This is a genomic window from Microbulbifer sp. TB1203, from assembly GCF_030997045.1.
GTDB lineage: Bacteria > Pseudomonadota > Gammaproteobacteria > Pseudomonadales > Cellvibrionaceae > Microbulbifer.
In genome coordinates this window covers 2,343,898-2,574,583 of sequence record NZ_CP116899.1, presented here as the reverse complement: position 1 = coordinate 2,574,583, position 230,686 = coordinate 2,343,898, and the positions used below count along the sequence as shown (strand labels likewise).

General features: G+C 60.7%; 179 protein-coding genes, 2 tRNA genes and 2 pseudogenes (1 of these 183 cut by a window edge). 102 read left to right on the top strand and 81 right to left on the bottom strand.

What is annotated here, in order from left to right; translation table 11 throughout:
• Positions 1-211, top strand: partial view of a type II toxin-antitoxin system VapC family toxin gene (locus PP263_RS10780; RefSeq protein ID WP_308368443.1) — the 3' portion only. 203 nt of this gene lie to the left of the window's left edge; the window shows 211 of its 414 coding nt (coding positions 204-414); the start codon falls outside the window, past its left edge; it ends in the stop codon at positions 209-211.
• Between the two features lie 84 nt (positions 212-295).
• Here PP263_RS10780 and PP263_RS10775 read toward each other — a convergent pair whose 3' ends face one another.
• From PP263_RS10775 to PP263_RS10735, 9 genes are all read right to left on the bottom strand, one after another.
• Positions 296-418, bottom strand: a complete 123-nt coding sequence (locus tag PP263_RS10775; protein WP_308368442.1) for a hypothetical protein — start codon at positions 416-418, stop codon at positions 296-298.
• A gap of 174 nt (positions 419-592) precedes the next feature.
• A complete protein-coding gene (locus PP263_RS10770; protein WP_308368440.1) occupies positions 593-883 on the bottom strand; it encodes a DUF1778 domain-containing protein in 291 nt (96 codons plus the stop codon).
• Positions 884-915: 32 nt separating this feature from the next.
• Positions 916-1,653: an ERCC4 domain-containing protein gene (locus PP263_RS10765; protein ID WP_308368439.1), complete on the bottom strand. Its 738-nt coding sequence runs from the start codon at positions 1,651-1,653 to the stop codon at positions 916-918.
• Between the two features lie 9 nt (positions 1,654-1,662).
• Positions 1,663-2,085 carry a PIN domain-containing protein gene (locus tag PP263_RS10760; protein WP_308368438.1) on the bottom strand — a complete coding sequence of 141 codons (423 nt, stop codon included), beginning with the start codon at positions 2,083-2,085 and terminating at the stop codon, positions 1,663-1,665.
• Entirely contained in the window at positions 2,075-2,305 is a 231-nt protein-coding gene (locus tag PP263_RS10755; protein ID WP_308368437.1) for an AbrB/MazE/SpoVT family DNA-binding domain-containing protein, read from the bottom strand. The genes PP263_RS10760 and PP263_RS10755 overlap by 11 nt, the downstream gene beginning before the upstream one ends.
• 296 nt (positions 2,306-2,601) lie before the next feature.
• Positions 2,602-5,397, bottom strand: coding sequence for a TonB-dependent receptor (locus PP263_RS10750; RefSeq protein ID WP_308368436.1), 2,796 nt, complete (start codon positions 5,395-5,397; stop codon positions 2,602-2,604).
• A gap of 238 nt (positions 5,398-5,635) precedes the next feature.
• Positions 5,636-8,533 carry a TonB-dependent receptor gene (locus tag PP263_RS10745; RefSeq protein WP_308368435.1) on the bottom strand — a complete coding sequence of 966 codons (2,898 nt, stop codon included), beginning with the start codon at positions 8,531-8,533 and terminating at the stop codon, positions 5,636-5,638.
• Positions 8,534-8,648: 115 nt separating this feature from the next.
• Positions 8,649-9,668 carry a FecR family protein gene (locus PP263_RS10740; RefSeq protein ID WP_308368434.1) on the bottom strand — a complete coding sequence of 340 codons (1,020 nt, stop codon included), beginning with the start codon at positions 9,666-9,668 and terminating at the stop codon, positions 8,649-8,651.
• A 428-nt stretch (positions 9,669-10,096) separates the two neighbouring features.
• Complete coding sequence (locus tag PP263_RS10735; protein WP_308368433.1) at positions 10,097-10,624, bottom strand: RNA polymerase sigma factor; 528 nt, start codon at positions 10,622-10,624, stop codon at positions 10,097-10,099.
• A gap of 252 nt (positions 10,625-10,876) precedes the next feature.
• Between PP263_RS10735 and dnaX the strand changes: the two genes are divergently transcribed.
• The 10 genes from dnaX (at position 10,877) to PP263_RS10685 (ending at position 19,366) form a co-directional block, all read left to right on the top strand.
• A complete protein-coding gene (gene dnaX, locus PP263_RS10730; RefSeq protein WP_308368432.1) occupies positions 10,877-12,892 on the top strand; it encodes a DNA polymerase III subunit gamma/tau in 2,016 nt (671 codons plus the stop codon).
• A complete protein-coding gene (locus tag PP263_RS10725; protein WP_308368430.1) occupies positions 12,889-13,233 on the top strand; it encodes a YbaB/EbfC family nucleoid-associated protein in 345 nt (114 codons plus the stop codon). Before dnaX ends, PP263_RS10725 begins: the two co-directional genes overlap by 4 nt.
• 13 nt (positions 13,234-13,246) lie before the next feature.
• The gene (recR, locus tag PP263_RS10720; protein WP_308368429.1) at positions 13,247-13,852 is read left to right on the top strand and encodes a recombination mediator RecR; all 606 of its coding nucleotides are present in this window, start codon (positions 13,247-13,249) and stop codon (positions 13,850-13,852) included.
• A gap of 8 nt (positions 13,853-13,860) precedes the next feature.
• Positions 13,861-14,988: a ribonuclease D gene (gene rnd / locus PP263_RS10715; RefSeq protein ID WP_308368427.1), complete on the top strand. Its 1,128-nt coding sequence runs from the start codon at positions 13,861-13,863 to the stop codon at positions 14,986-14,988.
• On the top strand, positions 14,985-15,272 hold the full coding sequence (locus PP263_RS10710; RefSeq protein ID WP_308368426.1) for a YcgL domain-containing protein: 288 nt from the start codon (positions 14,985-14,987) through the stop codon (positions 15,270-15,272). Before rnd ends, PP263_RS10710 begins: the two co-directional genes overlap by 4 nt.
• Positions 15,273-15,301: 29 nt before the next feature.
• A complete protein-coding gene (locus PP263_RS10705; RefSeq protein ID WP_308368425.1) occupies positions 15,302-15,754 on the top strand; it encodes a YcgN family cysteine cluster protein in 453 nt (150 codons plus the stop codon).
• A gap of 23 nt (positions 15,755-15,777) precedes the next feature.
• A complete protein-coding gene (locus tag PP263_RS10700; protein ID WP_308368424.1) occupies positions 15,778-16,158 on the top strand; it encodes a hypothetical protein in 381 nt (126 codons plus the stop codon).
• A gap of 215 nt (positions 16,159-16,373) precedes the next feature.
• A complete protein-coding gene (locus tag PP263_RS10695) occupies positions 16,374-17,054 on the top strand; it encodes a YEATS-associated helix-containing protein (protein ID WP_183460795.1) in 681 nt (226 codons plus the stop codon).
• Positions 17,055-17,219: 165 nt separating this feature from the next.
• A complete protein-coding gene (locus tag PP263_RS10690) occupies positions 17,220-18,065 on the top strand; it encodes a MoxR family ATPase (RefSeq protein WP_308368423.1) in 846 nt (281 codons plus the stop codon).
• A gap of 119 nt (positions 18,066-18,184) precedes the next feature.
• Positions 18,185-19,366: a VWA domain-containing protein gene (locus PP263_RS10685; RefSeq protein WP_308368422.1), complete on the top strand. Its 1,182-nt coding sequence runs from the start codon at positions 18,185-18,187 to the stop codon at positions 19,364-19,366.
• 166 nt (positions 19,367-19,532) lie between these two features.
• Here the strand turns inward: PP263_RS10685 and PP263_RS10680 are convergent, their stop codons facing one another.
• Positions 19,533-21,008 (bottom strand): peptide MFS transporter, encoded by a 1,476-nt coding sequence (locus PP263_RS10680; RefSeq protein ID WP_308368421.1) that lies wholly within the window; start codon positions 21,006-21,008, stop codon positions 19,533-19,535.
• Between the two features lie 208 nt (positions 21,009-21,216).
• Between PP263_RS10680 and hrpA the strand changes: the two genes are divergently transcribed.
• The 7 genes from hrpA to PP263_RS10645 all read left to right on the top strand — a co-directional run bounded on the left by hrpA (position 21,217) and on the right by PP263_RS10645 (position 30,340).
• Positions 21,217-25,143 (top strand): ATP-dependent RNA helicase HrpA, encoded by a 3,927-nt coding sequence (gene hrpA, locus PP263_RS10675; protein WP_308368420.1) that lies wholly within the window; start codon positions 21,217-21,219, stop codon positions 25,141-25,143.
• Between the two features lie 213 nt (positions 25,144-25,356).
• The gene (locus PP263_RS10670; protein ID WP_308368419.1) at positions 25,357-25,668 is read left to right on the top strand and encodes a hypothetical protein; all 312 of its coding nucleotides are present in this window, start codon (positions 25,357-25,359) and stop codon (positions 25,666-25,668) included.
• Between the two features lie 56 nt (positions 25,669-25,724).
• Complete coding sequence (locus tag PP263_RS10665) at positions 25,725-26,567, top strand: DUF692 domain-containing protein (RefSeq protein WP_308368418.1); 843 nt, start codon at positions 25,725-25,727, stop codon at positions 26,565-26,567.
• Entirely contained in the window at positions 26,554-27,327 is a 774-nt protein-coding gene (locus PP263_RS10660) for a putative DNA-binding domain-containing protein (RefSeq protein WP_308368417.1), read from the top strand. The genes PP263_RS10665 and PP263_RS10660 overlap by 14 nt, the downstream gene beginning before the upstream one ends.
• A 133-nt stretch (positions 27,328-27,460) precedes the next feature.
• A complete protein-coding gene (locus tag PP263_RS10655) occupies positions 27,461-28,390 on the top strand; it encodes a VacJ family lipoprotein (RefSeq protein WP_308368416.1) in 930 nt (309 codons plus the stop codon).
• 36 nt (positions 28,391-28,426) lie between these two features.
• Positions 28,427-29,638 (top strand): SpoIIE family protein phosphatase, encoded by a 1,212-nt coding sequence (locus PP263_RS10650; protein ID WP_308368415.1) that lies wholly within the window; start codon positions 28,427-28,429, stop codon positions 29,636-29,638.
• A 186-nt stretch (positions 29,639-29,824) separates the two neighbouring features.
• A complete protein-coding gene (locus PP263_RS10645; protein ID WP_308368414.1) occupies positions 29,825-30,340 on the top strand; it encodes an STAS domain-containing protein in 516 nt (171 codons plus the stop codon).
• Between the two features lie 20 nt (positions 30,341-30,360).
• On the opposite strand, the gene PP263_RS10640 is transcribed toward PP263_RS10645, so the two are convergent.
• The 6 genes from PP263_RS10640 to PP263_RS10615 all read right to left on the bottom strand — a co-directional run bounded on the left by PP263_RS10640 (position 30,361) and on the right by PP263_RS10615 (position 36,709).
• Positions 30,361-30,822 (bottom strand): TerB family tellurite resistance protein, encoded by a 462-nt coding sequence (locus PP263_RS10640; protein WP_308368413.1) that lies wholly within the window; start codon positions 30,820-30,822, stop codon positions 30,361-30,363.
• Complete coding sequence (gene tal, locus PP263_RS10635; RefSeq protein ID WP_308368412.1) at positions 30,794-31,783, bottom strand: transaldolase; 990 nt, start codon at positions 31,781-31,783, stop codon at positions 30,794-30,796. Before tal ends, PP263_RS10640 begins: the two co-directional genes overlap by 29 nt.
• 243 nt (positions 31,784-32,026) lie before the next feature.
• A complete protein-coding gene (gene dusA, locus PP263_RS10630; RefSeq protein ID WP_308368410.1) occupies positions 32,027-33,004 on the bottom strand; it encodes a tRNA dihydrouridine(20/20a) synthase DusA in 978 nt (325 codons plus the stop codon).
• A gap of 779 nt (positions 33,005-33,783) precedes the next feature.
• A complete protein-coding gene (locus PP263_RS10625) occupies positions 33,784-34,992 on the bottom strand; it encodes an FAD-dependent oxidoreductase (protein WP_308368409.1) in 1,209 nt (402 codons plus the stop codon).
• Entirely contained in the window at positions 34,976-35,665 is a 690-nt protein-coding gene (locus tag PP263_RS10620) for a glycerophosphodiester phosphodiesterase family protein (RefSeq protein WP_308368408.1), read from the bottom strand. The genes PP263_RS10625 and PP263_RS10620 overlap by 17 nt, the downstream gene beginning before the upstream one ends.
• Before the next feature lie 345 nt (positions 35,666-36,010).
• On the bottom strand, positions 36,011-36,709 hold the full coding sequence (locus tag PP263_RS10615; protein ID WP_308368407.1) for a helix-turn-helix domain-containing protein: 699 nt from the start codon (positions 36,707-36,709) through the stop codon (positions 36,011-36,013).
• A gap of 667 nt (positions 36,710-37,376) precedes the next feature.
• Here PP263_RS10615 and PP263_RS10610 point away from each other — a divergent pair.
• Both PP263_RS10610 and PP263_RS10605 read left to right on the top strand, forming a co-directional pair.
• The gene (locus PP263_RS10610) at positions 37,377-37,718 is read left to right on the top strand and encodes a hypothetical protein (RefSeq protein ID WP_308368405.1); all 342 of its coding nucleotides are present in this window, start codon (positions 37,377-37,379) and stop codon (positions 37,716-37,718) included.
• Between the two features lie 66 nt (positions 37,719-37,784).
• Positions 37,785-38,474 carry a fimbria/pilus periplasmic chaperone gene (locus tag PP263_RS10605; protein WP_308368403.1) on the top strand — a complete coding sequence of 230 codons (690 nt, stop codon included), beginning with the start codon at positions 37,785-37,787 and terminating at the stop codon, positions 38,472-38,474.
• A 128-nt stretch (positions 38,475-38,602) separates the two neighbouring features.
• Here PP263_RS10605 and PP263_RS10600 read toward each other — a convergent pair whose 3' ends face one another.
• The 4 genes from PP263_RS10600 to PP263_RS10585 are packed head-to-tail and all read right to left on the bottom strand — an operon-like array spanning position 38,603 to position 43,682.
• Positions 38,603-39,601, bottom strand: coding sequence for a hypothetical protein (locus PP263_RS10600; protein WP_308368402.1), 999 nt, complete (start codon positions 39,599-39,601; stop codon positions 38,603-38,605).
• Positions 39,602-39,656: 55 nt separating this feature from the next.
• The gene (locus tag PP263_RS10595; RefSeq protein WP_308368400.1) at positions 39,657-40,601 is read right to left on the bottom strand and encodes a hypothetical protein; all 945 of its coding nucleotides are present in this window, start codon (positions 40,599-40,601) and stop codon (positions 39,657-39,659) included.
• The gene (locus PP263_RS10590; RefSeq protein ID WP_308368399.1) at positions 40,585-43,083 is read right to left on the bottom strand and encodes a TcfC E-set like domain-containing protein; all 2,499 of its coding nucleotides are present in this window, start codon (positions 43,081-43,083) and stop codon (positions 40,585-40,587) included. The genes PP263_RS10595 and PP263_RS10590 overlap by 17 nt, the downstream gene beginning before the upstream one ends.
• Positions 43,084-43,130: 47 nt before the next feature.
• Positions 43,131-43,682 (bottom strand): hypothetical protein, encoded by a 552-nt coding sequence (locus tag PP263_RS10585; RefSeq protein WP_308368398.1) that lies wholly within the window; start codon positions 43,680-43,682, stop codon positions 43,131-43,133.
• A 297-nt stretch (positions 43,683-43,979) separates the two neighbouring features.
• On the opposite strand from PP263_RS10585, the gene gltX reads away from it, so the two are divergent.
• From gltX to PP263_RS10570, 3 genes are all read left to right on the top strand, one after another.
• Entirely contained in the window at positions 43,980-45,455 is a 1,476-nt protein-coding gene (gene gltX / locus PP263_RS10580; protein WP_308368396.1) for a glutamate--tRNA ligase, read from the top strand.
• Positions 45,456-45,631: 176 nt separating this feature from the next.
• Positions 45,632-45,707 (top strand) — tRNA-Ala (locus tag PP263_RS10575).
• A gap of 123 nt (positions 45,708-45,830) precedes the next feature.
• Positions 45,831-47,570 carry a DEAD/DEAH box helicase gene (locus PP263_RS10570; protein WP_308368395.1) on the top strand — a complete coding sequence of 580 codons (1,740 nt, stop codon included), beginning with the start codon at positions 45,831-45,833 and terminating at the stop codon, positions 47,568-47,570.
• 193 nt (positions 47,571-47,763) lie between these two features.
• Here the strand turns inward: PP263_RS10570 and PP263_RS10565 are convergent, their stop codons facing one another.
• Complete coding sequence (locus PP263_RS10565; RefSeq protein ID WP_308368394.1) at positions 47,764-48,303, bottom strand: cytochrome b; 540 nt, start codon at positions 48,301-48,303, stop codon at positions 47,764-47,766.
• Positions 48,304-48,377: 74 nt separating this feature from the next.
• Positions 48,378-49,298 carry a LysR family transcriptional regulator gene (locus PP263_RS10560; RefSeq protein ID WP_308368393.1) on the bottom strand — a complete coding sequence of 307 codons (921 nt, stop codon included), beginning with the start codon at positions 49,296-49,298 and terminating at the stop codon, positions 48,378-48,380.
• A 256-nt stretch (positions 49,299-49,554) separates the two neighbouring features.
• Here PP263_RS10560 and metE point away from each other — a divergent pair, with 256 nt between their 5' ends.
• Positions 49,555-51,789 (top strand): 5-methyltetrahydropteroyltriglutamate--homocysteine S-methyltransferase, encoded by a 2,235-nt coding sequence (metE, locus tag PP263_RS10555; RefSeq protein ID WP_308368392.1) that lies wholly within the window; start codon positions 49,555-49,557, stop codon positions 51,787-51,789.
• Positions 51,790-51,968: 179 nt separating this feature from the next.
• On the opposite strand, the gene pepQ is transcribed toward metE, so the two are convergent.
• Entirely contained in the window at positions 51,969-53,291 is a 1,323-nt protein-coding gene (gene pepQ / locus PP263_RS10550) for a Xaa-Pro dipeptidase (RefSeq protein ID WP_308368390.1), read from the bottom strand.
• A 78-nt stretch (positions 53,292-53,369) separates the two neighbouring features.
• Between pepQ and purU the strand changes: the two genes are divergently transcribed.
• The 5 genes from purU (at position 53,370) to PP263_RS10525 (ending at position 57,707) form a co-directional block, all read left to right on the top strand.
• Positions 53,370-54,206, top strand: a complete 837-nt coding sequence (gene purU, locus PP263_RS10545) for a formyltetrahydrofolate deformylase (RefSeq protein WP_308368389.1) — start codon at positions 53,370-53,372, stop codon at positions 54,204-54,206.
• Between the two features lie 108 nt (positions 54,207-54,314).
• A complete protein-coding gene (locus tag PP263_RS10540) occupies positions 54,315-55,283 on the top strand; it encodes a hypothetical protein (RefSeq protein WP_308368388.1) in 969 nt (322 codons plus the stop codon).
• An 86-nt stretch (positions 55,284-55,369) separates the two neighbouring features.
• On the top strand, positions 55,370-55,795 hold the full coding sequence (locus tag PP263_RS10535) for a hypothetical protein (protein ID WP_308368387.1): 426 nt from the start codon (positions 55,370-55,372) through the stop codon (positions 55,793-55,795).
• 350 nt (positions 55,796-56,145) lie between these two features.
• Positions 56,146-56,916: a hypothetical protein gene (locus PP263_RS10530; RefSeq protein WP_308368386.1), complete on the top strand. Its 771-nt coding sequence runs from the start codon at positions 56,146-56,148 to the stop codon at positions 56,914-56,916.
• Positions 56,917-56,969: 53 nt separating this feature from the next.
• Entirely contained in the window at positions 56,970-57,707 is a 738-nt protein-coding gene (locus PP263_RS10525) for an MHYT domain-containing protein (protein ID WP_308368385.1), read from the top strand.
• Between the two features lie 335 nt (positions 57,708-58,042).
• Here PP263_RS10525 and gcvP read toward each other — a convergent pair whose 3' ends face one another.
• Positions 58,043-60,934: an aminomethyl-transferring glycine dehydrogenase gene (gene gcvP, locus PP263_RS10520; protein ID WP_308368384.1), complete on the bottom strand. Its 2,892-nt coding sequence runs from the start codon at positions 60,932-60,934 to the stop codon at positions 58,043-58,045.
• Between the two features lie 531 nt (positions 60,935-61,465).
• On the opposite strand from gcvP, the gene PP263_RS10515 reads away from it, so the two are divergent.
• From PP263_RS10515 to PP263_RS10505, 3 genes are all read left to right on the top strand, one after another.
• Positions 61,466-63,184, top strand: coding sequence for a GGDEF domain-containing protein (locus PP263_RS10515; RefSeq protein ID WP_308368383.1), 1,719 nt, complete (start codon positions 61,466-61,468; stop codon positions 63,182-63,184).
• 34 nt (positions 63,185-63,218) lie between these two features.
• A complete protein-coding gene (locus PP263_RS10510) occupies positions 63,219-64,154 on the top strand; it encodes a 1-phosphofructokinase family hexose kinase (RefSeq protein WP_308368382.1) in 936 nt (311 codons plus the stop codon).
• A gap of 203 nt (positions 64,155-64,357) precedes the next feature.
• Positions 64,358-64,642, top strand: a complete 285-nt coding sequence (locus PP263_RS10505; protein WP_308368381.1) for a hypothetical protein — start codon at positions 64,358-64,360, stop codon at positions 64,640-64,642.
• Between the two features lie 16 nt (positions 64,643-64,658).
• On the opposite strand, the gene PP263_RS10500 is transcribed toward PP263_RS10505, so the two are convergent.
• The 3 genes from PP263_RS10500 to PP263_RS10490 form a co-directional block, all read right to left on the bottom strand.
• On the bottom strand, positions 64,659-65,558 hold the full coding sequence (locus PP263_RS10500; protein WP_308368380.1) for an SDR family oxidoreductase: 900 nt from the start codon (positions 65,556-65,558) through the stop codon (positions 64,659-64,661).
• A gap of 107 nt (positions 65,559-65,665) precedes the next feature.
• Positions 65,666-67,417, bottom strand: a complete 1,752-nt coding sequence (gene argS / locus PP263_RS10495; RefSeq protein WP_308368379.1) for an arginine--tRNA ligase — start codon at positions 67,415-67,417, stop codon at positions 65,666-65,668.
• Positions 67,418-67,492: 75 nt separating this feature from the next.
• The gene (locus PP263_RS10490; RefSeq protein ID WP_308368378.1) at positions 67,493-68,542 is read right to left on the bottom strand and encodes an endonuclease/exonuclease/phosphatase family protein; all 1,050 of its coding nucleotides are present in this window, start codon (positions 68,540-68,542) and stop codon (positions 67,493-67,495) included.
• Positions 68,543-69,119: 577 nt separating this feature from the next.
• On the opposite strand from PP263_RS10490, the gene sbcB reads away from it, so the two are divergent.
• Together sbcB and PP263_RS10480 are read left to right on the top strand one after the other, a co-directional pair.
• A complete protein-coding gene (gene sbcB / locus PP263_RS10485) occupies positions 69,120-70,547 on the top strand; it encodes an exodeoxyribonuclease I (RefSeq protein WP_308368377.1) in 1,428 nt (475 codons plus the stop codon).
• A gap of 187 nt (positions 70,548-70,734) precedes the next feature.
• Positions 70,735-71,751 carry an aspartate carbamoyltransferase gene (locus PP263_RS10480; protein WP_308368376.1) on the top strand — a complete coding sequence of 339 codons (1,017 nt, stop codon included), beginning with the start codon at positions 70,735-70,737 and terminating at the stop codon, positions 71,749-71,751.
• A 48-nt stretch (positions 71,752-71,799) separates the two neighbouring features.
• On the opposite strand, the gene PP263_RS10475 is transcribed toward PP263_RS10480, so the two are convergent.
• On the bottom strand, positions 71,800-73,806 hold the full coding sequence (locus PP263_RS10475) for an LTA synthase family protein (RefSeq protein ID WP_308368375.1): 2,007 nt from the start codon (positions 73,804-73,806) through the stop codon (positions 71,800-71,802).
• Positions 73,807-74,019: 213 nt separating this feature from the next.
• On the opposite strand from PP263_RS10475, the gene PP263_RS10470 reads away from it, so the two are divergent.
• The 3 genes from PP263_RS10470 to PP263_RS10460 are packed head-to-tail and all read left to right on the top strand — an operon-like array spanning position 74,020 to position 76,858.
• Entirely contained in the window at positions 74,020-75,462 is a 1,443-nt protein-coding gene (locus PP263_RS10470) for a nodulation protein NfeD (RefSeq protein WP_308368374.1), read from the top strand.
• A gap of 2 nt (positions 75,463-75,464) precedes the next feature.
• Complete coding sequence (locus tag PP263_RS10465; protein WP_308368373.1) at positions 75,465-76,220, top strand: slipin family protein; 756 nt, start codon at positions 75,465-75,467, stop codon at positions 76,218-76,220.
• Positions 76,220-76,858 carry a MarC family protein gene (locus PP263_RS10460; protein WP_308368372.1) on the top strand — a complete coding sequence of 213 codons (639 nt, stop codon included), beginning with the start codon at positions 76,220-76,222 and terminating at the stop codon, positions 76,856-76,858. The genes PP263_RS10465 and PP263_RS10460 overlap by 1 nt, the downstream gene beginning before the upstream one ends.
• Positions 76,859-77,126: 268 nt before the next feature.
• Here PP263_RS10460 and PP263_RS10455 read toward each other — a convergent pair whose 3' ends face one another.
• From PP263_RS10455 to PP263_RS10430, 6 genes are all read right to left on the bottom strand, one after another.
• On the bottom strand, positions 77,127-78,683 hold the full coding sequence (locus PP263_RS10455; RefSeq protein ID WP_308368371.1) for a sodium/sugar symporter: 1,557 nt from the start codon (positions 78,681-78,683) through the stop codon (positions 77,127-77,129).
• Positions 78,684-78,828: 145 nt separating this feature from the next.
• A complete protein-coding gene (locus PP263_RS10450; protein WP_308368370.1) occupies positions 78,829-79,464 on the bottom strand; it encodes a 2-dehydro-3-deoxy-6-phosphogalactonate aldolase in 636 nt (211 codons plus the stop codon).
• Positions 79,457-80,413, bottom strand: a complete 957-nt coding sequence (locus tag PP263_RS10445) for a 2-dehydro-3-deoxygalactonokinase (RefSeq protein ID WP_308368368.1) — start codon at positions 80,411-80,413, stop codon at positions 79,457-79,459. Before PP263_RS10445 ends, PP263_RS10450 begins: the two co-directional genes overlap by 8 nt.
• A complete protein-coding gene (locus PP263_RS10440; protein WP_308368367.1) occupies positions 80,413-82,146 on the bottom strand; it encodes an IlvD/Edd family dehydratase in 1,734 nt (577 codons plus the stop codon). Before PP263_RS10440 ends, PP263_RS10445 begins: the two co-directional genes overlap by 1 nt.
• A 368-nt stretch (positions 82,147-82,514) precedes the next feature.
• Positions 82,515-83,366, bottom strand: a complete 852-nt coding sequence (locus PP263_RS10435) for a hypothetical protein (protein ID WP_308368366.1) — start codon at positions 83,364-83,366, stop codon at positions 82,515-82,517.
• Between the two features lie 170 nt (positions 83,367-83,536).
• Positions 83,537-85,924, bottom strand: coding sequence for a glycoside hydrolase family 2 TIM barrel-domain containing protein (locus PP263_RS10430; protein ID WP_308368365.1), 2,388 nt, complete (start codon positions 85,922-85,924; stop codon positions 83,537-83,539).
• A 561-nt stretch (positions 85,925-86,485) separates the two neighbouring features.
• On the opposite strand from PP263_RS10430, the gene PP263_RS10425 reads away from it, so the two are divergent.
• On the top strand, positions 86,486-87,427 hold the full coding sequence (locus PP263_RS10425; protein WP_308365347.1) for an IS1595 family transposase: 942 nt from the start codon (positions 86,486-86,488) through the stop codon (positions 87,425-87,427).
• Between the two features lie 344 nt (positions 87,428-87,771).
• Here PP263_RS10425 and PP263_RS10420 read toward each other — a convergent pair whose 3' ends face one another.
• Entirely contained in the window at positions 87,772-89,643 is a 1,872-nt protein-coding gene (locus PP263_RS10420) for a cellulase family glycosylhydrolase (RefSeq protein ID WP_308368364.1), read from the bottom strand.
• An 85-nt stretch (positions 89,644-89,728) separates the two neighbouring features.
• Between PP263_RS10420 and PP263_RS10415 the strand changes: the two genes are divergently transcribed.
• The gene (locus PP263_RS10415) at positions 89,729-90,670 is read left to right on the top strand and encodes an IS1595 family transposase (protein WP_308365347.1); all 942 of its coding nucleotides are present in this window, start codon (positions 89,729-89,731) and stop codon (positions 90,668-90,670) included.
• A 267-nt stretch (positions 90,671-90,937) separates the two neighbouring features.
• Here the strand turns inward: PP263_RS10415 and PP263_RS10410 are convergent, their stop codons facing one another.
• From PP263_RS10410 to PP263_RS10375, 8 genes are all read right to left on the bottom strand, one after another.
• Positions 90,938-93,238 carry a GDSL-type esterase/lipase family protein gene (locus PP263_RS10410; RefSeq protein ID WP_308368363.1) on the bottom strand — a complete coding sequence of 767 codons (2,301 nt, stop codon included), beginning with the start codon at positions 93,236-93,238 and terminating at the stop codon, positions 90,938-90,940.
• A 110-nt stretch (positions 93,239-93,348) separates the two neighbouring features.
• Positions 93,349-95,688, bottom strand: coding sequence for a tetratricopeptide repeat protein (locus PP263_RS10405; protein WP_308368362.1), 2,340 nt, complete (start codon positions 95,686-95,688; stop codon positions 93,349-93,351).
• The gene (locus tag PP263_RS10400; RefSeq protein WP_308368361.1) at positions 95,676-96,911 is read right to left on the bottom strand and encodes a hypothetical protein; all 1,236 of its coding nucleotides are present in this window, start codon (positions 96,909-96,911) and stop codon (positions 95,676-95,678) included. Before PP263_RS10400 ends, PP263_RS10405 begins: the two co-directional genes overlap by 13 nt.
• A gap of 88 nt (positions 96,912-96,999) precedes the next feature.
• On the bottom strand, positions 97,000-98,703 hold the full coding sequence (locus tag PP263_RS10395) for a carbohydrate-binding protein (RefSeq protein WP_308368360.1): 1,704 nt from the start codon (positions 98,701-98,703) through the stop codon (positions 97,000-97,002).
• Between the two features lie 228 nt (positions 98,704-98,931).
• Complete coding sequence (locus tag PP263_RS10390; RefSeq protein WP_308368359.1) at positions 98,932-101,634, bottom strand: carbohydrate-binding protein; 2,703 nt, start codon at positions 101,632-101,634, stop codon at positions 98,932-98,934.
• A gap of 106 nt (positions 101,635-101,740) precedes the next feature.
• Complete coding sequence (locus PP263_RS10385; protein WP_308368358.1) at positions 101,741-103,951, bottom strand: carbohydrate-binding domain-containing protein; 2,211 nt, start codon at positions 103,949-103,951, stop codon at positions 101,741-101,743.
• Positions 103,952-104,019: 68 nt separating this feature from the next.
• The gene (locus tag PP263_RS10380; RefSeq protein WP_308368357.1) at positions 104,020-105,948 is read right to left on the bottom strand and encodes a CBM35 domain-containing protein; all 1,929 of its coding nucleotides are present in this window, start codon (positions 105,946-105,948) and stop codon (positions 104,020-104,022) included.
• 125 nt (positions 105,949-106,073) lie between these two features.
• On the bottom strand, positions 106,074-108,038 hold the full coding sequence (locus PP263_RS10375) for a glycosyl hydrolase 53 family protein (protein WP_308368356.1): 1,965 nt from the start codon (positions 108,036-108,038) through the stop codon (positions 106,074-106,076).
• A gap of 578 nt (positions 108,039-108,616) precedes the next feature.
• On the opposite strand from PP263_RS10375, the gene PP263_RS10370 reads away from it, so the two are divergent.
• The 4 genes and pseudogenes from PP263_RS10370 (at position 108,617) to PP263_RS10360 (ending at position 112,632) form a co-directional block, all read left to right on the top strand.
• Positions 108,617-108,748 (top strand): hypothetical protein, encoded by a 132-nt coding sequence (locus PP263_RS10370; protein WP_308368355.1) that lies wholly within the window; start codon positions 108,617-108,619, stop codon positions 108,746-108,748.
• A gap of 120 nt (positions 108,749-108,868) precedes the next feature.
• Positions 108,869-109,174, top strand: a pseudogene (locus PP263_RS22710) (DUF5107 domain-containing protein); the annotation flags it as partial.
• Positions 109,175-109,193: 19 nt separating this feature from the next.
• A complete protein-coding gene (locus tag PP263_RS10365) occupies positions 109,194-109,997 on the top strand; it encodes a DUF5107 domain-containing protein (protein WP_308368600.1) in 804 nt (267 codons plus the stop codon).
• 208 nt (positions 109,998-110,205) lie between these two features.
• Positions 110,206-112,632 (top strand): beta-galactosidase, encoded by a 2,427-nt coding sequence (locus PP263_RS10360; RefSeq protein ID WP_308368354.1) that lies wholly within the window; start codon positions 110,206-110,208, stop codon positions 112,630-112,632.
• Positions 112,633-112,850: 218 nt separating this feature from the next.
• Here PP263_RS10360 and PP263_RS10355 read toward each other — a convergent pair whose 3' ends face one another.
• A complete protein-coding gene (locus PP263_RS10355) occupies positions 112,851-114,809 on the bottom strand; it encodes a glycosyl hydrolase 53 family protein (RefSeq protein ID WP_308368353.1) in 1,959 nt (652 codons plus the stop codon).
• 654 nt (positions 114,810-115,463) lie between these two features.
• On the opposite strand from PP263_RS10355, the gene PP263_RS10350 reads away from it, so the two are divergent.
• The 4 genes from PP263_RS10350 to PP263_RS10335 all read left to right on the top strand — a co-directional run bounded on the left by PP263_RS10350 (position 115,464) and on the right by PP263_RS10335 (position 121,264).
• Positions 115,464-118,286, top strand: a complete 2,823-nt coding sequence (locus PP263_RS10350) for a TonB-dependent receptor (protein WP_308368352.1) — start codon at positions 115,464-115,466, stop codon at positions 118,284-118,286.
• A 153-nt stretch (positions 118,287-118,439) separates the two neighbouring features.
• Entirely contained in the window at positions 118,440-119,399 is a 960-nt protein-coding gene (locus tag PP263_RS10345; RefSeq protein ID WP_308368351.1) for an alpha/beta hydrolase, read from the top strand.
• A 16-nt stretch (positions 119,400-119,415) separates the two neighbouring features.
• Positions 119,416-120,951, top strand: a complete 1,536-nt coding sequence (locus PP263_RS10340) for a tryptophan 7-halogenase (RefSeq protein WP_308368350.1) — start codon at positions 119,416-119,418, stop codon at positions 120,949-120,951.
• 19 nt (positions 120,952-120,970) lie between these two features.
• Positions 120,971-121,264, top strand: a complete 294-nt coding sequence (locus tag PP263_RS10335) for a hypothetical protein (RefSeq protein WP_308368348.1) — start codon at positions 120,971-120,973, stop codon at positions 121,262-121,264.
• Here PP263_RS10335 and PP263_RS10330 read toward each other — a convergent pair.
• Entirely contained in the window at positions 121,239-121,463 is a 225-nt protein-coding gene (locus PP263_RS10330; RefSeq protein WP_308368347.1) for a hypothetical protein, read from the bottom strand. The genes PP263_RS10335 and PP263_RS10330 overlap by 26 nt on opposite strands.
• Positions 121,464-121,549: 86 nt before the next feature.
• On the opposite strand from PP263_RS10330, the gene PP263_RS10325 reads away from it, so the two are divergent.
• Entirely contained in the window at positions 121,550-122,656 is a 1,107-nt protein-coding gene (locus PP263_RS10325; RefSeq protein ID WP_308368345.1) for a glycosyl hydrolase 53 family protein, read from the top strand.
• A gap of 342 nt (positions 122,657-122,998) precedes the next feature.
• On the opposite strand, the gene pgi is transcribed toward PP263_RS10325, so the two are convergent.
• The 3 genes from pgi to nhaC all read right to left on the bottom strand — a co-directional run bounded on the left by pgi (position 122,999) and on the right by nhaC (position 127,900).
• Positions 122,999-124,618: a glucose-6-phosphate isomerase gene (gene pgi, locus PP263_RS10320; protein WP_308368344.1), complete on the bottom strand. Its 1,620-nt coding sequence runs from the start codon at positions 124,616-124,618 to the stop codon at positions 122,999-123,001.
• Positions 124,619-125,355: 737 nt separating this feature from the next.
• Entirely contained in the window at positions 125,356-126,420 is a 1,065-nt protein-coding gene (locus PP263_RS10315) for a DUF3549 family protein (protein ID WP_308368343.1), read from the bottom strand.
• A complete protein-coding gene (gene nhaC, locus PP263_RS10310; protein ID WP_308368342.1) occupies positions 126,404-127,900 on the bottom strand; it encodes a Na+/H+ antiporter NhaC in 1,497 nt (498 codons plus the stop codon). Before nhaC ends, PP263_RS10315 begins: the two co-directional genes overlap by 17 nt.
• A gap of 327 nt (positions 127,901-128,227) precedes the next feature.
• Between nhaC and PP263_RS10305 the strand changes: the two genes are divergently transcribed.
• From PP263_RS10305 to PP263_RS10280, 6 genes are all read left to right on the top strand, one after another.
• A complete protein-coding gene (locus PP263_RS10305) occupies positions 128,228-129,400 on the top strand; it encodes a 1-acyl-sn-glycerol-3-phosphate acyltransferase (RefSeq protein WP_308368341.1) in 1,173 nt (390 codons plus the stop codon).
• A 98-nt stretch (positions 129,401-129,498) separates the two neighbouring features.
• Entirely contained in the window at positions 129,499-131,658 is a 2,160-nt protein-coding gene (gene dinG / locus PP263_RS10300) for an ATP-dependent DNA helicase DinG (protein ID WP_308368340.1), read from the top strand.
• Positions 131,659-131,739: 81 nt separating this feature from the next.
• Entirely contained in the window at positions 131,740-132,063 is a 324-nt protein-coding gene (locus PP263_RS10295) for a YqcC family protein (RefSeq protein WP_308368339.1), read from the top strand.
• 173 nt (positions 132,064-132,236) lie between these two features.
• A complete protein-coding gene (locus PP263_RS10290; protein WP_308368338.1) occupies positions 132,237-132,929 on the top strand; it encodes a RimK/LysX family protein in 693 nt (230 codons plus the stop codon).
• Between the two features lie 80 nt (positions 132,930-133,009).
• Positions 133,010-134,542 carry a UUP1 family membrane protein gene (locus PP263_RS10285; RefSeq protein WP_308368337.1) on the top strand — a complete coding sequence of 511 codons (1,533 nt, stop codon included), beginning with the start codon at positions 133,010-133,012 and terminating at the stop codon, positions 134,540-134,542.
• 115 nt (positions 134,543-134,657) lie between these two features.
• The gene (locus tag PP263_RS10280; RefSeq protein ID WP_308368336.1) at positions 134,658-135,662 is read left to right on the top strand and encodes an alpha-L-glutamate ligase-like protein; all 1,005 of its coding nucleotides are present in this window, start codon (positions 134,658-134,660) and stop codon (positions 135,660-135,662) included.
• A 48-nt stretch (positions 135,663-135,710) separates the two neighbouring features.
• On the opposite strand, the gene PP263_RS10275 is transcribed toward PP263_RS10280, so the two are convergent.
• Positions 135,711-136,673 (bottom strand): winged helix-turn-helix domain-containing protein, encoded by a 963-nt coding sequence (locus PP263_RS10275; RefSeq protein ID WP_308368335.1) that lies wholly within the window; start codon positions 136,671-136,673, stop codon positions 135,711-135,713.
• A gap of 383 nt (positions 136,674-137,056) precedes the next feature.
• On the opposite strand from PP263_RS10275, the gene PP263_RS10270 reads away from it, so the two are divergent.
• The 4 genes from PP263_RS10270 (at position 137,057) to PP263_RS10255 (ending at position 142,521) form a co-directional block, all read left to right on the top strand.
• The gene (locus tag PP263_RS10270) at positions 137,057-139,681 is read left to right on the top strand and encodes a TonB-dependent receptor domain-containing protein (protein ID WP_308368334.1); all 2,625 of its coding nucleotides are present in this window, start codon (positions 137,057-137,059) and stop codon (positions 139,679-139,681) included.
• A gap of 103 nt (positions 139,682-139,784) precedes the next feature.
• Positions 139,785-141,371 (top strand): FAD-dependent oxidoreductase, encoded by a 1,587-nt coding sequence (locus PP263_RS10265; RefSeq protein WP_308368333.1) that lies wholly within the window; start codon positions 139,785-139,787, stop codon positions 141,369-141,371.
• 29 nt (positions 141,372-141,400) lie between these two features.
• Positions 141,401-142,060, top strand: a complete 660-nt coding sequence (locus PP263_RS10260; RefSeq protein ID WP_308368332.1) for a c-type cytochrome — start codon at positions 141,401-141,403, stop codon at positions 142,058-142,060.
• On the top strand, positions 142,060-142,521 hold the full coding sequence (locus PP263_RS10255) for a Rid family hydrolase (RefSeq protein ID WP_308368331.1): 462 nt from the start codon (positions 142,060-142,062) through the stop codon (positions 142,519-142,521). Before PP263_RS10260 ends, PP263_RS10255 begins: the two co-directional genes overlap by 1 nt.
• A gap of 431 nt (positions 142,522-142,952) precedes the next feature.
• Here the strand turns inward: PP263_RS10255 and PP263_RS10250 are convergent, their stop codons facing one another.
• Entirely contained in the window at positions 142,953-144,116 is a 1,164-nt protein-coding gene (locus tag PP263_RS10250; protein ID WP_308368330.1) for an acyl-CoA desaturase, read from the bottom strand.
• A gap of 537 nt (positions 144,117-144,653) precedes the next feature.
• Here PP263_RS10250 and PP263_RS10245 point away from each other — a divergent pair.
• The 5 genes from PP263_RS10245 (at position 144,654) to PP263_RS10225 (ending at position 153,137) form a co-directional block, all read left to right on the top strand.
• Positions 144,654-146,264 (top strand): ATP-binding protein, encoded by a 1,611-nt coding sequence (locus tag PP263_RS10245; protein WP_308368329.1) that lies wholly within the window; start codon positions 144,654-144,656, stop codon positions 146,262-146,264.
• 82 nt (positions 146,265-146,346) lie between these two features.
• Positions 146,347-148,554, top strand: coding sequence for an EAL domain-containing protein (locus PP263_RS10240; protein ID WP_308368328.1), 2,208 nt, complete (start codon positions 146,347-146,349; stop codon positions 148,552-148,554).
• Between the two features lie 165 nt (positions 148,555-148,719).
• Positions 148,720-150,840 carry a choice-of-anchor B family protein gene (locus tag PP263_RS10235; RefSeq protein WP_308368327.1) on the top strand — a complete coding sequence of 707 codons (2,121 nt, stop codon included), beginning with the start codon at positions 148,720-148,722 and terminating at the stop codon, positions 150,838-150,840.
• Between the two features lie 127 nt (positions 150,841-150,967).
• On the top strand, positions 150,968-151,873 hold the full coding sequence (locus tag PP263_RS10230) for a FixH family protein (RefSeq protein WP_308368325.1): 906 nt from the start codon (positions 150,968-150,970) through the stop codon (positions 151,871-151,873).
• Between the two features lie 10 nt (positions 151,874-151,883).
• Positions 151,884-153,137: a cytochrome c peroxidase gene (locus tag PP263_RS10225; RefSeq protein ID WP_308368324.1), complete on the top strand. Its 1,254-nt coding sequence runs from the start codon at positions 151,884-151,886 to the stop codon at positions 153,135-153,137.
• Between the two features lie 159 nt (positions 153,138-153,296).
• On the opposite strand, the gene PP263_RS10220 is transcribed toward PP263_RS10225, so the two are convergent.
• Positions 153,297-154,100: an inositol monophosphatase family protein gene (locus PP263_RS10220; RefSeq protein ID WP_308368323.1), complete on the bottom strand. Its 804-nt coding sequence runs from the start codon at positions 154,098-154,100 to the stop codon at positions 153,297-153,299.
• A 154-nt stretch (positions 154,101-154,254) separates the two neighbouring features.
• On the opposite strand from PP263_RS10220, the gene trmJ reads away from it, so the two are divergent.
• The 25 genes and pseudogenes from trmJ to PP263_RS22705 all read left to right on the top strand — a co-directional run.
• Positions 154,255-155,040 (top strand): tRNA (cytosine(32)/uridine(32)-2'-O)-methyltransferase TrmJ, encoded by a 786-nt coding sequence (trmJ, locus tag PP263_RS10215; protein ID WP_374693712.1) that lies wholly within the window; start codon positions 154,255-154,257, stop codon positions 155,038-155,040.
• A gap of 129 nt (positions 155,041-155,169) precedes the next feature.
• On the top strand, positions 155,170-155,649 hold the full coding sequence (gene iscR, locus PP263_RS10210) for a Fe-S cluster assembly transcriptional regulator IscR (protein WP_308368322.1): 480 nt from the start codon (positions 155,170-155,172) through the stop codon (positions 155,647-155,649).
• A 67-nt stretch (positions 155,650-155,716) separates the two neighbouring features.
• Positions 155,717-156,931 carry an IscS subfamily cysteine desulfurase gene (locus tag PP263_RS10205; RefSeq protein ID WP_308368597.1) on the top strand — a complete coding sequence of 405 codons (1,215 nt, stop codon included), beginning with the start codon at positions 155,717-155,719 and terminating at the stop codon, positions 156,929-156,931.
• A gap of 31 nt (positions 156,932-156,962) precedes the next feature.
• Positions 156,963-157,376, top strand: coding sequence for a Fe-S cluster assembly scaffold IscU (gene iscU, locus PP263_RS10200; RefSeq protein WP_308368321.1), 414 nt, complete (start codon positions 156,963-156,965; stop codon positions 157,374-157,376).
• 37 nt (positions 157,377-157,413) lie between these two features.
• The gene (iscA, locus tag PP263_RS10195; RefSeq protein ID WP_183462225.1) at positions 157,414-157,737 is read left to right on the top strand and encodes an iron-sulfur cluster assembly protein IscA; all 324 of its coding nucleotides are present in this window, start codon (positions 157,414-157,416) and stop codon (positions 157,735-157,737) included.
• Positions 157,738-157,939: 202 nt separating this feature from the next.
• On the top strand, positions 157,940-158,464 hold the full coding sequence (gene hscB / locus PP263_RS10190) for a Fe-S protein assembly co-chaperone HscB (RefSeq protein ID WP_308368319.1): 525 nt from the start codon (positions 157,940-157,942) through the stop codon (positions 158,462-158,464).
• Between the two features lie 2 nt (positions 158,465-158,466).
• Complete coding sequence (gene hscA / locus PP263_RS10185; RefSeq protein ID WP_308368318.1) at positions 158,467-160,326, top strand: Fe-S protein assembly chaperone HscA; 1,860 nt, start codon at positions 158,467-158,469, stop codon at positions 160,324-160,326.
• A 40-nt stretch (positions 160,327-160,366) separates the two neighbouring features.
• The gene (gene fdx / locus PP263_RS10180) at positions 160,367-160,705 is read left to right on the top strand and encodes an ISC system 2Fe-2S type ferredoxin (protein ID WP_308368316.1); all 339 of its coding nucleotides are present in this window, start codon (positions 160,367-160,369) and stop codon (positions 160,703-160,705) included.
• A 45-nt stretch (positions 160,706-160,750) separates the two neighbouring features.
• Positions 160,751-160,945, top strand: a complete 195-nt coding sequence (iscX, locus tag PP263_RS10175; protein WP_308368315.1) for a Fe-S cluster assembly protein IscX — start codon at positions 160,751-160,753, stop codon at positions 160,943-160,945.
• A gap of 223 nt (positions 160,946-161,168) precedes the next feature.
• Entirely contained in the window at positions 161,169-161,597 is a 429-nt protein-coding gene (gene ndk / locus PP263_RS10170; RefSeq protein WP_183462215.1) for a nucleoside-diphosphate kinase, read from the top strand.
• 54 nt (positions 161,598-161,651) lie between these two features.
• Positions 161,652-162,830 (top strand): 23S rRNA (adenine(2503)-C(2))-methyltransferase RlmN, encoded by a 1,179-nt coding sequence (rlmN, locus tag PP263_RS10165; protein ID WP_308368314.1) that lies wholly within the window; start codon positions 161,652-161,654, stop codon positions 162,828-162,830.
• Between the two features lie 29 nt (positions 162,831-162,859).
• Positions 162,860-163,636, top strand: a complete 777-nt coding sequence (gene pilW / locus PP263_RS10160) for a type IV pilus biogenesis/stability protein PilW (RefSeq protein ID WP_308368313.1) — start codon at positions 162,860-162,862, stop codon at positions 163,634-163,636.
• On the top strand, positions 163,626-164,570 hold the full coding sequence (locus PP263_RS10155) for a RodZ domain-containing protein (protein ID WP_308368312.1): 945 nt from the start codon (positions 163,626-163,628) through the stop codon (positions 164,568-164,570). The genes pilW and PP263_RS10155 overlap by 11 nt, the downstream gene beginning before the upstream one ends.
• 116 nt (positions 164,571-164,686) lie before the next feature.
• Entirely contained in the window at positions 164,687-165,799 is a 1,113-nt protein-coding gene (ispG, locus tag PP263_RS10150; RefSeq protein WP_308368311.1) for a flavodoxin-dependent (E)-4-hydroxy-3-methylbut-2-enyl-diphosphate synthase, read from the top strand.
• Between the two features lie 243 nt (positions 165,800-166,042).
• Positions 166,043-167,305, top strand: coding sequence for a histidine--tRNA ligase (hisS, locus tag PP263_RS10145; protein WP_308368310.1), 1,263 nt, complete (start codon positions 166,043-166,045; stop codon positions 167,303-167,305).
• 95 nt (positions 167,306-167,400) lie between these two features.
• The gene (locus PP263_RS10140; protein WP_308368309.1) at positions 167,401-168,147 is read left to right on the top strand and encodes a tetratricopeptide repeat protein; all 747 of its coding nucleotides are present in this window, start codon (positions 167,401-167,403) and stop codon (positions 168,145-168,147) included.
• Positions 168,144-169,310 carry an outer membrane protein assembly factor BamB gene (bamB, locus tag PP263_RS10135; RefSeq protein WP_308368308.1) on the top strand — a complete coding sequence of 389 codons (1,167 nt, stop codon included), beginning with the start codon at positions 168,144-168,146 and terminating at the stop codon, positions 169,308-169,310. Before PP263_RS10140 ends, bamB begins: the two co-directional genes overlap by 4 nt.
• A gap of 154 nt (positions 169,311-169,464) precedes the next feature.
• On the top strand, positions 169,465-170,859 hold the full coding sequence (gene der, locus PP263_RS10130; RefSeq protein ID WP_308368307.1) for a ribosome biogenesis GTPase Der: 1,395 nt from the start codon (positions 169,465-169,467) through the stop codon (positions 170,857-170,859).
• Positions 170,860-171,059: 200 nt separating this feature from the next.
• Positions 171,060-172,517 (top strand): NAD-dependent succinate-semialdehyde dehydrogenase, encoded by a 1,458-nt coding sequence (locus PP263_RS10125; protein WP_308368306.1) that lies wholly within the window; start codon positions 171,060-171,062, stop codon positions 172,515-172,517.
• A gap of 17 nt (positions 172,518-172,534) precedes the next feature.
• Positions 172,535-172,774 (top strand): hypothetical protein, encoded by a 240-nt coding sequence (locus PP263_RS10120; protein WP_308368305.1) that lies wholly within the window; start codon positions 172,535-172,537, stop codon positions 172,772-172,774.
• On the top strand, positions 172,771-173,451 hold the full coding sequence (gene tsaA, locus PP263_RS10115) for a tRNA (N6-threonylcarbamoyladenosine(37)-N6)-methyltransferase TrmO (protein ID WP_308368304.1): 681 nt from the start codon (positions 172,771-172,773) through the stop codon (positions 173,449-173,451). The genes PP263_RS10120 and tsaA overlap by 4 nt, the downstream gene beginning before the upstream one ends.
• Before the next feature lie 346 nt (positions 173,452-173,797).
• Complete coding sequence (locus tag PP263_RS10110) at positions 173,798-175,843, top strand: thioredoxin family protein (protein WP_308368302.1); 2,046 nt, start codon at positions 173,798-173,800, stop codon at positions 175,841-175,843.
• Positions 175,840-176,460, top strand: coding sequence for a thioredoxin family protein (locus PP263_RS10105; protein ID WP_308368300.1), 621 nt, complete (start codon positions 175,840-175,842; stop codon positions 176,458-176,460). Before PP263_RS10110 ends, PP263_RS10105 begins: the two co-directional genes overlap by 4 nt.
• Positions 176,461-176,482: 22 nt before the next feature.
• Entirely contained in the window at positions 176,483-176,986 is a 504-nt protein-coding gene (locus PP263_RS10100) for a protein disulfide oxidoreductase (protein ID WP_308368299.1), read from the top strand.
• Positions 176,987-177,269: 283 nt separating this feature from the next.
• A pseudogene (locus PP263_RS22705) lies at positions 177,270-177,470 on the top strand (suppressor of fused domain protein); the annotation flags it as partial.
• A gap of 47 nt (positions 177,471-177,517) precedes the next feature.
• On the opposite strand, the gene PP263_RS10095 reads toward PP263_RS22705, so the two are convergent.
• From PP263_RS10095 to PP263_RS10085, 3 genes are all read right to left on the bottom strand, one after another.
• Positions 177,518-179,070 (bottom strand): IS3 family transposase gene (locus tag PP263_RS10095; protein WP_308363956.1). Its coding sequence is split into 2 segments (ribosomal slippage): positions 177,518-178,617 and positions 178,617-179,070, totalling 1,554 coding nucleotides; the frame shifts between segments, so codons are not numbered across the junction.
• Between the two features lie 149 nt (positions 179,071-179,219).
• Complete coding sequence (gene nagX / locus PP263_RS10090) at positions 179,220-180,317, bottom strand: transmembrane glucosamine N-acetyltransferase NagX (protein WP_308368298.1); 1,098 nt, start codon at positions 180,315-180,317, stop codon at positions 179,220-179,222.
• A 91-nt stretch (positions 180,318-180,408) separates the two neighbouring features.
• Positions 180,409-180,531, bottom strand: coding sequence for a hypothetical protein (locus PP263_RS10085; protein WP_308368297.1), 123 nt, complete (start codon positions 180,529-180,531; stop codon positions 180,409-180,411).
• 560 nt (positions 180,532-181,091) lie between these two features.
• Between PP263_RS10085 and PP263_RS10080 the strand changes: the two genes are divergently transcribed.
• On the top strand, positions 181,092-183,560 hold the full coding sequence (locus PP263_RS10080; RefSeq protein WP_308368296.1) for a TonB-dependent receptor domain-containing protein: 2,469 nt from the start codon (positions 181,092-181,094) through the stop codon (positions 183,558-183,560).
• A gap of 224 nt (positions 183,561-183,784) precedes the next feature.
• Here the strand turns inward: PP263_RS10080 and PP263_RS10075 are convergent, their stop codons facing one another.
• The 19 genes from PP263_RS10075 to PP263_RS09985 form a co-directional block, all read right to left on the bottom strand.
• Complete coding sequence (locus tag PP263_RS10075) at positions 183,785-184,243, bottom strand: hypothetical protein (RefSeq protein WP_308368295.1); 459 nt, start codon at positions 184,241-184,243, stop codon at positions 183,785-183,787.
• Positions 184,244-184,309: 66 nt separating this feature from the next.
• Positions 184,310-185,833 carry an NADH-quinone oxidoreductase subunit N gene (locus tag PP263_RS10070; RefSeq protein WP_308368294.1) on the bottom strand — a complete coding sequence of 508 codons (1,524 nt, stop codon included), beginning with the start codon at positions 185,831-185,833 and terminating at the stop codon, positions 184,310-184,312.
• On the bottom strand, positions 185,830-187,422 hold the full coding sequence (gene nuoM / locus PP263_RS10065) for an NADH-quinone oxidoreductase subunit M (RefSeq protein ID WP_308368293.1): 1,593 nt from the start codon (positions 187,420-187,422) through the stop codon (positions 185,830-185,832). Before nuoM ends, PP263_RS10070 begins: the two co-directional genes overlap by 4 nt.
• Positions 187,419-189,251 (bottom strand): NADH-quinone oxidoreductase subunit L, encoded by a 1,833-nt coding sequence (gene nuoL / locus PP263_RS10060; RefSeq protein ID WP_308368291.1) that lies wholly within the window; start codon positions 189,249-189,251, stop codon positions 187,419-187,421. The genes nuoM and nuoL overlap by 4 nt, the downstream gene beginning before the upstream one ends.
• 1 nt (position 189,252) lies before the next feature.
• Positions 189,253-189,546: an NADH-quinone oxidoreductase subunit NuoK gene (nuoK, locus tag PP263_RS10055; protein WP_308368595.1), complete on the bottom strand. Its 294-nt coding sequence runs from the start codon at positions 189,544-189,546 to the stop codon at positions 189,253-189,255.
• 19 nt (positions 189,547-189,565) lie between these two features.
• Positions 189,566-190,084: an NADH-quinone oxidoreductase subunit J gene (gene nuoJ / locus PP263_RS10050; RefSeq protein ID WP_308368290.1), complete on the bottom strand. Its 519-nt coding sequence runs from the start codon at positions 190,082-190,084 to the stop codon at positions 189,566-189,568.
• 122 nt (positions 190,085-190,206) lie between these two features.
• Complete coding sequence (nuoI, locus tag PP263_RS10045; RefSeq protein WP_221192117.1) at positions 190,207-190,725, bottom strand: NADH-quinone oxidoreductase subunit NuoI; 519 nt, start codon at positions 190,723-190,725, stop codon at positions 190,207-190,209.
• A 15-nt stretch (positions 190,726-190,740) separates the two neighbouring features.
• On the bottom strand, positions 190,741-191,697 hold the full coding sequence (nuoH, locus tag PP263_RS10040) for an NADH-quinone oxidoreductase subunit NuoH (RefSeq protein ID WP_308368288.1): 957 nt from the start codon (positions 191,695-191,697) through the stop codon (positions 190,741-190,743).
• On the bottom strand, positions 191,694-194,516 hold the full coding sequence (gene nuoG / locus PP263_RS10035) for an NADH-quinone oxidoreductase subunit NuoG (protein ID WP_308368287.1): 2,823 nt from the start codon (positions 194,514-194,516) through the stop codon (positions 191,694-191,696). Before nuoG ends, nuoH begins: the two co-directional genes overlap by 4 nt.
• A gap of 58 nt (positions 194,517-194,574) precedes the next feature.
• A complete protein-coding gene (gene nuoF, locus PP263_RS10030) occupies positions 194,575-195,849 on the bottom strand; it encodes an NADH-quinone oxidoreductase subunit NuoF (RefSeq protein ID WP_308368286.1) in 1,275 nt (424 codons plus the stop codon).
• The gene (gene nuoE / locus PP263_RS10025) at positions 195,827-196,390 is read right to left on the bottom strand and encodes an NADH-quinone oxidoreductase subunit NuoE (RefSeq protein WP_308368285.1); all 564 of its coding nucleotides are present in this window, start codon (positions 196,388-196,390) and stop codon (positions 195,827-195,829) included. The genes nuoF and nuoE overlap by 23 nt, the downstream gene beginning before the upstream one ends.
• A 22-nt stretch (positions 196,391-196,412) precedes the next feature.
• Entirely contained in the window at positions 196,413-198,218 is a 1,806-nt protein-coding gene (nuoC, locus tag PP263_RS10020; protein ID WP_308368284.1) for an NADH-quinone oxidoreductase subunit C/D, read from the bottom strand.
• Between the two features lie 69 nt (positions 198,219-198,287).
• A complete protein-coding gene (locus PP263_RS10015; RefSeq protein WP_308368283.1) occupies positions 198,288-198,932 on the bottom strand; it encodes an NADH-quinone oxidoreductase subunit B family protein in 645 nt (214 codons plus the stop codon).
• A gap of 18 nt (positions 198,933-198,950) precedes the next feature.
• Positions 198,951-199,364 carry an NADH-quinone oxidoreductase subunit A gene (gene ndhC, locus PP263_RS10010; RefSeq protein ID WP_374693711.1) on the bottom strand — a complete coding sequence of 138 codons (414 nt, stop codon included), beginning with the start codon at positions 199,362-199,364 and terminating at the stop codon, positions 198,951-198,953.
• A gap of 338 nt (positions 199,365-199,702) precedes the next feature.
• Complete coding sequence (locus PP263_RS10005) at positions 199,703-200,506, bottom strand: hypothetical protein (RefSeq protein ID WP_308368282.1); 804 nt, start codon at positions 200,504-200,506, stop codon at positions 199,703-199,705.
• 318 nt (positions 200,507-200,824) lie between these two features.
• On the bottom strand, positions 200,825-203,599 hold the full coding sequence (locus PP263_RS10000) for a valine--tRNA ligase (RefSeq protein WP_308368281.1): 2,775 nt from the start codon (positions 203,597-203,599) through the stop codon (positions 200,825-200,827).
• A 380-nt stretch (positions 203,600-203,979) separates the two neighbouring features.
• On the bottom strand, positions 203,980-204,666 hold the full coding sequence (locus tag PP263_RS09995; protein WP_308368280.1) for a hypothetical protein: 687 nt from the start codon (positions 204,664-204,666) through the stop codon (positions 203,980-203,982).
• 24 nt (positions 204,667-204,690) lie between these two features.
• The gene (locus PP263_RS09990) at positions 204,691-205,119 is read right to left on the bottom strand and encodes a DNA polymerase III subunit chi (protein WP_308368279.1); all 429 of its coding nucleotides are present in this window, start codon (positions 205,117-205,119) and stop codon (positions 204,691-204,693) included.
• A 318-nt stretch (positions 205,120-205,437) separates the two neighbouring features.
• Positions 205,438-206,907, bottom strand: a complete 1,470-nt coding sequence (locus tag PP263_RS09985) for a leucyl aminopeptidase (protein ID WP_308368278.1) — start codon at positions 206,905-206,907, stop codon at positions 205,438-205,440.
• A gap of 201 nt (positions 206,908-207,108) precedes the next feature.
• Between PP263_RS09985 and lptF the strand changes: the two genes are divergently transcribed.
• Positions 207,109-208,236, top strand: coding sequence for an LPS export ABC transporter permease LptF (gene lptF / locus PP263_RS09980; protein WP_308368277.1), 1,128 nt, complete (start codon positions 207,109-207,111; stop codon positions 208,234-208,236).
• Complete coding sequence (gene lptG / locus PP263_RS09975; RefSeq protein ID WP_308368276.1) at positions 208,226-209,290, top strand: LPS export ABC transporter permease LptG; 1,065 nt, start codon at positions 208,226-208,228, stop codon at positions 209,288-209,290. The genes lptF and lptG overlap by 11 nt, the downstream gene beginning before the upstream one ends.
• A gap of 225 nt (positions 209,291-209,515) precedes the next feature.
• Here lptG and PP263_RS09970 read toward each other — a convergent pair whose 3' ends face one another.
• Both PP263_RS09970 and PP263_RS09965 read right to left on the bottom strand, forming a co-directional pair.
• Positions 209,516-209,998, bottom strand: a complete 483-nt coding sequence (locus tag PP263_RS09970; protein ID WP_308368275.1) for an RDD family protein — start codon at positions 209,996-209,998, stop codon at positions 209,516-209,518.
• Positions 209,999-210,192: 194 nt separating this feature from the next.
• Positions 210,193-210,681, bottom strand: coding sequence for a hypothetical protein (locus tag PP263_RS09965; RefSeq protein ID WP_308368273.1), 489 nt, complete (start codon positions 210,679-210,681; stop codon positions 210,193-210,195).
• A gap of 453 nt (positions 210,682-211,134) precedes the next feature.
• Between PP263_RS09965 and PP263_RS09960 the strand changes: the two genes are divergently transcribed.
• On the top strand, positions 211,135-213,837 hold the full coding sequence (locus tag PP263_RS09960) for a family 20 glycosylhydrolase (RefSeq protein ID WP_308368272.1): 2,703 nt from the start codon (positions 211,135-211,137) through the stop codon (positions 213,835-213,837).
• Positions 213,838-213,979: 142 nt separating this feature from the next.
• Here the strand turns inward: PP263_RS09960 and PP263_RS09955 are convergent, their stop codons facing one another.
• On the bottom strand, positions 213,980-214,669 hold the full coding sequence (locus PP263_RS09955) for a class I SAM-dependent methyltransferase (RefSeq protein WP_308368270.1): 690 nt from the start codon (positions 214,667-214,669) through the stop codon (positions 213,980-213,982).
• A 70-nt stretch (positions 214,670-214,739) separates the two neighbouring features.
• Between PP263_RS09955 and PP263_RS09950 the strand changes: the two genes are divergently transcribed.
• From PP263_RS09950 to PP263_RS09935, 4 genes are all read left to right on the top strand, one after another.
• Positions 214,740-216,371, top strand: a complete 1,632-nt coding sequence (locus PP263_RS09950) for a GMC family oxidoreductase N-terminal domain-containing protein (RefSeq protein ID WP_308368269.1) — start codon at positions 214,740-214,742, stop codon at positions 216,369-216,371.
• Positions 216,368-217,171 carry a putative RNA methyltransferase gene (locus PP263_RS09945; protein ID WP_308368268.1) on the top strand — a complete coding sequence of 268 codons (804 nt, stop codon included), beginning with the start codon at positions 216,368-216,370 and terminating at the stop codon, positions 217,169-217,171. The genes PP263_RS09950 and PP263_RS09945 overlap by 4 nt, the downstream gene beginning before the upstream one ends.
• Positions 217,172-217,186: 15 nt before the next feature.
• Positions 217,187-217,642 (top strand): tRNA adenosine(34) deaminase TadA, encoded by a 456-nt coding sequence (gene tadA, locus PP263_RS09940; RefSeq protein WP_374693710.1) that lies wholly within the window; start codon positions 217,187-217,189, stop codon positions 217,640-217,642.
• 266 nt (positions 217,643-217,908) lie between these two features.
• Positions 217,909-218,331, top strand: coding sequence for an ion channel (locus tag PP263_RS09935; RefSeq protein ID WP_308368266.1), 423 nt, complete (start codon positions 217,909-217,911; stop codon positions 218,329-218,331).
• A 5-nt stretch (positions 218,332-218,336) separates the two neighbouring features.
• Here PP263_RS09935 and PP263_RS09930 read toward each other — a convergent pair whose 3' ends face one another.
• Both PP263_RS09930 and PP263_RS09925 read right to left on the bottom strand, forming a co-directional pair.
• Positions 218,337-219,446, bottom strand: coding sequence for an acyltransferase (locus PP263_RS09930; protein ID WP_308368265.1), 1,110 nt, complete (start codon positions 219,444-219,446; stop codon positions 218,337-218,339).
• Positions 219,447-219,578: 132 nt separating this feature from the next.
• Positions 219,579-219,665, bottom strand: a tRNA-Leu gene (locus tag PP263_RS09925).
• Positions 219,666-219,769: 104 nt separating this feature from the next.
• Between PP263_RS09925 and queA the strand changes: the two genes are divergently transcribed.
• From queA to secF, 4 genes are all read left to right on the top strand, one after another.
• Positions 219,770-220,846: a tRNA preQ1(34) S-adenosylmethionine ribosyltransferase-isomerase QueA gene (gene queA, locus PP263_RS09920; protein ID WP_308368264.1), complete on the top strand. Its 1,077-nt coding sequence runs from the start codon at positions 219,770-219,772 to the stop codon at positions 220,844-220,846.
• 36 nt (positions 220,847-220,882) lie between these two features.
• On the top strand, positions 220,883-222,019 hold the full coding sequence (gene tgt / locus PP263_RS09915; RefSeq protein WP_374693709.1) for a tRNA guanosine(34) transglycosylase Tgt: 1,137 nt from the start codon (positions 220,883-220,885) through the stop codon (positions 222,017-222,019).
• Between the two features lie 215 nt (positions 222,020-222,234).
• The gene (gene secD, locus PP263_RS09910; protein WP_308368262.1) at positions 222,235-224,106 is read left to right on the top strand and encodes a protein translocase subunit SecD; all 1,872 of its coding nucleotides are present in this window, start codon (positions 222,235-222,237) and stop codon (positions 224,104-224,106) included.
• 74 nt (positions 224,107-224,180) lie between these two features.
• Positions 224,181-225,140 (top strand): protein translocase subunit SecF, encoded by a 960-nt coding sequence (secF, locus tag PP263_RS09905; RefSeq protein WP_308368590.1) that lies wholly within the window; start codon positions 224,181-224,183, stop codon positions 225,138-225,140.
• A 53-nt stretch (positions 225,141-225,193) separates the two neighbouring features.
• Here secF and PP263_RS09900 read toward each other — a convergent pair whose 3' ends face one another.
• The 3 genes from PP263_RS09900 to PP263_RS09890 all read right to left on the bottom strand — a co-directional run bounded on the left by PP263_RS09900 (position 225,194) and on the right by PP263_RS09890 (position 227,513).
• A complete protein-coding gene (locus tag PP263_RS09900) occupies positions 225,194-225,388 on the bottom strand; it encodes a hypothetical protein (protein WP_308368261.1) in 195 nt (64 codons plus the stop codon).
• 70 nt (positions 225,389-225,458) lie between these two features.
• The gene (gene dauA / locus PP263_RS09895) at positions 225,459-227,150 is read right to left on the bottom strand and encodes a C4-dicarboxylic acid transporter DauA (protein ID WP_308368260.1); all 1,692 of its coding nucleotides are present in this window, start codon (positions 227,148-227,150) and stop codon (positions 225,459-225,461) included.
• Positions 227,151-227,315: 165 nt separating this feature from the next.
• Positions 227,316-227,513 carry a hypothetical protein gene (locus PP263_RS09890; RefSeq protein WP_183462729.1) on the bottom strand — a complete coding sequence of 66 codons (198 nt, stop codon included), beginning with the start codon at positions 227,511-227,513 and terminating at the stop codon, positions 227,316-227,318.
• A gap of 377 nt (positions 227,514-227,890) precedes the next feature.
• Here PP263_RS09890 and tnpA point away from each other — a divergent pair, with 377 nt between their 5' ends.
• The gene (gene tnpA, locus PP263_RS09885; RefSeq protein ID WP_308368259.1) at positions 227,891-228,325 is read left to right on the top strand and encodes an IS200/IS605 family transposase; all 435 of its coding nucleotides are present in this window, start codon (positions 227,891-227,893) and stop codon (positions 228,323-228,325) included.
• A 231-nt stretch (positions 228,326-228,556) separates the two neighbouring features.
• The gene (locus PP263_RS09880; protein WP_308368258.1) at positions 228,557-230,659 is read left to right on the top strand and encodes a TonB-dependent siderophore receptor; all 2,103 of its coding nucleotides are present in this window, start codon (positions 228,557-228,559) and stop codon (positions 230,657-230,659) included.
• The last annotated feature ends 27 nt before the right edge of the window (positions 230,660-230,686 follow it).

The window sequence follows — 230,686 nt, the reverse complement described above, 5'->3', positions numbered from 1 at the left end:
GGATCTTCTGAGCGGGAAGGAATATGAGGTCACATCTCTGGATGTACTGTCTCTTGTAAACAAAAGCAGTTGCTCGGCCTACGATTGCGAGTTTGTGGCGTTGGCAGCGAGCCTGAGGGCTCCCATGGTGACCATGGACAAGAGACTGGCCAGTGCTTTCCCGGAAACGGTCGTGTTGCTGACTGATTATGTAGATAGCTCCGACCGCTGAGTTCAGCGAGAGAGAAAGCCCCAGCCGAGCGGGCGGGATTAGGAGGATAGGGTTGCGCTACCGTTGCAGGGCCAGCCTGCGCGCTTACAAAGCGCTGCTTTGTGCGGGTTGGCGACCCGCCGGGGATGGCTGGGTCGGGGCCGGATCGAACTTTCGATAATGCAGCGCCTTGACAGCGGCATCCATGTCGAATGTAGGTTTGGTCATGAGTCATCTCTTTTTTGCGTATGGTAAAGAAATGACACAGAATTCTGAACACTACCGCGCTATGAATTGTGCCGCCCCCAGTCATTTGGCATAGCCATTCATTCAGAGTGGGTTTGCCGCAGTCAAAGGCATCTAATTGATGATTATTAGATAGGGGTTCCGGTGCACATAGGGTCATCGGACTTCCCAGGGCGATCGATGTGAAAAGAGGTCTCTTAACCCCGGATTTTCCTGCGCAGGCTGTTCGAGCAGATCCAGCAAGGCTTGATACTGACCCCCCGAAACCATGAATAGGCGCTGGTCAAGCAAGGTCTGCTCTGCTGCCCGGCAGGCGCTGTCCAGGATGAAATCCGTAAGTGACTTATGGGCCACTTCTGCGGCTCTGCGCAGCACGGTTTCCTGCTCCGCAGTGGCACGAAGGCCTAGCCTGGCCGTACGAGCGGCAGTCACTTTAGCTGCAGCCATAGTTACACCATTGGATGTGTGCTCATTGGTTGTCATGTTTGGTACAAGAGGCAACCGTGTCTACCTGACGAGATATGGGAGGCGGCCGCCCGATAGATCCCCGGCGCTTCGCTCACCAGCCAGCGGATTCGCCGCGCCAGTTCCCTGCCGAGGTTTTCCACTGCGTCCAGCTCGCTTTCCTCAGCGTTCAGTATCGCGGTTATGCTGCCGAAGCGGGCGAGCAGAGCCCTGGCCCGGTGTGGGCCTATGCCCGGGATGGACTGCAGCAGCCGGAGCTGCACCAGATGCTTGTCCCCGGTCCGGGGGCCCAGCGTTTCATTGGGGCAGGAAAGCGCGGGCAGCGGCGCCTGCAATTTGCCGTGCCCGTGCTGGCGGGCTGCGTAGAGCATCACCCTGGCGCTCTCCTCAGGCAGCAGTGTACGCAACAGTGGAATGTCCCAGAGGAGGGCGATCTTCACCAATGCACCCTGCAGGATACGCCTTTCCCGTTGGCCAACGCCCGGCGGTTGCACGCGCCCTTCGACGATCAGCGCGACGCGGCGGTCCGGCTGCTGCGCGCGCCAGTGGTAGAGACGGCGCGCCTGATCGAACAGACGGCCGTCCGCAAGGGACAGCCGCAGGTCGGCGACGGTTTTGCGTTCGAACAGCAACTGGTCGCCCACGCGGTAGTCGCCCAGGGGCAGCGGTGCGCGCTCTATGTAGATGTTCTGTCTGCGCAGTTCGTCCAACAGGGCCGGTGACTGCTCGCGGTGGTCGACGGTGATTAGCATGGCGGGGTGTCACCTCTCGGACATTTGGCCGGGGGAAAAGGGATTGCGGACTCGCAACTGCTTTTCCACCAGTAGACTGTGGTGCATGTCTTCTGAGTAGAGCGTGTCGCATCCGGCGGCCAGGGCCGCAGAGACGATCATGGCGTCGTATACGCTCAGATTGTACCGTTCGGCAATCGACCTGCCGCGGTCGTGCACTTCCGGGGTGAGAGATTTGGTGGGGCACAGTGAGCGAATCAGCGCCACAAACTCATTGACCTCAGGCCAGGGCATGGCGAGCTTGCGGCGCATGACATTGGTGATTTCGTTCAGCACCTGGACGTTGATTACTGCACCTCTGCGCAGGATGGCCTCGGCCCGGCCTGCCTTGTCCGTATCGGCGGAGAGTAGGTAGATCAGCACATTGGAGTCGATGAACGGGTCAGCGGGCATTGGCCTCCTCCCGGTCGAAGATGAAATCCGGCGGCAACTTGCCACGGAACTTGTGTAGCCGTGCCAGGAGTTCCCGGCGGTTCGGTTTCTTCCTGATCTCGAAAACCCGTTTTTCGGCAATGACGACTTCTATATCGTCGCCTTCGTGCAATTCCAATGCTTCCACTACCGAAGCTGGCAGACGAATCGCCAAGCTGTTGCCCCACTTGGATACCTGCATGAGTTACCTTCTGGATATACCTTTCCCCAAAAGTATATCTTCAGGGCGCTGGTCCTCAAAGCGATTAGTTTGGGAGTTCGCGGAATCCACTCCAATGCTATTGAGCCTCGAAACTGCACCCTGTGGGAGCCTGCCCTGCAGGCTAAAAGGTGGTAGCAAATGGCAACGCCGCTATTCGCCTGCAGGGCAGGCTCCCACAGCCGGCACTCAGCAGTACCAGGGCGGGGCGGTGCCTCGATCCGAACTCTGAAACTTGAGGTAGAAAAACCTCGCCCGGCTGGGCGGGGCCGAAAGGGTTAGAACCTCAGGGTCACGCTGCCAAAGAAGAAGCGGCCCACGGTGTCGTAGTTCAGCGGCAGGGTGTTCATGTCGTCGTAGTTGGTGACGTAGGGGGGCTGCTGGTTCCAGACGTTGCGGATACCGCCGGAGATTTCCACGTTCTCCCAGCAGAAGTAGCTGGCGCGCAGGTCCTGGTACCAGATGCTGTCCACATGGGTGGACAGGTCTGCGGGATCGGGATTGATATCGTCCACTTCCCCTTCCATGCGCACGGTGGTGCCTAGGCTCCAGTACTCTGCTTCGTAGTCCGCGCTCAGGTAGAGCTTCCATTCCGGGAAGGCGGCGATTCGGGTGGTGACCGGGTCTGCGCCGAACTTGCCGGCCAGGTCGATTTTCGGGTCGAATTCGCTGGCCTGGAATTCCCACTCGTGGAGCCAGGTGGCAATGCCCTCGAATGTCACGGTGCCGCCGGCAAAGTCCATGCTGTAGAAGGCGCCCAGGTCGGCGCCATCGGTCTCGAAGGTGGAGATGTTCTGCGTAATGAGTGCCTGCCCGGCGATGGTGCCGTTGGCGGCACGCCGCGGGCCGTCGGTACCCGGGAACTGACCCACTGCCTCCGGGCCGAGGATCAGGTCGCAGGTCTCGCTGGAGAAGCCGGGGCTGTTGTAGCAGGTATCCACTATCTGGTTGGTGGTAAAAGTGCCGATGGCATCGTCCACTTCGATTTTGAAGTAGTCCAGGGTAAAACTGAGGTCTTCCACAAAGGTGGGAGTCCAGACTACGCCCAGGGTCCAGCTATCGGATGTTTCCTTGTCCAGGTCGGGGTTGCCGGCGAAAAAACCGGTGGCCTGGGGGGATGCCAGGTTCTCGTTGTCCGGATCGACGCCGTCCGCCAGACAGTTCGCCCGGACGACCGGGCTTACGCCCGGCGCGTTAAACTCGAAGCAGGGGTCGGTGTAGACCTCCGCTGACAGTACCGGGGGGCTGAAGAGATCGTCGAGACCGGGCGCGCGGAAGCCCTGGTTGTAGCTGCCGCGGAAGCGCAGTTGTTCGAACGGTGCATATTCCAGCACGACGCCAGCGGTAGTGTCGCTGCCGATGGTGTTGTAGTCGGAGTAGCGGACGGAGAGTTCCGCGGCCAGCAGGTCTACCCAGGGCTGGCCCTCCATCAGTGGGGCGCGCAGCTCGGCGTAGACTTCGTCCACGTCGTAGCTGGCACTCCAAGAGGTGCCCTGCACGAAGTAGATTTGCCCCAACTCGGCGGCGCCATCTGCGGTGACTTCGACCGATTCGGAGCGGTGCTCATAGCCCGCCGCCCACTGCCAGGGCTCGCTGGTGAGGGCGAAGTCACCGAAGTCGCCGATGAGGTTGGCCTGGAAGCTGCGCAGGGTTTCCTTTTCCACCGGCGAGTTGGTGACCAGGGCGTAGTCTTGCATTTCCTGGGTCAGGGTGCCGGATTCAAAGGGGTTCCAGAGTCCGGGACACGCGGTGTCGCCACCGAGCGTTCCAGTTGGGTCACATACGGGAGCAACCAGTTCCCCAGTTTCTGGATTGATGGAGCCGAGCAAGGTATCGAAACGCGGCTGGTTGGCGCGGCCGCGGTCTATCTGTGGATCGACCCAGCGCGCATAGGTATAGGAGATATCCCAGAGCCATTCATTGCACCACTCGCCGTCGAACCCGACCACGCCGCGCCAGGTGCTGAGGTCCTGGGTAAAGGAGCGGCCGCCGGTCTCCGCCAGGCGGCGCGCCACGAATACACCTTCACCTCCGACCGGGGGGTAGTCGGGATGGCTTGCGGGGACAAACGGAATCCAGAAGGTGCCCTCGGCGGCCAGCAGCTGGTCCGACTGGCGGTTGGCGTAGAGCAATTCAGTGAAGGCGTTGATTGTGGTGACGTCCTTGATATCCCACAGTTCATGGGTGCCGTAGCCGTAGATGCTGAAAACTTCCTGGGGGGTGACCAGATAGCTGAACTGGGCGTAATTGAACGCATCGGTAGCGGCGCTGTAATCCCGCACGATTCCGGTAACGGGGTCCAGGATCAGGCTTTGGCCATCGGTTGTGAACATATGCCCCGGTGTGGTGGTACCACTGCCGGCGCAGAAGAGGGTGCCGCCGGATTCGGCCAGCGGGCAGTCGGAAAAACTTCGCTCGCCCTGGAATATATCGTCCCGCTTGCTGTACTCCACGTTCAACATCACATGCCCCTTCTCCGTGTCGGCGCCGAAAGTCATGGCTGCCAGCCACTGCTCGCCGTCGCTCTCGTCAGTGATGCCGTAGTCGGCGCGAAGCTGCGCTCCCTCGAAATCCTTCTTGGTGATGATGTTGACCACACCGGCAATGGCGTCGGAACCGTAAATGGAGGAGGCGCCGCTTTTCAGGATCTCGATCCGCTCGATGATGGATATGGGAATGGTGTTCAGATCCACGGTGCCGGTGTCGGTACCCGCCGATACCAGCCGGCGGCCGTTCAGCAGCACCAGGGTGCGCTGGGAGCCCAGACCGCGCAAGGATACCGTGGCCAAACCGGGGTTGCCGTTGTTCACCGATTGACCCAACTGGCCGCCGGTCATGGACGGAAGCTCTTGGAGGAAGTCCTCCAGGGTGGTCTCTCCGGAGTTTTCCAGCGTCGAGGCGTCGAAAACACTGATTGGAGTGGCGCTGGTGGCATCGGTGGCGCGCTGTATGCGTGTGCCGGTGACCACGACTTCCTCCAATTCCTGGGCAAAGGATAAAGTGGCAAAGCTGGTGGAGACGGTCGTGGCCGCTATTGCACCCTTCATTGCCCGGGATAGGTGGGATCTGTCCATGATCACCTCTCCTGATGCCGGCTCCCAGCTCTTGCCGGGGTTAGCTTTTTATACCGAGTGCGGCAGGTGCCCTCCAATGACAACCGCAAACTTCTATCAGCAGAGGTTTGCCTAAACCCTAGAACATTTTTTTAGCAGGAGAAGGTTTACGCGAATGAAAGAACGCCGAATTCAGAGGGCGGGTAGGCAGATGCCAGGGCTGGGGCGCCGCGGAAGGCTGTGATTGTGGGAACGCCTATCAAAAGCTATAGGCGAGGGTGGTGTACCAGTAACGACCGCTGAGGTCGTAGGTGCGGCCGTCGTAGTTGTCGTTGAAGGCGGTGGCGGCAAAAGGGGGTGCCTGGTCGAGCAGGTTGTCGATACCCGCTGCGAGACGAAGCCCGACGGGCAGGGAGTAGGCCAGCTGCAGGTCGTGGCTGGACCAGCTGTCGATACGGCGGGTGACCCGCTGCTCGTCGATAGTGAAGGACTCCTCCAGGGCACCCACATGGTGAATGGTATAGCCGCCCTCCCAGCGCCCCTTGCTCCAGTAAACGCCGGTGTTGGCCTTCCACTCCGGCAGGGAGCCGGCGCCGCCGCTGGCGGGGTCGACGAAGGTGCCGGCCAGATCCTCGATGGGGCTGCCGGGCGCCGGCTGGTCCAGGTAGCGCTGTATATGGCTGGCGTTGAGCGACCAGCGGAACTGGCCGATATCCTCGGAGAGGTATTCATAGCGCATCGCCAGGTCCAGGCCGCGCACTTCGCGGGCGCCGATATTCAGCCGCCTCGCCACCACCTTGATGATGTCGCCTCGCTCGTCCCGCAGTACCCGATCGGCGAACAGCGCCTCCCTGGCGTTCTGGTCGATCAGGTACTGGGGGCTGGTATCGATCACGTCGTTCTGGCGGATATCGAACATGTCCAGGGTTGCGCTGAAGCCTTTGAGCTGAGTCGGGGTCCACACGAGTCCCAGGGAGCGATTGTCGGAGGTTTCCGGCTGCAGTTCCGCATTGCCGCCGAACTCGGTGAGGTACTGGATGCGCGCGCCGTCCGCCTGGCCGCGACAGCCGGGCAGGGTGTCGGCGTCGTTGCCGGTGCAGGGATCGAAGAGGAATTCCTGGCTCTGGTAGCCGGTCTGGTTCATGTCGATCAGGGTGGGCGCCTTGAAGCCGGTGGCGTAGCTGGCGCGGACCAGCAGCGATGGCCAGGGACGCCAGCGCAGGGCGAGCTTGGGGTTGGCGGTGCTGCCGAAATCGCTGTAGTCGGAATAGCGTACGGCGCCGTCGAGCCACAGTTTGTCCGCCGCCAGCGGCAGGGAGATTTCCGCGAACACCTCGCCGATTATGCGCTCCCCCTCCGCAGCTCCGGAGACGTTGCTGCCGATAAAGGACAGGCCCCTGGCGTCGGTGGACTGGAAGTCGATCGCCTCGCGGCGAATCTCCATGCCGGCTGCGGCGAGGATCTCCCCGGCTCCGGAACTGCCTACGATCCCGTCCGCCACATAGGTCAGCGAGACCATGCGGCTGGCGCCATCCACCTCGCTCTCGGCGCGGATAAAGTCCAGTTGCGCATCGTCTATGCTGCCGCTCGGGCCCAGCAGGTTCACCGGCACGCAACCGCTGTCCGCGTTGCACTGGCCGGGGCCCTTCAGCCCCATGGAGAGCATGGTGGGGTCGATAAGGCCGTTCAGGGTCTCGGAGGCGCGCGTGTAGTGCGTGGCCGCGGTCAGTTCCCACTGCCAGCTGTCCCAGTTGCCCTTGAGGCCGGAGTTGAAGCGCCAGGTTTCGGTGCGGTTTTTCTGGGTGCGCGGGCCCAGCTCCAGTACCCGCTTGCGCACGTCGACAATTTCCTCCCCGAAGGGGTTGTGGGGATTGTCCGCGGCGATGGTCAGATCGCCGTTGTCGAAGCGGGTGAATACCGGCGTGGGGGCCATGGTGGTTTCCGCACGGGTGCGGATGCCCATGGCCTCCACGAAGAGTTCCACTTGGTCGTCCAGGTCCAGGTTGCCTGCCAGGTAGGCGGAGTCGCGCCTGGAGGGGACCACCGCCGAAGTGTATCCGCGATAGTCGTAGCGGTCCTCTTGGGTCCAGGCGCGGTAACCGCCGGAGGCGTTGGTGACTACTTCGCCGCTACCGAGGGCGATATAGCCCGCCGGGGACGCCGCCGAGCGTAGGTCGGTGCCGCCACGGGCGCGATTATCTGCCGATTCCGAGAGCTCGCGGTCGCGGCTCATCAGCACTCCCTGGCGGTAGCGCGAGAGGCTCAGCATCAGGTGGCCGCGATCGCCGGTCTTGCCCCAGGTCATAGAGTGGGAGCCGGTCTGCTGGTCGCCGCGCTCGGCCTCGCCGTAGTAACTGTTCACCGACAGGCCGTCGAAGTTGCGCCGCAGAATAATGTTGACCACACCGGCAATGGCATCGGAGCCGTAGACCGCCGAGGCGCCGTCCTTGAGGATCTCTATGCGATCTACCGCGGAGAGTGGGATGGTGTTCAGGTCGGCCGCTTCGCCGCCGAAACCGTTGTTGACGATGCGCCGGCCGTTGATCAGCACCAGGGTGTTGCTGGCGGGCAGGCCGCGCAGGGTGACAGTGGCCGTACCGTTGCCGCCGTTGCTCACCGACGTGCTGGTGGAGTTGCCGGAGACCGCCGGCAGGAATTTGAGCAGTTGGGCCACTGTCTGTGCCCCGGTGATTTCCAGTTCCGGCTGGGCCAGCACGTCGATAGGCGCATAGCTGTCCAACTGCAGATGGCGCAGGTGGCTGCCGGTGAGGCTGCTGCCGGTGACGGTGATCTCCTCGGTCTGGGCGGGCAGGTCGCCGACCCCGGTCTCTTCCGGAGCGATATCCCGCGGCACCACGGCAACGGCCGCGGGCCCGTGGCGGCGGTAGGTAAACGGAGAATCCCGCAGCAGTGCCTGCAGTGCCGGCTCGAAATCGCCGGCGGCGGTTTCCAGGGTCTGTTCCGGGAGCCTGAAACTGGTTGCCGAGGAAGCCTGCACCAGCACCGAGATCCGGCATTCGCGGCCCAGTGCGATCAGTACCCGCTCAAGGCTGCCCGCTGGCAGGTGGACGCCGGACTTAGGGCAGCCGGCAAATGCCCCATGGGAAAGCCCCATAACGGTCGCCAGCGACAGTGTGGCCCAGTGCCGGATCTTCAAGTAGATGCCTATATCATTTGCGGTTGCCCACCCCTGGGGGAGGGCATTTATTCTTCGTCTGTGTTGTGGTGATGCGGGGGTGTATAAGAAATGACCGCCCAAGCGGGTTTATAACTCAGTTGCGCTTGGGTGACAAGAGAGTCAGGTTAGGATCACTGCGATCCTGCTGCAGATCCAGTGCGGCGGCGATGGCCGTGAGGGTGCTGTCCGGATCGGACAGTTCGAAAGTGCCAGAGAGTGGGCGCTCCTGCACGCTGGCATCGGCGACGGCGGGAACCGTCAGATAGCGGTTGAGTTCCTCCAGCGCCTCTGCCAGCGGGGTGCGGTCGAACACCAGGACACCGTGGGTCCAGTCCAGCGCCTCGTCGGCGGACGTCTTGCCGACCTGACCGATTCCGGTGGCGGAAACGCTGACTTTCTGGTTCCTTTTCAGCTTGACCGACTCCGGCCGCAGGCCGCTGGCGGCCTGCGCCTCGCTGACCGCCACGGTGCCGCCGGTGACGGAAACCCGGGTATTGCCGGGGTTGCGCTCTACGTTGAACTTGGTGCCAAGCACACGAATATTGGCCCTGCCCGCGGCGACGCTGAAGGGGCGCGCGGTCTGCCGCGCTACCTCAAAGTAGGCCTCGCCCCGCAGCAACTGGGCGCGGCGCTCTTCGCGGCTGAAGGAGACGCGCAGTTCGGTGTTGGTATTGAGCTGGACCTGGGAGCCATCGGCGAGGGCCACGGTGCGGGTCTCGCCCACGGCTGTGGCGTAGGTCTGCTGGCGGAAACTATCGCCACCCAGCCACTGGTTGCCCACCCACAGGGCGACCGCCAGGCAAGCGGCCGCGAGGCCGCCGCCCATCAGCCACTGGGGAAGATTCCAGGCCGGCACCCTGTCGGCGGCAGCACTGTTGTCGCTGTGGCCTGCGCGGGGGCGGGGAACGCTCTCGGGAAAGAGTTCATCGACAGGCAGGTGGGCGAGAGCGCCCAGGTCCCCCCACAGCTCGGACATCTCGTCAAAGGCGCGGCGGTTGTCGGGGGACTGCGCCATCCAGGCGGCAAACTCGCGCCTGTCGGTGGAGCTCAGGGTATCCGAGCGCAGGCGGGCGATCCAGGCACATGCCTGATCCAGCCTGTCTTCATTTGGCACCCCTTCATTTGGCACCTTTTGTACGCCCGTTGAGTCCACCGCTCTTACCTTATATTCAAACTAGTTGTTGATTGTTCAAAGCCCTAAGGCTGCGCCCCAATCTGGGGCATTCTGGCAAAGTGGTTTATTTGGCGCGATTCTTTTCGTGCGGTGCCACTCGTGCGCAATAATTGTTGACTATACGCCAAAATTTGATTTTTTATCTTTTTTTCAGTTCTGTTTTTGTACTTGGATGCCCGGTCTCTGAGATGAGACGGCCAACCGGCCTTTCCCCTCAAGTAAATTCGCGAAAAATCAGCACCGGCGTGCACAAAGCCTGTGCGCTTCTTTCTGTTCCTGCAAATCTTTTGCGGTGAGAGGGAGAAAAGCTGCGTCGGTGACAATGGGCAGCCACCTTTTGTGTACAAGGATTGAACAGATTCATCGAGTCAGTGCCCCCTCTCCACGCGTCGGCGACAGACCTTGAGTGCCTGCAGGATATATTTTTCCACGCTGCTCACCGAAGTGTTCATTTCCTGGGCAATCTCGCTGTAGGAGAGGCCGCGGGTACGGTGTAGCAGGAAAGCTTGGCGGCACTTGAGGGGCAGACTGTCCATGGCGTCGTAGATGGACTGCAACTGTTGCCTGGCGGCCAGTACCCGCTCCGGGGATTGGTGGTCGGCGTGGTCGTCGCCGACGGTCTCGCCCTCCGCGGGCAGCTGTTGGCTGACGTACTCCATATGCAGCTTGCCGCGGCGCAGCTGGTCGACGGCGAGATTGTTGGCGATCTGGTAGAGATAGGCGCGGGGGTTGTCCAGCTCTTTTTCGTCGCTGAGCTTCTGCAGGCGGAGATAGGCGTGCTGGGCAATGTCCTCGGCATCTTCGGTGCTGCGGACGATGCGTGCCACAAAGCGCACCAGCGCCTGGCCGTGTTCGGCGAACAGCCTTTCCAGAAGCGTTTTCCGCGCTTTATTCATCGATCAATGGAACCCCGTACTGCGCTCGCTGTGTTTGTTATGTTGCGGGCTGGCGCACAGTTATAACACAGGCCCCGGTTTGCCGACGAGAGCGAGCTATCCCCCCTCCCGCTCGGAAAGCTCAGGGCGAGGCTCCAAACAGGCTCTTTCTTACTATAGATAGACTCGCGCTATGCCTCGACGGCGATGCCGTTATAATGTGGCTCGCCTTTCAACGATGGGACTTGGCGCCGGCGGGGCGCTGGAGATTGGATGAGTTATCAAGTACTGGCGCGCAAGTGGCGGCCGCGATTATTCCGGGAGATGGTTGGGCAGGAGCATGTGCTCCGGGCGCTGATCAATGCCCTGGACAACGGCCGCCTGCACCACGCCTACCTCTTCGCCGGTACCCGCGGTGTGGGCAAGACCACCATCGCCCGTATCCTGGCCAAGTGCCTCAACTGCGAGAGCGGTGTCAGCTCAGAGCCCTGCGGCCAGTGCGGCGCGTGCAGGGAAATCGCCGAGGGTCGCTTCGTCGACCTGATCGAGGTGGACGCGGCTTCGCGCACCAAGGTGGAGGATACCCGAGAACTGCTGGAGAATGTCCAGTACGCGCCTACAAGGGGCCGCTACAAGGTTTACCTGATCGACGAAGTGCACATGCTCTCCAACAGCTCCTTCAACGCGCTGCTGAAGACCCTGGAGGAGCCACCGCCCCACGTCAAATTCCTGCTCGCCACCACCGACCCGCAGAAGCTGCCGGTAACCGTGCTGTCCCGCTGCCTGCAATTCAACCTCAAGAACATGAGCCCGGAGCGGGTGGTGGAACACCTGCGCTTCGTGCTGGAACAGGAGATGGTGCCCTTCGAGGAGGGCGCTCTATGGCACCTGGGGCGCGCCGCCGACGGCAGTATGCGTGACGCCATGAGTCTCGCCGACCAGGCCATCGCCTTCGGCGGCGGCGTGATCGCCGAGGCGGAGGTGCGCGCCATGCTCGGCAGCATCGACACCGGACTGGTGTGGAAACTGCTGGAGGCGCTGACGGAGGAGAGTGCCCCGGCGCTGTTCGCTGCGGTGGAGGAACTGGCCCAGCAGGCGCCGGACTACAGCGCCGCGCTGGCGGAACTGGCCAATAGCCTGCACCGCATCGCCGTGGCCCAGGTGCTGCCGGAATCCGTGGACAATGCGCTGGGCGACGGCGAGCGGTTGCGCCGCCACGCCGCCGGCATGGCGCCGGAGAATGTGCAGCTCTACTACCAGATGGCACTGCTCGCCCGCCGCGATCTGCCTCTGGCACCGGACCCCAGGAGCGGCTTTGAGATGGCGCTGTTGCGGATGTTGGCATTTCGGCCGCAGGGGGTGGCGGATGTGCCCAAGGCCAGGATTGGGACCCGGGAGGAGGCCGCGTCGGCTGAGATTGGGGAGCGAGAGGTTACTGCCGAAGCACAGCGGCCGGAAGCGGCCGTCGTGGAAGCGCCTGCACCTGAGGAGAAAATCGGGACCCGGGAGGAGCCGGTGCCGCCTGAAACCGGGAAGCGGGAGGCTGGTGTCGAAGGACAACGGCCGGAGGCGGCAGTCGCGCCTGAACCTAGTCCTGAGCCTGTGCAACAGGGCGGGGAGGATCGGTGTACTTTACCCGAACAACCGGGCCGGCAGGTGGAAACTGCGGAGGCAGCCCCTGAGCCGTCCTTGCCGAGTCCCGAAAATCGAGCCCCGAGCCCCGATCCCGACCCCAAAGCCACCCTGCGAGAACAACTGCGTCGGCAGGTGGAGGAGGTGGAGACCGCTCCCGCACCGCCTACCCCGGGCCCCCGGTCCCGGGTTCCGGGTCCCGAAAGCCGAGCGCCGAACTCAGACAAACCGCCAGCCCGCCTCGATGCCCTCACTCCCGGCAGCTGGCCGGCCCTTTACAGCCAACTGGGCGTCAGCGGCATCCTCCACTCCATCGCCTTTCACCTGGAACTGGTGGGGCGGCAGGACAACAACTTGTCTTTCACCCTGGACCAGGCCTACAGCAGCCTGTATGACGAAAATCACCAGCGCCGTCTGGCGGACCTGCTGGGGGATTTCTTCGGGCAACCGGTGTCGGTGCAGATCCAGGTGGGCGAAGTGCAGGGCGGCACGCCCGCACGCTTGGCGGCCGCCACCCGCGAGGCCCGCGACGCCGCGGCGCGCGACGCGCTGGCCCGCGATCCGCTGGTGGGGGAACTGCAGGCCGAACTGGGTGCCGAACTGGTGCCGGATTCGGTGGAATATCTCGACGAACTCGAAAGTGAGCAAAGCCAATGAAAGGTTTGGGCGATTTGATGCAGCAGGCCCAGAAGATGCAGGCCGAAATGCAGGAAAAGATGCAGAAGGTGCAGCAGCAGCTCGAGGAGCTGCGGGTCTGCGGCGAGGCCGGTGCCGGCATGGTCAAGGTCACCATGAACGGCCGCCACGATGTCACCGGGGTGGAAATCGACCCCAGCCTGCTCGGCGAAGACAAGGAAATGCTGGAGGATCTCCTCGCCGCTGCGGTCAACGACGCGGTGCGCCGTGTCGAGGAGGAAACCCGGCAGCTGCAAAAAGAGCAGTTGGGGGGGCTGGCCTCCGGCATCAATCTGCCGGAAGGCTTCAAGTTCCCTTTTTGATTGTTGCACCGATATGTTTAGCCCCCTGATCGAAGACCTGATACGCGCGCTGCGTTGCCTGCCCGGTGTGGGCCCCAAGTCGGCGCAGCGCATGGCGATGTACCTGCTGGAGAAAGACCGCGATGCCGCCGGGCTGCTGGCCGCTACCCTGGAGCTGGCGGTGCAGAAAATCGGCCGCTGCGGCCTGTGCCGGACCCTGACCGAAGAGGAGGTCTGCAGCCTCTGCAACAACAGCCGGCGCGACGAGAAATCCCTGTGTGTGGTGGAAACACCGGCGGACGTGCTCGCCATCGAACAGGCGGGCAACTACCACGGACGCTATTTTGTGCTGCACGGCCACCTGTCGCCTATCGATGGTGTGGGCCCCGCGGATCTCGGCATCGACCTTCTGGAGCGGCGCCTGGCGGACGAACCTGTCGGGGAACTGATTATCGCCACCAATCCCACGGTTGAGGGAGAGGCCACCGCCCAGTTTATCGCCGAGCGCGCCCGCGCTTGCGGTGTGGCAGTGAGCCGTATCGCCCACGGTGTGCCTATCGGCGGTGAACTGGAATACATCGACGGCGGCACCCTGGCCCACGCTTTCAATAGCCGCACTGCTTTTTATACGGGCGGCTGAGGACTTTGATGGAAATCGATACGACCCCCGTCTGGATCGACAGCAGCGAGCGGCTGGCGGAGCTCTGTGTCCGCTGGCGCGGCCAGAATGCCGTGGCCCTGGACACCGAATTTATGCGCAGCCGCACCTTCTATCCGCAGCCGGCGCTGGTGCAGGTGGGTGACGGCGAGCACTGTTACCTGATCGACAACCTCGCCATCGACGATCTTCAGCCGCTGCGCGAACTGTTGCTGGATACCTCGGTAACCAAGATCATGCACTCCTGCAGCGAGGACCTGGAAACCCTTGAACGGCTTCTGGGCGCGGTGCCGGAGCCGATCTTCGATACCCAGATCGCCGCCGCTCTCACCGGCATGAAGGCCGGGCTCGGTTACGCGGCAACGGTGAGCCAGCTGCTCAACATCGAACTGCCCAAAAGCGAGACCCGCTCCGACTGGCTGCAGCGCCCGCTCAGCGAGGCCCAGAAAACCTACGCCGCCCTGGACGTGGCCTGGCTGCCGCTGGTATACGGCGTGCTGGTCAAACGCCTCCGGGAGCAGGGGCGTATGGATTGGCTGCAGGAGGATTGCGCTGCCCTGGTGACCGCCGCGCGCAACCCACCGCCGCCGGAACTCTATTATCAAAAGGTCAAGGGCGCTTGGCGCCTGCGCGGCTCGCAGCTGGCCGCACTGCAGGATATCTGTGCTTGGCGCGAGCGCGAGGCGCGCCTGCAGGACCTGCCGCGCAATCATCTGTTGAAGGAGCACGTCTGCCTGAACCTGGCACAGAGGCTGCCGGGCAACACCATCGGCCTGACCCAGGCCGGGCTGGAAGGGCGCGCCCTGCGCCAGTTGGGCGACACACTGTTACAGATAATCGACCGCGCTACCGGGCGCGAAGATCCGCCGCCCGCGCTGCCGCAGCCTCTCAGCCGCAGCGAGGGCGAGCAACTGAAACTACTGCGCCAGCGGGTGAGCGAAATCGCCGAAAAGAAATCGCTGCCGGTGGAAATACTGGTGCGCAAGAAAGAGCTGGAACAGTTGGTACAGTCGCCGCAACCGGAATTGCAGGGTCGCCTGCGCGGCTGGCGGGGGCAGGTGGTCGGCCGGGCTCTGCTCGACACCCTGCACGCCGCGCGAGAGGAAGCTGTGAAATGAAAACCCTGTGCGATATCTACCGCAGCCCGCGCGAAGAGGAAATGTATCTCTACGTGGACAAGCGCGAGGGAACCCGGCGGGTGCCGGAAAAACTGCTGGGGCTCTTTGGCGAGCCCAAGCACCTGGTGACCCTGATTCTCACCCCGGAGAGAAAGCTGGCCCGTGCCGAGGCCGCCAGGGTGCTCAGTGAAATCCGCGAGCGGGGCTATTATTTGCAGATGCCACCGGCCGCTGAGAGTGAAATGAGCGCTATCGCCGCGCAGAACAGCAAGTTGCAACGTTGAAAACTTTAAGTTGCAGCGTTGAGGACTCCATGAACGAGTTACCTTTCTGGCAGCGCAAAGCCCTTGCGCAGATGAGCGAAGCGGAGTGGGAATCCCTCTGCGACCGCTGTGGGCGCTGCTGCCTGCACCGCCTGGAAGACGAGGATACCGGCGAAATCCACACCACCAGCATCGCCTGCCGGCTGTTGGACACGGATTCCTGCCGCTGTAGCGATTACTCGCGACGAAAGCGCCGGGTGCCAGACTGCATTCAGCTGCGCGCCAGGGATGTGACCGACTTCCACTGGCTGCCCGCCACCTGCGCCTATCGCACCCTGGCCGAGGGGCGGCCGCTGGCGGACTGGCACCCGCTGGTTTCCGGGCGTTCGGAGTCGGTGCACGAGGCGGGCATTTCTGTGCGCGGCCGCGTCATCAGCGAAGAGCTGGTACACCCGGACGATTTCGAAGAGCATATCGTCACCTGGACAGGCGACACCGATTAACCACTGGATAAGAAAACAAGAGAATGGCGGAAGAGTATCGAATTGCCTGGATGATCTATGGCGGGGGGACCCTGGTGCTGCTGGCGGCCGGCTGGTGGTTTATGCGCAACTGGAGTTGGGCCTGGTTGCGCTACTCGCTGCTGCTGCTGGGTGCGACGGTATTGCTGGTGCCAGCGCGAACCGGCGAGCTGGAGGCCCCATCGATGCCGGTGTTGCCGTTGTTTGTCTACCAGACCCTGTTCGAAGCGGAGGGCGCCACACCGGAGGTGACGGCAACCCTGGTCTTCGCCGGCGGCGGCGCCCTCGCCCTGCTGGCGATCTGGGGGCTGACAGCCCTTTATTTGGGCCACCGCCGCGAGCAGCGGCGACAGTTTGAAGACGACCCTTTTTTCAATGAACAGTGAGATGCTGCCCAAGGTGAGTGACTATCGGTCCATGACCATTCACTGACAACTGGGCACTGATCGCTGGGCCAAAGGCGCTCTTTCCCCCTTCCGCCCGTACTTGATTCCCCGCCAACTGCTATATCTATAGAGCTGGCCCCGGCACCAGTCCGGGGCCAATCGCATTAGAAAAAGTGCCAGCAGATGCGTTGGCAGTGCATGGCAGAGGAACACGGATGCTCGACCATCTGCTTATTTTGACCGCGGTCATGCTGGTTTCCGGGATTCTCGGCGGCCTGGTGAACTATTACCAGATGCTGTTTACCGAAGAGGATCCGGCCGGGCTTGCGCGCTGCCTGATCATGGGGCTGTGCGGCGCATTGATGGTGCCTATCTTTCTCAAGTTCACCCAGAGCGACCTGCTGATCGAGATCCAGGGCGATCCCTCGCGACTGCTGATCTTTACCGGCTACTGTCTGCTGGCGGCCATCGCCTCCCGCATGTTCGTGTTCAACGCGGCGCGCCGCCAGCTGCGCGATGCCAGTATCGCCCGCGCGCGGGTGGAGAACCTGGAGCAGGAACTGCGCACCATGCAGTTGGAGATGATGCCGCTGCTGGAGCACGAGATAGAGGGCGATCCGGAGCAGGGACCCACCCTGGACTTCAACCAGATCCGCAAACTGGACGACAACGCCCTGCAGGTGCTGGCCCTGCTCAACGGCGGTGGCTGCGTATTCCGCTCCCTGGCGGGTATGGTGCAGGACAGCGGTATGCAGACCAACTCGGTCGCGCGGGCGCTCAACAGCCTGGTGGTGCTGGAAATGGTGGGCAAGATCCACAGCCACCTGGGCATCCGCTGGTATATCACCGACAAGGGTCGCCAGGTGGTGCACCGGCGCAGCACGGCGGCGGCCTGACGCCCCGGTTTTCAGCCTCCGGGGACGCGGAGCTCCAGCTCCGCCTGCGGGCTGCAGGCCCGTTCCAGCATTTCACCAGTGTCACTCAGTCTGACCGATTCCGCCTTTGGCTCCTCTCCCTCCATCCCTTAGTATTTGCCCCAAGGCAAATACTGGGGATCGACGATGAAATTTACCGGCACCGACAGCTATGTGGCCACCGAAGACCTGCAGATGGCGGTGAACGCGGCGGTGGCGCTGCAGCGGCCGCTGCTGATCAAGGGCGAGCCGGGCACCGGCAAGACGCTGCTGGCACAGGAGGTGGCGCAGAGCCTGGGGCTCCAGCTGATCCAGTGGCATATCAAATCCACTACCAAGGCCCAGCAGGGGCTCTACGAGTACGACGCGGTATCGCGCCTGCGGGATTCCCAACTGGGGGTGGACAAGGTCCACGATATCCGCAATTACATCAAGCGCGGCAAGTTGTGGGATGCCTTTGCCGCGGAGGAGCGCGTAGTGCTGCTGATCGACGAGATCGACAAGGCGGATATCGAGTTCCCCAACGACCTGCTGGTGGAACTGGATCGCATGGAGTTCTTCGTCTACGAGACCGGCGAAACGGTAAAGGCCAAACACCGCCCTGTGGTGATCATCACCTCCAACAACGAGAAGGAACTGCCGGACGCCTTCCTGCGCCGCTGCTTCTTCCACTACATCAGCTTCCCGGACCGCGACACCATGCACAAGATCGTGGACGTGCACTACCCGGGCATCAAGCGACAGCTGGTGGCGGAGGCGATGGATATCTTCTTCCAGTTGCGCGAAGTGCCGGGCCTGAAGAAAAAACCCTCCACCTCCGAACTGATCGACTGGTTGAAACTGCTGCTCGCCGATGATATTCCCGAGGAAGTACTGAAAAACCGCGACAGCAGCAGCGCGATTCCGCCGCTCTACGGCGCCCTGCTCAAGAACGAGCAGGACGTGCATATGCTCGAGCGCCTGGCCTTTATGGCCCGCAGAGAGGGTCGGTAGAACTCCGATTCCCTGTAGGAGCCTGCTTGCAGGCGAAAGGCTACAGGGCTCTGAACTTTTCGCCTGCAAGCAGGCTCCTACAGGGCACCAGTATTTAACCGGCTATATCGAAAATCACTATGCTGATTGGCTTTTTCCTGAACCTGCGCCGCTACAAACTCCCGGCCTCCACCACCGAACTGCTGGCCCTGCTGGAAGCGCTGCAGCAGCGGCTGGCATTCGCGGACCTCGAGGAATTCTACTTTCTCTCCCGCACCTGCCTGGTCAAGGACGAAAAGCACTTCGATAAATTCGACCGCGCCTTCGACGCCTACTTCAAGGACCTGGAAACCCTCGACGACCTTCTCGAGCAGATGATTCCCGAGGAGTGGGTTCGCGCGGAGTTTCTCAAGCAGTTGAGCGAGGAGGAAAAGGCCCAAATCGAAAGCCTGGGCGGCCTGGAAAAGCTGCTGGAGGAATTCCGCAAACGCCTGGAAGAACAGAAAAAACGCCACAGTGGCGGCAACCGCTGGATCGGCACCGGCGGCACCAGCCCCTTCGGCAACAGCGGCTATCATCCCGAGGGAATTCGCGTGGGCGGCGACAGCCGCAATCGGTCAGCGGCGAAGGTGTGGCAAAAGCGCCAGTTCCGCAACCTGGATGACAGCATTTCCCTGGGCACGCGCAATATCCAGGTGGCGTTGCGCAAACTGCGCAAGTTCGCGCGCACCGGCGCGGCGGAGGAGCTGGACCTGGATGACACCATTTCCTCGACCGCGCGCAACGCCGGCCTGCTGGATATCAGGATGGTTCCGGAGCGGCACAACGCGGTGAAGGTGTTGATTTTCTTCGACGTGGGCGGTTCCATGGACCCCTATGTGCGGGTGTGCGAGGAACTCTTCTCCGCCTGCCGCTCCGAGTTCAAACACTTGGAGTATTTTTACTTCCACAATTTCATCTACGAGCATGTGTGGAAAGACAACCAGCGCCGCTATAGCGAGACCACCCCGCTGCTGGAAGTACTGCGCACCTACGGTAAGGATTACCGGGTGATTTTTGTCGGCGACGCCTCCATGGCGCCCTACGAGATCACCAGTCCCTACGGTAGCGTGGAGCATATGAACGAGGAACCGGGTGCGGCCTGGATGGAAAGGGTGGCGGATACCTACGGCAAACTGGTATGGCTCAACCCGGTGGGCGAGGAGTATTGGCAATATACACCCACCATCGGGCTCACCCGGCAGCTGGTGGGCGGGCAGATGTATCCGATGACCCTGGAGGGGCTGGATAGGGCCATCGCCTATCTGGTGAAGGGGAGGTGATTTTTTAATGCGGAATGATGAATGCGGAATGCGGAATACGCGATTTAACTCCACGCATGCGGCCGGGAATCTGGTCCGCGCCCGAACTTCCCCAAATTAAGGTTTGACAGTAAAGTGCGAGCGGCAGCGCCCTGTTCCGCATTCCGCATTCCGCATTCCGCATTCATCATTCAGAGAAGTGCCTCGGCGGTGCTCCCTCGTGATCCGCAATAATACCCACTTCCTCCTTCGTGGAATCACCCACCTTCAGGTGCGCCGACTCCACACCGTGCATCCAGTCCACCAATCTGTCGCGCAGGAAGTACAGCAGAATCCCTGCACCTATGGCCGCAATGGCCACGCCGCCGAAAGTGGCCAGGGGACCGGTTTCCCCCACCAGCTTGCCGATTTCCGCCGCGCCTTTGTTGGCGATACCGATAAATGCGAACCACAACCCCATCATCAGCGACAGGTAGCGCAGTGGCGACAGTTTGGTGACCATGGATAGACCGATGGGCGACAGGCACAGCTCGCCCACGGTGTGGAAGATATAGGCAAACACCAGCCACCAGATACTGGCTTTGACGGTCAGCGAGTCGCCGATCTGCAGTGCGGCGCCCACCATGGAGATGAAGCCCAGCCCTAGGAAGACCAGTCCCAGGCTGAACTTGACCGGCGAGCTGGGCTCCCGGTCCCCCAGGCCCACCCAGATGCTGGCGATCACCGGGGCGAGAATAATGATAAACAGTGGGTTGACCATCTGCAGCCAACTGGCGGGCATCTCCCAGCCGCCAATCATAAGGTCGGTATTGTGTTTTGCGAACAGGTTCATGGAGCCGGCGGCCTGCTCGAAACCGGCCCAGAAAACCACGGTGAACAGCCCCAGGATCAGGATCACCCTGATGCGGTCGCGCTCCTCCAGGGATAGCGGCTTGTGTCTGTCGGCAGCGTCTTTTTTCAGTCCCAGTTTGGCGGAGGGCTGCCGGCCCACTTCCCCCAGGTATTTGTCGGCCCGGGAAATCTGCAGCAGCAGGCCCAGCAGCATACCGATACCGGCAATGAAAAATGCCAGTTGGTAATTGATCTTCTCGCCGATCCAGCCGATCACCAGGTAGCCCAGGATCGAGCCCAGGTTGATGCCCATATAGAAAATGGTAAAGGCGGTGTCGCGGCGCCTGTCGCCCTCGTAGTAGAGGTCACCCACCATGGTGGAGATGTTGGGCTTGAAAAAGCCGTTGCCGAGAATCATCAGCCCCAATCCCAGCCACAGGAAATAAATCTCACTGCCGTCGGGCAGCCAGGCGTGGGGAAATCCCAGGGTGAACTGGCCCAGCATCATCAGCGTGCCGCCGAACAGGATGCAGCGGCGCTGGCCCCAGAGGTTGTCCGCCATCCAGCCGCCGAGGATCGGGGTCAGGTACACCAGCATCATGTACCAGCCGAGATAGCTTAGGGCTCTGGATTGCAGCTCGATATCGGACAGTTGGCCCCAGCCGAAGGCCGCCGCGCCGGCGGCCGAAGTGAGGTAGAAGACGAAGATGCCGCGCATACCGTAGTAGCTGAGCCGCTCCCACATCTCGGTGCCGAACAGCAGGAAGAGTCCCTTCGGGTGTCCGAGCATTTCTCCGGCAGCGGCCGGAGGCCTGGGTTTGAGCTCTTGCATACCACAGCTCGCAAGTTACGGCTTGACCTCCCTGTAGGAACGGCCCCCTGGGAACGCCGAGCTCCAGCTCGGCTTGCGGGCCGAAGGCCCGCCCTAGATTTGTCGCGGCCGTGGGCCGCTCCTACAGGGAAAATAGACATCTGCTCAAGTATAGTTCAGCGCCAAGCGGCTGTTATAATCCGCCGTTTTCGATGATTTTCGGTGCCCGATGAGTGAAGTTGATCCCCTGGCCGAGCAGATCCCCCAATGTATGGGGCGGGACCGCCAGCACCTGCGCAAAACCCTCGACGCCGCACGCCGGCGTCTGAAAGAGGGCAAGCCGGCGGACCGGATGCTCGCCCAACTGGAGGAGCAGCTGCAGGCCTCGCGGGCGTTGGCGGAGGAGCGGCGGCGGAAACTGCCGGAGGCACGCTGGCCGGAAGACCTGCCGGTGGTGGCGCGGCGGGCCGAGATCGCTGAACTGATCGCCGATCACCAGGTGGTGGTGGTGGCCGGTGAGACAGGCTCCGGCAAGACCACCCAGCTGCCCAAGATCTGCCTGGAGCTGGGCAGGGGGGTTACCGGTCAGATAGGCCATACCCAGCCGCGCCGCATCGCCGCGCGCACCGTGGCCAACCGCATCGCCGAGGAGGTGGGGCAGCCGCTGGGACAGTCGGTGGGCTACCAGGTGCGCTTTACCGACCAGAGCACCGAGCACACCCATATCAAGCTGATGACCGACGGCATACTGCTGGCGGAAATCCAGCGCGACCCGCTGTTGAACAAATACGACACCCTGATTATCGACGAGGCTCACGAACGGAGCCTCAATATCGACTTCCTGCTGGGCTACCTGAAAACCATTCTGCCCAAGCGCCCGGACCTCAAGCTGATCATCACCTCCGCCACCATCGACCTGGAAAAATTTTCCCGGCATTTCGACGACGCGCCGGTGATCGAGGTCTCCGGGCGCACCTATCCGGTGGATATTCACTACCGCCCGCCGGCGGACAGCGACCAGGATCTCAACGAACAGGTGCTCGCCGCGGTGGAGGAACTGCTGCACGAGGAGAAAGCCAGTGGCAGGAGTGGTGGCCGGCATCCCGGTGGCCGGCACCCCGGTGGCGACATCCTGGTGTTTATGAGCGGCGAGCGGGAGATCCGGGAGTGCGCCAAGGCGTTGCGGGATGCGCAGATTCCGCAGATGGAAATATTGCCGCTCTACGCGCGCCTGAGCCTCGCGGAGCAGAACAAGATATTCCACGGTCACCGCGGTCGGCGCATCGTACTTGCCACCAATGTGGCGGAGACCTCCATTACCGTCCCCGGCATCCGCTATGTGATCGACCCCGGTACCGCGCGCATCAGCCGCTACAGCTACCGCAGCAAGATCCAGCGGCTGCCGGTGGAAGCTATCTCCCAGGCCAGCGCCAACCAGCGCGCCGGCCGCTGCGGCCGGGTCAGTGCCGGTGTCTGCGTGCGCCTGTACGAGGAGAGCGATTTCTTGCAGCGGCCGGAATTTACCGATGCGGAAATTCTGCGCACCAATTTAGCCGCGGTGATTTTGCAGATGCTGCAATTGAAGATCGGCGACATCCGAGATTTCCCCTTCGTGGACCCGCCGGACCAGCGGCTGATCAACGACGGCTACAAATTACTGCAGGAACTGCAGGCAGTGGATGACCGGGGGCGGGTGACTCCCCCGGGGCGGGCCCTCTCGCGACTGCCACTGGACCCGCGCCTGGGCCGTATGCTGCTGGCCGCCGGCGAAAACGGCAGCCTGCGCGAGCTGCTGATCATCGTCAGTGCGCTGGCGGTGCAGGACCCCCGCGAGCGTCCGGCGGAAAAGCGCCAGGCCGCGGATGAAAAGCACAAACAGTGGCAGCACGAACAGTCGGACTTTCTCTCCCTGGTGCAGTTGTGGGATGCGTTCGAAGCCCAGCGCCAGGAATTGAGCCAGAACCAGCTGCGCAAATGGTGCCAGAAAAATTTCCTGTCCTGGCAGCGCATGCGCGAGTGGCGGGATATCCACCACCAACTGCGTGTCGCCTGCCGGGAGCTGAAACTGCGCGAGAACCACGAGCCCGCGGACTATCAATCGATACACAGTGCGATACTGCCCGGCCTGCTGGGCAATATCGGCGTGCGCGACGAAAACAAGGAATTCCTCGGCTGCCGCAACCGCCGCTTCCATATCTTTCCCGGCTCCGGCCAATTCAAGAAACCGCCGCCCTGGGCGGTGGCGGCACAGTTGCTGGAGACCAGCCGGTTGTTCGCGCACACGGTGGCGAAGATAGAACCGGAGTGGGCGCTGACGGTCGCGGAACACCTGGTGAAGCGCAATTACTCTGAGCCCCACTACGACGCGCGCAAGGGCCAGGTGATGGCCTATGAGAAGATTTCCCTCTACGGCCTGGTGCTGGTGGAGAAACGCCGCATTCACTACGGCAAGCTGGATCCGCAGACCGCGCGCGAGGTGTTTATCCGCGAAGCGCTGGTGGAGCAGAAATACCGGGGCAAAGGAAAATTCTTCCACCACTACGGCGAATTGCTGCGGGAACTGGAGGACCTGGAGGCCAAGTCGCGCCGCCGGGATATCCTGGTGGACGACCAGGTGATCTACCAGTTCTTCGACGAGCGACTTCCACAGGATATCGTCAACCTGGCGGGCTTCGAGCGCTGGCGTAAACAGGCGGAGGAGAAAGATCCGCAGCTGTTGTTCGTTCCGCGGGAACTGCTGATGCAGCACACCGCGGCCCATGTGGGCGAGGCGCAGTTTCCCGATACGCTGGTGGCGGGCGGTATCGAATACCCGCTCAGCTACCACTTCGAACCGGGCAGCGCCGCCGATGGAGTGAGTATTCATGTACCCGTGGGCGCGCTGCACCAGGTGCCCGCGGCGCGCCTGTCCTGGCTGGTGCCGGGGCTGCTGCGCGACAAGTGCATCGCCCTGGTCAAAGCGCTGCCCAAGCAGTGGCGCAAAGTTTTCGTGCCGGTACCGGCGGCGGTGGACCGGGCGCTGCCGAGGCTGCAGCCGGACAACGTCCCCCTGTGGCAGAGCCTGGCGAAGGAGTTGCAGCGGCAGACCGCGCAGCAGCTGCCGGACTCCGCCTGGGAATCCGCCGAGCAGTCACTGGAGGATTTCTACCGTTTCAATATCCGGGTATTGGACGAGGAGGGCGAACTGCTCGACCAGGGCCGCAACCTGGGTGAACTGCAGGCCCGCTATAAGGACCGGGTACAAAAGGAACTGGCCAGTGCCGGCGACGACTTCGAACGCGACGATATTACCCACTGGGATTTCGGCGACCTGCCGCAGACTCACACCCTGCAGCAGGGTGCACTCAAGGTGCGCGCCTACCCGGCCCTGGTGGAGGGGAAGGACAGCGTATCGCTGAAACTGCTCGACAACCCGGGGGAGGCGCGGCGCCTTTCCCGCGCCGGTATCTGCCGCCTGGCCCTGCTGCACCTGCCGGAGCCGGTGAAATACCTGCGCAAGGAACTGCTGCGCGGCAAAGAGCTGGGACTCTCCGCCGCGGACCTGGGCCGCCGCGAGGAGGTGGCGGACGATATCCTGATGGCCGCCGCGCGGGAGCTGTTCTGGGCGGATGAAAACTGGCCGCGCAGCGAGGGGGAGTTCCTGCGCGCGCTGGAGAAAAGTGCCGCTCTCATATCCGTGGCCCAGGAGATTGCGGAGCTGCTGACCAAGGCCCTGGCGCAGCTGGTCCCCCTGCGCAAACAGATCAAGCAGCAGAAGAACCTCGCCGTCGCCATGGCGGTGGGGGATATCCAGCAGCAGTTGAATGGCCTTTTCTACCGCGGTTGTCTGTTCGATACCCCGCTGGAATGGCTGCGCCAGTACGGCCGCTACCTCAAGGGTATCGACCTGCGCCTGGAAAAGGCCGCGCTGGACCCCAACCGCGATCGCCGCCTGCAGGCGGAATTCCACAAATCCGCTGAGCCGTACCTGGCCCAGCTTGAGCGCCACTCCCACCGGGCGCTGGCGGCGGAACCGCAACTGGTGCAGTACCGGTGGATGCTGGAGGAGTTCCGCATCTCCCTCTTCGCCCAATCCCTGAAGACCCTGATGCCGGTTTCCGGCAAACGCCTGGGCAAGTTATGGTCGGAAATCGAGCAGGCCGCGCCTTTCGGCTGAAAATATTGTGCCTTCCTGTAAGAATCCGTTTATTCCGGCGACTAACGGCAAGACAGAGTTCACAAAACCGGGCAGGCGGCTGCAACCCTCTGACCGTGGCTCTGTCGGATTCGCAACTGCCGTCTTCGCAAAGTCGCTATACTGCGCGGGGCGGCGATTTTCAGCGCCGTCGGGCGTGTTTTTCGATAGGGTTACTACCTCAGGAGAATCATTATGAACAGCAAGAAGAATCTTTCCCCCTTGGCGGCGGCCGTCGGTGCGGCTTTCCTCGCATCCGCTTCGGTAAGTGTGTCCGCCGACAGCAGCGCCAACCCCTTTGCCGCGGAAGAGCTGTCCTCGGGCTACAACCTCGCCATGATGGACGACAAGGGCCAAGAGGGTAAGTGTGGCGAAGGCAAATGCGGAGAAGGCAAGAAAAAAGAAGGTAAGTGCGGCGAAGGCAAATGCGGAGAAGGCAAGAAGCAGGAAGGCAAATGCGGCGAAGGCAAGTGCGGTGAGGGTAAGAAAGAAGACCCCAGCGCCTGAGGTCGCCTCCCGCGGCGGGGCTCTTCGGAGCTCCGTCCGCAACGGGAGTCGCGCTTATGAATAGAAACTACCCGATAGAGGGTGCCGGCCTGGGGCTGCGCCGCTCCATGATGGGCGAGGAGCTGTCGCCCGGGGCGGTGGATTTCCTGGAAGTGGCGCCGGAAAACTGGATCGGTGTGGGCGGGCGTTTCGGGCGCTGGTTTCGCGATTACACCGAGCGTTTTCCTTTCGTGATTCACGGGCTGTCCCTGTCCATCGGCTCGCCTGCGCCGCTGGATCTGGAGCTGGTGAAATCGGTCAAACAGTTTATCCGCCGGCACAATATCCGCTGTTACAGCGAACACCTGAGCTACTGCTCCGACCACGGACACCTCTACGACCTGTTGCCCATTCCGTTCACCGGCGAGGCGGTGCACTACGTGGCCGGGCGCATCCGCCAGGTGCAGGAGGTGCTGGAGCAGCGCATCGCCATGGAAAACGTTTCCTACTACGCCGCGCCGGGCCGGGAAATGAGCGAGTTGGAATTTCTCAATGCGGTGCTGGAGGAGGCGGACTGCGACCTGTTGCTGGACGTGAACAACATCTATGTCAACTCCATCAACCATCGCTACGACCCGCTGGACTTCCTGTATGGCCTGCCGGCGGAGCGCATCCGCTACGCCCATGTGGCCGGTCACTTCGACGAGGCGGATGATTTGAAAGTGGACACTCATGGCGCGCCGGTGATCGATCCCGTGTGGCAGTTGCTGGAGCGGGCCTACGAGCACTTTGGCCCCATACCCACCCTGCTGGAGCGGGACTTCAATATCCCCCCGCTGCCGGAGCTGCTCGAAGAAGTGAGCCTCATCAGGCAGCGGCAGGCGAATACTGTTGCGGAGCCCCTCCATGTCTGCCGGTGATCGAACCGCTGAGTCGGATTTCGGGGAGCTGCAGCGCTGTTTCGCCGCCCATCTGCGCGCACCGGACCAGTGCGCCGCGCCGCCGTCTGTGGAAGATCGGCGCATGGGGATCTACCGCGAGCTGATCTACAACACTATCGAATCCTTCATCAGCGGCGGCTTTCCGGTGCTGCGCAGTCTCTATGCGGATGAGCCCTGGCACCGGATGGTGCGGGATTTCGTGCGCTGCCACGCCTCCCGGAGCCCCTATTTCCTGCAGATCAGCGAAGAGTTTCTGCACTACCTGCAGAACGAGCGGGGACACCGGGAAGGGGACCCTGCCTTCCTACTGGAACTGGCCCACTATGAGTGGGTGGAGCTGGCGCTGGATGTGAGTGAAGAGGAATTTCCCTCCGGCCTCGCCTCCAGCGGCGACGTGCTGGCATCGATTCCGGTGGTTTCCCCCCTGGTATGGAGCCTCAGCTATCGCTTTCCCGTGCACCGTATCGGTCCCGCCTATCAACCCCAGGAGCCACCGCAAGCCCCCACATTCCTGCTGGTTTATCGCAATCGTGCCGACGACGTGGGCTTTATGGAAGCCAACGGCGTCACCGCGCGGCTGCTGCAATTGGCGGGAGAGGGAGAATATTGCGGACGGCAACTGCTGGAGACCCTGGCGGCGGAAATGCGCCACCCGGATATCGCCTCGTTGCTGGAGTTCGGGCGGGAACTGCTGGAAAAGCTGTTGCGTCTGGATATTCTCGCCGGGCTCAAGGTCTGAAAATATCATCACTGTTTCGATCAACTCGATCGGATTTTGCCATCGAATGCTATGCTGGCGAGGGTAGTTTATGGTTCCCGGGGGCGTTAGAATCCCTGCCCAGATAAAGGCAGAGAAAGAGAGGAGCAGGGCTTTGCTAGGACGCACAGTAATTTCACCTTGGGTTTTCGCCGCCACCCTGGCTGCGATGCCGGTGTTGGCACAGGCGGCGGAGGACCCCTTTGCGGAGGTGGAGCCGGAGGCTTCCGCCACGGCACCGGCGTCCACCGATGCCGGTGACGGCGGGGATCCTTTTGCCGAGGGAGCAGAGGATTCAGATGGCGGCGACGGCGACAGCGAAGACGGGTCTTCCAGCCTGGAAGATGAGTACGGCTTCGACCCCGCCGAGGAATTCTCCGACGGGGAGGGGCAGGAGGCTGCAGACCGGGACCCCTGGGAGGGCTTCAACCGCGCGGTATTCCGCTTCAACGACACCGCCGATCGCTGGGTGCTCAAGCCGGTGGCCGTCAGCTATCGCCAGATCACGCCGATCTTCATGCAGACCGGGGTCAGCAACTTTTTCGGCAACCTGCGCGAAGTCACCAATACCACCAACAGCATCCTGCAGTGGAAATGGGGTCAGGCGGGTAACGACGCTGGACGTTTTCTGATCAATACCACCGTCGGTATCGCCGGGTTGTTCGACGTGGCTGAACACATGGGGCTGGAGCCCAGCGATGGCGAGGACTTCGGCCAGACCCTGGCCACCTGGGGGATGCCGTCCGGCCCCTACCTGGTGGTGCCGCTGTTCGGACCCTCCACCCTGCGGGACGGTCCGGCAAGAGTGGTGGATTACTATACAGATCCGATCAGTTACGTGGATCACACCGCCACCCGCAACAGCCTCTATTTTACCGACATGATTCAGAAGCGCGCCGGTCTACTCAAGGCCGAGATGCTGCTGCAGGGTGACCGCTACGTATTGTTGCGCGACGCCTACCTGCAGCGGCGCGAATACCTGATCAACGACGGTGAGCTGGAGGATGACTTCGGCGGCGATCTCGATGACGACTTTGAATTCTGATCCCACCCCGCCGGCAATGGCTTCCCGAGCCACCCCATGGCTGGTCGCCGGACCCTGCTACTGATCGATGCCGACGAGGCGTCGCGCGACTTCGTGCGGCGCGCGCTGGCGCGCCTGGGATTTGCGGTGACCATGGCGCAGAGCGGTGGCGAAGCCCTTGGTCAGTTTGCCCCGCGCCTGTTCGAACTAGTGATCACCGATCTGCATCTGCCGGATATGAGCGGCCTGGAAGTATTGCGCCAGATCAAGCAGCTATCCCCGGAAACGCCGGTGGTGGTGCTGGCGTCCAACAGCGAGGTGAAAGACGTGGTGCAGGCCCTGCGTCTGGGGGCCAGCGACTATCTGCTCAAGCCCTTGGAGAACGTGGGAGCGCTCGACCATGCGGTTTGCCGCATCACCCACGCGGATACCCTGGCGCAGCAGAACGTCGAATATCGGGAAGAGCTGGAGCGGCGCAATCGCGAACTGCGTGAGCATGTGGAGGTGCTGCAGCGCGACCAGCAGGCGGGTCGCCTGCTACAGCAGCATCTGCTGCCGCGTACCCCCTATCGCTACCCGGGGAATATTGAGGCCGCTTTCCGGCTGTTTCCCTCCCTCTACCTGAGCGGCGACTTTGTCGACTACGGATTATTCGGCGAACGTTTCGTGGCTTTTTATCTGGTGGATGTCTCCGGCCATGGGGTCTCTTCCGCGCTGGTCACCGCGCTGATCAAGCACAGCATCATGCACCTGCTGCGGGAGCGCCCGCTATTCTCCCAGTTGGATACCCTGGATCAGGACCTGCTGGACGTCCTCAGCATGATCAACAGAGAACTGCTGTCCACCCGCCTGGACAAGCACGCCAGCATGTTCGTGGGAGCGGTCGACTGCCGCGCACGGCAGTTGCACTATGCGGTTGCCGGCCAAGTGCCCATGCCGGTGATGGTGACTGCTGAAGGCGCCGAATGGTTGCCCGGTAAGGGCCGACCGCTCGGGTTGTTCGAACACGGCGACTGGCAGGTGCTGCGCGCCAGCTTGCCTGAGGACTGGCGTCTGGTGGCCTGTTCCGATGGTGTGCTGGAGTTGATCGAAGGTGCCGACCTACTCGAGCGGGAGGACAAACTTCTGGAGGCGATCGACCGGAGCGGCGGCGACCTGGACAGTCTGTGTAGCGCCCTGCAAGTGGGCTCTTTTGAGGCTCTGCCGGACGATATTACTCTCCTTACCCTGCGGCAGGGTGGGTCGACCGAAACCGACCGGAGCTGCTGACCATCCAGTCCGTTTGTGCGATGGTCTTTACCTCTTGCCTGCCTCTCAGGTCAGGAGTAAGCTCTGCCTACTTTATGCACTAATTTAAATGTTTCCCGCATTTGAAGTGGTGGTTCTCCAAAAGTGAACTTTCGCCATCCATGCCAGCGGTGCAGTTGCCGCTCATCGGGTGTGCCAGAGGTTGTTATGCAGTCTGGGCAAATAATGGTTGGAGCCCACAAAGGCATCTACGTCATCAAGCTGGCGGGTGATGTGCGCCTCAACCTGTGCACTTCTTTTGATAATTTCATCAACGACATGTTCGCGCACAACGATTTCAAGGATGTGATCTTCGATATGCACGATGCCGAGGGTGTGGACAGCACCACCCTGGGGTTGATGGCGAAAATCGCCATTCGCGCGCTGGAGCGCGGCTGCCGCAAACCCCTCGCCCTGAGCGCCGACAAGGGTATCCGCCACCTCCTGGACGCCATGGGATTCGATGCGCTGATCGAGGTCAGCGGCGAACACCGCAACTACCGCACCCAGCCCAAGCCGTTGCAATGTAAAACCCCGGACGAATGTGCCGCGCGCGAGAAGGTACTGGAAGCGCACCGGGTGTTGATGAGCATGAACGAACACAACGCCGAGACCTTTCGCGATCTGGTGCATACCCTGGAACTTGAGTCCGAACCGGCCAAGCCCTCCGCGCGCATGCACTGACGGCGACCGGAGATCATCCCCTATTCACGCCTGCCGATTTCCCTCGCCTCCGCCCGAGCCCGTGTAAACAGCCCGTGGGGCAGATAGATCAGCTCCGCGACGCGGCGGATCAGGTGTTCCTCGAAAGTCTCGATCACCTCGTCCGCCAGCGCCACCTGCCACATCTGCCGCACCAACAGATACTTGTTGCGCTCGTCGAACCGGTCATTGACCGTCTGGGTGAACTCGTACAGGGAAGTGGCCTGGTCGCGGCGTGCCAGGGCGTCGTACACCAGCTGTTCGGCATCGTCCGCATCCAGGTGATAGTGCTCCTGTAGCAACCGGATCAGGGTGGCCTGTTCCCGCTGGTCCAGGTCCTGGTCCACTGTCGCCACTTCCGCGAGCAGCGCGGCGCTGATTACGCGCACATCCTGTTCATCGCGCACCTCTACGTCGGTGCTGCTGCCGATCTGTTCAAAAAGCTTGCGAATTTGCTGCAGCATTGTCTTTGGCGGCCCCCTCAATCTGTTGCCGGAGCAGGGTTTCCAGCCGCTCCTGGTCCTGCACGAAGTTGCGGATGCCCTCTGCCAGCTTCTCGGTGGCCATGGCGTCGTTGTTCAATTGGTAGCGGAACTCCGCTTCACTCAGTGGCCGTGCCGGGCGCGGCTCCTGTTCCACGTCGGTCTCCAAGCCCGCCGCCAGAGTGGTGGGATCCTCCTCCAGAGCTTGCAGCAACTGGGGGCTGATGGTGAGGCGATCGCAGCCGGCCAGGGCTTCGATCTCCCCCGTATTGCGGAAGCTGGCGCCCATCACGATGGTCGGGTAGTCGCGGGATTTGTAGTAATGGTAGATGCCGCGCACTGATACCACCCCGGGGTCCTCCTCCGGACTGTAGTGATCGCGGCCGCTGCTGGCCTTGTGCCAGTCGAGAATCCGGCCCACAAATGGGGAGATCAGTGTCACCCCGGCCTCCGCGCAGGCCACCGCCTGGCAGAAACTGAACAGCAGGGTCAGGTTGCAGTGAATGCCCTCGCGCTCCAGTACCGCCGCCGCAGCGATGCCCTCCCAGGTGGAGGCGACCTTGATCAGCACCCGCTCGCGCTCGACACCGGCCCGCTCGTAGAGGGCGATCAGGCGGCGGGCGTAATCGATGCTGGCGCGGGTGTCGAAAGACAGGCGCGCATCCACTTCGGTGGACACCACTCCCGGCACCAGCTGCAGTATCTCGCCTCCGATGGCCACCGCCAGCTTAATCGCCGCGAGCTTCGCCCTGTCGCCGGAGTGGTTTTGTGCCCAGGCCAGGGATTCGGCGATATGTTCCCGGTATTGGGGCAGCTGTGCGGCCTTGAACAGCAGCGAAGGGTTGGTGGTGGCGTCGTGGGGGCGGTAGCGGCGGATGGCCTCGATATCCCCGGTATCCGCAACCACCTGGCTGCGTTGCTTGAGTTGTTCCAGTTTGTTCATCTTTCCTCTCGTGTTGCCCGTTCCTCGATACAGCGGTGATCCCGCCGGCCGGTTTTGACCGGGCGGTGGATCGGTAAGCATACGCAGAAACCGGCCTCTAGTACTTGTATCAAACACATCCCGGTGCCCGCCTTAATAGCCTGTTTGGAGTTTTCAGCGCGGGGCCGATGGGTACTTGCTTTCCGGGACCCCACTCGGCCCTGGAGAGTTCCCTGCATGAGTCCAAACAGCTTCCAAGACGGATTATGCTGCCCGATTTACCAGCGCCAGCGCCTGTTCCACCACCTCCGGGCCGGCGCCGCTCTTGTGGGCGTGTTCGCTCAGGTGGCGGCGGAAACGGCGCGCTCCCGGGAGCCCCTGGAAGAGCCCGAGCATATGCCGGCTGATGTGGTTCAGCCGCGCCCCTCGGCCCAGTTCCCGTTCAATATAGGGCAACATGCGTTCCACCACCTCTGGGGCGGTGGGCCCCGGCGCTTCGCCGAAGAGTTCGCTGTCAACCCGGGCCAGCAGGGCCGGATTCTGGTAGGCAGCACGCCCGAGCATAACACCATCCAGGTGCCGCAAATGTTGCCGGCACTCTTCCAGGGTGTTGATGCCGCCATTGAGCACGATTTCCAGTTGCGGATAGTCCCCCTTCAGCCGGTACACCATCGGGTGGTCGAGGGGCGGTATCTCCCGGTTTTCCTTTGGGCTCAGGCCGTTCAGCCAGGCCTTGCGCGCATGCACGATAAAGGTGGTGACGCCGACGCCCGACTGTCCCTCCACAAAGCGGGTGAGGCCGGCGTAATCCTCCATGTCGTCGATGCCGATGCGATGCTTTACCGTGACGGGAATGGACACCGCATCGCGCATCGCCGCCAGACCATCGGCCACCAGTTCCGGCTCGGCCATCAGGCAGGCGCCGAAGCGGCCGGACTGCACCCGATCGCTGGGGCAGCCGCAGTTCAGGTTGACCTCGCTGTAGCCCCACTGCTCAGCGATGCGCGCACACTCCGCCAGCTCCCGCGGATCGCTGCCGCCGATCTGCAGAGCCAGGGGTTGCTCAACGGCGTCGAACTGAAGGTGTCGCTCGCGATCGCCGTGCAGGATGGCGCCGGTGGTCACCATCTCCGTATACAACAGCGCGCGCCTGCTGAACAGCCGCCACATGTAGCGACAATGGCGGTCACTCCAGTCCATCAGCGGGGCGGTGCAGAAGCGATGGGAAAAATGGTTGGGCATATCTCGACTTCAGGTTAAAAGCATCTGTGTTGCCGGCGCGGCAGTCCGCAATGGAACGGCGTACAGTTTATCCCGATCACGCCTCTGGACCCACCAACTTGGGCGGGTATAGTCAATTGAAACGGCCCTGAGTAACCGGGCCTGTGCCGGATGACTCTGTGAACAATTCCGTGTTTTGAGTCGCCTCTATTTTTTACGCTTTGCCCGTCAGAATTTCCAGGGAGTTGAATATGGAGACTCTCGCCGAAATGACCGGGCCCGACGCTCTCAAGGGCAAAATTTCCCCGATGATGTCAGGTTGGTGCCGGAGTTGCTGAACACGGGCTACCCGTGTCCCTGGGCCCTGCTGGCGGTGGATGGCTTGATCGGCCCCACACGATTGACCGTATCAAGGACTTCCAGAGGAATGTGGTTGGTTTCGTCAGGCCCGACGGTCGGGTCGATGTCGCCGGTACCACATGGCGCAGCCTCGCGCGATATGCGGCTGAGACGCCAGCATGCTCTAACGGCGCTTTTTCCGTGCACCCGTCGAGAAGCCCCGGTGGCGAAGCCTCCGGTCGCGCGGCAGTGATCCGTTTCCGCTCCTACGACAATGGCGAGATAAAAAATAGTTACGGTGTGCAGGTTTATCAGTGCGATCCCCCCTCAAAAATTCGGAAGAGCTGGTCACCCAATGGCGTGGCTTGGTGCCCGATTCGGTCGAGAATAAATCGGGCAATGACTTCGCCCGGCAGTAACCGCTGTCCGGAAGCGGGGTAATTCACCGGCGAAACGCCCCGCTACAGGTTGCGCTCCTTTTCCGAGACGGCAGTTCTCTTGTTGTTCCTCGGCAGCTTGTCGCCGTTCCCGGGCCCGGCCTCCAGTGTCGGGCGAAGCTTTTTCACAATTCTGCGCGCGGTGGCGCGGTAGGATGTGAGCTTGCCGCCGGCTACCGCCAGTACGCGGGGCTTCCTGCTGTTGTCGCAACTGATCAGCGTCTCGCGCGGGCGTGAAAAGGGCATCTGCGGTGTCTGCGGCAGTACCCGCAGGCCGGCAAAGCTGTCGCAAATATTGTCCAGCTGCATCGAGCGGGTCTGGGGGAAATAGCGTTGTACCGTACGCAGCAGGTAGCTCTCCTCCTCGATAGTGGGGGCTACGTCGCGGGGATCACCTCCGTAGCTGCGCTCGGTGGTCCCCACCAGCGTTTTTCCCTGCCATGGCATCACAAACACCGCGCGTCCGTCTTCCGCTTCCACATAGAAAATCCGCTCGCCGAGGGACAAGGGCAACTGTATATGGCTGCCGGCCACCAGTTCCAGTGGTGGTAGTGGTGCCGCCGGGCTGCAGAGAGCATTTGTGTCTCTCACCCAGGGTCCGCTGCAATTGACCAGGGCGCGGGTGTGCAGAGTATGCAACTGGCCGTCGGCCACGTAGTCAATGCGCATGCCGTGGCGGATGAGTTCCGCTCCGACCAAACTGCCGGGGCAGATCAGCCGTGCGCCGTTTGCGATCGCGGATTCCACTACATTGCGGGTCAGGGCGGCGTCGTCGGTCTGGGCGTCGAAGTAGCGGTAGACCGCCAGCAGGTCCTCCCGGTTGAGTCCGGAGAGGTCGTTCCACTGGGATTTCGGCAGGGCGCGAAAGCGTGACTGGCCGCTGAACACCCCGGAGAGCAGTGCATACAGGCTGAGCCCCAGGCGCACCATCCACGGAGATCTTCTGCTATGGCGGTAGATGGGAATATAGAAGGGCACCATGCGTACCAGCTGCGGCTTGTTCACCAGCAGCCAGCGGCGCTCCCGCAGGCACTCGCGCACCAGCAGGAACTGACCGCTTTCCAGGTAGCGCAGGCCGCCGTGGATCAGTTTGGAGGACCGGGAGGAGGTGGCTGCAGCTATACCTGTCTGCTCCAGGATCACTACCCGGTAGCCGGCAGCCGCCAGTGCTTCAGCGGCGCCGGCCCCCTGGATTCCCGCGCCTACTACCAGGACATCAAAATCCGTAGACATCGCTGGCTTCCCGGGAGCGCATCAATAGTGGCAGGTTTCCGGTGAGGATGTGGTGGGCACCGCGGTTGCGCCAGCGCACCGCCTCCTCCGCGGAGTTTATCTCGTACACCACCCACTGCCAGGGACCCGGTGGCAGCTCTTCGCAGTCGACCCGGTGATTGCGAATAAACACATAGTCGGGTGCCAGGGTAACCACTTCCGCGCACAGGCTCTGTGCCACGCTCAGCACTTTCAGGGCAACCTGGTGGCAGCCCAGGCTGCGAGCCAGGCGCAGGCTGTGGCAGTCCCGCGAGAGCAGGGCAAAGGATTCGCACTCTTCCGGAAACTGCTCCGCCAGCGGTGCCACCGCCCGCTCGCCCATTCTGCTCAGGCTCTTCTCATCCACTTCCACAAACCAGTCCAGGTGCCGGTGGCGCCGGGCCCAGTCCACCAGATGGGAAAATGCCGTGAGAGGCAGTCGGCTCAACTCGCGATCGCTGAAGTGATGAAACGGGCGTTTTCCGTCGCCCGAAGACAACGGCAGAACTTCGTCACCGTAACACCAAGGGGTGCCTTCCGCGCTGAATTGGATCTCAGTCTGTATGGCGCAGGCTCCCAGTCCGTGGGCGGCTTCAAATGCGGCAATAGTGTTTTCCGGTTGGCGGATTTTGTCGCCTCGGTGCGCTATCAACATGGGGGTCGAGTCCGGATAGACAGACGTTATTGTCCCGGGGGCATTGCGCCACTCTCGGTGAGTATGGCGGGGCTCCGGGTCTCTGTGAATTTTATCGGCAGCGGCTGCATCCGCTCCTATTGGAAAAATAGCTGGTGGGGAAGATGTTGCAAGGGAGGGGAGGGCACTTGGCGACCCCTACTTTGAATCAAGCGGGACCTGATTGCAGGTGGATTGAGTGGGAACCGCTTCCTTCACAGGCTGTTGAGAAGTGTGTGAAACTCAATGGCGCCGGTTTAAGCGCGGAAAACTTTTGCAGGGTGGACAGGCGACGCATCCCCCCTGCAAGGACCAAACCGCGGCGCATCATTCCCGCGCTTCAAATTCAAGTCGGAGGCGATCAAGCAGCAGCGCCGCACCGGCCTCATCCAGGCCGTGGGAGAAGATGAGACTCTTGAGAGCCTCCCGCCATATTGCGGGAGGCTTGTAGTCCATCTCCTCCTCCATTTCCGTCAAGATTTCGTCGGCGCGGCGAAGGCGCGCCGGTATCGACAACTTGCGGAGTTCGTCCTGCCTGGCGGGGGGTATCTCCCCGAAGACGTGGATAAGAAGCCAGTCCGCATGAGCCCGCACGCCGTCATTCTGTGGAACTGACACAAGCTGCTGTTTCGCCTGCAAGAGCTCCGGTTCCCGGAGTACCCGTGCCGGTGGCACGGGAATGGTCTCCTCCTGTTTGAGCCGTTCCTCCACGCGGTCGATGACCTCCTGGAAAGCAGAAATCCCGTAAAGCGATCCACCACCGGTGAACTCTTCCTGGGGTTGCATTCGCCCTTCACCGGTGGCCAGCCAGGCGGCGGATACTTCTGCGGCGTCAGCGATGCGTAATACGTTATCAAGTCTGGGGATACCTCCTGACATTAAATTACGCAGAGTTCCTTCCGCTATGCCAGCTTTTTCCGCGAAAGCGCGGATGGATGCTCCATTCATTGCGAGCTTTATCCGGCTTGGCAACTGCTCAATTCTTGAATCCGGGATAGATCCCTCTGTCCGCTGCTCGTCAGTCATATCCGATCCCGCGTAATTTGTTGTGTCTATTCATTTTCTGCTCTATAGAAACCATTGAATGCGTAATATATTGTTGACTTTGGGTGGTCAGGTGCGTAATTTAATGTGTAGAAAACAAAGCAAACATTCGCGCATTTGCCACTAAACACTGTTTATACATGAACGAGAAAAAGCTACCGAAAAAACCAGCCTGTATAGAGTGGCGTCGCGCAGACATAAAGGGGGCCTTTGAGAAAGCCGGCTGAACATTACGTCGGCTCTCCCGCCACCACGGTTGCAAATGACCTGGCACTTTGATCAAAGCGCTGGATGGCCCCTGGTGTAAAGGGGAGCGGATCAGTGCAACTCCAATTGGTATAGACCCTAAAGGCATCTGGCTCAGCTGCTAAATGGAAAGGTGTTCCAGACCGCTCGGCAAATTCGATAACCGAAAGGCGCGGGATCCCTGTCACTTTACTCGGCCATCCAGTTTCGGGGAGTGCGCAGCCTAACCGGGGCGATAGAGAGGCGCCAGAGCAAGGGCGAAGACAGGGGTTCCGCGCGCCAGATATTGCGGGCGTACCGGGGAATCGCCTTGCAAAAATCACTGGGCTGATAGACTGGTAAGGTCAGTTAGTAAAGTATGGCAGGCCGCAGGGAATCGAAGTGGAAGTGGGAAATCTGCGTTATGGAATACGGAAAGTCCGCAATCTGCACACTGCTGTGTGGAGGGGTCATCCTCTCGGCCGCGACGAGTGGAGCCGAAACCACCACCACCACCACCAGCGCCTCTGCCTCCGCGCGAATCACTCTGTATGTCCCTCCCCGGGCGGAGTTGCGCCAGACCGAAGACCCGGGCATCGGGCAGTTGTGCCTCAGCCATATCCCCGCACATAGTTACTATCTGTCGATCCGGGATATCGGGGAGCAGACTGCAGCTGAAAAACGCCTGCCCGGTCAGGTCGGCAACTACTGTGTTCCGGTATCCAGCTCCCAGCAGGGCAAAATGGTTCTGATAGTGGCGGAATAGCGGTTTCCCCGCGGCTAGCGGCTCGGATAAAATGTGATATTTATCACGAAGTCGCTTGAACATGCTATGAAAAGAACCGTTGTCGCTTTCCTGCTATTGGTGGCACAGCCGGTATTGGCCGGTATGTCGCTGGACAAGATCATTGTTTACCTGGATGACTCCCCCAACGCCCGGGACGATATCGTGGTCTCCAACCCCGACAGGGAAAACCTGTACCTGCAGACGGAAATCTACCGGGTGGACAACCCGGGAATGCCGAACGAAAGACGCGTGCGCGTGGTGGACCCGAAAGAATTCAAGCTGCTGGTGAGCCCCGCCAGGGCGGTGCTTACCAGTGGCGAGCAGAAGCGCTTTCGGCTGATGTCGCTGGAGCGGGACCTGGACCGGGAAAAGGTCTACCGGGTGACCTTCAAGCCGGTGGTGGGGGATATCAAAACTGACAAGACCGCGCTGAAGATACTGGTGGCCTACCAGGCCCTGGTTTTTGTGCAGCCCGAGGGTGGAAGTTATCGCCTGGAAGTGGGCATGGAGAACGATACCTGGGTACTGAAGAACACCGGCAACATCAATGTGGAAGTGAGCGATGTGCAGCACTGCCAGAGCGAAGCCGGTTGCCGTCCCGTGGAGTTGAGCGGGCGGCTCTATGCGGGTGCCAGCCTGCCGATCGAGGAGAAACTGCTGGGTGGTGAGCTGGTGCTGCTGGCGCGTGGGCGGGAAACCGAGAAGGTGCGCCTGCCATTGTTGTACAAACGCTGACCGGCACGGTCGTATTCTGCTTGTAGGAGCGGCCGCTGGCCGCGATCAATCTGCGAAATAAACCACTATCGATCGCGGCCTGCGGCCGCCTGGGCACGTCGCTGCGCTCCTTTGCCCATCCTACAAGGCTATTCCAGCTCCACTGTCAGGGTCAGGGTATCGGTGTAGCTGGTATCTTGTGCTGTCCCAAGCGCTTCCGGTGCCACGCGAATGGTGATTTGCATATTTTCCTGGCCCAGGTTCTGACAGTCGTTATCGGCGTAGGAAGGCCAGTTGTTCGACGAGACGAGTCCCTCCGTCAGTTCTTCTCCCTGTCCGCTGGGCAGGTGCTCCACGGTTGTCGAATATTCCACTTGATCGATACCCTGTAGCAGAAATTGCCCGTTGCCACTGGCGCTGTCTGCGCTGATACGAAACAGCGCCCCCCCGCTGGCTCTCACACAAAAAGTCTGGCTGGCTTCGGCACCACTGCCGGCGTTTGCGGTGAGAGCCATATCCTGCAGGCCGCTGATGCGGATTTGTGCCTGGGTGTGCAGCTCGATACGAAATGGAAGGTCTACCAGCTGGGTGGTATTGCTCTGGCCATTACAAATTTCCGGGTCCGTGCCCCAGGTATAGCTGGAACCGCATTGATCGATGGTGAGATAGAAATTGCCGATATAGACACCGGGTTGCAGGTTGGCGCCGGGGTTGACCAGGCTCAGGGTCAGGCTGGCGGATCTCTGTAAGCCGTTGGCGCCGCCGGGAAATCGTGTGGAACTCTCCGTATCGGGGGAGAGAAGCTCGCTGCTGCCGCCGCTGGCGTACGTCAGGTTGACAGCAACAGCCTGGTTACCGTTACCCCTATCCCTCCTGAGGATAAAATTGGAACCGTTGTTGTCGCCTGAAACAGTCACCGAATAAGGAATAGCCTGCTCACACGTTTCTCCCCACCAAGTGGAACAGCTGCGCACCGTAAACTGCACTTCTGCCTGGTAACCCGGAGTGCTGTCGTAGGTGAACACGCTGGTGCTGTCTTCCAGGTTGCACACACCGATGAAACGCTCCGGATTGTTATCAGCTGGCGATGCTGCGCCGTTGTCACAGTCGCGCATATTGGTGGATTGCGCCAGGGGGCTGCCGGCCACAGCCCACAATAGAGCTGGTAAAATTAAGTGTCTCAGAAACTGCATACTGCTATGGCTAGTCCAGCTCTACGGTCAATGTCAGTGTGTCGGTATAACTGCTCTCCATAGCGTCGGCGATAGCACTCTGCTGAATGCGAATGCTGATCTGCATGTTTTCCCCGCTTCCCGTGCAGCCGTCCCACAAGCTGCCCGGCCAGCTGAGGGCTGAGGGTTGCCCTTCGGTAAGTTGTTCCTGTCCCGCGGAGGAAAGGCTTTCCATCCAGGTCTCATACTCGATCTGATCCACATTGCGCGCCAGTAGGAAACTGCCGTTGCCATTGCCGCTCCCGGCGGTGATGCCGAAGGGAGCCCCGCCCTGGCTGTAGACACAGAAAGTCTGCAGGGCTTCGGTCAGACCGGTGGGATTGGCATCGATGGCCATATCGCTTAAGCCGCTGATACGGATTTCAGGGGCGACCACGAGCTCAATGATTAACTCGATATCGGAAATATTTCTGCAATCAAAACAACCCTGCTGATCCAAAGAGAGTTGAAAAATTCCGGTATAGGTGTCCGGTAGTAGAGTGGCTCCGTTTGTCTCCAGGGTAGCGTCTATGAATACAGGGGCTGCATTGATCGATCCTTGAAAAGCAGCGCTCGGAGTATCTGGCAAGAGATTGGAAGTTGCTCCACTACTGTCGGTAAAATCCATACTTATGGCTGCCTGGCCACCGGGAGCGGAAAGCAGAAAATTGTTTCCGCTGGCAGTACCTTGCACAGTTACTATGTAATTGACGGGGAAAGACCAAATGAAAAATTGGTTGTAGCTGCGGACACTGAATGGAATCTCCCCTAACTCTGGAGATTGAGAATCGTAGATAAAGTCGTTGGGGTTGGTTAATCCGCAAACCCCGAGGAAGGTGTCTGAGTTACAGGGATCGCTCGGCTGTGCTATTGTGCTGGCGGTCCAGATGCAAAGTAAACCGAGCACCAGCAGCGTGGAATTAGCGCGCAGCAACACTGTTACGCTCCGTATCGCAATTCGCCTTATCCCAATCAATATCCCCCAAATTCAGCCAATGCTTTCCTCCCGTCTGCCCCGGCAAAGGCACCAGGCAGTTTCCCCATTGTACTTCCGGCGAGCGCAGAAACTGTGGATCGCTGTGCACTTCCATTTGGAAAACACCGAATTCGTCGGTAACCGCGGTGTATTCGCCGATGGAAATTTTCCTGTGCGCCACCGGCTGTCCGTCGCGTATCAGGCGGCCGAGGACCAGAATCACCGGCTGGATTTTGTATTCGGCGGCGGCTACGTTCCCCGGGTAGAGGGTAACGGTATCCTGTATTTCCCGATAGTCGTAAAAACCCTCCGCTATCGGGCGCAGCTGGATGTCGTAGCTTTTGAAGGAGGGCAGATTGACCACGGAGCGTCCGCCGCCTTTGGCGTAGCCGCGGCGCACGCCGTCCACCAGTATCTCGAACTGCTGGTCTTCGCCGCCGGCGATATCCACCAGCACCGCGCTGTTCAGGGCGCGCTCGCCGCCCCAGGCAAAGGCGTCGCCATCGGTCATCAGGTTGGTGCTGAAACTGCCCAGGTAATTGAGGGTACCGCCATCGTTTGCGTCGCTGTGGCGGTAGTCGAGGGTGGAGCTGAGTTGACCGCGGCGGCCGGCGACGCGGGTGCGGCTGCCCAGGGCGTATTCGTCCGCCGACACTTCGCTGGAAAACTGCTGGTGCACTTCCGTCGCCCAGCGGTCGCCGTCGCGCCAGCTGCTGTTGAATCCCGTTCGGCCGTTTTGGCCATCTTCGCGACCGCTGTCCGCGCGCAGGCGGGCACTGTGGTTCCAGTGGTCGCCGCGGAAGCGAAACTCGAAGGTGGCGGTGGTGAGTCCCCGACCGTCGGCGTCGCTGTGCGCCAGGGTCAGGTCTCCGTGCCAGTGGCGGTTACGGAAGAAGTCGCGGCGGTACTCCAGTGTTGTCAGCCGGGTGGCTCCGGTGTATTCGGTGTCCAGTATGAATTCGGGGGACTCGATATAGAGGTTGCGATCCCGTTCCGAGTAGCGCAGGGACAGGCGTCCGCCCATCAGGACGCCGGTGAGACCGGCGTTGCGCTGGCGGTAGCCGACTCCCAGGGGGCTGTAGCCGGTGGCTGCTTCGTCGCTTTCCTGCAGGCGGGTTTCCGACAGACTCAGGCTGAACAGCGGGGTTTTCAGCAGGGCATAGAGGCGGTGGCCGCTGCGGCCGTCGCTGGACTGGATCAGGCTGGGGGAAACTTCCAGGTATTCGCTGATCCAGCGCGCTCCCAGTTCCGCCAGCTGCTGGTCATCGCTGGAAGCCAGGTTGGCGAACAGGCCGGTGTCGTCGAACAGACGCCGGGCTATACCGGCCTGTACGAAATAGGTGTCCTGCTGTTCCGGCAACAGTTCCGTTTGCTCGAACCGGGCGGGTCTTCCCGCCTGGATCGTCCAGCGCCACTCGCCGGGTGCGGGCAACTGGGAGTCCTTGGCGAAGAACTCGCGCCGCTGTGCCAGGGGTCTGCCGCTCTCGTCGAAGGTGCGAATCTCCACTTCGTAGGCACCGCTGGGCAGGCTGGATGTATCCAGAAGGCGGTTTCCTGCCTCCAGCAGCTCGCTGTGGACCAGGCGGCCGTCCCGGTAGACTTCCACGCGGCCGCGCACCGGCATATTGATTTCCAGCGGAGCGCCCTGGTTGTAGCGATTGTCCCGCCGGCTGTTGTTGGAGCTGCGGTACTCCAGGCCGTAGAGGTAGGGGGAGGCCACAAAACTGCTGAAGCCGCCGGCCGGCTGGATCAGGCCGGCGGACCAGGCGCGACCGCGGTAGTCCCTGGTCAAGTGCAGCTGGGTGATCTGCGAGTTGCCGTCGTCGGTGGCGGACCACTGGCTGTGCAGGCCGCTCTCGCCGAAACTCAGGATCGACTGGCCGAACAATGAAGCGGTTTGCGAGTCGCCGGCGTCGGCCCTTACTCCGGACCAGGTGCCCGTGAGGTTCTGCATAAAGGAGAAGCCGCTGCTGGATTCCGGCAGGTAGGGGTCGGCAATGGCCGGCTCCTGGGGCAGTAATTCCGGGGCGAAAAACAGGTCGATACGAAAGCGGTCGCCGTCGTAGATCAGCGCGAACTGCTCCGGGGTGAGGAAGCCGCAGTCACGCTGCCGGCGCGAGCGGCACACCCTGTGGGAATTGCGTGGCTGGGGCCGGCGCAACTGCGCCAGGACGCCTTCCGGGTCCAGCGTGGGGGGCAGCAGTTCCAGAACCGCGGCGGGATCGCTGAAATGTACTGTGTACAAATCCACGGTGATCTGCGCCGCACCGATGGCGCGACCGCCGTAGTACAGATCGGCCACCAGCGGCTGCGCCTCCGTCAGATCGGCGAAGCCGTCCGGCGCCGCAGTATCCAGCGTAAAGGCCGCACTGGCCGCGAGCCCGAAATCGCTCCGGGCGCACAGCACCAGCGCGAGCAGGGCTCCCGCAAGCGCGCGATTCATTGAGATGGTGCACCGCCGACACATTGTCGGCGGTTGGGCCGGCTTGGCTACAGAGCGGTCACGGTGACCGTCAGAGTGTCGCTGTAGTTGGTTTCCACCGCTGACTCCCACTCCGTGGCACCGACAGTGACGAATACGCGGGCATTGTCGGTGTTGCAATCCAGGTTGCCATTGCGGGCAAAGCTGCCGGTGATATCGCCGTTGGTGTCGGCGGCGGTACCGGTAGTGCTGCTGGTGTTATTGATAAAGGCGGCGCTATAAGGCAGGTTCTGGCCGACGCCATTCAGTTGGAAAGGATCGGTGCCAGAGCCGCCGGTGGAACCGTTCTGGCTGGAGAGACTGACGCTGTAGTTGCCGAAGCCGATACCGCCCACACAGATATCCTCTGTACCTTCAATCGGGTTGCCGAGGGTGGCACCAGTAGTGTTCAGAGCCATATCGTCAAAGTTCTTGACGATAATTTGGGTGGGTACTGTGAGTGTGATATCGAAGTTGCCGCTGGAGTTGCTGCTGCCGGCGGTGCCGTCGGTAGCGGCAAAGCTATTAAAAGTCACAGCAGCCAGGGAAGCGGCAGCCAGGAGACGAAGTGTCGCGCGCATGGTGGTTCTCCAAGTTCTTGTTGTTCGGGTTTTGATCTTTGTATACCCGATACCCTTGATAGCATTGCGCCCGTATTCTCGCTTTAGGGGGAAAGATACAGGCGACAAGCGGGTGCAATGATACTTACTTGTGACATTGGTCACAAAATATTTGTGATGAATTACATGACACATTTTTTGCCGAGGATGGCTGTGTACAAAAATTAAACAGTCGGTTTTGCCTGTGCCCTATGCTTCTCCGGCGATATAATCCCGCGCCTCGAAAAGATCACCGTCAACCTCCAAACCAGGTTTGCCATGAGCGTAAGAACCCGAATTGCCCCCTCTCCCACCGGTGACCCCCATGTGGGCACCGCCTATATCGCCCTGTTCAATCAGTGCTTTGCCCGCGCCCAGGGCGGCCAGTTCGTGCTGCGTATCGAGGATACCGACCAGCAGCGCAGTACTCCCGAGTCGGAAAAGGCCATTCTCGACAGTCTGCGCTGGCTGGGCCTGGATTGGGACGAGGGCCCGGATGTGGGCGGCCCCCACGGTCCCTACCGTCAGAGCGAGCGCGGCGACATCTATCGCGAGTATTGCGACCAGCTGGTGGAGAAAGGCCACGCCTTCCACTGCTACCGCACCGCCGGAGAACTGGAGCTGTTGCGCGAACAACTGCGCGAGGCCGGCCGCACCGCCCTCAAGCCCAGCGACCTGGCCCTGCCGCCGGAAGAGGTGGAAAAACGCCGCGCCGCCGGCGAGCCTTATGTAGTGCGCATGCACGTGCCCGAGACCGGGACCTGCGTGGTGGAAGACTTGCTGCGCGGGCCCATCGAGATTGACTGGGCCCAGGTAGATGCGCAGATATTGCTCAAATCCGACGGCATGCCCACCTACCACCTGGCCAACGTGGTGGACGACCACCTGATGGAAATCACCCACGTCCTGCGCGGCGAGGAGTGGATCAACTCGGCGCCCAAGCACAAGCTGCTGTACGAGTACTTCGACTGGGTGATGCCGGTGCTCTGCCACCTGCCGCTGCTGCGCAACCCGGACAAGACCAAGCTGTCCAAGCGCAAGAACCCCACCTCCATCCTCTATTACCAGCGCGCGGGCTTTATGCCCGAGGCGCTGCTCAACTATCTGGGGCGCATGGGCTGGTCCATGCCCGACGAGCGCGAGAAGTTCTCCCTGGAGGAAATGCTCGAACATTTCGATATCCACCGGGTCTCCCTGGGCGGGCCGGTGTTCGACGTGGAGAAACTGTCCTGGCTGAACGGCCTGTGGATCCGCGAACTGGAGAACGAACAACTGGCGGACCGCCTGCACGACTGGCTGTTCAACCGCGAGAACCTGCTCAAGGTACTGCCCCACGCCCGCGAGCGCATGGAGACCTTCGGCGACTTCGCCCCCCTGGTCGGCTTCCTCGCCGCCGGCACGCTGCCGCTCACCGAGGCCGACTTCAGTGGCAATAAGCTGGAACTGGACGAGCAGAAAAAGCTGCTGCAGTTTGCCCTCTGGCGCCTGGAGGCGCTCAGGACCTGGGATCGCGACGGCATCTTCGAACAGGTGAAATCCCTGGCCACCGCCATGGAGATCAAACTCAAGGACTTCAATGCCCCGCTGTTCGTGGCCATCAGCGGAACCACGGCTTCCTTCTCGGTCATGGACGCTATGGTGCTGCTGGGTCCCGATCTCAGCCGCGCGCGCCTGCGCCACGCGGTGGAAGTGCTCGGCGGCGCCGGCAAGAAGGTGCTCAAGCGCTGGGAGAAGGAGTACGCCGCTCTGGTCTGAGCCCGGTTCGGGCGATCGGCAGTCCCCCCCACCCGCGCCGCCCCGGCACAGGTGGGTCCCCTGAGCTGGCCGCTCGATCGCTAACTACTTGATTAAAAAGTTATTTTTTTCCGGTTGACAGCCCGGCGCCCGGTGTTAGAATGCGCCCCGCTTTCGACGGAAAGCACACCAAATTTGGGGCTATAGCTCAGCTGGGAGAGCGCAACACTGGCAGTGTTGAGGTCAGCGGTTCGATCCCGCTTAGCTCCACCAAATTATCAAACCCCGCATCGCATGGTGCGGGGTTTTTTTTCCGCATGACCCCCGCCCTTCGGCTCGTGTCCCGCTCTTATACTTGCTGTTCCGGCCCCGCCGCCAGCCCCAAGCGTAACTACCATGACAGACTCCCAAACCGCCGCCAGCTTTTCCCAGCTCGAACTCCCCGCCGAAATCCTCAGCGCCGTTGAAAAGCTGGGCTACGAAACCCCATCCCCCATCCAGGCGGAGACGATTCCCTCCCTGCTGGCCGGCCGCGACCTGCTGGGCCAGGCGCAGACCGGCACCGGCAAGACCGCTGCCTTCGCGTTGCCGCTGCTGGCGCAGTTGGACCTGAAGGACCGCCGCCCCCAGGCGCTGGTGCTGGCGCCGACCCGGGAATTGGCGATCCAGGTGGCTGAAGCCTGCCAGTCCTATGCGCAGAACCTGCGCGGTTTCCATGTGGCGCCGATTTACGGCGGCGCCGATTACCGCGGGCAGATGCAGCAACTGAAGCGCGGCGTACAGCTGGTGGTGGGTACCCCCGGGCGGGTGATGGACCATATGCGCCGCGGCTCGCTGGATCTGTCCGGCCTGAAGACCCTGGTGCTGGATGAAGCCGACGAAATGCTGCGGATGGGCTTTATCGACGATGTTAAGTGGGTGTTGGAGCAGATTCCGGAGGAGCGCCAGATCGCGCTCTTCTCGGCAACCATGCCCAGGGAGATCGCCACCATCGCTCGCGAACACCTGCGCGACCCGGTGGAAGTGAAGATCCGCGTGAAAACCGAGACTGCGGAGACTATCCGCCAGCGCTACTGGCCCGTGGGCGGCCTGCACAAGCTGGACGCGCTCACCCGCATTCTGGAGGCGGAGCCGGTGGACGCGACGATTATTTTCGTACGCACCAAGAACAGCACTGTGGAGCTGGCGGACAAGCTGGCCGCGCGGGGGTTTGCCAGCGCCGCGCTGAACGGCGATATGGCGCAGAACCTGCGCGAGGCGGTGATCGACAAACTGAAGAAAGGCAAGCTGGATATCGTGGTGGCCACCGATGTGGCTGCCCGCGGCCTGGACGTGGCGCGTATCAGCCATGTGATCAACTACGATATCCCCTACGACGCCGAGGCCTATATCCACCGTATCGGCCGCACCGGCCGCGCCGGGCGGGAGGGCGATGCGATCCTGTTTGTGGCGCCGCGGGAGCGGCGCATGCTGCGAGTGATTGAAAAGGCCACCAAAAAGCCGATTGAGCAACTGCAACTGCCCAGCGCCGCCGCGGTCAACGACGCGCGTATGCAGCGCTTCCGCGAGCGCATTACCACCACTCTGGAGGGCGCTACCGATCTGGCGCCCTACCGCCAGTTGGTCGAGGAATACCTGGCACAGGCCGAAGCCGACCCGCTGGATGTCGCCGCAGCCCTGGCCGCCATGGCCCAGGGCGACCAGCCGCTGCTGGTCAAAGAACAGGAGCACAAGCCTCGGGAGAGAACAGAGAGGCGGGAGCGCCGCGAGCGCGATGAAGATTTTGAAAGCCGGGGCCGCAAGAAAGGCGGCTACGAAAAGGACAAAAAAATGCCGCCGCCGGACGAGGGCTTGGAGCGCTTCCGCATTGAGGTGGGTCGCGAGGCCGGGGTGAAACCGGGCAATATTGTCGGCGCCATCGCCAACGAAGTGGAGCTGGACAGCTCCTATATCGGGCGTATCGAAATCTACCCGGAATACACCACTGTGGACCTGCCCGAAGGCATGCCTAAGGACATTCTGCAACACCTGAAAAAAGTGCGGGTGGCCGGCAAGGCGATGAATATTTCCCGCCTGGCTGAGGGCGGTGGTGGCAAGCCGCGCGGCAAACCGAAAGGACGCAAGCCCAAACAATAGCGCCCCGCGTCTTTCGTCATACCGGTATTCGCCGGTATGACCGTGGTGTGTTCAAGTGTGAAAAGGGCGAAGGGTCCGATCGCGGCCATGGGCCGCTCCTACCACAATCGTCGTCATTCCGGCGCAGGCCGGCCTTGAGGCTGGCACTGGATGCCGGTATGACTACGGTGTCTTCAAGCGCGTTGCCGAACTTTTATCGCTGCGGAAACATCCGCGTCAGGGTATTGTCCCGCACCACAAAGTGATGCCAAAGTGCCGCGGCAATATGAACGGCCAGTAACACCAGCAGGCTGTTCCACAGCAGCTCCTTGTGCACGAACGCCAGTTGTTTGGCGACGTCCATATTTTCCGGCAGCAGGCGGGGCAGGGCGAAGAGGCCGAAGAACTCGGTGTCCCGGCCGGCAAGCTGGCGCATGGAGAAGCCCGAGAGAGGCATGGCCAGCAGGATCAGGTACAGGATACCGTGCATCAGCGAGGAGAACTTCTGTTGCCAGGCTGCACCGGTGACGGCCGGTCGCGGGTGGCGCGCGCGCCAGTAGAGGCGCAGCGTCACCAGCAGCAAAATGGTCAATCCCAGGGAAAAATGCAGTGCGGTCCACCAGCTGCGCATGGGATCGCCGCGTTCATAAAATTCATGCAGTTCCACCGCGCCCCAGGCGCAGAGCAGCAGTACGGCAACCAGCCAGTGTAAGCCCTTGCTTACCGGGTTCCAGCGGTCGGTGTTGGTTTGCATGGGTGTTTCCCCTTATATTTCGCGGAAGCTACATTAGCGTGTCGGGAAGCATTTGTCTCGCGGGAATTCTGCCTTCAGTTCGCAGTGCGAATACCCTTTAAATCGGCAAAACTGGTCTCCCGCGCAGTATGTAAAAAATCCTCCAGAAATGCCTGCTCCAGCATCTCCTCGCGCACCGCCGCGTAGAGGGTGCTCCACAGTCCTTTTTCCCCCAATCGCAACTGGGCGATAAAGCCCTTCTGCAGATATTCATGTAGCGCCCAGTTGGGCAGCGCGCAGACGCCGCGGCCGCTGGCCGCCAGCTGCACCATCATTACGGTGAGTTCCGCGGTGCGTATTTCCGCCGGTTCCACGCCGGCGGGGTCGAGGAAGTGCTGGAAGATATCCAGCCGCTCCCGTTCCACCGGGTAGGTGATCTGCACCTCGCCGGCCAGATCCACCGGGGCCACCCAGCTCTTCTCCGCCAGCGGGTGTTTGCGGCTCACCGCCAGGCACATCTCGAAGCTGAACAGTGGTTGGTAGTGGATGCCTTTCAGTTCCGGGTCCGGGTTGGAGGTCACCACCAGGTCCAGGTCGCCGCGCACCAGCGCAGGCAATGGCGCGAAGTGGAAGCCGCTGGAAAGGTCCAGTTCCACCTCCGGCCAGTTGTCCCGGTAATGGTCCAGGGTGGGCATCAGCCATTGATAGCAGCTGTGGCACTCGATGGCGATATTCAGCCGCCCCGCCTGGCCGGAGGCCAGCCGCGCCAGGTCCCGCTGGGCCAGCGTCACTCGGGGCATGACCTCGTCCGCCAGCTGCAGCAGCCGCAGCCCGGCGCTGGTAAAGCGCAGCGGGCGCGACTTGCGCACGAACAGCGCCTGGTCGTGCCGCTCCTCCATCTCGCGGAACAGGTGGGAGAGGGCGGACTGGGTCAGGTGCAGCCGCTCCGCGGCGCGCACCATGCTGCCGGTCTCCCGCAGCAAAGTAAGCGCCCGCAAATGTCGCAGTTCGATCATCTTTAGGAAAATTCACGTTCAGGGCAAAAAATATGAAATTGATTGAATAACACCTGCCCCTCAGAATCAACCCCGAATTTCCGCCGGGAGCGCCGAGCCCCAGCTCGGCTACGGGCCGCAGGCCCGTCTCCCGCAGGAGCGGCCCGTGGCCGCGATCGGACTCTGCCCATTCTTCGAGCATCGATCGCGGCCATGGGCGGACGGCCGCCCCGCCGCTCCTACAGAACGATCAGCGAATTGACAGGAAGGAAGGCAAATGACACAGACACATATCCTCGGCTACCCGCGCATCGGCGCCGGCCGCGAACTGAAAAAGGCCCAGGAGGCCTACTGGAAAGGCGATATTTCGCAACAGGAGCTGCTGGCGGTGGGCGCGGAGATTCGCCGCGGTAACTGGCGGGCGCAGCGGGATGCGGGGCTCTCCCGCGTCGCCGTGGGCGATTTCGCCTGGTACGACCAGGTGCTCAACCACACACTGATGTTCGGCGTGGTGCCGGCGCGCTTCGATGAGGGTGCCGCGGACAGCAAGCTGGACCAGTACTTCCGCCTGGCGCGCGGCCGCGCGCCGTCCGGCGAGCCGGTGGCGGCCAGCGCCATGACCAAATGGTTCGATACCAACTACCACTACCTGGTGCCGGAATTTGCCGCGGACCAGTCGTTCGCGCTGGACAGCGATTGGCTGCTGGAAGAGGTGCGCGAGGCCCAGTCCCAGGGGCACAGCGCCAAGCCGGTGGTGATAGGCCCGCTGACCTACCTGTGGCTGGGTCGCGCCGAGGGCGAGGCGCTGGATCTGCTGCCGAAACTGCTGCCCTGCTACGAACAGCTGCTGCAGCAGATCGCCGGCGCCGGTGTCGACTGGGTGCAGATCGACGAGCCGATCCTGGGGCTGGACCTGCCCGCAACCTGGTGCGATATCTTCGCGCCGGCGTACCAGCAGCTCGCCGCGGCCGCGCCTTCGCTCAAGCTGCTGCTGGCCACCTATTTTTCCTCCCTGCGGGAAAACCTGCCCCTGGCCTTCTCCCTGCCGGTGGCCGGGGTGCATATCGACTGCGTGCGCGGGCCGGAAGAACTGCCCGCGGCCGTGGAGGCGCTGGGCGAAAACCAGGTGCTGTCCCTCGGCGTGTTGAACGGGCGCAATGTCTGGCGCGGCGACCTGGGCAAATGGCACCGACAGCTGCAGCCGCTGGAGCAGCAACTGGGCGAGCGCCTGTGGCTTTCCGCCAGCTGTTCGCTGCTGCACTGCCCGGTGGACCTGGAAACGGAGACCGCACTGCCCGCGGAACAGCTGCGGAAACTGGCCTACAGCCGTCAGAAGCTCAATGAACTCGGCCAGTTGCAGTCCCTCCTGAAGGGCGAGGCGACCGCCGGTGAAGAATCCGCGACGCCCTCGGCGGCCACCGCGGTGGCGGCGGAACTGGAGGACACTTGGCGTCCGCAAGCCTACGGGGAGCGCGCCGCCCTGCAGCGCGAGCGCTGGCAACTGCCGCCGCTGCCCACCACCACCATCGGTTCCTTCCCGCAAACTGACCTGCTGCGCAGTGTGCGCAAACAGTTTCGCAATGGGGAGATTTCCGAAACGGATTACAAGGAACACCTGCGCGCGGAAATCGCCGAAGCCATCCGCCGCCAGGAAATACTCGGCCTGGATGTGCTGGTGCACGGCGAGGCGGAGCGCAACGACATGGTGGAATATTTCGGCGAGCAGTTGGATGGATTTGTACACACCGGCAACGGCTGGGTACAGAGCTACGGTTCCCGCTGCGTAAAGCCGCCGATCATTTTTGGAGATATCTCCCGCCCCGAACCTATGACCGTGGAGTGGAGCAGCTACGCCCAGAGCCTGACCAAAAAACCGGTCAAGGGCATGCTCACCGGGCCGGTGACCATTCTCAACTGGTCGTTCCCCCGCGAGGATATTCCGCGCAGCGAGAGCTGCCTGCAAATCGCCAAGGCGCTGCGGCAGGAAGTGCTCGACCTGGAAGCCGCCGGCATCGGCATTATCCAGATCGACGAGCCGGCCCTGCGCGAAGGGGTACCGCTGCGGGAATCGGAGCACCAGGATTATTTCAGCTGGGCGGTGGCCTGTTTCCGCTATACCTGCAGCAAGGTGAAGCCGGAGACCCAGATCCATACCCATATGTGCTACAGCAACTTCAACGCAATCATGAATGCGATAGTGGCGCTGGACGCGGATGTCATCACCATCGAGTCCGCGCGTTCGGATCTGCAACTGCTGCACGCCTTTGCCGGCAAGAACGGCGGTTACCCGAACGAAATAGGCCCGGGCATTTACGATATCCACTCGCCCAATGTGCCGGAGCGGGAGGAATTGGTGGCGCGGCTGAGAAAAATCGCCGAAGCGATCCCCCCGGAAAAGCTCTGGGTGAATCCTGATTGCGGCCTCAAGACCCGCAACTGGGCGGAGGTGGGTACGTCGCTGCTGAATATGGTGGAGGCGGCGCGCACTTTGCGCGCGGAATTGGCGGCCTGATTTTCTTAAAAAATTGATCGCGGGCATGGCCCGCTCCTACCAGGACCCTGTAGGAGCGGGCCATGCCCGCGATCGGGTTCTCAGTTGGCAGGAAGTCTGATCGCGGCCATGGGCGGATGGCCGCCCCGCCGCTCCTACAGGGCGAATAGTAAGAAGGGAAAGCGCGATCCCGGGGGAATCTATTCCGCGTAGCAGTCCCGGGTCATGTTCTCCACCCGGTCCGCATGCACTATCACATTGTCCTCGATACGCACACCGCCGTAGGGGCGGAAGGCGTCCACCTTGTCCCAGTTCACCTCCTTCGCCAGAGGGGAGTCTTTCAACTCCGCCAGCAGGCTGTCGATAAAGTAGAGTCCCGGTTCGATGGTGAACACCTGGCCCGCCTCGATGGTGCGGGTGGTGCGCAGGAAGGGGTATTCCGCCAGCGGTGGGGTGGTACCGCCCTCCGGCGCCGTCTGGTGGCCGCCCACATCGTGCACCTGCAGGCCGAGGAAGTGGCCCAGGCCGTGGGGGAGGAAGGTGCGGCTGAGGCCGGATTCCACCGCGCTCTCCGGCGACGTCGCGATCACGCCGAACCGCTGCAGGATCCCGGCCACCCTGAGATGGCAGTCCCGGTGCAGGTCCGGGTAGGCCAGGCCCACCCGCATCTGTGCCACCAGGCCCTGTTGCATCTCGTCCATTGCCTGGACCAGTGTCGCGTAGTCGCCGTCGCGGAAGGCGTAGCTGCGGGTGATATCCGCGGCGTAACCGTGGCAGTCGGCCCCCGCGTCTATCAGGAAGCTTTTCAGGTTTGCTTCCGGCAAACGCTCGGTGGACAGGTGGGTGTAGTGCAGGATAGCCGCGTGGCTGTTGAGCGCGACGATATTGCCGTAGGGCATACGGTTCTCGCCCTGGCCGGCAGCCGCCAGGTAGGCCATGTTGATCTCGAACTCGCTGGCGCCGCCGCGGAAGGCGTCCTCCGCGGCCCGGTGGGCCCCCACCGCGATGCGGTTGGCCTCCCGCAGGCAGGCCATTTCGTAGGGGGTCTTGTAGGCCCGCGCCCAGTGCAGCCGGGCGATCAGGGCTTCCGGGTTGGGGATGCCGATGGGCCAGCCGTCGAGGCTCTGGGTCTCGCCGATAAAGGCCGTCTTTTCAAGGGAAGAGTTGTCGCCGAGAAATGCCTTTGCATCCGCCGGTTTGCCCAGCAGCTCGATATCGTAGTGATCGCTCCAGAAGGTGTCCGGCGCCGGCGGCACATAGTGCCAGAAGTCCACCGGGCGGTAGAACAGCAGTCTGGGCTTCTGCCCGCGGCGGTAGATGATCCAGCTGTGGGGGTTGTCGGTGACCGGCACCAGGGCCTTGAACTGCGGGTTGGCTTTGAACGGATAGTAGTTGTCGTCCTGGAACTGTACTTTGGGCGCGCCGCTGAAGACATTCAGGGTGTCGTAGCCGCACTCCTCGAGGATGGCGTCGTAGCGGTTGCGCAGGATGGCGATATGCTCGGCATAGAGGTTCTTGTCCATAACAGCCCTTAGTGTGTGAATCAATAATCCGCCATAGTGTATAGTTTGGGCACCGAACGTTTGGCCTGAATTTTGACCATGGAAAAGAAGATACTGCTGACCGACTGCCCCGATGCCAAGGGCCTGATCGCCAAGATCACCAATATTTGCTACAAGCACCAGCTCAATATCACCAAGAACGACGAGTTCGTGGATCGGCAGCAGGGGCGATTCTTCATGCGCACGGCGCTGGAGGGCAATTTCAACGATACCACCCTGCTGGAGGACCTGGACATGGCCCTGCCGGAGGGCGCGGAGCGGCGCCTGGTGGCCAGCGGGCGCAAGCGCCTGGTGCTGATGGTCACCCGCGAGCCCCACTGCCTGGGCGACATCCTGATGAAGTGCTACTCCGGGGCCCTGGATGTGGAGATCGCCGCGGTGATCGGCAACCACCCGGACCTGGGCGGGCTGGTGGAGAAGTTCGATATCCCCTTCCACTGCCTGCCGGCGGACGGCCTGGAACGGGAGCAGCACGAGGAGCGGGTTGCGGCGCTGGTGGACGGCTACCAGCCGGATTACCTGGTGCTGGCCAAATATATGCGCGTGCTCACCCCCGCTTTCGTAACCCGCTACCGGGGGCGGATCATCAATATTCACCACTCCTTTTTACCGGCATTCATCGGCGCCAGACCCTATCAGCAGGCGTTTGCCCGCGGAGTGAAGATCATCGGCGCCACTGCCCATTTCGTCACCAACGATCTGGACGAGGGGCCGATCATCGAGCAGGACATCATTCATGTGGACCACGCCTATTCCGCCGATGCCATGGCGACTGCCGGGCGCGATGTGGAGAAACTGGTACTGAGCCGTGCGTTACAACTGGTTTTGGAGGAGCGGGTGTTTATTCACGGCAACAAGACCGTAGTATTCAAATAGCCCTTTTGTCGGGACCACTATCGGATTGCAAGCTGCCGGTTTTCCCGTCGGATGGGGAATTCAAAAATCCGTGCGCTGTATGCCCGGCAACGATCAGAGGAGCGGACTATGGATCAGTACCCGATCCTGAATTTCATCACACAGGACCCGCACTACAGCGACTACCGGCCGGCAGTGGGGCCCGACGGGACGGTTGTCATTTTCGAGCGGACAGTATTCCAGTCCGGAGCCCCCGCCGGCGATACCACCCTCTATGTGGTCGACGATCTGGGCGATCCCGATCCGGTCGTATTCATACCGGCGGGGGGCCCCGATCAACAGACGCGGGCGGATTGGTGTTGGGCGGCGAACACCGTCGCTTTCAACGGAGATGCGCAATCCGTCTGGATCGCGGACGGCGACGGCACCTCGCCGTGGCAGATCGGCGGCACAAATGGCCTCAATTATCCGGCCTGGTCCCCGGACGGGGCGACGCTCACCGTCGAGAACGGCAGCACTTCGGCGAAGCCGCGGCCGAGCAACAGCCGGATCGACACATCCGGCGGAATAGTCTGGGCCAACATGAACGGCAGTGACGCCGATGGCAATGCGCTGTTTGGCGGCATGCCCGCGGTGAATCCGGTCAACGACCTGCTGGTGGCTTTTGCCGGCCAACCCGACATTGCAAACTGGCCCAAGGGGTCACACCCGGCACCCAGTGGATACAACCAGGATGCCAATTACATTTTCCTCAATTCCGGGAATGCCCCTGTATTCACCTCGGCACCGCTCGAACAGGGCGCCCCGATAGACTGCTACAACGAACAGTACCAGGGGCGCGCACCCGCCTGGTCGCCGGACGGCCGCTATGTCGTCTTTGAATCGGCGCGCAGTGGGGAAGGTTATGCCATTTACCTGTTCGACACGAAAAATCCCGGGAAGGCCTCGAAGCAGCTGACCGATCCGGGCTATCAGGCACAGCATGCGAAGTTTTTTCCGGACGGGACAAAACTGGCGCTCGTTGCCCTGCAGAGTCCGGGAGCGACGGGAACCCCGAACGGAATTGCCTGGATCGATATATCCGGGTATCTGGAGTAGCTGGCGGACTTGTATTGTGGTTGTTGGAACCAAAAAACAAAATTTTATACGGCGCTGGAAGAATGGCGCGGAGCGAGGAGATCTGAATGAAAAAAGCAACAGTGAGTAGTTTTATTCGAGCCTTTGGGCTTCGGCGGTTTGTGGCTTTTTCCCTGCCGCTGTTTGTTCTCGCTTGTGCCAGTGAGCAGCCGCTGCCGATACCGGGTCTGAAGGAATCCTTTCACACGGAGATCGCGGCCAATGGCGCCAAGCGCTTCACCTATTCTCTGGAAGTACTGCGCGCGGGTGTGCCGCGCCCCTTTACCGAAAGCGGCGTCGGCGGCAGCCGCATGGGCCGCAATATGGCGCACAATGGCAGCGGGGTGCGCAGCGAGTTGCAGTTTGATCGGGCCATGGAACAGAAACTGACTGAGACCGGATTTTGCCGCCAGGGGTATTTCGAACTGGAGCGCAGCGTCTACGCTGCTGGCGGCGAAGTGCGCGGTGAGTGCCGAGAGGGCGCTGAGCGCTAGCGGACTTCGGGCTGTTGCGAGCATTTTGCAACAGCCCGCTTCCTGATGTGACGTGATATTTCACTAAAATGTCCTCTAAAAATTGATGCCGTAGGGCTCCCGATTTTTAGAAACGCCCTATCACTATTCCCTCCTGACAATTTCTTTTTCCCTCCATTACCACTTCTGTGACCGATTGCACGGATCTCATTCTTGGCGAAGGATCTGGCGCCAATAACTTGTGAGGTGCGAAATTGGTGCTATGCATAGAAGAACTAAAAATACGTCTTCGGGACAGCAGTTCCCGGTTCCGTTGCTGCGTCGATAGCAAAACCAAATATCCGGTCAGGCCGATAAATATAAGGTAAACAATGGAAGTCGAATTTACCGTGTTGTCCGATCGTCGCGAGGGTTTGCTGCGCGAGCTGGGGAATCTGATTATCCAGAGCGGCTTTTCCCTGCTGCGACAGAGAATGTCCGTCCTCGATGGAGGTGTTGAACTCTGGCTGCGGGTCAGTGGCAGGGAGGAACGGTTGCTGGAGCTGGAGGAGCGGATGGGCTCCCATCCCATGGTGTTCAGCTTCGAGTCTGAGCACCAGGTGGCCTCCAACTCCCCCTCCACCACCCCGATGCAGATACCCCCGCGGCGTATCCCCCATCCGGTGGGCCGCAGCCTGAAGGACGGGATATGCAGCGCTCCGGCGGTGGGCCTGGTGGAGGCGGAGCTGCCCACTCTGGCGAAAGAATATCCGAGAATCTTCCCCCGCCTGCTGAGTATGCGCAACAAGCTCCCGGATGGGCAGAAAGGCGCGAGTATGGAATTCGCGGGCCGCCGGGTGGGGGTCTGGGTGTACAAACGGGATTATGCCCTGGGCGGCCGCCTGGATCTCGATAGCGCACTCAAGCAGATCGCCCTGCCGGCCATGCGCAATCTGCTCTCCGCCGACCTGAAGGGTCACGCGCTGCGCATTAAGAACAACCCTTTGTGCATACCCGGCAGCCGCTGTCGCAACGGGGATTTTTTCTGCGGTTTTCTGCAGGGAGTTTTGCAGGAATCGGGCGTGGAGGGGCAGGTGACTGTGCGGGAGGTCTGTTGCCGCAGCGATGGTGCGGAGGATTGTATTTTTGAGGTGATGAGTTGATTGGAAATATTTTTACATAAAGGCAGGTAAGCCGGGAAATCCGGGAGCAAACAATGTTCGGCCACTATAACCTCACATTAGTAGCCTTGTCTTATGTGATATCCGTTTTAGGCGCTTTTACGGCCCTGCAGCTGGCGATTGGCATACCCCAGGCACGGGGCGGCAGGGAAAAACGCAACGCAATTCTCGCAGCGGGTGCAGCCATGGGCGGTGGTGCGATCTGGGCCATGCACTTTATCGCCATGCTGGCTTATAAGATGGATATACCCGTCGCCTACGACGTATTGACTACTCTGGTATCCGCGTTGATTGCAATCGGCGCTTGCTCCATTGGGCTGGCCATTGCGGGACTCGGTGTGTTCAGCCTCGATAAACTGCTGCTCGCCGGCTTCTTTATGGGCTGCGGCGTGGCCGGTATGCACTACACCGGTATGGCGGCCATGCTGATGCCGGCGGAGGTTGGTTACGACCTGAACCTGCTGATCATCTCGGTGGTTATCGCGGTGATCGCATCCTCGGTGGCTCTGTGGATGGCTTTCCGTATGCGCGGTTCCTGGCAGATTTTCGGCAGCGCCACCATCGCCGGGGTGGCGGTCTGCGGTATGCACTACACCGGTATGGCGGCGGCGAGATACCAATATACGGGGGATATCCCCCCGGCCACCTTCCTCGGGTCCATGGGCGGAGATTATCTCGGCCTGTCCATTTTTATTATCAGCGTGGCCCTGCTGATGTTCTCCCTGCTGATTACCCAGGCCCGCCGCAGGCGGCGGGCGTCGCTGGCGATTTGATTGGCTGATGGTTCGTGGATAGAAAAAGGTCGGGGGTTTTCCCTAATGCTGTTCACTTAGGCGCGGTGCTTGATGCGAAGGCCCTGATGCCGGGTTCTACCTCGCGAGACTGTCTGCGAGAGGGACCTCGCAGACAAGCCTACAGGGATGTATTCACGGCGTGTCTCGCGAGGTAGAACCCGGTAGCAGGGCCGCCCCACTGGTCAGGAACTGGGTGATCCTGCTGCCGGAGGCTTTCTGCGGGATACGCTGTAGCGGCACAATTCTGCGAGTCCTTAGCGGGCCTGCGGCCCGCGTGCCGAGCTGGAGCTCGGTGGTCCCAGGGTGCCCCCGGCTTACTCCGCGTAGGCCTCGATCGGCGGGCAGGAGCACACCAGGTTGCGATCACCGTACACGTTGTCGATACGGTTGGACGCGGGCCACACCTTGTGCTCCTTCAGCCAGGCCGCCGGGCGTCCGGCCACGTCGCGGGAGTAGCCGTGGGTCCACTGGTCCGCCATCACGTCTTCGAGGGTGTGCGGCGCATTGCGCAGCGGGTTGTCCTCGGCGCTGTACTTGCCGCTCGCCACGTCCTCGACTTCCTGGCGGATGATTGCCATGGCCTCGACGAAGCGGTCCAGTTCCTCCTTGGATTCACTTTCGGTGGGTTCGATCATCAGGGTGCCGGCCACAGGGAAGGACATGGTGGGCGCGTGGAAGCCGAAGTCCATCAGACGTTTGGCGATGTCCTCTTCAGAAATACCACTGGCTTCCTTGAGTGGGCGCAGGTCCACCAGGCACTCGTGGGCGACGAAGCCGTTGCTGCCGGTGTACAGCAGCGAGTAGTCCTGGCTCAGGCACTTGGCCACATAGTTGGCGTTCAGGATTGCTATCTCGGTGGCCCGCTTCATCCCCTGTTTGCCCATCATGCGGATGTACATCCAGCTGATCGGCAGAATGCTGGCGGAACCCCAGGGGGCCGCGGAAATGGTGCCGTTGGCGGTGTCGGTATCCGGCACTTCGGTTACCGGGTGGCCGGCCAGGTAGGGCTTCAGGTGTTCGCCCACCGCGATCGGGCCCATGCCCGGGCCGCCGCCGCCGTGGGGAATGCAAAAGGTCTTGTGCAGGTTCAGATGTGATACGTCGCCGCCGAACTGGCCCGGGGCGGCCACGCCGATGAGTGCATTCATGTTGGCGCCATCAATGTAGACCTGGCCGCCGGCCTTGTGCACCAGCTCGCAGATCTCGCGGATACCTTCCTCGAATACCCCGTGGGTGGACGGGTAGGTGACCATCAGCGCGGCGATGCGGTCGCCGTGCTCTTCGATCTTCGCTTTCAGGTCGGCGATATCCACGTTGCCCTTATTATCGCAGGCAACCACGACCACTTTCATACTGACCATCATCGCCGAGGCCGGGTTGGTGCCGTGGGCGGAGGCGGGGATCAGGCAGATATCGCGCTGGGTTTCCCCCTTGGCCTCGAAGTATTTCTTGATCGCCACCAGGCCGGCGTACTCGCCCTGGGAGCCGGCGTTGGGCTGCAGGCTCACCGCGTCGTAGCCGGTACAGGCGGCCAGCATCTGCTGCAGTTGCGTGAACATTTCAGCGTAGCCCTGGGCCTGGTCGGCGGGGGCGAAGGGGTGCAGCTTGCCGAACTCCGGCCAGGTTACCGGGATCATTTCCGCGGTGGCGTTCAGCTTCATAGTGCAGGAGCCGAGCGGAATCATGGAGTGGTTCAGCGCAATGTCCCTGGACTCCAGGGACTTGAGGTAGCGCAGCATCTCGGTTTCCGAGTGGTAGCTGTTGAACACCGGGTGGGTCAGGAATTCGCTGTCGCGGGCCAGCGCGCCCGGCAGGCCCTTGGGGCCCTTGGCGGCGATCTCTCTGTCCAGTGCATGCAGATCCAGGCCGTGCGCGGCGCCGGTAAATGCATTGATGATGTCGGACACGTCCTGCAGTTTCGCGGTTTCGTGCAGGCTGATACTGAGGGCATCGTCTCCCACTTTGCGCAGGTTGATCTCTGCGTCCAGTGCGCGCTGATAGATTTCGCCCTGTTTGCCGCCGGTGGCGACGGTCAGGGTATCGAACCAACTGTCGTGAGTCAGGCTGAAGCCCTTCTTCTCCAGGCCGGTGGCGAGGATGTCGGCCAGGCGCTGGATGCGCATGGCGATGGTTTTCAGGCCCTCGGGGCCGTGGTAGACGGCGTAGAAAGCGCTCATCACCGCCAGCAGAACCTGGGAGGTACAAATGTTGGAATTGGCCTTCTCGCGGCGGATATGCTGCTCGCGGGTCTGCATGGCCATGCGCAGGGCGCGCTTGCCCTTGCTGTCCACGGAGACGCCGATGATGCGGCCGGGGGCGGAGCGCTTGTAGGCTTCGCGAAAGGCAAAGAAACCGGCGTGGGGGCCGCCGTAGCCCATGGGGATACCGAAGCGCTGGCTGCTGCCGACCACCACATCCGCGCCCATTTCGCCGGGCGCTTTCAGCGCCACCAGGCTCATCAGGTCCGCGGCCACGGTCACCAGGCCGCCGGCCTCGTGCACCCTGGCGATGATATCGGTCAGGTCGCGCACTGCGCCGGTTGAACCGGGGTACTGCAGCAGGGCGCCGAACAGTTCAGTGGGCAGGTCTTTTTCAACGTCGCCGATCCGGATTTCAAAGCCGAAGTGCTCGGCGCGGGTCCTGACCACGGCGATGGTCTGCGGGTGGCAGTCGGCGTCTACAAAAAAAACATTGGATTTGTTGCGCTTCACCTGGCGCTTGCACATGGCCATGGCTTCCGCGGCGGCGGTGCCTTCGTCGAGCATGGAGGCGTTGGCCAGTTCCATGCCGGTGAGGTCCATGATCATCTGTTGGAAGTTCAGCAGGCCCTCCAGGCGGCCCTGGGCGATTTCCGGCTGGTAGGGAGTGTAGGCGGTGTACCAGCCGGGATTTTCCAGCACGTTGCGCAGGATCACATTGGGCGTGACGGTGTCGTGGTAGCCCATACCGATAAAGGTGCGATAGATCCTGTTGCGCCGGGCCAGGGACTTCAGCTCCGCCAGGGCTTCCTCTTCGCCCGCCGCGTCCGCCAGGTCCAGCTCGTCGGTTTTGCGGATCGACGCCGGCACCGTTTTCTCGACCAACTCCTCCAGGCTGGAGACGCCGAGGGTTTCCAGCATTTCGCGGACCTGCGCCTGGTCCGGGCCGATATGGCGGCGGATAAAGGCGTCGTGCTGTTCCAACTGCTGGAGAGATGGCTGGGTCATAGCTAGAAAACCAGAGGCTAGTAGTGAGAAAGGCGCGCATCTTAGCAATCGCAAGCATTGTCGGCAATCAATGTGCAGAGTGCGATTGACGTGCTATTTTATGCCATAAATTGTGAAGTAAATCCTGCTGCGGAACGTTTGGCGCTATTTTATCCTAACCGGCTGAGCGGCCCTGAGTTGCCTTACCGGACTTCTACCATACTCGGGAAGCCGCCCATCGGGGCTGTTGTCTCAATCCATTCACTCTGATCCACTGCGGGACCTGTGGCACGCGGTGGACCGCGTCGGGACCCGGGACTCCGCGGAGCAGCGCACCCGCGACGTTGCGCCATGACCACGATAACCCACTGGATGGCCGCCTTGGAGTACCATGGCGTGGACGGCACGCCTGGTTGTCGCTGGCGGACAACCGGGAAGTCGGTGAACTGGAGAAGCGGTGAGGAATGCTGGCGGCGCTGATAAATTACCGGTTTTAACGCTGGGCCAGGACCGACAGTGGGATATCAGTAAATCTGGAGTTGCAAAGGAAACATGCGATTACACAGTCTGCGGGTAAAGGCCAGTATTTTTTCACTGCTGCTAGTGGTGGCCATGTGCCTGTTTTTTATTCTGCTGGGCAACGGCAACCTGTACTCCCTGCTGGAAAAAAACCGCAACAACCGCTACCTCACCTATCAGTACCAGATCTCCGGGCTGCTCAACCAATCCCGCGAGGATCTGATCCAGCTTGCGGACCTGATCGTCCTGTGGCGGGGCGGCACGTCCGCCAGCCCGGAAATTTTGCGAGGACTATTCGATCGCCAGTGGGAATACCTGCAGATCAGCTGGGGGCTGGAATCCCTCAAGTTGTACACCGACGACGAGCAGCCGCCATTTACCTGGGGCAAGTCCACCCGGCGCCTGACCGCGGCGCAGGTTCGCGAGGTAATCATCAGCGGCCAGCCACTGGAGAGCGTGCGCTGCACCAAAACCTGCGTACAGAGCCTGGCGGTGCCAGTGATCGCCGGCGACAATACCGACTACGTGCTGCAGGTGGACCGGTCCCTGGCCGGCGAACTGCTCTCGTTCCGGGAAATCACCGGTTCGGATATCGGCATCCTTTCGGCTGAACAGAGTGCTTCCGCCTTCCACACCAGCGATTACCTGGACGCCTGGAACCGGGAAGTGATCGCGCTCACATCGAGGGAAATGCTGATGCCACTGCTGCGCCAGGTGGCTGCGGAGGAGACGGAAATGCCGGGCCTGAATTTTTCCGGAACCTATTTGTTCGAAAATAACAGTTTTGACGTGAAAACCATTCCGGTGATCAACGGCGACGAGAAGGGCGCGCATTTCGTAATTATCGACAACGTCTCCGATCAGGTGGGCCATATTGAAGACTCGCTGAAGCTACTGTTGCTGTTATCGGTACTGGGCGCCTTTGTTTTTATCGGTGCGGTCACCGGCATGCTGTGGCGGCCGATCTTCCGCCTGCGCCGGCTGGCGGAGGCACTGCCCCTGTTGAGCGACGGCAAGTTCGATGCGGCGCGCGACCTGATCCGGCCTGTATCCAAGCGCCTTTCCCACTACGACGAACTCGATGTGCTCGATGCCACCGGCTTGGCAGTATGCGATCAGCTGGAGGTGATGAAGGAGATAGTGTCACAGAACACTGCGGAGCTGGAGCGCATAGCCATGTACGACACGCTCACCGGCCTCGCCAACCGGCACAACATTGTCGAGGAGCTGAAAAAATACCTGCACGATGGCGAGTTCGGCGAAGGCACCGGCTATTTGTTTTTCGTCGACCTGGATGACTTCAAGCAGGTGAACGACTCCCTCGGGCACCAGGGCGGCGATGATCTGCTGCGGGTGATTGCGCAGCGGCTGGTCAGTGTGATGCGCTTTGGTGATATCGTTGCGCGGCTGGGGGGCGACGAATTCTGCGTATTCGTGCGCTCCCTGAGCGATGCGGGCAGTTATCGCACACTGGCGGAAAAAATGCTGAGCATCGCAGGAGAGCCGGTAAAAATCGGCGATGAAATGGTGGCAGTCACCCTGAGTATCGGCGTGGTGGCCATTCCCCAGCACGGCAGTACCCTGGAGGCAATTTTGCAAAAAGCGGATATCGCGATGTATCACGCCAAATACCGGGGCAAGAACAATTACCAGCTTTACTCCGACGACCTGGCGGGGGTGGAGCAGTTGTCGAACAGTGTCGAAGAGATAGAGGCGCTGGAGTTGGCGGCAAATGCAGACCACCACGGCTGACACGTCTTCCTCCTGGCCAACGTGAGAGTGTTTGATGATCTGGACGCTGACCATGAACCCGGCACTGGACGTGGCGTTCACCGTGCCGGAACTCAAAATCCACAGCAAACTGCGCTGCAAAAAGGTGCGCACCACCCCCGGTGGCGGAGGTATCAATTGCAGCCGTGCCATTGTAAACCTCGGAGGTGAATCTGCTGCTCTGTTCTGCTCCGGGGGCGATGTGGACGGGTCTATGGAGCATCGCCTGAAGGCACTTGGCGTCAAGACGGTGCGGGTGAATATCGAAGGCGATACCCGCCTCAGTTTGCTCGTGAATCCCGAGGATGAGGAAGGGGAATACCGGTTTATTTTGCCCGGACCGGAGTTGAGCGAAAAGGAGTGGCGAAGTGCCCTCGAAAAGCTCGAGGAAGTTCTGGAGAAAGACGCGCTGCTGATGGCCAGCGGCAGTTTGCCTCCGGGGGTTCCGGAGGACTTCTACGCTCGGGTGGCCGCGGTGGCAAATCGCCGGGGTGCGCGATTGTTTCTCGACGGGCCGTCCGCCGCCGTGCGCAAGGCCCTGGCGGAAGAGCAGCTCTTCGCCATCAAACCCAACGCGAAGGAGTGGGGCCGAATCCGCGATTGCGGAACCAGCCGCCGGAATTTGATCGAGGAAGCTGAAACGGCAGTGCGCAAGGAGCGGCGGGTGGAAATCATACTGCTGTCCCTGGGCAGTGAAGGCGCAGTATGCGTGACCCGGGACGGCAGCGAATATATCGAGTCTCCCCCGGTGGACCTTGTCGATACAACGGGTGCGGGGGACAGCATGTTCGGCGCCTTTGCCCTGGCCATCGACAGGGGAAAATCGCTGAAGGAAGCCGCCCGTTACGCAGTGGCGGCGGGCGCGGCCACTGTGGAGAGGTACGGCAGTGAACTCTGCACTCCCGAGGGCGTGGACAAAATGCTCGACAAGATGCGCGGTCAAAAAGAATGATGCGGTAGTCCGTGCGCTGCAATCCAGGAATCTTCCAACACTGTCTGCGGGCAGCTGTCGCAGCTTCTCACTTCGTTTCCACACACCCAGCCAGTCGCTGGGCTATGTTTACAGGTACCCCAAATGAAGTTGCGTTTTGGGTAAACAAGGAGAAATTCAATAACCGGAATTGTTAGCCGCCAGGGATGCGGAAGAAGCTTGTCATGGCGCAGAGGATTTATACCGCCAGCGATCAGTTGTTAGTCAGTCACCTGTATACATTGCTGGAAAAGGCGGGAATTTCCGCCCTCACGCAGAAGTCTGCGGTCGATGTCCCGTCAGGGGAAAGCGGTCCGCTGGTCTGGCATTCGGAGCTGTGGATCATGAAAGACTGCGAGCTGGCCATTGCGCAGCTGTTGCTGGAGCAGGCACTGGCCAGCGAGCTGAGGGATCTTCCGCATAAGGACCTTGCCGGGACTTCCTTTTCCCCACCGGCGGAAATCGCCTGACGGCGATTTTCTGCCCCTATTTTCCCCACCCTGAATTCAGAAAAGGTTTCAAATGGCGTGCCAGCTGGGTTTCCAGCGGTTCTCCGCCGGCAATGCCCATTTGCACCAGCCGCGATTTGTCCAACAGGCAGTTGTAGGGGCGCGGTTCGGCGAACCGGGGTTCCGGGTCGGCGCTCAGATGGGCGGCGTCGAGCCCGCAGGCGCGGGCGACGATATGAGCGAGTTCATAACGGGTGCAGGGGGTATCGCCGCTCCAGTGGTAGATGCCGGAAAATCGCGTCCCCGCGGCGGCCTTCTGCAGGCACTGCTCCAATACCCGCGCCACATCCTCCACACTGGTGGGGAAGCGGATGGCCCAGTGGTCCAGGGTTGCCGGCTTGTTGCTGGCGACGGTTTCCAGCAGCGCGGTGACGCCGGACTCGTGCAGGTGGGTCACAGGGCCGTACAGCCAGGGCAGGCGCAGCACCCAGTGATCGCCGTTTTCCAGTACCGCCTGCTCGCCGGCCAGTTTGCTGCGGCCGTAGAAGTTGACCGGGTTGGGCGTGTCGTCGACAGAGTAGGGCGGGGCGCTGCCGTCGAACACGTAGTCGGTGGAGATATACACCAGCTGCGCGCCGGCCTGACTGCAGAGCTGCGCCAGCTGTTGCGTGCTGCGTACGTTGAGCTGCCAGGCGTCATCGGGGTTTTCGGCGCAGCGGTCCGGCCAGCGCTCGGCGGCGCAGTGGATCACCACCCGCGGCTGAATTTCGCGCAGGGTTTTGCGCAACGCTTCGTCGTCGGTAAGGTCCAGTTTCAGCAGCCGCTCGCCGGCGCGGGAAAAGGCGGTGCCGGTTGCGGAAAAATCCGGGCTGGCATCCAGTCGTTTGAAGACGCTGCGCCCGAGGAGGCCGGAGGCGCCGGTAATCAGGATTTTCACAATTCAGCCTTTGGTGTGGCGGACCTTTGGCCCGCAAGCCGAGCTGGGGCTCGGCGTTCCCGGGAGCGCCGAGCCCCAGCTCGGCTTGCGGCGCATCGCGCCGCTCGTTACATCTGCTCCAGCACCTCGATACCCAGCAGATCCAGCCCGGTGGCGATGGTGCGAGCCACCAGGTCGCACAGCTGCAGGCGACTCTGCTTCTGCTCCTCCGGCACGCCCTCCCTCAGCACCGGGCAGGCCTCGTAGAAAACCATATAGGCGCTGGCCAGCTCGTACAGGTAGGTGCAGAGCACGTGCGGGAAGGTGTCTTTGGCCACCTGGTCCAGCACTTCGCCGAACTGACACAGCTTGATCGCCAGGGCGCGCTCTTCGGGAGTGCCCAACTGGATCTCGCTTTTGAGTTCGCCCGGCTGGATACCGGCACGGCGGAAGATGCTGCGCACGCGGGTGTAGGCGTACTGCAGGTAGGGCGCGGTGTTGCCCTCGAAGCTGAGCATGGCGTCCCAACTGAATACATAGTCGTTGGTGCGGGTCTTGCTCAGGTCCGCGTACTTCACCGCGCCGATGCCCACCTTGCGCGCGATTTCCGCGCAGGTGTCCGCATCCAGGTCCGGGTTCTTTTCCGCCACCAGTTTTTCCGCGCGCTCCACCGCTTCGTCCAGCAGAGCGGACAGTTTTACCGTACCACCGGTGCGGGTTTTGAACGGCTTGCCGTCGTTGCCCATCATGGTGCCGAAGGCGCAGTGTTCCAGGGAGACGGATTCCGGCAGGAAACCGGCCTTGCGCGCGGCGGTAAAGGCCTGCTGCAGGTGCAGGGACTGGCGCGTGTCCACCACAATGAGGATTCGGTCTGCCTTGAGCTTGTTGGCGCGGTAGCGGATGGCGGCCAGGTCTGTAGTGGCGTAGAGGTAACCGCCGCCCTTCTTCTGGATGATCATCGGGCTGGGGTTGCCTTCCTTGTCCGCCATCTCCTCCAGGAAGACGACGATGGCGCCCTGGTCCTCGACGGCGATGCCGCGCTCCAGCAGCTCCTTTACCAGTACCGGCAGGTCGTCGTTGTACTGGCTCTCGCCGTAGACATCGCTGCGCTTCAGGGTGACGTTGAGTTTCTCGTAGATCTCCTCGCTGTGGCTGATGGAGACATCGATAAACTGCTGCCACAGCTTCAGGCATTCCGGGTCGCCGCCCTGCAGTTTTACCACATATTCCCGCGCGCGGTCGGCGAAGCCGGCTTCCTCGTCGAAGCGGATCTTGGCCTCGCGATAGAAGACTTCCAGGTCCGCCAGGGCCACCTCGGCATTCTCGCTTTGCAGCTGGTCGGAGAGGTGCGCCAGCAGCATGCCGAACTGGGTGCCCCAGTCGCCCATATGGTTCTGGCGGATCACCTTGTGGCCCTGGAATTCCAGCAGCCGCGCCAGGGCGTCGCCGATAATGGTGGAGCGCAGGTGGCCGACGTGCATTTCCTTGGCCAGGTTGGGGGAGGAGTAGTCGATCACCACCGTCTGCGGCTCTGCGGCCGGGGCGATATTCAGGCGCCCGCTCTGTTCCGCGGCGGCCAGGCTCCGGGCCAGCCAGGATTCACTCAGGTGGATATTGATAAAGCCGGGGCCGGCGATCTCCACCTTTTCAATCATCTCGCCCTTGTCCAGCTGTCCGACGATGCGGCCGGCCAGTTCCCGGGGGTTGGTGCCCATGCGCTTGGCGGCGGCCATGGCGCCGTTGGCCTGGTAGTCGCCAAAGCCCGCTTTTTTCGCCGGCGCCACTCGAGCCTGCGCAACCACAGGGCCGCAGTCTTCGGGAATACCGGCGGCGAGCATGGCGGCCTGGAATTTGTCGGTGAGCAACTGGCGAATATTCATAGGTGGGGACTGCTGTGGTTTTTGGGGGAAACGCGGGATTTTAATGGGCAGGGGCGGCTTTGCAACCGCCCTGCCTTAAGTGTCCCGTCTCTTGAGCTTTTCATTTGCCCATTGGCGGTCCTCTTCTTCCGCCTCCAGTCCGTCGTCTTCGTCCCGGGAGTTGGGTTGCAGTACCAGGGCGAACAGCAGGGCAAAATGATCGGAGCCGAAAGGTGGCAGGCGGGTCATTTCCCCCAGGGTGAAGTGGTGGCTGTGGAATACATGGTCCAGCGGCCAGCGCAGGAACCAGTATTTGGTGTGGAACGTATTGAACATGCCCCTCCCCACCCGGGGGTCGAGCAGGTCACTGATCTTGCGGAACAGGCGAGTGGTATCCGACCAGGCCACATCGTTGAGGTCGCCGGTCACCACCACGGGCATTTTGCTGCCGGCCACCCTGCGGGCCACGAGTATCAGTTCGGCATCCCGCTCGGAGGATTCCTCGTTATCCACCGGGCTGGGGGGAGCGGGGTGCACGAAGTGCAGCCATACCCGGTGGCCGGACGGCAGAGTGGCCACGGCCTGCATGGAGGGCACATCTTTCTCCACCAGGAATTCCGTCGCACAGTCGGACAGCGGCAGTTGCGAGTAGACGTGCATGCCGTACCGGTTCTCCTGCGGGCACTTGATGGTGTAGGGGTAGTCCGCCTCGAGCTCGTCCAGCCTCTCCTGCCACCAGTGGTCCGATTCCAGGGTGACGAGAATATCCGGCCGGTGCTGCCGCACCAGCCGGAGCAGGGCCGCGGCGTTGCGGTTGGAGGCGAGCACGTTGGCGGTGATAAAGCTCAGCCGGTCTCCCCCGTCCCCGGCGGAGTCCACTTCCACGGGAAAGAGCCGGCTGTAGGGAGTGATCCACCACGCCTGGTATCCCGCGCAGGCCAGCACCACCGCGATTGCGAGCCAGGTGCCCGGTTTCGACAGGTCCAGCAGAATCAATTGAAGCGCCAGCACAACCAGCGCCAGCAGGAACAGCTGCAGGCGGGGAAAATCGAGAACCCGGATCCACCAGGCCTCGAAATGCCACACGGGGAGAAGGGTCAGGGCGGCCACGGCAAAGGTTGCCGCCAGTATCCAGTAGTCAGCCATGGGCTCGATATCCCGGGGCAGGTTTTTAGTGTGGTGTAAGGTACTAATTGTGTATATCAGAGCCCCCCAAATTGTTCACAGTTAGGCGCCGCTCGCAGGGAATGGCGCGCCCTTTTCAAGAGCGGCAACGCAGCTGTGGACGATTTGGGGGGCTCCCTTCGGGCGGGCCGCTAAGCAGCCATCTGCGGCGTTGCATTTGCTTGACGTAGAACAGCTACGCCAGCGCAAATGCGCCTTGCATCTGGCCGCTTAGCGGCCCGCTGATATACACAATTAGTACCTTACACCACACTAGATCGCCGGTTTGCCCCTCACTGTGCCGTCCGGCGCTGAAGCTCCTCCATGGACAGGTCCTCAATATGGGTGGCCAGGAACCAGACGTGACCGAAGGGGTCCTCCAGGATGCCGGTGCGGTCACCGTAGAATTGAATCCGCGGGCGGACGCTTGGTTTTGGCCCCGGCTTCCACCGCCCGCGCGAAAATATTGTCCACGTCCTTTACGTATAGCAGCAGACCCGTCCCGGGGGGCTCCGCGCTCCCGGCGATGCTATGATGCGCCCAAAAAACAGGGGGACCCGTGAGCGACACCACACTCTACTGGCACGACTACGAAACCTGGGGCACCAATCCGGCTGCGGACAAGCCGTCCCAGTTCGCCGGCATTCGCACCGACGAGGATCTCAATATCACCGGCGAGCCGCTGATGCTCTACTGCCGCCCCGCCGACGACTGCCTGCCCCAGCCCATGGCCAGCCTGGTCACCGGCATCAGCCCCCAGCGCGCCCTGGCCGAGGGGGTGCCCGAGATCGAATTTATCCAGCGCGTCCTCGCCGAACTTGGGGCGCCCGGCACCTGCGGCGTGGGCTACAACAGCCTGCGCTTCGACGATGAGGTGACCCGCCACACCCTCTACCGCAACCTGTTCGACCCCTACGAGCGCGAGTGGCGCTCCGGCAACAGCCGCTGGGACATTATCGATATGGTCCGCCTCACCTACGCGCTGCGCCCCCAGGGTATCCGGTGGCCGGAGCGGGAGGCGGGCGTGCCGTCGTTCAGGCTGGAAGAACTGACCGCCGCCAACGGCATTGCTCACGAGGGGGCTCACGATGCGCTCTCCGACGTGCGCGCCACCATCGACATGGCGCGCCTGGTGCGCGACAGGCAGCCCAGACTGTACGACTACGTCTACCGGCTGCGGCGCAAGCAGGAGGCCGGCGGGCTGATCGACCTGCGCAACCGCAAGCCGCTGTTGCATATCTCCGGCAAGGTGCCCGCGTCCCAGGGGCATCTCACCTATATCGTTCCGCTGGCCGCGCACCCGGTAAACCGCAACGCGGTGATCGCCGCCAACCTGGCCATGGACCCGGAGCCGCTGCTCAGCCTGGATGCGGAAACCCTGCGCGAACGCCTCTATACCGCCCGCGACGACCTGGCCGAGAGCGAACTGCCGGTGGGCCTGAAATTGATCCACCTGAACCGCTGCCCGGTGCTGGCGCCGGCCAAAATGCTCGAGGACAAACGCGCGGCGGAACTGGGAATCGACAAGGCAGCCTGTGAGGCCAACTGGTACAGGCTGCGGGATGCCGACCTGACGGAGAAACTGCACAGGGTTTATCTCGACAGCGATTTTCCCCCGCGGGATGTGGAGGCCAGCCTCTACGACGGCTTTCTCAACGACGCCGACCGCGATCTCTGCCGCCAACTCCACCGCACCCTGGCCGAGCGCGGCTCGGGGACACTGGCCGGCGACATCCCCTTCGCCGACAGGCGCCTGCCGGAACTGCTGTTCCGCCTGCGCGCGCGCAACTTTCCCGACACCTTATCGACGGAGGAGCGGCAGCGCTGGCAGGAGTGGCGCTACCGCCGCCTGACCGACCCGGCGGCCGGTGCCAGCATTACCCTGGAGGCCTACTTCGAGCAGATCGCCGGCCTGCGCGAGCAGTTTCCGGAGAAAACGGAACTCCTCGATCAACTGGAAAGTTGGGGCGATAGCCTATTGGCCTGAGGTGGTGGACGAATCCCTTGTAGGAGCGGCCCATGGCCGCGATCCGATCTGTCTTCGTAGTAGATAACGATCGCGGCCAGCGGCCGCTCCTACAATTTGATATCTGGGATGGGAGCTGCGGGGTTTTCCAGTAGAATGCAGCCCCGGTAAAGACTCGCGCCCAAAAGGCGCACTAAGTGGAGTAGCAATGGACTTTATCGGAGCCAATATCCTCTCTGTCAGCCAGTTCGAACGGGTCGATATCGACCGCGTTTTCGAAGTGGCGGACGCCATGGGCCCCTACGCGCGCCGGGAGAAGGTCACCCGGGTGCTGGAGGGGGCCATCCTCGGCAATATGTTTCTCGAACCCAGCACCCGCACTCGCCTCAGTTTCGGTGCCGCCTTCAACCTGCTCGGCGGCACCGTGCGCGAAACGGTGGGCATCAGCGCCAGTGCCATGGCCAAGGGCGAGTCCCTCTACGACACCGCGCGGGTGCTGTCCGGATACAGTGATGTCATTTGCATGCGCCATCCACAGGAGGGCTCTGTGGCCGAGTTCGCCGCCGCCAGCCGGGTGCCGGTGGTCAACGGCGGCGACGGCGCCAACGAACATCCCACCCAGGCGCTGCTGGACCTCTACACCATCCGCAAGGAACTGGAGGGACACGGGCGCTCCCTGGACGAATTCCGCATTGCGATGATCGGCGACCTCAAGCACGGGCGTACGGTGCATTCCCTGTGCAAGCTGCTGTGCCTGTTCGGCAGGGTCCAGGTGGCGCTGGTATCGCCGCCGGAGCTGGCGATGCCGGAGGAGATCGTGGAGCGGCTGCGCAGGGCGGGGCACCAGGTGACCGTGACCGATCAACTGGAGAGCGCTATCGCCCACGTGGATATCGTCTACTCCACGCGCATCCAGGAGGAGCGCTTCGCCTCCCAGGAGGAGGCGGACCGCTACCGCGGCCGCTTCCGCTTGAACCGGGATATCTTCACCCGCCACGCGGAACCCAACACGGTGATCATGCATCCCCTGCCGCGGGATTCCCGCGCCGAGGCCAACGAGCTGGACATCGATCTGAACGAACATCCCAGCCTGGCCATTTTCCGCCAGACCGACAACGGTCTGCTGGTGCGCATGGCGCTGTTCGCGCTGCTGCTGGGAGTGGAGGACAAGGTGGACCATTACGCCCACGCGGTGCGCTGGCACAGCCGTCGGCATCCCGTATAGCCGGGAGCGCCGAGCCCGCGCCGCGCTGAAAGCCCTGGAGCGATAAATCTACTTTGCCGCCTCGATCTTGTGGCGCCCCTGCTGCTGGCCGCCGCCGGCCATCTGCGGTTCGGCCGGCAAGCGGTAGAGCCGCTCCTTGTAGCTGAGCGGTCCCCAGAGGGAGTGGGCCATGGCCTCGTCGACAAACGACTGTTCTTCCTCCGTCGCCTCCAGCTCGCCGTTTTGGTAGCGATACTGGGACGGCGCTTTGCCGCGCTCGAAGATCACCACTTTATCCCCCTCCATATACGCCTGGGTGGCGTTGTACTGCATCATCGCCCGGCCCGGGGTGCCCGCCAGCTCCGGGCGCAGCAGGTCGTGGCCGATGGCCGGATGCTCCGCACTCAGGCCCATCAGCGAGAGCAGGGTGGGCAGCATATCGATCTGGCTGGCCACCCGCTTGTAGCGCATCGGCTCGACGTCGGCGCCGAGAATCAGCCCGGGAATATGGAAGTGTTCGATGGGCACAAGGGAGGCGCCGCGCACCCGGGCGTCGTGGTCGGCGATCACCAGGAATAGGGTGTCTTTCCAGTAATTGGACTGCTTCGCGCGCCGGAAAAACTGGCCCATGGCGTAGTCGGCGTATTTGACCGTGTTGTTTTCCGTGGCTTTCTGCGCATCGTAGAGTTCGATGCGGCCGTCGGGGAATTCGAACGGCGAGTGGTTGGAGGAGGTGAATACCAGGCTGAAGAAGGGCTTGTCCCCCTGTTTTTCGAATTCCTCGTGGGCGCGGGCGAACAGGTCTTCATCGGAGGCGCCCCAGGAGCCTTCGAATACCGGGTTTGCAAAGTCGTTTTCGTCCACGATGCGCTCGAAGCCATTGGCAACGAAGAAGCGCGCCATGTTGTCGAAATGGGATTCGCCACCGTAGATAAAGCTGGTGTCGTAGCCCCGCCTGGACAGCAGCTCCGCGATGGTGAAGAAGTCGCGTTGCGAGCGCCCCAACTTGACCACGCTGCGCGCCGGGGTGGGGGTGAAGCCCGTGATCACCGCCTCGATGCCGCGCACCGAGCGGGTGCCGGTGGCGTAGAGGTTTTCAAACCAGATGCCCTCGTCCGCCAGCGCATCCAGCTCGGGGGTGAGGGGCCGGCCGCCCAGGGCACCCACGAACTGCGCGCCCATGCTCTCCTGCAGGATGATCACCAGATTGAGGGGTTTGTCTCTCTGTTTCAGCGGCTGCTGTCGGTGCAGGGTGGGTAATTGCTCGCTGGTGAAGCTGTCTGCGGGCAGCCGCATATTCTCTCGTACCAGCCGCACTACCTGTTCCCGTGGCATTTCCCCATACACTGCCTTGCCCTTCTCGTCCCGTCGCGCCTCGTAGATGGCGTACAGCAGGCTGTAGGTGGAGTTCAGGGCCAGGTCGTTGACCATCAGGTCCTCGGATACGGCGACGGTGCTGGGGTTGACCGGGCGGTGGTCCAGGGTGGAGCGAACGCCCAGGGCACCGACTACCAGCACCAGCGGTAGCATCCACAGGACCGAGAGGGGGCTGGTGGTGCTGTCGCTCCGCACGCGGCGGAGAGAGCGGTAGACCAGGGTCACCGCGAGGGGAATGACCACCGCGGCCAGCAGGATCGGCAACTTGTAAGCCTTCCACAGCATCGACGCCACTTCTTGCGGATAGCGCAGGTATTCCACGAACAGGATATTCGGGCGCAGGTCGTACTGGTCGATGAACGACGGTGTGGCCATCTCCATATACAGCAGAAAGCCGAAGCAGGCGCTCAGGTAGATGGTCAGCAGCTTCTGCCAGAGGGCGTTACTGCGCGGGTGCAGCGCCAGCAGCGGAGTGGCCAGCGCCGGCAGCAGCAACAGCAGCGAACAGGCGACAATATCGAAGCGCAATCCCTGCAGCAGCAGGAAGCCGGTAATGCCCTGTTCACCCACCCGCGGCCACTGCCAGGTGATCAGACCCAGGCGGGCGATGGAGAGCAGCGCCAGGCCGATCAGCAGGAACAGAAAAAACGGCTGCAGGCAGCGGATACCGGCGGTCGGGTGGGTAAGTTGGCGTTTCATAGAAGGCTCAGGGTCATCAATCGTTGCTATTTCGCTCCCATCCCTGAGCAACTGGCCGGAAACTTAGCACAGACAGATTGGTTAACAAATAGCCTCCATCGCGCTTTTGTGACCCAGGTCAGGGATTGGGTATATCGGGCGCCTCTCTGGCAAGCGGGGTGTTTTCTGTTAACCTGCGGGTACTGCCACTCACTTTGCATCGGGATTGGTGCCATGTCGAAGCGGTTACTGGGATGTCGATCGGCCTCGTGGCTGGCGGGGGCGGCCCTGCTGTTGCTGAACGGCCTGCTGCTGTCGGTCTGCGCTATGGCCCAGGAGACGCCGGAAGGCCGGAAGAAGGTGAACGGCGCCCACGTGGCGGAGTTCTCCATCGATGGCCCAATAGGGCCTGCCACAACCGACTACCTGGTGCGCGCCATGGAGGAGGCGGAAGAGGACGGCGCACAGCTGTTCGTGATCACCATGGACACCCCCGGCGGCCTGGATGCCGCCACCCGCGACATCATCAAGCATATTCTCGCCTCCAGTATTCCTGTTGCCACCTATGTCCATCCCGCCGGCGCGCGCGCCGCCAGTGCCGGCACCTATATCCTCTACGCCAGCCAGATCGCCGCCATGACCCCGTCCACCACCCTGGGCGCCGCAACCCCGGTGCAGATGGGCGGTGCGCCCGGGCAGCAGCCGCCCGGCGAAAGCCCGCAGAAAGATGAGGGCGCGGAAGAGGAGGGCAAAGAGGGAGAGAAAAAGCCGCAGCCCTCCGGCGATGCCATGGAGCGCAAGGTCACCAATGATGCGGTCGCCTTTATTCGCGGCCTCGCCAACCGCCACGGACGCAACGCCGATTGGGCGGAAAAGGCGGTGCGCGAGGCGGCCACCCTCACCGCCGGCGAGGCGCTGGAGATGAATGTGATCGATATAGTGGCCAAGGACCAGGGCGACCTGCTGCGGCAGGCCGCCGGGCGCAAGGTGGTGCTGGAGAGCGGTGAATTTACCATCCCCGACAATATCGCCGAGCTGCCGCGGCAGAGCTACGAGCCGGACTGGCGCAACAAACTGCTGGCGCTGATCACCAATCCCCAGGTGGCCTATATTCTGTTGTTGATCGGTATCTACGGCCTGATCTTCGAGGGCTACAACCCCGGCGCCCTCGTGCCCGGCATTGTCGGTGTCATCTGCCTGCTGCTGGCCTTCTACGCGCTGCAGGTGCTGCCGATCAACTACGCGGGGCTGGCGCTGATTATCCTCGGCGCGTTGCTGATCGTGGCGGAAGTGTTTATGCCCAGTTTCGGCGCCCTTGGAATTGGCGGCGTAATCGCGCTGGTGATCGGTTCGGTGATGCTGATCGACACCGATGTTCCCGGCATGCGGGTGTCGCGCCAGTTGATCGGTGCCATCGCCGGGGTCAGCGGGCTGGCAATGCTGGGGCTGCTGATGGCGGTGGGGCGCAGCTTTCGCAAACCGCGCATTCCCCCTGACCAGGCCCTGGTGGGGCGCAGTGCGGTGGTGACTTCCCTGCAGGAAGACTTAGTGCTGGTGCATTTGAATGGAGAGATCTGGCGCGCCCGCTGTGACCAGCCGCTGCAGCTGGGACAGCGGGTTACGGTGGTGGCACAGAAGGGTTTGACTTTGACGGTGGAACCGGAGAAAGGAGAATAACGATGTTCAGTTACTTTATCGGACTGTTGATCGCGGCAGTCGTACTGCTGGTGATGTACGCCATCCGCATCATGCGCGAGTACGAACGCGCGGTGGTGTTTTTTCTCGGCCGCTTCCAGGCGGTGAAGGGTCCGGGGCTGATCATCATCATCCCGGTGATCCAGACCATGGAGCGGGTGGACCTGCGCGTGGTGGTGATGGATGTGCCCACCCAGGATGTAATCAGCCGGGACAACGTCTCGGTGAAGGTCAACGCGGTGGTCTACTACCGGGTGGTGGACCCGCAGTCGGCGATCATCAATGTGGAGCAGTACCACGAGGCGGTCAGCCAGCTGTCGCAGACCACCTTGCGTTCGGTGCTGGGCAAGCACGAGCTGGACGAGATGCTGTCGGAGCGGGACAAGCTCAATATCGATATCCAGAAGATTCTCGATGAGCAGACCGACGCCTGGGGTGTGAAGGTCACCAATGTGGAAATCAAGCACATCGACCTGGACGAGAGCATGATCCGCGCCATCGCCCGCCAGGCGGAGGCGGAGCGCTCCCGTCGCGCCAAGGTGATCCACGCAGAGGGCGAGGCCCAGGCGGCGATGAAGCTCACCGAAGCCGCGGAAGAGTTGTCCAAAAATCCCAACGCCATCACCCTGCGCTATATGCAGACACTGATCGACGTGGCCGGGGAAAAGAACTCAACCATCGTATTCCCGCTGCCGCTGGACCTGATCCGGCCGCTGCTCAAACAGGCTGAAGGAAAATAATGAATCTGGATTGGGAGCAGTTTGCCAACTCCTTTTTGTTGCTCTTGGTACTGCTGAATCCGTTCATTATGAGCATCTACCTGCTGGATCTGGTCAAGCGGGTGGAGCTCAGGCTTTTCACCCAGCTGATCGTGCGCGCTTTCCTGATCAGCCTGTTGGTTTTTCTGCTGTTCGCCTGGTTCGGCGAGCGGATTTTCGACAATCTGTTCCAGGTGCGCTTCCTGGCCTTTATGATCTTTGGCGGAATGACTTTCCTGATTATCGGAACCCGCCTGATCCTGGGCATGGGGCCGCCGGTGGATGTCATGAGTACGCAGTCCCGAGAAGTGGCCGGGGCCATCGCCATGCCGTTTATCGTCGGTCCGGGCACTATCAGCGCCTCGGTGATCGCCGGCAGCCGTGTCGGCGCCCCCGCTGCCTCCCTCGCCATAACACTGGCCATAGTCGTCGCTGCCATTTCCATGATCCTGCTGAAAATTCTCCACGACTGGGTGCAGACCCGCCACGAGCGCTACGTGGAGCGTTACGTGGAAATCGCCGGACGCATCACCGCACTGTTCACCGGTTCCTTTGCGGTGGATATGATTTTGAAAGGGGTGGAGCGGTGGCTGTTTCTGCTTCAGCAGGGAGGTCTGTAAGAGCCTGTTCATAATCTTGCACTTCTCAGCGGGACCGGGTGGGATGGCCCTTTGCGGGACACGCTGTGAATACATCCCTGTACGCTCGTAATCGGCATCCCTGCCTCATACGGTCCCGCAAAGGGCCATCCCACCCGGTCTGCCAACTTCATCAGGAGATTATGAACAGGCTCTAAGGGCGGCCCCGCGTTTACCCTGGGCAAAAAAAAGCCCCTGCTGGCAGGGGCTGAAAGATGCGCTTACAGCGATGGGGGTTTCCCTGTGGCCCTTACCACCAGGTGTAGTAGAGGGCGACGAGAATAAGACTGATGCACAGTGCGGAAAGGTTGAAGCCGCTGCTGGTGGAGTAGTCCACCGAGCCTGTTTCGATGGCTTTGGGATTTTTCTCCTTTCCCGCCACCAGCATGCCGAGCAGCAGGCAGGCGACGAATATCAGCCCCACCCGATCCATAAACGGCAGTTCCGGCCAGAAGATACGAGCCAATGCCGACAGCACTACGGAACCGATACCCGCAACCAGTGCCGACAGGGCGTTGGCCTTTTTATAGAAAAATCCGAGCAGGAAAATGGCCACCACGCCGGGGGTGAAGAAGCCGGTGAATTCCTGGATATACTGGAAAGCCTGGTCGAGCTTGCCGAGCAGCGGCTCGGCGATCACCATCGCCACCACCATCGCGGTCAGTGCGGCGGTGCGGCCGACCAGCACCAGGTGTTTTTCACTGCGTTGGGTCCCGGCCAGTTGGCGGTAGATATCCATGGTGAAAATGGTGGACACGCTGTTGGCCATGGAACTCAGGGACGAGGCGATGGCGGCAACCAGCGCGGCGAAGGTAAGCCCCAGCAGTCCGGCGGGAACCAGTTTCATCATTTCCGGGTAGGCCTGGTCCGGCTTCTCCAGGTTGGGTACCAGTACCAGCGCGGCGATGCCTGGCAGTACCACCAGTATCGGCATCAGCAGTTTGAGGAAGGCGGCCAGGGCTATGCCCTTTTGCGCCTCGCGGAGGCTTTTCGCGGCCAGCGTCCGCTGTGTGATGTACTGATTGAAGCCCCAGTAGGACAGGTTCATCACCCAAAGGCCACCGATCAGCACGGAGATTCCCGGCAGGCTGACATAATCTTTGTGCTCCGGGGAGAGAATCATGTCGAAACTCTGCGGTACCCGTTCCAGCAATATACCGAAACCGGCGAACACCCCCTGGCCATCGGCAATGGTATCCAGGGCCAGGTAGGTGACCATCAGGCCGCCGAATACCAGCAGCGTCACCTGGATGATATCGGTAAACGCCACCGCCTTGAGACCGCCATAAAGGGAGTAGGCGGCGGAAAAAACGGCCAGGAACAGCATGCCGTAGAACATCTCCACACCGGTAATCGTCTTGATCGCCAGCGCGCCCAGGTAGAGTACCGCGGTGAGGTTGACGAAGGTGTAGACGGCGAGCCAGAAGAAAGCCATTACCAGTTGCACCCGGTGGTCGAAGCGCTGCTCCAGGAACTGGGGCATGGTATAGATTTTCTGTTCCAGAAAGGTGGGCAGGAAATACTTGCCGATAATGATCAGCGTGATGGCTGCCATCCACTCGTAGGAGGCGATGGCGAGGCCGATGGCGTAACCTGAACCGGTCATGCCGATGATCTGCTCGGCGGAAATGTTCGAGGCGATCAGTGAAGTGCCTACGGCCCACCAGGGCAGCGCATTGCTCGCCAGAAAATAGTCGGAAGTGTTGCGCTGGTGGCCGGCCTTCTCCCGGGATATCCACCAGGCGAAGCCCAGAAGCAGAATACAGTAGCCGGCGAATACCGCCAGGTCCAGACTTGTCATCGCCATGATTTACCTCGTTATTATGTAATTGCTCTATCTATTATTTGTTCAGTCAGCCGTAGGATGGGCAAAGGAGCGCAGCGACGTGCCCATCAATTGGCGCCGGGTGATGGGCACGACCGCTTCGCGGTCTTTTGCCCATCCTACGGTTCTATTTGAATTCTAAAAATTTTCGGATATAGCGTTCCGCCAATTCCGCCACCTCCTCCGCCGTTCGTCCCGGCTTATAGAGATCTCCACCGATGCCAAAGCCGTGGACGCCCGCGCGGAGGAAGTCCGCCATATTGTCCAGATGCACCCCGCCCACCGCGAGCAGGCGGATTTCCGGCGGCAGCACCGCCTTGAGATGTTTTACGTATTCCGGCCCCAGGTGGGCGGCGGGAAAGAGTTTCAAATATTCTGTACCCGCCTCTATGGCGGCGAAGGCTTCGGTGGGAGTCTGGATGCCGGGCATCACGGTCATTCCCTGCTCGAGACTGCGGCGGATCACCCGCGGGTTGCAGTTCGGCGAAACAATCAGGCGCGCACCTGTCGCGGCCACTTCCTCCGCCTGCCGCTCAGTGGTCACCGTGCCCGCACCACAGCAGGCGCGATCGCCGAAGTGCTCCACCAGTTTGGCGATGGTGTCCAGCGGGTCCGGTGAATTGAGTGGAACTTCGATATAGCGGAAACCCGCCTGGTAAATCGCCTCGGCGACAGGAACTATTTCCGCGGTGGTGATGCCGCGCAGGATGGCCACCATCGGCAGGTGCGGCGCACCCGTTGCCACGATCGGTTGTTCAGTCATGTTTTCTGCTCTGTTGATAGAGTTGCCGCAGACCGTTCAGCGCCAGGTCTGCGCCCTCGTATTGGCGGCTGCCGATACCCCGGTGGGCCAGGGCCCGCTGGTAGAGTTCGGTGATGTGCAGGTCGCCGATCAGGTGGACCGTCGAATCCGCGCCGGGGGCAGCGGATGCCAGGTCGAGGCGCGCGCGGATCTCGCTGCCGATCAGCAGCCCTGACAAATAGGCCGCGGCTTCGGAAGACGGCAGCCGCTGGTCCAGTACGCGGGTTCGTGCGGAGAAGAGATTGAAAACAAGGTCGGGGTTTTCGTCACTGGTGGCGACTCCCGAATCGAATGCCTCGCGGGAGAACTTCTGGTCGCCCTGCACCAGCACGCTGTGATTGCTGAGCAGCGCGTAGAGTTCCCCGGTGATAGCGGTGCTGAATTGCTGCACCTCGCCCTTCTCAATGTTCACCCACTTTGCATGGGTGCCCGGCAGACACAGCCAGCTCGACCGGCGCTCCTCTTCCGAGGCCTGCGCCAGCCAGCCGACAATCTGTGTTTCCTCGCCGCGCATCACTTCCAGTTCGCCACCGGCGGTGCGTGTGCTGAGACCGGGAACTATACGGGCATTGAGGTCCGCATTTTCCAACGGCGCCAGGGAGGCGGCCAGTTGCTGGGGGTCCACCGGGCACGGCTGGTAGGGCACATTCTGCAGGCCGATGGTGGAGCCGACCATTCCGCAGAGAATGACAGGCAGTGTCCGTGCGCGGCCGGGCAATTTGGCAATTTCCCCGAGCAGAAAGGGCAGAAGCTCTTCCCGGCGCATCTGCCCCACGCCGCGGCCGGAAACCCGCTGTTCCAGTAATCGCCCTTCGCCGTCGAGGAGGGAGAGGCGGAAGCTGCTGGTGCCCCAGTCCACCGCCACCAATTCGCCGGTATCGCTTGAAATATTTCCCGTTGGGTTGTTCATCAGTGGGATTCTCTGGAAACTTCGTCGCCGGAACCGCCGACCAGAAAGTCCAGGTCGGCTCCTTTATCCGCCTGCAATACTGTGTCCACATACAGCTTGGCGTAACCGCGCTGGTAGGGCGATTCCGGTTTGTTGTTCAGCCACTCGGCCAGTCGCGCCTGTAGTTCCTCGTCGGAGATTTTCAGGTTCAGGCTGCGCGCCTCGCCGTCGAATTCGATCAGGTCGCCGTCGCGCACCACTGCCAGCGGCCCGCCGGCGTGGGCTTCCGGTGCCACGTGCAGGATCACCGAGCCGAAGGCGGTACCGCTCATGCGCGCGTCGGAGATGCGCAGCATGTCTTTTACCCCTTTTTCCAGCAGCTTTTTTGGCAGGGCCATGTTCCCCACTTCCGGCATACCCGGATAGCCTTTGGGGCCGCAGCCCTTGAGCACCATGATGCAGCTCTCGTCGATATCCAGCTCCGGCAGGTCCTTGCGCGCGTGGTAGTCCTCGATAGATTCGAACACCACCGCGCGGCCGGTGTGCTTGAGCAGTTCAGGGGAAGCGGCGTTGGGCTTGATGATGGCGCCCTGGGGGCAGAGGTTGCCGCGCAGCACCCAGATGCCGGAGTTGTCCCGCACCGGGTTGTCGAGGTTGCGGATCACCTCGTCGTTATAGCACTCGGCGGATTCGATCTGCTCGCCCAGGGTCACGCCGCTGACGGTGGTGGCGCCCAGTTCCAGGTGGGGGGCGATCTTCTTCATCACCGCGGGCAGGCCGCCGGCGTAATGGTAGTCTTCCATCAGGAAGCGGCCGGAGGGCATCAGGTCGACGATCAGCGGCAGGTCGCGGCTGTAGCGGTCGAAGTCCTCCAGTTCCAGCTCGACCTCCAGGCGCCCGGCGATGGCCAGCAGGTGCATCACCGAGTTGGTGGAGCCGCCCACGGCGGCGTTGACCTTGATGGCGTTGATCAGGGATTCCTTGGTAACGATATCCCGGATGCGGATATCCTCTTCCACCAGACGTACTATCTCGCGCCCGCTCATATGCGCCAGCGCCTGGCGCCGCGCATCCACCGCCGGCAGCGAACCGTTGTATGGCAGGCACAGGCCCATGGCCTCCACCAGGTTGGAGACGGTGGAGGCGGTGCCCATAGTCATGCATACGCCTCGGGAGCGGGACATGCCGCTCTCCGCGGCAATAAAGTCCTCCACGGGCATTTCCCCGGCGCGCACCGCCTCGGAGAACTTCCACACGTCGGTGCCGGAACCGATATCGCGCCCGCGGAACTTGCCGTTGAGCATGGGGCCGGAGGAGACCACGATGGTCGGCAGGTTGACGCTGGCCGCGCCCATCAGCTGCCCCGGGGTGGTCTTGTCGCAGCCGCCGAGCAGCACCACGCCGTCGATGGGATTGCCGCGGATGGATTCCTCCACGTCCATCGCCAGCAGGTTGCGGAACAGCATGGCGGTGGGGCGCATCTGGGTCTCGCCGAGGCTGGTCACCGGAAATTCCAGCGGTACCCCGCCGGCCTCCCAGATGCCGCGCTTGACGTATTCCGCCAGCTCGCGCAGGCCCGAGTTGCAGGGGGTGATTTCCGACCAGGTGTTGCAGAGGCCGATGATGGGACGGCCGTCGAAACAGTGGTCCGGGTAGCCCTGTGCCTTCATCCAGGAGCGGTGGATAAAGCCGTCCTTGTCCAGCTTGCCGTAGCTCAGCTGGCTGCGGCGTTTGGGTTTTTTGTTGTCGCTCATGAAAACTGGCTCAATTGTGGCGGAGAGTCACGGTTCTCCGGCTCGGTGACTGTTCTATTTTTTTATATGATAAATATGCCTTTTGCAAATGGCAAGGTATGATTTGCTTTTTGCTCGGGGGATTTTGGTACCGCTCCCATGGAGCGAGTTTGCCGCAAATATATATTATAAATAAGACTATATACAGTATGCGAATTGCGTCGAGCCGGGAGCGGCAGCTCATCCGAATTTCACTGGGGTGAGACAGGGTCGGCGAGGCGCTGCAGATGATTGAGGGCAGAATCGCCGAGACTGCTTGATTACCATCAATTTGGGTGGCACTGCACAAGGTGCGCTGCCAGTGGCCGCGCGCTCGCCCGAATTATGACTCAGCTGTTATTTCCTGTCCGAATAAAAGCAAAAGCGAGCGCAGCTATGGCTAGAAGCCACGGCCATAAGTTAGGGGTTTCATTCTTTCGGCGGTTACCTGCGGAGTCGACCACAGTGCGTTCAGGTGCTTCGGATGGACGATTCAGAGGTGGGGTTTTGGTTGAGGGTGAAGTGGTTGCTTCCCGCTCAGATGCCACACTGTCGAAATCGGGCATTTCAACCCGTTCGGCTTTGACGGAACCTGCCGCTGGTGAGCGCCCGGAGCTTCGGATGGTGAATGTTTCACTGACCGGAGTTTCTTCGGCCCTGCCGGGCGACGTTTCGGGTATAGGCACATCGCCGGCATATTCCGGAAAGGGCAGCACCTCTTCCGGGCTGAACCGCTTTTGCATACGCTCGATATAGCCTTCGCTGCTTCCCGGGTTGGCGGGGGCGTGCAGGCGTTCTGTGAGCATAGTTGCCAGGCGGTTGTAGTCTTCTGTCCCCATGTTCACCCAACGGCGCCCGTCACCGAACCAGTGGTCGCCAATCAAGTAGCGCTGGGTTGCCTCCGGATTGACAAAAATCAGTTGCCAGTCGGCGGCGCCACGCTGTGAAGGCTGCGGCTTTTCCTGTAGCTGGAGCAGGTAGAGATAGGGCTCCAGGGTGCGGTAGAGAAGAACGAAACCCTGTCGGTCGAAGTTGCCGGTGTAGTCGGCGCGACTGGCGGGGCGCTGGTTGATTATGTAACCGTTTTCCGTGGGCTGCACTATGGCGAGGGTGCGTTCGAAATCAAACGGCGGCTCCGTCTGGTCTGCCGCGTGGGTGACATCGCCGAGGAAAAGCAGTAGTGCCAGGATAAAAGCTCTCACGATGTGCCCGTCTTTCTGAATTTTACTTGCATTGCTGAAGGAGTGGCAGGGCTGGGGTCCGCGAGCGAGGCCCGATCTTCCTGGCACAGCCCGCCTGATAAGTGCCGGGGGAAAGGGGCCGCCGCCAGACCCATCATGTGAATACATGTTGCCGTAGTCTTGAGGCCTGTTCAATTCAGGCTGAGAGCTGTCTCGGCTGGGGCCAGCTGTGCGGATTTCGCGCTCACATTGACGCTTTCCAGGTTGGTGCCCAGGCGGATCAGGGCGCCGGCCACGCCGTCTTCGCTGTCGACGGCGGCCGGGGATACCAGTTTGGCATCGCCGGACACTTCGAAGTGTACTGCTGTGCCATTGATATGGGTATGGTTGCCATCCTTGTCGAGCAGTCGCGCATAGGCGAACAGCAGGTCATTGGCGCCCGGCACCGGTGCCACACCGGCGGTGTTCACTTCCAGTTGCAGCTCCGCTGCTTCTGCGCCGGGCGTGACGAGCCGATGCCTGGCAACTTCTTTTCCGCCAGCGTAAGCGACCGCTTCCAGGATGCCGGGCACGAACTCATCCAACTGAAAATGGAAGGGCGGGTGCTTCAGGTTGGTGAAGCGGGAATTCGGCGCGCTGCGCGCGACCGGCTCGCCGTTCAACTGGATTTCCACTTCGTCCGCATTGCTGAATACATAGAAGCTGTTGCTCGAGCCCGGCTGCCAGTGGCTTGCGATATGCACCATGTAGCCGCCCGCCAGCGGGCCGGCGAAGTCGTCGGCGTCGCGCTGGCTCTGGTAGAAGTAGTAGCTGAACTTGGGCAGCCGCTCGATGCTCATCAGCCCCGAGGCCTCCAGGTCGTCGGCGTAGCCGCGGTTGTAATCGAACATCACCCAGTAGCCGTCGGCGAAGGCGGGGGTGTTGAAGTTGTCGTTATGGGCCTCCATCAGGTTCAGGGCCTGCTGCTGCAAGCGCTTCTCGCCGTCGCCGAGCAACTGGCGGCTGGATCTGTCCGCCTGCAGCAGGTCGCCCCAGTTGTCCTGGTTGAGGCCGGCGTTCATCGCGTAATACTCCCAGTCGCCGTACTCGGACACGATATAGGGCTTGGTCGGCTCCTTGTAGTGGTCGAGGCGGTGCTGGCGCGCCTGCAGGTAGATATCGTATCCGTAAGGCTTCCAGCCGGCAGAGTAGACGTTGTCTCCGGGAAACTCCTCGTGCACTGCGGCGTGCAACCGGTCGATAAACGGCTCCGGCATTTGGGATTCGTTTAGCGAGCACTCCCAGGCCAGCACCGAGGGGTGGTTGCGGTCGCGGCGGATCAGGTCGCGGCAGGTCTGCACCGCGTGGTTCCTGAATTCCGGCGTGTCATTGAAGTACTGCCAGCCGAGAATCGCATCCAGCAGCACCAGCCCAAGCTCATCTGCGGCGAGTATAAACGCCTTGGAGTGGGGGTAGTGGGAGAGGCGCACATAGTCGAAGCCGGCGGCCTTGATCAGCGCGGCGTCCCGGTACTGGGCAGCATCGGACAGAGCGTAGCCCACGTAGGGGTATTCCTGGTGGCGGTTCACCCCGCGCAGGAAGGTCTTTTCGCCATTGATAAACAGCTCGCCGTTTTCCAGGCGGAATTCGCGGATGCCGATGCGGGTGTCTTCCTCGTCCACCAGCAAGTCGCCGGCAAATACCCGGGTGTGCAGGGTGTACAGTTCCGGGGAGGAGGGGGACCAGAGTTTCGGCTGTGCTACCGAAAAGGACTGTCGGTCGGTCACACTTTGCCGGCCGGCGCCGCTGACCTCTTGTTCGGACCGGGTGATAACCTTGCCTCCGTCCAGCAGTTGGTGCACCACGCGCAGGGATTCCGCGTGGGCGCCGTTGCGGATATGGGTCTGCACCTCGACCCGTGCCGCGTCTTTGGAAACCTGCGGGTAGCGGACAAAGATACCGCCGGAGGCCACTTCGCCGGCGTGGACCGCGTCGGTGATATGCACCGGGTTTTCCGCGCGCAGCCAGACGTTGCGATAGAGGCCGCCGTACATATTGAAGTCCAGGGTGGCCAGCGGCTTGGGGCCGGTAACCTGGTTGTCGCGGTTGTTCAGGCGCACCAGCAGCCGGTTGCCGCCGGCCCGCAACTGGTCTGTGAGTTCCACGGTGAAGGGCAGGTAGCCGCCCGCGTGGCTTCCGATCGTTTTGCCGTTCAGCCAGACTTCGGCCAAGTTCATTGCGCCTTCAAAATCGATATAAACTTTCTTGCCACTCCATTCGCTGCGGAATGGTATATCCAGCCGGTACCAGGCGTCGCCCTGCCATTGGTCGTCGACGACCCGGGGTTCGATGCGCGGCGTGTGGGGCAGGGTGACCGATTGCCAGTTACCGGACTGCAGGGCTTGCTCGAGGCTGAGCCGGCTGTCCGAGCGCATAAACTGCCAGCTGCTGCGGTTCAGTTTTTGCGGTTGGCCGACGGACAGTTGTACCGCCCCGGTTTCCGATTTCGGTTTTGTTTTGGCCTCCTGGGCCGGCTTTCCACATGCGGCCAGAAGGATGACAAGGATGACAGCGACGTTTTTGATTAGTATTTTTCTCATCGGTTTCTCTCAAGTTTTTCCGTGCTCTGGAGGAGAGGAGTGGCCGTTGGCCGCAATAAGGCTTGGGGTGCTCCCAAACGCCGACCTCGGCCAATGGCCATTCCGAAAAGTGTTCTTTTTGTTCCGTAGCGGGAAAAAACCGCATTGCCGGCATTCTCCCAGTGCGAACCCGAATCCACAATGCTGGACGTCCGGTACTGGCTCAGGCGGGCTCCCGGTAGATGCGCCGACACCGCCGGAATTTTTATGGTATCGCGAGATGGTTGAGATAGCGAAGTTGGCCCACCGGGAGCGCGCCCGGCCACGTATCGTGGTGAATGTGGCGACCGGTCCAGTTTATATAATATAAATAATACTACTTTCAAGGGGCGTGCACTGCGGTATCTTGGGCGCTGTTTGGCCATTCATTTACCTAATTACCATCTAAGGTAAGCCAAGCCGAGGAGTAAGCGCGCACAGGTCGAATCTGTGGTTAAAACGTATCCTAATTACCACTCTTGCTAAGTAACGATTACCTGTATATAAATACAGTTATCTCGTTGATCTGCAAGGGAATCCGCCATGGCTCGCAACAAGGTACAGTTCCAGAAGGGCATCAGTTTGACCAAATTCCTCAAGGAGCACGGAACCGAGGACCAGTGCTTCGATGCGCTCTGCCGGTGGCGATGGCCAGACGGATTCCGCTGTCCCCACTGCGGGCATGACAAGTATTGCGACTTGTCTCACCGCAAGCTGAAGCAGTGCAACCGATGTCGCCGCCAGACGTCGATAACCTCGCGCACTATCTTCGACTCCACCAAGCTACCCCTTACCACCTGGTTTCTTGGTATCTTCCTCATTACCCAGGATAAGAAGGGCATCTCCTGCATGGAGCTGGCCCGTCACCTGGGTATCTCCTACAACGCTGCCTGGCGCATGAAGCAGAAGCTCATGCAGGTAATGCTGGAGCGGGACCAGCACTACAAGCTGTCCGGCTTCATCGAGCTGGATGACGCCTATCTTGGCGGCGAGCGTACCGGATGCAAGCCAGGACGCGGCGCTGACGGCAAGACACCCTTTGTTGCCGCTGTTGAAACCACCAAGGAAGGCCAGCCATCCCGGATCAAGCTCTCCATCATCAAGGGTTTCCGAAGCACCGAGATTTCCGCCTGGAGTAAGCGCCATCTGAGTGAAGGCAGCACTGTCATCTCGGATGGCCTCGCGTGTTTCAATGCCGTCACTGAAGCAGGTTGCGCACACGATAAGATTGTCTGTGGTGGTGGCCGCGCTTCCGTTGAAGAGCCCGAGTTCTATTGGGTGAATACTGTACTCGGCAATTTAAAGAGCGCTTTGCGCAGTACCTACCACGCAATCCGGCCTAAATATGCGCAGCGCTATCTGGCGGAATTCCAGTACCGATTCAACCGCAGATTCGATCTTTGCGCGCTCATTCCCCGGCTTATCTACGCCTCTCTCCGGACTCCACCAATGCCGGAAAGATTGCTTAAACTCGGCTTAGCTTAGGTGGTAATTAGGAAACGTATTGGAATTCCGTCAGGTAGCGCCGTGCATCTTTTGGCCGCATCGCAGGATAGGTGCTGCGTAACGCGCTCTTTAAAGGCTTGGTCGATGCACAATGAGTTGTTGAACTCATCGAGCAACGCTCGCAGAAAGTCCATATCCCGTCTGTTGGTGTTGGGCTACCCGTCCCGTTGTCTGGAGATCCTTGATCTATTTAATTGTCGCCCTTGAAAGTCTAGCGGATGGCCGCCCCGCGCAACAGCTCGGAGTTGCTTGCATTCCAAGGGCCCGCGGCCGGCGCGGCACATCCCTGTGCCGCATTGATCCGACAACCTATTTAGTTGCCGTTACTGTACGTTAACGATTGCGTTGATGAGATCTGAATACAGCCAATTGCCATTGTTGCGATCAAATAGCGCCATGCCACCGTCGCCTGCATAGCCGTTGTCCCAATACACAGGGACCATCTGATGGTTGACGCTTGACTGAGTGACATACTCATTCCAGTAAACTCTATATTGTTCATGGTCCCAAACATTAGGGCGTGAAATCACGCCATACTCACCGAGAATCAAACCTACTCCGTTATTCACGAAATGCGTTTTCATGCGATTGAATTGAGAATCCACATAAGATTCATGAGCCCAGGACTCGGTCTTGCTGGGATCTGTCGCACCGGAACCCCATTGAGTAATTCCACTATTGGCGTTCAGGGTGAAATTGTACGGGTCGTAAAAATGTACTTCCATGAACAGGCGGTTTTGGACTGTATCTTCCGGAATAACAGCAAAGTCGATCGCATGATCAATATTGGTATTAAACGACTGTACCACCAGGTAACGGGTTGGATTTAACCCACCGGTAGCGCGCACAGTATCAACAAACGTCTGGTTGAAGCTGTTTTGCACGGTGTAATACTCCTGGGTAGGCGTACCATAGTCGCCATCTACCATCACTTCGTTGGAACCGGCGAACAAAAGCCGATGATCGTAGTCCGCAAAGTGGTTGGCAATCTGGGTCCACATGATGGCGAGACGATTGTTGACGTAGTCCTGTTGGGCGTAGGTCGGCTGCATCCAGCCTTCATCCCAGTGGTTGTTCAGAATCACGTACATGTCCGCATCCAGGGCGTAATTCACCACTTCTTCAACACGGTTCATCCAACTTGAACTGATGGTGAAATTCTGTGCGTTGGAGAACTGACTCCAGGCCACGGGAATGCGAATGGTGTTGAAGCCAGCTGCTTTGACCGAATTGATCAGCTGGCTGGTCACCACCGGATTACCCCAGGCGGTTTCACCGCGAATGGCTTCCAGGGAATTGCCGAGGTTCCAGCCGACACCCATTAGCGGTGTCAGCTCAATGCTCGTCAGACCGCCTGGGTTTGAACCGCTGCAGTTGGCCGCCTGCGGACTGTTGCCGGTCACGGTTAAGGAATCGATATTGCCCAGTCCCGCACTGGTGGTAGCCTGCAGGCGAACTGTATTGTCGCCGGCGCTCAAGGCAATGGTCGCGCCCGCGGACGTCCAGCTGGTCCAGGCGCCGGTGGAGGGAAAATCCACTGTGGCTGCGCTCGAGCCGTTGACCTGCACGCTGCCGGGCCTGTTGGTCGAGCCGCCGTTCGCGTACCGCCACGCCAGGGTGTAGTTGCCGCTGCTCGGCACCTCGATCTTCCAGTCAACGCCGTTGCCCGCGGCGTTGTCGGTGTTGGCAAAACCGCTGCCGGTAAAGCCGTCGTGGTTGCTGTCGACCGAACCGTCCACGCCGCAAAAGCCCGCGGTGTTTTCCTGGAGCAGAATTTCGGTGTCGCCCCCGGAAGCTACCAGCTCGAAGACCACATCGTCGAAGCTGCTCCATTCGCTGTTTTCGGTCGTTATGCCCAACTCGCAACTGCCGCCGCTCAACTGGATATTGTCAACGACTACCTGGGACCAACTGCCCCAGGGGCTGGAGGGAATGGGAGTTGAGTAGCTTTGGCCGTCGCAGTCGGCCCAGAGCCAGGCCTGGGTGGTTTCACCGCCGACGGTGTAGGCCGACAGGCGGTAGGTCCCCGCCGCCAGCCCCATTAGCGTCTGTTTGGTCTCGGCCGTGTAGGAAGAACTCGACGACCAGTGAGTCAAACGGTTGCCATTGCGTCCGTTGGATTCGGTATACTGTGCCGACGCGTCCCCGTTCAGTGTCCAACCGTTGGTACCGTTTTCGAACCCGGGATTGGTCAACAGGTTTCCTAATTACCACTCTTGCTAAGTAACGATTACCTGTATATAAATACAGTTATCTCGTTGATCTGCAAGGGAATCCGCCATGGCTCGCAACAAGGTACAGTTCCAGAAGGGCATCAGTTTGACCAAATTCCTCAAGGAGCACGGAACCGAGGACCAGTGCTTCGATGCGCTCTGCCGGTGGCGATGGCCAGACGGATTCCGCTGTCCCCACTGCGGGCATGACAAGTATTGCGACTTGTCTCACCGCAAGCTGAAGCAGTGCAACCGATGTCGCCGCCAGACGTCGATAACCTCGCGCACTATCTTCGACTCCACCAAGCTACCCCTTACCACCTGGTTTCTTGGTATCTTCCTCATTACCCAGGATAAGAAGGGCATCTCCTGCATGGAGCTGGCCCGTCACCTGGGTATCTCCTACAACGCTGCCTGGCGCATGAAGCAGAAGCTCATGCAGGTAATGCTGGAGCGGGACCAGCACTACAAGCTGTCCGGCTTCATCGAGCTGGATGACGCCTATCTTGGCGGCGAGCGTACCGGATGCAAGCCAGGACGCGGCGCTGACGGCAAGACACCCTTTGTTGCCGCTGTTGAAACCACCAAGGAAGGCCAGCCATCCCGGATCAAGCTCTCCATCATCAAGGGTTTCCGAAGCACCGAGATTTCCGCCTGGAGTAAGCGCCATCTGAGTGAAGGCAGCACTGTCATCTCGGATGGCCTCGCGTGTTTCAATGCCGTCACTGAAGCAGGTTGCGCACACGATAAGATTGTCTGTGGTGGTGGCCGCGCTTCCGTTGAAGAGCCCGAGTTCTATTGGGTGAATACTGTACTCGGCAATTTAAAGAGCGCTTTGCGCAGTACCTACCACGCAATCCGGCCTAAATATGCGCAGCGCTATCTGGCGGAATTCCAGTACCGATTCAACCGCAGATTCGATCTTTGCGCGCTCATTCCCCGGCTTATCTACGCCTCTCTCCGGACTCCACCAATGCCGGAAAGATTGCTTAAACTCGGCTTAGCTTAGGTGGTAATTAGGACAGGTTTTGTGACAAGGAAAAGGACGAGAAAGCCAGCAAGGTGGAAAAAAGTACTAGCGATATTGCCAATTTCCAGATCTGCGCAAATCTATATCTGATATATGTATAACGAGCCATTGTTCTATTTCCGATAAGAGTGGTTGATCGGTGAGCTTGCGCTTGATGATTCGTGTTAAATTCGGCAATCGTTTCGGAAAGCATTTCTACCCCGTTTCAAAAGCATAAACAGCCGCAGCTGTTTATGCTCGTGATTTCTACTTTCGATAGCCGTTCAACGCCATGCCCGCTTCGCCGATGCCATCCGCAACGAAACGCGCAAGATTACGTGCGCCATTCTCCTGGAAGTGCGTGCCGTCGATCGATCCGTTGGCACGCACGAAAAAGAAATCCTCCGGCGTCGGTGATGGACAGATTGCCATCAAGTGATTCACGGTTTTCTGGTTCAAGTCGATCAGTGAAATGCCTTCTACCGATGCAAGTTCCCGCATTGCCTGCGCCCAGGCTCCGGTGCCATTTCCACCGGTGCAGTAGGCCGAGTTCCTGGGCGTCGGCGTGACGAAGCCCAGGTTGATTCCTCGCGCACGGGCACCGTTTATGTATTGCAGCAAGTAGGACTTAAAATCGGTATTCGGGTCCAGATAGTAGGGAATGGTTTGTCCGTTGATGGTATAGGTGGCGGTTCTGTGGCTGTCATTGGTGCCAAACTGTAGCAACAGGTAATCGCCTGGATTGGCTTCTTCCCAGATGGCGTCGAGGCGTCCTTCCTCAATAAAGCGTCGCGCAGTACGCCCCCCGATTGCATGGTTATAAATGTTGACATTGGCGTTATATTGCTCCGGCAACATTTGTCCCCAGCCCGCCATATCATTGGGGCTCGAGGTATCGGTATAACTGGAGACGATGGAGTCACCGGCCAGGAAAACATTTACCGGGGTTGAGGTATCATTCTTCAAGTGTTGGGTCAGAGGAAGGTTCAGGTCGCGGAGCCCCTGGACCACGAGACCGGCAATATCATAGGCTCCACTGGTATCGAAATGGGTATGGTCGTTACAGAAGAAGGCGCCGACCGCTCCGCCAGTGCTTTCCGATACATCGCCACCCCCCGGAATCGGACAGAAATTCCGTTCGTTATACAGCTGAATGCTGCGTTGGTGCAGGTCAATGACGGGTACGCTCAGATTTGCACCTGAATCAAAGGTTTCCGATATAAATCCGCGTGATGCCACAGCCGTGTCGCCGGAACAGCGGACCGCTGATACCGGTGTGATAAATATCGGCGTTGCGCCTCTTGCGCGAGCGGCTTCGGCCATCATTTGATAGGCCTGCATAAATGCATTGGAACCGACGTGTCGCGGACAGGAGCTGGAACCGTCATTGATACCAAACTGGATAAATAGATAGTCACCGCTTTTCATGCCGGACAGCGCGGTTTGCCAGCGGTCTTGCAGGATCGGATTCCCGCTGGAGTCGGTACTGAGAATACACTCCCCGTCACTACCAAAACTGGATTGCACATCGTAAAGCCAGGTGCGGACACTGCGTCCGCCGACCGCGAGGTTTTGTACACTGACATTGCTATTGAAGTAATCTGCAAAGTCGCGGCCCCATCCGTGTGGACAAGAGGATCCACCATTCATCACGGTGGAATCTCCAGCCATCCAGAGGGTAATGGCGTCGCTGCTCCCACACTCATGGCCGCTGACGATGCCGGGCCCCGCGATACTCAAGGAATCGATATTGCCCAGTCCCTCGGCAGCGGTGGCTTGCAGGCGGATGGTGTGCGTACCCTGGTCGAGCCATAGTTCAAGTGCCTCGCTGTTCGCCCAGCTTGTCCAACTGCCGGTTACCGGAAACGCCACACCGTGGGACGACGTCTGGTTGTCAACCGATACCTCGCCGGGGCGTCCATTCGCGCCGCCATTGGCATAGCGCCATTGCAGGCTGTAGGTGCCCGCCTGGCCGACCTCAATTTGCCAGTTCACTCCATTGCCCGTGGCATTCGTCGTGTTGGCAAAACCACTTCCGTGGTAACCTGAGTGATTGCTGTCGACCGAGCCGTCTACGTCACAGAAGCCAATGCCTTCCTCGATCACAATCTCGCTGGGGCCACCGCCGGACACCCGCTCGAAGAACACATCGTCGAAGCTGCTCCACTCGCTGTTTTCGGTCGTTATGCCCAGCTCGCAGTTGCCGCCGCTCACCGGGATATTGTCAACGACTACCTGGGCCCAACTGCCCCAGGGGCTGGAGGGAATGGGGGTTGAGAAGCTCTGGCCGTCGCAGTAGGCCCAGAGCCAGGCCCCGCTGGTTTCGCCGCCGACGGTGTAAACGGACAAGCGGTAGGTTCCCGCCGCCAGCCCCATTACCGTCTGTTTGGTCTCGGCCGTGTAGGAAGCACTCGACGACCAGTGGGTCAAACGGTTGCCATTGCGCCCGTTGGATTCGGTAAACTGGGCCGACGAGTCCTCTTCCAGAATCCAACCGTCGGTACCGTTTTCGAACCCGGGATTGGTCAACAGGTTTTGTGAAAAGGAGAAGGACGAGAAAGTCAGCAATGTGGAAAAAAGTACCAGGGATATTGCCAACTTACAGATCTGCAGGAATTTATACCTTACATTTATATAGCGAGTCATTATTCTATCTCCGATAGAAGGGGGTAATCGTATTACGCCTGCGGAATACAGGCCTGCTGAAACATATGTTCCACTTGATTTTGATAGCCGCCCATAGCGCGTCCTTTGCTTTTTGCCGCTTCCAGCACCGAACAACCCTTTTCATGATCCCTGCTGTTAAAAGCGACAAGTGCTTCAATCACATATCCCAGGGGTGCTTCCGGGGTGTGCACTCTCGCCTCATCAAGATCATTCCTTGCTTTTTTCCACTCATTTTGACTGAGGTAAGCAAAGCTTCGGTTTAGCCAAGCCGATCCTAAATCCGGTTTCAAGGCTATAGCTTTGTCAAAGTCGCGAAAGGCACCTTCGAAATCACCGGCTTCCCGTTTGATATCCCCTCTGAGATTGAATAGGTCCGCCGACTTCGGATTTAACTCCAGCGCCTTGTCAAAATCTGCTACAGCATCCTGGAGTTTTCCGATTTTCTGTTGCAGGAGACCGCGCTTGGCGATTATGTTGAAATTCATTGGATTCAACTCAACTGCTTTATTGATGCTTTCCAGTGCTCCGTCGAGATCCCCGATAAACTCCTTCGCCAGACCCAGATTAAAGGGGCCTCGAAAGTCTGTGGGGGCGATCGCTATAGCCTTCTTAAAATCGCGCATAGCCATATCGTCGTTATTGAGCTGCGAATGAAGCGCACCGCGTTCCAGAAACACATCCGGATTGTCAGGTTGTATTTCAGCCGCTTTGTCAAGCAATCGGAGAGCGTCTTCAAGCTCGCCATACCGGAGTAGATTCTTGGCAACTCGATAGTGGTAGTTCCCACCCTCTGAAAATTGATCTACAAGCTTCTCGATACTGTCGGGCTCTACATTCAGGAATTCCGGTATATTGGCTGCCCGATCTTCCGTCATTAGGTGCTCCAGCAAAACTGGCGGAGTATCATTGCCGTCTTCATCTATATGGGTGAGCCATAGCTGCGTATAAGGGCCACGCGCTTTGGACGAAAACACCATCCAGCGGCCATTCGGCGAAAAGCTGTGCCAAGAGTTCATTTCGACAGTATTGGCATTCATCTCCCGCGCCACCCCTCCTTCGGCGGGCACTATGTACAGGCGGCTATCCGGCTGTAGGAGCATAAAGCTTTCGGCCTGAGTAAACACAACCCACTTGCCGTCGGGCGTAACCTTGGGGAAATAGTTGCTTTTACCATTGTTGGAAGCGCCTTCCAATGGAACGGCCTCGCCACCTTCGCCGTTGTTGAAGGGAATTTTGTAAATATCGTACTTGAATTTTTTGCCATCACTCAAAAATTCGGACGCAGCTTCTTTCGGGATTATAGCGGAGGTATAATCGTCCGCGTTCTCGAGCTGGTGAGCGCGTGATCGTGCAAAGAACAGCGTTTCTCCATCGGGGCTCCAGGAAGGATTGCTTTGCACATACTCGGGGTTGTCAGCGCCCGGAAGCGCCTTGAATTCGCCTGTCTCGCGGTGGTACGACGCTATGATACCCTGGATAGGAAAGAACAGCTGCGAGTAGGCCAGGTTTTCCGGAAGTCCGACAAAAATCGAACGATCTTTCACAGTACTTACGACGTGATTCCCATCTGGCGATACACGCGATAGAAGCCCGAATGTAAGGGTTCCATCCTCTCGTTTGTAGTCACTCCAGGTGATAATTTTATCGGGAGTCAGGTCAGTGTGTTTTTCCAGCTCAGTAATAACATATGAACCTTTATCGTTGGCATAATCGATATCCATACCGAAAGTGCGGCCGTCATCGGAGGCCGAGTGGCAATTTCCACAAAGCGGCAGGTTGTCCATTAACACTCGCGATTCGTGTGATTCAGAAACATAACCGAGCCGATAGCGAATTTTCTCCGGATACTTGTTGGCATAGTCAAACGGTAGCGGAACTTCCCTGAAGAAGATAGGTGCTCCTACCGGGTCATCTGAGGCCCGGATTGATACCTCGTCGCTCGACACCCAGCTATCATGATTGTGCTTCCCGTCAACTCTGCGGCCGCCCTGTACAATAATTGAGACCGGCTTTTCCAGTGCCGCGACTTTGATCGCTTCCCACACATTAGTGTTGGGCTTCCAGCTCTGTTCGGTAACCTGCTTTTCGACGATGGGAGCTTCCCCCTCGCGCGCCACCCGAACAAGCCATGTATCTGCTTCGCCGGAGTCATCGTTCCATATAAAAGTCGAGGGTGCTATCTCAAGCGGGAACATTGCCCCGTCCAGGGGATATTCAATAGTCAGCTTACCGAGCTGATCGGATGAGGCCTCCGCCTGCCCGTTAGTCGAAACGCTTTTTGAGCAACTCCAGACCAACAACAAGCTTACGGCTGCAAGGCACAGGATTGATGTTGTTTTTAATAAGCGCATTTTTTTGTTCCAGTTTTTGGCACCACGACTTCGGCGTCGATCTCGAAAAGGAGATCATCCCTGCAGATATCAGCAATCACCGGCACGCCGGGAAACTCAGCAAGGCCACGTTTCCTGGCGATTCTCTGGAAGATATCCCACAATGCTGGATCTTTGAGAAATACATTGGCGGTAGCGACCTGATTCAGACTCGCAGAAACGGTTTCCAATAGCGTCTCAAGCTTGTCCAGTGTACAAGCGATTTGTGATGCACCGTCTTTTGGATGAAGGGTCCGGCCATCTTCGCCTATAGATGCAGTACCGGAAACTTGGATGATATCGGCGGTCTGCTCCTGAATCAGAACTGCCCTTGAGAATGAAGCGCCGTAATGGAACGCCTCCTTCTGCGCCGGGTTACTGAGCTGTCTAACCGTATCTTTGGATATCGGCTTTACAGCCAGGAAGTCCGCCGCGAGAGCAGAGCGGTTTGCCGAGGTGCCCCCTATACCGGTGCTTGCTGGCAGGCGGAGTGGCGCACCTGATTTTTTTGCCAATCGAAAATCGGTGTAGTGTTTGTCCCGCACCTGATTGAATAGCTGATAGTTATCGAGGATGTCGTGAATGTAGAACCAGGTTCTGGTCACGTCAGTGAACGAAAAACCATTGTCGACCAGGGCGCTGGCAGCGGCCAGGAATACCTCGTTCGCTTCGAGATCAAGTTGGGATGATAATCCTGTGTTCCTCCCAAACTGCAACATTGCGTAGTCGACAATACCCGAGGACCAGATTCGACCCACTGGGGTACCATGAATTTCCAGGGTTTCCGGTTTCGCGATGCTCCCCGGTACAGCATGAAAGAGGGCGCCTGCCAGCCCGGCACCCCACGGAGGGCATCCGTGGATCAGTGTCACAGGTATATTGGGATCAATGCCGTAGCGAGGTAGCGTTTGCTGTCTTTGGTAAAGTAAATCGTGCTGGCACGATAAGCTGGCAAACACTCTTTCATGAGTAATCACCAGCTGCTTTTCCGTCAATAGCGTTCCTATAATTTGGTAAAGAGTTTCGTAATTATCGTGCTCTTCACGAGGGCCTTGGGCACTTCCGCTTGCAATTGCCGAAATGAAAATTCCGGCCGTGCCGGCATCGGTATATGTCAAGATAAAGCCGTTTCGAGCGAGCCTCTGTTTTACCACGGACGGCGGCGAGGGCGAAGCCTGAAATGCTTTTGAGATGGTTTGGTTCATAAATCTTTGTTTCATACAGCGCGGAGGTAAAGTTTGTTTACAGATTCCCCGGCGTAAACGCCGGGGAACCAGGCGTCCAATTCGCGTATCAGAACTGCGTGATGAATTCCCACGTCTCATCGTGCACCCATGACGACCCGATAGGCTCATTGTTCGGCGGATAGGTGTGTGCTCCGTCGAAAGTGGACCAGCGCACGGGGTAATTGTCCGGGCAATCGTAGTCGTAGGTGACGTGGGGGCCTCCGTCCCAGGCCTCAGGTACGGAACCAGGTGTCGCGCACGCGTTGTTCGCCACGAACCGATCTCTCGACCGCCGTCCTGATGAGATGGGGCAGGTCGGGTCATGCAGGCCATGAACCCCCATATAAGCGAGGGGCTTGCCGGTATTCTCCGGGAAGTAGATGTTGTAGTCGGCGGTAGCGTACACCACGACGCCTCGCAGAACATCCTGATGCGTTTGCGCCAGGCCATTGGTGTACATTGCACCCAGGCTGAACCCGACGGAGAAGATTCTCGATTTATCGATGCACAAGTTGGATGCGAGGTGAGCGTTCAGATCATCGAAGAAGATGTGGTCGCGGTCGTCGCTCCCTGACCACCACTCGTTATATCCGTTAGGTGCAACGAAGATGGTGTTATTCCCTGTGTCGAGCGCTTTAAGGCCGAACCACTGTGACCAGCCCGCCACAGCTTCGTCACTCCCATTCGCCCAGTGCATCCCGAAAATCAGTCGGTAGGGCTTGTTCGCGTCGTAGTTGCTTGGAAGGGAGAGAATGTACTCTCGGTTGTAGCCTGCACTCGTCATCGTGTGGGCACCGCTCGCCAGACCGGGGGACTGACCGCAACCGCTACTTGGAACGGGTGGGTTGCCCAGTGGATACCCATCACCGGAATTGTTTCCGCAATCGATCGCCTGCGGACTGTTGCCGGTGACGGTCAACGAATCAATGTTACCCAGTCCCTCGCCGGAAATTGCCTCCAGGCGAATGGTGTTCTCGCCGGCGTCCAGGGAAATGGTCGCACTCGCCACAGCCCAGGTCTCCCAGGCGCCGGTGGAGGGGAAATCCACCGTCGCTACACTGTTGCCATTGACCACAACACTGCCCGCACGGTTGTTGTCCGAGGCGTTGGCGTAGCGCCATTCCAGCTCATAGCTCCCGCCCGCGGGCACTTGAACACGCCACTCGACGCCGTTGCCCGTGGCGTTGTCGGTGTTGGCGAAGCCTCTGCCGTTGTAGCCTGAGTGGTTGCTGTCGACCGAGCCGTCCACACTACAGAAGCCAGTGGCTTCCTCGATCACAAGCTCGCCGGGGCCACCGCCGGACACCCATTCAAAAACCACATCGTCGAAGCTGCTCCACTCGCTGTTTTCGGTCGTTATTCCCAGTTCGCAACTGCCGCCGCTCACCGGGATATTGTCAACGACAACCTGGGCCCAACTGCCCCAGGGACTGGAGGGAATGGGGGTTGAGAAGCGCTGGCCATCGCAGTAGGCCCAGAGCCAGGCTCCGCTGGTTTCGCCGCCGACGGTGTAAACGGACAGGCGGTAGTTCCCCGCCGCCAGTCCCGTTACCGTTTGTTTGGTCTCGGCCGTATAAGAAGAACTCGACGACCAGTGGGTTAAGCGGTTGCCACTGCGCCCGCTGGACTCGGTAAACTGGGCCGACGCGTCCCCGCCCAGCGTCCAACCGCTGGTACCGCTTTCGAAGCCGGGATTGGTCAACAGGTTTTGTGAAAAAGAATAGGAGGAGAAAGCCAGCAAGGTGGAAAAAAGTACTAGAGACGTTGCCAACTTCCAACTCTTCAGAAACCTAGATCTTATATTAAGGTAGCGAGTCATAATTATATCTCCGATAAAAGTGATTAATGAGTAAGCCTGCACTACCAGGCTGCTAACACGTTTAAAAAGTTCATCGATAGCATATTTATGGTGCGAGTCATAATTATTCCTCCGAGTTAAGAACGTGTGGTGAATGAGCCCGCGCTGGCGGGCTCATTCCCTGAACTACAAAATCTATGGTTACGGCCGGGGAGCCGGACGAATGAGCGGCTTGGGTGGTACAGACATACCCTCGCCAAGGTAGTAATCAACATGATGTGACTGCTTATACCCCTGAACCGTCATGCTGTTGCGGTAGCCGGGGTTATGAGGCAGGGTGTAAATCCGATGATCAGTTTGGTAGCCCGTTGTGTAAATCTTCAAGTGCGAATGGTCAGACGCTTCAATGATAACTTCTTCACGCCAGTCACCGAGAATGTCACCGAAAAACGGCAGCGCGCCCCGTGCTTGGACCAAACCGTCGAAGCTTTCCCGCCAGACGTAGGTATTGCGTTCTTGCGCCTGCGTATCCCAATCACCAACCCGGTTTTGGTCCAGCAACTCGCTGCTCAGGTCACCGTCCCACTGAACTTCGAAGTTTGGCCAGGGCACATTTCGAAGGTCGCCGGCTTCCGGTATGAGCACTTCGCCACTTGCGGAATAGAGCCCATTGAAACTCCAGTATTCCATGCCAAGGTGCTCGGGGAAAATGTCGGCGACAGTGCCACGGCCCAAATCCCTGCCAGTGCCACCGGTGGGATTATAATATGCACGCAGGATTTCGCCGGTGGCCGCATCGTAGTAGTAGGTTTCCAATCCGTTGGGATTATCCTGCTGGATTGCAAATCCCTCCAAACCGGGGTGGGTCGGGTCAATGTCGGTGATATGAAAACGGTCGCCATGAACAACGCCATTCCCGCGCAGGTCGTAGAGTACCGTTCCGTCCTGATCAAGTGCGTAACCGCCATCCAGCACTTCGTCCATGCCGTCGCCGTCAACGTCCATTATGCGTATTTGATGGAAGTCGTGGCTGGCGCCCCAGTCACGGTTGTACTTCCAGCGCCGTGTCAATTGGGTTCCGTCAAAATCATAGGTAGTGACTACCAGGTTGAAGCCGCCACTGCCTACGCGGTTTTTGCATTTGGTGACTACGCTGGGGTTTTGGCCGTCCAGGTAGCCAGCGCCGAAATGACACTGAAGGGGGCCATCAGAGATATAGTCGTCGGGCAGGGGCGCACGCGTTATTTCAGCACCGGTCTCTCCATTGACAATGGAAACAAACTGATCATTATTGTTGTTGTGGTTCAGCGTTTGCCCATCTCCGAACACGAAGCCATTGGCCGTCTTTATCGCCACTTCCGCTTTGCCATTGCTGTCAAAGTCAAACACGGTCAGCCCGTCGTTGTGGCCATTGCTGATGGTGGTGGCACCGCCTTCGATATTGTTTTGATTGACGCCCAGTGGCCCCGTGTCCAAACGCCACAGGAATTCACCGCTCAGGGTGTAGGCATCCACCTTTGGCGATTGAGAGCTTTTGCGGTCCACAATCACCTCGTATTCGCCGTTGCCTGTCAGGTCTCCGACCCAGCCGAGGCGGACATCCGCGCCGGATGGCGCCGGTGCCAGGGGAATTTCAATCCAGTGCCTCGGAAGCAGGGATGCACTGGCACTGGGCTCGCCTTCATCGCCATTAACGACGGGGCGCACGAAATACTCTGAATTGGCGGATTCATTGGAATCCAAGCACCAGGTTGGGTCGCTACCGCTTCGCGAGCAGACCAGTGACGTGTTGCCGCCATCCTGTCGATACAGGTTGAAAGCCGTACCGCGCGGCTCGTAGCCAAACAGACGCCAACTGACAAAAGCGTTGGAGCCTTGCTGATGCGCAATAACCCCTCGATCCAGACATTCCATGAATCTGCCATTGGCCTGGCCGCTACCACACTGTGCATTTGTATTGCCACAGGCCACCGCCTGCGGACTGTTGCCGGTCACGCTCAAGGAATCGATGTTGCCCAGCCCCTCGCTGCCGGTAGCTTGCAGGCGGATGCTATTCTCGCCGGCGCTCAAAACAATTTCTGCGCTCGCCGACGTCCAGCTTTCCCAGGAGCCCGTAACGGGGAAATCCACCATGGCGTGACTCGAGCCGTTGATCAGCACCTCGCCGGGCCGGTTGGCCGAGCCGCCGTTCGCGTACCGCCATTCCAGGGTATAATCGCCGCTGCTCGGCACGTTGACCTGCCAGTCGGCGCCGTCGCCCGTGGCGTTGTCGGTGTTGGCGAAACCACTGCCATTGAAGCCCGAGTGGTTGCTGTCGACCGAACCATCCACGCCGCAGAAGCCGGTGCCTTCCTCAATGACAATCTCGCTGGGGCCACCGCCGCCGGATACCTGTTCAAAGACCACATCGTCGATGCTGGTCCACTCGCTGTTTTCGGTCGTTATTCCCAGCTCGCAGCTGCCGCCGCTCACCGAGATATTGTCAACGACTACCTGAGCCCAACTGCCCCAGGGGCTGGAGGGAATGGGAGTTGAGAAGCTCTGGCCATCGCAATAGGCCCAGAGCCAGGCCGCACTGGTTTCACCGCCGACGGTGTAAACGGACAGGCGGTAGGTCCCCATCGCCAGCCCCGATACCGTCTGTTTGGTCTCGGCCCTGTAAGAAGAACTTGACGACCAGTGGGTCAAGCGGCTGCCACTGCGCCCGTTGGATTCGGTAAACTGGGCCGAGGCGCTCTCGGCCAGAGTCCAGCCGTTGGTACCGTTTTCGAACCCGGGATTGGTCAACAGGTTTTGTGAAAAGGAGAACGGCGAGAAAGCCAGCAAGGTGGAAAAAAGTATGAGGAATCTTGCCAACTTCCAGCCCTGCAGAAATTTAAATCTTATGTTTATAGGGCGAGTCATTATTATATCTCCGATAATTTGAAGTCTCATACTACTGGGGAGGCAGGTTTGTTCTCAGGTTCCCCGGCGTAAAAGCCGGGAAACCTGTTCCCCCGTCAACGAAGAATCACCTCTCGTAGGCACCCAGGTCCGGGACGGGTCCATTGTAGGGGAGTCCGACATCCACGCCGCGATCGATCATCTGGCTATTGGGGCTCAGTTTCAGGAAGTTCAGATCCGGCAGGCTTCCGTCAGCTTGGCGCGGCCCCATAAATCCGTTGTCGGACGTACTCAGAAAATCGCTGCTAGTCGGCGTAATTCCCAGATTCCAGGAGTTATATTGGTCATCCACTCCCTGCATGTTCCTGTTATTGTTGGGGTAGCCGATATTGTTCCTCATGCGGTGACGTTTACTGCCCGTCAATATCACGCCATCGGTTCGGTTCCCGTTTGAATCCCAGGTGCTGGCCAGCATGTCGTACTGGACACCATTGGAAAACGAGGTATTGTTGAACCAGTCGTTACCGCCAGAGGAGTGGTTTGCGTAAAAGCCCTGGGCGCGGTTACCAAAGGCGAGGTTGTTGCGCACAACGTGGCGAATACCCGTCTTACTACTTCCAATCTTGAACCCGGCGCCGTTACCGTCTGGCGCCCGGTCTGCACCGGAGTTGATATAACCGCTGCCCATCGCCCAGCTGTTCTCAACGATAACGGGTACTTCCTGGGATATAAAATCCCAACCATCATCTGAATTCCACCAGGCGCGACAACCGCGGAAAACCGTGACATCTCCCGACGTCTGGTAGTGCACACCAAAGCCATCCGCATTTTGGCCATTTCCCTGGTGCGACCACGGATCATAGTTGTCATGTGAATCCGAGTTGAGGAACAGGTGTCCGCCGCGGGTGGTATGAACGAACACACCGGCACCGGCGATATGGTGGATATCCAACAACTCGAAGATGTTACGATAAGCGTCGTTACCACCTACCCTCAGGCCTACATTCGAGCGCGTGTTCATGGGTACATTGCGAATTTCGAAGCCCTTGAGATGGAGATAGGACCCAGTCACTAATACCCCGAAGGTGTAGTTGGGATCCGGCCGGATCTGGAGGTTTGAAAAATCCAGTACCGGGCGCTCACCCGGGTAGGCGAAATACCTGATTCGGTTGTTATCGGAGGTACCGCTCTTCCAGAAATTAACGCCGGCTGACGGTATTGCGGGATTGGAGATGTTGTAGACACCACCACGTACGTAGACCAGGTCACCTGGTCCCGCGACATCAATGGCCTTTTGCAATGTGCGGAATGGCTGATTGAGCGAGCCCGGGTTTGAGTCGCTGCCATTCGGCGCGACGTAATAGTCTCCGTCGCCGGCACCATCGGGTGGTGTTCCGCAGTCTTTGGCACTGACACTGCTACCTGCAATGGTGACACTATCGACATTGCCCAATCCAGCACTGGTTACGGCCTCAAGGCGAACCGTGTGGGTGCCCTGATCCAACCATAATTCAACGGTTTGGCTATCTGCCCAGCTGCTCCAGCTTCCTGTGACCGGGAAAGACGCTCCTTGATATTCCACCTGGCCATCGATATAGACATCGCCGGGACGGTCACTTTCACCGCCATTGGCATAGCGCCATTGCAGGGTGTAACTACCCGCCTGGCTCACCTCGATCTGCCAGTCGACGCCGTTGCCCGCGGTGTTGTCGGTGTTGGCGAAGCCACTTCCGTTGTAGTCCGAGTGGTCGCTGTCGACCGTGCCGTCCACGCCGCAGAAGCCGCTGGTGTTTTCCTCGATCACAACCTCGGTGCTGCCGCTGGAAGACACCAGCTCAAAGACCACATCGTCGAAGCTGCTCCACTCACTGTTTTCGGTCGTTATGCCCAGCTCGCAGCTGGCGCCGGTCACCTGGATATTGTCCACGGCAACCTGGGCCCAATTGCCCCAGGGGCTGGAGGGAATTGGGGTTGAGAAGCTTTGACCGTTGCAGTCTGCCCAGAGCCAGGACCCGGCGGTCTCGCCGCCGACGGTGTAGGCCGACAGTCGGTAGGTCCCCGCCGCCAGCCCGGTTACCGTCTGTTTGGTCTCGGCCGTGTAGGAAGAGCTCGGCGACCAGTGGGTTAAGCGGCTGCCACTGCGCCCGTTAGACTCGGTAAACTGGGCCGAGGCATCCCCGTCCAGGGTCCAACCGTTGGTGCCGTTTTCGAATCCGGGATTGGTCAACAGATTTTGTGAAAAGGAGAAGGACGAGAAAGCCAGCAAGATGGAAAAAAGTACCAGGGATGATGCCAACTTCCAGCTTTCCACTAATCTATATCTTATATGGCGGGTCATTTATTATATCTCCGATAAGGGTGGGCCACGCGCTGAAAATAACGAGCGTGGCCACAAGCGCGGGAAATTTATGGATTCCGCAAGTAGCCAATAATGCCGATATTTTGTCGGCGAATTTCATTAACAATCATTTGGGAAAACAGCTCCGCCCCCATTTCATTGGAGTGAGTCCTGTCGCTGCCAACAAAATAGGCCTGTGCTGCAGACCGCCCAATACTGCCCGCCCATTCACTGGTAAGCTCCATCAAGTCAATGAGTGGGACATTTTGCGCATTGGCCACACCAATAAGCTCATTGCGAATGTTCAGATCTCCCCAAACATGCTGCCCGGACAAGGGATCCCCTGTGTTGCGAATCATCGGAGTGATCAGTATTGGATTGGCACCTTTGTTGCGAATGGCGGTCACCATATTCGTAATCCTTGAGCGATAAAGAGATGCGGAGGTGGTTTTGTCATTGTGCCCCAGTTGAATCATTACCCAATCGCCAGACTTTAACCGTGAGTTAATCTGGTTCCACAAACCGCCTCCATCGGTCCTGAATGCCTGGGTGCCCTCACCGGAGTCCGAGTAATTTGAAACCTCTATGCCACTGCCAAAGTAAGCCGGAATAAACTGGCCCCAGCCGGAATATCGCGCATCGGGTTGTGCATACAACTGAGGCCGCTGGTCCGCGACGGTTGAGTCCCCCGCGATAAACAGGGTTGTTGGACTGCTTATCGGGCTGAAGGTTAATCTGCTCAGGGCTGGGGCTCCCTGTGCGATGCGCAGATTCAATCCCGAGGTGCCACGATCGGATTGATCTTGCCAGGGCTGGCCTTCCGGGTCGCGAACGTCCACCAGAAAATCCGCGCAACGGGCAGTTGAAGTGCTTTGCTGGGGGGAGGTAAACATTCGCCGCCGTGATTCGGCAAAGACTTCGAGTTCACCGTTGTATCCGGCATCGAACTCCATGGTCACACGGTAGTTTCCAACACCACCACCCAAAAGACATACCGCTGGATCACCGCTGCAGGAAAACTGCGAATCGGGATTACCTTCACCACAGTCACCGGAATTGTTTCCGCAGCCGATCGCCTGCGGACTGTCGCCGGTCACGCTTAACGAATCGATGTTACCCAGTCCCTCGCCGGAAATTGCCTCCAGGCGGATGGTGTTCTCGCCGGCATCCAGAGAAATGGTCGCAGTCGCCACCGCCCAGGTCTCCCAGGCGCCGGTGGAGGGGAAATCCACCGTCGCTACACTGTTGCCATTGACCACAACACTGCCCGCACGGTTGTTGTCCGAGGCGTTGGCGTAGCGCCATTCCAGCTCATAGCTCCCGCCCGCGGGCACTTGAACACGCCACTCGACGCCGTTGCCCGCGGCGTTGTCGGTGTTGGCGAAGCCTCTGCCGTTGTAGCCTGAGTGGTTGCTGTCGACCGAGCCGTCCACACTACAGAAGCCAGTGGCTTCCTCGATCACAAGCTCGCCGGGGCCACCGCCGGACACCCATTCAAAAACCACATCGTCGAAGCTGCTCCACTCGCTGTTTTCGGTCGTTATTCCCAGTTCGCAACTGCCGCCGCTCACCAGGATATTGTCAACGACAACCTGGGCCCAACTGCCCCAGGGACTGGAGGGAATGGGGGTTGAGAAATTTTGGCCGCCGCAGTACGCCCAGAGCCAGGCCCCGGCGGTTTCGCCGCCGACGGTGTAGGCGGACAGGCGGTAGGTCCCCGCCGCCAGTCCGGTTACCGTCTGTTTGGTCTCGGCCGAGTAAGAAGAACTCGACGACCAGTGGGTTAAGCGGTTGCCACTGCGCCCGCTGGACTCGGTAAACTGGGCCGACGCGTCCCCGTCCAGCGTCCAACCACTGGTACCGCTTTCGAAGCCGGGATTGGTCAACAGGTTTTGTGAAAAAGAATAGGAGGAGAAAGCCAGCAAGGTGGAAAAAAGTACCAGGGATCCTGCCAGCTTCCAGCTCTGCACGAGCCTGTGCTTTATATTGTGAATCATGGTTGTATCCCGTATTAATCAAAACATCCAACGAACCCGCTTGGATGCCGCACCGTTTTCTGACGGAGCGGGTGACGAGTGAGCAGTAAGCCCGCTTGCGCGGGCTCACTCATTGGTACGCCAACTTACTGACAGGTGGTTCCCTGCAGCTGCGACGCGGGTTTTGAAGGCACGGGAAGGCCAGCTTCCTGAGCAATGCGCGCATACTCGTCCATGGCCGAGTTGGTGGAGTAGACGCCGTTACTGAAGCTGAATGGCCTGCTGTCGCCATAGGCCGTCGGCTCCCAGATAAAGGAGCCCCAACCCATGTCGTTCGGCAGGTTCAGGAAGGTGTTGTTGACGAGATCCCGGCGTTGGTTGGTGTATTCGCAACTCATCACCGGTTTACCCGTGGTATCGATGACGTAGTTGAACATATCCCACCAGTCTCCGCCGTTGTTGGTGGTTCCGTAAGTCGAGCCGCACACCACGTCCGCATCGATAGGTGGATTGCTGCCAAATATTCTGTCCACCCAGAAAGGAAAGTCACCGTCCGGGCGCGGTCGACCATGTTGAACCACAGTGATGATGTCGGGATCGGTGTCCCTCACCGCCTGGAGACAGGAGTTCATCACACCGGAGAAGCCAGCCCAATCGTTATAGGAATAGCCCGCCACGTGCGTGTTGTTTTCGTTCCCGCATTGGACCATGTCCGGCTTCACGCCGGCTGCCACCATTTGGTCGAGTACGCCCTTGCTGTAGTTGTAGGAGGCTGCCCGGATTTGCGCGTTGCTCATTCCCTGCCACTGGGAAGGTCTTTCCTGGTGGCCGATGGATGCCCAGTTATCGCTCAGGTGGAAATTGAGAAAGACCCCCATGCCACAAGCCTTGACGCGCTGCGCCATGTCAATGGTATGCGCGGTATCGGCCCAGTTTTCTGTCGGCCCGGCGCCGGAGTAAAGGTTATCCAAATAGCCCCCGGGGCACTCCGGACAGACGAAGGTACGCAGTCGAATGAAGTTGAAGCCGTGGTCGACCAGTATCCGCTCAAGGGATTTGGTCTGTCCCTGGTCCCGGTAAGTCCGGCCTATCGACTCCTGTTCGAGAGTCCAGGTGATATCGGCACCCAGGATGTAGTCGGGCCGAAATATGTCACCATTGCCTGGGTTACCGCCACAGTCGACCGCTTGCGGATTATTGCCGGTCACCAGCAGCGAATCGATATTGCCCAGCCCCTCGCCGGAGATTGCCTCCAGGCGGATGCTGTTCTCGCCGGCGTTCAGGGAAATGGTCGCGGTCGCCGCCGACCAGCTGTCCCAAGCGCCGGTGGAGGGGAAATCCACCGTGGCTACACCGGTGTCATTGACCACCACACTGCCCGCACGGTTATTTTCCGGGGCATTCGCGTAGCGCCATTCCAGTTGATAGCTCCCGCCGGCGGGTACATAGACACGCCACTCGACGCCGTTGCCCGCGGCGTTGTCGGTGTTGGCGAAGCCGCTGCCGGTGAAGCCGTCGTGGTCGCTGTCGACCGAACCGTCCACGCTGCAAAAGCCCGCGGCATTTTCCTGGATTAGAACTTCGGTGTTGCCGCTGGCGGACACCAGCTCAAAGACCACATCGTCGATGCTGGTCCACTCGCTGTTTTCGGTGGATATTCCCACCTCGCAGCTGGTGCCGCTCACCTCGATATTGTCAACGGTAACCTGGGCCCAACTGCCCCAGGGACTGGAGGGAACGGGAGTTGAGAAGCTCTGGCCGTTGCAATTGGCCCAGAGCTGGGCCCCGGCGGTTTCGCCGCCGACGGTGTAGGCCGACAGGCGGTAGGTTCCCGCCGCGAGCCCGGTTACAGTTTGTTTAGTTTCGGCCGTGTAAGAAGAGCTCGACGACCAGTGGGTCAAGCGGCTGCCGCTGCGCCCGTTGGACTCGGTAAACTGGGCCGACGCATCCCCGTCCAGTGTCCAACCGTTGGTACCGTTTTCGAACCCGGGATTGGTCAACAGGTTTTGTGAAAAGGAGAAGGGCGAGAAAGCCAGCAAGATGGAAAAAAGTACCAGGGTTCTTGTCAACTCCCCGCGCTGTGCGAATTTGTGCCTTATATTGTTAGTCATTGTTGTTCCTCGATAGCAGTTTTTGTGTGAAGCAACCACCGGTTTAAATGACCCGCCAGGAATACGCCCGGCGACATTTGGCAGTGCTTTTTGTGGTACGAGGAAAAAAATAGGAAAACAGGACGGGAAATACGTACGGCGATTTTGTAACAGAAATCAGTTGCCGCGCAGGGCTGCGAAATGCAGATACTCGGCGGCCATCCTCGTGTAGAGGCCGCGGCTTGGTTTCTCTCTCGTCGCTGTTAAACCGTCTCTTATTATTCTTTTATCTGCCTCCCACCGTGATGGGAGACAAGCTAAAAGTTATATTTATCATATAAAGCAGACGGAATTCTTTCCGATAGCGCCGAGTTTTTCAAGGGGGTTGTCGCGCGCTTCAACGACTTTCGAATGTCGATGAGACGAACGGAGTTTACCTTCACAATTTATTTGTGTAATGTCGGATTTATCAGATAAGTTATATGCGTCTGATGGTCGGCGCCCAGGCACTGAAAAGGACAGGTGCTGGCACAGCGATGAAGCGGTTAAGTAATTAAATAATACAATTAAATAATTTAACCGGCTGGAGAGAGAAAACAATGCCTAAGAAAAACGAGCTTTCAAAAGCGATATTGGCATCACTGACCGCCATGTATTGGGATAACGGCGGTTGCGCAAAGCAATCTCTCCCCTTCGACGAAGCTCAGGATCTTCGGCAGGGATCGTTTTGAACAATAAAGTGAAAACGTCGAAAACATGACGTTTTGTTTTTGAGAAGCAAGCCACTACTAGCCCGTTCTGAACTGCCGTGAGTTCGGGAGGACTGACCACTTCCCCTCTCCAATTATCCCATGCCGATGAAACCTTCTGTATCTGTAAGCCAGGAAACGATCGAGTTGCCGACCTACTCGCCAGCGATGCCCGACCGCTATCCGCAGTTTCTGGAGAAGCGCGTGTACCAGGGCTCGAGCGGGCGGGTCTATCCGCTGCCGGTCTGTGACGACATAGCGTCGGAACCGCAGCCGCGCCCCTGGCAAGCGGTGTACTTAGAGAACGAATACCTGAGGGTGATGATACTGCCGGAGCTTGGCGGCCGCATCCACCGCATCCACCGCATCCTGGACAAGATCCGCGACCACGATCTGATCTACTACCAGCCGACGATCAAAGCCAGCGCTGGTCGGCCTGGCCGGCCCTTGGGGGAGCGGTGGCATCGAGTTCAACTGGCCGCAGCATCATCGGCCTTCGACCGCGATGCCGGCTGCGGTGGCGGTGGAGGAGGAAGCGGATGGTTCGGCGACCGTGTGGCTGTCCGAGCACGATCCCATGGCGCGGATGAAGGGCATGCACGGAGTTCGATTGCAGCCGGGCGTCGCCCGCGTGGAACTGCGGGCGCGCGTCTACAACCGCACCGACGACGTGCAGACTTTTCTTTGGTGGGCCAACGCCGGCTTGGAGGCCCACGAGCAGTACCAGTCCTTCTTCCCCCCCGACGTGGTCTACATGGCGGATCACGCGAAGCGGGCGATGAGCGCTTTTCCGCTCTGCGGGGGAAGCTACTATGGGGTCGACTATGCCGCCCGCGCGCGGGACGGCGGCCTGCTGGCGCCTCAGCTGGCGGACCCGCGTTTCGGCGGGGTGTTTCAATTTATCCAGCAGTTCCAGGGCTATATCTGCCCGGGGGTGGTGGCAGCCTTCGTGTTCGGTCTGCTGGTGCCAACGGCGCCGCCCGCTGCGGGGGTCGTGGCGCTGGTGGCGGGGCCGGCGCTGTACGGCCTGTTCCAGCAATTCGCTCCCAACGTGCACTTTCTCCTCCAAGTCGCATTGACCTTTCAGCTCGTCGTGTTCGCAATGGGCTTCATCACCTTCGTCCGGCCGCTGAAGACGCCTCGCGTCCTGCCCGTGTGTGAGGACCTCGAGGTCCGCAGCACGCCGGGCCTGAAACTGGCCGGCGGCGTGGTGGTGCCGCAACCCTGTTAATCGTATGGAGTTTCCGATGAAAACTGCAATCTGGCTTTTTTTGCTATTAACCCGGCAAACAAATAGGTTTGCCGGGTTAATGCGACACAGGGATGTGCCGCCGCCGGCCGAAGGCCGGTGCGAGCCCTTGAAATACAAGCAATTCCGCGCAATTGCGCGGGGCGGCCATCCGCCAGTATTTCAAGGGAGACAATCAAATAGATCAAGGATGATCTATTTGATTGCCGGATTAATAAGCGCCGTTATGGTATCCCCTCAAGCGATGGCCCGGCAAACCTATTCGCTGGATCTCGACCAGCCATTGCCGCCGGTGCGGCGGGGGCACCTCGATCTGGGCGGCGAAAGCCTCACTGGGGAGCGCGTGACGGTGAACAACCAGTACATCGAGTTCAATGGCCGGCCCTGGATTCCGGTTGTTGGCGAAATCCATTTTGCGCGCTACCCGGCGGAGTATTGGGACGAGGCGATTCGCAAGATGAAGGCGGGTGGCATCAACCTGATCGCGACCTATGTGTTCTGGAACATGCACGAACGCACCGAGGGCGAGTTCGACTGGAGTGGCGGTCGCAACCTGCGCCGGTTCCTGGAGCTGTGCGCGGCCAACGGCGTGCGGGCCATAGTGCGGATGGGGCCGTTCAGCCATGGCGAGGTGCGCAACGGCGGCATCCCCGACTGGATCTACGGCCGCCCGCTGGAGATCCGCTCCAACGATCCTGGCTACCTCTTCTACGCGGACCGGCTCTACGGCGAGATCGCGCAGCAGATGCGCGGGCTGCTGTTCAAGGACGGTGGGCCGGTGATCGGTGTGCAGTTGGAAAATGAATACCAGCACAGCGCAGCGCCCTGGGAGTGGACCTACCCCGGCGCTCCGCGGGAGCTGACGGTGGCCGACCGCGACGTCGACGTCACCCACATCCAGATTACGGCGGGCGGACCGGAAAACAAGTTCGCCGACGAAGGGCGCGACCATATGGCGACGCTCAAGCGACTGGCCCGCGCACATGGCATCGACGTGCCCATCTACACCGCGACCGGATGGGGCAACGCCGCCATCGTCACCGGTGGCAGCATTCCGGTGACCGCCGGCTATGCCTATCCCTTCTGGGCACCGCCCGAGCCGTCCGATTTTTATTTATTCAAGGACATCCGGCTGAATCCCGACTACCCGCCGATCAGCTACGATGCGGCGCTCTATCCGTCCATCCCGGCGGAGCTGGGCGCGGGGATCTCGCTGACCTACGGGCGGCGCACCACAGTGCGGCCGGAGAGCCTGGCGCCGCTTATCGTGCGCACCCTGGGCAGCGGCGCCAACGGCATCGGCTACTACATGTATCACGGCGGCTCGACCCCGGTGATCGACGGCCATTTCTTCAACGAACAGGCCGGCGGCCTGCCGCGCATCAACTACGACTACCAGGCGCCGATCGGCGAGTTCGGCGAGATGCGCCGGCATCACCGCGAACTGAAGCTGCTCCACCTGCTGCTGGCGAACTGGGGCGATCGCCTCGCACCCATGCCGCCGATCCTGCCCGAGACCAATGCCGCCATCGCACCCGACGACGTCGATACGCTGCGCTGGGCGGCGCGTACGGATGGGCGCAGCGGCTTCGTTTTCCTGCATAATTTCCAGGATCACGTCGAGAACCACGACCTCACCGGCCTGCGGCTGGAATTGCAAAACGGGGAGGATGGTCTCATCACCTTCCCCCGCGAGGGCAGCTTCGGCCTGCGCCGCGATGCCAGTGGAATCCTGCCGTTCAACCTCGACCTGGGCGGCCTGACCCTGCGCACGGCGACGGCGCAGCCGCTGACGGCGTTGCGCCGCGGGAGCGAAACCCACTACATCTTCACCACGGTCGAGGGCATGAAGCCCGAACTCGTGTTCGCGGGCGAGCACAGGTTTGACACCGATGACGACAGTGTGGCGAGCCGGGGCGACGGCATCACGGTCGTTGCCGGCGGCGAGGAGAACCCGTTTCGTTTCCGCAGCGGCGACCGGCACTTCCTGGTCGTGCCGCGGAAATTCGCCCTTACGCTCGTTCACGCTGACGGAAAGCGGCTGGTGTTTGCCGATGCGGATGGCTTTCCTGCGCCGGAAGGACTCGAACTGCGCTCGATCGGCCGGCCGTCGATCGATCTGCAGGCCTACCCCGAGACCGCGGTATCGGAGCTGCGGGTGAGTCGTGGCACGGTTGAGCCGCAGCAGGCCGGGGAGGGGGGAATGTCGGCCTGGCGCGTGGAGTTCGACAAGTTGCAGCCGGCCGTGACGGTGCGGCGCGTCGGCTCGCGGCGCCTGGTGGTAAGCGCATCCGGTGACAAACAGCGGGCAGACGATCTCTGGCTGCGCCTGCCTTACGTCGGCGACCGGGTGGCGGCGTTCCTCGGCGGTGAGCTGGTGGCCGATCATTTCTATTTTGGCCAACCCTGGGATATAGGGCTGCGCAAATTCGCGGACCGGCTGGCTAGGGAGGATCTGGTGTTCGTGTTTCACCCGCTCTCGCCCGGCGCAACCTATCTTGACGACCTTCCGGCATCAGTGCAAACCGAACTTGCGGAAAGCGGGTTGCCACTGCTCAGAATAGAGGACCCGGTGGCGCAGCCCGAATATCGCACCCGGGTGACGTTTGGTGACTAGCTCAAGTTTTGGAGTTCGAGGTCCTGGGCCGGGGGCGCCCTTCTGGGACTGTCTGCGAGAGGGACTTTGCGAACAAGCTACAGTATTCACAGCGTGTCCCGGGAGAGGGGTATCCTTTCCTTCCGACCGGTAGTAGGTCATAAATTTCGAATGCCGATCAGTTCGGGTAACGAGTGAGCCCGCTTACGCGGGCTCAACTGCATCTCACAGGTTTCAGATTATTGACAGGAAGTGCCCTGGAGCTGCGACGCGGGTGTCGAGGGCACGGGAAGGCCTGCCTCTCGGGCAATGCGCGCATACTCATCCATGGACGAGTTGGTGTAATACACGCCGTTGCTGTAGTTGAACGGCCTCTGATCGCCATACCCCGCTGGCTCCCAGATAAAGGTACCCACACCCATGTCGTTCGGCAGGCTCAGGAAGGTGTTGTTGACCAGATCACGGCGACCGTCGGTGTACTCGCAGCTCATCACGGGCTTACCCGTGGTGTCGATGACGTAGTTGAACATATCCCACCAGTCTCCGCCGTTGTTGGTGGTTCCGTAAGTCGAGCCGCACACCACGTCCGCATCGATCGGCGGATTGCTGCCAAACACTCTGTCCACCCAGAAAGGGAAGTCTCCGTCCGGGCGCGGCCGGCCATGATGCGCCACAACGGTGATCTCGGGATCGGTCTCTCGCACCGCCCGGATACAGGAGTTAATCACACCCGAGAAGCCAGCCCAGTCGTTATAGGAATAACCCGACACATGAGTATTGTTTTCGTTACCGCATTGAACCATATCCGGTTTCACGCCCGCCGCCACCATCTGATCAAGTACGTCTTTGGCGTGGTTGTAGGAGGCCGCCCGTATTTGCGCGTCGCTCATTCCCTGCCACTGGGACGGTCTGTACTGTTTACCGATGGATGCCCAGGTGTCGCTCAGCATGAAATCGAGAAAAACACCCATGCCGCAGGCTTTAACCCGCTGCGCCAATTCAATGGTGTGCGCGGTATCGCCCCAGTTTTCCGTGGGACCGGCACCGGAATAAAGGTTATCCAGATAGCCTCCCGGGCATTCCGGGCAAACAAAGGTGCGCAGGCGAGCAAAGTTGAAACCGTGGTCCACCAGAATACGCTCAATGGATTTGGTTTGACCCTGATCGCTGTAGCTACGGCCAATCGATTCATGTTCCAGGGTCCATGTGATAGCGGCACCCAGGATGTAATCGGGCTTGAAGACACCACCGGGAGGGGAACCGCCGCAGTCGACCGCCTGCGGGTTGTCGCCGGTCACGCTTAACGAATCGATATTGCCCAGCCCTTCGCCGGAAACAGCCTCCAGGCGGATTGTGTTCTCGCCGGCATCCAGAGAAATGGTCGCAGTCGCCATCGCCCAGGTCTCCCAGGTGCCGGTGGAGGGGAAGTCCACTGTGGCCACTGTGTTGCCATTGACTACAACACTCCCCGCACGGTTGTTGTCCGAGGCGTTGGCGTAGCGCCATTCCAGCTCATAGCTCCCGCTCGCGGGCACTTGGACACGCCACTCGACGCCGTTGCCCGCGGCGTTGTCGGTGTTGGCAAAACCGCTGCCGTTGTAGTCTGAGTGGTTGCTGTCGACCGAGCCGTCCACGTCACAGAAGCCAGTGCCTTCCTCGATCACAAGCTCGCCGGGGCCACCGCCGGACACCCATTCAAAAACCACATCGTCGAAGCTGCTCCACTCGCTGTTTTCGGTCGTTATTCCCAGTTCGCAACTGCCGCCGCTCACCGGGATATTGTCAACGACAACCTGGGCCCAACTGCCCCAGGGACTGGAGGGAATGGGGGTTGAGAAATTTTGGCCGTCGCAGTAGGCCCAGAGCCAGGCTCCGGCGGTCTCGCCGCCGACGGTGTAGGCCGACAGGCGGTAGGTTCCCGCCGCCAGCCCGGTTACAGTTTGTTTAGTTTCGGCCGTGTAAGAAGAGCTCGACGACCAGTGGGTTAAGCGGTTGCCACTGCGCCCGCTGGACTCGGTAAACTGGGCCGACGCGTCCCCGCCCAGGGTCCAACCGCTGGTACCGCTTTCGAAGCCGGGATTGGTCAACAGGTTTTGTGAAAAGGAGAAGGGCGAGAAAGCCAGCAAGATGGAAAAAAGTATCAGGGTTCTTGCCAACTCACCGCTCTGCGCGAATCTGTGTCTTATATCGTCAGTCATTGTTGTTCCTCGATAGTAGGTTTTTGTGTGAAGCAACCACCGGTTTAAATGACCCGCCAGGAATACTCTGCACAAACAGCTGTGTTTGCGCGCTCGGCAACATTCGGCAGTGCCTTTTGTGGTACGAGGAAAAAATAGGAAAACAGGACGGGAAATACGTACGACGATTTGTAACAGAAATCAGTTGCCGCGCAGGGCTGAGAAATGCGAATACCGGGCGGCCATCCTCTTGTGGAGACCGCGGCCTGGTTTCTCTCTCGTCGCTCTTAACCGTCTCTTATTATTCTTTATCTGCCTCTCGCCGTAACGAGGGGTAGAACTAAAAAATTATATTTATCATATAAAACAGACGGAATTTTTGACGATTGCGGCGAGTTTTTCAAGAGAGTTGTCGCGCGCTTCAACGACTTCCGAGTATCGATGAGACGAACGGAGTTTACCTTCACAATTCATTTGTGTAATGTCGGATTTATCAGACAAGTTATATCTGATGGCTGGTACCTAGCCAAAGAGGGAGGCCGAGGTATTGGCACAGCGGTGAAGTGGTTAAGTAAAAAATAATATAACCAGCCGGAGAGAGAGAAGACCATGCCTAAAAAAAACGAGCTTTCAAAAGCGATATTGGCGTCAATGACCGCGATATATGGAGCAGGAGTGGTTGCTCAGGACGAAGTCAGTCCGCTAATGGAAGAAGTGGTTGTTGAGGGAATTCGCGCCAGCCTGAGCCGGGCGGCGGATCGGAAACGCGATGCCAACAAGATCCAGGACAGCATCGTCGCCGAAGATATCGGAAAATTCCCCGACCAGAATGTGGCGGAATCCCTGCAGCGTATCGCCGGTGTTTCCATTTCCCGTGTAAACGGCGAGGGCTCCCAGGTAAGTGTGCGCAGCTTCGGCCCCGAGTTCAACGTGGTCAAACTGAACCACCGCACCCTGGCCACTGTTAACGGAGGCCGCAGCTTCGATTTCCAGATACTGCCTTCCGAGTTGATCGGCGGTGCCGACGTCATCAAAACCCCCACTGCCGATCTGTCCGCCGGCAGTATCGGCGCCTACATCAATGTGCGCACCGCGCGCCCGCTGGACAATGCCGGCTTCCACGCCACCGGCTCCACCAAGCTCAATTATCACGGTTTGGCCGAGGATTCCAACCCGGAAGCGGCGGGCGTGGTCAGCAATACCTTTGCCGACGACACCTTCGGTGTCCTGGTGGGCGTATCCTTCAAGGAGACCGACGGCCGTATCGACAACTACCGGACCAGCCACTGGCATCAGTACGCGTCCGGCGGCTTCGGCCTGCCCATGGGCGATGACACCCTCGGCGAGGACGGCAACCCCACCAGCCTCGAAGGCAGCCGCGGCCCCGGCCGCACCATTTTCAATATGGTGGACGAGAACCGCGAGCGCACCGGCGGCAACGTCGTCCTGCAGTGGGAGCCGGGCGAGAATTTCTCTTCCACCTTCGATGCCCTCTATACCAAGCTCGACCGGGAGTTCCTGGGTTCCGGCCTGCAGGTGCCCATGCAGCACCTGGGTAAATATACCCGTGCCGTGGTCAGCGATTCCGGCACCCTGCTGGAAGCCACCATCGCCGACACGGACGTGGAAATGAACGTGGACTATGGCCTGCAGGAGTCCACCACCGCCGCCTACGGCTGGAACAGTGTTTTCAACAGGGGCAACCTGACGCTGGAAGTCGACGCCTCCTGGTCCAGGGCCGAATCGACCTTCGAGGGCGACAACACCACGGCCCTGCACTACACCCGCTTCGACGAAAACGGCGTCGCCCAGCCCAGCGAAATCATTCTGGATTACCGCAACGATATCCCCAGCCTGAGCACCACCGGCTCCCTGGACGTGACCGATATCTCCAAGGTCCGCGCCGCCTGGCAGCGCTATGCGGCCAGTGAGTCCGAAGACGAAGTGAAGGAACTCAAACTGGATGCGCTCTACGAGATTGACGTGGGCGTGATCAAGTCGGTCAAGGCGGGGGCCGCCTATGCTGGTCGCACCATCGAATTCAACGAATTTGGTACTGAGTTTGATGCCGAAACCGGGGGGGCAGACTGGGGTGGTGGCGGTGCCGTCATGTGGATCGGCGATGGCAGTACCTGGAACCCCGATACCAATCTCGGCGTGCTGCCGGCGGAAGTTCTGGAACTGAGCGACAGCAACTTTATGGACGGCGAAGGCGGCAACTTCCCGCGCCAGTGGGTACAGATTACCGACCACGAAGCCTACCGCGCGGCAACCCAGGCCTATCTGGAGCAGGCGGTGGCGAACGGTGATGACTGGCGGGCGGCTCTCGTCAACGCCGGCTGGGATACCGTATACCCGGGTGCTGGCGGCAGCTACGGCAACGAAGAGGACACTGTTGCGGCCTATGTGCAATTGAATCTCGAAGGCGAGCTGGGCGACTACGCCTGGTCGGGCAACCTGGGCGGCCGCTATGTCTCCATCGAAAACGCGGCCAGTGGCACCGCTTCCACCATCGACCTGTTGACACTGAACGAAGAGTCCTCGGACCTGCCCGAAAAGGTCCATAATGCGGCTACTACCTCCGCCAAGTCCCTCACCTTTGAGACCAGCGAGGAATACTTCCTGCCCAGCGTCAACTTCAGCCTGAATTTGAACAACGGCAACTACCTGCGTGCCGCCGCCGCCAAGACGATTACCCAACCGTCTCTGGCCGATAAGCGCGCCAGCCTGAGTGAGAGTCCGGGGCTGGAGAATCCGACGGTGACCATCGCCGGCAGCAACCCCCTGCTGGAATCCTACCGGGTCAACCAGTTTGACCTGTCTTTTGAGCACTACGCCGACAACGGCTCGGCCTACTCCGTTGGCTATTTCTACAAAGACATTTCCGACTTTATTTCGACCCTCACCACCGTGGGTCCCTGGGACGGCCCCATAGCCCAGGACCTGGCCGACGCCTATGCAGCCAATGGCCAAACCGTGATATTCCAGTCGGAGCGCAAGGAAAATCGTCCCGGTGGCAAGGTTCAAGGTATTGAACTGGGGGTGCTGCACTACTTCGACAACCTGCCGGGCATCTGGAGTGGCCTGGGTATCCAGGCCAACTACACCTACGCGGACAGCGAAGACAAGGATGCGGCCCCGATCAACCTGCCACTGGTGCCGGAGCCGGGTAATGTCCTGGAGGGTTTTGCCAAAAACTCCTACAACCTGGTGGGCTTCTACGACAAGGACCGCCTGCAGGCGCGTATCGCCTACAACTGGCGGGATGAATTCATGAACAGCCGCTCCGGCGACGGTCTACAGCCGGAATATACCGATGCCTACGGCCAGTTGGACCTGAGCCTGTCCTACGATGTGACTGACAATCTGACCGCCGCCTTTGAAGCCATCAATGTGACCAACGAAACAAGGTTGCAGTATTTTGGGCAGCGCGACCGCGTCAGCCTGGTGCAGATGTCGGGGGCGCGCTATCAGTTCGGTATCCGGGCGAACTTCTGAGCTTGCTCGCGCCAGTGTTTCGCAGTTGTTGAGCGCGGGTATGGAGACCCCGCCGGACTGTCTCTCCTTGCGTTGTTGTTGGATTTTTGAGGCTCCCCTGGAGCCTTTTTTAAGTTGAGTTTTAAAAAGATAAAAAAGAGAGGGAAAATCCACATGCGCTTGCTGATCTTATGTGTGCTTACCCTGCTGCCTGCAATGGAAATTACCGCCCAGCCCCCGGGGATTCCCGACGGATGGTCGGATGGCTATGTATACGCCAACGGTATTCGCATGCATTACTACCGAGCTGCACCGGCGCCGGGAAAGCCGGTAGTCGTGATGGTTCATGGGATTACGGATATTGGACTTAGCTGGACCACCCTGACGTGGAAGCTGCAGGACTCATATGACGTATATATGATTGATGCTCGTGGGCATGGTCTGTCAGATCCTTTCACCGCTGTTGATGATGCTAATACGTTAGTGAAAGACGTGGTGGCGTTCGTGCAGGCGATGAACTTCGAGAAACCGATCCTTATGGGCCACTCAATGGGCGCTGCCACGGTAATGCGGGTGGGTGGGGAGTACCCCGATCTGGCGAAAGCCATCGTCATGCTGGACCCGTGGCTGGGGCCCTGGCCTCCCCGCAGTCGTGATTCCACGGAGCGTGAAGACACAAAAGATGAAACAAGTGACGCCGGGAAAAGCGAACCATCGCAACCGGATCGTCTTTCCGTGAGCATGTCCGGGGCTCCTGAAACGCTGGTGGCGCAGAATAACTATAGCTTCGAAGACCTGGTGGCGACTTGCCACCACAACACCCCAAAATGGGACCCGGTGGATTGCCGGTATTGGGCACTCTCGAAGAAGCAATATCATGGTGCCTATACCAGTGAAGCGTGGCAGGCGGTGTCGGGCACAATGAGAACCGGGGAATCACTGACCAAGATCCGGGTCCCCGCGCTTATTCTCAAGGCCGACGCCTCGCCGAAGCAGCGCGGGGCCCACGAGAAAGCGGCCAGCGCAATGCAGAAAGGCAGGCTGGTGCACGTCGACAATGCCGGCCATAACCTGCACCATGACCAGTTGGAGGCTACCGTGGAGCTCCTGAAGGAGTTTCTGTCGACTTTGTAGCGAATATAGGGCGCCGATGGCTGATAAATCGGGAGTAGTACCAATTTCCAGCGAGCACCGTCCAATCGAATCCTGCGTCGTCGTCGGCGGCGGCACCGCCGGCTGGATGACCGCCGCGCTGCTCGGCCGCGTGCTTCGCAACACCGGCGCGAGTATTACACTGTTGGAATCCCCGCAGATCGACACTGTCGGCGTGGGTGAGGCCACGGTGCCGTCCTTTGTCGACTTCATCAGGATTCTCGGTATCTCCGAGCCGGACTTTGTCAGGAAAACCAGCGCCACCTTCAAACTGGGCATCCGGTTTACCGACTGGCAAACGCCGGGTCATCACTACTGGCATCCCTTCGGCAACATAGGAGCCCGAATCGACGGGCAACCCTTCTTTCAACAATGGCTGAAGAGCCACTTTTACGGAACGGCCGGCGAATATACCGACTATTCGCCCTCCGCCGCCATGGCCAGGGCGGGGAAATTCTATATTCCGGACCCCGGCAAGCCCAACAACCTCACCCGCATGGGCTATGCCCTGCACTTCGATGCGGCGCGGGTGGCTGAATATCTCGCCGACTATGCGCAACGGCAGGGTGTAAAGCGCATATCCGCACATGTGGAAAGCGTCCACAAGTCGGATGACGGCAGCATCAAATCCATCCGCACCGAAAACGGCGGCTGTATAGAGGGCGATTTTTTTATCGACTGCAGCGGCCAGCGCGCGCTGCTGATGCAGGGAGCCCTACAGGTGGGTTACCGGGACTGGCGGGACTACCTGCCGGTAAACGGTGCGGCGGTTCTCCAATCCGAAAATGGCGATGATTTACCGCCCTATACGGAGGCTATCGCCGAGAAGTGCGGCTGGCGCTGGCGTATACCCTTGCAGAGTCGTACCGGCAACGGCTATGTGTTCTGCGACGAATACTGCTCGCAGGACGAGGCGGCGGCACTGTTGCTAAAGAAAATAACCGGTAAACCACTGGGCGATCCGCGCTTGCTCCACTTCCGCACCGGCAGGCGGGAAAAGATGTGGCACAAGAACTGTGTCGCCGTCGGTCTTTCCTCCGGATTCCTGGAGCCGCTGGAATCCACCAGTATCTACCTGATTATGCGGGCGGCACTGAACCTGGTGAAGCTGCTGCCGGGGCGCGATCATTGCCAGGCAACGGAGGACGAGTACAATCGCCTGATGGATATCGAATACGAGAATATCCGCGATTTTATTGTGATGCATTACTGCACCAGCCGACGCGACGATTCTCTCTTCTGGCAGGGCTGGCGCCACAGGCCCATTCCGGAATCCCTGCAAACCAAGCTGTCCCTCTACAAAAGCCGTGGCCAGCTGGTGCACAATGACCTGGACCTGTTTGCCTCCGACAGTTGGCACGCCGTGCTTACGGGGATGGGCGTCTATCCGCGCGATTACAGCGCAGTGGTGGATGCGTCGGACTTCGACAAAGTCGACAAGCTGCTCAAGGATATCGACAACTCCCTGAGTCACTCCGTCGGCCAGCTTTTGTCCCACCGGGAATATCTGCAGAGGCTTATCTCACATTGTTAGTCGTGGAAGGGGAATAATCATGAAATTACGTTTCTGTTGCCACCTTGGAATGGCAGTCCTGTCTCTTACAATTTTTGGGTGCAGCGCAGTTAAAGAAAAAATTGTTAATTCGCAGATGATGACAGAGCATCTTCAAACGATTAGTGCAGGTCATACAGGTTGTATGCCACATGACAATGAAATTAGTATTGTTTCCATAGCAAATAATGGCAGTGGCGTATGGACAGCAGTATGCAGAGGTAAGCAGTACTTATGTTCATCCGCTGGTGGTACAAAAGGACAATCTTTCAGTTGTGCACCGTCTGTGAAATGACAAGGGCTAACAGCGCTGCCATAAAAAATACCTCGCCGAGAACCTGCTGCTTGTCTTCCTCCTGAGTGGCCCTTGCGTCGCAGCGGGCGGAAAAGCGCTGGATACCGAGACCTTTGCCTTCAACTGGCAGTTTCACCGCGGTGATATCGAGCTGGCCGAGGCTGAACCATATCCGTGGCGCAAAGTGCAGATACCCCACGACTGGTCCATCGAAAGTCCGCCCGGCGAGTCGCCATCCTTCGCCACCTTGGAGGACGCCTACGACACGAGGCGTTTATTAAAAAAATGATTAATCGAATATTCTCAAAGTGGGTATACATTACCGTCGCGGTCGTGTTTGTCCTTGAGCTATCGGGAAATCCGGCGTGGGCCGCAGATAGCGAATATGCGATCGGAGCCGACCTGTCCTTTCTCAAATCCGCCGAGGACCGCGGGGTCGGGTTCAAAGACGGCGGCGCCGTCAAGCCGGGCCTCGAGATCTTCCGCGACCACGGATTCAACTGGGTCCGCCTCCGGCTGTTTCACTCACCCGACCGGCTGCCCAATGATCTGGAATACACCATCTCGCTGGCCAAGGCAGCCAAGCAACTGGGCTACAAGTTCCTGCTCAACTACCACTACTCCGACACCTGGGCCGACCCGCAGCAGCAGTTCATCCCCGCCGCGTGGGAAGGGCAGTCGCACGGGGAACTGGTCGATTCGGTGCGCGCGTACACGAGGGAAACGATGCAAGCCTTCCGCGAGGCCGGCGCTTGGCCGGATATGGTGCAGCCGGGCAACGAGGTGATCGACGGCATGATGTGGCCCGACGGCCAGCTCTCCCAAGAGGGCGGCTGGGACCGCTTCGCCGATCTGGTCCGCGCCGCAATCGAGGGCGTCGAGGCCGCGACGACGGACGACGTCGAGCCGCCGCTGATCATGATCCACATCGACCGCGGCGGCGACATGGAGCGCACCAAGTGGTTCTTCGACAAGTTCCACAGCTACGGCATCGACTACGATGTGATCGGTCAGAGCTACTACCCCTGGTGGCACGGCACCCTCGCCGAGCTCAGGGCCAACTTCGCGTTCATGGTCGAGGCGTACGACAAGGACATCGTCCTGGTCGAGGCCGCCTACCACTGGCGCGAGTCGGGCGAGTGGGAGGACGCCGCGCGCGCGGACGCGATGGAATACCCTCAAACGCCCGAAGGCCAGATGCGGTACTGGCTCGACGTCGACGCCGCCGTCCGCGCCATCCCGGGCGGCCGCGGCAAGGGGGTCATGTGGTGGGAACCCGCCGTCGGCAACCGCCGCGGCATCGGGAGTCGCGGGATGTTCGACGAGGACGGCAACGCCCTGCCCGCGGTGGGCGCGATCCAGACCCGTCAGCGCGAGGCCGCGCCGCGGTAAAGGCAATAATTTATCACCGCGATCGAGCCTTTGCCGATGCCCAGGGCAATGAACCTGAAATCATTTTCGATCAGCAGCGCCACCTGCCGGATTATCAATCGCAACAGCGGCAAAGTGCTCGATATCAACGGGCCCGGCTGAGAACGGGCCGCTGGATATTCAGTGGTACAACAACGGTGGCTGGAATCAGCACTGGCAGATCCTGGGAAACCAGCCGGAAGCGGTTTTACAACTACTGCGCATGCGTCCGGCGGCGTTCGTGTACCACTTGTACACTGCGCTGCTTTCGCTCTGGCGACCGCCGCCAGGCACCTGCTCTCCACAGTGTGAAACCGTTTCTACTCAATTGTCGGGGAGCAGCATCCTCACCAGCCCCTGGGTAGAACCGTCCCAATCCTTCGGTAACTCTCCCTGCGCCGCTTCGAAGATGCGGCTGCCGAGCTGTTTGCCCAGTTCCACCCCCCACTGGTCGAACGGATTGATATCCAGCAGGAAACCGTGCACGAACACCTTGTGCTCGTACAGCGCCAGCAGGGCGCCCAGGTTGTGCGGGTCCAACTTCTGCAGGATCAGAGTGTTGCTGGGGCGGTTGCCCGGGACCACCTTGTGCGGGGCGAGGGCGTGGATATCCCGGTGGGTGTGGCCCTCGTCCTCCAGTTCGCGCCGGGCCTCGGCCAGGGTCTTGCCGCGCAGCAGCGCCTGGCTCTGGCTGATGCAACAGGCCAGCAACCACTTGTGCTGTTCTTCCAGCCCGGAGGTGGGCTCCTTGATGGCGATGAAATCCGCCGGGATCAGATCGGTGCCCTGGTGCAGCAACTGGTGGAAGGAGTGCTGGCCATTGCTGCCCTCGGTGCCCCAGATCACGCTGCCGCTGGGGTAATCGAGCGGGTGGCCCTCGCGGTTCACACCCTTGCCCAGGCTCTCCATGTCCAGTTGTTGCAACCAGGCGGGGAAACGCGCCAGGCGCTGAGCGTAGGGCAGCACCACCTGGCTTCCGGCGTCCCAGCACTGGCGGTACCAGAAGTGGATCAGCGCCAGCAATACCGGCAGGTTTTCAGCCAGCGGCGCCTCGGCGAAATGCCGGTCCACGGTGTGGGCGCCGGCCAGCAGTGCTTCATAGGTCTCGAAGCCGCAGGCCAGGGCGATGGGCAGGCCGATCGCGGACCAGAGTGAATAGCGGCCGCCCACCCAGTCCCACATGGGAAAGATATTTTGCGGGGCTATGCCGAAGTCCTGGGCGGCGACGATATTGCTGCTCACCGCGACAAAGTGTTGCTCCAGCTGATCTTCCCGGCAGCCCGCATCCAGTATCCAGCGGCGCGCGGAGAGTGCGTTCTGGCGGGTCTCCAGAGTGGAAAAGGATTTCGAGGCGACGATAAACAGGGTCTGCTCCGCGGGCAGTCGCGACAGGGTGTCGCTCAGGTCGGCGCCGTCGACGTTGGCCACGAAATGCACACTGATATCTTCCCGCTGCCAGGGGTACAGCGCCTCCACGGCCATGCGCGGGCCCAGGTCGGAGCCGCCGATGCCGATATTGACGATATGGCGGATGGGCTCCCCGGAGAAGCCCCGCCAGCGGCCGCTGTGTACCTCTTCAGAGAACCGCTTCATCTGGGTGCGGCAGTCGGCCACCGCCCGCTCGTGTTCGTTTTGCGGTTCGCCCTGGAAGCGCAGAGCGGTATGCAGGGCGGGGCGGCGTTCGGTGTTGTTCACCTCGGCGCCCGCCAGCAAGTCGGCGATCGCCTGCGGTAATCCGAGCTGTTCCGCGCAGTCCAGCAGCAGCTGCAGGGTATCGTCGCGCAGGTGGTTCTTGCTGTAGTCGAGATAGAGGCCCGCAGCTTCGAGGCTGAAGCGCTGGGCCCGGTCGGGATCAGTGGCGAACAGTTCGCGCAGGGACCATTTGTGTTGCTGGTAGTGGGACTGGAGTCGGGCAATGGCGGCGGAACGGGATTCAGTTGTCATAGCGGTGCGGATTTATTGGCTCGTAAAAAGCCGCTTATGCTAGCCGCAAACGGGCCTGTCGGCCAGTCTTGGAAGAGTTCAAACAGGCTCTCAGCAGGTTTTTCACCCTATGTTGCCAAAAGCCCCAAAATACGGTGGCGTAGAAAATGCAAATGCCGCTTCGAAAAGCGGCATTGCTAGGCTTGCCGGAAAGTAATCTTACTTGACCACTTTCATGCAGCGGACATTGTCGGAAGCCATCCAACAATCTGCGTCTGCGGGGCAGGCCATTGACAGCGGAATTTGTTCAGAGCCCGGAGGGCAGTAAGCCGGCGGGACTGGCGCTGCACAGCAACCTGCCAAAACCAGTGCACTGATAATTCCGATTAAGTACTTGGCTGGAGTGAAATTCATCCCCTAACTCCTTTCCGTTGATGTTAGCCATTAGCATAGACAATAAAACGTCACCTGTTTGGTCTGCTTTGTAAAAATCTTTTCTACAAAGATACCGCCCAATGGAGTGTAATAGGCGCACGGTTAAAATAACCGCCAGGGGGAAAGTCTGGGTAAATTTTGTGCCAGTTTGGCGTGACAAAATACCTAAATTTGAAGGGTTATCCGCCAAATCGCTCTGTAGACTATTGCGGAATTTTCGAAAATTTTTTTTGTAAAAAACTGTATAAAAATTTCTTTAAACCCATGGTGGCTTTGCGCGTCAAAATATTTTTGTGTTGCCGGGGCGCCCCAAGGTATCCGGGCTAGTGGGTCGGCAGCGAGCCCCGGAGCAGTATTCCGAATGCGCGCGCCAGGGATTCCGGGCGCGCCGGGTTGCGCAGTGCCCCCAGCAATACCGGGCGCACTTGGGGCAGGAACAGCAGGTCGGTGAGCAGCAGGTTGAAAGTTTCCTGGTCCAGGTTTTCCGCCAGCGCGGCGAGCCAGGGCTCGGCAATTTCCGCTCGCTCCAGATCTCGCGGACAGCGGCTGCCGATGGCCGCCAGTACTTCTCTGTCGCGCCCTGCGGAACCCTGCAGGACTTCGCGCAGAAATTCCCGGCGCAACCCACCGGCGACAGAATGGGAAATGCCGCGCACGGCGGCGGCCACCGGGGTGTAATCCGCGGCGCCGCCGGCCAGTTGCGAACGGGCGCGGTCGATGATCCCCGCCGCCAGCCGGTGATCGATGGCCTCGTTCTCCAGGCACTGGCACAGATTGATAAATACCGGAGCCGCCAGCCTGACCATTCTCTGTTGCAGCAGCGCGCCGTGCTCTTCCCAGCGCGCCGCCAGATCGGCGACGCCCTGGAGGGCCAACCGGTCCCAGGGCCGGGTGTCCGGGTCGCGGCAGTACTCCAGCGCCGCGGCGTAGTGCTCGCTGGGAGGCCGCTTCAGCAACAGGCCGGCCCGGGCGTGGAAGCTGGCGCGGCGCTCCGGCAGCGGATCGAATACCAGCTCGCTCCGGTCCAGGACGCTTTGCAGGCGCGCGGTCGGGTCCCCGCCACTGTCGGCGCACAGTTGCTGTGTGAGCTGGCGCAGAAAGCCGTCGCGCACCGGCAGTTGCAGTTTTCCCTGTTCATCAAGGGGCAGGCGCAGAAACCAGACCGCAGGTTCTCCGCCTTCCTCCGGCCACAGCAGCAGCCCTGTCCAGGCGTGGCGCAGGTAGGGGTGCGGCCAGGGTGAGCGGCCGGATTCGAAGGCCTCTGCCTGGGTGCGGGTCAGCGGCTGTACCCGCCGTCCCAGATCGAACCAGCGCAGCTTGAACTGCGCTCCGGCGATCAGCTCGCCGAGGGTGCCGCTCTCCCCCATCGCACTACTGCGGCTGGGCATGTGCCTGTGCCACGGCGGAAGTGTCCGCGCCGGCAGACAGCGGCATCTGTTTGAAGTGGAACCAGCCGTAGCCGATGGCCAGCAGTGGGCAGAGGAGGTTGAACAACGCGAAGGGCGCGTAAGTAAAGGTGGCGATGCCCAGGGTGGCACTCATATAGGCGCCGCAGGTATTCCAGGGAATCAGCACCGAGGTGATGGTGCCCGAGTCCTCCAGGGTGCGCGACAGGTTGAGACCGTGCAGCCCCTTGTCGGCGAACGCCTCGCGGAACATGCGCCCGGGGATGATGATGGCCATATACTGGTCGCCGGCGGCGGCGTTCATGCCGAAGCAGGTGAGCACGGTGGAGGTGATCAGGCCGCCGACGGTTTTTACCCCCGACAGGGCCCAGTTGACGATGCGCTCCAGGAAACCGGCCCGCTCCATGGCGCCGCCGAACGCCATGGCGGAGATGATCAGCCAGATGGTGTTGAGCATGCTGCTCATGCCGCCCTTGGACAGCAGCGCCGCCACATTCTCGTTGCTGGAGGTGGACTTGTAGCCGTCGAACAGGCTGATCCAGGCGCCTTTGAGCAGGTCCAGGGCACCGCCTTCTCCCCCCGCCAGGCGGCGAGTGCTCTCCGGTTCGAAAATCACAGCGATAACACAGCCCACCAGCGCGCCGATAATCAACGTGGGATAGGCGGGAATCCTGCGCCAGGCCATAAACAGCAGCAGCGCCAGCGGCAGCAGGCTCACGGCGGAGATATTGAATTCGTCCTGCAGGGCGTTCAGCATCAACTGGATATCCGCGGCGGAGGCGCTGCCGGTGTCGGCGGCGAGGCCGATCACCGCAAAGGCCACCAGGGCCAGCGCGAATGCGGGCATGGTGGTCCACAGCATATGGCGGATATGCAGGAAGAGGTCGTTGGAGGTCACCGCGGCGGCCACGTTGGTGGTGTCGGACAGCGGCGACATCTTGTCGCCGAAGTAGGCGCCGGAAATCACCGCGCCGGCGGTGATCGCCGGGGACAGGCCCAGCGCCCCGGCGATGCCCATCAGTGCCACGCCCAGGGTGCCCGCGGTGGTCCAACTGGAACCGATGCTGAGGCCGACCACGGCGCAGATAATACAGCTGGCGGCATAGAACCACTGCGGCGATAGTATCTGCACGCCGTAGTAGATCATCGACGGGACGGTGCCGGCGAGGATCCAACTGCCGATCAGCGAGCCCACCGCCAGCAGGATCAGGATGGCGCCGAACACCAGGCCGATGCCGTGCAGCATGCCGCCTTCCATATCGTTCCAACTGTGGCCGTTCTTCATGCCCATCAAGGCGGCCACGCCGGCACACAGCAGCAGGGCGATCTGGTTGGGGCCGTAGGAGGAGTCCTCGCCGAAGAAGAACACGGACAGCGACAGCAGTGTGATAAGAATCAGTAGCGGGATCAGCGCATCCAACAGGGTTGGATTGCGGGGCTCGGCGGAACTGGGCTGGCTCAAGGGTTACTCCTGGAGTACTGCGGGGCCGCGGAGGCCCGGAATCATTATCGTTATCGTTGTTTTTGCCGTCGTCGACGGGATTAGCCGCCTATTCTCCCGGCTGTGGCCGGGGAAGTCCACTTTGGCGAGGTCAGTGGTTGGTGGCCAGTGGTGAATTGAATTTCGCTGGTCCGCATCCATTCCGCCCATCGCCGACCACTGGCAGTTCTGCGGCGCTTCCGGTATGTTCTGCGCCCTGCCCGGCGTCCCCGGCCGGGGTAGAGTTCCCGTCCACAAATAAGCAAATTAAGAAAACCGCGCTTTGCGGCCAACTGGTGTAGTGAGTGCATGAGAGCGAGTGAGTTGGATCCCGCCCAGTTCGAGGATATCCGTCCCTACCGGGACGACGAAGTGCGCCCGGTGCTGGACCGGCTGATCGCCGATCCGGAGATGTCCCGCGCGTTGGCGCACTTCCTGGTGCCGAGTGCGGCGCGAATGCTGGAGCGCCCGGTGGCCTGGCTGGTGCGCCAGTTCGTGCGTTTCGAACTGCGCAAGGCGCGGGATGTGCGCGGCGTACAGGAAGTGGTCGACAAGTACGTGGACCGCATCGTCGAGCGCACCACCAGCGAGTTCTCTATCTCCGGCCTGGACAGCCTGCCGCGGGACCGCGCCTGCCTGTTTGTGAGCAACCACCGGGATATCGCCATGGACCCGGCGCTGTCCATCGTGGCCATGTTCCGCGAGGGCCACGAGACGTCGCGCATCGCCATCGGCGACAATCTGCTCACCAAGCAGTTCGCCACCGATCTCATGAAGCTGAACAAGAGCTTTGTGGTCAAGCGCCAGGCCGGCAGCCGCCGGGAGAAACTGGCCGCGGCCACCCAGCTATCCAATTACATCTATCACTCCGTAGTGAACGACAACGAACACGTGTGGATCGCCCAGCGCTCCGGGCGCGCCAAGGACGGCATGGACCGCACCAATCCGGCGCTGGTGGCGATGTTCGCGATGACCAAGGACAAAGAGACCCCTTTGGCGGAGTTCTGGCGCAAGCTGCATATAGTTCCTCTGTCCATCTCCTACGAGTGGGACCCCTGCGATGCCAGCAAGGCCAAGGAGCTGTATATCACCGAGCACCAGGAGGAGTACCGCAAGGCCGAGCACGAGGACCTGGGGACCATCGCCCGCGGGATCACCGGCCCAAAGGGGCATGTGCACGCCGCCTTCGGTACGCCGATCGAGGGGGACTTCAACGACGTGGCCTCCGTCGCCGAGGAGATCGACCGGCAGATTATCGGCAACTACGTACTGCACCCAACCAACCTGATCGCCTACCAGATGCTCTACGGCGAGGCGCCGGACCTGCCGGTCTCCTATCCGGCCCGGCCCTGGCACCCGGACGAGCATGAGGCGACGCGGCAGAAATTCGAGAAGCGCATGGCGGACATCGATGAGCGCTGGCGCGAAAAGGCCATCCGCGCCTACGCAAACCCGGTGGTCTCGCGCCTTGCGTATGAATAGCTAGAGAGTAGGATGGGCAAAGCGAAGCGTGCCCATCAGACAAACCTGATGGGCACGCTTCGCTTTGCCCATCCTACAAATTGACTCACCACCACACAGTGCTCAACCAAAAAGACAAAGAAACCATCCAGGCCGCCTACAGCCGGTTCCTCTCCGGGCGCGAACTCAAGGCCCGTTACGGGCAGAAGCTGATGGTCGCCGCCATCGCCCGCACCCTCGGCGGCATTGCCCGGGCGGCGGGCGGCGAGCGCGATTGCGACAAGACCGACGGCGAGCATATCTGCGTGGTGGAGGCGGGCACCGGCACCGGCAAGACGGTGGCCTACCTGCTGGCCGCCATTCCGCTGGCCCAGGCGCAGGACAAGAAACTGGTGGTGTCCACCGCCACCGTGGCCCTGCAGGAACAGATCATCCACAAGGACTTGCCGGAATTGATGCGCCACAGCGGCCTGCAGTTCGACTTCGCGCTCGCCAAGGGGCGCGGCCGCTATCTGTGCCTGAGCAAGCTGGACCAGCTGCTGTCGGAATTCAGTGCCGGCGGTGCGGGTGTCAGCCTCGCTCTCTACGAGGACGAAAAGCCCCAGGTGGGCGAGGAGGGGGTCAAACTCTACCGCGAGATGGCCGACAAGCTGGCCACCGGCGGCTGGGACGGCGACCGCGACAACTGGCCGGATACCCTGGAGGTGGAGGACTGGAGCCGGGTCACCACCGACCACCGCCAGTGCAGCGGCCGCCGCTGCCCACACGTAAGCAATTGCAGCTTCTTCCGCGCCCGCGAGAGCCTGGGCAAGACCCAGGTGATCGTCGCCAACCACGACCTGCTGCTGGCGGACCTGGCCCTGGGCGGCGGCGCCATACTGCCACCGCCGGAGGAGACCATCTATGTGCTGGACGAGGCCCACCACCTGCCGGACAAAGCGCTCAATCACTTCTCCCACCACAGCCGCGTGGGCGCCACCACCGGCTGGCTGGACCAGGCGAACAAGAACCTCGGTCAACTGCTGGGCGAAATCGGCGACGGCGGTGAGATAGACCGCTGTGGCGAACAACTGCCGGCGGTGCTCAGTTCCGCCAAGCTGTCCATGGAGCAACTGTGGCCGCTGATCGAGGACATTTGTGAATTCGAAGACCCGCGCGGCGGCACCTCGTCTTCTCCTGGCCGCGGCGCTCGCCACCGCTTTGCCGGCGGCGTGGTGCCGGAGGTGCTGATGGAGCTGGCGGAGAAGCTGCGCGAGGACTTCGATGAACTGGAGTCCCTGCTGGACAAGATGCTGCAGTCCGCCCAGCGACTGCTGGAGGACCCCCACAGCCCGGTGCCGGCGGTGGACCTGGAGCGCTGGTATCCGATACTGGGCAGCTGGTACGGGCGCGCCGAGGCCAACCTGCAGCTCTGGGCCAACTATTCCAGATCTGACGCCGAGGGCGCGCTGCCCCAGGCGCGCTGGGTCACCCTGGTGGACTGGGGCGGCTCCACCGATTTCGAGGTATGCAGCTCGCCGATCCTCGCCGGCAAAACCCTGGAGTACAGCCTCTGGCGCCGCTGTTTCGGTGCCGTGCTCACCTCCGCCACCCTCACTGCCCTTGGGCGCTTCGACCGCCTGAAAATGCGCGCCGGCACCCCGGACAACGCCAGCTACCAGGTGGTGCCCAGCCCCTTCGACTTTTCCCGGGCGGAGTTGCGGGTGCCCGCCGCCGCGGTGGACGCGGGCAATGCGGACGCCCACACCAACGCGGTGATCGATGCGCTGCCGGAACTGCTGCAGGACTCCGGCGGTGCACTGGTGCTGTTCTCCTCCCGCCGGCAGATGGAAACCGTGTACGAGGCGCTGCCCGGCACCTGGCGCAACCGCATCCTGGTGCAGGGGCAGCGTTCCCGCCAGCAACTGCTGGAAATTCACCGGGAGACGGTGGACGGGGGCGGCAGCAGCGTGCTCTTCGGGCTCGCCAGTTTCGCCGAGGGCCTGGACCTGCCCGGCGACTACTGCCGCCAGGTGGTGATCGCCAAGCTGCCCTTCGCGGTGCCGGACGACCCCATCGAGGCGGCGCTGGCGGAGTGGATCGAAGCCCGCGGCGGCAACCCGTTTATGCAGATCACCGTGCCCGACGCCGCGCTCAAGTTGGTACAGGCGTGCGGGCGCTTGCTGCGCACCGAATCCGACAGCGGCACCGTGATCCTGCTGGACCGACGTATCGTCACCCGGCGCTACGGCCGGGCTATCCTGGATTCACTGCCGCCCTTTACCCGGCGGATCGAATAACTGGCCGGAATCCGGCCCCTCTCCCGCTTGCGAGAGAGAGGGGTTGGGAAAGAGAGCAACCCGCACAATAATAGTTTCGCTATGCAGTCGATTTACTCAGACGTCGCCGACCAATTGCTCCAACTGGAGGTGGAACTGCGCCGCCTCGACCTGTGGCAGGCGGAACCGCCCCCCGCTGAGGCCCTGGCCAGCCGCGAACCCTTTTGCGTGGATACCCTGAGCCTGCCCCAGTGGCTGCAGTTTGTGTTCCTGCCGCGCATGAGCCTGCTGGTCGAGCGGGAACAGCCGCTGCCGCGACAGTGCGGTATCGCACCCATCGCCGAGGAGCACTTCAAGGACAAAGCCACAGCCGCCCCCCTGGTAAAGCTGCTCGGCGACATAGACGCGCGCCTCCGGCTCGGCTGATTTCTCCCGTCGGAGAACCGCGAGCTGTCGAGCAGTCGCTGTTCAGATCCCGGGCGGATAGGTTACTATCCGGCCTTTGCAAAAAAGGGGGCAGGGATTTCCCGATATCAGAAAATGCAGGGACAAGCTTTGCACACAGGGGTGGCCGAGAGGCCCTAAGGTAGTATTTAAGAATGCGGATTTTTCCCATTTTGTCGCTGTTGCTGGCCTCCCAGTTGCTGGTGGGCTGTGAAATGTTGCAGCGTCAGGCACCCGGGAGACAGGCTCCGGCGGCCGAGCCGGCCACAGGCGAAGCCGCCACCGATATCCCGGAGGCGCAGTGCCCGCCCCCGGTGGAGCTGGCCTGCGCCGAGCCGGAAGTCAAAGTGGTCGAGCGCATTATCGAACGCACCCGGGAAAGGCTGGTCGAAGTGCCGGTGGCAAAAGACAAGCTGGTGCTCGGGTCGGTGGAAACCGTGGCTATAGAGCCCGGTGGCCTGCGCCTGCGCTCGCTGGTCGATACCAGTGCTCCCACATCCTCCCTCAGCGCGCAGAAGCTGACGCCCTTCGAGCGGGACGGCAAGGACTGGATTCGTTTCGAACTGACGGACCCGGACGAGAAAAAGGCGGAGCCGGTGACGATCGAGCTGCCGGTCAAGCGTTTTGTGCGCGTGACGCGCCCGGGCTTCGACAGCCAGCGGCGGCCGGTGGTGGAGATGAGCCTCACCGTGGGCGAGGTCACCCATATGGTGGAGGTCAACCTGACCGATCGCGGCGCTTCCGACTACCCGCTGCTGGTGGGGCGCAACTTCCTCAAGGACGCCGCGGTGGTGGACGTGAGCCGCCAGCACGTGCAGGGCCGACCCCGGGACCGCTCGTACAAGTAGCCCCGAAATACTCGTCCAGATAACAACGTTCGGCGCTGCGCCTATCTTCGCGCGCCAGTAGAAATTATGGAGATTGGCGGATGTCGCCGCGCGCTCAGGTTTATATTATCGCTGGGCTGCTTGCGCTTATGGGTGCGGGCCTGACGATTTACAAAAACATTGAATTGGGCTTCCCGCTGCTGCCGGGGGAGTATCGCACCGTCTGGACCATCGAGGCCAAGGTGCGTTTCACCGCCGATGACGGCCCGGTCAAGGCCGCGCTGACCCTGCCGCGGGAACAGCGCAATATGGAAGTGCTGAACGAGAGCTTCAGCTCTTCCGGCTACGGCTTCAATATTGTCAGCGAGGACGACGAGTACCGCGCCGTCTGGTCGCGTCGTTCAGCCTTCGGCCCCCAGTCGCTCTTTTACCAGTTGGACGTTCACCAGACACCGGGGGCGGCGCTGGAGCAACCGCTGGATTTGAGTACCCAGGTACAGAAACCCTTTCTCGGCGCCCGCGAACAGGAGGCGGTGCGTCTCGCCATCTATTCCCTGGTGGACAGCGCGCGGGAGCGCTCCTCGGATACCGAGACCTTTACTACCCAACTGCTCATCGCCCTGGGCGACAGCCGCAACCAGGATCGAAACCTGATCTTCGGCTACTACAAGGACCGCTCCCTGGTGGACGTGGCACTGGTGGTGCTGTCCGCCGCGGAAATACCCGCGCACCGTATCCGCGGCCTCTACCTGGAGGACGACCGCCGGCGCCTGGACCCGGAGGACCTGCTGGAGGTCTACGACGGCGAGCGCTGGGTGGTGTTCGAGCCCCACAGCGGCTTGCCGGGCGTGCCGAAAAAATTCTTTATCTGGCAGCGCGGCGGCAAGAGCCTGCTGGACGTGGAGGGCGGGCGCAATTCCAGAGTGACCTTCTCGGTGATCTCCAACGATGTGCCTGCGCGGGAAGTGGCCATGCGCAGCACCAGCCGGGAGAAGGAAGCGCTGGTGGATTTCTCCATCTACAGTCTACCCATCGAACAGCAGAGCATTTTCAAGCTGATCCTGCTGGTGCCGGTGGGTACGCTGGTAGTGGTGTTACTGCGGGTCTTTGTGGGCATTCGCACTTCCGGCACCTTTATGCCGGTGCTGCTGGCCGTCGCTTTTATCGAGACCCGGCTGTTCACCGGCCTGTCGATCTTTGTTTTGATCCTGGTGCTGGGGCTGTGGGTGCGCTTCTACCTCAGTCGGCTCAATTTGCTGTTGGTAGCCCGGATCGCCGCGGTGGTGGTCGCGGTGGTGATACTGATGGGCGCCATCAGCGTGGTGAGCTACAAGCTGGGCATCGAGCAGGCGCTCACGGTGACCTTCTTCCCGATGATTATTCTGGCCTGGACCATCGAGCGCATGTCCATCGTGTGGGAGGAGGACGGCCCCTACGAAGTGGTGGTGCAGGCGGGCGGCAGCCTGCTGGTGGCGGTGCTCGCCTGGTGGGTGATGACCAACCGCTACGTGGAGCACTGGACCTTCAACTTCCCGGAACTGTTGCTGGTGCTGCTGGGTCTGATCCTGATAGTGGGCAACTACACCGGCTTCCGCCTCGGGGAACTGATGCGGTTCCGGCAATTGGTACGGTAGCAGATGTAGGGTGCGCTGCGCGCACCGGGAAGCAGCGACTCTTGCACCGGCCCCGATAACGGTGCGCACGGCGCACCCTATGGCACCAATCATGAGATTGCATTTGGATTAGCAGATGGGTCAGGTCTCGATATCGCAAATCTTCGGCAAGCTGCGCGGCGGTTTCGTCTCGCCGCTGTTGTTGCGGCGTATGGGTGTGCTGGGCATGAACGCGCGCAATGTGAACTATATCGCCCGCTATAACGACCGCGACAAATTCCCGGTGGTGGACGACAAACTCAGTACCAAACGCGCCGCGGCGCGTTACGGTATCGCGGTGCCGGACCTGATCGCCGCTTTCGACACCCAGCCCAGCCGTCGGCGGGTGATGGAAGTGATCGAGCCCCTGTGGCAGTTCGTGATCAAGCCGGCGAGGGGCTCCGGCGGCAAGGGAATCCTGGTGATCGCCGGACGCAATGGCGATAAATACGTGAAAACTTCCGGCGCGGAAGTGACCGCGTTGGATATCCTGCGCCACGTGAGCAATATTCACAGCGGCCTCTACAGCCTGGGCGGCAAGCCGGACCGGGTGATGGTCGAGGCACTGGTGGATTTCGATCCGGTGTTCGACAACTACTCCTTCGAGGGGGTGCCGGATATCCGCGTGATCGTCTTCCGCGGTTTTCCGGTAATGGCCATGCTGCGCTGCTCAACCCACGCCTCCGACGGCAAGGCCAACCTGCACCAAGGGGCCGTGGGGGTGGGCATCGACCTTGCCAGCGGCAGATCCTGTCACGCGGTACAGCGCGGCCTGCGGGTTTCCCAACACCCGGACACACAGATGCCGTTCGGCGAACTGGTGGTGCCTGGCTGGCGCGATCTGGTGCGGCTTGCCGCGAGCTGCTATGAAATGACCGGCTTGGGTTACCTGGGTTGCGACATAGTGCTGGACCGCAAGCGGGGTCCGCTGCTGCTGGAGGCCAATGCCCGCCCGGGATTGGCGATCCAGATCGCCAACGGCGTGGGTTTGCGCAAGCGGCTGCAGCATATCGAAAGCCTTGACGTGGAACAGCTGGAAAAAAATGTAGAGGAGCGGGTGGCCTATTCCATGAACCAGTTTGCCGCCAAGGGGAGCGATTAGAAAAGGGAGGTCGTCCGGCCTGCAACCCGATCGCCGGCAGTGCAGTTTTTATTGGCCCGCAGCTTTGGAGTCGCCTTTCGCGAACTGTTCATAGGTTGCCGAATTCGCGGCGTTCAGGCTGTATTCCGGGACTTTCCCGTTGTCGTCCTGCTCGATATCCAGCGCCGTTGCAATATTGAATGCGGCGCTGGAGGCAATGTAGTCCTGTATCGCAAACAGGCTCTGCTCCGATATTTCAAAATCAAATTTTTCAGAGTATTCGAATAAGCCGTCAGAGCTTCGAACCAGGTGCACCAGCACGCGAAGGCGGTCATCGTCCTGTAAAAGGTTGCCCCTGACAAGGTGGTCGGTCCCGGGAGGAGGCTGTTCGCGCCTGCTCCCGCTGATGGAAATGATTTTCAGCCGCTTCGATTTCGAGAGCCGGTCAGCCAGATTACTGGTCAATCCATCGTTGAGAACGCGGTCCACCGAGGACACATTTCCCTCGTGTGTAAACCGTTCTATTCCCACCGTAATGACATCCGTATTTTTCTTCGATGCCGGTTCCCTCATCAGCCACCCAAAAACTGCCAACACCAGTGCCGCGCTCAAGCCGACAGCGAAGTAGTCGCCGAATTCGATTACCCGTTTACCCATAGTGGCCAAGTGTTTTCCGTTGTCCTCAGAGGCGGATGCGGGAGATATGGGACTGGGTGCGTGGAGGAGTTTGTACCCTCGTCGCGGAAGGGTTTTGATATAGGTCTGGCGACGCACATTGTCGCCCAGGGCGCTGCGTAAATCCGCTATCGCCTTGTGCACCGCGTGGTCCGAGGCAACCGGGCTCCAGAATTTATTTAACAGCTCATCACTGCTGATTACCCGATCGGCGTTTTCCGCGAGATAAATCAGGACCCCCATATTCTTGGGGGTGAGTTTGGTCTCTTCATTATGGCTCCCCACAAGGATGCAGCGATCAGCCGATATACCGAAGGAGCCGATATAAAAATCTATCCCGGGATTATTGCCTTTCATGTCGCACACCAATGTCGCCGTTAGGGAGGGATGTCGGTCGCATCCGGTGCTCTGGCGATCAGGCACCTTTTTATTGTGTTGTGCTGACAGCGTCTGGCCGGCCGCACCTGTCTATCCCATTAATCGACGGTGCAACTTCCATGCCACCTTACCCCGCATTCAGGTGTGGGAGCTAATTGGGAGGAATATAGGAGGTTTGCAGGAGGACTTTCAGGGTCCTTCGGGCATACAAATGTTCCCGTCCCGCACCGCCGATAGGCGTGCGACCAGGCAGACACAAAAGAGCGCGAGATCTTCTGTGCCTGGTAAAGGGCAGGCGGGGTGCTTCGGGCTGTTTTGCCTGTAAGCCGTTCTGTTCGATTATTTGGGGAGCTAGTAGAGAAATGAATAAGTCCAATCCCGATCTGTTCAAAATGAGTGCCCTGGCACTCGCCGTGAGTTCCACTCTGGGCGTGGGGGCGCCCGCTTTCTCCCAAGAAGATGCCTATCAGATCATGGAAGAGGTCGCTGTAACCGGCAGCCGGGGGCGGCCCAGGACGGTTTCCGATTCCCCCGTGCCGGTGGATGTTTTCAACAGCGATACGATCGAGGAGGTGGCCTATACGGATACCAACGATGTCCTCAAGACCCTGGTCCCTTCCTACAACGTTTCACGGCAGCCGATCAACGACGGCAGCACTTTTATCCGCCCCGCCCAGTTGCGGGGCATGCCCACGGACAAGACCCTGGTGCTGGTGAATTCCAAGCGTCGGCACCGGGCCGCATTGGTGGAGATCGGCGGGGCCGGCACACAGGGGCCGGATATAGCCACTATTCCCACCGCCGCGCTCAAAAGCGTGGAGGTCCTGAGGGACGGCGCCGCGGCCCAGTACGGCTCGGATGCCATTGCCGGGGTGATCAATTTTATCCTCAAAGACAACAGCGAGGGCGGCAGTCTCACCGTGGAGGGCGGGGACTACAGCGAGGGTGACGGTGCCCAGACCACAATTCAGGGAAACTGGGGACTAGCGCTCGGCGCCAACGGTTTCCTCAGCCTGTCCGGCGAGTGGTCGGAAGCCGATGCCACAGAGCGCGGCGAGCAGTACTGTGAACCCTGGTTCTGCCTGGATCAGTCCAATCCGGTCTACGACTCCACGGCTTCCTATACGGCCTATACCGAGGACGAGGATTTCATGGCGGCGACCGCCGGTGCGAACGTAGGTCCGGGGGATCATGTGCAGCCGTGGGGCCAGCCGAACAGCGAAGCGACTCGGCTGTTCTTTAACAGCGGCTATGAACTGGGCGCGAATTCCGAATTCTACGCCTTCGGCAACTACTCCAGGAGCGAAGCCGACGGCAGCTTCTATTACCGCTATCCCGGCAATGGGACCATCGAGGATCTGCGCGAGGCGGACGGCTCCATTTACAGCCCCTTGGAAAAGTTTCCCGGTGGATTTACCCCACGCTTTTTTGGCGAGGTCTACGACTACTCGCTGGTGGCCGGATGGCGTGGCGAATTTGGCAGCGGCCTGAGTTACGATTTCAGCGCACGGAGTGGAAACAGCGAAGTCGAATACACCTTGGTCAATACGGTCAACCCATCAATGGGGCCGGATTCCCCCACTTCCTTCCGCCCCGGTGACCTGATCAACGAAGAAATGCAGGTCCAGGCGGATTTCTCCTACGAGATCGGTACCGATGCAGTGGGCCCCGTGCTGCTGGCGTTCGGTGCCAGCTACCTGGATGAGTCCTATGAGATTGTGGAGGGCGAGGAAACCTCCTACGTTGCCGGCCCCTATGCGGTAACAGACCCTTGGGACCTGTGCAACGACGACGGTACCGCGACCGTCGCGGGCCTGAGTGCCATCGGCAGTGGTTCCAGCCTCAACTGTGCCGACCCGGAAGACCCGGTGTACCAGGTGGTGGGTGTGGGCTCCAATGGATTCCCCGGCTACTCCCCGGAGTACTCCGGTACCTATTCGCGGGATTCCTACGCCGCCTACCTGGATATCAGTGCCGATGTGACCGATCGCCTGTTCCTGCAGGGAGCCCTGCGCTACGAGGATTACTCCGATTTCGATTCCGAGGTGGTCGGCAAGCTCGCCGGCAAGTTGAGCATCAACGAAAACTTCGGGATTCGCAGTTCGATCGGCACCGGCTTCCGGGCGCCCACTCCGGGCCAGCAGGGCACCACAAATGTATCCACCCGCCTGCCCAACGGCCTCCCGGTGGCGACCGGCCTGTTCCCGGCCAGCAGCGATGTGGCACTCGCCCTCGGTTCATCGCCATTGGAGCCCGAGACATCCACCAACTATACACTCGGCTTTACCTCCAGCCTGGGCGAGTTGGATGTCACCGTGGATTTCTATCATATCGCCATCGAGGACCGCACCTATGCAATCTCCACCCTGGACGTTTCCACGGATCCGTCGGCGGGGGATGCCTACAACAACTATCTGGCCCTGGTAGGCGCTGGTGTATCCGGAGCCGAAACCATCGGCGGCGTATTCTATTTTGCCAACGCCTTTGACACGGTCACCGAGGGTGTGGACATCGTCGCCACCTATCCGTTGGACTGGAGCAACGGTTCCTCGACCACGCTGACGGCTTCTTTGAACTATAACACTACAGAGTTCGATTCCGACCCCAGTGAATTCCTCAACGAGGAAGACCAGTTCGATTTCGAGAACCTCAACCCGAACTGGCGCGGGGTGTTTACCGCGCGACACTCGTTCGGCGACTTGTCCCTGATGGCCAGGGCCAATTATTACGGCTCCTACGAAAACTCCAATGCTGCGGATGACGGCCTGGCGGTGCAGGAGTTCGATCCGGTGGTGATGGTGGATATCGAGGGCAGCTATCAATTTAACGAGATGTATTCCCTCGCCGTCGGCGGACGCAACATTTTCGACGAATACCCGGAGAAGGACGAACTCGACGATTACTGCTGTGGAGCCTCTTATCCCACCGACACAGCGGTCAGTTGGCAGGGCAGTTTTTACTACCTCAGGCTGAACGCGGATTTTTAGTTGAATGGAATTTGATGTTCGGGATCGGTCCGTGTGGGGCTCCCCACCGGCACCGGCCTGAACTTCAAAGCTTGAGATTTGTTATGACCTCCGGGAGGTACTCGTGGAAAAATTCGTCAGCCGAAGGGATTTTTTACAGCTTCTGGGCCTCACATTCGGCAGCGGCGCCCTGATAAAGACCGGCTCCGCGCTGGGGATGCTTCCGCAGGCAACCGCTGTCGCCCAACCGGATACCGCGCAACTGGGGAGGGTCAAACGACGGGTAGCCATACTGGGCGGCGGTATTTCCGGACTCACCGCCGCCTATGAGCTGATGAAAGCCGGTCACGAGGTTACCGTTCTGGAAGCTTCCCATCGCGCTGGCGGCCGAGTTTTCACCGTGCGCCACGGCGATCTGATCGATGAGATCGGCAACCGACAGTACTGTGAATTCGACGATGAGCCTCACCTCTATTTCAATGCCGGTGCCGCGCGCATTCCCAGCACTCACCGCAGCGTGTTGCGCTATTGCCGCGAACTTGGGGTCGAGCTGGAACTGTTTATCAACGAGAATAAAACCGCCTACTTCCAGGACGACGGGATCATGGGCGGCAGGCCGATAAGAAATGCCGAATACAGCACTAATGTGCGCGGCTTTCTGGCGGAGCTGTTCTCCAAGTCACTGACACAGGCGGAGCTCGACGGGCCGTTTGCGGAGGGCGAGATCGAATCCCTGCTGGAAATCATCCGTTCCTTCGGCGACCTGAGTGAAGACCTGCTGTACAAGGGCAGTCTCCGCGCGGGTTATGCCAGCGGTGGATTCCTGGACCACGGTACCCAGAAAGATATGATTGCGTTCAGGGATCTGATGCAGTCCGAGTTCGTGCAGTTGTCACTGACGGCTAACGAAGGGGAGACCGGCCCCGTACTGATGCAACCCGTCGGCGGCATGGACATGATTATCAAAGGTTTCCTGCGCCAGCTGGGTGATCGCGTTAAATATCGCGCGCCGGTGACGGCGATCACCATCAAGGACGACGGCGTGGATGTGGTCTACGGCCAGGACGGCGCGCGCGAGCTTTTGCAGGTGGACACTGTGTTCAACTGCATTCCCTCTCACCTGCTGACCGGCATTCCAAACAACTTCCCGACCGAGTACCTGCAGGCCATGGAGCATATCCGCCGCGGTCGGGCCTACAAGGCGGCATTCCAGGCCAGGACCCGTTTCTGGGAGGACGAGGATATCTATGGCGGCATCACCTGGGTCAACGCACCCATCAGGCAGATCTGGTACCCGCCACATGGTATTCATAAGGAAAAAGGCATTGTCCTCGCCGCCTATGACTTTGTCGGCGGAATGCATTTTACCAATATGACCCAGGGGCAGCGCATCGAAGCGCTGTTGCAGCAGGGGGAAAAAGTGCACCCGGATTATCGCCAGCAGGTCGAGAAAGGTATCACCATCGCCTGGCACCGGATCAATCATATGCTGGGTTGTGCCGCCCGCTGGACTGAAAGCTACCGGGCCCTCAACTCCACTGAGGAAGCCATGATGGCGACCCTGGTACAGCCGGCGAACGGGCGGCATTACTTTATCGGCGATCAGGTGAGCACGCATGTCGCCTGGCAGGAAAGTGCGATTCAGTCGACGCACCGCGCCCTGGCCGACTTTGCCCACCGGCTGCAATCCACAGCTACGCACGCGGCCTGAGGTCGTTACTCGGAGTTCCGGAGAGAATAATGACCACCAGACTGTTTACCTCAGCGCTGTGTTTGATCGGCCTGATGTCCGGGCCGCTTATTGCGGCTGAGCCGGTTCAGCCGCAGGCCCCTTACGACCATCGGTATTGCACCACATGTCACGGTGTCGATGGGCGGGGCAACATCGGGGTGCGCGCTCCTCGACTGGCCGGTATGGAGCCCTGGTATTTGAAGCGGCAGCTGGAAATGTTCCGCGCGGGTGTGCGAGGGAAGCACCCGAAGGACACAGAGGGGCTGGCTATGCAGCCCATGGCGGCCAAGCTGTCGGACGAGCATATCGCGGATATTGTCACCTGGGCCGGAGGGTGGTCCGTACAGTCTGCGCAGGGCACCCTGCAGGGTGACGTGGCAGCGGGGGAAAAACTCTACAGGACTTGTGCCGTCTGCCACGGCGCCGGGGCCGGCGGCAACGAGGCGCTGGGCGCTCCGGCCCTGGTGGGGCAGAGTGACTGGTACCTGCTGACCCAGCTCAGGAATTTCAAAAATGCCTATCGGGGCGGCCACCCCAAGGATACTTACGGCGCACAGATGCGCGCTGCGGTACAGGCCTTGCCAGACGACAAAGCCATGGTCGACGTGATCAGTTATATCAATCAGCTCGAGCCAGTTATCAAACCAAGCGAAAAGGTAGGTATGTAATGAAAAAAATAGTGGGTTCTCTGCTTCTGTCGTGTTTATTCAGCGCCGGAGTACACGCGGCGGAGATAAAGAGGGAGGGAGAGGGAAAGCTTTTCTACAAGACCATTTCCATCCCGGCGGGCGCCGAGACCCTCTACCTGAGCGGCTCCGGTGCCTCGCCCGAAGAGGATGGCAGCTGGGGGGATATGGAGGCGCAGGCGATCAGCACCTTCGAGAAATTCAAAGAGACACTGGAGAGCCAGGGCTGGTCCATGTCCGATATCGTGCAGGTGCGCGCCTTTGCGGTTGCCGGCCCGGACGGCAAGCTAGATTTTGCCGGCTTCAACCGCGGCTACCAGAAATTTTTTGGGACGGAAGAAAACCCGCAAAAGCCGGTGCGGTCCTTCGTTCAGATTGCGGGTTTGGTGGTCGATGGCTGGCTGGTGGAAATAGAGATTCGCGCTGCGCGTGTACCGGACTAATCCCCAAGACAAAAAGTGGGCAATCCTGTTCATTTAGGTAATGGACGTGATGTGAAGATCCTGATGTCGAGGGCTTTTTGCGGGACCGTCGGAGGCATGGATGCCGACGCCGAGCGTACAGGGAAGTATTCACAGCGTGTCCCGCAAAAAGCCCTCGACAGCAGGATCGCCCAGTCGCTTGATTCGTAGCCATGGGCGACCCTGCTACCGGGTACTTCCTTGCGAGACACGCCGTGAATACGTCCCTGTAGGCTTGTCCGCGAGGTCCCTCTCGCAGACAGTCTCGCAAGGAAGTACCCGGCATCAGGGCCTTCGCATCGAGGTTATTACCTTGTAGGATGGGCAAAGGAGCGCAGCGACGTGCCTGTTTTCCGACTGCATGGAACAAAAAAGCGGGCTCAAAGACCCGCTTCTCGCTTTTGTGGCAGACGTCACGCCACCTGCGCCGGACACAGGTGGAACTGCTCCATCATAATATTCAGCCGTTTGCGCTGCATTTTCAGGCTGTATTCCAGTTCCTTCACCCGGGTGCGGATCGCCGCACTCTCCCATCTGGCCAGCAGGCGCTCGCGGGCATTTTCGTAGCGCTGGGCCTGCAGCTCCTTCCACTCCGCCAGGGCCGCGGAAAACTGCTGGGCTTCCTTTTCCACCAGTTGGCGCCAGCTGTCCCGATGATTGGATTCCTCCAGTTTCCGCTCCGCGCGCTTGAACTGCATGGTGAGCATGGCGCGCTGGATACGCATCGCCGGCACCGTCTTCAGGTTGTGTGCCAGGCCCAGCCAGCTCGCGGTTCTGATCAGCCACTTGGTGGGGTCCCAGTGGTACCAGCGGATGCCGTTGCGGTAATCGGTCTGAAAGATGTGGTGGTAGTTGTGGTATCCCTCGCCGAAGGTGAGGAACGCCAGCAGGTCGTTGTCCCGCGCGGTGTTCTCATCGGTGTAGGGACGGCGGCCCCACATGTGGGCCAGGGAGTTGATAAAGAAGGTGGTGTGATGATTGACCACGATGCGCAACACGCCGGCCAACAACAGCATGGCGACGATATCGCCGGTGAGCCATCCCAGCAGCAGCGGCAGGCCCAGGTTCATGGCCAGAGTCAAGGGGACATAGTGGTTGTGCTGGAACATCACGATCTTGTCCCGCTGCAGGTCCTTGGCGTTGTCGAAATCCTCTTGGCCGCTGGGGTAGTCCCGCAGCATCCAACCGATATGGGAAAACCAGAAACCGCGGTTGGCAGAGTAGGGATCGCGCTCGTTGTCGTCCACGTGGCGGTGATGGCGGCGGTGGCCGGAACACCAGACCAGCGCGCTGTTCTGCAGCGCAGCGGCCCCAAACAGGGCAAAAAACAGCCGCAGGGACCAGTGGGCCTCATAGGTGCGGTGCGACCACAGACGGTGGTAGCCGGCGGTGATGGAGAGACCACACAGGGCGCCATAGACGGCGAAGGCCAGCCACTGGTACCAGTGATAGCCGTAGAGCACGCCATACAGCGGCACGAGGATCAGCGCCGCCAGGGCTGTGCTGGCAAACAGGATGGTGGTGACCCACAGGCGCGGCGGCGTCGCGGGCTGCGGGGTCTCGGATACTGCATTCATAGTACAACCTTTCAATATGCTACAGCGGTGCCCGGGAAGAACAGGGTAATAGGTATATAGCCCGATTCGGCGGAGTCCGCTCAAGGGGTGATCCTACCCCATCCTCTGGACCCAAGACACCCCAGTTCCAGAGTTTGAGAACCCACTAAGAACTTTGGGTCACATTGCGCAGCTTTGGTGCGCCCCCCCGGTTTTTGGCGCCCCGCTGGTTCACGCGACTCCCCGCCGGGCCCGGAACAAGGCCACAGAGGCCCCGTGGAGACGGGTTTTGCAAACTTGGCACAGCGATTGCTTTAACAATAACTGTGGGCCGCAAGGCCCGCGCTCCGGGAATCCATCACGGGTTATGGCAAAAGTTATTAATGCGTGACTTCCCGTTTTCTCTCATCATCGCTGATTATGGCCCCGCTTGCGGGGCCCTTTTTTTTGAGGAGCACTCAACTCTCACTTTGTGAGCAGCTTCGGCAGTGCAATCCTGTACTCTTCCCCTGTGCGGGGATAAGTGTTTCACTAGCCGGTAACTGACTGGTAACCATAGTGATCCGAGTGCTCGAGCGACCCTCTTCCGGACAAGCCGCATTCCCGCTGCAGTTGGCTGCACCACAAGTGCCGGGCCCCGAGTCCGCGCAACCGACTTATTTGCAACGCCTGCTGCAGGCACTTGCCGACATCGGTGATGGCCTCTGGGAGTGGGATCTGCGCAGTGATGAGATAATCCTGGATCGGGTCTGCTGGGCCATCCTCGGCTTCGAATTCAGTCAGGTGGACACGGAAGGCGGAAGCCCATTCGCCCAGTGGAAGAAGCGCACCTTGCCGGAGGACCTGCCCCGCGTCGAGCAGGCGCTCGAAGACCATGTTCGCGAGCGGCTGCCGCTGGATGTGGAGTTCCGCCTCTGGCACCGGGACGGCGGTATCGTCTGGGTGCGCTCCCGCGGCCACGTGCAGCGAAACAGAGACGGCGAGCCCCAGCGGGTGCTGGGGGTGCTGCAGGACATAACCGGCAGCCGCGAGGCGCTGGCGCGCGCCGAGCACGAGCTGAGCCGGCAGCGGCGGGAGAATGACAATCGCGCAGACCTGCTGTTCAGCCTGAGTCACGAACTGCGTACCCCCCTCAATGCCATCCTCGGCTACAGCCAACTGGTGGAACTGGACCAGAGCCTGAATCCGGACCAGCGCCAGCGCATGGGTGAGATCCGCCGCGCCGGCCAGCACCTCCTGCACCTGGTGGGCGACGTGCTGGAACTCGCGCGTATCGACAGCAACCGCCTGGCGCCATCCATGGAGCCGATGCAGCCGGCTGCCGTGGTGGAGGACTGTACCCGCCTGCTGGAGCCGCTGGCGGAAACCCGCCGGGTGAACCTGATTTTTGAACCTCTGGGCTGGGAATCGGCGTATATCTGTGCCGATCCGGTGCGCTTCAAGCAGGTGGTGCTGAACCTGGCGGGCAATGCGGTCAAATACAACTACGAGGGCGGCCGCGTGGTGATCAACTTCGCGCCCCAGGCGGAGGGCTGGCTGCGTCTCAGTATCCTGGATACCGGCCGCGGCATTCCCAACGAGAAGCGTGTAGAGGTGTTCGAGCCCTTTAACCGTCTCGGCGCGGAGAAGGGACAGATCGAGGGCACTGGCGTTGGGCTGGCCATCGCCAAACGGCTCACCGAGGCAATGGGCGGGCGTATCGACTTTGACAGCCACGAGGGGCAGGGTTCGATTTTCTGGATAGAGTTCCCCCTGATCGACGCACCGGTTGAGGTGATGCAGCTGTCAGCGCAGCCGGCGGCGACACTGTACCTGCCCCCCTGCCGACTGTTGCAGGTGGACAGCCGCCCCAGCGGAGTCAATCGCCTGAAGGGGCTGTTGAGTGGATTTCCCCAGGTCCGGCACCTGGTGGCGGCGGATGCGGTCGAGGCGATTTTCACCGCGCGCACCCGGAACCCCGATATCGTGCTGTTCGATGCGGCGCTGCCGGGAATGTCCGGTGCGGAAATGGCGCATATTCTGCGCGAGGACCCGCTTACGGCGGGTATCCGTTTTGTCGCGGTGGGCGAAAGCAGCGGGGACGCGTGCGATGCGGCGCTGCCCGCGAACTTTGATCTGGCGCAGTTGTGTCAGGTGGTGGAGAAATGTATGGAGGTCGGGGACGATTGATGCCCATTTTCGGAAACTGATCCCTCCATTGCAGAAAAATTACCTTCCGATACCAAATAACCCCGGATAGTGGATGTCTGGTATGCAGTCACAATCTCGCCAATCCCCTATTATCCCGGCAGTGCTGTTGGCGGTGTTGAGTGCTGTTTTCTATACCCTGTGTAAAAAATTTCTCAGCGGCGGCAACGGCGGTGCGGCAATCTGGTTTGCCGACGCAGTCGCCATTGCCTTTCTGTATCGTCACCGCTACAGGCACTGGCCGCTGCTGATCGCCGCCTTTCTGTCGGCAATTATCGCCGCCGGGGTGGGAGTCGGTTTCGGTATTCTTCTCGCCATCCAGTATGCTCTCGCCTGTCTCAGCGAGGTACTGCCCGCCGCGCTGCTATTGCGTCGATTCTGCCCGCGGGAGGATTACTTTGATGGCCTGTGGCCCTGGGCGCGCTTTACCCTGCTCTCCGCGGTACTGCCGCCCCTGTGCAGCGCTGCGGTCGGCGCGGCGGTGGCGGATGCCTCTGGACGGGGAAATTTCTCCGAGGTCTTTCCCCCCTGGTATATCGCCGATGCGGTGGGCATATTGGTGCTGTTGCCCATCGCCTTGCAGTGCCGGTGGGACACACTGCGCAGCCTGTTCCGCGGGCCGGACCTGCGCAGGTTTCTGCTGGTGGGTGCGTGGGCGATCAGCAGTATCCTGCTGATACTGCCACTGGCAACATACCCCTTTGTTCTTGTTAGCCTCCCTTTGATCTGGGCGGCGAGCAGGCTCAAGCTGCTGGAGGCCCTGGCGGTCATATTTGTCGCCATACTGCTGATGTCGCTGCATTTTGCAGGCATCGATCGCACGGCGCAGGGCGAAGGCTTTGTTCTCTTCCTGGCGGTGTTCGCCTCCGCGATACCCGCCTACGTGATGGCGGTCTCCGCAAACATCGAGCGTCACCGCAATGCGCGCATCGTGGAGATGGAGAGCGACCTCAGTTACCGCGCCTCCCACGACGACCTCACCGGCCTGCCCAACCGCGAGGCTTTCGAGCGCGAACTGCTCGAAGCCATAGGCAGCGCGCGAGAGAGCGGTGAGCGCCACGCGCTGGTCCATATCGACCTGGACGGCTTCAAGCTGATCAACGACAGCGCCGGCCACCTGGCGGGGGACGCGCTGTTGCAGAAAATCAGCCGGCAGTTGGGCGGCCTGCTGCATGCCACGGACCGGGTGGCGCGGCTGGGAGGAGATGAGTTCGGCCTGCTGTTTTTCCGCAGCACCAAAGAGCAGGCCCGTTCGCGCTGCGAGGAACTGCTGCGGGGAATCACCGCCCTGCGTTTTCCCTGGAGAGGGCGGGTCTACGGCGTGGGTGCCAGTGCCGGCATCACCGAAATCAACCGTCACAACAGTCGCCTGGAGGACCTGCTCAGTCAGGCGGATGTGGCCTGCTATTCGGCCAAGCGCGCGAGCCGCGGCACCGTGATGCTCTACGAAATAGCGCGGAGCGCCGCCGCCGAGCAGCACCGGGAAATTATTATGGCCTCGACTATTCGCGAGGCGCTGGACCGGCGTCGCCTTGCACTCAGCGCGCAGTCCATTGTCCGCGCCGCGGACGTCGGGTCCGTAGATCACTACGAAATCCTGGTGCGCATGCTGGACGATCGCGGCGAACCGCTGATGCCCGCGGCATTTATTCCCGCCGCGGAACGCTACGGCCTGATGTTGCAGATCGACCGATGGGTCGTGGACGAAATTCTGCTGCGGCGGGCGCACCAGGTGGCCGGTGCGGGGTTCAGTTTCTCGCTGAATATTTCCGCGGAGGCATTGGGGGATTCGGGGTTCCAGCGTCACCTGATCGAAATGCTGGAACACACGCCGATTCCGATGCGGCGTATCGGTTTCGAGATTACTGAAACTGCGATGGTCAATCAGATGGACAGGGCCAGTGAATTTGTCGCCTCGCTGCGACGGATGGGATGCAAGGTGGCGCTGGACGATTTCGGCAATGGCCTCAGTTCCTTCAGCTATCTGAAGGCTTTTGCCATCGATTTCATCAAGATCGACGGTAGCTTCGTGCGCGAGATGGAATCCAACGTTGTCGATCCGATCATTGTCGAATCCATTAACCAGGTTGCGCACCGCCTTGGGGCGCGCACTATCGCCGAGTATGTGGAGAGCGCGTCTGTCGCTGCGCTGTTGCATTCGATCGGAGTGGACTTTGTGCAGGGGTACCATATCGGCCCGCCGCTCCCCTTGGAACAGCTGTTGCACGTCGGTACCCAGTTGGAGAATAGCGGAAGGATGGAATTGGGGTAAACATCGACATAATTAAAAAACTGGCGCCAGGATAGTGTTGTATTTCGCAATTTTGTAATAATCAGGGGCGGTTTTCAGTGTTATTTCCGTCTCTTGGCAATTACACTGGTTTCCGTTTCAAGCGGTCAGGAAGTACCCCTAAATAACAAAAAGGAATTGCAGACAATGAAGCATCTATCCAACCGGCGGCTGGCGGCCGCACTCCTGTTGTTCTGTTCCTCCGCAGTCTGGGGCCACAGTGCCATGTTTCCCGACGGTTTCAAATTCGACGACAGCAACGAGGGCGATCTGCCCCCGGCAATGATGTCGGCGATGCAGGCGGCCACCCTGTGTCAGGGCGGCAGTGCCGGCGGTTATCCGTGTAACAACGTCGACCTGATGTCTTTTGTCGCCAAGGCGGACATGGGCGGCGGCAGTGCCAACCTCAACGATATCTGGGGATATTCCGATCCGCAGACCGGAGCGGAAATCGCCATAGTGGGGCGGAACAATGGCACCTCGTTTGTGGATGTCACCACTGCGGACGCACCGGTATACCTCGGCTTTTTGCCCTCCCACAACAACGGCAGCGACTCCTGGCGGGATATCAAGGTCTACAACGACCACGCCTTTATCGTCGCCGACGGCGGCGGCAACAGTTCCCACGGTTTGCAGGTATTCGACCTGCGCACCCTGCGCAACCTGCCCTCGCCGGGGCAGACTCTCAGCGAAACCGCGCATATGAATGGTTTCGGCAACGCGCACAATATCGCCATCAACGAGGACAGCGGCTACGCCTATGTGGTGGGCAGCAACCAGTGCAGCGGCGGTCTGTATATGGTGGATATTTCCGATCCGCTGAATCCGCAATACGCCGGCTGTTTTTCCTCGGACGGTTACACTCACGACGCTCAGTGCGTGATCTACGGCGGCCCTGACACGGAGTACAGCGGGCGGGAAATCTGCGTCGGCTACAACGAGGACACCATCACCATCGTGGACGTCACGGATAAGTTCAATCCGGTGCAGGTGTCCCGCACGCTCTACCAGGGCTCGCAATATACCCATCAGGGCTGGTTCCTCGACGGGAACCACAGCATCCTGATCATGAACGACGAACTGGACGAGTCGCGCAACGGCCACAACACCACGTCGTATATCTACGATGTGAGCGACCTGGAAAATCCCGCGGAGTTGGGCCGTTACGTGGGCCCCACGCCCGCGATCGACCACAACCTCTACACCAAAGACGGCTATGTGTACGAGACCAACTACCGGGCCGGCCTGCGTATACTCGACGCGGCGAATATCGCCAGCGGCCAGCTGAGCGAGGTGGCCTACTTCGACACCATTCCCAATTCCAACAGCGCCCAGTTTTCCGGGACCTGGAGCAACTACGCCTATTTCGCCAGCGGCAACATCATCCTCAGCGATATTGGCAACGGGCTGTTCGTGGTGCGTCCCGACTGGGACGCGATCAATAATCCGGACCCCGATCCGGGCGATCCCCAGTACTGCAGCGCTGCGTCGAACAACGCCAGTGAGGAGTGGATCGGCGAGGTAAGCCTGGCCACATTCAGCCACAGCTCCGGCTCATCCACCTATTCGGATTTCACCGCGCAGATGGTGAACCTGGAAGAGGGCGCCAACGCCGTCAGCCTGACCCCGGCATTCAGTGGCAGCAGTTACGGCGAGTACTGGAAAATCTGGATCGATCTCAACAGTGACGGCGACTTCGATGATAGCGGCGAAGAGGTGTTCAGCTCCGGTGGTACCTCTTCCTCCACGGTGACCGGTACCCTGACCCTACCCGCCGGCAGCGAGGGCGTGAGCACGCGCCTGCGTATCGCCATGCGTTACAACGCCGCGCCCTCGCCCTGCGGAAGTTTCAATTACGGCGAGGTGGAGGACTACAGCGTAACTATCGGCTCCGGTGGCGGTGGCGGTGGTGGCGACAGCGATCCGGTGACCTATTCGAACACCGGCAGCTACAGTATTCCCGACAACAATGCCACCGGCGTAAGCAGCCCGATCGACGTCGACCGCGGTGGTGCCTCCGAATCCATCAGCGTGAGTGTGGATATCACCCACACCTACATCGGCGACCTGGAGGTGGATCTGCTGGCCCCCGGCGGAACGGTTTTCAATCTGCACAACCGCAGCGGCGGCAGCGCCGACGATATTGTGCAGACCTACAACCTGGATGCCGGCACAGTGGAATCCTCGGGCCAGTGGTCGCTGCGGGTGCGGGACAGGGCCAATGTCGACACCGGTACCATCAACCAGTGGAGCCTGACCTTCCAGTAATCCGCAGGCGCCCTCACCCTGTAGGAGCGGGCCATGCCCGCGATCGATCTGTGGATTGAACCACCGCTGATCGCGGGCATGGTCCGCTCCTACAAAGCAAAATAACAATTAAAGTTCGGGAGTCAGGATGCAACTCCGTTTTATTTTTCTCACTGCGGCCCTGCTATTAGCCACGCCGGTTTTCGCCGATGAATCCACTAACCGTTCACTGATGACACTCGGCGGCGAGATGCTGCGCAGTGCCGAGGCGTTGCAGGCGGAGTCGGTGACTGCGATCCGTCACGGCAATTCCCTGCGCAAAACCCTGAATCAGCTGCGGGTCAAGCTGCGCTCGCTGCCCGAAGGGGAGGGGCGGGCGGCGCTGGGCGAGACGATCGACCTGTTCGCTGGAGAAATTCCCCGTTGGCAACAGCAGGCGGCCAGCTTGCGCGAACGCGGGCTGAGCGAGCGACAGCGGGCGCTGGCGCTGCTGGAAACCGGCTACCGGGAAATCTGGCAACCGCATATACGCCTGTCGGGCCCGTTGCAACTGGATGGGAGCGATTCACTCACCTCCGGACACAACGCGCGGATACGCAGCGTTCACCCGAGCAAACTGAATATGAATGTCGTTCCTGGCGACGGCGCAGCGCCAGCGGATATGTCCCTCGCGGTGCCCGCGGCCAGCGGGCAGAATATTCCCGGGGAACTGGATTTGCGCAGTTTCCAGATTTCCCGCGAATTGGCGGTATTCGCGCATGTGGAACCCGAAACCGGGAACAGCCGGGTGCCCCTCAACGAGATACACAGTTGGAAACTGATGCTCTCGCGCCTGGACGGCGAGCCGTTGGGCGATGCCGAAATCGAGATCGAGGGGCATATGCCTGGCCATGTGCACGGGCTGCCCACCCAGCCGCGGGTAACCGGTGAAGTGGAGCCCGGGGTCTACCGGGTGCAGGGGGTCAAGTTCCAGATGACCGGCTGGTGGGTGATGACATTCAAGGTCTCCGCCGGGCCGCTGGATGACGCTGTCACTTTCAATATCCGCTTGTAGGGAGGTGGCCGTGAAGAGACTGCTGCCGCTGCTCGCGGCCTGGTGTTCCCTGGCGTTTGCCGCCGGCGAGGAAATTTACCGTTTCACCCCATCGGATATCCACTTCCTCGAGCGCTTTTCCCTGCAGGCGCTGCCGCCGCTGCCCCCGGCCCCGGACAACGGGGTGGCGGACGATCCGCGCGCGGCGGCGCTCGGCCACCGGCTGTTCTTCGATACCCGGCTCAGCGCCAACGGTCAGGTGGCTTGCGCCAGCTGCCATCAGCCGCAGAAGTATTTCACCGATGGTCTGCCCCGTTCGCGGGCGCTGGGCATCACCCGGCGCAATGCGCCCACCATTCTCGGTGCAGGCCACAGCCCCTGGCTGTTTTGGGACGGCCGCAAGGACAGCCTCTGGTCCCAGGCGCTGGGGCCATTGCAGGATCCCGGCGAGCACGGCCTGGCGCCGCTTGAAGTGGCGCAGCTGGTCCGACGGCATTACCGCAGCGAATTCGAACAGGTCTTCGGCGACAGCGCCGACCTGGATCGCCTGCCAAAGGAGAGTGGCGGCAGCCTGTTCCGAGAACAGAGGACGGCGCTCAATCGGGTGCTCAGCCGGGTGGGCAAGTCAATCATGGCCTACGAGCGCCGGCTGCAACTGCGCCCGGCGCGCTTCGACCGCTTTGTTGCCCAGCTACAGCGCGACAGCGGTGACCGCAAAGCCCTGGCCGCATTGATGTCGGAGGGTGAGGTGGCGGGCATGCGCCTGTTTATGGGCCGGGCAAATTGCGCCAGCTGCCACAACGGACCGCTGTTCACCAATTACGAATTTCACAATATAGGCGCGCCGGAACCGGACCCTGCGCAGGTGGACCTGGGGCGCTACGGGGGAGTGGCGGCGCTGGAAAAGGATGGCTTTACCTGTCTCTCCCCCTGGAGCGATGCCGGAGCGGAGGACTGCCTGGAGATGCGATTTCTGAAAAAACAGGGGCCGGAGCTGGTGGGGGCCTTCAAGACACCTACATTGCGCAATGTCGCCCACACCGCGCCTTATATGCAGTCGGGACAGCTGGCCACACTGGAGCAGGTGCTGGCTCACTACAACAATCCCACCCCGCCATACTACGACCGCGAGCAGCACCCCAGCCGGCCGCACTTCGATATTCTGCCGCTGGGGTTGAGCGAAGAGCAGATGGGGCAGGTGATCGCATTCCTGGAAACCCTGACTTCGCCGCTGCCGGAGGACGATCCGCTGTGGCGGGCGCCGGAGCAGGGGAGTGGTCGGTGATTGCTGTAGGAGCGGCCGTTGGCCGCGATCTGAGGCCGATCGCGGCCAACGGCCGCTCCTACACTAAGTCCTGCGAGTTCCGAGCGTAACGCAATCCCAACAGCAGCCTGCGGCCCGCATGCCGAGCTGGGGCTCGGCGCTCCCGGCCAGCGCTCCCCGCTACCGCACATGCCCCAGGTGCCTGCCCACTATCTGCAACAGCGGCTTGAACACCTTGGGTGTGGCGCATACCAGATGGCCGGAGTCCAGGTAGTCGTCGCCGCCGCGGAAGTCACTGATCAATCCTCCGGCCTCTTTCACCAGCAGCGAGCCGGCGGCGATATCCCAGGTGCTCAGGTACATCTCCCAGAAGCCGTCGAAGCGGCCCGCGGCCACATAGGCCAGGTCCAGGGCGGCGGCACCCGGGCGGCGGATACCCGCGGTCTGGCCGGCGATTTCCTTCAGCGCCGCCAGGTAGGGATCGATATTTTCCAGTGCCGGGCCGTTGAAGGGGATGCCGGTGCCGATCAGCGCGCCGCGCATGTTCTGGCGCGGCGACACGCGGATACGGCGGCCATTGAGCGCCGCACCGCGGCCGCGGCTCGCGGTGAATTCCTCGCGCTTGATGGGGTCCAGCACCACCGCGTGCTCGATGCGGCCGCGGTAGCGGCAGGCGATGGAGACGCAAAACTGGGGGATGCCGTGAATGAAGTTGGTGGTGCCGTCCAGCGGATCGATGATCCACTCGTACTCCGGCTCGGCGCCCTCCTGCAGGCCGCTCTCTTCGGCGCGGATGCTGTGCCGGGGGAAGGCCTTGCGCAGGTGGTAGATGATCTCCTGCTCGGCTGCCCGGTCCACCTGGGTGACGAAATCGTTGCGCCCCTTCTCCTCCGGGATCAGGTGGTCGCCGCGCTCCCAGGCCCGTTCGATCAGCTCCCCGGCCTTGCGCGCCGCGCGCAGGGCAATATTCAGCATGGGTTCCATAGCAATTCCGCACCAGTGATTGATTAAAAAGCAGGGGCCGGGCTGGCCGGCGGGGGAGGATTGTAGGGATTCCGCCGTATATTTGCTACACTCCGCGGCCCGATTTCAGCCCTGTGCGGAGAGGCCGTCGGCCCTCCTACGGAATATTTGTTCAATGATGCCCGATTCCCCCTTGGACACCTCTCCCCTCGACAATGTGCGCGTGGTCCTCGTGAACACCGCCCACCCCGGCAATATCGGCGGCGCCGCCCGCGCGCTGAAGAACATGGGCCTGAGCCAATTGTACCTGGTGGCGCCGAGGGAATTTCCCGCCGCCAATGCCATCTGGCGCGCCGCCGGCGCCGCCGACCAGCTGGACACGGCGGTGGTGGTGGACACCCTGGAGGAGGCCGTGGCCGACTGCGGCCTGGTGATGGCCACCAGTGCGCGCGAGCGCCGTATCCCCTGGCCGCTGCTGACTCCACGCCAGTGTGGCGAGCGGGCGGTGGCGGAGGCCGCTGCCCATCCGGTGGCCCTGGTGTTCGGGCGTGAGGACCGCGGCCTCACCAACGAGGAGCTGCAAGCCTGCAATTACCATGTGCATATTCCGGCCAACCCGGACTACAGCTCCCTCAACCTGGCCACTGCGGTACAGGTGCTGGCCTACGAGGTGCGTGTGGCCGCGCTGGAGCTGGAGAAGGGCGCCGAACTCAGCTACGCCGACTGGGACAGGCCGCCGGCCAAGGCCCGGGATATGGAGCTCTATTTCGACCACCTGCAACGGGCGCTGGGGGAACTGGGCTTTATCGATCCGGACAACCCTCGCCAGACCATGACCCGCCTGCGTCGCCTGTTCAGCCGTGTGCGCCCGGACGATATGGAGCTGGGCATACTGCGCGGGATGTTGACCGCGATTCAGAACTATATTCACCGCACCGGGGGCAAGGGGAGACCGGAATAGAGCGGGGGCTGGGGTGGTCAGCATTCGCATTGCCCCACCCAATACCTGACCGCATTGCTAGGCTATATACTTGACTAGCTTGGTGGGTTATTCCATACTCGCGGCCGTTCGGAACAGGCGGGAACTGATATGCGTTTGACAACCAAAGGCCGCTATGCGGTCACGGCGATGCTGGATCTGGCGTTACACGCCGATCGCGGCCCTATCAGTCTGGCGGATATCTCCAAGCGCCAGGGTATCTCCCTGTCCTATCTGGAGCAGCTGTTCTCCCGGCTGCGCCAATCTGGACTGGTGTCCAGTGTGCGCGGCCCCGGTGGCGGTTACCGCCTGGCGCGGGGCGGCGAGGAAATTTTTGTGGCACAGATAGTGGATGCGGTCAACGAGTCGGTGGATGCCACCAGTTGCGGCGGCAGCAACGACTGCGCCGGCGGCGAGCAATGCCTGACCCACTACCTGTGGTGCGACCTGAGCGAACAGATTCACAACTTCCTGAGCAGTATCAGCCTGGGTGACCTGGTGGCGCGGGCGGAGGTGCAGGAAGTGGCACGGCGCCAGGAAATGCGCGAGACCGCCCCGGAGGAAAAGGTGGCACTGCTCGGCAGCCTGTAACCCGGCGCCTGCAGCGGGTTCTTGCAACGGGATTTTTGAGAGTTTTTTGAGCGGACACGATATGACTATGAAGTTTCCCATCTACCTGGACTATTCGGCCACCTGCCCGGTGGACCCGCGCGTCGCCAGCAAAATGGCGGAGCAGCTGACTATGGACGGCAACTTCGGCAACCCGGCGTCCCGCTCGCACCTGTTCGGCTGGAAGGCGGAAGAGGCGGTGGAAGAGGCGCGTCGCCATGTGGCTGAACTGGTAAACGCCGACCCGCGGGAAATCGTCTGGACCAGCGGTGCCACCGAGTCCGACAACCTGGCGATCAAGGGCGCGGCCCACTTCTACCAGGGCCGGGGCAAGCACATCATCACCTCCAAGATCGAGCACAAAGCGGTGCTGGATACCTGCCGCCAGTTGGAGCGCGAGGGCTTCGAGGTGACCTACCTCAACCCGCGCACCGACGGCATCGTCTATCCGGAACAGGTGGAGGAAGCCCTGCGCGAGGACACCATCCTGGTCAGCCTGATGCACGTCAACAACGAGATCGGCGTGATCAATGATATCGCGGCAATCGGCGAGTTGTGCCGCGCGCGCAAAGTGATTTTCCATGTGGACGCGGCGCAGAGCGCCGGCAAGCTGCCCATCGACCTGGCGGAAATGAAAGTGGACCTGATGTCCTTCTCCGCGCACAAAGTCTACGGCCCCAAAGGCATCGGCGCCCTGTATGTGCGCCGCAAGCCGAGGGTGCGTATCGAGGCCCAGATGCACGGTGGCGGCCACGAGCGCGGCATGCGCTCCGGCACGCTGCCCACCCACCAGATCGTGGGTATGGGCGAGGCCTTCCGTATCGCGAAAGAGGAAATGGCCCAAGAGGCCGAGCGTCTGCTGGGTCTGCGCCAGCGCTTTTGGGACGCGATCAAGGATATGGAGGAAGTGCATATCAACGGCTCCCGCGAGCAGCGGGTGCCCGGCAACCTGAACGTGAGTTTCGCGTTTGTGGAGGGCGAGAGCCTGATTATGTCGCTGCGCGAACTGGCGATTTCCTCCGGCTCCGCCTGCACCTCCGCCAGCCTGGAACCCAGCTATGTGCTGCGCGCCCTGGGCGTAAATGACGAGATGGCGCACAGCTCCCTGCGTTTCAGCTTCGGTCGTTTTACCAGCGAGCAGGACGTGGACACCGCGGCCGCGGAAGTGCGTCGGGCGGTGGAGAAGCTTCGCGAGCTGTCGCCTCTGTGGGATATGTACAAAGACGGCATCGATCTCAATACCATTGAATGGGCAGCTCATTAATTCGGCGGGAAAGTTTTAGGAGAAAAAAATCATGGCCTATAGCGACAAAGTCATCGATCACTACGAGCGCCCCCGCAACGTCGGCCGTATGGACGAGAAAGCGGACAATGTGGGTACCGGAATGGTGGGCGCCCCCGCCTGTGGCGATGTGATGCGCCTGCAAATCCAGGTGAATGAAAACGGCGTGATCGAAGACGCGAAATTCAAAACCTACGGCTGCGGTTCCGCCATTGCCTCCAGCTCCCTGCTCACCGAGTGGGTCAAGGGCAAGACTATCGACGAGGCGGAGCAGATCAGGAACACCGCCATCGCCGAGGAACTGGCCCTGCCGCCGGTAAAGATTCACTGCTCGGTGCTGGCGGAGGACGCCATCAAGGCGGCGGTGCGCAATATCCGTGAGAAGCGCGGCCAGCTGACAGAAGGCAAGGAAGAAGCGACCGGCTAACCAGTAAGGCCCAAGCGAAGCAGTAAGGGTATTGTTTATGGCTATCACCATGACCGAGGCGGCGCAGGCCCATGTCCGGCGCCAGCTCGCCAACCGCGGCAAGGGGATCGGCATCCGCGTCGGTGTGAGAACCGCCGGTTGTTCCGGCCTCGCCTATGTGCTCGAATTCGTCGATCAGGCGGAGCCGGAAGACGAAGTGTTCGAACAGGGGGGCGTAAAGCTGGTGGTGGACCCGAAAAGCCTCGCCTACCTGGACGGCACCGAGCTGGACTTTATCAAGGAGGGGTTGAATGAGGGCTTTGCCTTCTCCAACCCCAATGTGAAAAATGAGTGCGGCTGCGGCGAAAGTTTTCACGTTTGATCTCCCCTCGCCGAAAAGAGGCCGGGTGCGCCGCGCACGCCGGCCTTTTTAATATGTTCGCGACCCGGGACTTGGGAGGTGCGCACGGCGCACCCTACGTTTTCTCGGGCCCGAAAGAATAGCTCCCCTCTCCCGCTTGCGGGAGAGGGGCCGGGGGAGAGGGCCGCGGGCCCGCCATGCGCACCAAATAACGGGTGTAACAATGTCTCTGCAACAGACCTATTTCGAAATATTCGGCCTCAAGCCCGCGTTCGAAATCGACCGCGCAGCCCTGGCCGAGCGCTACCGCGAGCTGCAGCGGGGATTCCACCCGGACAAGTACGTATCCAAATCGGAACGCGAACAGTTGCTGGCGATGCAGTATGCGGCGCGGATCAATGAGGCGCACACGACGCTGCGCGACCCAGTGCTGCGCGCCGGCTACTTGCTGAAGTTGGCCGGGGTGGAAGTGAGTCCCGAGCAGACCACCGCCGACGCCGACTTCCTGATGAAACAGATGGTGCTGCGCGAGCGCCTGGAGGAAGTGCGCGAAGCGCAGGACCCGGCGGCGGTGCTCGACGAACTGGCTGACGAGGTGCGCCACCTCTTCTCCGGCGAGCAGAAACATTTTGCCGGCGTGTTCGCCGCTGGCGACCTGGAAGCTGGCAAAAGCTCCCTGCTCAAGTTGCAGTTTCTGAGCAAATTGCAGCGGCAGGTGGAAGAATTGGAAGAAGACCTGTTGGATTGAAAATGGCACTACTGCAGATTTCCGAACCCGGCCAGACCCCGGAACCCCACCAGCGCAAGCGCGCGGTGGGCATAGACCTGGGTACCACCAACTCGCTGGTGGCGACTGTGCGCAGCGGCACTGCGGAGGCCATAGCGACGCAGGACGGCAGCGTAATACTGCCGTCGGTGGTGCACTACGCCGCGGACGGAATTACCGTTGGTGCCGCGGCGCGCACCCGCGCCGGCGAGGATCCCTACAATACGCTGATTTCGATTAAGCGCCTGATGGGGCGCGGTATCGCCGATGTAAAGAGTTTCGGTGAACAACTGCCCTACAAGTTTGTGGACAGTGACGGGGGCATGCCTGCGATAGTAACGGCGGCGGGCCCGGTCAATCCGGTGCAGGTGTCCGCAGAAATCCTCAAGACGCTTTACCAGCGCGGCTCCGCCGCGCTGGGCGGCGAACTGGACGGCGCGGTGATCACCGTGCCCGCCTATTTCGACGATGCCCAGCGCCAGGCCACCAAGGATGCTGCGCGGCTGGCGGGACTGAAGGTACTGCGCCTGCTCAATGAGCCCACCGCGGCGGCAGTTGCCTACGGCCTGGACAAGGGTGAGGAAGGTCTGATCGCGGTCTACGACCTGGGCGGCGGCACTTTCGATATTTCCATTCTGCGCCTGTCCCGGGGCGTCTTCGAGGTTATGGCCACCGGGGGCGACACCGCCCTGGGCGGCGACGACTTCGACCGCACCATCGCCACCTGGGTGGCGGAGCAGGCGGGGGTGGGGACGGACCTGGACGCAGCGGCCCAGCGCGCGCTGCTGGACAGCGCCTGTGCCGCGAAAGAGGCGCTGGCGCAACAGCAGCAGGTGGAACTCGCCTACGGCGACTGGCGTGGCACCCTGGACCGCGCCGGCATGGCGGAACTGTTGGACCCACTGATCGACAAGACCCTGCGCGCCTGTCGGCGCGCGCTGCGCGACGCGGGAGTGAGCGCCGGGGAAGTGGGCGAAGTGGTGTTGGTGGGCGGCTCCACCCGAACCCTGCGGGTGCGCGAGCGGGTGGAAGAGTTTTTCGGCCGCGCCCCCCACGCGGATATCGACCCGGACCAGGTGGTGGCCATAGGCGCGGCTCTGCAGGCGGACGTACTGGTAGGCAACAAATCCCGGGACGACCTGCTGCTGCTCGACGTGATCCCGCTGTCCCTGGGTATAGAAACCATGGGCGGGCTCACGGAGAAACTGATACCACGGAACACCACCATCCCCGTGTCCAAGGCCCAGGAATTCACTACCTTCAGGGACGGCCAGACCGCGATGGCGATCCACGTGGTGCAGGGTGAACGCGAACTGGTGAAGGACTGCCGCTCCCTGGCGCGCTTCGAACTGCGCGGCATACCGCCGATGGTGGCGGGCGCGGCGCATATCCGGGTGACTTTCCAGGTGGACGCCGACGGCCTGCTGTCGGTGGCCGCGATGGAAAAGAGCAGCGGCGTCAGTGCGGACGTCACCGTCAAACCCTCCTACGGACTGGAGGACGGCGATATCGCGCGTATGTTGCAGGATTCCTACGCCCACGCGGAGGAAGACATCGCCGCCCGCGCCCTGCGCGAGGCCCAGGTGGAGGCGGAGCGCAGCCTGGAGAGCCTGCTTGCGGCGCTGCAGGAGAACGGCGCGCAACTGCTCAGTGAGCGCGAACTGGACGAACTGGAACGGGCTGCCGAGGCGCTGCGCTTCGCCCACAATGGCGGCGACGCCGAGGAGATCCGCCGGCGCATCGAAGCGCTCAACCAACTGTCCGAGCCCTTCGCCGCGCGGCGCATGGATGCCTCCATCAGGCGCGCCATGCAGGGCCACACGCTGGATGAATTTGATAAATAAGGGATCTCCCGCGATCCCCGCCGTAGCGAGTTAGCAACCTATGCCAAAAATCGTATTTTTGCCCCACGCCGAAATCTGTCCCGAGGGCAAGGTGGTGGAAGTGGAGAGCGGTGTCAGCGTCTGCGACGCGGCGCTGGAGCACGGTATCGAAATCGAGCACGCCTGCGAGAAATCCTGTGCCTGCACCACCTGCCACGTGATCGTGCGCGAAGGATTCGATTCCCTGGGTGAGCCGGACGAACTGGAAGAGGACCTGCTGGACAAGGCCTGGGGCCTGGAGCCGGAATCCCGCCTCTCCTGCCAGGCCATCGTGGACGACGAGGACCTGGTGGTTGAAATTCCCAAGTACACTATCAATCAGGTTTCAGAAAAACACTGACGGGTTGGTCACAGCCCTGGGTGGAAAGAAAGGAAAAGAACAGTCATGCAGTGGACCGATATTCACGATATCGCCATCGAACTGGCGGAGACGCATCCGAATGTGGACCCGATTGCGGTCAACTTCGTCGATTTGCGCAACTGGATCATGGAGCTGCCCGATTTCGAGGACGACCCGTCGCGTTGTGGGGAAAAGATCCTCGAGGCCATCCAGGCCGCCTGGATCGAGGAGCTGGAATAGTCCTCGCATTCTGTAGGAGCGGCCGCTGGCCGCGATCGATCTCACCTACGGAGTAAAAGGCTGATCGCGGCCAGCGGCCGCTCCTGCAAGGGGAAACAGCAGAGTACAAAAGCTGATCAATTACCCGTATAATCCGCCCGCCGCAAAGGGCGGCACAGGAACAGCACGAAGAGCAACTGCGGTTGCTCTTTCTATATGTAACAACACTAGACTGGAGAAAAACATGGCCCTGGAGCGCACTCTTTCCATCATCAAGCCGGATGCGGTTGCCAAGAATGTGATCGGCGAAATTGAAAGCCGTTTCGAGAAAGCCGGCCTGCGTATCGTCGCCATGAAAATGCTGCAGCTGTCCCGCGAGAAAGCCGAGGGCTTCTACGCCGAGCACAAAGAGCGCCCCTTCTTCAAAGACCTGGTGGACTTTATGACCTCCGGTCCGGTAGTGGTGCAGGTCCTGGAAGGCGAAAATGCCGTCATTGCCAACCGCGACCTGATGGGCGCCACCAACCCGAAGGAAGCGGCCCCGGGTACCATCCGCGCTGACTTCGCCCAGAGCATCGATGCCAACGCCGTGCACGGCTCCGATTCTGCAGAATCTGCCGCCCGCGAAGTGAGCTACTTTTTCGCAGACGACGAGATCTGCCCCCGCAGCTAAATTTCCCTCCCCTCTCCCATTAGTGGGAGAGGGGTCGGGGAAGAAGGTAATCCCATGAGCACCACTGAAACCGCCAAGACCAATCTGCTGGGCCTGTCCCTGGACAAGCTCGCGGCTTTCTTCGAGTCCCTGGGCGAGAAGCGCTTTCGAGCGGTGCAGGTGCTGAAGTGGATTCACCAGAACGGCGTGGACGATTTTGCGCAGATGACCAACGTCAGCAAAGCCCTGCGCGCAAAGCTGGCCGAGGTCGCCGAGATCCGCGCCCCGGAAGTGCTGGGGCAGTGGGACTCCGCCGACGGTACCCGCAAGTGGCTGATCCGGGTGACCGGGGGCAGCGCCATCGAGACGGTCTATATCCCCGATGGCGACCGCGGCACCCTCTGTGTCTCCTCCCAGGTGGGGTGTTCCCTGGACTGCAGCTTCTGCGCCACCGGTAAGCAGGGTTTCAACCGCGACCTGACCGCCGCCGAGATCATCGGCCAGGTGTGGATCGCCTGTAAGTCCTTCGGCCAGTTGCAACCCAAGGGCCCGAGGAAGGTGACCAATGTGGTGATGATGGGCATGGGCGAGCCCCTGCTCAACTTCGACAATGTGGTCGACGCCATGAACCTGATGATGGAGGACAACGCTTACGGCATCTCCAAGCGCCGGGTGACCCTCTCCACCTCCGGCGTAGTGCCGGCGCTGGACCGGCTGGCGGACGTGACCGACGTGAGCCTGGCCATCTCGCTGCACGCGCCCAACGACGAGCTGCGCAACCAATTGGTGCCCATCAACAAAAAGTACCCGATAGCGATGCTGCTGGACTCCGCCAAGCGCTACATCGAGCGTATGCCGGATACCCACCGCAAAATGACCATCGAGTACACCATGATGCGTGAGGTCAATGACCGTCCCGAGCACGCCGAGCAGCTGGCGGAGCTGCTGCGCGATGTGCCGGTGAAGATAAATCTGATACCCTTCAACCCGTTCGAGTTGTCGGACTACCAGCGGGTCAGTAACAACGCTTTGCGACGCTTTCAACAGATTCTGCTGGAGAAAGGCTTTACCGTAACCGTGCGCACCACCCGCGGCGACGATATCGCCGCGGCCTGCGGCCAATTGGCCGGCAGTGTCAACGATCGCACCCGCCGCTCCGAGCGCTACCGCAATGCCGGGCGGGTGACTTCCAGGGAGGGGGAACTACTGGCGGAGGAAAGGAGTCCGGAACAGCCGGTGCGAATCGTCGGCTGAGCGCCACTATAAAAAACACAGGTGATGTCGTGTTGGCGAAACTCTTTTCCCTGTCCCTGGCGGGATTGCTGCTCAGTGTGCTACTGGGCGGCTGCGTAACCACCGGAATGCCCCAGCGCCAGGAGATCGACCTGGACAAGGCGTTGCAGACCCACGTGCAACTGGGCCTGCGCTACCTGCAGAACGGTGGCCGCGAAGCTGCCCGCCGCCACTTCCTCGAAGCGCTCAAGCTGGGCAAGAGAAACCCTCAGGCCCACCACGGCCTGGCCCTGCTGTACCAGATGGACGGCGAACTGGACGTGGCCGAGTCCCACTTCAAGAAAGCCCTGCGCTACGACAACGATTTCTCCATGGCCCGTACCAATTACGGCGCCTTCCTCTACCAGCAGGGGCGCTACGTAGACGCCTTGGAGCAGTTTGAGCGGGCTTCCGAGGACCTCACCTACGGCCGTCGCTCCTACGCCCTGGCCAACTATGGCCGCACTGCCCTCAAGCTGGGCAAGGTGGAGGCGGCAGAGAGGGCCTACACCCGAGCCCTGGCGCTGGACGCGAACCTGCCCCAGGCGCTGCTGGAGCTGGCTGAGCTGAAGTTCGATGCCGGCGAGTACTCACAGGCCAAGCGCTACCTGGACAGGTTTGCGGAAGGAAGCCGTCAGGTCCCCCAATCCCTTTGGCTGGGCATCCGCATCGAGAAGATCTTTGGCAACCGGGACAAGGAAAGGAGCTACGCCCTGGCGCTGAAAAACCTCTATCCCTATTCGGCGGAAGCGCTGAAATACAAAGAGATGATGGCCCATGACGGATAGCAGCTCCGACACTTCGAACCCGCCGGCGCAGGAGACCGACGCGTCGCAGGACCTGGACAATTCCCCCGGCAGCCAGCTTCGGCGCGCGCGCGAGCACGCCGGTTTGAGCCTGGAAGAGCTATCCCGCCGCCTGTGCATGACACTGGGCAAACTGGAGCTGCTCGAGCGGGATGAGTACGACCGCCTGCCCGGGGCTCTCTATGTGCGGGGTTACATCCGCAACGCTTGCAAGGAGCTGGGTATCGACGCCGAACCGGTGCTGGAAGCCTTTTCCGGCTACAGCGCCGCGGAAGAGGAGAGTCGCGCCCTGCTGGAGCACGTGCGCCGCGCCCCAGTGATGGAAAGCAAGCCCCGGCGCAGCCTGCGCGGTTTGGCGTTGCTGCCCTTGGTGTTAGTGGCCGGGGTCTTCTGGTGGCTGCACGGGCGGGAGCCGGCTCCCCCAACGCTCTCCGTCGGCAACCAGTCCTCTGAGACCGAAGTGGCGGAGGCGGTGGAAGAGCCCGCCGTGGAAGCGGAGTCCACCTTATTCGCGGTGGGGGAGGAGGCTCCGCAGACCGACTTGCAGCCGGGAGAGCCGGTTGAAGCGCCTCGCCCCGAGGCCGCCGGTGAGGCCGAGCCGGCCCCGTCCCCCGGTGGGATCGAAGCGAAGCCGGACGTACTACCGGTCCCGGCAGCCGCTCCCGGTACCGGCAGCGCCTCGCAGCTGGAACTGTTTTTCGACGAGGAGTCCTGGATCGAGGTGAGAGATGCCAGTGGGGCGGTGCTGTTGGCCAAGCTGAAACCGGCGGGCAGCCAGGTGACCCTGGAGGGCCAGCCGCCGTTCGAACTGATGCTGGGCAACGCCAGCGGCACCCGGGTGCGCTACCGGGGTGAACCGGTCGCCAGTGACGCCCTCGGCAACCGTCGGACCCGCAAGCTCACAGTCGGCGAATAATCGGTATTCCGGAGTCGCAGCGGGGCTTGCCCCGCTTGCCGGCCCCTGTAGGTTTGCGCCCAATCTCTCTATAATTCCCCCTCATTTTTCAGCATCTGAAACTGCCGGGTCAGTCTATGCAATTTGAATCCCCCATCGTTCGCCGCGTATCGCGCCAGATTATGGTGGGCGATGTACCCGTAGGGGGCGGTGCGCCCATCTCGGTGCAGAGCATGACCAACACCGACACCTGCGATGTGGCCGCCACCGTGGACCAGGTCCGGCGCCTGCAGGCGGCCGGCGCTGATATCGTGCGGGTATCCGTGCCCAGCATGGACGCCGCCGAGGCTTTCGGCGAGATCAGGAAACAGGTGGGCGTGCCGCTGGTGGCGGATATCCACTTCGATTACCGCATCGCCCTGCGCGTCGCCGAGCTGGGGGTGGACTGCCTGCGCATCAACCCCGGCAATATCGGCCGCGAGAAGCGCATTCGCGCCGTAGTGGACAAGGCCCGCGACCTGAACATCCCCATCCGCATCGGGGTCAATGCCGGTTCCCTGGAAAAGGACCTGCAGAAAAAATACGGCGAGCCCACCCCGGACGCGCTGGTGGAATCCGCTTTGCGCCATGTGGAGATCCTCGACAGCCTGGATTTCCACAACTTCAAGGTGAGCGTCAAGGCGTCCGACATCTTCATGGCCACCGCCGCCTACCGCAAGCTGGCGCAGTTGATCGAACAACCGCTGCACCTGGGCATCACCGAGGCCGGCGGCCTGCGTTCCGGTACGGTCAAGTCCGCCATCGGCCTGGGCGCTCTGCTGCTGGACGGCATCGGCGATACCCTGCGGGTTTCCCTGGCCGCGGACCCGGTGGAAGAAGTGAAAGTGGGCTGGGACCTGCTCAAAAGCCTGCGCCTGCGCACCAAGGGCATCAACTTTATCGCCTGCCCCAGTTGCTCGCGGCAGAACTTCGACGTGGTGAAAACCATGAACGAACTGGAGACGCGCCTGGAGGACATCACCACGCCGCTGGACGTGGCGGTGATCGGCTGCATCGTCAACGGCCCCGGCGAGGCGAAGGAAGCGGATATCGGCCTCGCCGGTGGAACCCCCAGCCACGCCATCTACGTGGACGGCCAACCAAACCGCAAATTCACGAATGAAAACCTGGTCGACGACCTGGAGCGCCTGATTCGGGAAAAGGCCGCGGCGAAGGCGGAGCGGGAAGCGGATATCATCGCGAAGGCATAATTCTCGGGACTCGGGACTCGGAAAAGAATACGGAAATCAGACGCGAAGGCCCCGATGCCGGGAGCCATTTGCGAAACGTTTGCCGATGAGGCTGTTGAGCGAATGGCTACCGGTAGCGGGGCCGCCACGGGCTCTGCTTACAGGCAGGCACCTAGACCCGATCGCAGCCATGGGCGGATGGCCGCCCCGCCGCTCCTACAAGAAATAACGCACAGAATTCGAGTTAAAAGTTAAGGAACACCGTTGAAACAACTTCGCGCAATACGCGGCATGAACGACCTGCTGCCGGGCCAATCGCCCGCCTGGCAGTACGTGGAATCAGCCCTCAGCGAACTCTTCGCCCGCTACGGCTACAGCGAGATCCGCACCCCGCTGCTGGAGGCAACCCAGCTGTTCAGCCGCGCGGTGGGGGAGTCCACGGATATCGTGGAAAAAGAGATGTACACCTTCGACGACAAGAGCGGCGACAGCGTCACCCTGCGTCCCGAAGGCACCGCCGGCACCGTGCGCGCGGCCATCCAGAACAACCTGCTCACCTCTCCCCAGCGGCTCTGGTACACCGGCCCCATGTTCCGCTACGAGCGCCCGCAGAAGGGCCGCCTGCGCCAGTTCCACCAGTTCGGTGTGGAGGTGTTCGGCATCGACGGGCCGGATATCGATGCGGAGATCCTGGTGATGACCGCCCGCCTGTGGCGCCAGTTGGGTGTTTCCGACCAGGTGAAACTGCAGCTCAACTCCCTGGGCAGCTCCGCCAGCCGCGCCGCCTACCGGGAGGCGCTGGTGGAGTACCTCACCGCCCACCGGGAGCGGTTGGATGAGGACAGCCAGCGGCGCCTGGAGCGCAATCCCCTGCGCATTCTCGACAGCAAAAATGCCCAGACCCAGGAACTGCTGGCGGATGCCCCCTGTCTACTGGACTTTCTCGACAGCGAATCCGCGGCTCACTTCGCCAGCCTGCGCGAAATGCTCGATGCCGCCGGCGTCGCCTACGAGATCAATCCGCGGCTGGTGCGCGGCCTCGACTACTATGGCAAAACGGTTTTCGAGTGGGTGACCGACAGCCTCGGTGCCCAGGGCACCGTCTGTGCCGGCGGCCGCTACGACAGCCTGGTGGAGCAGATGGGCGGCAAGTCCACCCCGGCGGTGGGCTTTGGCCTGGGGGTCGAGCGGCTGGTGCTGCTGCTGGAGACCCTGGATGTGCTGCCGGACACACTGGAGCAACAGGTGGATGCCTACCTGGTGGCGGTGGGTGAGGTACAATCGTCCGCTTTGGCCGCCGCGGAACGGCTGCGCGACGAACTGCCCTGGTTGCGCCTGCAGACTCACTGCGGCGGCGGCAGCTTCAAGAGCCAGATGAAAAAGGCCGACAGAAGCAACGCCGACTTCGCGCTGATCATCGGCGAGGACGAGGCGGCCGCCGGCCAGGTGACGGTGAAATACCTGCGTTCCGATGAACCGCAGCAGACCGTGGCGCTCGCCGAGCTGCCCGCATTGTTACAGAGCTAAAAAGAAAATAGGTAGGAGCGCTCCCTGGGAACGGGCCGTAGGCCCACCGCTACTACAGGAAGATCATGGAATTTACAGGAAAGGCGAAATAGAGAATGGCTGACCATCTAACCGAAGAAGAACAAATAGAATCCCTCAAACGCTGGTGGGCGGAAAACGGCAGGGGCATAGTCACTGGCGTGGTCCTGGCACTGGTGGGTTATTTTGGCTACCAGTGGTGGCAGACCAGTGAACGCAGCAAGGCGGAAGAGGCCTCCAACCTCTACCAGAGCTTTGTGGAAGCGGTATCCGCCAACGAGGGCCAGCCGGACAACAAGCAGCTGACCACCGCCAAGAGCCTGGCACAGCAGCTGAAAGAGGACTTTTCCAAACGCATCTACGCCAGCCAGGCTTCCCTGCGGCTCGCGGCGTTGGCGGCGAAGGACAACGACCTGGAGACTGCGGCCAAAGAGTTGCAATGGGTGCTGGACAACAGCGATGAGGAATCCCTCAAGCTGCTCGCCAAACGCCGCCTGGCGACGGTACTGGCCGCCCGCGGCAAGCCGAAAGAAGGGTTGGAACTGGTGAGTGCCGATGTGCCGCCGTCGTTTGCCGCCCTCTACTCGGAGACCCGCGGCGATATCCTCTTACAACAGGGCGATAAAGCCGCAGCCCGCTCTGCCTACCAACAGGCGCTGGCACAGCTGCTGCCGGAGCAGCAGGGCAACCGCCGCCTGCTGGAGATGAAGGCCGAGAGCCTGGCCGTCGCCGAGCCCGCTGCCACAGAGGCGGAAGACAGCGCACCGGCCGTAGAGGCGACCGAGGAAGAATCGCAGCCGGACGAGGAGCGCGACGCACAATGAAATTCCCTACCCGCGCACTGAACCGCTTCGCGGCGGTGGCCCTGGCGGCCGTCCTGGCCGCCTGTGCCTCCAACGACGACAAGGAAGACACCGATCCGGTGGCGCTGGTGGATATCACCACCACCAGCGTGGAGCTGCGCGAGGTCTGGTCCAAAAACATCGGCAAAATCGACCGCAAGCGCTACGCCATGCTGCAGCCGGCGCTGGCCAACGGTGTGCTGTATGCTGCCAACAGCGAAGGAGAGGTGTTTGCCTTCGACCGCAGCACCGGCAGGCGCCAGTGGGAGACTGACCTGGACGTCTCCCTCAGTGGCGGGGTGGGCGCGGGTCAGGGCATCGTCGTGGTCAGCGATTATCGTGGCCGCGTGATTGCGCTCGGCCTGAGCGACGGCAGGGAAGTCTGGAGCTACCAAGTGTCCGGTGAAGTGGTCTCCGCCCCGGCGGTGGGTGCGGGCATGGTGGTGGTGCAGACGGTGGACGGCAAATTGATCGGCCTGGATGCCGCCAGCGGCGAAGAGCGCTGGAGCCACTTCACCTCCCTGCCGGTACTGACCCTGCGGGGCACCGCCGCGCCGGTGATTTCCGGCAGCACGGTATTCGCCGGCCTGGATAACGGCAAGTTGATTGCGCTGGGTGTCACCGACGGTATACCGCGCTGGGAGCAGCGGGTGGCCATCCCCCAGGGCTCCGCTGAACTGGAGCGGGTGGTGGATGTCGACGGCGCGCCGGTAGTGCGCGGAGACCTGGTGTTCGCTGCCAGCTACCAGGGCCGGGTGGTGGCCCTCTCCCGGCAAGATGGCCGCGGCCTCTGGGCGCGCGACGCATCCACCAATCACAGCGTGGCGGTGGGTGGCGGCAACGTCTACCTGAGCGGTGCCGACGGTAGCGTCCACGCCTACAATGTGGGCAACGGACAGATCGTCTGGAACAACAGCGAACTGCTCCGCAGGGAACTGAGCGGACCGATTTACTTCGGCGACGTGCTGGTTGTGGGGGACCTGGAGGGTTATCTCCACGTATTGGATCCCACCAGTGGCCAGTTTATCGGTCGCAAGCGGATCGATAGCGACCCGGTGCGTATCCCCATGCTGGTGGACGGCGACCTGCTGTTCGCCCTGTCCGACGACGGCGAGTTGGTGGCCCTGCGCCTGGAGCGCCGATAATACCGCCGGGTTCTCGCCAATAGCGCCCCTCTCCCCTCGGGGAGCGGGGCCGGGGGAGAGGGCCAGGGAGGCGCCCCCGAATTTGATAACCGCCCGCGTCCCGCGGGCGTTCGTATTTCTGGCAAAAGTGATTTTGCCCCGAGTAGACTGATTTATGCTGCCAGTAATCGCCCTGGTCGGGCGCCCCAACGTGGGCAAATCCACCCTGTTCAACCGGCTCACCAAGAGCCGCGACGCTTTGGTGGCCAACTACGCCGGCCTCACCCGCGACCGCAAGTACGGCGAGGCGGAAATCGAGGGGCGCAAGATGATCCTCGTGGATACCGGCGGTATCAGCGGTGGCGAAGAGGGTATAGATGCAGCCATGGCGCAGCAGTCACTGCAGGCCATCGAAGAGGCGGATATCGTCCTGTTCCTGGTGGACTGTCGTGCGGGCCTGACTCCCGCAGACCAAATGATCGCCGAACAGCTGCGCACCCGCTCCAAACCCACCTTCCTGGTGGCCAACAAGGTGGACGGGGTCAACCCGGATATCGCCCTGGCGCCCTTCTACGAACTGGGCATCGGCGAACTGTTTCCCACCACCGCCACCCACGGCCGCGGCGTGCGCACGCTGATGCAGCGGGTTGTCGAGGATCTGCCCGAGCAGGTGGAGCCGGAAGCCGTGGAAAAGGCCACCGGCATCAAGATCGCCATCGTCGGTCGCCCCAATGTGGGCAAATCCACCCTGGTCAACCGCCTGCTCGGCGAGGACAGGGTGGTGGTCTACGACCAGCCGGGCACCACACGGGACAGCGTCTACATCAATTACGAGCGCGACGAAAAACCCTACACCCTGATCGACACCGCCGGTATCCGCCGGCGCAAAAATATTGTGGAATCGGTGGAGAAATTCTCCATCGTCAAAACCCTGCAGGCGGTGGAAGACGCCAATGTGGTGGTGCTGGTGATCGATGCCCGCGAGGGCCTGGTGGACCAGGATATGCACCTGATGGGCAGCGTCATCCAGGCCGGTCGCGCACTGGTGGTGGCGCTGAACAAGTGGGATGGCCTGGAAGATGATCACCGCCAGTTTGTAAAAGCGGAGCTGGAGCGGCGCCTGCGTTTTGTGGACTTCGCCGATATCCATTTTATTTCCGCCCTGCACGGCACCGGCGTCGGCAACCTGTACCAGTCCATCGAGGCCGCTTATCAAAGTGCCACCGACAAGCTGTCCACCAACCACCTGACAAGAATCCTGCAGTGGGCGGTAAGCGAGCACCAACCGCCGCTGGTGCACGGCCACCGCATCAAATTGCGCTACGCCCACGCCGGTGGGCAGAATCCCCCGGTGATCGTGATTCACGGAAACCAGACCGAGCGGGTGCCGGCGCACTATGTGCGCTACCTTGAAAAGACCTACCGCAAGGCCCTGGATCTGCACGGCACCCCGGTAAAGATCGAATTCCGCACCGGCGCCAACCCCTATGCGGGCAGGAAACAGAAACTGACTGACCGACAGAAAGCCAAAAAGCGGCGCCTGATGAAGTTCGTCAAAAAGAAAAAGTAGTATCTTCGGGACTCGGTTCCCGGGACCGCGGAGCTATTTGTCTTTGAGCGCTGAAGGCTCCAGCTCCGCCTGCGGGCCGCAGGCCCGCTGTTATTGTAGGAGCGGCGGGGCGGCCATCCGCCCATGGCCGCGATCGATCTCTCAGCGGTCTGATCGCGGTCAACGTCCGCCCCTACAGCAAACAGACATGGAGGCCAAAGATGCTCGAACTGAAAAACCCCTCGCTACTGCGCAAACAGTCCTACATAGACGGCCAATGGCTGGACGCCGATTCCGGCAAAACCTTCGATGTCACCAACCCCGCCACCGGTGAAACGATCGCCACTATCGCCGACGCCGGCGTCGCGGAAACCCGCCGCGCCATCGAGGCCGCCGACAAAGCCTGGCCCGACTGGCGAAATGCCACGGTAAAAGAGCGCGCAAAAATCATGCGACGCTGGTTCGACCTGATTGTCGCCAACGCGGACGACCTGGCAAAAATTCTCACCGCTGAACAGGGCAAGCCGCTCTCGGAATCCAAAACCGAAATCCTCTACGGTGCCAACTATATCGAGTGGTTTTCCGAGGAGGCCAAGCGGGTCTACGGCGACGTGATCGCTCCGCCGTCGAACGACAAGCGCATCGTGGTGATCAAGCAGTCCGTGGGCGTTACCTGTTCCATCACTCCATGGAATTTCCCAAGCGCCATGATCGCGCGCAAAATGGCTCCGGCCCTGGCCGCCGGCTGTCCCTTTGTGGCCAAGCCCGCTTCGGAGACGCCGCTCTCGGCGCTGGCGCTGGGGGTCTTGGCAGAGGAAGCGGGCATCCCCGCCGGTGTGTTCAACGTAGTCGCCGGCAAGAGCGCCAGGGAAATCGGCCAAGAGATGACCTCCAACCCCCTGGTGCGCAAATTCACCTTCACCGGCTCCACCGCGGTGGGCAAACAGCTGCAGGCCCAGTGCGCCGAGACCATCAAGAAAACCTCCCTCGAGCTGGGGGGCAATGCGCCCTTTATCGTCTTCGACGACGCGGATATCGATGCCGCGGTCAAGGGCGCGATCATCTGCAAATACCGCAACGCCGGCCAGACCTGCGTCTGCGCCAACCGCATCTTCGTACAGGAGGGTGTCTACGACGAGTTCGCGGAGAAATTCACCGCCGCGACCAATGCTCTTAAAATGGGTAACGGCGCCGAAGAGGGCACCGAAGTCGGGCCGTTGATCAGCAGCAAAGCGGTGAAAGGCGTGCAGGAGCTGGTGGACGATGCGCTGAAAAAGGGCGCCAAAGCCATTGCCGAAGGCGGCCCCAGCTCCTTGGGGGAATGCTTCTATGCCCCCACGATTCTCAGCGGTGCGGACGACACCATGCGATTGTTCAAGGAGGAAATCTTCGGCCCGGTGGCGCCTCTGTTCAAATTCTCCTCCGAGGAGGAGGTCATTCGCCTGGCCAACGACACCGAATTCGGCCTCGCCTCCTATTTCTATTCCCGCGACATCGGCCGCATCTGGCGCGTCAGCGAGGGCCTGGAATACGGCATGGTGGGCATCAATGAGGGCATCGTCTCCAACGAAATGGCCCCCTTCGGCGGCGTCAAACAATCCGGTAGCGGACGCGAGGGTTCCAAGTACGGCCTGGACGACTACCTGGAAATTAAATACCTCTGCATGGGAGGAATTTGATTAATGCGGAATGCGGAATGATGAATGCGGAATATGAAATAAACACTGTAGGAGCGGCCCACGGCCGCGATCCATCTAGCGGATATTACCAAAGCCTGGTCGCGGCCAATGCTCTTGTTGCTTGGCAAAAGAACCGCCCGCGCATTCCGCGTTCCGCATTCATCATTTATGAAGCACATCCCTGTGCTTCACCCCTTCGGGGCAGCCTTCGGCTGTGCAAACCGGCAATCCTGCCGGTTTGTCCGCATTCCAAATGACTCCCATCGCCACCGTTCACTCCTGCTTCGGAGAAAAATTCGGCGTCCCCCGCCAACCTTTACTGGCAGACGCCAGCCGCGCCGCCATCGAGCTGTTGCCCCCCCTGAATACCCCAGACGCTGTCGCCGGCCTGGAGCAGAACACCCACCTGTGGGTAATCTTCCAGTTCCATCAGGCCGCTGGCGAGTGGTCCGCCAAGGTGCGCCCGCCGCGCCTCGGCGGCAATAAAAAACTCGGCGTCCTCGCCACCCGCTCTCCCTTTCGCCCCAACAATATCGGCCTGTCCGTTGTGCGCCTGCTGGAAGTGCGGTTAAAACCGAAGGTGGAATTGATTGTCGGCGGCGCCGACCTGGTGGACGGCACCCCGGTGCTGGATATCAAACCCTATATCCCCTACGCCGATGCGGTGGCGGAAGCGCAGAGTGCATTCGCCGACGCTGCGCCGCAATTGCTGCCGGTATTTATTCCCGAAGAAATAATGCAAAAGGCACATGCCTTCAAGGACGACTGGGATACGGATCTTCCCCGCCTGATCGAGCAGCTATTGGGCCAGGACCCGAAACCCGCCTACCAGAAGCCGGACCCGCAGCGGATTTATGGCATGCAGCTGTGTGGCTTCAATCTGCGCTGGCGCTATACCGAATCCGGTATCGAAGTAGTGGCACTTGACCCGTAGGAGCCTGCTGTGACCGCCATGGATGGCGGAATGCCGCTCAGCGGAGTGCCGCCCAGCGGAGTGCCGCCCAGCGGAGTGCCGCCCAGCGGAGTGCCGCCCAGCGGAAATACAGATTTTGCAGGAGCAAAAATCTGTCAGGCGAACCTCTCAGATTGTGGCCCTGCGGACCGCCTGTTAACCGGCCCGATCCCACCAATCGCCCACAATTGCCGGGCATTGGTCGCAACGGGTTTGCAGCCGACCGGGCAATCCGCTTGAATGGGGTATCCGAAATAAAAATAACGTCGGTGCCCCGCTCCCGACTGCGGGCGATGGAAGCTTCCGGCCAATATCGAAAGAGGTGTCAGTGTCCACTGTGCACAGTGTCGCAAAAACCATTCTTGCAGCTTTTCTGCTGTTCGCCGCCGCGATGGCCTCCGCCCAGGACAGTGCCAGCGGCGACCATGTGCGCGTGCGCTGGCTGGCGCCTGATACCTTTGCCGCCGATGAAACGGAAACCATCGGTTTTTATTTCGAAGTCGATCCGGGGTGGCACGTTTACTGGCGCAATGCGGGGGATTCCGGCGCCGCGCCGCGCTTCGATTTCACCGCCGGGGGCGCCGAGGTAGGGGATACCCGGTGGCCCTTTCCGGTGCGCCTGCCGATTGAACACCTGACCAACCTCGGCTACGAGGGCGATGTCGCCTACCTTTTCGATGTAACCCCTGTCCCCGGTGCTCGCCAGATTTCCCTGAAAGTGAACCTGGAGTGGCTGGTGTGCAAAGTGGAGTGCATTCCCGGCTTCGGCACCATGAGCCTCGAGCGACCGCTGCGGGAGGCCGCCAACTGGGTCGGCGACGATCTCGCGCTGCGCGATCGCTTTGCAGCGCGCATTCCGCAGCCGGGCTCCGCCAGCCCCTGGAAGATGGTAGCTCTGTCGGAAGCCGGTGCCGATAAGGTACAACTGACGCTGGCCCGGGAGAGCGGTGGCATGCCACAGATTTTCCCGCTGAACGGCGGCCTGCTCACCGCGGCCGAGCCCGAACGGCGCATTGACGGCGATCGGCTTCACTACACCTTTACCCGCGTCCCCGGCACACCATTGCCGGAATCCACGGGCTTCGTACTGACAGACGGCGAGCGCGCCTGGCAATTAAATGAGGTGCCTTTCGGCGGCGTGCCGATGTCCCGCGCGAGTGAACCGCCGGCGCTTTGGTGGCTGTTACTGGCGGCCTTTGCCGGCGGCGTTATCCTGAACCTGATGCCCTGTGTCTTCCCGGTGCTGTCGATCAAGCTGTTCGGCCTGGTCAACGCGGGTACCGGCACGGCCGGCCGGGTGCGTGAGGGGCTGGTCTACAGCGCCGGTGTGCTGGCCACTTTCGCCGTCCTGGGCGCTTTGCTGCTGGTCCTGCGCGCCGGCGGCACCGCGGTGGGCTGGGGGTTCCAGTTGCAGTCGGCGCCGGTGGTGTTGGCGCTGATTCTGTTGTTCTGGCTGATGGCGCTGTCTTTCAGCGGCGTATTTGAATTCGGGCACCGATTGATGACTGTGGCCGGTAACAGTCGCGGCGGCTGTTTCGCCACCGGCGTGCTGGCGGTATTTGTCGCCGCGCCCTGCACCGGCCCCTTTATGGGCGCCGCCCTCGGCGCCGCGGCGGTGCTGCCCGCGGCATCCGCGATGGCGGTGTTTCTCGGTCTCGGCGCCGGGTTGGCCGCGCCCTTCCTGCTGCTCTGCGCCAGCCCCGGGCTGCTGAACCGGCTGCCCGCGCCCGGCTCCTGGATGGACAAACTGCGCCAGCTGCTCGCCTTTCCGCTTTACGCTACGGTCATCTGGCTGCTCTGGGTACTCGGGCGATTGGTGGGGGAAAGCGGCTGGCTGATCGGCACCCTGTTGCTGCTGGCGGTGGTTTTTGCCCTGTGGCTCGGGCGCACGTTTTCCGGGGCGGGCAGGGCGGTCGGCACTCTGATGGCGGTTGCCGCGATGGTGACTGCCTTCGGCACACTGCGCGCGACGCCCGAACCGCAGACACAGTCGCTGGCTCTGGGCAGCTGGCAAGCCTACGACCGCGCCGCCATCGACCGGGCGCGGGCAGACCGACGCGCGGTGTTTATCGATTACACTGCCGCTTGGTGTATCACCTGTCAGGTGAACAAGAAGCTGGTACTGGAGTCGCCGGCGGTGATGGATTTGTTTGAAACCCACGACGTCATGCTGGTGCGCGCGGACTGGACCAACCACAACCCGGAGATCACCCGGGCCCTGGCCGAACTGGGCCGCAATTCGGTTCCGGTGTACGCCTGGTATCCGCCGGGCGCGGGCGGGCCCGAACTTTTGCCACAGATTCTGCAGGAGCGCATGATCGCAGCACTGTTCGAAGAGCACACCCTTCAACTTACAGAGGACGATACGCCATGAGAATAAAAGGAAAGCAACTGATCCGCAGCCTTCTGCTGCCACTGGTCTTCGCCGCGCCCACCCTGGCGCTGGCGGTAGCGACACCCGGGGAGAAAGCCCCGGCCTTTTCCGAAGTCGACGCCCAGGGCAAAACCCACTCGCTGGCCGACTACGAGGGCCAATGGCTGGTCATCGAGTGGTTCAACAAGGATTGCCCCTACGTGAAAAAGCACTACGGCAGCGGCAATATGCAGGCCCTACAGAAAAAATACACCGGGCGGGACGCCAAGTGGCTGACGGTGATCTCCTCCGCCAAGGGCAAACAGGGCTATCTGGAGCCGGCCCAGGCCCTCGAAGTAGCCGAAAGCCACGGACTGAATGCCAGCGCGCCCTTCCTGCTGGACGCCGACGGCAACATGGGCCGCGCCTACGGTGCCAAGACCACGCCGCATATGTTTGTGATCAACCCGGAGGGCAAAGTGGTTTACGCCGGCGCCATCGATGACAACGATTCCGCAAATCCGGCGGTGATTCCGGATTCCAGGAACTACGTCGCCGCCGCGCTGGATGCCTCGCTGGGTGGTGAAGCCGTTGCCGTCGCCTCGTCCCGCGCCTACGGCTGCAGCGTCAAGTACTGATCGCCTGTACGGGAGTATTCCGTTGCGGAAAAAATGGATCGCGGCGCTGCGAAATCTGGTCGGCTTTGTGCTGATGGCCGTGCTGATTGTGAGCGCCGTGGGCTACTACCAGCAGCGGGATATTCCCACAAAAAAGGCGCCGCCCCTGGCGGGTAGATCGCTGGAAGGGGAGTATCTGGACCTGCAACAGATGACCGCCCGGGGGCCGGTGCTCATTTATTTCTGGGCCACCTGGTGTCCCTATTGCCGGGTGGTGTCACCAACCATTACCGACCTAACCACCGATCACCAAGTCATCTCCGTGGCCATGCAGTCCGGTAGCGACAGCGAAGTGACTGAGTACCTGCAGCGTAACGATTTGCAGTTTCCCACCATCAACGACCCCAATGGAGCGCTCAGCAACAGCTGGGGTATCCGCGTAACCCCGACCATTGTGATTGTCGACAGCAGTGGCAATGTCAGCTGGGTAACATCCGGAGCTACCTCCAAATGGGGTCTGAAGCTGCGTATGATGCTGACTGACTGATGATCGATTGGCAGCTGAATACAGCCCACCGGATGCCTTATAGGCACCCATGGGAATTGTAACCAAGGAATTGCTGGGCTTTTAAGCACATAGCAAAGACCATCGGTGTAGGTATGATGTGTCAGAAACTTGAAAGGCTAACAATAAACCATCGGAGGAATGAATGAGTAAGAATGATAATCTGGTATCTATGTCCGGGGCGCCCATATTTAGGTACACGGATGGAGAAAGAGAGTGGGAGCTGAAGTTCTTAGCCAGATTTCCTCATAAATATGATACCTAGTTGGCTTGGGGGCGTACCATACCAAATGGCGACCCCGCAGAACCATTTGCTGAAAATACAAAATTCAATGGGGTAATCATTTTGCCTTCGATCAATCTGCCGAAGGATTTTTATAAGTTGAAAATTAACGATAGTAAGATAATTGAGTTCTTTAGTGTTGTTCCTTTGTATGAAGAGGAAATGAACTTGAAGTTGGCTGAAGGTAGCGACGCATCGGCGTTTTTCAAGATAGTTGTCGCCTTTTTTCGTTACGCTGCGACTTTGGTTTCTGGTTCTTCTTTCTGTGGATTTAGGGCCACTGCACCAACCGGTGTCCAGTCCCTTGTCTCTCCAGACCAGCGCGATGGATTTCTTTCCCTCGCCAGCTTGTAGACTTTCTCCCGCTCGGATAATAGGGCCACATCCTTGCCGTCATGCCTGTCCGCCGGGGTGACATACTTGATGCCACTATGCAGATGCTCGTGGTTGTACCAGTGCATAAATCTCTCTACCCACTGCCTCGCCTCGTCCAGTGAAGCAAAGCCCTCCGAGGGCCAGCGTGGACAGTATTTCACCGTGCGGAACAACGATTCCGAGTAGGGGTTATCGTTGCTCACCCGTGGGCGACTGTGCGAAGCCTGGATGCCCAGATCGTACAGCTTGGTCTGCAAGGTCTGCGACTTCATCGGCGCGCCGTTGTCGGAGTGCAATACCGGGGGACTGCAAAAACACTGCTCCCGCAGCATAGCCCGCTGTATCAGCACCGCCGCATGTTCGCCGGACTCGCTCTCGTGTACTTCCCAGACCACGCCCTTACGGCTATAGATGTCTTCCACCAGATACAGGTAGTAATACAGCCCCTTCACCGATGACGGCAAATAGGTGATGTCCCAGGTCCACACTTGGTTGGGCGCCTCGGCCACAAAGGTGGCGGGGGCCTTGCGTTTCTTCCTGGACTTCGACCGTCCGCGATGATGCAGTTGGTCCGCATCCCTTAACGTTCGGTAGAAGCTCGATTCTGACGCAATATACTCGCCGCGGTCCGCCAGCGTGGGCACTATCTGGCCCGGTGGCTTGCTGGCAAACTCCGGACTGTTGCACGCGGCCAGGATCGCCTGCCGTTCCTCTTCCGCCAGTTTGTTGTGTGGCTCTGGCCTCTGTGCATCGGGTCGCCGGTCTTCTTGCGGCGCCCCCTGGGCAGTCCAGCGCTGCAGGGTCCGCAGACTGATCCCAACCTCCGCACAGGCCCGGCCTCTGCGGGCACCCGCAGCCACAGCCTCTTCTATCCACCCAATCAGTTGACGCCGCTCCGGGGCCGGGGTCATTCTTCCCCGCTGTCCTCTCCCCAGAGGGCATTCAGCTTTTTTCTCAACACCAGCAGCGCTGTCGTTTCCGCGAGGGCCTTTTCCTTTCGGTGAAGATCCTTCTCTAACTCCTTGATGCGCTTCTTGGCCCGCCGCGCCTCTTCCCGCTCCTGTTTGCGGCGCTCGGCATCGGTCAACGTGCCTTGAATACAGGCCGCCCTCCAGGCCTGTACCTGCTCCGGGTACAGCCCCTTGCTGCGGCAATACTCACTCAGCGCGGCTTCGCTGAGACTGGCGGTTTCAACGACGACCGCGAACTTGGCTTCCGCCGACCAATCTTCGCTCTGTTTACCACTACCCGGCACCGGTATACCCTTCTCTTTGGCTTGCTGGCGCCAATTGTACAGGGTGCCTTCGCTGATGCCTTCTTCCGCCGCGACGTCCGGGATGGGCCGGTTCTCCGGCGGCAGCAGCTTCTTCAACACTGAGGCTTTGCGTTCTGTGGAATAACGGGGCATTTGCTCCTCTTTACCGCCCCCTGTCTTGGCTTCTTCGGTTCAGTAGAGGCGACAACTATCCTGACACAGGGGGGCATTGTTAGAACAATTCGATAAATGCGGAGTGTCCGATATTATTGATATCGATCGCAAGAGCGTCGTTTAGCTCATCAGGGACTAATAAAAATCTCCCGCCTATACAACCACCGCAACACCACCCACTGCAACAGAATCACCCCGCAGACTATTACCAGGACCCCCGCCGCTTCCGGCAGGGCGGCGGCTATGCCGCCGAACAGGCTTTTGCTGCTGTAGCTCCAGTCGATCAGGCTGGTACCCAGGTAGACCAGGATTGCATTCATTCCAATCACTGAGAAGAAAAGGGTAAAGACCCGCCAGTGCCATACGTCCACGATCAGGTAGAAAAGTGCCAGCAATAGCAGGCTGCAGGCGCTGGTGATCAGTACGAAGGAGCCGGTCCAGAGGGGTTTGTTGATGGGGTAGACCAAATGCCACAGTAGCCCGAGCAACAGGCAGGCGGTGCCGCCGATTGCCAGCCCGCCGAGGATTTTCTTGTTCTGCCCCTGTTGCTGGCGCAGCCAGCGGCCTGCGAAGACGCCGAACAGGGCGTTTGCGATGGCGGGGATGGTGGAGAGTATGCCTTCTGGGTCATAGGGTTGGTTGCGGTAGGTGATGCCCGGCAGCAGGTGCTGGTCGAACCAACTGTTGATGGAGCTGGTTGGGGTCAGCGGGCCGAAGCTGGCCTGCAGCATCCAATAGCCCAGCAGTATGCCGGCGGTGATGGCGTATTGGGTGCGGATGCCGCAGTGCCAGGCAATCAGGGCGGCAAAGAACCAGGCGAATCCGATACGGGCGAGAACACTGGCGTAGCGGATTTCCCCCAGGTCCGTGGGAATGCCCATGCCCCAGGCGTGGTTGTAGACGATGCCCAACAGAATCAGCACCAGCAGGCGCTTGACTGCCTTTCGGTATATCGGCTTGCGCTGTTCCATCGGCAGGCCGCGCAGGGATTTGTTGGCGAGGCCGAGGGTTACGCCAGACAGGAAAATAAATAGCGGGAAAATCAGGTCGTAAAAGCTGAAGCCGTGCCAGTTCGTATGTTGCATCTGCCCGTGGCCAAAGGCGAATAGCGACCAGCCGGTAAGGGTGAGCAGCGGCAGGAACAGGGCTTCGCCGCCGATAATCCAGAACATATCGAAGCCGCGCAGGGCGTCTACCGAGGCGAGGCGTTGTTTTTGGTTGGTCATATCTGTTACAGCTGTTTTTATTTGTGGAGGAGCGGTCCATGGCCGCGATTGGCCTTTCTGTTCGGCAAGAGTGATCGCAACCATACCGCTCCTACAAAGGGATATTGATCTTAGGCGGCACCCGCCTTGGGGAGACCCGAACAGCCGATGGCGTGAGCGTGCCGGCGATCAGCGGCGCTCCTGCCAGGGTGCCTAGCATGAATTTATTGTTCATTTCTTCACCTTTTCGGTGGCTATTCTTATCGATGTCAAAAATGACACCGCTGTCAAAATTAGCATGAAGGTTGGTCGGCTGGCAACGGCAACCGTAACAACCTGAGTGCCAAGGGAGTGGTTTTGGCGGGATCGACCTGCGGGTAGGCACTTTCTGTAGCAGGTGCCACCGTTGTGTGGTGTCGCTGTTACCTATTGTGACTTCCGGTTGTCTGTCGCCGACGCCGGGGGGCATTTCCGTATTCCGCGTCCAAACTTGGTGCATTTTTAGGGCTTTGTCACAGGCTGGTAAATATGTTCAATTTTGTCAAACGTACCAGTCAGTGGTTATTGGAATCTTTTGCCTGTCAGGTTGGACACTATTTAAATTTAAGTTAAAAAATACAGAAAAAACACTAAATATCCTTATTGATGGCTGATAGCAAACTAAACAATATCCAGATTGAATTTGCCGGAAAAATTGCAGCTTTATGTCACAGTTTTTGCATCGGCCCTGTGGAAGTCTTCATACCTGCATGCAAAGACGCATGCATATAAATAAAAGAGTTCAAGGGAGCTTTTATGAAAAACCACAGACACCTCGGGGTCCCCTCTCTACTGGCGATGGCCATTGCCGCCACATCCAATCCACTGATTGCCCAGGAAGAAGTCCTTGAGGAGGTGATTACCATCGGTACCCGGGTCGAAGGTCGTACGGCGACAGACTCGGCCGTCCCTATCGATATCATCACCGGAGAGGATTTTGCGAACCAGGGAGATACCGATCTCAATAACCTGCTGCGCAACATAGTACCCTCGTACAACGTTAACAACCAGCCGATCAGCGATGCGGCGAGCCTTGTCCGTCCGGCAAACCTGCGCGGCCTTGCCCCGGATCACACTTTGGTGCTGGTAAATGGCAAACGCCGTCACCGCGCTGCGGTGATTGCCTGGCTGGGCAACGGTGTCTCCGATGGCGCCCAGGGGCCGGATATTTCCCAGATTCCCGCCATCGCTCTGCAGCAAGTGGAAGTGCTGCGCGACGGCGCGGCGGCCCAGTACGGTTCCGATGCAATTGCCGGGGTGATGAACTTTAAGCTGAAAGATTCTCCGGACGGCGGTTCCATTGAAGTGAAAGCGGGCGAGTTCTTTGAGGGCGACGGGACACAGTTCACGGTGTCCGGCAACTACGGCATGCCGTTTACCGCCAACGGTTTTGCCAATGTCAGTTTTGAATACGGCAGTTCCGATGCCACCGACCGGAGTGTGCAGCGCAATGATGCCGCCGCGCTGGTCGAAGCCGGCAATACTGCGGTCGCCGATCCCGCCCAGGTTTGGGGACGCCCGGAAATCGACGACGATCTCAAGGCGGTGGTCAACCTGGGGGTCGACCTGGACGGAAGCAAGGAGTTTTACGCATTCGGCAACTATGGCAGTAAACACGTGGACGGCGGCTTTTATTTCCGCAATCCGGAGACGAGGGGTGGGGTCTTCGCTCTCGGCGATGATCCCCTGGTTGGCGATCTCGATCCCAGCAACGGCCTCGACAGCTGCGCCGGCATGAGCCATGCAGATGCAATGGCGAGCGATGAGTGCTTTTCCTTTCAGGAAATGTTTCCCGGCGGTTTCACCCCGCGCTTTGGCGGTGATGTTACCGACTTGGCCGGTGTTGCGGGCGTTCGAGGAGAGACAGACGGTGGCTGGAACTATGATATCAGCGCCGGCCTGGGCTACAGCGATGTGGATTTCTTTATCTACAACACCGTCAACGCCTCCCTGGGGCCGCAGAGCCCGACTTCCTTTGATCCGGGCGCTTACACCCAGTTGGAAAAGAATTTCAATATCGATTTCGTCAAGGGATTCGATGTCGGCCTGGCATCGGACCTGAGCCTGGCCACCGGTTTCGAGTGGCGCGACGAAGTGTTCGAGATCACCACCGGCGACCAGGCCTCCTATGAAATTGGTCCCCTGGCCGACCAGGGCTTCAGCGCCGCCGCCAACGGTTTCCCCGGCTTCGGTCCCCTGGCCGGCGGCCAGTGGAGTCGCTCCAACATCGCCACCTATGTGGATATGGAAGCGAGTATCCTGGACCCCTGGCTGGTGGGTTTGGCGGTGCGCTTCGAGGATTTTGAAGACTTCGGCACCACTACCAATTTCAAACTGGCCACCAGTGTCGACATCAGCGATAGCGTTATGCTGCGCGGTGCCTACAGTACCGGCTTCCGCGCGCCGACACCGGGGCAGTCCAATGCCTTCAACGTTTCCACAGAATTCGACCTGGAGCTGGGTGACCTGGTAAACAACGGTACGATTCCGCCCACCAACCCGGTGGCACAGCTCCGCGGTGGCGAAGCACTCGATCCGGAGGAATCCACCAACTGGACGGTGGGCACGGTGCTGTCCCTGGGACCTGTGGATATCACCATCGACTATTTCAATATCGAAGTGGAAGACCGTATCGCTCCCTCCCAGCTCTATTCGCTGACCCAGGCGGAAATCGACAGTCTGGTTGCATCCGGGGTGACCAGCGCCGCCAACCTGCAGAACTTCCGTTTCTTTACCAACGACTTCGATACCACCACCACAGGGTTTGATATCGTAGCCAGCTATATGACGGAGGCCATTGGTGATAGCACCAGCTTCAGTCTCGCCTACAACAAGACCGACACCAAAGTCGACCGCTTCACACCGGAAACCGTTGACGCTACCCGTGTTCGGGAGTTGGAAGAAGGTTTGCCGGAATCCCGCTGGAACCTGTCTGCAAACACTCTGCTCGCCGACTGGAGATTTATGGCCAGAGTCAGTTACTACGACGACTGGTTTGATTCTGAGGATGTCCAGGTTTATAGCGGCGAGTATATCGTCGATGCGGAAGTCGGGTACAACTTCGGCGAAAAGACTTCTGTAATTATCGGGGCGCAGAACCTTCTGGATCAAACTCCTGAAGAGAATCCCGGTGCTGCAGACGGGGTGGGCAACCGCTACAGCCAGTTCTCACCTTTCGGATTTGACGGAGGCTTCTACTATATTCGCACTCGTTACGAATTCTAAAGAGTGCAAAAATAAAAATCCCCGCTTCGATAGCGGGGATTTTTTTATGAGAAAAGATCACAAAGATGGAGATACTAATAAGGCGGAAGGGAAAGATACCCCTTTCCCGGGACCGTATGAGGCAGGGATGCCGGTTACGAGCGTACAGGGATGTATTTAAGGGGGCGCCCAGCCCGTGTCCCGGGAGAGGGGTATCCTTTCCTTCCGACCCGGTAGTATGTCTGCTACATATCCCACAATGAATTGGTGGCCATCGACAGGGTAATCCGCTCCTTGTCCTGTATCTGCTTCAGGTCCTCGAAAACCTCTTTTACTTCTGCCGATTCGATGGCGCCATATACGGCTTCGTAAAGATCGTGGAAATAGCGGTCCACTTCTCGCCCCAGATTGTTGATTTCCTTGATGTTTGGAGAGTCGCTCAAATGCAGGTGCTTGACGAAATCCTCGGCCGATTCTTCGTGGGTGTACTGCAGCCAGGTTTGCATGACCTTGTGTTTGGCAATCTCACTATAGTTTTCCAGGTTTTTGGCCATGCGCTGTTCGTGCTCCAGCATATGCTTGAGCAGTAGCTGGGTGCGTTTGTCGGTGGACTTTTCCAGAAGCTCTTCGTACAGGTCGGCCATATCCAGATGGAACTTGCGCGCGTCCTTGAGCACTTCATACGCCTGTTTGAAAGTTTTCATGAACTTGCCTTTGTCATGTCGTTATGGTGGCAAAGCAGTCTCGTCAATCATCGCCCTTTGATACATTTATAGTGCATTTATCCAGTTGATCAAGATTTGCGGAAAGATACCGAATACCAGCAATACGGCAGTCAGGGAGAACATCAGCAGTCGGCCGGATACCGCCAGCTGTATCGCGCCACCGGCGCCGGAAGGAGATGGCTCTTCCCGCTGCAACATCACCAGCAGCAGCCTCAGGTAATAGTAGAGCCCCAGTGCACTGCCCAGGATTACCGCCGCCAGCAGGAACCACATCTGCCCCTGCACTCCGGCGGCGAAAATATAGAACTTGCCCACAAAGCCGATGGTTAGCGGTATGCCGGCCAGAGACAGCAGCATGGCCGCCAGACAACCGGCCAACCAAGGAGAGCGCCACAAGAGGCCGCGGTAATAGTCCCGATGGAAGGGATCGTTTGCAGTGTCGCCGATCGGGTGCCCCCCTCCCGGCGTGTGCGCCAGCGCCGAGTCCGCTACCAGGCTGACTACAGCGAAGGCACCGAGCGTGGTAACCACGTAGGCCACCAGGTAATAGGCCACGGCCTCGATACCGAAAGCGCTGTTGCCCATCAGGAAAGCGACGAACAGATAGCCGATATGAGCGATGGAGGAGTAGGCCAGCAATCGCTTGATATTGCCTTGTAGCAATGCCAGAAGGTTGCCGATCAACATACTTGCCACCGCCATAAACGCCAGCAGGGTGGTGAGCGCGGGCAGGGCGAACAGGTCCACACCGGCAAAGAAGCGCAGTAGCAGCGCCACCACGGCTCCTTTTCCCACGGTGGCGATCAGGGCGGTGACCGGGGTGGGAGCGCCCTGGTAGACGTCCGGGGTCCAGATATGGAAAGGCACCAATGACAGCTTGAATGCCATGGCGATCAGCAGCAGAGCCAAACCGGCGAGCATCAGCGGGGAATCCTGGCCGAACTGTCGCGCGGCCAGCGCTATACCGGAAAAATCCAGGGCGCCACTGGCGGCGTAGATCAATGCGATACCGAACAGGCCGAGGGCGGTGGCGAGCGCGGAGAGCAGCAAATATTTGAACCCGGATTCCAGCGATAGCAGCTGATCCCGCTCGGGCGACAGGTCGCCGCTGACCGCGAAGCCGAGCAACGGGTAGAGCGACAGGCTCATCAGTTCCAGGGCCAGGAAAAAGCTGGCGAAGTGGCTGGCAAAGACCAGGGTGCTGGCTCCCAGTATCATCAGCAGCAAGAGGATATAGAATTCCTCGGGGTAGCTTGTGCTGTCGCTGCGGTGTTTCAGGTAATTGAATCCCAGTACCGCCACGGCGATTGCGGAGAACAGGAGCAGCAGGCAGAAGAACAGGGCGTAGTGGTCCACCAGCAGCAACCCCGTGACCCCAATGCTGCCCGGCCCCCGGGATACCTGGCCGGCCACCGCGAAGCAGGCCGCACAGGCCGAAATCAGTACCACCAGCGTGGTGGCCAGCGCGGCCCGGTGGCCCCGGATAAAGGACACCTGCAACAGCAGGATCACGATACCGGCACTCAGTACCAGCAGCGGTAGAATGGCGAAAAGTTCCTGGGTGTTCATGGGGTTTCACTCCCGGATGCCACGGTATTCAAAACGGTTGTGCTGGTGGTACCTTTTGCCGGGACAAGGTTGGAGCCACTGTCCGGAGGGCTGGACTCCGCTACCGAATTTGCGCTTTCCATTTGTTCCAACAGGTACGTCACCGCCGGCTCAGCGGTATCGAACACCGGTTGCGGGCGCAGCCCGAGGAAAACCAGGCCGACCGCCAGCACCAGTAACGCTGTGGCTTCCCGCGCATTCAGGTCGTGGACTTTACTGTCCTCCTCTGCCTTTTTTCCCTCGCCAAAAAACACCCGTTGCATCATCCACAGTGCATAGAGTGCGGCGCCCACCAAACCCAGGGCGGCAATCACAGTGAGCCAGCGGTTGACCGGGAAGCTGCCGACCAGCACCAGGAACTCGGCGATAAAATTGCCCAGCCCCGGAAGACCCAGTGAGGCCACGGCAAAAAACAGCGCAATGGCAGCCAGCTTGGGCACACGCGCCCAGAGCCCACCCATCTGCGCCATATCCCGGGTATGCAGTCGCTGTTGCAGCGCGCCCACCAGCGCAAAGAGAGCGGCGGTGCTCAGACCGTGGGCGATCATCTGCATCACCGCGCCCTGGATGGCGATGGTATTGAGGGCGTAGATTCCCAGCAGCACAAAACCCATATGGCTGACACTGGAATAGGCCACCAGCCGTTTCATATCCTGTTGCGCGAAGGCGAGAATCGCCCCGTAGACCACGCTGATCGCCCCGATGGCCATGGCCAGCGGCGCAAAGGCGGCGCTGGCCTCGGGAAAGAGCGGCAGGGTAAAGCGCAGCAGGCCGTAGGCACCGGTCTTGAGCAGAATTGCAGCCAGCAGGATACTGCCCGCGGTGGGCGCCTGGGTGTGCGCATCGGGAAGCCAGGGATGCAGCGGCACTGCGGGCAGTTTTACCGCAAAGGCGATAAAGAACCCCAGCATCAGCCAGTACTGCATGCCCGCGGGGATCTCGGAATCCATAAGTTCCCGATAATTGAAAGTTACCTGGCCGCTGGCGTTGTAGTGGATATAGACCAGAGCCACTATGGCCACCAGCATCAGCAGGCTGCTGGCCTGGGTGAAAATGAAGAACTTGATCGCGGCGAAAATCCGCTGCTCGTAGCCCCACACCGCAATCAGGAACAGCATGGGAATCAGCATCACTTCCCAGAAGAAGAAAAACAGGAACAGGTCCATGGCGGTAAAAACGCCGGCCACACCCGCCAGGGTCCAGAGGTAATTGAAATAGAAAAAACCGCGGCGAAATTGAATCTGGTCCCAGGAGGCGATCAGTCCGAACAGACCCATGGCCAGGGTCAATGCCAGCAACAAAAAGCTCAGACCGTCCAGGGCGAGAAAGAAACTGATACCGAATCGGGGTATCCAGGGGGCCTGGACGCTGTCCCACCAGCCCTCTCCGGCGGCCTGTGAAAATTGCGGCCAGTAGCTGGCCAGGAGCACACAGCTGAGGAGGAGGCTTGCCAGGGTTACCCAGCGGCTGCCCCCTTCGACAGATCGCTCTAGCAGCCAGGCGAGAGCGCCGCCGAGAAAGAGTACCGCGATAATTGCGATCAGGGTCATAGTGCCACCAGTAGAGCGAGAATCAGAATCGAGCCCAGTGCAAAGCTCGCCATATACCAGCGTATCTGGCCAGTTTGTGAGGCGCTGGCACCGAGGTTCAGCAGGCGGCTGGCCGCGGCCACGCCGCGGTAACCACCGTCCACAAAGTCGCCGCGGTTGGCGTGCGCCAGCCATAAAAACGGTTTGCTGAATACAGCCTCATACAGACGGTCGAAGTCCCAGCCCCTCTGCCACCAGAGGTTGATGCCAGTCTGCGTTTCTCCGAAGCTGCCGCGGCGGAAAAGCCACCAGGCAAACAGAATTCCCAGAATGGGTGCGGCAATGGCAATCCATTCAACCCATATTTGCGGATGCCCGGCGGCGGCAGCTCCGAAGACGGACTGCAGTGGGGGCGCCAGAACTCCGCCAAACAGTGCAAGCACACTCAGCAGCAGCAGCGGCAGGACCATTCCCCGTGTATTGGCATCCTCGCAATGGCTGGAGGCGCTGCCCTCCCTGCCGAAAAAAACCAGGAACAGCAGGCGAAAGCTATAGACGCCGGTAATCAGTGCGCCGAGAACACCCGCCAACCAGATCCAGTTGAAGCCGTGAAACTGCTCCCAGGCCTGTAGCAGAATCCGGTCCTTGCTGTAAAACCCGGAGGTGAACGGCAGTGCGGCCAGGCAGGCGCAGCCGATCAGGAAGCAGGAAAAGGTAAACGGAATTTTCCGGCGCAACCCGCCCATGGCAAAAATATTCTGCTCGTGGTGCAGGCTCAGGATCACCGAGCCGGCGGCCAGGAACAGCAGTGCCTTGAAGAAGGCGTGGGTCATCAGGTGGAAAATGGCCCCGGACCAGGCACCGACCCCAAGGGCGAGAAACATATAACCGATCTGGCTGATGGTGGAATAGGCGAGCACTCGCTTGATATCCGTCTGCACCAGCGCACTGCAGCCCGCCAGCAGCAGGGTGAGTGCACCCACTGTGGCAACGGCCATCATCGCCATTGGCGACTGTGCGAAGAGCGTGTGCATGCGCGCAATCAGATAGACGCCGGCCGTAACCATAGTGGCCGCATGGATCAATGCACTGACCGGGGTGGGGCCGGCCATGGCATCCGGCAACCAGGTCTGCAGCGGCAGCTGTGCGGACTTGCCTACGGCGCCGCCCAACAGCAGCAGTGCGGCCAGGGTGAGTGTTTGCGGATCGGCTTGCGGCGCGCTGCCGGCCGCGAGCAGTTCGCGGATATTCAGGGTGGCGAACTGGCTGAACAGCAGAAACAGGCCGATGGCCATGGCGGTGTCGCCGATGCGGGTGACGATAAACGCCTTGCGTGCGGCGGCGCCGTTGACCGGGTCCCGATACCAGAAACCGATCAGCAGGTAGCTGCACAGGCCCACCCCCTCCCAGCCCAGGTACAGCAGCACCAGGTTGTCCGCCATTACCAGGAGCAGCATGGCGCACACAAACAGGTTCAGGTAGGCGAAATAGCGGCGGTAGCCGGGATCGCCGCGCATATAGCCGGCGGAGTACAGGTGAATCAGAAACCCCACACCGGTTACCACACCCAGCATTACCAAAGTCAGCCAGTCCAGGTAAAAATCAATTCCCAGTGACAGCCCGCCCACATCCAGCCAGGACCACAACGAGACAGAGTAAACATAGGCGGAGTCGTTGAAAAACTGTGGAGCGATTGCAGCGGTCACCAGTGCTGCCAGGCCCACCGAGGCGACGCCGATGGTGGCGCTGACTTTTTCCGGCAGTTCGCGCCGGGTGAACAGTGGTACCGCGGCCAGTATCAAAAAGCCCAGTAGGGGCAGCAGTGGAATCCAGCCGGTCAGTTCCCGCATATCAACCTCGCATTCCGTTCAGTTGGTCCACATCCACGGTGTGCCTGCGCCGGTAGAATTGCAGTACCAGCGCCAGCGCGATAGCCACTTCAGCCGCGGCCAGGGTAATCACAAAGATGTACATTACCTGGCCGTCCGCATTGCCCCAATGAGCGCCCACCACTACGAATGCCAGTGCCGCGGCGTTGGTGCAGATCTCGATGCACATCAGCATGAACATGATATTGCGCCGCACCAGAAGTCCGGCCAATCCGAGACAAAACAGGGTGGCCGCGAGGATCAGTCCCTGGTGCATGGCACCACCGGCAATGGTTTCAATCGGCATCTTGTACCCCACTCTCTTCCCTGCGCTTCTGCCGCGCCAGATGAAAGGCTCCCACCAGCCCCGCCAGCAGCAGCATGGAGGCCAGTTCCACCGCCAGTACGTAGCGGCTGAACAGCGCTATCCCCACTTCTTTGGGACCGACGTAATTCAGCGCCGTAGTGTCGGCCACCTGCCCGCCGCGCAGCATAAAAATCAGTTGCAGGAGAAGAATGGCCGAGAGCAGGCCCGGACCCCACCAGATTCCCGGGCGAAGCCACTGGCTCTCCTGGGCCACTGCCTTGTCTCCCTGGTTGAGCATCATGATCACAAACACGATCAGCACCATGATGGCACCGGCGTAGACAATTACCTCCAGTGCCGCGGCGAAGGGCGCGCCGAACTGGTAAAAAATTACCGCCACCGCAAGCAGGGAGACCACCAGGTAGAGCAGGGCGTGGACTGCGTTGCGGTTAAAGATCACCATGGTGGTGGAGGCTATGGCGACCAGGGCGGTTAGATAGAAGTACATGATTTTATTTTTTCCGTTGTTCTGATTTTGTGGGTGTTCCCGCTCCCCCGTAAGTGGGGGAGGGGAGCTCTCCTACTCCCCTCTCCCGCAAGCGGGAGAGGGGAGCTTTCTTTTACAATTAGTCATAGATTCAGGCTCTTTATGTTCACCGGTTCAGCCTCGTTCTCCGCCTGCCCCTTGTCCTTGCCGTCGATCGCCTTGCCGGCCACATTGTAGAAACTGTAATCGTGGTACTTACCCGGCCCGCTGATCAGCAGGTCCTCTTTCTCGTACACCATATTTTGGCGGTCGTACTCGCACATCTCGAAATCCGGGGTCAACTGTATGGCGTAGGTGGGGCAAGCGTCTTCACAGAGGCCGCACATGATGCAGCGGGAGAAGTTGATGCGGAAAAACGCCGGGCGCCAGCGGCCGTCTTCGTCTTCGGTTTTCTGCAGGGAGATACAATCCGGAGGGCAGGCTACCGCGCATAAGTTGCAGGCCACACAGCGTTCCTCGCCATCCGGATCGCGGGTGAGTACGATGCGCCCGCGGTATCGCGGTGCCAGGTAGGGTTTTTCGTCCGGATACTGTACTGTGACGTTGCGACTGAAAAGGTGTTTGAACACCAACCACATACTGCGCAGCTGACTAGCGATCATGGCAGGCCTCCCTCGTTATTGAATCCATAGCAGTACTCCCGCTGTAATAAGCAGGTTGGCCAGGGACAGCGGCAGCATAAATTTCCAGCCGAAATGCATCAGCTGGTCGTACCGGGGGCGTGGCAGGGCGGCGCGCAAGAGGATAAATAGTGCGATCAGTACACTGGTCTTCAATAAAAACCAAACCACCGGTGGCAACCAGGGACCCAGCCAGCCGCCGAGAAACAGTGTGGTGATAAGTGCGGAGATCAAGATTACCGACAGGTACTCACCCACAAAAAACATACCAAATTTCATGCCCGAATACTCGGTGTGAAAGCCGGCGGTAAGCTCGTGCTCCGCCTCCGGAAGATCGAAGGGCAGGCGGTGGCTCTCGGCGATCCCGGCAATAAAAAACACCAGGAAGCCGATAAACTGCGGCAGTACAAACCAGGTATTTTCCTGGGCCAGTACGATTTCCCGCAGGTTGAAGCTGCCGGACATCATTACCACACCCATCAGGCTCAAACCCATAAACACTTCGTAGGAAACTGTCTGGGCAGCGGCACGCAGGCCGCCCAGGAGTGCGTACTTGTTGTTGGAGGCATAGCCGCCGAGAACCACGCTGTATACCGCTATGGATGACATGGCGAGGAAAAACAGCAGTCCCACATTGAGATCGATTACGCCAATAGCCGGAGACACGGGAATCACCGCAAACCCTAGTAGCATGGCCGCCATCACCACAGTGGGGGCGAGTACAAACACGGGAATGTCAGCAAATCTGGGAACGAAATCCTCCTTGAAAAAAAGCTTGATCATATCCGCAACTACTTGAAGTGTGCCGAAGGGGCCCACCCGGTTCGGTCCCGGCCTGTCCTGCCAGAAGCCCAGAAGGCGGCGTTCGCCCCAGGTGAGCAGCGCAGCCAGCAGCACCGCCACCGTGAGCACACCGAAGATATTGAGCAGCGCAATCCAGGGGAATGTGTTCATCGGTCACCTCCGGTTTCCGGTTGCGCCACCTGTAGCCGGCCCCTGGCCGGAGTATCTGTGCCCAGCGGCTCCACCTGTGGAAAGCCATAGGGGACGCCCAGGCTGCCGGTGGGAATAGTGTCAGAGACTTCGGCGATAAGCTGGCAGCGGTCGCCGCCGACAGTGATTTCCAGCGGATCTCCGGCGTCGATATCCAGGCGCTTTGCGTCGTGCCGGTTGATCAGTACAAAGGGTTGGGCAATAACGCTGGCAATGGCGGGAGCCATGGCACTCAGTTCGCCGGAGCCGAACATCCGATAGATAGGAAGCAGAAGAAATCCCTCTGCCTCTCCAGCCGGGTTTACTGCAGGTTTCCAGTCCGGTAGAGACCTGGACGCGCGTTGTATTTTCCTTCCCCCATTTCCGCAGCGCCGCTTGCCGCCGATTCCCTGCAGGAATTTGTGCAGTGCCTGGTTGGAGTTCCAGCCGGGGGACCAGATATTCGCTTGCAGAGGTGATTTATCCGGGTCTTGAATGCCCTCCATGGAGAACACCAGCGGCGCATCGGGATCTTTGACCGGCTTGTGTTCCGCAACCGATTTGTCGGCGTAAATTGCCGTGCGCCCGCTGTAGCGGTGGCTCTGCCGGGCGACTTCCAGGCCATCGATGCGGAAATCCTCGTCCGGACCCAGGTCTGCAACCACTTCCAGTTCCGGAAGTGTTTCCGCGATAGCCTGGTTCAGATCGTGGCAGTGTTTCCAATCGGCGATAGTTCTGATAAGGGCATTGCTTTCCGGGCAAAAGGCAGCCGCATCAGCCAGCCACCGCCAGCTTTCCTGGATGTAGCCCGGGCCCTCGTAAACAGCGTAGAAGCGCTGTGCCAGGCCGTTGCTATTGATCACCGTGCCCTGGGATTCTGCAGTGGCTGCGGCGGGGAGCACCAGATCGGCCCGCCGGGTAGTCCGGTTGTGCAGAAGATCGAGCGCGATCAATTCATCGGCGAGGGAAAAAATCTCGTCCGCGGTGGCTGTATCCACCCGACGACAGAGGTCGTTTTCCAGCACGATTACGCTGCTGGGATTTTGCGCTTCGCTTTCCGCCTGCAGTGCGCCGGGCAGGTGGTCGAGGGTTTTTTTATCGTCTGTGCACAGTTGTGCGAGCCCGAGGCTGTTGACTTCGGGGCAGGCTAGATAGAGCGCGCAGGGACTGGAATTCCTGTCCGCGAGTGCGGTGGCCAGTTGCGCAGCCGCCTGCAGTACGTCTCCACTCCGGCAGCCGCAGCCGGAAATCACCAGCGGCCGTTCCGCCGCGCTCAGGGCTTCGGAAATTTTCTGTGCCATCTCCAAATATTCCGGAGACACTTCCGCGGGCTGTTTTCCGGCAATCAACTGCGCCAGGGCATGGCCAAAGGTGGCGATTTCCTCCGGAGTGCCGTGAAAGCGGCTACTGGCGATATCGTCGAGGCCACTGTCCTCAAATCCGGCGAGGGCAACCGGGCTGGGGTCGCCATCCAGCTGGCGCACCGAAGCGTCCTGCCACTGGGGAATTTTCAGTTCGCGTGCCTGCTTCCGTTGCCGATTGCGGGCGGCCTGGCGCACCGCCAGCGCGACGCGCGGTGCGGTGTTGGAAATATCCTCGCCCAGGATCAGTATCGCGTCGGCGTTCTCTATCTCCGGGATTGTGGGGCTGTGGGTGCGCGGGTCCCGTTGTATGGCGTCGACCAGATGCAGCAGGTGCAGATCCCGCTCCGCCAGGCCCGCATAGAAATTGTCGGGGCCCACCAGCTGGCGCAGGGCGAAATTGTTTTCCAGGGAAGCGCGCGGTGAGCCGATACCGATCAGCCGGCGCTGGCCTTTCTGTGCCTGGCCCAGGGTTTGGCCCAGCCGTTCGACGGCTTCCCGCGGGGGAATCTCGCCGTGAATTTTTTCGCCGCGCGCGGCGGTGGACTCGATCAATGTATCCGTTCGCGCGGCCAGCACGGTTTTCAGGCGCATGTCGCTGTTGACATAGTCGTAGCCAAAACGGCCGCGGTCGCAGAGGAAATATCCATTGATTTCCCGGTGATAGAGGTTGATTACCCGCCGCAGCATCTGGTCCTTGCCGTCCCAGCCCGCCCGCGCACCCGGCGCGGTATTGCAGCCAACGGCGCAGTGTTCACAGATGGAGGGGGCGGTCTGCAGGTCCCACTTGCGCACGTAGTGCTTGCTGAAGGTTTTATCGGTGAACACGCCGGTGGGGCAGACTTCCACCAGGTTGCCGCTGAAACCGTTTTGTAGCACACCCTCCTGTTGGCGGCCGAAATAGACCTGGTTGTTGCGACCCAGTGCCTGGAGATCCGTGCCGCCGGCATAATCACGGTAAAAACGTGTGCAGCGGTAACAGGCGATGCAGCGGTTCATCTCGTGATTGATAAAGGGGCCCAGGTACTGGTTGCGGTGGGTGCGCTTGGTGCCCCGGTAGCGGCGGTTGGTGTGACCGGTCATCTCGGTCATATCCTGCAGGTGACACTCGCCGCCCTCCTCACAAACCGGGCAGTCGTGGGGGTGGTTGGTCATCAGATCTTCGATAATGCTGCCACGGAATTCACGGGCCTGCTCGGCGTTGACCGAGTAGAGACCACCATCCTTGACCGGGGTCATACAGCTCATTACCAGTCGGCCGCGGTGATCTTCTGCGTCCTTGTACTCAATCACTGCGCACTGGCGGCAGGCGCCCACGGAGCCCATGGCCGGATGCCAGCAGAAATAGGGCAGGTCGATTCCCAGGGACAGGCAGGTGCTGAGCAGGTTTTGCCCTTCCTCTACTTCGTAATCATCGCCGTCTATGGTTATTGTTGGCATTTTCAGTCCATTTTTCTGTCGCCGTTGTTGATCCTGTAGGAGCGGCCAACGGCCGCTCCTACAAGTAAGGGCAGCATCCTTTTTCTATATGTTCCACGAAGTCCTGTTCGAACAGTTTCAATGCGCTCTGTATCGGCTCGGCGGCGCCGGGGGCCAGAGCGCAGAAGGTGTTGCCGGGGCCCATGTAGCGGACCTGTTCCCGCAGTAACCCGATGTCTTCCGGGCGGCCTTCGCCGTTCTCGATGCGCTGCAGAATTTTTACTGCCCAGGGCAGGCCGTCGCGACAGGGTGTGCACCAGCCGCAGGACTCGCGGGCAAAAAACTGAGTGAGGTTGAGCACCAGGCCCACCGGGCAGGTTTTATCGTCCAGCACAATAATGGTGCCGGTACCCATGCGGCTGCCGGACGTGCCGATGACGTCGTAATCCATCGGCAGGTCCAGGTGCTCCGGTCCGAGGAAATCCGTGGAGCCGCCGCCGGGGAGAAAACCCTTCAGTTTCAGTCCGTCGCGCATACCGCCGGCGTGCACTTCGATGATTTCCCGGATCGGCGTGCCCATGGGCAGTTCCCAGGTGCCGGGATTCTTGACCTTGCCGCTGACGCCGAACAGCTTAGTACCCGCGTCCTCGCCCCGTCCCAAACTCTTGTACCAGTCCACGCCCAGGTCGATCAGGTGGGGAATATTGCAGAAGGTCTCCACATTGTTGACCACCGTGGGTTTGCCCCAGAGACCGCTGACCTGGGGAAAGGGTGGCTTGGCCCGCGGAATAGCTCGCTTGCCTTCCAGGGCATTGAGCAGGGCGGTCTCCTCGCCGCAAATGTAATTGCCGGCGCTGCGATGCAGATGTATTTCCAGGCTGTAGCCGCTGCCGAGGATGTTTTCCCCCAGCAGGCCCTCTTCCCGGGCTTCGGCGATGGCCTTTTCCAGGCGCGCGGTGGCCGTGTGATATTCGCCGCGAATAAATATATAGGCGGTGCGAGCCTCGATGGCATAGGCGGCAATGGCCATGCCTTCGATCAGCAGGTGAGGGTCCCGCTCCATCAGCAGCCGGTCCTTGAAGGTTCCGGGTTCCATTTCGTCGGCATTGCACACCAGGTACTTAACCGCTGGACTGCCCTCGCCCCGGGGAACGAAGCTCCACTTAAGCCCGGTGTTGAAGCCGGCTCCGCCGCGGCCACGCAGGCCCGCGTTCTGTACGGTTTTGACCAGGTCACCCGGATCGCTGGCCAGGGCCTTGCGCCAGCCACTGTAACCGGCGGCGGCGCGGTAGCCTGCCAAGTCGATGGCGGTATTTTGCGGACCGATATTTTTAGTCAGTGGATTCGTCAGCATGGCGACGCTTCTTGTTGTCGATAATTTCGTCGATACTCTGCTCGGTGAGGTTGCGGTGCATTTCCTCACCCACCATCATCACCGGAGCCTTGTCGCAATCCCCCAGGCAGGGGGTTTCCAGAAGGGTGAAGATTCCGTCCCCGCTGGTTTGCCCGGGAGCTATCTGTAATTTCTGCTCGATGCGCGCCTGCAACCTTGCGCAGCCCATGATCCAGCAGCTGGCGCTCTTGCAGAACAGGATCACCTCTTTGCCCACCGGCTGGCGGAAGATCAGCTGAAAGAAGGTAGCTACACCCTCCAACTGGGCGGGGGGAATATCCAGGTAGTCGGAAACCGCCTGCAGGCTCTGGTCGGAAATCCAGCCCCGGTGCTTTTGCACGATGCGCAGGGCCTCCAGACCCACGGAGGCCTTATCCTCGTAGTGGGAAAATTCCGCGTCTATCTCGCGCTTCTCCTCCGCACTGAGTTGCGTTTCGGTGCTGCGGTCCGCTTTGCTGAAATCCATTACTTCCACAACTTCCGGTTCAAAGACGCTGGACATAATCCATCCCTAACAATTAGTCCTAACGGTCCACATCCGCCATCACGAAATCGATACTGGCGATAATGGCAATGAGGTCCGACACCAGCAGTCCGCGGGAAAGCAGTGGAATCATCTGCAGGTGCGGAAAAGATGGTGTGCGGATTCTGGCGCGGTAGGCATTGGTGCCGCCGTCGCTGACAATCTGGTAACTGTTCAACCCCTTGGTGGCTTCCACCGCGACGCAAACCTCCCCCGCCGGCATCACCGGCCCCCAGCTGTTGTTGAGGAAATGCTGGATCAGGGTTTCGATATCGTGCATGGTGCGCGCCTTCAGTGGCGGCGTGGTCAGCGGGTGATCCGACTTGTGAGGCCCGGAGGGCATGTTGTCCAGGCACTGGCGGATAATGCGCAGGCTCTGCCACATCTCTTCCACGCGCACCCGGCAGCGGTCGTAGCAGTCGCCGCCGTCGTAGGTGGGAATATCGAATTCGAACTGATCGTAACCACTGTAGGGGCGGCGCTTGCGAAGGTCCCATTCCAGGCCGGTGGCGCGCAGCCCCGGGCCGGTGGCGCCCCACTCCATCGCCTCGTCGGTGTTGTAGACGCCGATGCCCCGGGTGCGCTGCTGCAGTATCTTGTTTTTCAGCACCATGCCTTCGTATTCCCGCAGGCGCTTCGGCATATAGTCGAGGAATTCCCGCACCATTTTGTCCCAGCCTTCCGGCAGGTCCTGGGCGACGCCGCCGATGCGGAACCAGGACGGGTGCATACGCCCACCAGTGATGGCCTCGATGATGCCGAAAAGCCTTTCCCGATCCACGAACATGTAAAAGACCGGCGACATCTGCCCCACGTCCTGGGCAAAGGTACCGTAGAACACCAGGTGGCTGGCGATGCGAAAGAATTCGCACAACATCACGCGGATGGTCTGTGCCCGCGGCGGCACCGGGATAGCGGCCAATTGTTCCAGTGCCAGCACATAGGGCAGGTTGTTCATTACCCCGCCCAGGTAGTCGATGCGGTCGGTGTAGGGGATATAGCTGTGCCAGGCCTGGCGCTCGGCCATTTTTTCCGCGCCGCGGTGGTGGTAGCCGATATCGGGTACCGCGTCGACGATCCTCTCGCCGTCCAGCTGCAGTGCCACGCGGAAAACCCCGTGCACGCTGGGGTGGTTGGGACCCAGATTCAGGAACATGAATTCCGCGCTGTCGCTGGCGCGGGACATGCCCCATTCCTCCGGCTTGAATAACAGAGCCTCCTGCTCCGCCCGCTGCTTTTCCGGCGAAAGGCTGTAGGGGTCCACTTCCGTGGCCCGCGCGTGGTGATCCTTGCGCAGGGGGTGCCCTTGCCAGGTGGAAGGCATCATGATGCGACGCAGGTTGGGATGGCCGACGAACTCGATGCCGAACAGGTCCCACACCTCGCGCTCATACCAGTTGGCACAGGCCCACACCGGGATGGCGGAGGGCACCGACAGGCGGGATTCCGGCAGCGCCACCTTGATGCGGACAAACAGGTCCCGCTCCAGCGAGAGCAGCTGGTAGACGAGGGTGAAATCGCTCTGGGGCTGCTGTGCTTCCCGTTTGCCGCGGTGAAGCCGCAGGCGCTCGTCGATGGCACTGAGATCGTAGAGCATGGAAAAGGGGCGCGGGATTTTCGTTTTGAGGTGGCGCAGTAGCGGCAGCAGTGTTTCCGGTGCCACCCAAAGAGTCGGCATATCGAGGCAGTCCGGCTGCAGCCAGTAATCGGCCTGTCCGTATTCCCTGCGCAGATCACCGATAAAGGCTTCCGCCTCCGCGCTGTAGGGGTTCTCGATATGGACGCTCTGTGCGATTACGCCGGTCATTGGGTTTTCCCGGAAGTGATTCTTTACTCCTCTCTCCCGTTTGCGGGAGAGGGGGCTATATCGCTGGATTCAGACGGTATCCGGTGTGCGCAATTTATCCGCGCACATACGCGCCTCCCGGTGGAGGTCGCGCTGGCTGGGTTTGGGAATCTGCCTCGGGCCGTGCTCATCCACCACCCAGCTCAGGGGGCGGCGGTCTTTGGCGACGGATTTTTGCAGCAGGGTAAGCCCCTGCATCAGCGCCTCCGGTCGCGGCGGGCAGCCGGGCACATAGATATCCACCGGCATAAAGCGGTCGACGCCCTGCACCACGCTATAGATGTCGTACATGCCGCCGGAGTTGGCACAGGAGCCCATGGAAATCACCCAGCGCGGCTCCATCATCTGTTCGTAGAGACGCTGCAGCACCGGCGCCATCTTGATGAACACTGTGCCGGAGATCACGATCAGGTCGGCCTGGCGGGGAGTGGCGCGGATTACTTCGGAGCCGAATCGGGAGATATCGTGCCGGCTGGTAAAGGCAGTGGCCATTTCCACATAACAACAGGAGAGCCCGAAGTTGAATGGCCACAGGGAATTGGCTCTGCCCCAGGCCACCAGGTCCTCCAGTTTTGTGAGCAGAATATTCTTTTTGATTTCCTCGGAAAAAATTTCGCCCTCTGTGCGTCCACTGCTCGCTATGACATTTTCCGCTTTGGTTAACTGCCAGCGCATAGTGCTTCCTTATTGTCGTTATCGATATTCCTCGCGATTCTCCAGGCTGCTCTGCCTGCCGCCCCAATCCAGCGCTCCCAGGCGCCACAGGTATACCAGGCCGGCGAGCAGTATCACTATGAAAATAGTCGCTTCGACGAAGCCCAGCAAACCGGTCTCGCGAAAGGAGATGGCCCAGCCGAACAGGTAGATGGCCTCGAGGTCGAAGACGATAAACAGGATAGCGACCAGGTAGTAGCCGACGGAGAGCCGCAGACGGGCGCTGCCCTGGGAGATGATGCCGGATTCGAAGGGTTCGTCGGTGGCGGCATCGCGCCGGCGCTGGCCGAGGAAGTAGGAGAGACCCAGCATGAGCGCGATCAGGGCAAAAACGGCGAGGCAGTAGACCACCAGTGGCCATATGCTCGGGTTGACTAGGGTTGTTGCATTCAACTTCTCTCTCCCCGACAGGCTGACAGGCGCTGTCCGCGCCCTGGGTTGATCGCTGTTACTGCACTGGTACCGCTATAGGATTTGCCTCTGGATATTAGTTGAAATTGGCCGCTTTAAAATTGCGAAGATTTATATCGCGGAAATTATTATTTATACGCCTGAGCAATTTTATAAAGGTTTGTGGAAATGAAAGCCAGAGCCGATAAGGAACAATTACTTATTACTTGGCTTTTTTTTATAGGGTAATAATCTGTGATTTTAGGCGACAGGCACATTCCCGGACTTCGGGGGGGGTGATTTCCGGGGCCTTTTGGCCCCGGAAAATTGCATCAGAGCGCTTAGTGATCCAGGTATTCTTCCGGCACCCGGCGTATGTGGTGGACCCAGAGCCCACCGTCGTTACGCGCAGCTACCCATACCTCCCGGTCGTGATCCCGGTGCACTCGCACACCCAGCGGCACGGCGCCATTGCTGTTTTTGTTGCAGCCCTTGCCGGGAGGCGCATTGCAGGAACCGCCGTCGGAAGAGCCGCCATCGTCATAACTTTTGTAGCTGTCCAGGTGATTGTAGATATCCGACAGCATCTGGTAGTCGTGCTGGTTTGGCCACTGGCTGTTGGGGTCGTTGGAGTAGTCCATGCAGGTGCTCTGGCTGCTGCCGTCCTCACTGGTGTGGCCCAGCCCGAACACATGGCCGACTTCCTGGCACATTACGTGATTTTTTTCCGTCTGGTCCTGCCAGTAAGACGAGTAAGTGTCGTTCACCTTGGCGGTGCCCTGGTCGATATGCCCGTTGCTGTCCAGGCCGATACTCGCCAGACCCAGCCAGCCGTTGTTGCCGTAAGCGGCGTTGCAGACGCGCATCTGCCCGGTAACCATCGGGCAGCGCTTGCGGGTATTGCTGGTGTCATCTCCGGAGGTGATCGCCAGGTTGAGAACGCTGGAGGAGGACCACTGTGACAGGGTGTTGTTCAGTTCCGACTGCCAGTCGGAGGTGACACTGTCCACTACCTGCAAGTCGAATGAACTGGTGTTCCTCGCCCAGTGATAGTTACCCCAGCTGTGATCGGCGGCGGCACCGGCACTGAGTGTGGAAATCAACAGGCCGAAGGCCAGTTTGCAATTGGAGAAAGATGGAGACATGGTTTTTGTCCTTGCTGTTATGTTTTTTGTAGAGACTTCCTGAGTGGGCGGCCGAAAAGCCACCCGCGTGCACCGCAGTCTATGCACCGAATTATCCTAGAAGCGTTGTCGAGAATTTGTAAGGTTTAGGATGAGATGGATTGCCGGCTTTGAGCGGGAGTGCACAGGAGAAAGCCGCGAAACTTGGCGCGGCTTCCTTCTGGCTGGGCTTTTTGTGTGCGGGGACTGGCGGGAAAAAGAAAAAATATTGCCAATTTGGCCAGGTTCGCCCTGATCGATTGAGCAGGGCGCCCGTACCATTTGGAGATCAGCTGGAGATCAAAGGTTGTCGAGTGCCTGCAACTGTTGTTTCAGGCGCTCTTGTGCACTCTGCATTTCCGCCAGCTTGTCCTTTTCCTTGGCCACTACTTCGGCCGGGGCTTTATCGACAAACTTGGGATTGCTGAGTTTGCCCTGCACCCGGACGAGTTCTTTTTCCAGCTTGTCGATTTCTTTTTTCAGGCGCGCGCTTTCCGCTTCCACGTCGATCAGCCCGGCCATGGGTACCAGCAACTCCAGGTCGCCGGCCAGGGCGGTGGCGGAGGCGGGGGCGGGTTCGCCCTGTTTCAGGCAGGTAGTGGATTCCAGGCTGGCCAGCTTTGTGAGCAGGTTACGGGTCTGTTCCAGCAGTTGCCTGTCCGTGTCGGAGCCGCCGCGCAGCAGCAGGGGGATTTTCTTTGCCGGGGAGATATTCATCTCGCCGCGAATATTGCGCACGCCCTCGATCACTTCTTTCAGCCAGGCGACAGCGGCCTCTGCGTCCGTATCGATTTTGTGCTCGTTCGGCGCCGGGTAGGGCTGCAACATGATGGTGTCGCCGCTTTTCCCGGCCAGGGTTTTCACCCGCTGCCAGATCTCCTCGGTGATAAACGGCATCAGCGGGTGGGCGAGGCGCAATGTGGTTTCCAATACGCGGATCAGGGTGCGGCGGGTACCCTTCTTCACCGCGGCGGAGGCGGAGTCGTCCCAGAGGACCGGCTTGGAGAGTTCCAGGTACCAGCTGCAGTACTCCTGCCAGATAAAGTCGTACAGTGCCTGGGAAGCCAGGTCAAAGCGGTAGCTGTCCATCGCCTCGCGCACGGCTTTTTCAGTTTTTTGCAGCTGGGAGATAATCCAGCGGTCCGCCAGGCTCAGCTCGAAATCCTCGCTGCCGTCCTGGGCGCAATCCTGCCCGTCGCAGTTTTGCAGCACATAGCGGGAGGCGTTCCAGATCTTGTTGCAGAAGTTGCGGAAGCCCTCGATCCGGCCCACGTCGAACTTGATGTCGCGGCCGGTGGCGGCGAGCGAGTAGTAGGTGTAGCGCAGCGCATCGGTGCCAAAGGGGGCGAAGCCCTCGGGGAAATCCTTGCGGGTCTGTTTTTCGATTTTTGACGCGTCCTGGGGGCGCATCAGGCCGGAGGTGCGCTTCTTCACCAGGCTCTCCAGGTCGATGCCGTCGATCAGGTCGATGGGATCGATCACGTTGCCCTTGGATTTGGACATCTTCTGCCCGTGGTTGTCGCGCACCAGGCCGTGTACATACACAGTGTGGAAGGGCACCTCCTTCTTGAAGTAGAGGGTCAGCATCATCATGCGCGCGACCCAGAAGAAGATGATATCGAATCCAGTCACCAATACCGAAGAGGGGTGAAAGGCCTTCAGTTCCGGAGTTTCCTCCGGCCAGCCCAGGGTGCCGAAGGTCCATAGACCGGAGGAGAACCAGGTGTCGAGGACATCATCGTCCTGGCGCAGGTTGAGATCGTCGTCGAGACTGTGTTTCTCGCGGATTTCTTTTTCCGAGCGGCCCACGTACACATTGCCGGCGTCGTCGTACCAGGCGGGAATGCGGTGGCCCCACCAGAGTTGCCGGGAGATACACCAGTCCTGGATATCGCGCATCCAGGAGAAGTACATATTTTCGTAGCTTTTCGGCACGAAGTTGACCCGGCCGTCTTCCACCGCCTTGATCGCGTCCTCGGCCAGCGGTTGGGTTTTGACATACCACTGGTCGGTGAGCCAGGGCTCGATCACCACGCCGGAGCGGTCGCCCCGGGGCACCTTCAATGTGTGTGGCTCAATTTTCTCCAGCAGGCCCAGTGCGTCCAGGTCGTCGACGACCTGCTTGCGCGCGGCGAAGCGCTCCATGCCGCGGTATTTTTCCGGCACCGCGTCGTTGAGGTTGGCATCCGCGTCGAGGATGTTTATCAGCTCCAGGTTGTGGCGCTGGCCCATTTCGTAGTCGTTGAAGTCGTGGGCCGGGGTGATCTTTACGCAGCCGGTGCCGAACTCGCGGTCGACGTAGTCGTCGCCGATAATCGGGATATCGCGCTCCGCCAGGGGCAGCCTGATAGTTTTGCCGATCAGGTGCCGGTAGCGCTCGTCCTCCGGGTGTACCGCCACGGCGGTGTCGCCGAGCATGGTCTCCGGGCGGGTGGTGGCGACCACCAGGTGGCCGGAGCCGTCGCTGAGCGGGTAGCGGAAGTGCCACAAATGGCCCTGTTCCTCTTCGTTGAGCACTTCCAGGTCGGAGATGGCGGTGTGCAGTTTCGGGTCCCAGTTCACCAAGCGCTTGCCGCGGTAGATGAGGCCGTCCTCGTACAGGCGGATAAACACCTCCTGCACCGCCTTGTAGAAGCCCTCGTCCATGGTGAAGCGCTCGCGGGACCAGTCGGGGCTGGCGCCCAGGCGGCGCAGCTGTCGGGTGATGGTGCCGCCGGACTCCCGCTTCCACTCCCAGACTTTCTCGATAAATTTGTCCCGGCCCAGGTCGTGACGGCTGATCCCTTCCGCGCCCAGCAGGCGCTCCACCACCATCTGGGTGGCGATACCGGCGTGGTCGGTGCCCACCTGCCATAGAGTGTTGTCGCCGAGCATGCGGTGGTAGCGGATCAGTGCATCCATGATGGATTCCTGGAAGCCGTGGCCCATATGCAGGCTGCCGGTGACGTTGGGCGGCGGGATCATGATGCAGTAGGGATCGGCTTCGGTGTCGCCGGAGGGCTTGAAGTAGCCGTTCTCTTCCCAGGTCTTGTACCACTGCTGTTCGATGGCGTTGGGCTGGTATGTCTTGTCCATGCGGGCGGGGAAACCTTGTGTTGAATCGCTGCGGCGTCTGCAGGCCGGTATTGGCTGCGCCAAAAAGGCGGGAATTATACCGCCGGGGCCGGGGACGGCAAAAGGGAGGTCTGCATTCAGTGGCATTAAGTTAAGACCTGGGCGGCCCTGCTACCGGGGGCTTTTTGCGGGACACGGGCTGGGCGCCCCCCCTTAATCCATCCATGGAGGCTTGTCCGCGAGGTCCCTCTCGCAGACAGTCCCGCAAAAAGCCCCCGGCATCAGGCCCTTCGCATCATGGCCATCGCTTTATTTAGTGCCATTCAGGTCTGCATTTAGGCACCCCACCCGGTCCCGTACCTTGGGTGGGAAAACGAAGAATTCAAACAGGCTCTTAGAAGTCAGCGCTTGGTTTCCAGTTCGTCGACCATCCGCGCAATCCGCTCGCGCAGCTGTCGCTCCAGTTCGGGCAACTGCTTGGCCACCAGATGGTCGATCAGCTGCTGGCGCTGGCGATCGCGCTCTTCCCGCGAGGCGTTGGCCGCTGGCTCCGCCGGGGCAGCAGGGGAGGGGGGTGGGACGTCTTCCTCGGGGGCGGGGGCCGTTTGGGGCTCTTGTTGTTCGGGCTGGGCTTCCGGCTCCGGTTCCGCTTTTGGCATCCGGCCGCCGGTAAGGCGGGCGCGGATATGCGCGGGAAGAAACGGGTTCTCGCCGGGAGCAGCGGCAGGCGCTGCAAACAGCTCGCCCTGCGGCTTGTCGGCCTCTGCCTTTTTGGGCAGGTCCTGCAGCGGGCGCAGGAGTTCGCGCTCGGCTTCACCCAGCTCGGCCCGATAGTCCTCCGGGAGTTCCTCGTCCACCGGCGAGAAGAGGATCGGCAGCTCGCTCACGTCCAGGGGCTCCTGCAGCGGCTGTCGGGCCGGCACAGGCGCGGCCTGCGGCGGTTTCGGCGCGGGTTCGGCCACCTGGTCGAGCAGGGGGATATCGCCGATTTCGTCGCTGCCGAGCAGGTCGCGGATGGAGTGCAGTTCGTTGAGAAGCTCTGCCGACTGCCCGCGCTGCTTGCGGTTTTTGTTTTTTCGACCGGACATGGCTGAGGTCTGTGTCGCTGGAGATTAGTTGCTGCCGATGCGATGGGATTGTAACGGATATCCGCGGTCGCGAAAGTGGCCGAAGCGGGAGCGCGAGCGGGCCAGGGATTCCGGCTGCTGGATCACTATCTCCGCCAGCCGCTCGAAGCGGCTGAACCAGCCGGGTACCTCGCTGCACAGGTTGATCAGCAGGCCGTGGTGGAGGCCCGGTTCCCCACCGCAGTTGATTTCGACCGGGGCCTGTTGACTCTCCCCCTGGGGGGAGTGGGGGACGAAGCTGTCCTCGCGAAAGGTCCACAGCAACTGGTCCAGGTGTGCGGCGCGATCCGCGTCGTCCACCGCCAGCAGCACTTGCAGACCCGCCCGATGGGCCTTTTCAGCCAACCGGCAGGCGAAGATATCGCCCTCGTGGGAATGATCGGAGGGGAGTACGTAGAAGTCTATGCGGGTCATGGTTTTTCCAAGACGTGATCGAGAATCGGGCCTGGCAATGCGCGCCATGCGAAGGCCCTGATGCCGGTGGCTTTTTGCGGGACCGGATGATTCGCGCCATCCCTGGCGCTCACCCTTTGGGCGCCTTCGGCGTCCAAATCTGCTCCGGCAGATTTGTGAGGCAGGGATGCCGATTACGAGCGTACAGGGACGTATTTAAGGGGGGCGCCTAGCCCGTGTCCCGCAAAAAGCCACCGGCATCAGGGCCGCCAAGGGTTCCATGATCGGGTTGCCACCCGGCCTACAGTGGGGCGGAGCTGGAGCTCCGCGCTCCCGGGTTTATTTACCCAGCAGATACTCCACCAGCAGCGGTACCGGTCGCCCGGTGGCGCCCTTGTTGGCGCCGGAGTTCCAGGCGCTGCCGGCGATATCCAGGTGGGCCCAGGTGTAGTCCCCGGCAAAGCGCGAGAGGAAGCAGGCGGCGGTCACCGAGCCCGCCTCGCGGCCGCCGATATTCTGCATGTCTGCGAAGTTGGAATCCAGCGACGATTGGTATTCGTCCCACAGGGGCATATGCCAGGCGCGGTCGCCGGTGCGCTCGCCGGCGGCGATCAGTTTCGCGGCCAGTTCGTCCTTATTGGCATAGAGGCCGGTGGCGTGGTTGCCCAGGGCGATCACGCAGGCACCGGTAAGGGTGGCGATATCGATCACCACTTCCGGTTTGTACCTGGCGGCGTAGGTGAGCGCATCGCACAGTACCAGGCGGCCTTCGGCATCGGTGTTGAGGATCTCGACAGTCTTGCCGGACATGGTAGTGACAATGTCCCCAGGCTTGCTGGCGCGGCCGCTGGGCATGTTCTCCGCCGCCGCCACCAGGCCCACCACATTGATCGCCGGCTGCAGTTCCAGCAGCGCGTGCATCACCCCGAACACGCTGGCGGCACCGCACATGTCGAACTTCATCTCGTCCATAGCTTGGCCGGGCTTGATGCTGATGCCGCCGGTATCGAAAGTAATGCCTTTGCCCACCAATACTATGGGTTTCGCCCCGGCTTTGCCGCCCTTGTACTGCATGGCGATCAGTGCCGGGGGCTCGTCGCTGCCCTTGGCGACGCTGAGGAAGGCCCCCATGCCCAGGGATTGCATTTTTTTCTCGTCCAACACTGTGGTGGTGAGCTTCGTATGTTTTTTGGCCAGGGCGCGGGCCTCCGATGCCAGGTAATTGGGAGTACAGATATTGCCCGGCAGGTTGCCCAGTTCGCGGGCCACGTTGCTGCCGGCGGCCTGGGCCGCGCCCATCTCCATGCCGCTCTGGATTGACTTGAGTTGCTTGCGCTCGGGAACGTGCAGGGTGAAGCTTACCAGCGGGCTGTTATCGGAGCCGCTCTTGCAGCGGGTGAATTTATAGCCGGCGAGACCCATGGCCAGGGCCAACTGCTGCGCCTGCCAGGCGCTGTCGGCACCGGACACTTCCAGTTCCGTGAGGTAGCTGCAGGAGTCTTTGTAGCCCTTAACCGCGTTTGCGCTGGCGCCGGCCAGCTTTCGGTAGTCGGCCTGGCTGAGTTTGCCTACTCCGCCGCTGCGCACCAGTAGTATCCGTTCGAGGGAACCTTCCGTTGGAGTCAGTACCAGAGTACTGGCGAGTTTTTTGCCCAGGTCGCCGCGCTTGAGGACCCTGCCGATGGCGCCGCCGCAGGCGTCGTCCAGCTCGGTGCCACTGGCGGTGAGGCGGTTCTTGGCATCTGCCGCAATGATGGCGCAGGCGCTGCGCTGTTTGCGGATATCGGTGACCTTGGCGGTAAACTGCATAATTCCTTTTCCTTCAATTCAAGACATGACAAATAATTTTGGCGATAATGCGCACAGTGTAACCCGGGACAGAATGAATTGCGTTGCAGGGGCGACCCTCGTGGTCGCCCTGTGCATATGGGCAGTTTCGGGCCTGGCCCCCACACGAATGTTCTCACAAGGTCTTTCCGCCGTGCCGTCACCAAGGAATTCTTTCATCCAGTGATTATCTTCCGCTACCTCTGCCGCGAGCTGCTTTTCGCCACGCTGGCGGTCAGCGCTGTTTTGTTGCTGATGGTGATGAGCGGCCGCTTTGTGAAATACCTGGCGGAGGCTGCCGCCGGCGAGCTGTCCGCCAATATTCTCTTTTCGCTGATGGGTTATCGCCTGCCCGGTTTCCTGGAGCTGGTGCTGCCGCTGGGTTTTTTTGTGGGTATCCTGCTGGCTTACGGCCGCCTGTATATCGAGAGCGAGATGACGGTGCTGCACGCCTGTGGTTTCAGCGAACGGCGCCTGCTTGGTTACACCCTGGCGCCGGCACTGGGGGTGTCACTGGTGGTGGCGGCGATGAGCCTCTACCTGACGCCCACCGGTATGGAACGCTCCTCCGGACTGCTCACTGCTGATAAATCACGCAGCGAGTTCGATCACCTGGTGCCGAAGAAGTTTGTCGCCACCGAGGGGGATAGGGCGGTCTACTACGCGAAGGCCCTGAGCCGGGACAGGTCCACCATGTACGATGTGTTCCTCGCCGAACTCAGTTCCGGCCGCGCAGAGACGGAGACGGCGCAACAGACCGTCACCCTGGCGCGGGAGGGTGTACAGCAAGTAGATCCGGAGACCGGCCTGCGTTACCTGGTGCTGCGCGATGGCTATCGCTATGAGGGGGTGCCGGGGCAGCGGGACTATCGCCTGATGAAATTCGCCAGTTATGAGGTGCTGCTGGAAATTCCCGAAATGCGCCAGCGAAGCCGCGACCGCATCGAGTCCGCCTCCACCCTGGATTTGTGGCACAGCGACGGGCGCGAGGAGCGCGCAAACCTCCACTGGCGTTTCAGCCTGCCGGTGTTGGTGCTGGTGGTGGCCGTGCTGGCAGTGCCGCTTTCCCGTACGAACCCGCGCCAGGGGCGCTATGCCAAAATGATTCCCGCGGTGCTGCTGTATATCACCTATCTGGTGATCCTGCAGGGTGTGCGCGGCGCTATTGAGGACGGCAAGATCGGCAATCCCGCCGCCATCTGGCTGGTGCACCCGCCATTCCTGATTTTGGGGCTGTTGCTGCTGGGGGGGCGCGAGCGGCGCCGCTGCCCCGCGCGACCCGACGATTCAGAGGCAGTGGATGATGCGTAGACTGGACAGCTATATCGGCCGCACCGTTGCCCTGTCAGTGGCCGCAGTGCTTATGGTGATCCTGGGGCTGGATGTGATTTTCGCCATCGTCGACCAGTTGGGCGAACTGGAGGGCAGCTATCAGTTTGTCAACGCGCTGGAATATGTAGGCTGGACGCTGCCGGACCGGGTCTACGACCAACTGGGTTTTTCCGCCCTGGTGGGCTGCATGGTGGGCCTGGGAACTCTCGCCGGTACCAGTGAACTCACAGTGATGCGGGCCTCCGGCGTGTCCATCGGGCGCATTGCGTGGGCGGTGATGAAGCCGCTGATACTGCTGATCGCGCTGGGTATGATATTGGCAGAGTTTGTAATTCCGCAGACCAACCAGGAGGCGGAGAACCGCAAGTCCGTCGCCCTGGGTGAACTGGAAGCGGGAGGCCTGGAGCACGGGCTGTGGTTGAAGGAGGGCGACGAGTTTGTGCACTTCAATGCCGCGTTGCCCGGCGGTGAGCTGTTCGGCATCACCCGCTATCGCTTCGATAGCGAGCGCCAACTGGAGCGGGTAATCTTCTCCGAGCGGGGCCGTTTCGGTGGTGACCACTGGAGACTGGAGAACAGCCGTGCCACCAGCTTCACTCCGGAGCGTGCAGAAAGCACCGAGGAGGCCGAGAGTGTATGGCACACGGATATCTCCCCGGAAGTCTTCTCGCTGGTGGTACCGATGCCCTCGGATCTTTCGCCGCGCAATCTCTGGTCCTACGGGCAGTTCCTCGACCGCAAGGGGGAGGACTCGGGCCGCTACTGGCTGGAATTCTGGAAAAAGCTGCTGCAGCCGCTGACCATCGCCAGCCTGGTGATGGTGGCCATCTCGTTTATCTTCGGGCCGCTGAGAGAAGTGACCACCGGCCTGCGGGTATTTACCGGTGTGATCGTGGGCATCGTGTTCCAGACCGTGCAGGATATGCTCGGCCCGTCTTCCCTGGTATTCGGTTTCCCGCCATTTATCGCCGTATTGTTGCCGATATTGATGTGCTTCGCGGTAGGGTGGTGGCTGCTCAGGCGAGCCCGGTAAAGTGGTTAATGGTCAGTACCCCACACCACACTAACCACTAACCCGAATGGTGCTAAGTTAAGGCTTTGGGGCGGACCTGCTGCCGGGGCTTCTTTACGGGACACGCCGTGAATACGTCCCTGTAGGCTTGTCCGCGAGGTCCCTCTCGCAGACAGTCCCGCAAAGAAGCCCCGGCATCAGGCCCTTCGCATCAAGTTTATAGGCTTAACTTAGTTCCATTCACCACTAACCCTTCTTCTTCGGTAGCAAACGCACTTCGGAACCGGAGGCCAGGTCGTGCCAACTGGCCTTGTCCTCGCGGGTCCAGGCCCAGAAGTAACCGGCGCCGGCACAGGCCAGGGAAAGGGCCCCCACCAGGGCGCGCAGGGCGCACTGGCGCCAACTCAACTGCACGCCGTCCGGACTGGCCAGCAGCAAGCGCCATGCGCGCATACCGATGGTCTGGCCCGCGGCATGCCAGGACCAGACAAAATACCCGGCGATCACCGCCACCATTCCCACCTGGAACAGCGGGCCGCTCACGCAAGGACTGTAGTCCAGCTCCTCCGGCTGGCACTCCAGGCCCACCACCGCGGATGCGACCAGCATCGCCAGAAAGCCGTATACCATCAGCAGGCCGAGGATGATCAGGGTGTCGTAAACCAGCGCCGCCAGACGGCGGCCGACGCCGGCGCGGGGCAGTTGGGAAAAGGTTGGGGGGGCGTTCACAGCAGTCTCCGCCGGTACAGGTGGCGGAGATTCTAACAAAGCGCTGGGACAAATGTAGGAGGTGGCACTAAGTTGAAGATGGGGTCCTGTTACCGCTGGCTTTCTGGGGGACACGCGGTGAATCCGCCCTGGGGCTTATCCGAGAGGTTCCTCTTGCGGACGGTCCCGCAAAAAGCCAGCGACATCCGGTGGGGTCAGAATTCGTACTCGAAGGAGAATTTGAACTTGTCGTCCGACAGGCGCACGTCGTAGTCCATGGACTTGCCGATCTTGCCGTGGCCGCTGGTGTAGCGGATCAATGCGCTCTCTTTGCGGCGCTTGTTCTGCTCGCGGTAGGTCTTCCAACCCATCTTGAGGATTTCGTTGAGGGCCTTGCCACCGGTGGTGGGTTTGAATTCGTCCGGGTTGGTGTGCATTTGCAACCACTGGTAGTTGAGCTGGCGCTGCACCGTGCCCATGGAGTTGTTGCGCAGATTTTCCGCCGCCTGGTAGAGGGCGGCATTGTCCATGCCAAAGGCGCTGTCCACGAAAAAGGCGTTGTCCGCCTGCAGGTTGAGGGCGGTGTTGGACTCGGGGATAAACAGCTCATCGGCGAAACTGGAACCGGAGGCGGGAAGCAATAACAGGGTGAACACCGCTGGCAGGTGTTTGCTGGGACGGAAACGAATACGGCGGAATTCCATTTGGTCTACCCCGGGGTGCTTACTTTTTCGGCTGAACGATCACTTAACGACCGTTGAAATTATTATGGCTCACCCTCAATGGACCCGTTGTATCTCATAACTCCGACATTCCTTGCAACCCTATTTGTGGATATTTGCTTCATTGGGGTCATCCCCTTCCAGCCCGCATCATCTCTGGGTTTGTAGATTCTCGCTCAAGTAGCTGGTGGGAATGTCCCGCGACGCGCCAAAGTTTTTATTGCGGATTATTCAAGTGTTTTCCTGCGACTATGAAAACTTGATCTAGTAACTGCATTGTCGCGGCTCTAAGGCCCTCGCGGAGTTTCCGGGTTATTGCCCCTCTTTTTTTCTTTCAGCATGGTAGCTAATGCCCAGCGGTGCTTGTTTACCGCTATTGACAGCGCTGTCTTTTTCGCTATGGTAGACAGTATCCACAAAGATAAGAGAAAAACCATGAACCGCCCGCTCCTCCTCGCCAGCCTGGCGCTCGCCTCTGTCTTTTCCGCCTGCGAGAAACATGAATCCGACGCCACCGCGGCGGAGCGCATCGCGCAACACGTCTCGGTAACCCAGGAAGTGATCACTAACTTCCAGGGTGTGGGTCCGGAGCTGCGCGAAGAGTGCAAGCGCGCCGGCGGCGGTGGCGCCATCTGCTCCAGTTACCGGATCTCGCTCACCAACAGCGGGCCGGACATCGGCGCCGGAGAGCGGGATTGGACGCTCTACTTCCACAGTATCCGCCGCAGCTTCCGCCTGCGGAACAGCGATGCCTTCGAGCTGGAACATATCAACGGCGACCTCTACCGGCTGGTGCCCACCGAGCGCTTCGCCGGCATTTCCGGCGGTGCCACCCTGGAGCTGGAGATACTGGCGGAGAACTGGATGCAGTTCGAGTCGGACTTTATGCCCCGTTTTTTCGTGGTGGATGCGGAGGGCAGGGCACGGGTGATCGAGTCCACTGACAGCAACAGCCTGGAAGGGCTGGTTGAGCCGATCAACACCAACCACCCGGACAACTGGAAGCGCACAGCCGACGACGCCGTTGTGCTCGCCAGTGCCGCCAGCCGCTACCGGGCCTATTCCGATGCGGGAAGTGCAACGGACGGCGCCTGGCATCGCCGCGTTATTCCCAAGCCATTGGCTGTCGAGGCGGTGGAAGGGGAGCCGGTGGCGCTCGGGACAGGTATCGCGGTGGACGCGGGTCCCCTGGCCAGTGAAAGCCTGCAGGCCTTCAACCGGCGTTTGCGACAGTTGAAACTGGCGCCTTCCGGCCCCGGCGCCTTTCCGGTGACGGTGGCCATCGACGACTCCGCCTTCGGCGGTGCCGCCAGCGGCGCCTATCGCCTGTGGGTGGAGGAGAAGGGCGGCCGCGTGCTGGGCTACGATCAGACGGGCGCCTTCTACGGCCTGCAATCCCTGTTGGCGCTGGTGGACGCCAAGAGCCGAACCCTGCCGCTGGCAAAAATCGAAGACGCGCCGCGTTTCCAGTACCGGGGGTTGTTCCTGGACGTCGGGCGTAATTTCCACAGCAAGGCTGTGGTGTTGAAGCTGCTGGAGCAGATGGCCGCCTACAAGCTCAACCGCTTCCACTTCCACCTGTCCGACGACGAGGGTTGGCGCCTGGAGATTCCCGGCCTGCCGGAGCTGACGGATGTCGGCGCCAAGCGATGCTTCGATCTCAGCGAAAATCAATGTTTGCTGCCGCAGCTGGGTTCCGGGCCGAACAGCGACAACAACGGCAGCGGCTTTTTCAGCGTCGACGACTATATCGAAATAGTGCGCTTCGCCGCCGCGCGCCATATCGAGGTGATCCCGGAGTTCGACATGCCCGCCCACGCCCGCGCCGCCGTGGTGGCCATGGAAGCGCGCTACCGGAAACTCGTAGACGAGTCGCCGGGAAAGGCCGTGGAGTACCGCCTGATCGACCCCGAGGACGACACCCGTTACCTCTCGGTGCAGTTCTACGACGACAGTTATATCAACCCCTGCATCGATTCCTCCTACCGCTTCGTGGGCAAACTGATCCGCGAAGTGCAGGCCATGCACCGGGCCGCCGGCCAACCCCTGGCCAGTTGGCACTTTGGCGGCGACGAGGCGGTGAACATCCTCGCCGGGGATGCCTTCGAGAGCGCTCCCGGGGACAGCCCGGAAAAGGGCGATGTACCAGCGGAAGCGCGCGGGAAACCCTGGAGCAATTCGCCCCAATGCCGCGAGCTGATCGCCGCCGGCGAGGTGAAATCCCTCGACGAACTGGGGGAGTTCTACGCCAAGCGTGTCAGCAAGCTGGTGGCGGATGCCGGCATTCCCACCATGGCGGCCTGGAACGATGGCGTTAAACACATCGCGAATGCGGACGCAGAGCTGGACACGGAAAACAACTATGTCAACTCCTGGGCCCCCCTGTTCTGGGGTGGTGGGGACGAGAGCGCGCACCTGGCCCGGGCCGGTTTCGACGTGGTGCAGTCCCACTCGGATTTCCTTTATTTCGATATGCCCTACGAGGTGGACCCGAAAGAGAGCGGCTACTACTGGGCCTCGCGCAATACCCATACCCGCAAAGTATTCAGCTTTACGCCGTTGAATACTGCGCAGTTGGCGGAAATTTCCACTGATCGGGACGGCAAGCCCTGGTCCGCCACCGCGCCTGGTGCGGGGTTTGCTGAACGGGTGCGCGGTATCCAGGGCCAGTTGTGGAGCGAAGTGGTGCGCACCGATGCCCGCGTGGAATACATGATCTTTCCGCGCCTGCTGGCCCTAGCCGAGCGGGCCTGGTACCGGGCTGATTGGGAATTGCCGTTGATTGAAGGACAGCAATTCTCCGCCGAGACCGGCACCGTGGACAAGGCCGCGCTGAACGCGGACTGGCGGAAATTCGCCGCTGCCTTGGGCAATAAGGAATTGTTCAAACTGGATTTGGCGGGAATCGGCTACCGGGTGCCGGTGCCGGGTGCGGTAATCGAAGATGGGCAGCTGAAGACCGCCACGCCCTTCCCGGGACTGGCGCTGGAATATTTCGACGGCAGCGATTGGCAGCCCCTGGGCGATGACACTCCGGCCGAGGCAGTACGGGCCCTCCGCGCCCGCAGCGCCGATGGCAAACGCGCCGGCCGCGCCGTGGAGCTGGAAACCCCGCGGCAAAACGCTGCCCAACTGTAGGAGCGCTGCCTGGGAACGCCGAGCTCCAGCTCGGCTTGCGGGCCGCAGGCCCGCGTTGACTCGCTCCATCCCAGGTGCCCCTGCGGGGTCCTTCGGTATCCAAATTTGCTCCCGGCAAATTTGTCGCAGCCAGCGGCCGCTCCTACAGGGTTGGGGTCGCCACCAGAATCAGCGAGGCCGGTTTCCCGGTCTCCGGGTGCAGGGGCTCCTTCATTTCTTCCAGGTGCAGCCCCGCGCCGCGGACCAGCCGCAGCCAACTTTCCATGGTGCGAAAGTACCAGGGGGCCGGTTCGCTGAAATCCTCGCTAAACCCAGCCCAGGAACCCGGCCGCCAGCCATCCCGGTAATCCTCGTCGCCACAGGCAACCATGGGATGCAGCGTTTGTATCATCAGGTGCCCGCCGGGATTGAGCAGGTTGTGCGCCGCGGCGAATACCCCCTCCACCGACTCTCCGCCCAGCAGCGAGAAGTTGCACACCAGCAGGTCGAAGCGCCGGCGCAGTTCACCCGCGGCAAGGGCCTCGTAAGAAAGCAGATGATAGTGCTCCTGCGGACCGGCGCGATGCTGTGCCGCCTCGATCAGTCCCGGCACCGCGTCGATCCCACACACCTCCAGGCCCCGCTCCGCCAGGACCCGGGCCAGCCAGCCTTCGCCACAGCCGATATCCAACACCGTCGCCGGCTGCCGTTGCAGCACGGCGTCTACAATTGCCCCATTCGTAACCAGTTTGCGGCTGGCGATATCGCTCTCGCCGATGGCGCGGATCCAGGGGGCGGCGTTTATGTGCCAGCTGTGCAGGATGTTTTTATCGCTGAATTCAGAATCGCTCATATGGGCGCCTTGTTGAAGCTGCGATTCCAAGTGTACCGTCAGGCCGGTTTGGAGAAGAAAGAGAAACAATATGCCCCGTCAAATGGTATTCGACTATGTCATCGTCGGCGGCGGCTCCGCCGGCTGCGTACTGGCCAACCGCCTCAGCGCCGGGGAGCAGAACCGCGTCTGCCTGCTGGAAGCGGGTCCGACGGACTGGAACCCGCTGATCCGGATGCCCGCGGGCATCGGCTACCTGGTCCCCGGCGCCGGCTGCAACCAGCACCACTTTACCGAACCACAGGAACGCCTGAACGGCCGCAGACTGTTCTGGCCCCGCGGCCGTATCCTGGGGGGCAGCAGCGCGATCAATGCCATGATTTATATGCGCGGCAACAGTGCCGACTACGATGACTGGGAAGCGGCGGGCAGCCCGGGCTGGGGTTGGCGGAGCCTGCTGCCTTACTTCCTTCGGGCGGAGGGCAACGAGCGCGGCAGCGACGCCTATCACAGCGGCTACGGCCCGCTGGCGGTATCGGACCTGAAATGGAAAACCCCCGTGGGCGCTGCCTTCGTGCTTGCGGGCCAATCTGCCGGGCACCCTCTCAACAATGATTTCAACGGCAGTCTGCAGGACGGTGTGGGTTTCTACCAGGTCACACAAAAACACGGACGCCGCTGTTCCTCCGCGGCGGCCTACCTGTACCCGGTGAGAAATCGTTCCAATCTCAGCGTTTTCACCCACAGCCAGGCGGCGCGGCTGCTGTTCAGGGGCGACCGGGTGTGCGGTGTGCAACTGCTGGACGGCAGGCGTATTCTCACCAACGGGGAAGTGCTGTTGTGCGCCGGCGCCATCCAGTCGCCGCAACTGCTGCTGCTGTCCGGTATAGGTCCGGAAGCGGAGCTGAAAAAGGCGGGCATAGTGCCCCAGGCGCATTTGCCGGGAGTGGGCAAGAACCTGCAGGACCACCTGGATATCACCCAGGTGGTGGAGGCCTCGGCGCCGGTGACTTTCTCCAACTCTCTGTGGCCAAAATTGAAAACCGCTCTGCACCTTCCGGAATACTGGTTTGCGGGCCGCGGCCCGCTGACCAACAACGTCGCCGAAGCTGGCGGCTTCGCCTGTTCCAGCAGGGCAAACGGCCGGCCGGATATCCAGTTTCACCTGACCGCCGCGCCGCTGTTCCAGCACGGCCTGCGCAAGCCCGGTGGCTACGGTTATTCGCTGCACGCCTGTGCGTTGAGGCCGAAAAGCCGCGGGGAAATCACCCTGGCTTCCGGGGACCCGCGCGCGCTGCCGCTGATCCAACCCAATTACCTGAGTGCGCGCGAGGATGAGGCGGTCCTGGTGGAGGGTTTCGAAATGGCGCGGGAGATTCTCCTGCAACCGGCGTTGCAGCGCTATCACAAGCGCTGGTGGAGTCCCGATAAACCGCTGAAAACCCAGAAGGCCATCGGGGAATTTATTGCCCGGCACGCGGAGACCATTTACCACCCCGTGGGCACCTGCAAAATGGGCTCCGACGAAATGGCGGTGGTGGATGCGCAGTTGAAAGTGCACGGCGTCGATGGACTGCGGGTGGTGGACGCCTCCATAATGCCCGCCCTGATCAGCGGCAACACCAATGCGCCGGTGATCGCTATCGCGGAAAAGGCCGCAGATAGTATTTTGCAGCGTCAACAAAAGCCGCTGCCTGCGCAAGTTGCTTTGGAACCCGAATGATTTGGCTGTGTCCCGTCTGTCAGTTGCCACTGGAATTTACCGATGCCGCCTGGCGCTGCGCCGAGAGGCACAGTTTCGACCGCGCGCGAGAGGGATATGTCAACCTGCTGCCGGTCAGTCGCAAACGCAGTAAAGAGCCGGGAGATTCGGCGGAAATGCTGCGGGCGCGGCGGCACTTTCTCGAGGCGGGACACTACCGCCCGCTGGTGGACGCCATCGTGGCGCTGCTGCCCTATATACCGGGCCGGCAGCTGCTGGATATCGGCTGTGGCGAGGGTTTTTACTCGCGGCAGCTGGAAGCCGCGGGCTGGCCGTCGGAGGCCCTGGCGGGAATCGATATTTCCAAGACCGGGGTGCGCATGGCGGCGAGAAGCCAGCCCGGAACCCAGTTCGCGGTGGCGGGCAGCTACCATCTACCATTGGCGCGGGACAGCGTCGACCATCTGCTGCGTATCTTCGCGCCGGCGGCGGACGACGAGATGCACCGGGTGGTGAACCCCGGCGGCTCCCTGCTGGACGTGGCTCCCGGCCCGGAGCACCTCTGGTCATTAAAATCCGCCCTCTATACCGAACCCCGGCAGCACCCGCCACCGAAACCGGTTGCGGGGTTCGCCGCGGAAGTGGAAATGCGCTGCAGTTTTCCGTTTACCCTGCGCGGGCGCGAAGCGATCGCCGACTTCCTCGCCATGACGCCCTTTGCCTGGAAGGGGCATAGCGAAGTGCGCGAGGAACTGGAACGGCGCGACTCGCTGAAAATGGAGGCGGATTTCGTGGTGCGCAGACTGGTCAGTAAAAAGTAACTATAGAAAGTAACTATGGCTACCCCGAGAGATTACGGTTTTATGCAGCGGGCCATCGAACTGGCGCGCATTGCCGGCGAGCGCGGCGAAGTGCCGGTGGGCGCAGTGGCGGTGCTGAACGGGCAGATCGTCGGCGAGGGCAGCAATCGCCCCATCGGCAACTGCGACCCCAGCGCCCACGCGGAAATTATCGCCCTGCGCCAGGCGGCGGAACACCTGCAGAACTACCGCCTGCCGGAGGCCACCCTGTACGTCACCATAGAGCCCTGCACCATGTGCTTTGGTGCCATGGTGCACGCGCGGGTTGGGCGGCTGGTATACGGCGCCGCGGAACCTCGCGCCGGTGCGGTGGAGAGTCGCTTGCGATTGAGCGAAGAGGATTTTTTCAATCACCGAATAGCCGTGGAGGGCGGTGTGATGGCGGAGGAGACCGGCAATCTGGTGAAGGAGTTTTTCCGGGGCAGGCGCTAGTGTGGTGTCTCCTATTAACTGGTCCTATCAGAGCCCCCCAAAATGCTCACAGTTAGGCGCAGCTCGCAGGGAATGGTCATTCCATTTTCAAGAGCTGCAACGCAGCTGTGGGTATTTTGGGGGGCTCCCTCCGGGCGGGCCGCTAAGCGGCCATCTGCGGCGTTGCATTTGCTTGACGTAGCCGGCTACGCTTGCGCAAATGCGCCTTGCACCTGGCCGCTTAGCGGCCCGCTGATATGACCATTTAATAGGAGACACCACACTAGATGCTGGTCGCCTTCCTGCTCAACAGCTTCCTTGTGGCGGTGACGGTACTGATTCACCACGAGGCGTTAAACAGTCTCTTTCTGTTGGGGCAGAAGTTTTCCGTCCGGCGCAATACGGCGGTATTGATCGGCGTATTCGGCGCGCTGCTCGCGCATATTGTCGAGATATGGCTGTTTGCCCTGGGCTATTTCTTTATGGTGCACTCGGATTACTTCGAAACCCTCGAGGGCAATTTCGACGGCGGCCTGATCGACTGCGCCTACTTCTCTTTCGTTACTTATACCTCCCTCGGTATCGGCGATATTGTACCCATGGGGCATCTGCGCTTTACCGCCGGGCTGGAGGCGCTGGCCGGGCTGATGATGATCACCTGGACTGCGTCGTTTATGTTCCTGAAGATGCAGGAATACTGGGAGCACTGACCGCGTTAATTTGCGACAGGCCGAGATTGCGACTGTATGCCCGAAGCTGTCCCGGGGCGCGTCAGAGTCCTGCCGGCCGCGATCGAGGGACGCTCTACCAGTTGATACAGAATCCAGGCCATGGTAATGGCGAGCAGGCTTGTTGCGAGTATATAGAAGCTCAGCGGCAAAGCTGCGAAAACCTGTCCCCAGCTTTGCTTGATCGACCAGTCCACCAGTCTCATGGCTATCGGGTGAAACAAGTAGATCGAGTAGCTGATGGCGCCAAGCAGTAACAGGAAAACTGGTGGCCTTATCGGTAGCAGCAGTACCCCAAAGAAAGCCGCCAAGGCAATTAGATGTGAAAGACCGAACCGGAAGGGGCTTTCTACGACATTGATTTCCATAACACCCAGCAGCAGCACACAAAGCGGCAGTGAAAAAACCCCCAGAACACCGAGAAGTGCATGGCGATAGCCCGATTTTTTTGTATAGCAATAGCGGATCAAGGCGCGGCAGAACATAACTGCCAAGCAATAGGGGATATAGGTTATTGTGGGCGGCAGGTCGGTGATTTGAGGAGCCAGTTTGCCTGCTAGCTGCCATGCGACAAAAAAGAACAGGCTGCCCCAGCAAAGCAACAACAGTGGTAGGCACCTGTGGAGAATGTTTAGCGCAAATGCCAGTGCGCACAGGAAATAAAAGATCAGTTCGACTGTCAGTGTCCAATAGAGCCCCTGGATATTCTGGAAACCGAACAGTCCCTGCATCATAGTAGTGTTGGCGGCGATGACGGAACCCGAAAACCGGTATTCCGCGAGAGCCACGGACGCGGCTACCGCCATGATCAGGGATAACCAGTAGACCGGATACAGTCGAAAGAATCGGCGTACGGCAAATTTTTTGATCGTGGCGTCCGTGCCAGAAAGGCTGTAGGGAATAACGAATCCTGAAGTCAGGAAAAAACAGATAACCCCAATTCTGCCGAAATCCACTGCGGAGGCCATGTCCGCCAGGATTGTACCGTGCTGTGCAATACCGGGATTGCGTACGAAAGATTCACTGCTGTGCTGCCATACCACCAGCAAAGCCGCAATGCCGCGTAGTGCGTCCAGGTTTAGGAAGCGGTTATTCATATTCTTTGTTGCTGTCGGGAGTTTGCGACTGGAGCTGGGAAGTTGAAATGGCGGCATTGTACAGGAGGAATGAGGCCGCTTGCGAGGCAGGCTGGAAAAGTGCTCTCGCGTCGGGCGGGCTCAATTTTGATTTGGTACCGGAGGCCGGACTCGAACCGGCACGCTATCGCTAGCGGGGGATTTTGAATCCCCTGTGTCTACCAATTTCACCACTCCGGCAGGTGAGGTGTTGCGGTGGGCTGCAATTATAGCCATCACCCTTAGACGGTCAACCGGATTTCGGGTACCCTTCGCCGCCGTTGCCAACTGCCTACACTGAGCCCATGCGCCGCCAGGATTTCCACTTCGAGCTGCCCGACGAGCTGATCGCCCGCACTCCCGCAAAGGAGCGCCGCGGCAGCCGCCTGCTGTGCCTGGACGGTCCGAGCGGTGCCCTGGAGCACCGTCGCTTTGCCGAGCTGCCGGGGTTGTTGCTGCCGGGCGATCTGCTGGTGTTCAACGATACCCGGGTGATCCCCGCGCGGCTGTTCGGGCGCAAGGCCAGCGGCGGCAGGCTGGAGATACTGATCGAGCGGGTGCTGGACGGGGGGAGGGCGTTGGCCCATATCCGCGCCAGCAAGTCCCCGAAGCCTGGCGGCGAGATACTGCTGGAGGATGGCACCTCGTTGCAAATGACAGCCCGGCACGAGGCGTTATTCGAGCTGGAATTCCCCGCGGAGGGAGTATTGCCGGTGCTGGAGCGCCTGGGGCATATGCCGCTGCCGCCCTATATCGACCGGCCCGACGACGATGCCGACCGGGAGCGCTATCAAACGGTTTACAGCCGCACTGCCGGCGCCGTGGCGGCCCCCACGGCGGGGCTGCATTTCGATGACGAGATGCTGGATCACCTGCGCGAAATGGGGGTGGAAACCGCTTTCGTGACCCTGCATGTGGGGGCGGGCACTTTCCAGCCGGTGCGGGTGGACAATATCTTTGAGCACCGGATGCACAGCGAGGTGCTGGATGTGTCCCAACGGGTCTGCGAGGTGGTGGCGGATTGCCGCGCCCGCGGTGGCAGGGTGACGGCGGTGGGCACCACCAGCGTGCGCGCGCTGGAAAGCGCTGCGGCCAGTGGCGAACTGAAGCCCACGGTGGGCGAGACGGACATTTTTATCTACCCGGGCTACCGGTTCCAGGTGGTGGACCGGCTGATCACCAACTTCCACTTGCCGGAATCCACGCTGCTGATGCTGGTGAGCGCCTTCGCAGGTTACGAGCAGACGATGAATGCCTATCGCGAGGCGGTAAAAGAGAAATACCGTTTCTTCAGTTACGGGGATGCGATGTTGATCAACCGCAATCCCGAAGTGGGTGCCCTCTCCCCCAGCCCCTCTCCCGCAAGCGGGAGAGGGGGGTAATCTTCCCTGAGGTCAGAATAAACTGAGGATGTACCCTTGAGTCGCCAGTGCTTTATGCAATTCGAACTGGACACCACCGACGGCCTGGCCCGCCGCGGGCGCCTGCACTTTCCCCGCGGCGTGGTGGAGACCCCGGCGTTTATGCCGGTGGGCACCTACGGCACCGTCAAGGGCATGCTGCCGCGGGATATCGAGGCCATCGGCGCGCAGATTATTCTCGGCAACACCTTCCACCTGATGCTGCGCCCGGGGACCCAGGTAGTGAAGGAGCACGGCGACCTGCACGATTTTATGCAGTGGCACGGCCCCATCCTCACGGATTCCGGCGGTTTCCAGGTGTTCAGCCTGGGGCAAATGCGCAAGATCACCGAGGAGGGGGTTTCCTTCAAATCCCCGGTGGACGGCAGCCCGGTGTATCTGGACCCGGAGGAATCCATGCGTGTGCAGCGGGAACTGGGTGCGGATATCGTGATGATCTTCGACGAGTGCACCCCCTATCCGGCCGCCCCCGACGAGGCGCGCAAGTCCATGGAGTTGTCGCTGCGCTGGGCGGAGCGCTCCAAAAAAGCCCACGGCGACAGCCCCTCCGCGTTGTTCGGCATAGTACAGGGGGGCATGTACCCGGAACTGCGGGATGTCTCCCTGAGAGGGCTCACCGAAATCGGCTTTGACGGCTACGCCATCGGCGGGCTGTCTGTGGGCGAGCCGAAAGAGGAAATGATTAAAATCCTCGACCACCTGCCCCGCAGGATGCCCGCGGACAGGCCCCGCTATTTGATGGGAGTCGGCAAGCCGGAGGACATCGTCGAGGCGGTGCGCCGTGGGGTGGATATGTTCGACTGCGTGATGCCCACCCGCAATGCGCGCAACGGCCACCTGTTCACCGCGGAGGGCGTGGTCAAGATCCGCAATGCCCGCTACCGCCACGACACCGGCCCGCTGGAGCCCGGCTGCGATTGCTACACCTGCGAGAATTTCTCCCGCAGCTACCTGCACCACCTGGATCGCTGCGGAGAGATACTGGGGGCGCAGCTCAACACCATCCACAATCTGCGTCACTACCAGCGGTTGATGCAGGGGTTGCGCGATGCGATTGCCGCGGGCGAGTTGGAGGCTTTCGTAGCGGACTTTTACCGCCGACTGGGCCGCGAAGTGCCGCCGCTGGCCGTGTAGGGGCCAGCTCTGCTTTCGCCCTGACGGGCCTGCGGCCCGTTTGCCGAGCTGGGGCCCGCGCGACCCGATTTGTACCACAACACGATGCCCGTATAATCGGCCCCCATTCGAGAGAGACGGCGCCGCCTTGCAATCCGCGGAGGCTGCCCGCATATCTCCCGACATTGTCGCGAACGTCCGGCCTTCCGGGGCCTGAATACAACAACGAGAGCAGCATGAATCGCTACCCCTTCTGGAAGTACCTCCTGATTCTCACGGTTGCGGTGCTCGGCTTCCTGTACGCCGCGCCCAACCTCTACGCACCGGACCCCGCCGTGCAGATCTCCGGCCAGTCCAGCACCACCAGTATCGGGCCGGCAGTGCTGGAGAAGGCGGAAAAGGCCCTCGACGAGGCCGGTATCGAGTATTTCGGCGGCGCGGTCAGCGATAAGAACTCCGTGCTGCTGCGTCTCGAGTCCATCGAGGAGCAGCTACCCGCCAAACGCGCTATTCAAGAAGCCCTGGGGCACAGTGACTATGTGGTGGCCCTGAACCTGGCCTCCACTACCCCCGAATGGCTGAGCAACCTGGGCGCCAGCCCGATGAAACTGGGCCTGGACCTGGCCGGCGGCGTGCACTTCCTGATGGAGGTGGACACCAACTCCATCGTGAAAACCAATATGGAAGGCTACGAGGCTGATGTAAAAGCCAAGCTGCGCGCGGCGGACGCCCGCTACCGCAGCGTGGATCTGGTGGACGACCGCGAGATCGTCGCCCGCTTCCGCAGTGAGGAACTGCGCGACCTGGGTATGTCCACCCTGCGCAAGGAATTCCCGCAACTGCAGCTCACCGAGGCCGGCAGAGGCGAGAACCTGGAGATTCGCGCAACCCTCACCGATCAGGAGCTCAAGCAGCTGGAGGACTACGCGGTAACCCAGAACCTCACCACCCTGCGCAATCGGGTCAATGAACTGGGCGTGGCCGAACCCATCGTGCAGCGCCAGGGGCGCAACCGCATAGTGGTGGAATTGCCCGGGGTCCAGGACACCGCCGAGGCCAAGCGCATTATCGGCAAGACCGCCAACCTGGAGTACCGTATGGAGGCGCGTCCGGACGCGCTGGTGACCAACAAGGAATATTTCGAATACCGCAACGAGCAGGACCGCCAGATGTATGGCGGTGCCTGGCTGGAGCGCAAGGTGATCATCACCGGTGAGCGGGTGACCGACGCCCGTGTGGGCTACGACGAGAGCGGCTTCCCGCAGGTGAATATCACCCTGGACTCCCGGGGCGGCGAGATGATGCACCGCGCCACCTGGAAAAACGTCGGCCGCCGCATGGGCACCCTGTTTGTCGAGAGCCGCTTTACCCCGGAGATAAAAATCGACGCGGAAGGCAACGAAATTGTGGTGCAGAAGCGCACCGAGGAGAAGAAGATCATCAACCTGGCCACGGTGCAGAGTGCCCTGGGCCGGCAGTTCCGCACCACCGGCCTGGACAGTCCGGCGGACGCCCAGGAACTGGCGCTGCTGTTGCGCGCCGGCGCTCTGGCCGCGCCCATGTATTTTGTGGAAGAGCGGGTGATCGGCCCGTCGCTGGGCGCGGACAATATCGAGGTGGGTGTCACATCGGTGCAGATAGGCCTGCTTGCGGTGGTGATCTGCATGCTGCTGTTCTACCGCGCCTTCGGCCTGGCGGCCAATATTGCGCTGGCGATGAATATGGTGCTGCTGGTGGCGGTGATGTCGATTCTCGGCGCCACCCTGACCCTGCCGGGTATCGCCGGCATGGTGCTCACTATCGGTATGGCGGTGGATGCGAACGTACTGATCTTCTCGCGAATACGGGAGGAACTGCGCAACGGCATGCCGCCGCAATCGGCGATCACGGCCGGTTTTGACAATGCGTATAGCGCGATCGTGGATGCCAATATCACCACCCTGATCGTCGCGGTGATCCTGTATGCGATCGGTTCCGGCCCGGTACAGGGCTTCGCGGTGACCCTGTCCATCGGCATCCTGACCTCCATGTTCAGCGCCATTATGGGTACGCGGGCATTGATCAACTTGTTCTACGGCGGCCGCCGTGTACAGAAGCTTTGGATATAGGAGCGCCGACCGTGAGTGAGACCAAAAGCAAAGCCGCCGAGACCAAGGTCGAGGACGGCAAGATCACCGAGTACATGGGCAAGCGTGTGTTCGATTTTATGCGCTGGCGGAGGCTGGCCGCGGCCCTTTCTATCGCCCTGGTGGTGGCGTCTATCGCCGCGCTGGCGATGAATGGCCTGAAACTGGGGCTGGATTTCACTGGCGGCACCCAGATTGAAGTGGGATACGAAGCCGCCCCGCAACTGGAAGACGTGCGCGGCCAGTTGGAGGAGGCCGGCTTTGCCGGTGCCTCGGTGGTGCGCTTCGGTTCTGACAATGAACTGCTGATCAAGCTGCCACCGGAAGCTACCGAGGAACAGACTCACCGCAACGCGCGCGATGAGGAGGCCGTCCAGTCAGTGGGTGACGAGATTGTGGCTGTGTTGCGCCAGGGCAGCGACGGCGAAGTGGAACTGCGTCGGGTGGAATCGGTCGGTCCGCAGGTGGGCGAGGAACTGCGCGATGACGGCGGCTTGGGCATGCTGTTCGCGCTGGTTGTGGTGATGGCCTATGTGGCGCTGCGCTTCCAGTACAAATTCGCCGTGAGTGCAGTGGTGGCACTGGTCCACGACGTGATCATCGTGCTGGGCTTTTTCGCCTTCTTCAGGTTGGATTTCGACCTCACGGTGCTGGCGGCGGTGCTCGCGGTGATCGGCTACTCGATCAACGATACCATCGTGGTGTTCGACCGCATTCGCGAGAACTTCCGCAGGGTGCGGAAGGCGAGCACGGTGGAAATCATCAATATTTCCGTCAGCCAGACGCTCGGCCGCACCTTCATGACTTCCTTCACCACCTTGCTGGTGCTGTGGGCCCTGCAATTCTTCGGCGGCGAGCTGATTCACAACTTCTCGCTGGCGCTGATCGTCGGTGTGGTGGTGGGTACCTACTCGTCCGTTTACGTGGCCATCAATATGCTGATGGCGATGCGTATCACCAAGGAAGACCTGATGCCGCCGGTGAAGGAGGGGGCGGAGCTGGAGGAAATGCCCTGAGGCTAGCGGATGGCGGTTAGTGGTCGGTGTTTTTCACTGGCCACTGACCACTGTTAACTGCGGGGTTTCTTACCCAGGGTAATGTGCTTGGGGCCGGAGGTGCTGGTCTGGCCGCTCACACCTTTCGGCACCTGCTGGATTTCACCGCCAGCGGCGAGGAAGGCCTTCACTTGTTCCTCGATATTCTCGCGGCTCTCAAGGGTGGTGGGTTGCTTGCGTTTGGAAGCGCTGGAAGCTTTCTTGGCCACAATAAATGTCCCGATTTTCTACGTGAATCGGCCATTCTACAATAGTTTGCACAAAAAATCACCCAAGTGCCTAAGCGCTGCTCAGCTGGCTCAGGACCGCATGGTAATCCCTGGCCAGCCGGGTCGGAGTGGTTGCGTCCAGCAGCCCGTAACGGCGCATCTTCTTTACCAGAGTGGGCCGCACGTGGATCAGGTAAAGGGTGGTGTGCCGTCCGGCCAGGTGCCTGGCGATAGCCTCCAGGTTTTCCATGGCGGTGGCATCCAACACCGCAACATCCCGCATATCCAGCACCACCGTGTGCACATCGCGATCCACCGCGGTGACGATTTTCAGGGCCTTGTAGGCGGCGCCGAAAAACAGTGGGCCGTCCAGGTCGTAAAGCACCACCCCTTTTGCCTGCTGATGTTCCGCTTCCTCGTGGGGTTTGATCAGTGTGGTTTGCGTCAGCTCGGTCACCCGGCGGATAAACAGCACAGAGGCCAGAGCCAGGCCCGCGGCCACCGCCACCTGCATATCGATCGCCACGGTGAGTGCGAAGCAGGTGAGCAGCACTGCGGCGTCCGCCCGCGGCGCCCGGCGCAGGATATGCAGTGCGTGGCCCGCCTCGCTCATATTCCAGGCCACGACCAACAGTACCGCGGCCATCGCCGCCATCGGGATCAGCGACAGCCAGGGTGCCAGCAGCAGCATGGCCAGCAGCACAAACAGCCCGTGCACCACTGCGGAGAGCGGGGTGCTGCCACCGGAGCGCACGTTGGTGGCGGTGCGCGCGATAGCCGCCGTGACCGGGATGCCACCGAAGAAGGCCACCGCTATATTGCCCATGCCCTGACCGACCAGTTCGCCATCCGGGTCGTGCTGCTGGCCGCTCATGCCGTCTGCCACCACCGCACACAGCAGGGATTCCAATGCGCCCAGCAGGGCGATGGAAAACGCCGGTCCGATCAGTGCGCGCAGCAGTTCCCAGCTGAAACCGATGGGTGTGCCGTCCGGCCCCGGCAATTGCCAGGGCAGCAAAAAGTGCGGTGCCACCGGCGGTATTCCGCTGCCCTCGACACCGCCCAGGGAAAAGCGGAAGCGCGAGGCGATGGTGTCCACGTCCGGCAGATCGGCGCTGCCGTTGAATACCGACGCGGCGAGAGTGCCCACCAGCAGCGCCACCAGGTAGGCGGGAATGCGGCCGGGTGCTTTTTTCCACAGTATCAGCATACCCAGGGTGAGAGCGCCGATAGCGAACTCCTGCCAGCGAAAGCTGGGCAGCGCCGCCGCGAGTGCGCCCAGTTGCTGCAGAAAATGTGTGGCCCCCGGTTCCGGTTGCAGGCCGAGGAAGTCTTTCATCTGCAAAAAGGCGATCACCGTGCCGATACCGGAGGTGAATCCGACGATCACCGGATAGGGGATAATCTGGATCAGCCGTCCCAGCTTGAGCAGGCCGAACCCAATTGTGATCAACCCTGCCAGCAGGCCCGCCAGCAGCAGGCCGCCGAGGCCGAACTGCTGCACCACCGGCAGCAGCACCACCACAAATGCGGCGGTGGGGCCGGAGATATTCACCCGCGAGCCGCCCAGCAGTGCCACCACGATACCGCCGACGATGGCGGTATAGAGCCCGTGCTGCGGCGGCACACCGCTGGCGATGGCGAGGCCCATGGACAGTGGCAGCGCCACTATGCCCACGGTGATCCCGGCGATCAGGTTGCGCGGCAGGGTGCCGAAAAGACTGCCGTCGGCGAAGGATTGACGTAGGGCGGAGGCGAACAAGTGGAGAACTCCCGGTTTTCAGTGGCACAACCGGAAAGACCCGACAAAAAGCCGGGTCTTTCTGAAGAGCGGGATTATAGCGCCCCGCCGGGGGCGCGGTAAGTAGCGGGAATAATTCCAGCGGGCGCCTACCCATCCACGGGAAACCGCTTACAGACGATTGTCTCAGGCCCTGTTGGAGAGCCTCCACAGCCAGATGCACAGTATTGCGAGGATTATCAGCGCCAGCACGCTCGGCCAGACGGGCATGGGTGCGCCGCCAACCAATACTTCCGGGGTGGCGAATACCCGCCACAGCTGGCCCAGGGCCATCAGCCCGAACAGCACGCTGGCCACGCGCAGGCCACCTCTCGGAGTGTTCATCTTCTGCCTCCTCCGCATCGGGAAAACCGCATTTTCACCGAATGGTAGTGTCCAGGATGGCGACTCCGCTATTCCGGTGCCATTTTCCCGTAGGAGCGGCCGCTGGCCGATCAGGGGCAGGCGCCCGCTCCCAGTAATTTCCGCCGCTGCTGTACAGGGTGTTCCGGCCCCAGATGGACTCGGTGCTGCTTTCATCGCCATCGCCGTGCCGGAGCAGGCGGCCAGCGATGCGGCGCAGGAGGCGTCGTCGTCCCGCTAATTAACACATAGGTAAACCACCGCCTCTGGCGGTGAGACTTGACAGGGCTCTGCCGTTCAGTCGTGCAGGGTAGAGAATATGGCCTCCCATGAACCGGCAAGTTCTATTAGGAGGCCATATGAGAGATTGGCAGAGCCAAGCTCACGTCAAGCATTATTGCAGGTATCACGTAGTATTTGTCCCGAAGTACCGAAAAAAGGCGATATTTGGGACTTTACGCAGAGAGATCGGAGCCATATTCCGTGATCTTTGCCGCCAAGCGGGAGTTGAGCTAGTTGAGGGTTATGCAATGAGGGACCACATCCACATGTTGTTAATGATCCTTCCGAAGTTCAGCGTGGCTCATACGGTAGGGCTTCTGAAGGGCAAGTCGGCGATTCGAATATTTCGTGAGTACTTGCAGGTGAAGAGAAATTTTACCGGTAGGCATTTCTGGGCCAGAGGCTACTGTGTTAGCACGGTTGGCTTAGATGAGCAGATGATTCGAGAGTACATCAAGAATCAAGAAAGTGAAGAGCGCCGTCAGGAGCAGATGAGACTGATGGGGCTGTAACATAGCCCCCTCTGGGGGCTTTCATCATACCACCCGCTCTGCGGGTGGTTGCTGATTGAGACTACCCCCCCCTGGATATTGGGGCACTCGTCCAGACGGAGAGGATCGGCGCCGTGCTTTGGTGGCACCATTTACCTCATAAATAGTAATCAATATCATTTGCATTTGATTTATCTTTGCATACAATCCTGCCCGCCTTCTTCCAATAATCACACGATGTGAGGTATGCCCATGAACCCCAGGCTAAGCGCCTTCGCCTCCCTGTCTCTGGCAGTAAGTCTCGCCCTGCCGTCGGTTGCCCAGGAAGCTGAAAGTCGCTCGGATGAGTCCGGCGATATCGAAGAAGTGTTTATCGTCGGCGTGCGCGAGAATCGCACCAGCAAGGGCGCAACGGGCCTGAACCTCGACCTCAAGAGCACGCCTCAATCCATCAGCGTGGTCGACAGGGAACTGATGGATGCCTTCGGCGCCAGCAGCATCAACGACGCGCTGGATCTGGCCACCGGTATCAGCGTGGAGAGATGGGAGACCAACAGAACCAATTACCTGTCCCGTGGGTTTGAAATCCAGAACACCCAGGTGGATGGCGTCGGCCTTCCCAACGGCTGGGGCCTGGTGCGCGGCGCGACGGATTCCTTCGGTTACGAGAAAGTGGAGATTATCCGGGGCGCCAACGGCCTGCTGACCGGTGTCGGCAACTCGTCCGGCACCATCAACTACGTGCGGAAGCGGCCTGCCAACCACGCCCGTGGGCAGCTGGGGGTTACCGCAGGCTCCTACGACCGGGTCCGGGTGGAGGCGGATTATTCTGCGCCGCTCAGCGGCAGCGGCGACTGGGCTGGCCGCCTGGTGGCGGCGGCGGAGGATTCCGGTTCCCACCTGCGCGGGGTGGAGAACGACCGTACTTTTATCTACGGCGTGGTCGACGGCCAGTTGACGGAAAATTCCACCCTGGCCGCGGGCTATTCCCACCAGGCGGCAAACACCGTCGGCGGTATGTGGGGCGGCCTGGTATTCGCCAACAGCGACGGCACCCAGGCGGAGTGGGGCACGGATGCGTCCACCAGCCAGGACTGGACCTACTGGGATACGGTCAACCAGACGGCCTTTGTGGAATACAGCTATAGGCTGCCGTCGGATTGGGAGCTGAAGCTCTCCTACAACTACCGCGGCTTCGAGGACGAAAGTCAGCTGTTTTTTGCCTATTCCACCACGGGCCTGGACCCGAAGACCGGCACCGGCCTGCTGGGCAATCCGGGCAAGTGGCCGACGGAGGACGAAGCCCATCTGTTTGACGCCGGCCTCTCCGGGGAGTACGAGCTGTTTGGTGCCATCCATGAAGCTGTCCTCGGCGCCAGCCACTCGGCCAGCGAGCGGGACCAGTACTGGCACCCGGTGGATACCGCGGACCCCGCCTTTGGCGCGCTGCCGGGTTTTCCCTACGGGGGAGATGTGGTTGCCGAACCCGCCTGGGGGGACAAGACCCTGTGGGACCAGAGCGAGCAGACGCTCTCCCGGGTCTACGGCGCTACCAGGCTCAAATTTGGCAGCCTGAGTATTATTCCCGGCTTCAACGCCGTCAGTTACGAGCGTTCGGTGACCAGCCTCCGCGGCGATATCGACGAAAGCGAGGTCAGCCCCTACCTGGGCCTGACCTATTCAGTCACCGGCAATATCTCCGTTTACGCCAGCTATTCGGATATCTACCAGCCGCAGGATCAATACGATATCGACGGCGTCTACCTGGACCCCACCAAGGGCGTGAATTACGAGCTGGGGGCCAAGGCCGACTGGCTGGATGGCCGCCTGCTGGCGACGCTGGCGGTATTCAAGGCGGAACAGCGCGGGCTCGCCACCTATGCGGGCCTGAATCCCGATACTCTCCAATATTATTACGAGGGTGCGAACATCGATTCAGAGGGTTTCGAGATAGAAGTTTCCGGAGCGCTGAACGAGTACATGAACCTGGTGCTCGGCTTCACCTCCCTCGAACTCGAAGACGAGGCCGGTGACGATAGCTACACCTGGGTGCCGCGGAAGACCGTCAACTTCTCCCTGAATGCGACCCTGCCCCAGCTGCCGGACGTTTCACTGGGGCTGGGCGGCAACTGGCAGGCGGAGACCTCCAAGGTGGATTCCTATACCGAGGTGGAAATAGAGCAGGGCGCCTACCTGCTGCTCAACGCTTTTGCGCGCTGGGATATCGACGCCAATTCCCGTCTGCAGCTCAACGTGAACAACCTTACGGACGAGAAGTACATCACCAGCCTGTACGAAATCGGCTATTACGGTGCGCCGCGCAATATGGCGGTGAGCTACCAGTACACTTTCTAAGAGCCTGTTTAGAATCTCGCGAAGAAC

What these genes read in the sequence shown, in the direction of transcription:
- PP263_RS10775 (WP_308368442.1), bottom strand. Translation starts at nt 418, where the DNA reads ATGACCAAACCTACATTCGACATGGATGCCGCTGTCAAGGCGCTGCAT.
- PP263_RS10770 (WP_308368440.1), bottom strand. Translation starts at nt 883, where the DNA reads ATGGCTGCAGCTAAAGTGACTGCCGCTCGTACGGCCAGGCTAGGCCTT.
- PP263_RS10765 (WP_308368439.1), bottom strand. Translation starts at nt 1,653, where the DNA reads ATGCTAATCACCGTCGACCACCGCGAGCAGTCACCGGCCCTGTTGGAC.
- PP263_RS10760 (WP_308368438.1), bottom strand. Translation starts at nt 2,085, where the DNA reads ATGCCCGCTGACCCGTTCATCGACTCCAATGTGCTGATCTACCTACTC.
- PP263_RS10755 (WP_308368437.1), bottom strand. Translation starts at nt 2,305, where the DNA reads ATGCAGGTATCCAAGTGGGGCAACAGCTTGGCGATTCGTCTGCCAGCT.
- PP263_RS10750 (WP_308368436.1), bottom strand. Translation starts at nt 5,397, where the DNA reads ATGGACAGATCCCACCTATCCCGGGCAATGAAGGGTGCAATAGCGGCC.
- PP263_RS10735 (WP_308368433.1), bottom strand. Translation starts at nt 10,624, where the DNA reads ATGAATAAAGCGCGGAAAACGCTTCTGGAAAGGCTGTTCGCCGAACAC.
- dnaX (WP_308368432.1), top strand. Translation starts at nt 10,877, where the DNA reads ATGAGTTATCAAGTACTGGCGCGCAAGTGGCGGCCGCGATTATTCCGG.
- PP263_RS10725 (WP_308368430.1), top strand. Translation starts at nt 12,889, where the DNA reads ATGAAAGGTTTGGGCGATTTGATGCAGCAGGCCCAGAAGATGCAGGCC.
- recR (WP_308368429.1), top strand. Translation starts at nt 13,247, where the DNA reads ATGTTTAGCCCCCTGATCGAAGACCTGATACGCGCGCTGCGTTGCCTG.
- rnd (WP_308368427.1), top strand. Translation starts at nt 13,861, where the DNA reads ATGGAAATCGATACGACCCCCGTCTGGATCGACAGCAGCGAGCGGCTG.
- PP263_RS10710 (WP_308368426.1), top strand. Translation starts at nt 14,985, where the DNA reads ATGAAAACCCTGTGCGATATCTACCGCAGCCCGCGCGAAGAGGAAATG.
- PP263_RS10705 (WP_308368425.1), top strand. Translation starts at nt 15,302, where the DNA reads ATGAACGAGTTACCTTTCTGGCAGCGCAAAGCCCTTGCGCAGATGAGC.
- PP263_RS10700 (WP_308368424.1), top strand. Translation starts at nt 15,778, where the DNA reads ATGGCGGAAGAGTATCGAATTGCCTGGATGATCTATGGCGGGGGGACC.
- PP263_RS10695 (WP_183460795.1), top strand. Translation starts at nt 16,374, where the DNA reads ATGCTCGACCATCTGCTTATTTTGACCGCGGTCATGCTGGTTTCCGGG.
- PP263_RS10690 (WP_308368423.1), top strand. Translation starts at nt 17,220, where the DNA reads ATGAAATTTACCGGCACCGACAGCTATGTGGCCACCGAAGACCTGCAG.
- PP263_RS10685 (WP_308368422.1), top strand. Translation starts at nt 18,185, where the DNA reads ATGCTGATTGGCTTTTTCCTGAACCTGCGCCGCTACAAACTCCCGGCC.
- PP263_RS10680 (WP_308368421.1), bottom strand. Translation starts at nt 21,008, where the DNA reads ATGCAAGAGCTCAAACCCAGGCCTCCGGCCGCTGCCGGAGAAATGCTC.
- hrpA (WP_308368420.1), top strand. Translation starts at nt 21,217, where the DNA reads ATGAGTGAAGTTGATCCCCTGGCCGAGCAGATCCCCCAATGTATGGGG.
- PP263_RS10670 (WP_308368419.1), top strand. Translation starts at nt 25,357, where the DNA reads ATGAACAGCAAGAAGAATCTTTCCCCCTTGGCGGCGGCCGTCGGTGCG.
- PP263_RS10665 (WP_308368418.1), top strand. Translation starts at nt 25,725, where the DNA reads ATGAATAGAAACTACCCGATAGAGGGTGCCGGCCTGGGGCTGCGCCGC.
- PP263_RS10660 (WP_308368417.1), top strand. Translation starts at nt 26,554, where the DNA reads ATGTCTGCCGGTGATCGAACCGCTGAGTCGGATTTCGGGGAGCTGCAG.
- PP263_RS10650 (WP_308368415.1), top strand. Translation starts at nt 28,427, where the DNA reads ATGGCTGGTCGCCGGACCCTGCTACTGATCGATGCCGACGAGGCGTCG.
- PP263_RS10645 (WP_308368414.1), top strand. Translation starts at nt 29,825, where the DNA reads ATGCAGTCTGGGCAAATAATGGTTGGAGCCCACAAAGGCATCTACGTC.
- PP263_RS10640 (WP_308368413.1), bottom strand. Translation starts at nt 30,822, where the DNA reads ATGCTGCAGCAAATTCGCAAGCTTTTTGAACAGATCGGCAGCAGCACC.
- tal (WP_308368412.1), bottom strand. Translation starts at nt 31,783, where the DNA reads ATGAACAAACTGGAACAACTCAAGCAACGCAGCCAGGTGGTTGCGGAT.
- dusA (WP_308368410.1), bottom strand. Translation starts at nt 33,004, where the DNA reads ATGCCCAACCATTTTTCCCATCGCTTCTGCACCGCCCCGCTGATGGAC.
- PP263_RS10625 (WP_308368409.1), bottom strand. Translation starts at nt 34,992, where the DNA reads ATGTCTACGGATTTTGATGTCCTGGTAGTAGGCGCGGGAATCCAGGGG.
- PP263_RS10620 (WP_308368408.1), bottom strand. Translation starts at nt 35,665, where the DNA reads ATGTTGATAGCGCACCGAGGCGACAAAATCCGCCAACCGGAAAACACT.
- PP263_RS10615 (WP_308368407.1), bottom strand. Translation starts at nt 36,709, where the DNA reads ATGACTGACGAGCAGCGGACAGAGGGATCTATCCCGGATTCAAGAATT.
- PP263_RS10610 (WP_308368405.1), top strand. Translation starts at nt 37,377, where the DNA reads ATGGAATACGGAAAGTCCGCAATCTGCACACTGCTGTGTGGAGGGGTC.
- PP263_RS10605 (WP_308368403.1), top strand. Translation starts at nt 37,785, where the DNA reads ATGAAAAGAACCGTTGTCGCTTTCCTGCTATTGGTGGCACAGCCGGTA.
- PP263_RS10590 (WP_308368399.1), bottom strand. Translation starts at nt 43,083, where the DNA reads ATGAATCGCGCGCTTGCGGGAGCCCTGCTCGCGCTGGTGCTGTGCGCC.
- PP263_RS10585 (WP_308368398.1), bottom strand. Translation starts at nt 43,682, where the DNA reads ATGCGCGCGACACTTCGTCTCCTGGCTGCCGCTTCCCTGGCTGCTGTG.
- gltX (WP_308368396.1), top strand. Translation starts at nt 43,980, where the DNA reads ATGAGCGTAAGAACCCGAATTGCCCCCTCTCCCACCGGTGACCCCCAT.
- PP263_RS10570 (WP_308368395.1), top strand. Translation starts at nt 45,831, where the DNA reads ATGACAGACTCCCAAACCGCCGCCAGCTTTTCCCAGCTCGAACTCCCC.
- PP263_RS10565 (WP_308368394.1), bottom strand. Translation starts at nt 48,303, where the DNA reads ATGCAAACCAACACCGACCGCTGGAACCCGGTAAGCAAGGGCTTACAC.
- PP263_RS10560 (WP_308368393.1), bottom strand. Translation starts at nt 49,298, where the DNA reads ATGATCGAACTGCGACATTTGCGGGCGCTTACTTTGCTGCGGGAGACC.
- metE (WP_308368392.1), top strand. Translation starts at nt 49,555, where the DNA reads ATGACACAGACACATATCCTCGGCTACCCGCGCATCGGCGCCGGCCGC.
- pepQ (WP_308368390.1), bottom strand. Translation starts at nt 53,291, where the DNA reads ATGGACAAGAACCTCTATGCCGAGCATATCGCCATCCTGCGCAACCGC.
- purU (WP_308368389.1), top strand. Translation starts at nt 53,370, where the DNA reads ATGGAAAAGAAGATACTGCTGACCGACTGCCCCGATGCCAAGGGCCTG.
- PP263_RS10540 (WP_308368388.1), top strand. Translation starts at nt 54,315, where the DNA reads ATGGATCAGTACCCGATCCTGAATTTCATCACACAGGACCCGCACTAC.
- PP263_RS10535 (WP_308368387.1), top strand. Translation starts at nt 55,370, where the DNA reads ATGAAAAAAGCAACAGTGAGTAGTTTTATTCGAGCCTTTGGGCTTCGG.
- PP263_RS10530 (WP_308368386.1), top strand. Translation starts at nt 56,146, where the DNA reads ATGGAAGTCGAATTTACCGTGTTGTCCGATCGTCGCGAGGGTTTGCTG.
- PP263_RS10525 (WP_308368385.1), top strand. Translation starts at nt 56,970, where the DNA reads ATGTTCGGCCACTATAACCTCACATTAGTAGCCTTGTCTTATGTGATA.
- gcvP (WP_308368384.1), bottom strand. Translation starts at nt 60,934, where the DNA reads ATGACCCAGCCATCTCTCCAGCAGTTGGAACAGCACGACGCCTTTATC.
- PP263_RS10515 (WP_308368383.1), top strand. Translation starts at nt 61,466, where the DNA reads ATGCGATTACACAGTCTGCGGGTAAAGGCCAGTATTTTTTCACTGCTG.
- PP263_RS10510 (WP_308368382.1), top strand. Translation starts at nt 63,219, where the DNA reads ATGATCTGGACGCTGACCATGAACCCGGCACTGGACGTGGCGTTCACC.
- PP263_RS10505 (WP_308368381.1), top strand. Translation starts at nt 64,358, where the DNA reads ATGGCGCAGAGGATTTATACCGCCAGCGATCAGTTGTTAGTCAGTCAC.
- argS (WP_308368379.1), bottom strand. Translation starts at nt 67,417, where the DNA reads ATGAATATTCGCCAGTTGCTCACCGACAAATTCCAGGCCGCCATGCTC.
- PP263_RS10490 (WP_308368378.1), bottom strand. Translation starts at nt 68,542, where the DNA reads ATGGCTGACTACTGGATACTGGCGGCAACCTTTGCCGTGGCCGCCCTG.
- PP263_RS10480 (WP_308368376.1), top strand. Translation starts at nt 70,735, where the DNA reads ATGGACTTTATCGGAGCCAATATCCTCTCTGTCAGCCAGTTCGAACGG.
- PP263_RS10475 (WP_308368375.1), bottom strand. Translation starts at nt 73,806, where the DNA reads ATGAAACGCCAACTTACCCACCCGACCGCCGGTATCCGCTGCCTGCAG.
- PP263_RS10470 (WP_308368374.1), top strand. Translation starts at nt 74,020, where the DNA reads ATGTCGAAGCGGTTACTGGGATGTCGATCGGCCTCGTGGCTGGCGGGG.
- PP263_RS10465 (WP_308368373.1), top strand. Translation starts at nt 75,465, where the DNA reads ATGTTCAGTTACTTTATCGGACTGTTGATCGCGGCAGTCGTACTGCTG.
- PP263_RS10460 (WP_308368372.1), top strand. Translation starts at nt 76,220, where the DNA reads ATGAATCTGGATTGGGAGCAGTTTGCCAACTCCTTTTTGTTGCTCTTG.
- PP263_RS10455 (WP_308368371.1), bottom strand. Translation starts at nt 78,683, where the DNA reads ATGGCGATGACAAGTCTGGACCTGGCGGTATTCGCCGGCTACTGTATT.
- PP263_RS10450 (WP_308368370.1), bottom strand. Translation starts at nt 79,464, where the DNA reads ATGACTGAACAACCGATCGTGGCAACGGGTGCGCCGCACCTGCCGATG.
- PP263_RS10445 (WP_308368368.1), bottom strand. Translation starts at nt 80,413, where the DNA reads ATGAACAACCCAACGGGAAATATTTCAAGCGATACCGGCGAATTGGTG.
- PP263_RS10440 (WP_308368367.1), bottom strand. Translation starts at nt 82,146, where the DNA reads ATGAGCGACAACAAAAAACCCAAACGCCGCAGCCAGCTGAGCTACGGC.
- PP263_RS10430 (WP_308368365.1), bottom strand. Translation starts at nt 85,924, where the DNA reads ATGAGAAAAATACTAATCAAAAACGTCGCTGTCATCCTTGTCATCCTT.
- PP263_RS10425 (WP_308365347.1), top strand. Translation starts at nt 86,486, where the DNA reads ATGGCTCGCAACAAGGTACAGTTCCAGAAGGGCATCAGTTTGACCAAA.
- PP263_RS10415 (WP_308365347.1), top strand. Translation starts at nt 89,729, where the DNA reads ATGGCTCGCAACAAGGTACAGTTCCAGAAGGGCATCAGTTTGACCAAA.
- PP263_RS10405 (WP_308368362.1), bottom strand. Translation starts at nt 95,688, where the DNA reads ATGCGCTTATTAAAAACAACATCAATCCTGTGCCTTGCAGCCGTAAGC.
- PP263_RS10400 (WP_308368361.1), bottom strand. Translation starts at nt 96,911, where the DNA reads ATGAACCAAACCATCTCAAAAGCATTTCAGGCTTCGCCCTCGCCGCCG.
- PP263_RS10390 (WP_308368359.1), bottom strand. Translation starts at nt 101,634, where the DNA reads ATGACTCGCCCTATAAACATAAGATTTAAATTTCTGCAGGGCTGGAAG.
- PP263_RS10385 (WP_308368358.1), bottom strand. Translation starts at nt 103,951, where the DNA reads ATGACCCGCCATATAAGATATAGATTAGTGGAAAGCTGGAAGTTGGCA.
- PP263_RS10380 (WP_308368357.1), bottom strand. Translation starts at nt 105,948, where the DNA reads ATGATTCACAATATAAAGCACAGGCTCGTGCAGAGCTGGAAGCTGGCA.
- PP263_RS10375 (WP_308368356.1), bottom strand. Translation starts at nt 108,038, where the DNA reads ATGACTAACAATATAAGGCACAAATTCGCACAGCGCGGGGAGTTGACA.
- PP263_RS10370 (WP_308368355.1), top strand. Translation starts at nt 108,617, where the DNA reads ATGCCTAAGAAAAACGAGCTTTCAAAAGCGATATTGGCATCACTGACC.
- PP263_RS10360 (WP_308368354.1), top strand. Translation starts at nt 110,206, where the DNA reads ATGATCTATTTGATTGCCGGATTAATAAGCGCCGTTATGGTATCCCCT.
- PP263_RS10355 (WP_308368353.1), bottom strand. Translation starts at nt 114,809, where the DNA reads ATGACTGACGATATAAGACACAGATTCGCGCAGAGCGGTGAGTTGGCA.
- PP263_RS10345 (WP_308368351.1), top strand. Translation starts at nt 118,440, where the DNA reads ATGCGCTTGCTGATCTTATGTGTGCTTACCCTGCTGCCTGCAATGGAA.
- PP263_RS10340 (WP_308368350.1), top strand. Translation starts at nt 119,416, where the DNA reads ATGGCTGATAAATCGGGAGTAGTACCAATTTCCAGCGAGCACCGTCCA.
- PP263_RS10335 (WP_308368348.1), top strand. Translation starts at nt 120,971, where the DNA reads ATGAAATTACGTTTCTGTTGCCACCTTGGAATGGCAGTCCTGTCTCTT.
- PP263_RS10325 (WP_308368345.1), top strand. Translation starts at nt 121,550, where the DNA reads ATGATTAATCGAATATTCTCAAAGTGGGTATACATTACCGTCGCGGTC.
- pgi (WP_308368344.1), bottom strand. Translation starts at nt 124,618, where the DNA reads ATGACAACTGAATCCCGTTCCGCCGCCATTGCCCGACTCCAGTCCCAC.
- PP263_RS10315 (WP_308368343.1), bottom strand. Translation starts at nt 126,420, where the DNA reads ATGCCCAGCCGCAGTAGTGCGATGGGGGAGAGCGGCACCCTCGGCGAG.
- PP263_RS10305 (WP_308368341.1), top strand. Translation starts at nt 128,228, where the DNA reads ATGAGAGCGAGTGAGTTGGATCCCGCCCAGTTCGAGGATATCCGTCCC.
- PP263_RS10295 (WP_308368339.1), top strand. Translation starts at nt 131,740, where the DNA reads ATGCAGTCGATTTACTCAGACGTCGCCGACCAATTGCTCCAACTGGAG.
- PP263_RS10290 (WP_308368338.1), top strand. Translation starts at nt 132,237, where the DNA reads ATGCGGATTTTTCCCATTTTGTCGCTGTTGCTGGCCTCCCAGTTGCTG.
- PP263_RS10285 (WP_308368337.1), top strand. Translation starts at nt 133,010, where the DNA reads ATGTCGCCGCGCGCTCAGGTTTATATTATCGCTGGGCTGCTTGCGCTT.
- PP263_RS10280 (WP_308368336.1), top strand. Translation starts at nt 134,658, where the DNA reads ATGGGTCAGGTCTCGATATCGCAAATCTTCGGCAAGCTGCGCGGCGGT.
- PP263_RS10275 (WP_308368335.1), bottom strand. Translation starts at nt 136,673, where the DNA reads ATGAAAGGCAATAATCCCGGGATAGATTTTTATATCGGCTCCTTCGGT.
- PP263_RS10270 (WP_308368334.1), top strand. Translation starts at nt 137,057, where the DNA reads ATGAATAAGTCCAATCCCGATCTGTTCAAAATGAGTGCCCTGGCACTC.
- PP263_RS10260 (WP_308368332.1), top strand. Translation starts at nt 141,401, where the DNA reads ATGACCACCAGACTGTTTACCTCAGCGCTGTGTTTGATCGGCCTGATG.
- PP263_RS10255 (WP_308368331.1), top strand. Translation starts at nt 142,060, where the DNA reads ATGAAAAAAATAGTGGGTTCTCTGCTTCTGTCGTGTTTATTCAGCGCC.
- PP263_RS10250 (WP_308368330.1), bottom strand. Translation starts at nt 144,116, where the DNA reads ATGAATGCAGTATCCGAGACCCCGCAGCCCGCGACGCCGCCGCGCCTG.
- PP263_RS10240 (WP_308368328.1), top strand. Translation starts at nt 146,347, where the DNA reads ATGCAGTCACAATCTCGCCAATCCCCTATTATCCCGGCAGTGCTGTTG.
- PP263_RS10235 (WP_308368327.1), top strand. Translation starts at nt 148,720, where the DNA reads ATGAAGCATCTATCCAACCGGCGGCTGGCGGCCGCACTCCTGTTGTTC.
- PP263_RS10230 (WP_308368325.1), top strand. Translation starts at nt 150,968, where the DNA reads ATGCAACTCCGTTTTATTTTTCTCACTGCGGCCCTGCTATTAGCCACG.
- PP263_RS10220 (WP_308368323.1), bottom strand. Translation starts at nt 154,100, where the DNA reads ATGGAACCCATGCTGAATATTGCCCTGCGCGCGGCGCGCAAGGCCGGG.
- trmJ (WP_374693712.1), top strand. Translation starts at nt 154,255, where the DNA reads ATGATGCCCGATTCCCCCTTGGACACCTCTCCCCTCGACAATGTGCGC.
- iscR (WP_308368322.1), top strand. Translation starts at nt 155,170, where the DNA reads ATGCGTTTGACAACCAAAGGCCGCTATGCGGTCACGGCGATGCTGGAT.
- PP263_RS10205 (WP_308368597.1), top strand. Translation starts at nt 155,717, where the DNA reads ATGAAGTTTCCCATCTACCTGGACTATTCGGCCACCTGCCCGGTGGAC.
- iscU (WP_308368321.1), top strand. Translation starts at nt 156,963, where the DNA reads ATGGCCTATAGCGACAAAGTCATCGATCACTACGAGCGCCCCCGCAAC.
- iscA (WP_183462225.1), top strand. Translation starts at nt 157,414, where the DNA reads ATGGCTATCACCATGACCGAGGCGGCGCAGGCCCATGTCCGGCGCCAG.
- hscB (WP_308368319.1), top strand. Translation starts at nt 157,940, where the DNA reads ATGTCTCTGCAACAGACCTATTTCGAAATATTCGGCCTCAAGCCCGCG.
- hscA (WP_308368318.1), top strand. Translation starts at nt 158,467, where the DNA reads ATGGCACTACTGCAGATTTCCGAACCCGGCCAGACCCCGGAACCCCAC.
- fdx (WP_308368316.1), top strand. Translation starts at nt 160,367, where the DNA reads ATGCCAAAAATCGTATTTTTGCCCCACGCCGAAATCTGTCCCGAGGGC.
- iscX (WP_308368315.1), top strand. Translation starts at nt 160,751, where the DNA reads ATGCAGTGGACCGATATTCACGATATCGCCATCGAACTGGCGGAGACG.
- ndk (WP_183462215.1), top strand. Translation starts at nt 161,169, where the DNA reads ATGGCCCTGGAGCGCACTCTTTCCATCATCAAGCCGGATGCGGTTGCC.
- rlmN (WP_308368314.1), top strand. Translation starts at nt 161,652, where the DNA reads ATGAGCACCACTGAAACCGCCAAGACCAATCTGCTGGGCCTGTCCCTG.
- PP263_RS10155 (WP_308368312.1), top strand. Translation starts at nt 163,626, where the DNA reads ATGACGGATAGCAGCTCCGACACTTCGAACCCGCCGGCGCAGGAGACC.
- ispG (WP_308368311.1), top strand. Translation starts at nt 164,687, where the DNA reads ATGCAATTTGAATCCCCCATCGTTCGCCGCGTATCGCGCCAGATTATG.
- PP263_RS10140 (WP_308368309.1), top strand. Translation starts at nt 167,401, where the DNA reads ATGGCTGACCATCTAACCGAAGAAGAACAAATAGAATCCCTCAAACGC.
- bamB (WP_308368308.1), top strand. Translation starts at nt 168,144, where the DNA reads ATGAAATTCCCTACCCGCGCACTGAACCGCTTCGCGGCGGTGGCCCTG.
- der (WP_308368307.1), top strand. Translation starts at nt 169,465, where the DNA reads ATGCTGCCAGTAATCGCCCTGGTCGGGCGCCCCAACGTGGGCAAATCC.
- PP263_RS10125 (WP_308368306.1), top strand. Translation starts at nt 171,060, where the DNA reads ATGCTCGAACTGAAAAACCCCTCGCTACTGCGCAAACAGTCCTACATA.
- PP263_RS10120 (WP_308368305.1), top strand. Translation starts at nt 172,535, where the DNA reads ATGATGAATGCGGAATATGAAATAAACACTGTAGGAGCGGCCCACGGC.
- tsaA (WP_308368304.1), top strand. Translation starts at nt 172,771, where the DNA reads ATGACTCCCATCGCCACCGTTCACTCCTGCTTCGGAGAAAAATTCGGC.
- PP263_RS10105 (WP_308368300.1), top strand. Translation starts at nt 175,840, where the DNA reads ATGAGAATAAAAGGAAAGCAACTGATCCGCAGCCTTCTGCTGCCACTG.
- nagX (WP_308368298.1), bottom strand. Translation starts at nt 180,317, where the DNA reads ATGACCAACCAAAAACAACGCCTCGCCTCGGTAGACGCCCTGCGCGGC.
- PP263_RS10085 (WP_308368297.1), bottom strand. Translation starts at nt 180,531, where the DNA reads ATGAACAATAAATTCATGCTAGGCACCCTGGCAGGAGCGCCGCTGATC.
- PP263_RS10080 (WP_308368296.1), top strand. Translation starts at nt 181,092, where the DNA reads ATGAAAAACCACAGACACCTCGGGGTCCCCTCTCTACTGGCGATGGCC.
- PP263_RS10075 (WP_308368295.1), bottom strand. Translation starts at nt 184,243, where the DNA reads ATGAAAACTTTCAAACAGGCGTATGAAGTGCTCAAGGACGCGCGCAAG.
- PP263_RS10070 (WP_308368294.1), bottom strand. Translation starts at nt 185,833, where the DNA reads ATGAACACCCAGGAACTTTTCGCCATTCTACCGCTGCTGGTACTGAGT.
- nuoM (WP_308368293.1), bottom strand. Translation starts at nt 187,422, where the DNA reads ATGACCCTGATCGCAATTATCGCGGTACTCTTTCTCGGCGGCGCTCTC.
- nuoL (WP_308368291.1), bottom strand. Translation starts at nt 189,251, where the DNA reads ATGCGGGAACTGACCGGCTGGATTCCACTGCTGCCCCTACTGGGCTTT.
- nuoK (WP_308368595.1), bottom strand. Translation starts at nt 189,546, where the DNA reads ATGCACCAGGGACTGATCCTCGCGGCCACCCTGTTTTGTCTCGGATTG.
- nuoJ (WP_308368290.1), bottom strand. Translation starts at nt 190,084, where the DNA reads ATGTACTTCTATCTAACCGCCCTGGTCGCCATAGCCTCCACCACCATG.
- nuoI (WP_221192117.1), bottom strand. Translation starts at nt 190,725, where the DNA reads ATGATCGCTAGTCAGCTGCGCAGTATGTGGTTGGTGTTCAAACACCTT.
- nuoH (WP_308368288.1), bottom strand. Translation starts at nt 191,697, where the DNA reads ATGAACACATTCCCCTGGATTGCGCTGCTCAATATCTTCGGTGTGCTC.
- nuoG (WP_308368287.1), bottom strand. Translation starts at nt 194,516, where the DNA reads ATGCCAACAATAACCATAGACGGCGATGATTACGAAGTAGAGGAAGGG.
- nuoF (WP_308368286.1), bottom strand. Translation starts at nt 195,849, where the DNA reads ATGCTGACGAATCCACTGACTAAAAATATCGGTCCGCAAAATACCGCC.
- nuoE (WP_308368285.1), bottom strand. Translation starts at nt 196,390, where the DNA reads ATGTCCAGCGTCTTTGAACCGGAAGTTGTGGAAGTAATGGATTTCAGC.
- nuoC (WP_308368284.1), bottom strand. Translation starts at nt 198,218, where the DNA reads ATGACCGGCGTAATCGCACAGAGCGTCCATATCGAGAACCCCTACAGC.
- PP263_RS10015 (WP_308368283.1), bottom strand. Translation starts at nt 198,932, where the DNA reads ATGCGCTGGCAGTTAACCAAAGCGGAAAATGTCATAGCGAGCAGTGGA.
- PP263_RS10005 (WP_308368282.1), bottom strand. Translation starts at nt 200,506, where the DNA reads ATGTCTCCATCTTTCTCCAATTGCAAACTGGCCTTCGGCCTGTTGATT.
- PP263_RS10000 (WP_308368281.1), bottom strand. Translation starts at nt 203,599, where the DNA reads ATGGACAAGACATACCAGCCCAACGCCATCGAACAGCAGTGGTACAAG.
- PP263_RS09995 (WP_308368280.1), bottom strand. Translation starts at nt 204,666, where the DNA reads ATGTCCGGTCGAAAAAACAAAAACCGCAAGCAGCGCGGGCAGTCGGCA.
- PP263_RS09990 (WP_308368279.1), bottom strand. Translation starts at nt 205,119, where the DNA reads ATGACCCGCATAGACTTCTACGTACTCCCCTCCGATCATTCCCACGAG.
- PP263_RS09985 (WP_308368278.1), bottom strand. Translation starts at nt 206,907, where the DNA reads ATGCAGTTTACCGCCAAGGTCACCGATATCCGCAAACAGCGCAGCGCC.
- lptG (WP_308368276.1), top strand. Translation starts at nt 208,226, where the DNA reads ATGATGCGTAGACTGGACAGCTATATCGGCCGCACCGTTGCCCTGTCA.
- PP263_RS09965 (WP_308368273.1), bottom strand. Translation starts at nt 210,681, where the DNA reads ATGGAATTCCGCCGTATTCGTTTCCGTCCCAGCAAACACCTGCCAGCG.
- PP263_RS09960 (WP_308368272.1), top strand. Translation starts at nt 211,135, where the DNA reads ATGAACCGCCCGCTCCTCCTCGCCAGCCTGGCGCTCGCCTCTGTCTTT.
- PP263_RS09955 (WP_308368270.1), bottom strand. Translation starts at nt 214,669, where the DNA reads ATGAGCGATTCTGAATTCAGCGATAAAAACATCCTGCACAGCTGGCAC.
- PP263_RS09950 (WP_308368269.1), top strand. Translation starts at nt 214,740, where the DNA reads ATGCCCCGTCAAATGGTATTCGACTATGTCATCGTCGGCGGCGGCTCC.
- PP263_RS09945 (WP_308368268.1), top strand. Translation starts at nt 216,368, where the DNA reads ATGATTTGGCTGTGTCCCGTCTGTCAGTTGCCACTGGAATTTACCGAT.
- tadA (WP_374693710.1), top strand. Translation starts at nt 217,187, where the DNA reads ATGGCTACCCCGAGAGATTACGGTTTTATGCAGCGGGCCATCGAACTG.
- PP263_RS09935 (WP_308368266.1), top strand. Translation starts at nt 217,909, where the DNA reads ATGCTGGTCGCCTTCCTGCTCAACAGCTTCCTTGTGGCGGTGACGGTA.
- PP263_RS09930 (WP_308368265.1), bottom strand. Translation starts at nt 219,446, where the DNA reads ATGAATAACCGCTTCCTAAACCTGGACGCACTACGCGGCATTGCGGCT.
- queA (WP_308368264.1), top strand. Translation starts at nt 219,770, where the DNA reads ATGCGCCGCCAGGATTTCCACTTCGAGCTGCCCGACGAGCTGATCGCC.
- secD (WP_308368262.1), top strand. Translation starts at nt 222,235, where the DNA reads ATGAATCGCTACCCCTTCTGGAAGTACCTCCTGATTCTCACGGTTGCG.
- secF (WP_308368590.1), top strand. Translation starts at nt 224,181, where the DNA reads ATGGGCAAGCGTGTGTTCGATTTTATGCGCTGGCGGAGGCTGGCCGCG.
- PP263_RS09890 (WP_183462729.1), bottom strand. Translation starts at nt 227,513, where the DNA reads ATGAACACTCCGAGAGGTGGCCTGCGCGTGGCCAGCGTGCTGTTCGGG.
- tnpA (WP_308368259.1), top strand. Translation starts at nt 227,891, where the DNA reads ATGAGAGATTGGCAGAGCCAAGCTCACGTCAAGCATTATTGCAGGTAT.
- PP263_RS09880 (WP_308368258.1), top strand. Translation starts at nt 228,557, where the DNA reads ATGAACCCCAGGCTAAGCGCCTTCGCCTCCCTGTCTCTGGCAGTAAGT.